General features: G+C 69.5%; 206 protein-coding genes, 4 tRNA genes, 3 rRNA genes, 2 pseudogenes and 1 riboswitch (2 of these 216 only partly in view). Of the genes and pseudogenes, 166 read left to right on the top strand and 49 right to left on the bottom strand.

Annotation, left to right across the window (positions count from 1 at the left end; genetic code table 11):
• The 3 genes and pseudogenes from MUN76_RS04225 to MUN76_RS04215 form a co-directional block, all read right to left on the bottom strand.
• Positions 1-2664: the 5' portion of a class I SAM-dependent DNA methyltransferase gene (locus MUN76_RS04225; protein ID WP_244687429.1), read on the bottom strand. It extends 126 nt beyond the left edge of the window; 2664 of the gene's 2790 nt are visible here — the first part of the coding sequence; its start codon is at positions 2662-2664; the stop codon falls past the left edge of the window.
• 204 nt (positions 2665-2868) lie between these two features.
• Positions 2869-3459, bottom strand: a pseudogene (locus MUN76_RS04220) (DDE-type integrase/transposase/recombinase); the annotation flags it as partial.
• A 359-nt stretch (positions 3460-3818) separates the two neighbouring features.
• On the bottom strand, positions 3819-4790 hold the full coding sequence (locus tag MUN76_RS04215) for a hypothetical protein (protein ID WP_244687427.1): 972 nt from the start codon (positions 4788-4790) through the stop codon (positions 3819-3821).
• Positions 4791-5145: 355 nt separating this feature from the next.
• Here MUN76_RS04215 and MUN76_RS04210 point away from each other — a divergent pair, with 355 nt between their 5' ends.
• A complete protein-coding gene (locus MUN76_RS04210; protein WP_244687425.1) occupies positions 5146-5352 on the top strand; it encodes a hypothetical protein in 207 nt (68 codons plus the stop codon).
• Here the strand turns inward: MUN76_RS04210 and MUN76_RS04205 are convergent.
• The gene (locus tag MUN76_RS04205; RefSeq protein WP_244687423.1) at positions 5336-5821 is read right to left on the bottom strand and encodes a DUF1877 family protein; all 486 of its coding nucleotides are present in this window, start codon (positions 5819-5821) and stop codon (positions 5336-5338) included. The genes MUN76_RS04210 and MUN76_RS04205 overlap by 17 nt on opposite strands.
• A gap of 245 nt (positions 5822-6066) precedes the next feature.
• Between MUN76_RS04205 and MUN76_RS04200 the strand changes: the two genes are divergently transcribed.
• The 3 genes from MUN76_RS04200 to MUN76_RS04190 are packed head-to-tail and all read left to right on the top strand — an operon-like array spanning position 6067 to position 14364.
• Entirely contained in the window at positions 6067-8970 is a 2904-nt protein-coding gene (locus MUN76_RS04200) for a hypothetical protein (RefSeq protein WP_244687422.1), read from the top strand.
• On the top strand, positions 8948-12949 hold the full coding sequence (locus MUN76_RS04195) for a Pls/PosA family non-ribosomal peptide synthetase (RefSeq protein ID WP_429953143.1): 4002 nt from the start codon (positions 8948-8950) through the stop codon (positions 12947-12949). The genes MUN76_RS04200 and MUN76_RS04195 overlap by 23 nt, the downstream gene beginning before the upstream one ends.
• 8 nt (positions 12950-12957) lie before the next feature.
• Positions 12958-14364 (top strand): M1 family metallopeptidase, encoded by a 1407-nt coding sequence (locus MUN76_RS04190; protein WP_244687420.1) that lies wholly within the window; start codon positions 12958-12960, stop codon positions 14362-14364.
• Positions 14365-14416: 52 nt separating this feature from the next.
• Here the strand turns inward: MUN76_RS04190 and MUN76_RS04185 are convergent, their stop codons facing one another.
• A complete protein-coding gene (locus MUN76_RS04185; protein ID WP_244687418.1) occupies positions 14417-15103 on the bottom strand; it encodes a 4'-phosphopantetheinyl transferase superfamily protein in 687 nt (228 codons plus the stop codon).
• A 132-nt stretch (positions 15104-15235) separates the two neighbouring features.
• Here MUN76_RS04185 and MUN76_RS04180 point away from each other — a divergent pair, with 132 nt between their 5' ends.
• On the top strand, positions 15236-16093 hold the full coding sequence (locus tag MUN76_RS04180; protein WP_244687416.1) for a glycerophosphodiester phosphodiesterase family protein: 858 nt from the start codon (positions 15236-15238) through the stop codon (positions 16091-16093).
• 263 nt (positions 16094-16356) lie between these two features.
• On the opposite strand, the gene MUN76_RS04175 is transcribed toward MUN76_RS04180, so the two are convergent.
• Positions 16357-17214 (bottom strand): alpha/beta fold hydrolase, encoded by an 858-nt coding sequence (locus MUN76_RS04175; protein WP_244687414.1) that lies wholly within the window; start codon positions 17212-17214, stop codon positions 16357-16359.
• 104 nt (positions 17215-17318) lie between these two features.
• On the opposite strand from MUN76_RS04175, the gene MUN76_RS04170 reads away from it, so the two are divergent.
• The 8 genes from MUN76_RS04170 to MUN76_RS04135 all read left to right on the top strand — a co-directional run bounded on the left by MUN76_RS04170 (position 17319) and on the right by MUN76_RS04135 (position 22523).
• Complete coding sequence (locus tag MUN76_RS04170; protein ID WP_244687413.1) at positions 17319-17783, top strand: acyl-CoA thioesterase; 465 nt, start codon at positions 17319-17321, stop codon at positions 17781-17783.
• Between the two features lie 172 nt (positions 17784-17955).
• Complete coding sequence (locus tag MUN76_RS04165; RefSeq protein WP_244687411.1) at positions 17956-18372, top strand: DUF4383 domain-containing protein; 417 nt, start codon at positions 17956-17958, stop codon at positions 18370-18372.
• The gene (locus MUN76_RS04160; RefSeq protein ID WP_244687409.1) at positions 18372-18929 is read left to right on the top strand and encodes a hypothetical protein; all 558 of its coding nucleotides are present in this window, start codon (positions 18372-18374) and stop codon (positions 18927-18929) included. The genes MUN76_RS04165 and MUN76_RS04160 overlap by 1 nt, the downstream gene beginning before the upstream one ends.
• 66 nt (positions 18930-18995) lie before the next feature.
• On the top strand, positions 18996-19382 hold the full coding sequence (locus tag MUN76_RS04155; RefSeq protein WP_244687408.1) for a hypothetical protein: 387 nt from the start codon (positions 18996-18998) through the stop codon (positions 19380-19382).
• A gap of 51 nt (positions 19383-19433) precedes the next feature.
• Positions 19434-19539, top strand: a riboswitch (TPP riboswitch).
• Positions 19533-19829 carry a thiamine-binding protein gene (locus MUN76_RS04150; RefSeq protein WP_244687406.1) on the top strand — a complete coding sequence of 99 codons (297 nt, stop codon included), beginning with the start codon at positions 19533-19535 and terminating at the stop codon, positions 19827-19829. It overlaps the preceding riboswitch by 7 nt.
• 21 nt (positions 19830-19850) lie before the next feature.
• Positions 19851-20636, top strand: a complete 786-nt coding sequence (locus MUN76_RS04145; RefSeq protein WP_244687404.1) for an ABC transporter permease — start codon at positions 19851-19853, stop codon at positions 20634-20636.
• Positions 20637-20662: 26 nt separating this feature from the next.
• Positions 20663-21739 carry an ABC transporter substrate-binding protein gene (locus tag MUN76_RS04140; protein WP_244687402.1) on the top strand — a complete coding sequence of 359 codons (1077 nt, stop codon included), beginning with the start codon at positions 20663-20665 and terminating at the stop codon, positions 21737-21739.
• 1 nt (position 21740) lies between these two features.
• Complete coding sequence (locus tag MUN76_RS04135; protein WP_244687401.1) at positions 21741-22523, top strand: ABC transporter ATP-binding protein; 783 nt, start codon at positions 21741-21743, stop codon at positions 22521-22523.
• A 27-nt stretch (positions 22524-22550) separates the two neighbouring features.
• Here the strand turns inward: MUN76_RS04135 and MUN76_RS04130 are convergent, their stop codons facing one another.
• Complete coding sequence (locus MUN76_RS04130) at positions 22551-24005, bottom strand: 2-isopropylmalate synthase (protein WP_244687399.1); 1455 nt, start codon at positions 24003-24005, stop codon at positions 22551-22553.
• A 174-nt stretch (positions 24006-24179) separates the two neighbouring features.
• On the opposite strand from MUN76_RS04130, the gene MUN76_RS04125 reads away from it, so the two are divergent.
• The gene (locus MUN76_RS04125) at positions 24180-24869 is read left to right on the top strand and encodes a FadR/GntR family transcriptional regulator (protein ID WP_244687397.1); all 690 of its coding nucleotides are present in this window, start codon (positions 24180-24182) and stop codon (positions 24867-24869) included.
• Between the two features lie 62 nt (positions 24870-24931).
• Positions 24932-25612: a DUF6891 domain-containing protein gene (locus tag MUN76_RS04120; protein ID WP_244687395.1), complete on the top strand. Its 681-nt coding sequence runs from the start codon at positions 24932-24934 to the stop codon at positions 25610-25612.
• A gap of 3 nt (positions 25613-25615) precedes the next feature.
• Here the strand turns inward: MUN76_RS04120 and MUN76_RS04115 are convergent, their stop codons facing one another.
• Entirely contained in the window at positions 25616-26284 is a 669-nt protein-coding gene (locus MUN76_RS04115) for a GyrI-like domain-containing protein (RefSeq protein ID WP_244687394.1), read from the bottom strand.
• Positions 26281-27378 carry a DNA alkylation repair protein gene (locus tag MUN76_RS04110; RefSeq protein WP_244688656.1) on the bottom strand — a complete coding sequence of 366 codons (1098 nt, stop codon included), beginning with the start codon at positions 27376-27378 and terminating at the stop codon, positions 26281-26283. The genes MUN76_RS04115 and MUN76_RS04110 overlap by 4 nt, the downstream gene beginning before the upstream one ends.
• Before the next feature lie 186 nt (positions 27379-27564).
• On the opposite strand from MUN76_RS04110, the gene MUN76_RS04105 reads away from it, so the two are divergent.
• Both MUN76_RS04105 and MUN76_RS04100 read left to right on the top strand, forming a co-directional pair.
• Positions 27565-28002, top strand: coding sequence for a VOC family protein (locus MUN76_RS04105; RefSeq protein ID WP_244687392.1), 438 nt, complete (start codon positions 27565-27567; stop codon positions 28000-28002).
• Positions 28003-28011: 9 nt separating this feature from the next.
• Complete coding sequence (locus MUN76_RS04100; protein WP_244687391.1) at positions 28012-28986, top strand: YihY/virulence factor BrkB family protein; 975 nt, start codon at positions 28012-28014, stop codon at positions 28984-28986.
• Positions 28987-29004: 18 nt separating this feature from the next.
• On the opposite strand, the gene MUN76_RS04095 is transcribed toward MUN76_RS04100, so the two are convergent.
• On the bottom strand, positions 29005-29454 hold the full coding sequence (locus MUN76_RS04095) for a YdeI/OmpD-associated family protein (protein ID WP_244687389.1): 450 nt from the start codon (positions 29452-29454) through the stop codon (positions 29005-29007).
• Positions 29455-29743: 289 nt separating this feature from the next.
• Between MUN76_RS04095 and MUN76_RS04090 the strand changes: the two genes are divergently transcribed.
• The gene (locus MUN76_RS04090) at positions 29744-31210 is read left to right on the top strand and encodes a dipeptidase (protein ID WP_429953137.1); all 1467 of its coding nucleotides are present in this window, start codon (positions 29744-29746) and stop codon (positions 31208-31210) included.
• A gap of 21 nt (positions 31211-31231) precedes the next feature.
• On the opposite strand, the gene mscL is transcribed toward MUN76_RS04090, so the two are convergent.
• Both mscL and MUN76_RS04080 read right to left on the bottom strand, forming a co-directional pair.
• Positions 31232-31669: a large conductance mechanosensitive channel protein MscL gene (gene mscL, locus MUN76_RS04085; protein ID WP_244687387.1), complete on the bottom strand. Its 438-nt coding sequence runs from the start codon at positions 31667-31669 to the stop codon at positions 31232-31234.
• An 80-nt stretch (positions 31670-31749) separates the two neighbouring features.
• Positions 31750-32631 carry a DUF4190 domain-containing protein gene (locus MUN76_RS04080; RefSeq protein ID WP_244687385.1) on the bottom strand — a complete coding sequence of 294 codons (882 nt, stop codon included), beginning with the start codon at positions 32629-32631 and terminating at the stop codon, positions 31750-31752.
• A 286-nt stretch (positions 32632-32917) separates the two neighbouring features.
• Here MUN76_RS04080 and guaB1 point away from each other — a divergent pair, with 286 nt between their 5' ends.
• The 18 genes from guaB1 (at position 32918) to rlmN (ending at position 52676) form a co-directional block, all read left to right on the top strand.
• Positions 32918-34387, top strand: a complete 1470-nt coding sequence (gene guaB1, locus MUN76_RS04075; RefSeq protein ID WP_244687383.1) for a GMP reductase — start codon at positions 32918-32920, stop codon at positions 34385-34387.
• 141 nt (positions 34388-34528) lie between these two features.
• Positions 34529-35974: a threonine synthase gene (thrC, locus tag MUN76_RS04070; protein ID WP_244687382.1), complete on the top strand. Its 1446-nt coding sequence runs from the start codon at positions 34529-34531 to the stop codon at positions 35972-35974.
• Positions 35975-36081: 107 nt separating this feature from the next.
• Positions 36082-37269, top strand: a complete 1188-nt coding sequence (locus tag MUN76_RS04065) for an AI-2E family transporter (protein WP_244687380.1) — start codon at positions 36082-36084, stop codon at positions 37267-37269.
• A 71-nt stretch (positions 37270-37340) separates the two neighbouring features.
• Complete coding sequence (locus MUN76_RS04060; protein ID WP_244687378.1) at positions 37341-37751, top strand: phage holin family protein; 411 nt, start codon at positions 37341-37343, stop codon at positions 37749-37751.
• A 65-nt stretch (positions 37752-37816) separates the two neighbouring features.
• Positions 37817-39064, top strand: coding sequence for a hypothetical protein (locus MUN76_RS04055; protein ID WP_244687376.1), 1248 nt, complete (start codon positions 37817-37819; stop codon positions 39062-39064).
• 48 nt (positions 39065-39112) lie between these two features.
• Positions 39113-39667, top strand: coding sequence for a YbaK/EbsC family protein (locus MUN76_RS04050; RefSeq protein ID WP_244687374.1), 555 nt, complete (start codon positions 39113-39115; stop codon positions 39665-39667).
• Positions 39664-40359, top strand: a complete 696-nt coding sequence (locus MUN76_RS04045; RefSeq protein ID WP_244687372.1) for an ABC transporter ATP-binding protein — start codon at positions 39664-39666, stop codon at positions 40357-40359. The genes MUN76_RS04050 and MUN76_RS04045 overlap by 4 nt, the downstream gene beginning before the upstream one ends.
• Entirely contained in the window at positions 40346-41944 is a 1599-nt protein-coding gene (locus tag MUN76_RS04040; protein ID WP_244687370.1) for a hypothetical protein, read from the top strand. The genes MUN76_RS04045 and MUN76_RS04040 overlap by 14 nt, the downstream gene beginning before the upstream one ends.
• 145 nt (positions 41945-42089) lie before the next feature.
• Positions 42090-42162, top strand: a tRNA-Glu gene (locus tag MUN76_RS04035).
• A 261-nt stretch (positions 42163-42423) separates the two neighbouring features.
• Positions 42424-43482, top strand: a complete 1059-nt coding sequence (locus tag MUN76_RS04030) for a 3-isopropylmalate dehydrogenase (RefSeq protein ID WP_244687368.1) — start codon at positions 42424-42426, stop codon at positions 43480-43482.
• Positions 43483-43537: 55 nt separating this feature from the next.
• On the top strand, positions 43538-44629 hold the full coding sequence (locus tag MUN76_RS04025; protein ID WP_244687367.1) for a branched-chain amino acid aminotransferase: 1092 nt from the start codon (positions 43538-43540) through the stop codon (positions 44627-44629).
• Between the two features lie 4 nt (positions 44630-44633).
• A complete protein-coding gene (locus MUN76_RS04020) occupies positions 44634-45428 on the top strand; it encodes a fumarylacetoacetate hydrolase family protein (RefSeq protein WP_244687365.1) in 795 nt (264 codons plus the stop codon).
• A gap of 158 nt (positions 45429-45586) precedes the next feature.
• Positions 45587-46681 carry a carboxylate-amine ligase gene (locus tag MUN76_RS04015; RefSeq protein WP_244687363.1) on the top strand — a complete coding sequence of 365 codons (1095 nt, stop codon included), beginning with the start codon at positions 45587-45589 and terminating at the stop codon, positions 46679-46681.
• 61 nt (positions 46682-46742) lie between these two features.
• Positions 46743-48116 carry a sigma-54-dependent transcriptional regulator family protein gene (locus tag MUN76_RS04010; RefSeq protein ID WP_244687361.1) on the top strand — a complete coding sequence of 458 codons (1374 nt, stop codon included), beginning with the start codon at positions 46743-46745 and terminating at the stop codon, positions 48114-48116.
• 94 nt (positions 48117-48210) lie between these two features.
• On the top strand, positions 48211-49734 hold the full coding sequence (exaC, locus tag MUN76_RS04005) for an acetaldehyde dehydrogenase ExaC (protein WP_244687359.1): 1524 nt from the start codon (positions 48211-48213) through the stop codon (positions 49732-49734).
• Positions 49735-49802: 68 nt separating this feature from the next.
• Positions 49803-50822 carry an alcohol dehydrogenase AdhP gene (gene adhP / locus MUN76_RS04000; RefSeq protein WP_244688652.1) on the top strand — a complete coding sequence of 340 codons (1020 nt, stop codon included), beginning with the start codon at positions 49803-49805 and terminating at the stop codon, positions 50820-50822.
• A gap of 98 nt (positions 50823-50920) precedes the next feature.
• Complete coding sequence (locus MUN76_RS03995) at positions 50921-51334, top strand: DUF779 domain-containing protein (protein WP_244687357.1); 414 nt, start codon at positions 50921-50923, stop codon at positions 51332-51334.
• A gap of 34 nt (positions 51335-51368) precedes the next feature.
• Positions 51369-52676 carry a dual-specificity RNA methyltransferase RlmN gene (gene rlmN / locus MUN76_RS03990; RefSeq protein ID WP_244687355.1) on the top strand — a complete coding sequence of 436 codons (1308 nt, stop codon included), beginning with the start codon at positions 51369-51371 and terminating at the stop codon, positions 52674-52676.
• Between the two features lie 4 nt (positions 52677-52680).
• Here rlmN and MUN76_RS03985 read toward each other — a convergent pair whose 3' ends face one another.
• Positions 52681-53739: an aminotransferase class V-fold PLP-dependent enzyme gene (locus MUN76_RS03985; RefSeq protein ID WP_244687353.1), complete on the bottom strand. Its 1059-nt coding sequence runs from the start codon at positions 53737-53739 to the stop codon at positions 52681-52683.
• Positions 53740-53820: 81 nt separating this feature from the next.
• On the opposite strand from MUN76_RS03985, the gene MUN76_RS03980 reads away from it, so the two are divergent.
• The 5 genes from MUN76_RS03980 to MUN76_RS03960 are packed head-to-tail and all read left to right on the top strand — an operon-like array spanning position 53821 to position 59336.
• Positions 53821-54774 (top strand): LysR family transcriptional regulator, encoded by a 954-nt coding sequence (locus MUN76_RS03980; RefSeq protein WP_244687351.1) that lies wholly within the window; start codon positions 53821-53823, stop codon positions 54772-54774.
• A gap of 13 nt (positions 54775-54787) precedes the next feature.
• Positions 54788-56059 carry an MFS transporter gene (locus MUN76_RS03975; protein ID WP_244687349.1) on the top strand — a complete coding sequence of 424 codons (1272 nt, stop codon included), beginning with the start codon at positions 54788-54790 and terminating at the stop codon, positions 56057-56059.
• Between the two features lie 10 nt (positions 56060-56069).
• Positions 56070-57599: a glutamate--tRNA ligase gene (gene gltX / locus MUN76_RS03970; protein ID WP_244687347.1), complete on the top strand. Its 1530-nt coding sequence runs from the start codon at positions 56070-56072 to the stop codon at positions 57597-57599.
• A gap of 23 nt (positions 57600-57622) precedes the next feature.
• Positions 57623-58639, top strand: a complete 1017-nt coding sequence (locus MUN76_RS03965; RefSeq protein WP_244687345.1) for an NAD(P)/FAD-dependent oxidoreductase — start codon at positions 57623-57625, stop codon at positions 58637-58639.
• The gene (locus MUN76_RS03960) at positions 58632-59336 is read left to right on the top strand and encodes a queuosine precursor transporter (protein ID WP_244687343.1); all 705 of its coding nucleotides are present in this window, start codon (positions 58632-58634) and stop codon (positions 59334-59336) included. Before MUN76_RS03965 ends, MUN76_RS03960 begins: the two co-directional genes overlap by 8 nt.
• Here the strand turns inward: MUN76_RS03960 and tgt are convergent.
• Positions 59323-60660 (bottom strand): tRNA guanosine(34) transglycosylase Tgt, encoded by a 1338-nt coding sequence (gene tgt / locus MUN76_RS03955; RefSeq protein ID WP_244687341.1) that lies wholly within the window; start codon positions 60658-60660, stop codon positions 59323-59325. The two genes, MUN76_RS03960 and tgt, sit on opposite strands and share 14 nt — an antisense overlap.
• 681 nt (positions 60661-61341) lie before the next feature.
• Between tgt and MUN76_RS03950 the strand changes: the two genes are divergently transcribed.
• From MUN76_RS03950 to mnhG, 9 genes are all read left to right on the top strand, one after another.
• A 16S ribosomal RNA gene (locus MUN76_RS03950) occupies positions 61342-62864 on the top strand.
• 476 nt (positions 62865-63340) lie between these two features.
• Positions 63341-66443: ribosomal RNA gene (locus MUN76_RS03945) — 23S ribosomal RNA — on the top strand.
• 146 nt (positions 66444-66589) lie between these two features.
• Positions 66590-66706 (top strand): 5S ribosomal RNA (gene rrf / locus MUN76_RS03940).
• The 16S, 23S and 5S rRNA genes sit together here, the layout of an rRNA operon.
• A 190-nt stretch (positions 66707-66896) precedes the next feature.
• Entirely contained in the window at positions 66897-69794 is a 2898-nt protein-coding gene (locus MUN76_RS03935) for a Na+/H+ antiporter subunit A (protein WP_244687340.1), read from the top strand.
• Positions 69791-70333, top strand: a complete 543-nt coding sequence (locus MUN76_RS03930) for a Na(+)/H(+) antiporter subunit C (protein WP_244687338.1) — start codon at positions 69791-69793, stop codon at positions 70331-70333. Before MUN76_RS03935 ends, MUN76_RS03930 begins: the two co-directional genes overlap by 4 nt.
• Positions 70330-71991 (top strand): Na+/H+ antiporter subunit D, encoded by a 1662-nt coding sequence (locus MUN76_RS03925; protein WP_244687336.1) that lies wholly within the window; start codon positions 70330-70332, stop codon positions 71989-71991. Before MUN76_RS03930 ends, MUN76_RS03925 begins: the two co-directional genes overlap by 4 nt.
• Positions 71988-72554: a Na+/H+ antiporter subunit E gene (locus MUN76_RS03920; RefSeq protein WP_244687334.1), complete on the top strand. Its 567-nt coding sequence runs from the start codon at positions 71988-71990 to the stop codon at positions 72552-72554. Before MUN76_RS03925 ends, MUN76_RS03920 begins: the two co-directional genes overlap by 4 nt.
• Positions 72551-72865 carry an MrpF/PhaF family protein gene (locus MUN76_RS03915; protein WP_244687333.1) on the top strand — a complete coding sequence of 105 codons (315 nt, stop codon included), beginning with the start codon at positions 72551-72553 and terminating at the stop codon, positions 72863-72865. The genes MUN76_RS03920 and MUN76_RS03915 overlap by 4 nt, the downstream gene beginning before the upstream one ends.
• Positions 72858-73217 (top strand): monovalent cation/H(+) antiporter subunit G, encoded by a 360-nt coding sequence (mnhG, locus tag MUN76_RS03910; RefSeq protein ID WP_244687331.1) that lies wholly within the window; start codon positions 72858-72860, stop codon positions 73215-73217. The genes MUN76_RS03915 and mnhG overlap by 8 nt, the downstream gene beginning before the upstream one ends.
• A gap of 59 nt (positions 73218-73276) precedes the next feature.
• On the opposite strand, the gene aceB is transcribed toward mnhG, so the two are convergent.
• Positions 73277-74932: a malate synthase A gene (aceB, locus tag MUN76_RS03905; RefSeq protein WP_244687329.1), complete on the bottom strand. Its 1656-nt coding sequence runs from the start codon at positions 74930-74932 to the stop codon at positions 73277-73279.
• Positions 74933-75104: 172 nt separating this feature from the next.
• Between aceB and MUN76_RS03900 the strand changes: the two genes are divergently transcribed.
• From MUN76_RS03900 to MUN76_RS03885, 4 genes are all read left to right on the top strand, one after another.
• Positions 75105-76637, top strand: coding sequence for a helix-turn-helix domain-containing protein (locus MUN76_RS03900; RefSeq protein WP_429953128.1), 1533 nt, complete (start codon positions 75105-75107; stop codon positions 76635-76637).
• A 113-nt stretch (positions 76638-76750) separates the two neighbouring features.
• Positions 76751-77215 carry an FHA domain-containing protein gene (locus tag MUN76_RS03895; protein WP_244687325.1) on the top strand — a complete coding sequence of 155 codons (465 nt, stop codon included), beginning with the start codon at positions 76751-76753 and terminating at the stop codon, positions 77213-77215.
• Between the two features lies 1 nt (position 77216).
• Positions 77217-77894, top strand: a complete 678-nt coding sequence (gene ftsR / locus MUN76_RS03890) for a transcriptional regulator FtsR (protein ID WP_244687323.1) — start codon at positions 77217-77219, stop codon at positions 77892-77894.
• Positions 77895-78043: 149 nt separating this feature from the next.
• On the top strand, positions 78044-78658 hold the full coding sequence (locus tag MUN76_RS03885; RefSeq protein WP_244687321.1) for a MerR family transcriptional regulator: 615 nt from the start codon (positions 78044-78046) through the stop codon (positions 78656-78658).
• 70 nt (positions 78659-78728) lie between these two features.
• Here the strand turns inward: MUN76_RS03885 and MUN76_RS03880 are convergent, their stop codons facing one another.
• Positions 78729-79577, bottom strand: coding sequence for a ParA family protein (locus MUN76_RS03880; protein WP_244687319.1), 849 nt, complete (start codon positions 79575-79577; stop codon positions 78729-78731).
• A 171-nt stretch (positions 79578-79748) separates the two neighbouring features.
• Here MUN76_RS03880 and MUN76_RS03875 point away from each other — a divergent pair, with 171 nt between their 5' ends.
• Together MUN76_RS03875 and def are read left to right on the top strand one after the other, a co-directional pair.
• Complete coding sequence (locus MUN76_RS03875; RefSeq protein WP_244687317.1) at positions 79749-83147, top strand: pyruvate carboxylase; 3399 nt, start codon at positions 79749-79751, stop codon at positions 83145-83147.
• A gap of 8 nt (positions 83148-83155) precedes the next feature.
• The gene (gene def, locus MUN76_RS03870) at positions 83156-83647 is read left to right on the top strand and encodes a peptide deformylase (protein ID WP_244687315.1); all 492 of its coding nucleotides are present in this window, start codon (positions 83156-83158) and stop codon (positions 83645-83647) included.
• A 7-nt stretch (positions 83648-83654) separates the two neighbouring features.
• Here the strand turns inward: def and MUN76_RS03865 are convergent, their stop codons facing one another.
• Entirely contained in the window at positions 83655-84308 is a 654-nt protein-coding gene (locus MUN76_RS03865) for a hypothetical protein (RefSeq protein WP_244687313.1), read from the bottom strand.
• A 3-nt stretch (positions 84309-84311) separates the two neighbouring features.
• Positions 84312-86141 carry an AMP-dependent synthetase/ligase gene (locus MUN76_RS03860; protein ID WP_244687311.1) on the bottom strand — a complete coding sequence of 610 codons (1830 nt, stop codon included), beginning with the start codon at positions 86139-86141 and terminating at the stop codon, positions 84312-84314.
• Positions 86142-86281: 140 nt separating this feature from the next.
• Between MUN76_RS03860 and MUN76_RS03855 the strand changes: the two genes are divergently transcribed.
• Positions 86282-86962, top strand: coding sequence for a lysophospholipid acyltransferase family protein (locus MUN76_RS03855; protein WP_244687309.1), 681 nt, complete (start codon positions 86282-86284; stop codon positions 86960-86962).
• 83 nt (positions 86963-87045) lie between these two features.
• Positions 87046-88413 (top strand): class II 3-deoxy-7-phosphoheptulonate synthase, encoded by a 1368-nt coding sequence (locus MUN76_RS03850; RefSeq protein ID WP_244687308.1) that lies wholly within the window; start codon positions 87046-87048, stop codon positions 88411-88413.
• A 71-nt stretch (positions 88414-88484) separates the two neighbouring features.
• Here MUN76_RS03850 and pknB read toward each other — a convergent pair whose 3' ends face one another.
• On the bottom strand, positions 88485-90431 hold the full coding sequence (pknB, locus tag MUN76_RS03845; protein ID WP_244687306.1) for a Stk1 family PASTA domain-containing Ser/Thr kinase: 1947 nt from the start codon (positions 90429-90431) through the stop codon (positions 88485-88487).
• Positions 90432-90524: 93 nt separating this feature from the next.
• Between pknB and MUN76_RS03840 the strand changes: the two genes are divergently transcribed.
• On the top strand, positions 90525-90872 hold the full coding sequence (locus MUN76_RS03840; protein WP_244687304.1) for an Rv2175c family DNA-binding protein: 348 nt from the start codon (positions 90525-90527) through the stop codon (positions 90870-90872).
• Positions 90873-90875: 3 nt separating this feature from the next.
• On the opposite strand, the gene MUN76_RS03835 is transcribed toward MUN76_RS03840, so the two are convergent.
• On the bottom strand, positions 90876-91976 hold the full coding sequence (locus tag MUN76_RS03835; RefSeq protein WP_244687302.1) for a polyprenyl synthetase family protein: 1101 nt from the start codon (positions 91974-91976) through the stop codon (positions 90876-90878).
• Positions 91977-92050: 74 nt separating this feature from the next.
• Between MUN76_RS03835 and MUN76_RS03830 the strand changes: the two genes are divergently transcribed.
• From MUN76_RS03830 to msrA, 23 genes are all read left to right on the top strand, one after another.
• Positions 92051-92425, top strand: coding sequence for a DUF3040 domain-containing protein (locus MUN76_RS03830; protein WP_244687300.1), 375 nt, complete (start codon positions 92051-92053; stop codon positions 92423-92425).
• A 502-nt stretch (positions 92426-92927) separates the two neighbouring features.
• A complete protein-coding gene (gene mraZ, locus MUN76_RS03825) occupies positions 92928-93359 on the top strand; it encodes a division/cell wall cluster transcriptional repressor MraZ (RefSeq protein WP_244687298.1) in 432 nt (143 codons plus the stop codon).
• A gap of 10 nt (positions 93360-93369) precedes the next feature.
• Positions 93370-94341: a 16S rRNA (cytosine(1402)-N(4))-methyltransferase RsmH gene (gene rsmH, locus MUN76_RS03820; RefSeq protein WP_244687297.1), complete on the top strand. Its 972-nt coding sequence runs from the start codon at positions 93370-93372 to the stop codon at positions 94339-94341.
• Positions 94338-94931, top strand: a complete 594-nt coding sequence (gene ftsL, locus MUN76_RS03815; RefSeq protein WP_244687295.1) for a cell division protein FtsL — start codon at positions 94338-94340, stop codon at positions 94929-94931. Before rsmH ends, ftsL begins: the two co-directional genes overlap by 4 nt.
• Before the next feature lie 27 nt (positions 94932-94958).
• Positions 94959-96752 carry a peptidoglycan D,D-transpeptidase FtsI family protein gene (locus MUN76_RS03810; protein WP_244687293.1) on the top strand — a complete coding sequence of 598 codons (1794 nt, stop codon included), beginning with the start codon at positions 94959-94961 and terminating at the stop codon, positions 96750-96752.
• 27 nt (positions 96753-96779) lie between these two features.
• Complete coding sequence (locus MUN76_RS03805) at positions 96780-98333, top strand: Mur ligase family protein (RefSeq protein ID WP_244687291.1); 1554 nt, start codon at positions 96780-96782, stop codon at positions 98331-98333.
• Positions 98330-99739: a UDP-N-acetylmuramoyl-tripeptide--D-alanyl-D-alanine ligase gene (locus tag MUN76_RS03800; RefSeq protein WP_244687289.1), complete on the top strand. Its 1410-nt coding sequence runs from the start codon at positions 98330-98332 to the stop codon at positions 99737-99739. The genes MUN76_RS03805 and MUN76_RS03800 overlap by 4 nt, the downstream gene beginning before the upstream one ends.
• Entirely contained in the window at positions 99736-100821 is a 1086-nt protein-coding gene (mraY, locus tag MUN76_RS03795; RefSeq protein ID WP_244687287.1) for a phospho-N-acetylmuramoyl-pentapeptide-transferase, read from the top strand. Before MUN76_RS03800 ends, mraY begins: the two co-directional genes overlap by 4 nt.
• Positions 100803-102341, top strand: a complete 1539-nt coding sequence (murD, locus tag MUN76_RS03790) for a UDP-N-acetylmuramoyl-L-alanine--D-glutamate ligase (RefSeq protein WP_244687285.1) — start codon at positions 100803-100805, stop codon at positions 102339-102341. Before mraY ends, murD begins: the two co-directional genes overlap by 19 nt.
• Entirely contained in the window at positions 102310-103527 is a 1218-nt protein-coding gene (locus tag MUN76_RS03785) for an FtsW/RodA/SpoVE family cell cycle protein (protein ID WP_244687283.1), read from the top strand. Before murD ends, MUN76_RS03785 begins: the two co-directional genes overlap by 32 nt.
• Positions 103524-104600 (top strand): UDP-N-acetylglucosamine--N-acetylmuramyl-(pentapeptide) pyrophosphoryl-undecaprenol N-acetylglucosamine transferase, encoded by a 1077-nt coding sequence (locus MUN76_RS03780; protein WP_244687281.1) that lies wholly within the window; start codon positions 103524-103526, stop codon positions 104598-104600. The genes MUN76_RS03785 and MUN76_RS03780 overlap by 4 nt, the downstream gene beginning before the upstream one ends.
• A 125-nt stretch (positions 104601-104725) precedes the next feature.
• Complete coding sequence (gene murC, locus MUN76_RS03775; protein WP_244687279.1) at positions 104726-106147, top strand: UDP-N-acetylmuramate--L-alanine ligase; 1422 nt, start codon at positions 104726-104728, stop codon at positions 106145-106147.
• On the top strand, positions 106144-107298 hold the full coding sequence (locus MUN76_RS03770; protein ID WP_244687277.1) for a cell division protein FtsQ/DivIB: 1155 nt from the start codon (positions 106144-106146) through the stop codon (positions 107296-107298). The genes murC and MUN76_RS03770 overlap by 4 nt, the downstream gene beginning before the upstream one ends.
• Positions 107299-107420: 122 nt before the next feature.
• Complete coding sequence (gene ftsZ / locus MUN76_RS03765) at positions 107421-108644, top strand: cell division protein FtsZ (RefSeq protein WP_244687275.1); 1224 nt, start codon at positions 107421-107423, stop codon at positions 108642-108644.
• Positions 108645-108662: 18 nt separating this feature from the next.
• Complete coding sequence (locus tag MUN76_RS03760; protein ID WP_244687273.1) at positions 108663-109358, top strand: YggS family pyridoxal phosphate-dependent enzyme; 696 nt, start codon at positions 108663-108665, stop codon at positions 109356-109358.
• A gap of 30 nt (positions 109359-109388) precedes the next feature.
• On the top strand, positions 109389-109898 hold the full coding sequence (locus MUN76_RS03755; RefSeq protein WP_244687271.1) for a cell division protein SepF: 510 nt from the start codon (positions 109389-109391) through the stop codon (positions 109896-109898).
• Between the two features lie 3 nt (positions 109899-109901).
• The gene (locus tag MUN76_RS03750) at positions 109902-110198 is read left to right on the top strand and encodes a YggT family protein (RefSeq protein ID WP_244687269.1); all 297 of its coding nucleotides are present in this window, start codon (positions 109902-109904) and stop codon (positions 110196-110198) included.
• Positions 110199-110310: 112 nt separating this feature from the next.
• Complete coding sequence (locus tag MUN76_RS03745) at positions 110311-110979, top strand: DivIVA domain-containing protein (protein ID WP_244687267.1); 669 nt, start codon at positions 110311-110313, stop codon at positions 110977-110979.
• Between the two features lie 8 nt (positions 110980-110987).
• The gene (gene lspA, locus MUN76_RS03740; RefSeq protein ID WP_244687265.1) at positions 110988-111608 is read left to right on the top strand and encodes a signal peptidase II; all 621 of its coding nucleotides are present in this window, start codon (positions 110988-110990) and stop codon (positions 111606-111608) included.
• Positions 111595-112512 (top strand): RluA family pseudouridine synthase, encoded by a 918-nt coding sequence (locus tag MUN76_RS03735; RefSeq protein ID WP_244687263.1) that lies wholly within the window; start codon positions 111595-111597, stop codon positions 112510-112512. Before lspA ends, MUN76_RS03735 begins: the two co-directional genes overlap by 14 nt.
• Before the next feature lie 41 nt (positions 112513-112553).
• Positions 112554-116126 (top strand): DNA polymerase III subunit alpha, encoded by a 3573-nt coding sequence (gene dnaE, locus MUN76_RS03730; protein WP_244687261.1) that lies wholly within the window; start codon positions 112554-112556, stop codon positions 116124-116126.
• Between the two features lie 35 nt (positions 116127-116161).
• The gene (gene nadE, locus MUN76_RS03725; protein ID WP_244687260.1) at positions 116162-116995 is read left to right on the top strand and encodes an NAD(+) synthase; all 834 of its coding nucleotides are present in this window, start codon (positions 116162-116164) and stop codon (positions 116993-116995) included.
• Complete coding sequence (gene msrA / locus MUN76_RS03720; protein ID WP_244687258.1) at positions 116992-117519, top strand: peptide-methionine (S)-S-oxide reductase MsrA; 528 nt, start codon at positions 116992-116994, stop codon at positions 117517-117519. The genes nadE and msrA overlap by 4 nt, the downstream gene beginning before the upstream one ends.
• 76 nt (positions 117520-117595) lie before the next feature.
• Here msrA and ssb read toward each other — a convergent pair whose 3' ends face one another.
• Positions 117596-118198, bottom strand: coding sequence for a single-stranded DNA-binding protein (gene ssb, locus MUN76_RS03715; RefSeq protein ID WP_244687256.1), 603 nt, complete (start codon positions 118196-118198; stop codon positions 117596-117598).
• Here ssb and MUN76_RS03710 point away from each other — a divergent pair.
• The 4 genes from MUN76_RS03710 to MUN76_RS03695 all read left to right on the top strand — a co-directional run bounded on the left by MUN76_RS03710 (position 118197) and on the right by MUN76_RS03695 (position 121380).
• Positions 118197-118472 carry a hypothetical protein gene (locus tag MUN76_RS03710; RefSeq protein ID WP_244687254.1) on the top strand — a complete coding sequence of 92 codons (276 nt, stop codon included), beginning with the start codon at positions 118197-118199 and terminating at the stop codon, positions 118470-118472. The genes ssb and MUN76_RS03710 overlap by 2 nt on opposite strands.
• 178 nt (positions 118473-118650) lie before the next feature.
• Positions 118651-119136, top strand: coding sequence for a DUF6993 domain-containing protein (locus tag MUN76_RS03705; RefSeq protein WP_244687252.1), 486 nt, complete (start codon positions 118651-118653; stop codon positions 119134-119136).
• 89 nt (positions 119137-119225) lie between these two features.
• On the top strand, positions 119226-120908 hold the full coding sequence (gene ettA, locus MUN76_RS03700) for an energy-dependent translational throttle protein EttA (RefSeq protein ID WP_244687250.1): 1683 nt from the start codon (positions 119226-119228) through the stop codon (positions 120906-120908).
• Between the two features lie 4 nt (positions 120909-120912).
• Positions 120913-121380, top strand: a complete 468-nt coding sequence (locus MUN76_RS03695) for an acyl-CoA thioesterase (protein WP_244687249.1) — start codon at positions 120913-120915, stop codon at positions 121378-121380.
• A 7-nt stretch (positions 121381-121387) separates the two neighbouring features.
• Here MUN76_RS03695 and MUN76_RS03690 read toward each other — a convergent pair whose 3' ends face one another.
• A complete protein-coding gene (locus MUN76_RS03690) occupies positions 121388-122257 on the bottom strand; it encodes an acyl-CoA thioesterase (RefSeq protein ID WP_244687247.1) in 870 nt (289 codons plus the stop codon).
• A 75-nt stretch (positions 122258-122332) separates the two neighbouring features.
• On the opposite strand from MUN76_RS03690, the gene MUN76_RS03685 reads away from it, so the two are divergent.
• The 4 genes from MUN76_RS03685 (at position 122333) to MUN76_RS03670 (ending at position 126819) form a co-directional block, all read left to right on the top strand.
• Entirely contained in the window at positions 122333-122980 is a 648-nt protein-coding gene (locus tag MUN76_RS03685) for a DUF8185 domain-containing protein (protein ID WP_244687245.1), read from the top strand.
• A gap of 97 nt (positions 122981-123077) precedes the next feature.
• Complete coding sequence (rpoZ, locus tag MUN76_RS03680; protein ID WP_244687243.1) at positions 123078-123332, top strand: DNA-directed RNA polymerase subunit omega; 255 nt, start codon at positions 123078-123080, stop codon at positions 123330-123332.
• A 133-nt stretch (positions 123333-123465) separates the two neighbouring features.
• The gene (gene metK, locus MUN76_RS03675; RefSeq protein WP_244687241.1) at positions 123466-124665 is read left to right on the top strand and encodes a methionine adenosyltransferase; all 1200 of its coding nucleotides are present in this window, start codon (positions 123466-123468) and stop codon (positions 124663-124665) included.
• Between the two features lie 6 nt (positions 124666-124671).
• Complete coding sequence (locus MUN76_RS03670; protein ID WP_244687240.1) at positions 124672-126819, top strand: primosomal protein N' family DNA-binding protein; 2148 nt, start codon at positions 124672-124674, stop codon at positions 126817-126819.
• A 33-nt stretch (positions 126820-126852) separates the two neighbouring features.
• On the opposite strand, the gene trpB (MUN76_RS03665) is transcribed toward MUN76_RS03670, so the two are convergent.
• Positions 126853-128067 (bottom strand): tryptophan synthase subunit beta, encoded by a 1215-nt coding sequence (gene trpB, locus MUN76_RS03665; protein ID WP_244687238.1) that lies wholly within the window; start codon positions 128065-128067, stop codon positions 126853-126855.
• Positions 128068-128255: 188 nt separating this feature from the next.
• Between trpB (MUN76_RS03665) and MUN76_RS03660 the strand changes: the two genes are divergently transcribed.
• The 3 genes from MUN76_RS03660 (at position 128256) to MUN76_RS03650 (ending at position 132186) form a co-directional block, all read left to right on the top strand.
• A complete protein-coding gene (locus MUN76_RS03660; RefSeq protein WP_244687236.1) occupies positions 128256-129191 on the top strand; it encodes a methionyl-tRNA formyltransferase in 936 nt (311 codons plus the stop codon).
• Positions 129188-130672, top strand: coding sequence for an RsmB/NOP family class I SAM-dependent RNA methyltransferase (locus MUN76_RS03655; protein WP_244687234.1), 1485 nt, complete (start codon positions 129188-129190; stop codon positions 130670-130672). Before MUN76_RS03660 ends, MUN76_RS03655 begins: the two co-directional genes overlap by 4 nt.
• A gap of 65 nt (positions 130673-130737) precedes the next feature.
• Complete coding sequence (locus MUN76_RS03650) at positions 130738-132186, top strand: MFS transporter (RefSeq protein WP_346730405.1); 1449 nt, start codon at positions 130738-130740, stop codon at positions 132184-132186.
• Between the two features lie 19 nt (positions 132187-132205).
• On the opposite strand, the gene MUN76_RS03645 is transcribed toward MUN76_RS03650, so the two are convergent.
• The gene (locus MUN76_RS03645) at positions 132206-133723 is read right to left on the bottom strand and encodes a hypothetical protein (protein ID WP_244687233.1); all 1518 of its coding nucleotides are present in this window, start codon (positions 133721-133723) and stop codon (positions 132206-132208) included.
• A gap of 54 nt (positions 133724-133777) precedes the next feature.
• Between MUN76_RS03645 and rpe the strand changes: the two genes are divergently transcribed.
• The 13 genes from rpe to pyk all read left to right on the top strand — a co-directional run bounded on the left by rpe (position 133778) and on the right by pyk (position 144978).
• The gene (gene rpe, locus MUN76_RS03640) at positions 133778-134440 is read left to right on the top strand and encodes a ribulose-phosphate 3-epimerase (RefSeq protein ID WP_244687231.1); all 663 of its coding nucleotides are present in this window, start codon (positions 133778-133780) and stop codon (positions 134438-134440) included.
• A 41-nt stretch (positions 134441-134481) separates the two neighbouring features.
• The gene (locus tag MUN76_RS03635; RefSeq protein WP_244687229.1) at positions 134482-134745 is read left to right on the top strand and encodes a phosphoribosyl-ATP diphosphatase; all 264 of its coding nucleotides are present in this window, start codon (positions 134482-134484) and stop codon (positions 134743-134745) included.
• Positions 134746-134841: 96 nt separating this feature from the next.
• A complete protein-coding gene (gene hisG / locus MUN76_RS03630; protein WP_244687227.1) occupies positions 134842-135684 on the top strand; it encodes an ATP phosphoribosyltransferase in 843 nt (280 codons plus the stop codon).
• A gap of 13 nt (positions 135685-135697) precedes the next feature.
• On the top strand, positions 135698-136543 hold the full coding sequence (gene hisF / locus MUN76_RS03625; RefSeq protein WP_244687225.1) for an imidazole glycerol phosphate synthase subunit HisF: 846 nt from the start codon (positions 135698-135700) through the stop codon (positions 136541-136543).
• Positions 136540-136908: a phosphoribosyl-AMP cyclohydrolase gene (hisI, locus tag MUN76_RS03620; protein WP_244687223.1), complete on the top strand. Its 369-nt coding sequence runs from the start codon at positions 136540-136542 to the stop codon at positions 136906-136908. Before hisF ends, hisI begins: the two co-directional genes overlap by 4 nt.
• A gap of 23 nt (positions 136909-136931) precedes the next feature.
• On the top strand, positions 136932-138536 hold the full coding sequence (locus MUN76_RS03615) for an anthranilate synthase component I (protein WP_244687222.1): 1605 nt from the start codon (positions 136932-136934) through the stop codon (positions 138534-138536).
• Between the two features lie 4 nt (positions 138537-138540).
• The gene (locus MUN76_RS03610) at positions 138541-139218 is read left to right on the top strand and encodes a Trp biosynthesis-associated membrane protein (protein WP_244687220.1); all 678 of its coding nucleotides are present in this window, start codon (positions 138541-138543) and stop codon (positions 139216-139218) included.
• A gap of 37 nt (positions 139219-139255) precedes the next feature.
• Positions 139256-139489 (top strand): DUF6704 family protein, encoded by a 234-nt coding sequence (locus tag MUN76_RS03605; protein ID WP_244687219.1) that lies wholly within the window; start codon positions 139256-139258, stop codon positions 139487-139489.
• A gap of 1 nt (position 139490) precedes the next feature.
• Positions 139491-140261 (top strand): indole-3-glycerol phosphate synthase TrpC, encoded by a 771-nt coding sequence (gene trpC, locus MUN76_RS03600; protein WP_244687217.1) that lies wholly within the window; start codon positions 139491-139493, stop codon positions 140259-140261.
• Positions 140262-140293: 32 nt separating this feature from the next.
• A complete protein-coding gene (gene trpB / locus MUN76_RS03595) occupies positions 140294-141535 on the top strand; it encodes a tryptophan synthase subunit beta (protein ID WP_244687215.1) in 1242 nt (413 codons plus the stop codon).
• Complete coding sequence (trpA, locus tag MUN76_RS03590) at positions 141532-142329, top strand: tryptophan synthase subunit alpha (protein WP_244687213.1); 798 nt, start codon at positions 141532-141534, stop codon at positions 142327-142329. The genes trpB (MUN76_RS03595) and trpA overlap by 4 nt, the downstream gene beginning before the upstream one ends.
• Positions 142330-142440: 111 nt before the next feature.
• Complete coding sequence (lgt, locus tag MUN76_RS03585; RefSeq protein WP_244687211.1) at positions 142441-143490, top strand: prolipoprotein diacylglyceryl transferase; 1050 nt, start codon at positions 142441-142443, stop codon at positions 143488-143490.
• A 12-nt stretch (positions 143491-143502) separates the two neighbouring features.
• Positions 143503-144978 (top strand): pyruvate kinase, encoded by a 1476-nt coding sequence (gene pyk / locus MUN76_RS03580; protein ID WP_244687210.1) that lies wholly within the window; start codon positions 143503-143505, stop codon positions 144976-144978.
• 15 nt (positions 144979-144993) lie between these two features.
• On the opposite strand, the gene MUN76_RS03575 is transcribed toward pyk, so the two are convergent.
• Both MUN76_RS03575 and MUN76_RS03570 read right to left on the bottom strand, forming a co-directional pair.
• Complete coding sequence (locus MUN76_RS03575; protein ID WP_244687208.1) at positions 144994-145392, bottom strand: VOC family protein; 399 nt, start codon at positions 145390-145392, stop codon at positions 144994-144996.
• Positions 145393-145446: 54 nt separating this feature from the next.
• Complete coding sequence (locus tag MUN76_RS03570) at positions 145447-146661, bottom strand: glutamyl-tRNA reductase (protein WP_244687206.1); 1215 nt, start codon at positions 146659-146661, stop codon at positions 145447-145449.
• 122 nt (positions 146662-146783) lie between these two features.
• On the opposite strand from MUN76_RS03570, the gene hemE reads away from it, so the two are divergent.
• From hemE to MUN76_RS03535, 6 genes and pseudogenes are all read left to right on the top strand, one after another.
• Positions 146784-147962, top strand: a complete 1179-nt coding sequence (gene hemE, locus MUN76_RS03565) for a uroporphyrinogen decarboxylase (RefSeq protein ID WP_244687204.1) — start codon at positions 146784-146786, stop codon at positions 147960-147962.
• A 10-nt stretch (positions 147963-147972) separates the two neighbouring features.
• Complete coding sequence (gene hemC, locus MUN76_RS15600; RefSeq protein WP_429953108.1) at positions 147973-150573, top strand: hydroxymethylbilane synthase; 2601 nt, start codon at positions 147973-147975, stop codon at positions 150571-150573.
• A complete protein-coding gene (locus MUN76_RS03550) occupies positions 150570-151379 on the top strand; it encodes a uroporphyrinogen-III synthase (protein ID WP_244687202.1) in 810 nt (269 codons plus the stop codon). The genes hemC and MUN76_RS03550 overlap by 4 nt, the downstream gene beginning before the upstream one ends.
• Positions 151376-152368 (top strand): porphobilinogen synthase, encoded by a 993-nt coding sequence (hemB, locus tag MUN76_RS03545; protein ID WP_256451804.1) that lies wholly within the window; start codon positions 151376-151378, stop codon positions 152366-152368. Before MUN76_RS03550 ends, hemB begins: the two co-directional genes overlap by 4 nt.
• Positions 152369-152388: 20 nt before the next feature.
• A pseudogene (locus tag MUN76_RS03540) lies at positions 152389-153782 on the top strand (glutamate-1-semialdehyde 2,1-aminomutase).
• A complete protein-coding gene (locus MUN76_RS03535) occupies positions 153757-155280 on the top strand; it encodes a SulP family inorganic anion transporter (RefSeq protein ID WP_244687201.1) in 1524 nt (507 codons plus the stop codon). Before MUN76_RS03540 ends, MUN76_RS03535 begins: the two are co-directional and overlap by 26 nt.
• Before the next feature lie 26 nt (positions 155281-155306).
• Here the strand turns inward: MUN76_RS03535 and MUN76_RS03530 are convergent, their stop codons facing one another.
• Positions 155307-155555, bottom strand: coding sequence for a hypothetical protein (locus MUN76_RS03530; RefSeq protein ID WP_244687199.1), 249 nt, complete (start codon positions 155553-155555; stop codon positions 155307-155309).
• Positions 155556-155697: 142 nt separating this feature from the next.
• Here MUN76_RS03530 and MUN76_RS03525 point away from each other — a divergent pair, with 142 nt between their 5' ends.
• From MUN76_RS03525 to MUN76_RS03510, 4 genes are all read left to right on the top strand, one after another.
• Entirely contained in the window at positions 155698-156357 is a 660-nt protein-coding gene (locus tag MUN76_RS03525) for a hypothetical protein (RefSeq protein ID WP_244687197.1), read from the top strand.
• Between the two features lie 19 nt (positions 156358-156376).
• Positions 156377-156787 (top strand): hypothetical protein, encoded by a 411-nt coding sequence (locus tag MUN76_RS03520; RefSeq protein WP_244687195.1) that lies wholly within the window; start codon positions 156377-156379, stop codon positions 156785-156787.
• Positions 156788-156926: 139 nt separating this feature from the next.
• The gene (locus MUN76_RS03515) at positions 156927-157226 is read left to right on the top strand and encodes a hypothetical protein (RefSeq protein ID WP_244687193.1); all 300 of its coding nucleotides are present in this window, start codon (positions 156927-156929) and stop codon (positions 157224-157226) included.
• A 2-nt stretch (positions 157227-157228) separates the two neighbouring features.
• Positions 157229-157678 carry a hypothetical protein gene (locus MUN76_RS03510; protein ID WP_244687191.1) on the top strand — a complete coding sequence of 150 codons (450 nt, stop codon included), beginning with the start codon at positions 157229-157231 and terminating at the stop codon, positions 157676-157678.
• A gap of 68 nt (positions 157679-157746) precedes the next feature.
• Here MUN76_RS03510 and MUN76_RS03505 read toward each other — a convergent pair.
• Positions 157747-157831: transfer RNA gene (locus MUN76_RS03505), tRNA-Leu, on the bottom strand.
• A gap of 161 nt (positions 157832-157992) precedes the next feature.
• Here MUN76_RS03505 and MUN76_RS03500 point away from each other — a divergent pair.
• Positions 157993-158601 carry an ANTAR domain-containing response regulator gene (locus MUN76_RS03500; protein ID WP_244687189.1) on the top strand — a complete coding sequence of 203 codons (609 nt, stop codon included), beginning with the start codon at positions 157993-157995 and terminating at the stop codon, positions 158599-158601.
• A 97-nt stretch (positions 158602-158698) separates the two neighbouring features.
• On the opposite strand, the gene MUN76_RS03495 is transcribed toward MUN76_RS03500, so the two are convergent.
• Entirely contained in the window at positions 158699-159139 is a 441-nt protein-coding gene (locus MUN76_RS03495) for a hotdog fold thioesterase (RefSeq protein WP_244687187.1), read from the bottom strand.
• A gap of 81 nt (positions 159140-159220) precedes the next feature.
• On the opposite strand from MUN76_RS03495, the gene polA reads away from it, so the two are divergent.
• Both polA and MUN76_RS03485 read left to right on the top strand, forming a co-directional pair.
• A complete protein-coding gene (gene polA, locus MUN76_RS03490; RefSeq protein ID WP_244688645.1) occupies positions 159221-161842 on the top strand; it encodes a DNA polymerase I in 2622 nt (873 codons plus the stop codon).
• Entirely contained in the window at positions 161842-162423 is a 582-nt protein-coding gene (locus MUN76_RS03485; protein ID WP_244687185.1) for a GNAT family N-acetyltransferase, read from the top strand. The genes polA and MUN76_RS03485 overlap by 1 nt, the downstream gene beginning before the upstream one ends.
• A 66-nt stretch (positions 162424-162489) precedes the next feature.
• Here the strand turns inward: MUN76_RS03485 and MUN76_RS03480 are convergent, their stop codons facing one another.
• Entirely contained in the window at positions 162490-163851 is a 1362-nt protein-coding gene (locus tag MUN76_RS03480) for an HNH endonuclease signature motif containing protein (RefSeq protein ID WP_244687184.1), read from the bottom strand.
• 332 nt (positions 163852-164183) lie between these two features.
• Here MUN76_RS03480 and rpsA point away from each other — a divergent pair, with 332 nt between their 5' ends.
• Positions 164184-165638 carry a 30S ribosomal protein S1 gene (gene rpsA / locus MUN76_RS03475; protein ID WP_244687182.1) on the top strand — a complete coding sequence of 485 codons (1455 nt, stop codon included), beginning with the start codon at positions 164184-164186 and terminating at the stop codon, positions 165636-165638.
• Between the two features lie 147 nt (positions 165639-165785).
• On the opposite strand, the gene MUN76_RS03470 is transcribed toward rpsA, so the two are convergent.
• Entirely contained in the window at positions 165786-166382 is a 597-nt protein-coding gene (locus tag MUN76_RS03470) for a DUF4126 domain-containing protein (RefSeq protein ID WP_244687180.1), read from the bottom strand.
• A gap of 58 nt (positions 166383-166440) precedes the next feature.
• Here MUN76_RS03470 and coaE point away from each other — a divergent pair, with 58 nt between their 5' ends.
• Complete coding sequence (coaE, locus tag MUN76_RS03465) at positions 166441-167055, top strand: dephospho-CoA kinase (RefSeq protein ID WP_244687178.1); 615 nt, start codon at positions 166441-166443, stop codon at positions 167053-167055.
• Between the two features lie 4 nt (positions 167056-167059).
• On the opposite strand, the gene MUN76_RS03460 is transcribed toward coaE, so the two are convergent.
• Positions 167060-167671: a vitamin K epoxide reductase family protein gene (locus MUN76_RS03460; protein ID WP_244687176.1), complete on the bottom strand. Its 612-nt coding sequence runs from the start codon at positions 167669-167671 to the stop codon at positions 167060-167062.
• 288 nt (positions 167672-167959) lie between these two features.
• On the opposite strand from MUN76_RS03460, the gene MUN76_RS03455 reads away from it, so the two are divergent.
• The 12 genes from MUN76_RS03455 to MUN76_RS03400 all read left to right on the top strand — a co-directional run bounded on the left by MUN76_RS03455 (position 167960) and on the right by MUN76_RS03400 (position 179361).
• Positions 167960-170533: an Rne/Rng family ribonuclease gene (locus MUN76_RS03455; protein ID WP_429953103.1), complete on the top strand. Its 2574-nt coding sequence runs from the start codon at positions 167960-167962 to the stop codon at positions 170531-170533.
• 155 nt (positions 170534-170688) lie between these two features.
• Positions 170689-170997 carry a 50S ribosomal protein L21 gene (gene rplU / locus MUN76_RS03450; RefSeq protein ID WP_244687172.1) on the top strand — a complete coding sequence of 103 codons (309 nt, stop codon included), beginning with the start codon at positions 170689-170691 and terminating at the stop codon, positions 170995-170997.
• 38 nt (positions 170998-171035) lie between these two features.
• Entirely contained in the window at positions 171036-171290 is a 255-nt protein-coding gene (rpmA, locus tag MUN76_RS03445) for a 50S ribosomal protein L27 (protein WP_166323445.1), read from the top strand.
• Positions 171291-171451: 161 nt separating this feature from the next.
• Positions 171452-172957 (top strand): GTPase ObgE, encoded by a 1506-nt coding sequence (gene obgE, locus MUN76_RS03440; RefSeq protein WP_244687170.1) that lies wholly within the window; start codon positions 171452-171454, stop codon positions 172955-172957.
• Positions 172954-173742, top strand: a complete 789-nt coding sequence (gene proB, locus MUN76_RS03435; RefSeq protein WP_244687168.1) for a glutamate 5-kinase — start codon at positions 172954-172956, stop codon at positions 173740-173742. The genes obgE and proB overlap by 4 nt, the downstream gene beginning before the upstream one ends.
• 4 nt (positions 173743-173746) lie before the next feature.
• Positions 173747-175000: a glutamate-5-semialdehyde dehydrogenase gene (locus tag MUN76_RS03430; protein WP_244687166.1), complete on the top strand. Its 1254-nt coding sequence runs from the start codon at positions 173747-173749 to the stop codon at positions 174998-175000.
• Positions 175001-175057: 57 nt separating this feature from the next.
• Positions 175058-175270: a hypothetical protein gene (locus MUN76_RS03425; protein WP_244687164.1), complete on the top strand. Its 213-nt coding sequence runs from the start codon at positions 175058-175060 to the stop codon at positions 175268-175270.
• Between the two features lie 17 nt (positions 175271-175287).
• Entirely contained in the window at positions 175288-175887 is a 600-nt protein-coding gene (gene nadD / locus MUN76_RS03420; RefSeq protein WP_256451803.1) for a nicotinate-nucleotide adenylyltransferase, read from the top strand.
• Complete coding sequence (locus tag MUN76_RS03415) at positions 175884-177536, top strand: hypothetical protein (RefSeq protein WP_244687160.1); 1653 nt, start codon at positions 175884-175886, stop codon at positions 177534-177536. The genes nadD and MUN76_RS03415 overlap by 4 nt, the downstream gene beginning before the upstream one ends.
• A gap of 53 nt (positions 177537-177589) precedes the next feature.
• Positions 177590-178027, top strand: a complete 438-nt coding sequence (rsfS, locus tag MUN76_RS03410; RefSeq protein WP_244687158.1) for a ribosome silencing factor — start codon at positions 177590-177592, stop codon at positions 178025-178027.
• 34 nt (positions 178028-178061) lie between these two features.
• Positions 178062-178134, top strand: a tRNA-Ala gene (locus MUN76_RS03405).
• A 204-nt stretch (positions 178135-178338) separates the two neighbouring features.
• Positions 178339-179361 carry a hypothetical protein gene (locus MUN76_RS03400; protein ID WP_244687156.1) on the top strand — a complete coding sequence of 341 codons (1023 nt, stop codon included), beginning with the start codon at positions 178339-178341 and terminating at the stop codon, positions 179359-179361.
• Positions 179362-179380: 19 nt separating this feature from the next.
• On the opposite strand, the gene MUN76_RS03395 is transcribed toward MUN76_RS03400, so the two are convergent.
• From MUN76_RS03395 to MUN76_RS03385, 3 genes are read right to left on the bottom strand one after another with little or no spacing between them, the layout of a single operon-like run.
• On the bottom strand, positions 179381-179860 hold the full coding sequence (locus MUN76_RS03395) for an SRPBCC family protein (RefSeq protein WP_244687155.1): 480 nt from the start codon (positions 179858-179860) through the stop codon (positions 179381-179383).
• Positions 179857-180300: an ArsR/SmtB family transcription factor gene (locus MUN76_RS03390; protein ID WP_244687153.1), complete on the bottom strand. Its 444-nt coding sequence runs from the start codon at positions 180298-180300 to the stop codon at positions 179857-179859. Before MUN76_RS03390 ends, MUN76_RS03395 begins: the two co-directional genes overlap by 4 nt.
• Before the next feature lie 40 nt (positions 180301-180340).
• On the bottom strand, positions 180341-181639 hold the full coding sequence (locus MUN76_RS03385; protein WP_244687151.1) for an MFS transporter: 1299 nt from the start codon (positions 181637-181639) through the stop codon (positions 180341-180343).
• A gap of 130 nt (positions 181640-181769) precedes the next feature.
• On the opposite strand from MUN76_RS03385, the gene MUN76_RS03380 reads away from it, so the two are divergent.
• Positions 181770-182240, top strand: a complete 471-nt coding sequence (locus MUN76_RS03380; protein ID WP_244687149.1) for an Lrp/AsnC family transcriptional regulator — start codon at positions 181770-181772, stop codon at positions 182238-182240.
• A 53-nt stretch (positions 182241-182293) separates the two neighbouring features.
• A complete protein-coding gene (locus tag MUN76_RS03375) occupies positions 182294-182875 on the top strand; it encodes a DUF6328 family protein (protein ID WP_244687147.1) in 582 nt (193 codons plus the stop codon).
• Here MUN76_RS03375 and MUN76_RS03370 read toward each other — a convergent pair.
• Positions 182872-183615, bottom strand: coding sequence for a PIG-L deacetylase family protein (locus MUN76_RS03370; protein WP_244687145.1), 744 nt, complete (start codon positions 183613-183615; stop codon positions 182872-182874). The two genes, MUN76_RS03375 and MUN76_RS03370, sit on opposite strands and share 4 nt — an antisense overlap.
• A gap of 66 nt (positions 183616-183681) precedes the next feature.
• Between MUN76_RS03370 and MUN76_RS03365 the strand changes: the two genes are divergently transcribed.
• Positions 183682-184161 (top strand): fluoride efflux transporter FluC, encoded by a 480-nt coding sequence (locus MUN76_RS03365; protein WP_244687143.1) that lies wholly within the window; start codon positions 183682-183684, stop codon positions 184159-184161.
• Positions 184154-184519 carry a fluoride efflux transporter FluC gene (locus MUN76_RS03360; RefSeq protein ID WP_244687141.1) on the top strand — a complete coding sequence of 122 codons (366 nt, stop codon included), beginning with the start codon at positions 184154-184156 and terminating at the stop codon, positions 184517-184519. Before MUN76_RS03365 ends, MUN76_RS03360 begins: the two co-directional genes overlap by 8 nt.
• On the opposite strand, the gene pdxY is transcribed toward MUN76_RS03360, so the two are convergent.
• Together pdxY and MUN76_RS03350 are read right to left on the bottom strand one after the other, a co-directional pair.
• On the bottom strand, positions 184516-185367 hold the full coding sequence (pdxY, locus tag MUN76_RS03355) for a pyridoxal kinase PdxY (RefSeq protein ID WP_244687139.1): 852 nt from the start codon (positions 185365-185367) through the stop codon (positions 184516-184518). The two genes, MUN76_RS03360 and pdxY, sit on opposite strands and share 4 nt — an antisense overlap.
• A gap of 89 nt (positions 185368-185456) precedes the next feature.
• Positions 185457-186803: an FAD-binding oxidoreductase gene (locus MUN76_RS03350; protein ID WP_244687137.1), complete on the bottom strand. Its 1347-nt coding sequence runs from the start codon at positions 186801-186803 to the stop codon at positions 185457-185459.
• Between the two features lie 119 nt (positions 186804-186922).
• Here MUN76_RS03350 and gluQRS point away from each other — a divergent pair, with 119 nt between their 5' ends.
• The gene (gene gluQRS, locus MUN76_RS03345; protein ID WP_244687135.1) at positions 186923-187861 is read left to right on the top strand and encodes a tRNA glutamyl-Q(34) synthetase GluQRS; all 939 of its coding nucleotides are present in this window, start codon (positions 186923-186925) and stop codon (positions 187859-187861) included.
• Here gluQRS and MUN76_RS03340 read toward each other — a convergent pair.
• Both MUN76_RS03340 and MUN76_RS03335 read right to left on the bottom strand, forming a co-directional pair.
• On the bottom strand, positions 187858-188199 hold the full coding sequence (locus MUN76_RS03340) for a spore germination protein GerW family protein (RefSeq protein ID WP_244687133.1): 342 nt from the start codon (positions 188197-188199) through the stop codon (positions 187858-187860). The genes gluQRS and MUN76_RS03340 overlap by 4 nt on opposite strands.
• 36 nt (positions 188200-188235) lie before the next feature.
• A complete protein-coding gene (locus MUN76_RS03335) occupies positions 188236-189051 on the bottom strand; it encodes an SGNH/GDSL hydrolase family protein (RefSeq protein WP_244687131.1) in 816 nt (271 codons plus the stop codon).
• A 74-nt stretch (positions 189052-189125) separates the two neighbouring features.
• On the opposite strand from MUN76_RS03335, the gene MUN76_RS03330 reads away from it, so the two are divergent.
• The 6 genes from MUN76_RS03330 to mshC all read left to right on the top strand — a co-directional run bounded on the left by MUN76_RS03330 (position 189126) and on the right by mshC (position 195355).
• Positions 189126-190934: a DEAD/DEAH box helicase gene (locus MUN76_RS03330; RefSeq protein WP_244687129.1), complete on the top strand. Its 1809-nt coding sequence runs from the start codon at positions 189126-189128 to the stop codon at positions 190932-190934.
• 15 nt (positions 190935-190949) lie between these two features.
• Positions 190950-191438 (top strand): Cys-tRNA(Pro) deacylase, encoded by a 489-nt coding sequence (ybaK, locus tag MUN76_RS03325; protein ID WP_244687127.1) that lies wholly within the window; start codon positions 190950-190952, stop codon positions 191436-191438.
• Positions 191439-191577: 139 nt separating this feature from the next.
• Positions 191578-191662 (top strand) — tRNA-Leu (locus tag MUN76_RS03320).
• Between the two features lie 126 nt (positions 191663-191788).
• The gene (locus MUN76_RS03315; RefSeq protein WP_244687125.1) at positions 191789-193102 is read left to right on the top strand and encodes a M20/M25/M40 family metallo-hydrolase; all 1314 of its coding nucleotides are present in this window, start codon (positions 191789-191791) and stop codon (positions 193100-193102) included.
• A gap of 88 nt (positions 193103-193190) precedes the next feature.
• Entirely contained in the window at positions 193191-194102 is a 912-nt protein-coding gene (locus tag MUN76_RS03310) for an undecaprenyl-diphosphate phosphatase (protein ID WP_244687123.1), read from the top strand.
• On the top strand, positions 194099-195355 hold the full coding sequence (mshC, locus tag MUN76_RS03305; RefSeq protein ID WP_244687121.1) for a cysteine--1-D-myo-inosityl 2-amino-2-deoxy-alpha-D-glucopyranoside ligase: 1257 nt from the start codon (positions 194099-194101) through the stop codon (positions 195353-195355). The genes MUN76_RS03310 and mshC overlap by 4 nt, the downstream gene beginning before the upstream one ends.
• 39 nt (positions 195356-195394) lie before the next feature.
• Here the strand turns inward: mshC and MUN76_RS03300 are convergent, their stop codons facing one another.
• Positions 195395-196345, bottom strand: coding sequence for a PAC2 family protein (locus MUN76_RS03300; RefSeq protein ID WP_244687119.1), 951 nt, complete (start codon positions 196343-196345; stop codon positions 195395-195397).
• Positions 196346-196433: 88 nt separating this feature from the next.
• Here MUN76_RS03300 and MUN76_RS03295 point away from each other — a divergent pair, with 88 nt between their 5' ends.
• From MUN76_RS03295 to lnt, 8 genes are all read left to right on the top strand, one after another.
• Complete coding sequence (locus tag MUN76_RS03295; RefSeq protein WP_244687117.1) at positions 196434-197174, top strand: HAD family hydrolase; 741 nt, start codon at positions 196434-196436, stop codon at positions 197172-197174.
• Complete coding sequence (locus MUN76_RS03290; RefSeq protein WP_244687115.1) at positions 197171-198262, top strand: tRNA (adenine-N1)-methyltransferase; 1092 nt, start codon at positions 197171-197173, stop codon at positions 198260-198262. Before MUN76_RS03295 ends, MUN76_RS03290 begins: the two co-directional genes overlap by 4 nt.
• 80 nt (positions 198263-198342) lie before the next feature.
• Positions 198343-199266 (top strand): peptidylprolyl isomerase, encoded by a 924-nt coding sequence (locus MUN76_RS03285; RefSeq protein WP_244687113.1) that lies wholly within the window; start codon positions 198343-198345, stop codon positions 199264-199266.
• 3 nt (positions 199267-199269) lie between these two features.
• A complete protein-coding gene (locus MUN76_RS03280; RefSeq protein WP_244687111.1) occupies positions 199270-200295 on the top strand; it encodes a helix-turn-helix transcriptional regulator in 1026 nt (341 codons plus the stop codon).
• The gene (locus MUN76_RS03275; RefSeq protein ID WP_244687108.1) at positions 200288-201238 is read left to right on the top strand and encodes a helix-turn-helix transcriptional regulator; all 951 of its coding nucleotides are present in this window, start codon (positions 200288-200290) and stop codon (positions 201236-201238) included. The genes MUN76_RS03280 and MUN76_RS03275 overlap by 8 nt, the downstream gene beginning before the upstream one ends.
• A 39-nt stretch (positions 201239-201277) precedes the next feature.
• Positions 201278-202096, top strand: a complete 819-nt coding sequence (tatC, locus tag MUN76_RS03270; RefSeq protein ID WP_244687106.1) for a twin-arginine translocase subunit TatC — start codon at positions 201278-201280, stop codon at positions 202094-202096.
• On the top strand, positions 202093-204372 hold the full coding sequence (locus tag MUN76_RS03265) for a DEAD/DEAH box helicase (RefSeq protein ID WP_244687104.1): 2280 nt from the start codon (positions 202093-202095) through the stop codon (positions 204370-204372). Before tatC ends, MUN76_RS03265 begins: the two co-directional genes overlap by 4 nt.
• A complete protein-coding gene (gene lnt, locus MUN76_RS03260; protein WP_244687102.1) occupies positions 204369-206027 on the top strand; it encodes an apolipoprotein N-acyltransferase in 1659 nt (552 codons plus the stop codon). Before MUN76_RS03265 ends, lnt begins: the two co-directional genes overlap by 4 nt.
• Here lnt and MUN76_RS03255 read toward each other — a convergent pair.
• Genes MUN76_RS03255 through MUN76_RS03240 form a run of 4 tightly spaced genes read right to left on the bottom strand, consistent with a single transcriptional unit; the run spans position 205994 to position 210099 of the window.
• Positions 205994-207109 carry an extracellular solute-binding protein gene (locus MUN76_RS03255; protein ID WP_244687100.1) on the bottom strand — a complete coding sequence of 372 codons (1116 nt, stop codon included), beginning with the start codon at positions 207107-207109 and terminating at the stop codon, positions 205994-205996. The two genes, lnt and MUN76_RS03255, sit on opposite strands and share 34 nt — an antisense overlap.
• The gene (locus MUN76_RS03250) at positions 207102-207938 is read right to left on the bottom strand and encodes an ABC transporter permease (RefSeq protein WP_244687098.1); all 837 of its coding nucleotides are present in this window, start codon (positions 207936-207938) and stop codon (positions 207102-207104) included. Before MUN76_RS03250 ends, MUN76_RS03255 begins: the two co-directional genes overlap by 8 nt.
• Complete coding sequence (locus tag MUN76_RS03245) at positions 207935-208909, bottom strand: ABC transporter permease (protein WP_244687096.1); 975 nt, start codon at positions 208907-208909, stop codon at positions 207935-207937. The genes MUN76_RS03250 and MUN76_RS03245 overlap by 4 nt, the downstream gene beginning before the upstream one ends.
• Positions 208906-210099 carry an ABC transporter ATP-binding protein gene (locus tag MUN76_RS03240; RefSeq protein ID WP_256451802.1) on the bottom strand — a complete coding sequence of 398 codons (1194 nt, stop codon included), beginning with the start codon at positions 210097-210099 and terminating at the stop codon, positions 208906-208908. The genes MUN76_RS03245 and MUN76_RS03240 overlap by 4 nt, the downstream gene beginning before the upstream one ends.
• A 159-nt stretch (positions 210100-210258) precedes the next feature.
• On the opposite strand from MUN76_RS03240, the gene MUN76_RS03235 reads away from it, so the two are divergent.
• Positions 210259-210924 (top strand): TetR family transcriptional regulator, encoded by a 666-nt coding sequence (locus MUN76_RS03235; protein ID WP_244687094.1) that lies wholly within the window; start codon positions 210259-210261, stop codon positions 210922-210924.
• A 10-nt stretch (positions 210925-210934) separates the two neighbouring features.
• Here the strand turns inward: MUN76_RS03235 and MUN76_RS03230 are convergent, their stop codons facing one another.
• Entirely contained in the window at positions 210935-211300 is a 366-nt protein-coding gene (locus MUN76_RS03230) for an RNA polymerase-binding protein RbpA (protein ID WP_244687092.1), read from the bottom strand.
• 188 nt (positions 211301-211488) lie between these two features.
• Here MUN76_RS03230 and MUN76_RS03225 point away from each other — a divergent pair, with 188 nt between their 5' ends.
• The 7 genes from MUN76_RS03225 to MUN76_RS03195 all read left to right on the top strand — a co-directional run bounded on the left by MUN76_RS03225 (position 211489) and on the right by MUN76_RS03195 (position 223273).
• The gene (locus tag MUN76_RS03225; protein WP_244687090.1) at positions 211489-212256 is read left to right on the top strand and encodes an SDR family oxidoreductase; all 768 of its coding nucleotides are present in this window, start codon (positions 211489-211491) and stop codon (positions 212254-212256) included.
• 428 nt (positions 212257-212684) lie between these two features.
• A complete protein-coding gene (gene gltB / locus MUN76_RS03220) occupies positions 212685-217304 on the top strand; it encodes a glutamate synthase large subunit (RefSeq protein ID WP_244687088.1) in 4620 nt (1539 codons plus the stop codon).
• The gene (locus MUN76_RS03215; RefSeq protein ID WP_244687086.1) at positions 217297-218769 is read left to right on the top strand and encodes a glutamate synthase subunit beta; all 1473 of its coding nucleotides are present in this window, start codon (positions 217297-217299) and stop codon (positions 218767-218769) included. The genes gltB and MUN76_RS03215 overlap by 8 nt, the downstream gene beginning before the upstream one ends.
• Positions 218770-218803: 34 nt before the next feature.
• Entirely contained in the window at positions 218804-220363 is a 1560-nt protein-coding gene (locus MUN76_RS03210) for a DUF7059 domain-containing protein (protein ID WP_244687084.1), read from the top strand.
• A 38-nt stretch (positions 220364-220401) separates the two neighbouring features.
• On the top strand, positions 220402-221745 hold the full coding sequence (gene hisD, locus MUN76_RS03205; RefSeq protein WP_244688641.1) for a histidinol dehydrogenase: 1344 nt from the start codon (positions 220402-220404) through the stop codon (positions 221743-221745).
• Complete coding sequence (gene nrdR, locus MUN76_RS03200; protein ID WP_244687082.1) at positions 221745-222227, top strand: transcriptional regulator NrdR; 483 nt, start codon at positions 221745-221747, stop codon at positions 222225-222227. The genes hisD and nrdR overlap by 1 nt, the downstream gene beginning before the upstream one ends.
• 5 nt (positions 222228-222232) lie before the next feature.
• Complete coding sequence (locus MUN76_RS03195) at positions 222233-223273, top strand: quinone-dependent dihydroorotate dehydrogenase (RefSeq protein WP_244687081.1); 1041 nt, start codon at positions 222233-222235, stop codon at positions 223271-223273.
• 63 nt (positions 223274-223336) lie between these two features.
• On the opposite strand, the gene MUN76_RS03190 is transcribed toward MUN76_RS03195, so the two are convergent.
• Positions 223337-223903 (bottom strand): DUF3043 domain-containing protein, encoded by a 567-nt coding sequence (locus MUN76_RS03190; RefSeq protein ID WP_244687079.1) that lies wholly within the window; start codon positions 223901-223903, stop codon positions 223337-223339.
• A 155-nt stretch (positions 223904-224058) separates the two neighbouring features.
• On the opposite strand from MUN76_RS03190, the gene MUN76_RS03185 reads away from it, so the two are divergent.
• From MUN76_RS03185 to MUN76_RS03160, 6 genes are all read left to right on the top strand, one after another.
• The gene (locus tag MUN76_RS03185; protein ID WP_244687077.1) at positions 224059-224451 is read left to right on the top strand and encodes a HesB/IscA family protein; all 393 of its coding nucleotides are present in this window, start codon (positions 224059-224061) and stop codon (positions 224449-224451) included.
• Positions 224452-224605: 154 nt separating this feature from the next.
• The gene (gene ctaC / locus MUN76_RS03180; RefSeq protein ID WP_244687075.1) at positions 224606-225454 is read left to right on the top strand and encodes an aa3-type cytochrome oxidase subunit II; all 849 of its coding nucleotides are present in this window, start codon (positions 224606-224608) and stop codon (positions 225452-225454) included.
• Positions 225455-225471: 17 nt separating this feature from the next.
• Complete coding sequence (ctaD, locus tag MUN76_RS03175) at positions 225472-227112, top strand: aa3-type cytochrome oxidase subunit I (RefSeq protein ID WP_244687074.1); 1641 nt, start codon at positions 225472-225474, stop codon at positions 227110-227112.
• Between the two features lie 19 nt (positions 227113-227131).
• Positions 227132-227554, top strand: a complete 423-nt coding sequence (ctaF, locus tag MUN76_RS03170) for an aa3-type cytochrome oxidase subunit IV (RefSeq protein ID WP_244687072.1) — start codon at positions 227132-227134, stop codon at positions 227552-227554.
• Between the two features lie 12 nt (positions 227555-227566).
• Entirely contained in the window at positions 227567-228010 is a 444-nt protein-coding gene (locus MUN76_RS03165) for a GNAT family N-acetyltransferase (RefSeq protein ID WP_244687070.1), read from the top strand.
• Positions 228007-228510, top strand: a complete 504-nt coding sequence (locus MUN76_RS03160; protein WP_244687068.1) for a TetR/AcrR family transcriptional regulator — start codon at positions 228007-228009, stop codon at positions 228508-228510. The genes MUN76_RS03165 and MUN76_RS03160 overlap by 4 nt, the downstream gene beginning before the upstream one ends.
• Before the next feature lie 428 nt (positions 228511-228938).
• Here the strand turns inward: MUN76_RS03160 and qcrB are convergent, their stop codons facing one another.
• Entirely contained in the window at positions 228939-230555 is a 1617-nt protein-coding gene (gene qcrB / locus MUN76_RS03155; protein ID WP_244687066.1) for a cytochrome bc1 complex cytochrome b subunit, read from the bottom strand.
• Positions 230552-230686, bottom strand: partial view of a cytochrome bc1 complex Rieske iron-sulfur subunit gene (qcrA, locus tag MUN76_RS03150; protein ID WP_244687064.1) — the end only. Its footprint extends 978 nt past the window's final position; only the last 135 of its 1113 coding nucleotides appear in the window; its start codon lies beyond the right edge, outside the window; its stop codon occupies positions 230552-230554. The genes qcrB and qcrA overlap by 4 nt, the downstream gene beginning before the upstream one ends.

Below are 230686 nucleotides of genomic sequence, written 5' to 3'. Positions count from 1 at the left end.
GGTACCTCTTAATCCCAAGCATTGGTCGACTGCGGAGTCGAGTTCGCGGTGTGCTCGCACGAGTTCCGGGGACATCGCGAGGGGGTTGTAGTGGTCTGCCAATGAGCGTTCAGGGTGTAGTGCTCGCGCATGCAATATAGCCTGTCCGCCGGCGATGATAGCAGTCCGCTCCTTGTCGGTCATTGGCGGCAGGGGAAACGTGTTCCAGGTCAGCGTGTTCGAGAACCGCAGGTCCGACTTGATTCGACCGCCCACCGTCTTTTGCCAGGCGATGAAGGCCGAAGAGGAAATGGTCGCGAACGCGATGCCATCTGGATCATCAGCTTTGAAGTTCGCATCACCGCAGATCACTTCGGGCGGGAAAACGGCAGTCGGAAGGTAGCGTCGGGTCTCACTAGCATGACGCGGCACGCACACGTACGGGGTGTCGGGTTGCGAGCGCTGACCGAACAGGTGCGGTGTCTCGGCCATCCGCCGAGTGGACTCTGCGGTGGAGTCCGCTCGGAATTGTCTTACGGCGTCCAGGCGGCGCCGTAAGACTGGCGAGCGGGCGATGTCACTAGGTTCCAAATCGACAAGCCAGAGGCACCAGCGCGGCTCGTTATGGATTAGTTGCCGTGCACCCACAAACGGTCGGATGTATTTTGCGGCTACTGGGTCTGCGACGACTTCGTTGTAGTCCTCCGCCTCGATGAGGAGGTTTCCGTCGTCGCGGGCCATGTTGCCGAACACCATGGGCGGGAGTTCCGGAGCTAACGGTGCACGACGTTGCTCGATGAGTACATTAGGCCCGTCCACCAAGTATCCGTTAATTTGTTCGATAACCGGCAGCTCGACGGGTTCACCCTTTATGTTGCCAGAATACTCAAACAGTCGAGCGCGCTTCTTCGGTGTTCGGTCGAATCCGATGACAGAGCAGTGCACCGCGGCGGCGCCGGGCGCTTCGCTCGTCCAGGCAAACGTGCGGTGCGCAAACTTGACACGCCACGCGGCAGCGAAGACAGGGCCGAACAGTGCCGGCACTGGCTCGCCCTGCGCGATTGAGTTCGTGGAAACGAAAGCGAACTCTCCCGCATACCCCGGCCGATTAAGCAGTTCGAGTGACTTGGCGTACCAGCCGGTGACGTAGTCGAGCCGACCGATGTCCTTGCGACGCCACACGTCCCGTAGTTCCTGGGCTTGCTCAAGCGAACGGGTTGCGTGGCCGAGGAAGGGTGGATTTCCCATGATGTATAGATGTTCCGTGGGTTCCACGACATCGCCCCAGTCCGTGCGCAGCGCGTTGTCGATCTGGATGCTTCGGATCTTGTTTAGTGGGAGAGAGTCTGGCGCGGTGCCGAGGGCCAGTTCCATCGCTTGGTTGGCCTGGTGCTCCACCAGGTGGAGGGCGGTGGCGGCGATCTGCGCTGGCCATTCCTCGAGCTCAATCCCGTGGAAGCTCGATAGCCGGACGGAAAGATGTTCCTCGGTGAAGAACATCGTGCGAGCTGTGTCGCCGGATAGCTGCTGGACACGTAACAGGATTTCGAGATCGAGCGCGCGCATCTGTCTGTATCCGACGACGAGAAAGTTGCCACAGCCGCACGCTGGGTCGAGGAATCGCATCTGTCCCATGTCCACGCGCAGCTTTTTGAGCTTGGCTGTGTCGTGGTAGCCGTCCATGAACCGCTGTCGCAGCTCATCAAGGAACATCGGGCCGATGACCTTCATGATGTTGGTTTCGGTGGTGTAATGCTCTCCGAGCTCGCGGCGGGCTGTCTTATCTTTGACGGCTTGGAAGAGACTGCCGAAGATGGCAGGCGAGATCGCTGACCAGTTGAACATTGCCGCTGCGATCAGCCGATCGCGCATAGCAGTGTCGAATGAGGGGATTGATACCGATTCCTCGAAGATGCCGCCGTTGACGTAGGGGAAGCGGGCGATCAGCTCGTCGAGGTTCGATTGCCGTCGGCTGGGGTCCCTGCCCATCACCTGGTACAGCAACGATAGCTGCGGGCCGAGATCGGAGCCGTCTTGGGCGGTACGCGTTTCGAGGAACTCGAGGAACAGATCGCGATCCCAAACGCCGGCGTCATCGGCGTAGAGCGCGAAGAGCGTGCGCACCAAGAATACCGACGCTTCGTGATCGTCGTACCCCGACTCCTCAAGAGCCTCGTACAGTGAGGCCATCAGCTTCGCGGCCCTGATCGATGCAGCTTCTTGGGCCTTCGATCCGAAGGTGCGTTCACCGTATCCGGCGAGAAAGGCCAGTCTGTCGGCGTGATCCCTCAGCTGGGTCAGCGTGAACTCCTGGACACCGTCGTTGTCGGCGTGTAGGTCGAGCAGTCGGAGCCGGTGGAAGTCGCTGGTAAGAACCCAGCGGGGAACCTCAGGATCGGGGAGATCGTCAATATAGTCGAGCGCTTGTTTCTCAGCCACGACAAGATCGTTACCTGCCGACTTCATCTCGATCAGCGCGAGACCAGGGATCAGGGCGTCGATGTATCCACGGGAACCGGTCGAGGAACGCTTCACACGCTTCTCATAGAAGGCAGCGCGGGTCTGAGTGATCCCGTACACTCCGAGCAAGTCTCGAACGAATGACTGTGCTTGCTGCCGCTCGTCACCGGGCTCATCTTGCCAATCGCGGATAAACTGCGCGGCGCGAGTTCGAATCTCATTCATCGACAAAGACTTAGACACGGGTACCACGATAGTCGTCGACCGTAGTTCCCTACACAGGCAGCGACTGAGTGTTCAGCGCATCCGGGGGGGGGGCTTGGGCCTCAGCTTCGGCGTTTTACGCTGCCCGCCACTGACGTCCGCACACCAGTGCTATGTCGGCTGCACGTTTAGGTGACAGATTGGTTAGGCAGCGAGTGCGATCTTCTAATTCATGATGGCCTCGTACTCGATCTGCTTCAAACCCCCAAAACGAGCCTGTCGACGACGTCGATGATAGGTTCGCTCTTTCCAGGTCACGATCGCGATACGGAGTTCGTCAGGATTGGCCCAGCTGCGACGATTCAGAACATTCTTATGCACCATACTGAAGAACGATTCCATTGCAGCGTTGTCACCCTCGGCACCGACTCTGCCCATCGACCCGGCTATGCCATGTTGGTCGAGAGTGCAGCGGAGCTTTCTGCTCCGAAATTGCGACCCTCTATCGGTATGCAACACACATCCGGCTGTGTCTCCGCGCCGCATGACCGCATTGTTCAGCGCGCTTACCGCGAGTGTCGACTTCATCCGCGAGTTGATCGAGTACCTCACCACCCGGTTCGAGACCACGTTTTTCACCGCGCGCCGATACAGCTTGCCTTCCTCGGTCCAATTCTCCGTGATGTCCGAGAGGCACAATTTGTTCGGGCTTACCGCGGTGAACTCGCACTGCACTAGATCAACATGCACCGGCGGTTTCGGCCGACGTCCTTTCCTCTTCCCGAACACGGACCACCAGCCGTGGTCTCGGCACATTTCGTTCCAGCTGACATCCTGACCTATCGTACCGAGTAGCCAAAGGTGGCCGTCCGCGTTCCCCGCTGTCCGCGAGTATCTATCGACTTGGGCGGTCGTATTGTTGGGGGCGGCATTCGTGTGGCTCGGACATGCGCTATTCAGTTCACGCTCTGCTCGGTGGTCAATCGTGTTTGAGACTTCGCCGGAATCTTTGCGACTGCGCCTCGCGAGTCGTGTCTCTTGGGGTTTCGGTTCCGCGGCCCACGTCGCTCAGAGCCCTTGAAAGCATGGGAAACCAACGATTTCAGCGCCGGACACTTGCTTGAGAATCGTTTGGAAAGCCGTATCGGTAGGTTCATTATCCAAACGTGGGGCTGTCACACAGCAATAGAGCGGATCACATGCGATCGCCAGTCATGCTCCGCATCGTAGGAAAGCGCCCGTTCTCTGAAGACCGTCCAGAGCACGTCAACCTCGTCGGGAAAGATTAGCGCGATACTCGGCACCGTGCCGACCGAGGCCATATACTCGAATTCCGGTTCACTAACCGCATCGAAAACCAACACAGCATGACGACGGGTGCCCTCCGGCGCCCGCGCCAGGCTCTCCCTCAGATTCGCTGACAAGTCGCTGTCAAGCCACGTTTGAACGCGGCTCGCGATCGTGTCGGGGCGACTGGTCCGGTGGTAGCCCCAGCTGAGACAGATGTCCACACCAGCTGGTGCTGACTCGGGAACGAACGAGGACACCATCCCGCTGCCAACGGCGCTCAAAATCGCCCGCTGCGCCAAGCTGACCTCGTCAGTCTTAACCAATGGCTGCCAGCCCCGGGACATCTCAGTAGCGCCGTGTTCTTCGAGTATTCGCAGATACGGCAGCAGCGCATCGATCAGTCCCTTTACTCGCGGCGTGGGCTTGCGCGGGCCAAGATGGGTAGCTCGGAACTCCGCCTCTCGCTCGGCCTTCGATTGCACGGAGAAGCCAGCCGCCTTGAGCTGTAGTCGCTCCGTCGGCCTCGGTTCTACGAAATTTGGCATAGGCGGGAACGAATCGCTGTTGGTCTCTGCGTCGATTAGAACTAGCCAGCGTCGGGCCAGCTCCGGTATGTCTCGGCTCGTCTCATGCTTCGCCGTCGCCTTGCTTAGCTCGCGCAACGAGTCACTAGTGATCCTCTTGACCTCGGCGACGTGCGCGCTATCCTTCGAGCGGAGATCCGCCTGCGCTGTCTGCGCCTCCGGAATGGGAACGAACGACGCATCAAGCGCACCGCTAAGCAACAGTTTGGCAACGCGCAGACTTTCGGCATCACTTCCCATGCCACTATCCAACATCATCATCACCTCCAACACGCCGATTCGTACATCGCGTGCGACTGGCTACGCGCACCAAACCCGGGTCGGATCGGCGGCTTGGGGTTAGCGCCTAGAGCGTCACTTCTTGAGCAGCTTTTTGCGCCGAAAGTCACTCTTTGCCAAGGGTCAATGCATATTCGATGCAAACTAAGGGAGCCAGAAACCCTGTAATTACGCGGATTTTCGGCCTAAAGCACGGGGGTAGACCGTGGGCTTAGATCTATTGAGTTGTTCTTGGTTCAAGTCCGGGTAGTTGGGTCAACCCCAGCGAAATGCAATTCACCCCCAAGTCCCACCCCTCCGGTACCCCAGTCTGACGCGCCGACCCCCACCCACCCGCAACCCTGGAAGCATGACCATTGCACAGGTGTTTCAGCGGCCGTCCATCTTCATCGCAGCGGCCGTCACCGCGGCGTGCGGGGTCGCGCTCGTCGCGACGTTGGCCGTGGTCGTCACGGTGCTGAGCGTCACCCAGAATCTGCAGCTGGTGCAGCCCGGCGGTCAGACGACTGCGGTCGTCGGCACGACGAGCACCGCGAACCTCACAACCACACCGTGAATACGACGTGCCGCCCCTCGGCGGCCGCGGCCGCGAAGAACGTCCGCAGCCCGTCGAGGTTGCCGAGCGCGTAGCCCTCCTCGTCCGCGCCGAACTCCGGGTTGCGGAGCTCCTCGGGCATCTCCCGGTAGCGGTGCGAGAACTCCTCGTCAGTAAGTTCCGCCAGGAACCCCGCAACCTCCGCCGTCTCATCGGGGGAGAGGTACGTCACCCACGACTCGTCGTCGACCTGCAGCTCCCGCGCCCCGCCGATCACCCCGCGATCCGGCCACGCGTCGTCCTCGCCGGCCGGAGCGATCGCGCACGCGATCGGATCCCACGCCTTATCCGTCTCGCACGCCCGGAGGAAGACCGCCTCGTCCTCCTCGAGCGCGTCGAGCACCTCGTGCAGCGCTTCGTCGTCACCGGCCGCCTCGAGCACCCGCGCGGCTTCCTCATCGTCGAGCCTGAAATGCAATCCGAGCTGCATGTGAGGTCCTTCCGCAAGGTCAAGCAAGGGCGAACTGGCATGTGGCACCGGATCCCGCACCGCACCCCTCTCAGGCTAGGGGCGCGGGATCCCGACTTCAACACCTCGCAGGTGTCGGACCCGTAACCCCGGAGCCGCCCGCGCGGCGCTGTTCACCCGCCGGTCACCTCCGCAGCGGATCCCGTTCACTCGCCACTGGTTGGGTAGGAGCGGCTCCAACGCCACACGACTTGAGGAGTTCTGACATGCGAACAGCGACATCGGTCGCGGGCGGCTTCTGCGCCGCCATCTTGACCCTCGGCGCACTGGTGGCCCCGGCCGCCGCAGCGCCGGCCGCCGCCCCGGCACCCGCCACGCCCGCGCTGGCCAACCCCGCGCTGACCACCCCCGCGCTGGCCGAGCAGGAGGTGACGCCGGACGCGCTCTCGGTGGTCGTCACCGGTGACGGCGCGCTGGAGTGGACGAAGCAGGCGGGACCCGTCGCGATCCAGAACTTCGACTCGACCGGCGCCGCGGGCACCACGACCCCGCTGCCGACGGAGGCGGCCGAGGGTCAGTTCCCGTTCACGCTCGGCATCGACCGGGATCAGGCGGGTGCGCTGCAGCAGTCCGCCGACCACCAGGTCGTCACGCTCGGGGGTTACAACGCTCCGGTCGGCGCCGACGCGAACGACGCGACCGCCCCCGAAACGCTCCGTGTCATCGCGCGGGTCGACGCCGCGGGTAATGTCGACACCTCGACCACCCTGGCCGGCGCCTACAGCAAGCGCCACATCCGCGGGGTCGTCACGGCCGACGGGCAGCGCTACTGGACCGGCGGCCACGGCCACGATTCGGCCGGCGCGGTGCGCGCGGGCGTCCTCACGATCGAGCAGGGCGGCACCACCCCGGTTGCCGTGACCACCGGCGGCTCGGTACTCAACAACACCCGCGTGCCGGTGATCCACGACGGTCAGCTCTACGTCTCGTCCGACCGCGACGGTTACCACGGCATCAACCGGGTGGGCGCGGGCCTCCCGACCGAGACCGCCGAGATGACTCTCATCGCCGCCGCCCCGAACGGCAGCACCGTGCCGCACGACTTCGTCTTCGTCGGCGACCACCTCTACGTGGCCTACACCGAGGGCGCCCCGGCGCTCGTGCGCTACGGCTTCGACGGCACCACCTGGGTGGTCGAGGATCAGTTCCCCGGCCAGTTCTGGGGGCTCACTGGCCGAGTCGCCGATGACGCCGTGGTGCTCTACGCCACACGCGGCGCCAGCCAGCAGAACGAGCTCGTCGCCATCATTGACGCGCCGGACGCCGAGCCCGGCGCCATGGCCTCGGCGCCGTCCGAGGTGCTCGCCACCGCGGCGCCGAACACCTCCTTCCGCGGCGTCGACTTCGCACCCGGCTTCGTGCCCGGCACCGGCCCGGCGGTCATCACGCTGACTCCCACGGTCACCTGGAACGCCCGGGTCGCGGGCGGCGTGGGCAACGCGCTGTCGGCCGTGCTCGGCTCGACCTCGAACCCGGTGGCGACCGGCAGGATCTCGGATCCCGGGGCGGACGACGCTGCGCCTGCAGACGGCACCGAGCCCGCAGACAGCCTCGCGGCCGATCCCGCCGATCCCGCCGATCCCGCCACCGGCCTCACCGTCACCGCGACCTCGGCCGACCCGAGCGTCGTCGCCGACGAGAACGTCAGCGTCGAGCTCAACGCCGACGGATCCTTCGCCCTCACCGCCGTGCCCTCGGGCGTCGGCACCACCACAATCACCCTGACGGTCACGGCCGCCGACGGCCGCACCGCCGACTCCCCGCTGCAGTACGCGGTCTCGGCGCCGCTCGCCGACGCCACCGCCAGCGCGCACGTGGGCGTCGCCGACGCCTCGGCCGGCTACGACGTGGGTGATGGTCACTTCTTGGTGGCCGACGACGACTCGAACCAGATCCGGCTCTACGGGCCGACCACGGGCGAGCCCGTCGCCGAGTTCGACTTCACGGGGCAGATGACCCACCCGACCGACCGCACCTTCGACCTCGAGGCCGCGGCCCGCATCGGCGACACGATCTACTGGGTGGGATCGCTCGGCAACTCCCGCAGCGGCAACTCCTGGCCGCACCGCGACATCGTGTTCGCGACCGAGGTCTCGGGGAGCGGCGCCGCGACGACGCTCACGTTCGCGGGTGAGGCCACCGGGTTCCGCGAGGCGCTCACCGCGTGGGACACCTCCAACGCGCACGGCGCGGGTGCCAGCGCCTTCCAGTTCGAGCGCGCCACGACCCCCGGCACCTCGGCCGAGGGACCGAACTCGCTGAACCTCGAGGGCGCCACCTTCGCGCCGGACGGCACCACGTTCTGGCTCGGCTTCCGCTCGCCGCTCGTGCCCGTCGCCGTGGATCCCGCGAACGATCCCGCGGGCACCCTCGCCCTCGTGATCGCCGTCGACAACATCCAGGCCGTGATCGCCGAGGGCGCCGCGATCGAGATCTCCGACTACTTCACGCTCGATCTCGGCGGTCGCGCGATCCGGGACATCACCGAGACCGACGATGGCAACTACCTCATCGCCGCGGGCAGCGCGGACGACAGCGGCAACTTCGCGATCTTCGGCTGGTCGGGAGACCCGGCGGAGGTTCCCGTGCAGTCCAAAGCTCCGCTCGCACTTGACGGCTGGTCGGGATCGTACGAGACGATCCTCAGCGCCGCGTCGCTGCAGGATGACGTCGTGGTCCGGGTGCTGCAAGATGCCGGCACGGTCGACATCTACGGCACCGGGGTCGAGGCGCAGGATCTCACCCGTGAGCTCATGAAGTTCCCGTCGCACGACTACGTGCTCGACTTCGCGGGGGCCTTCGCGCCCGTGGACGGCGGCACGGGCGGCGGCGATGAGAACGGCGGCGGCACCGGCGGCGGGACCGGCGCAGCCGGCGGCGACGGCACCGGATCGGGATCCTCGGCCGCACCCGGCGCCTCGCGGCCCGGGCAGCTGTCGCAGACCGGAGCCGACGGCGGGCAGGAGCTGCTGATCGCCGGACTGGCCGGGGCGCTGGTCCTGCTCGGTGCTGGAGCGCTCGGTGCCGCTGCACGGACCGCACGCCGCACGATCCCCGCCCCCGCCCGACGAGAGAGCACCGTCGCACTTGCACACGACCTTGGCGCCTGAGCCCGCGCCCGACCGTCAGGCTCCGCTGAGCCGTGGACCGCTGGCGCCGGATCCGCGCACCCTCATCGACATCCTGCACGCCACGGCCGCGGCCTACCCCGAGGCCTCGGCCATCGACGACGGCTCGGGCGCCCTGAGCTACGCCGAGCTGCTCGAGGCGGTCGAGGCGGAGGCCGAGCGGCTGCGGGCGGCGGGGGTGCGGCCGGGGGATCGGGTCGGGATCCGCGTGGACTCCGGCTCGAAGGCGCTCTACATCGCGATCCTCGCCATCATGCGGGCCCGTGCGGCCTACGTGCCGGTCGACGCCGACGACACCGACGAGCGGGCGCGGCTCGTGTTCGGCGAGGCGCGGGTCGCGGGCATCATCGGCAACACGGGGTACCTGCCGCGTGAGCAGGGTCGGGATCAGGACTCGGCCGGCACAGGCGACACCGCTCTCGAGACAGACTCCTCCACCCCCACCCTCGACGACGCCGCCTGGATCATCTTCACCTCCGGCTCCACGGGCGTGCCCAAGGGCGTGGCGGTCTCGCACCGCTCCGCCGCGGCCTTCGTCGACGCGGAGGCGAACTGGTACCTCCAGGACGATCCGCTCGGCCCCGGCGACCGGGTGCTCGCGGGCCTCTCGGTCGCGTTCGACGCCTCGTGCGAGGAGATGTGGCTCGCCTGGCGCTACGGCGCCTGCCTGGTGCCCGCGCCGCGCGCGCTCGTGCGGTCGGGGGAGGATCTCGCGCAGTGGCTCGTGCGCCAGAGCATCACCGTCGTCTCGACCGTGCCGACCCTCGCCGCGATGTGGCCGCGCGACACGATCGAAAACGTGCGCCTGCTGATCTTCGGCGGCGAAGCGTGCCCGCCCGAGCTCGTCGCCGGCCTCGTCGAACCGGGCCGCGAGGTCTGGAACACCTACGGTCCGACCGAGGCCACGGTGGTCTCGTGCGGCTGCCGGCTCGACGGCGTCTCACCCGTGAGCATCGGGGTGCCGCTCGACGGCTGGGATCTCGCGGTGGTCGACGCCGAGGGCCGGCGGGTCGCGCCGGGTGAAGCGGGCGAGCTCATCATCGGGGGTGTGGGCCTCGCCCGCTACCTCGACCCGGCGAAGGACGCCGAGAAGTACGCGCCCATGCCATCACTCGGCTGGGAGCGCGCCTACCGCTCGGGCGACCTCGTGCGCTACGAGGAGACGGGGCTCATGTTCCTCGGCCGCGCCGACGACCAGGTGAAGGTCGGCGGGCGCCGGATCGAGCTCGGCGAGATCGAGAACGCGCTGCAGGAGCTGCCGGGGGTCACCGCCGCCGCGGCCGCCGTGCGGGCCAGCGATGCGGGTGTGCCGGTGCTCGTGGGGTACCTCGTGGTGGAGGGCGCGGCCGACGGAGACGGCGCCGCGTCGTTCGACCGCGGCCTCGCGCGCGAGCACCTCGCCTCGCGCCTCGCGGCCGGCGTGATGCCGCTCATCGCGATCGTCGACGACCTGCCCGTGCGCACCTCCGGCAAGGTCGACCGCGCCGCGCTGCCCTGGCCGCTCCCCGGCGTCGCCGCGGGCGAGGGCGGACTCGCGGACGCCGATGGGCTGAGCGACACCGCGCGCTGGCTCGTCGAGCAGTGGCAGCGTGTGCTCGGCGTGCCCGTGCCGAGCACCACCTCCGACTTCTTCGACCTCGGCGGCGGCTCGCTCGCCGCGGCGCAGCTCGTGTCGCGGATCCGCGCCCGCGTGCCCGAGTTCACGGTCGCCGACATCTACGACGTGCCCCGCCTCGGTGCGATGGCGAAGGCGATCGCGGCGACGGAGCTGCAGGCCGATCCCGGCAGCTACCACCAGCCCGCGCCCACCCCGAAGCGCACCCAGTGGGCGCAGACGCTCGCCGGCGTGCCGCTCTTCATCGTGAGCGGCGTGCGCTGGCTCGTCTACCTGCTGACCGCCGGCACGATCCTGCGGGCCGCCGATCCCGTCGCCTTCGCGGTGCTGCCCACGGCGCCCTGGTGGCTGCTCGGGATCGGGATCCTCGCCGTCGCGACGCCCTTCGGCCGCATGGGTATCGCGGCGATCGTGGCCCGGATCCTGCTCGCGGGACTGAAACCTGGCGACTACCCGCGCGGCGGCGTCACCCACATGCGGCTCTGGCTCGCGGAGCAGTTCTCCGCGCAGATCGACGCGGTCGGGCTCGCGGGAGCGCCGTGGGTGACGGTCTACGCGCGGCTCCTCGGCGCGCGCATCGGCCGCGACGTCAGCCTGCACACCCTGCCGCCCATCACCGGCATGCTCGAGGTCGGCGACCGGAGCGCGATCGAACCCGAGGTCGACCTCGCGGGCTACTGGATCGACGGCGACCTGCTGCGCGTCGGGCCCGTGCGCATCGGCACCGACGTCACGGTCGGCGCGCGCTCGACGCTCGCGCCGGGCACCCGCATCGACGACGGCGCCGAGGTGTCGCCCGGCTCCGCGGTCTTCGGTCGTGTGAAGTCGGGGCAGCGCTGGGCCGGATCGCCCGCCGTGCGGGTCGGGAGCGCGCGCGGTGACGGTGGATCCGGCGCCGAGGCGTGGCCCAAGGGCACCCCGCATCCGGCGCCGTCGTGGCGCATCGCGTACGGCCTGTCGTCGCTGGGCCTCGCCCTTCTGCCGTTCGCCGCGTTCGCGCTCGGAGGGGTGATCGTGAGTCTCGGGATCGCGGGGGCGCCCACCCTCGGCGCCGCCCTGCTCGGCGCACTCGCCTGGCTGGTGCCGGCGGTGCTCGCGGTGGGGCTCGCGTACGCGCTCGCGGTGATCCTGCTCGTGCGCCTGCTCGCGATCGGCATGGAGGCGGGCACCTACCCGCTGCACAGTCGGGTGAGCTGGCAGGTCTGGACCACCGAACGCCTGCTCGACACCTCCCGCACCTTCCTCTTCCCGCTCTACTCGAGCCTCGTCACTCCCACGTGGCTGCGGCTCCTCGGGGCGCGCGTCGGCCCGAACGTCGAGGCCTCAACCGTGCTGCTGCTGCCGAAGATGACCCGCATCGACGAGGGTGCCTTCCTTGCCGACGACACGATGGTCGCCTCTTACGAGCTGCACCGCGGCTGGCTCCGGATCGGGCCGGTGCGCATCGGCAAGCGCGCGTTCCTCGGCAACTCCGGCATGGCCGGTCAGGGCCACCGGGTGCCGAAGTACTCGCTCGTCGCCGTGCTGTCCGCGGCCCCCGCGAAGGCGAAGGCCGGATCCTCGTGGCTCGGCTCCCCGCCCGCGCGCCTGCGCCGCACCGCGCAGGACGGCGAGGACGACCGCACCTACCGCCCCGGCGGGGCGCTCCGCCTCGCCCGCGCGCTCTGGGAGCTCGGCCGCATCGGGCCGGTGATCGTGACGTGCGCACTTGGGCTGCTCGTCGTGTTCGCGTTCGCGTGGCTGCTCGCGGTGGTGGGCCCCGTCTGGACGCTGCTGCTCTCGGGCATCGTGATGCTCGCCGCGGGCGCGCTCGCCGCCATCATCTCGACGATTGCGAAGTGGGCCATCGTCGGGCCGATCCGGGTGGGGGAGCACCCGCTGTGGTCGAGCTTCGTCTGGCGCACCGAGGTGAGCGACACGTTCACCGAGATGCTCGCCGCCCCCTGGTTCGCTCGGGCGGCGGCCGGCACCCCGGCCATCGCCGTGTGGTTGCGTTCGCTCGGCGCGACGATCGGGCGCGGGGTGTGGTGCGACTCGTACTGGCTGCCGGAACCCGACCTCGTGTCGCTCGGCGACGGCGCCACCGTGAACCGCGGGTGCGTGGTGCAGACGCACCTCTTCCACGACCGGATCATGAGCCTCGACCGGGTGGAGCTCGAGCCCGGCGCCACGCTCGGCCCGCACAGCGTGATCCTGCCCGCCGCGACGATCGGCGCGCACGCCACGGTCGGCCCGGCGTCGCTCGTGATGCGCGGTGAGAGCGTGCCCGTCGGATCACGCTGGAGCGGCAATCCGGTCGGCCCGTGGCGCGCCGTCAAGGTGCGCGCGTACCAGTCGACCGACTGATCGATCCTGTGCGAGACTGCTTCGAGGCCCGGGATCCGCTCCGGCCCGTGATCCCGAACCCGAAACCCGAGATGCCGCCGCAGTCGACTCCGCCCCGCACTCCGCCCCGCTTGCCGCGGCCCGCGCACCCCTACACGCCCGACCCGTACCTGCCGCACTCGGGCGACGCACGCTATTCGGTGACCCGCTACGCGCTCGACCTCGACTACACCCCGCGGTCGAACCGGCTCGTGGGGGTCGCGACGCTGTCGGTGCGGATCGTGGAGGCGACGTCGGCGATCCGCGTCGACCTGATCGGGCTCCAGGTGGGCAAGGTGCGGGTGAACGGCAATGTGCACAAACAGGTGGTGCAGCGGGATCGGTCCGTGCACGTGCGCTTCGCGGCGCCGCTCGACGCGGGGGACACGCTCGAGCTCGCCATCGAGTACGCGGGGCGGCCCGGGCCGACCCGGTCGCGTTGGGGGCTCATCGGGTGGGAGGAGCTCGAGAACGGCGCCCTCGTCGCGTCGCAGCCGAGCGGGGCGCCGACGTGGTTCCCGTGCAACGACCGGGTCGACGACCGCGCCACGTACCACGTCCGCGTGACCTGCGACCGCGAGTTCTTCGTCGATGTCACGGGCGTGCCGGGCGCCGTGTCGACGCGCGGGGGCAAGCGCACCTGGACCTTCACGAGCGACGTGCCGACCGCGACGTACCTGCTCGCCGCCCACGTGGGGGCGTACGCGGAGTTCCCGCTCGGCCGCGCCCGGCTCATCACGCCGCCCGCGCAGGCGGCGCGTGTGCAAGAGGCGTTCGCGCCGGTCGAGCAGATGCTGACGGTGTTCGAGCGCTGGTTCGGGGCGTACCCGCAGGACGCTCTCTCGATCGTCGTGTGCGAGGAGGCGCTGGAGATCCCGCTCGAAGCGCAGGGCATGGCGACCTTCGGGGTGAACCACTGCGCGCCGTCGGAGCAGCGGCTGATCGCTCACGAGCTCGCGCACCAGTGGTTCGGCAACAGTGTCGGGATCGCGCGGTGGCAGGACATCTGGCTCAACGAGGGCTTCGCGTGCTACGCGGAGTGGATCTGGTCGGAGGCGTCGGGCGGGCCGTCGATCGCGGAGCTCGCCGAGCTGCACCACATGCGGCTCGCGGCGCTGCCGCAGGATCTGTGCCTCGCCGATCCCGGGCCCGCCGACATGTTCGACGACCGGGTGTACAAGCGCGGGGCGCTCGTGCTGGAGGCGCTGCGGCGCAGGCTCGGGGCGGTGCTGTTCGAGATGCTGCTGCAGAGCTGGGCGGAGGCGCAGCGGCACGCGCTCGTCACGACGGCGGACTTCCGGGCGCACGCCGAGGCGCTGAGCCCGGCGTCGCTGGGCGACGTGTGGCGGGACTGGCTCGACGGGACCGCGCTGCCGGAGCTGCCGCCGCGGGTGTAGGTGGGGCGGGGCTCGGCGGTGTTTGCTGTGCCTCCCTGGCTGGCTGGCTCGCTCAGCCGAGTGCGATGCTCAGGATCGCGCTGGGGTGCGGGCCGGGGTTCGCGTGGGGTTCCGCGCCGGGATCCGGGCCATCCGCGCGCGAGCCGAACTCGAGCGTCAACTCCGTGCAGGTGAGCCCTGTTGCGTTCGGCCGCTCCCAGCCGTCGCGGAGCCCCCGGCCGCGAGCCTTCGCGATGGCCTCGAGGCGGGTCCAGGCGTGGAGTGGGTGGTCTGGGTCTGCGCCGCCCGCGGGTGCTCCCAAGGCCTCGCGCGCCGCACGCTGGCGCTCCGGCGTGTCCCACTCGACGTCGATCCCGAACCTGCGCGACCCCGGAGGTGCGATGCCGGCGACTGCGAGCGAACCCGCGTAGCTCACGCTGACGAGCGGGGGAGCCGGGGCCGCTGGAGCCTCGCGGCCTGCGTGTGATGCGGTGCGCTCGACACGGAGCAGGCCGTGCTCCGTGCTGCCGCAGCTCGTGCACTGCTGCACGAGGAGGTGCCCTCCCGGGAGGATCTCGTCGAGTTCCGCGCGGAGCAGGCGGCGGGACATGTGGCGACGGGCGGCCGGATCCTGCGGTTTCGGCGGCACCGCTGATTCCGATGGTGCGGCGATCTCCCACACCAGCGTGACGCCCTCCGGGGTGACACGTCGCCCGCGGGCCAGGGGTGCGGTCGCACGGCCCGTCCGAATCCCCGTCATGGGGGTAGCGTACCGGGCCTGGGAGGCCCGGGTCAGACCGAGGCAGAGTAGGGTCGAGAACGCGTGCGGGGTCCGCAGGAGAGACCTGTGACGCCCGCCGAGGAACCGGAGTGGATATGCGTGAGGATCGCCGTGCGACGCGCTGACCCGCACCCATACCTCGCGGATCCCGCGCGACCGCGGATCCTGGCCCACCGCGGGTTCGTGCCGCCGGGTGCGACCTCGCTCGCCGGCCCCGCACCTGCTGCTGCAGCCGCACCTACTGCCACTCCGGCGCCCTTCGCCGAGAACACGCACGCAGCCTTCCTCGCCGCCCAGCACGCCGGCGCGCGCTATCTCGAATCCGACGGGCACCTGACGCGCGATGGACGGGTCGTGCTCGCCCACGACAGCGATCTGTCGCGGGTGGCGGGGGATCCCCGGCGCATCGCCGACGTGACGCACCGCGAGCTCGCGGCGATCATGGCCGACCGCGGCGGACTGCTGACCCTCTCGGAGGCGCTCGAGGCCTTTCCGGAGGCCTGCTTCAATCTCGATGTGAAGGCCGCGGGGGCCGCCGAGCCGATGGGTCGCGCCGTGGCGCACCACGCGCACCGGGTGCTGCTCACGAGCTTCTCGGACCGCTGGCGCCGCACCGCCCTCCGAGCGGCGGCGCGAGTGCCCGGTACCGAACGCCCGGCGACCTCGCCCGGCCGTGGCGCGCTCGTGCGGATCCTCGCGGCGGTCGCCCTGGGCGGGGGCACCGGATCGCGACCGATTCTCGCGCGAGCGTTCGCCGGCCTCGATGCGCTCCAGATCCCGGAGCGACAGGGCGCGATCCGCGTGCTCACCCCGCGACTGCTCGCCGCCGCGCATCGGCACGGCGTCGAGGTGCACGTGTGGACGGTGAACGACCCGGCGCGCATGCGGGCGCTCGTCGACCTCGGCGTCGACGGCATCGTGACCGATCGCACCGACCTCGCGGTGGCGGAGTTCGGTCGGCCGCGCTGAGCTGGGAACTCGGACTGCCAGGCGGATGTGGCCCGTCACGCGGAGGGAACCGGCCGGATCCGACCGCGTGAGTGCCCAGGACCGCGTGAGGTGCTCGCGGCCCGGGTGCAACAGCGTGATGTCATGAGCACCGGCGGGCCGTCAGTCGGATTTGCGCGCTCTTTCGGACGGAACAGCGCGCCTCCATCCGATTGACGGCACATTTCCGAATGACGGCTCGGGTCTAACGGCGCGGGAGTAGCAGAGCCCACCCCGCCCGGAGCCTAGCTCCCCAGGAACTCCCGCACTCGCGCATTGAACGCCCCGGGCTCGGTGAGGAATCCGGCGTGCACCGGGATCGTCGCGAACTCCGCGTGGGGGAGGTTCGCTCCGACCCACCGCCGGGCGTCGTCCGCCCACTCGTCCTTCGCGAAGAACAACAGCGGCTTGCCCGAGCCATCGAACTCGATCGCGGTCGCCGAGAGGTCGGTCGACAGCCCTTCGACCCCCGTGATGATCGCGATGTGCTCGGGCGTCTGGGCCCCGTCGGCGATGAGCTTCACGGTGGCGGGATCCTGCGCGGCACGCTCACCGGGCACCCCGAGCGCGTCGGACGCGATGTACTCGAGGAACCCCTGGCGATTCGTCGACAGGAACTGGATGTAAGCCGGCAGCCCGTCATGGCTGAGCCCGGCCTCGCCCCACTCGGCGGGGTTCGCGGGATCGAACGGCACCCGCGGCGGCTCGTCGATCAGGATCAGCTTCGCTACCCGCGCGTGGCCGTTCTGCTGCAGGTACGACAGCACGTCGAGCACCCCGAACGACCAGCCGGCCAGCGTCAAGTTCGTGAGCCCGAGCGCCTCGATGACCTCGGCGAGATCGCGTCCGCGCTGCGGGTAGCTGTTGCCGGTGAGTGGCTTGCTCGACTGCCCGTGGCCGCGGGGATCGATGGCGATCACGTCGGCGTGCGCGGCGAGTTCGGTGAACTGGTGCACGAACACCTCGGCTGAGAAGCTCCAGCCCGGCACGAAGAGGATCGGGTCGCCGGATCCCGCGCGCAGCACGCGGATCTCCACGCCGTCACCCACCGGGACGCGCTTCGTTGTGACGGACTCGGGCAGGTCGGGGAAGTCGATGCTCATGCTGCGATGCTAACGACACCGACGCGCTCGCCGCAGCAATGTTGCGCGGATTGACCCCGAGCCCCGAATCACCCACGTAACCGGGCGGGCATAGGCTCGCAACCATGGCACCGCACACAGATTCCGCAGATTCCCACGCCCCCGAGACCCGCGTCAACGGCATCAACTTCTACACCCGCAAGTGGGTCAAACCCGAAGACCTGAACGCGAACGGCACGCTCTTCGGCGGCAGCCTGCTGCGCTGGATCGACGAGGAGGCCGCGATCTACGCGATCATCCAGCTCGGCAACCACCGCGTCGTCACGAAGTTCATCTCCGAGATCAACTTCCAGGCGTCCGCGCGGCAGGGCGATCTCATCGAGATGGGGCTCGTCGCGACCTCCTTCGGCCGCACCTCGCTCGCCATGCGCGCCGAGGTGCGCAACATGATCACCCGCAAGGTGATCCTGAGCATCGAGCGCATCGTGTTCGTGAACATCGACGAGGAGGGTAACGCGGCGCCGCACGGCTACTCGACGATCACGTACGACCGGGATCGGATGCCGACGACCCAGCCCGCCGAGGACTGAGCCCGCGGAGAACCAGACCGACCGCGATCCCCGGCAGCGTCGCGCGACCCTACGCAGGATTCCGCCCGAGCACAACCCCATCGCGTCGCGGTCTCGCACCCCCTTAGCTGGAGGGCAACACATGCGGCATCGATCAGACCCGCCCATGTGACCAATCGCAAGGGGGCACACCATGAAATCTGTCAACAGGATCGTCGGCGTCATCTTCGGTGGCGTGTACGTGGTCGTGGGGCTGTTGGGCTTCGCCGTGACGGGCGGGATCGGGTTCATCGCGCGCGATGGGCATCTCCTGCTCGGGATCTTCGAGGTGAACCCGCTCCACAACGTGGTGCACCTCGCGATCGGTGCGGCCCTGATCATCGCCGGACTCGCGAACACCCGTGCGGCGAAGGCGGTCAACGGGACGGTCGGCGCGGTCTACCTCCTTGTCGGCATCGTCGGGTTCTTCATCGCGGACACCGCGGCGAACATCCTCGCGCTGAACACCGCCGACCACATCCTCCACCTCGGCAGCGCGCTCGTGCTCCTGGGCGTGGCGTTGGGAGCCGACAAGCAGGTGGCGCGGCCGACGGGTCCGCTCGTGGCCTGATGATTGCCACCGACCCGAGCGCGCTCCCGGGGGTCCGGGGCGCGCTCGCCGACGGCTGGCGCGCATTCGCCGGGATCTGGAGCGCGTTAGCGGCGATCGGGTCGACGTTGATCCTCTGCGCGATCGCCGCCGAATCGGGCTGGCTGCTCGCGGGAACGCTGCTCGCAGCGGCGGCCGCGGAGCTGGTGTGGGGGCTCGGGGTGCTCCGCGCGGGGCGCATGCTCGCGCCGCGGCTCGCGATCGCCGTCTCCGTGGTCGTGATGGCCGCCGCGACGGCGCTGGTGTTCGCCCGCCAGATAGGTTGGGTGCCCTTCGCGGTGCTCGTCGTGCTGCACTGGTCCGTGGCCCTGCTTGCCGCCGTGCGTCTGCGACGACTCCGGGCAGCGAGCGCCTACTCGGCCGGGTCCGGCGCCCCAGCCTCACCACGCCCGGGTGCCACGGTGATCGCCGTCACCGCGGCGGCGATGGTGGTGGCGGCGCTCACGACGCCCGCCCTCGCGAATACCTCGGCCGGGGAGCACGCGGTGCCGCACGGCACGAGTCACCACGCGCACTGAGCTCGCCTGCATCGAGCGTCCGCACGCACCCCGCCGCGCGAACCACACCCCCGATACACTGCCACCATGACGATCCAGCTCGCCGCGGCGGCACTCGCCACGCTGGTGCTCGCGGCGCTCGCCGTCCTGCAGATCCTGGTCGCCTCGGGGAAGCCCTACGGCACGCTCGTCTGGGGCGGTCAGCATCGGATCCTGCCGCGCAAGCTCCGCATCGGCAGCGCGGTCTCGGTGCTGCTCTACGCCGGGTTCGCCGCGATCCTGCTGTCGCGCGGCGGCCTGCTCGGCGGCGGCGACTCCGGGTTCGTACGCGTGGCGACGTGGATCCTGGTCGGGTACTTCGTGCTCGGGATCGGGATGAACGCGATCTCGCGCAGCCGACCCGAGCGCGCCGTGATGACCCCGGTGTGCGCGCTGCTCGCGGCCGCGAGTCTTGTCGTCGCGCTGGGTGCGTGACGGGCGAACCTAGCCCCGCACCCCGTCTGCTAGGGTGAGAAATCCACAGTGAACATCCGCTGGGGGGGCCGAATGGCTGAGATCCGCCGACCGAGGTGGACCACCCCAGAAACCTGATCTCGGTAATGCGAGCGGAGGGAAGCGGTCAATATGTTGATCCATGTCCATGTAGGTCCCACACCCCACGGCGATGAGCGGGGGCCCTACGCCCACTGCGAGGCGGCGATTCGGGTCATCGAATCCAGCGGCCTCGAGTACGAGGTCGGCGCGCTCGGCACCACGGTGCAGGGACCGGCCGACCGGCTCTGGCCGCTCATGCGCGAGCTACACGAGGCCGTGCTCGCCTCGGGCGCCGAGCAGAACATGACGCACGTGCGGATCCTGGAAGCGCAGGACGATCGCTTCGAGGCCTCCATGTCGGACCTCGCGGCGCGCATCACGCACTAGCGCCCGCCCGCTGTCGCCGCCGTGAGCACCATCACGCGGCAGATCCTCCCCGTGCTCGTCGCCGTCATCGGCGTCGTGCTCGTATGGGATCTGCTCGTCCGCATCACCGGCGTTCCCGACTACCTGCTCCCTGCCCCCGCGCAGGTGTGGCAGGCGGCCTGGAACGACCGCACGCTGCTCGGGGAGCACCTGCTCGCCACCGTGCAGATCGCCGTCGCCGGCTTCGCCATCGGCGCCGTTCTCGGGCTCGGGATCGCCGTCGCGCTCACCCTCTCGGACTCCGCGAGGCGCGCGGTCGAGCCGATCCTCATCGCCAGTCAGGCGATCCCTCCGGTGATCTTCGCGCCGATCGTGATCGCGGCGATGGGGTTCGGCGCCTGGCCGAAGATCCTCGTGGTGACACTCGGCGCGTTCTTCCCGGTCGTGATCAGCGCGGCCGCGGCGATGCGATCCGTCGACCGCGATCTCGTCGACCTGCTCGTCTCGATGGGGGCCTCCCGCGGCACCGTGCTCCGCCGCGTGCGCCTGCCGGGCGCGGTGCCCGGCATCGTGGCGGGCGCGAAGGTCTCCGCGAGCTACGTCGTCTTCAGCGCGATCATCGCCGAGTGGATGGGATCATCCGTCGGACTCGGCGTGTACCTGCAGCGCTCCCAGGCCAGCTACCGCATGGATCAGCTCTTCGCCGCGGTCGGCGTGATCGCCGTGCTCGGCGTGCTGCTGTTCTGGATCACTGCTCTCCTCGGGGACCGCGCCCTCGCGCGCACCCGCGCCGCATCGGCCCGCGCCGACGGCACCTCACCCTCCTGAACACCCCACAGAAAGGTCACCCCGACGTGACTCGCACTTCTTCGTTCTCCACCCACGCTGCCCGTTCCTCCACCGCGGCGATCGCCCTCCTCTCCGCTGGTCTGCTGCTCGCGGGCTGCAGCGGCGCCGCTTCGGGTGCCGGATCGGCGGGATCCGGCACCGCCGGCACCGACAGCGACCTCCAGCAGGTCACCCTCATGCTGAACTGGACGCCCAACGCGCACCACGCCGGCATCTACTACGCCGAGCAGAACGGCTTGTATGCCGATGCCGGCATCGACCTCGAGATCATCGAACCGGGTGCCGACATCGGTGCCGACGCGGCCGTCGCGGAGGGCCAGGTCGAGTTCGGGATCTCGCAGGCCGAGTCGGTGCTGCCGGCGCGGGCGGCGGGCATGGACATCGAGGCCATCGCCACCCTGCTCCCCGTGAACGACTCCGTGCTCATGGGCCTCGAGGGCACGGGGCTGACGGAGGATCCCGCATCACTTGCCGGGCTCACCTACGGCGGGTACGGCGGGGCGCTCGAGACCGAGATCATGTCGGAGCTCGCGACCTGCGGCGGGGGCGACCCCGACTCGATCGAGTTCATCGACATCGGCAACGTCGACTACCTCGCGGGGCTCGCGCAGGATCGCTTCGACGTCACCTGGGTGTTCGGGGGCTGGGATGCGCTCCGCGCGCAGTCCGAGCGCGACGACGTGGTGATCCTGCCGCTGTCGGCGCACGAGGAGTGCATTCCGAACTGGTACACCCCGGTGATCGTGGGGAACGGCGAGGCGATGGCGGCGGATCCGGAGCTGACGCGCGCCTTCCTCGACGCCACGAGCCAGGGGTACGAGGCGGTGGCGGCGGATCCCGACGCCGGAGCCGAGGCGCTGCTCGCCGGAGCACCCGAGCTCGACGAGACGCTGGTGCGCGACGCCGTGGCGTACTACGCGCCGCTCTTCCAGACCGACGCGGCGGGAGAGGCCGACCGCTTCGGACAGATGGAGGAGCCCGTATGGACGCGCTTCACCGAGTTCCTGGTGCAGGCAGGCATGCTGGACGACACGGCGCCGCTCGAGGGCGCGTGGACGAACGACTACCTGCCCGCGGCCTGACATGACCGCCCTGGTCGTCGACGCGGTCGCGCACGCCTTCCGCGCGCCGGGAGCGGGGCGCGCCGCACGACGGGCGCCCCGCACGCCGGTGCTGAGCGAGGTGTCGTTCGCCGTGGAGCCCGGCACCCTGACCGCGCTCGTGGGGCCGAGCGGCTGCGGCAAGTCGACCCTGCTGCGCGTGCTCGCCGGGCTGCTCGTACCGGAGCTCGGGAGCGCCCGCATCGGGGGTCGAGACCTCGTCGGGCGACCCGGCGGGGTCGCGTACCATCCGCAGCGCGACGCCCTGCTGCCCTGGCTGCGGGCGATCGACAACATGACCCTCGGTGCCGAGACCGCGGGTCGGGATCGCGCCGCCGCGCGGGCCGAGGCGCTCGGGCTGCTCGAGCGCTTCGGGCTCGCCGGCCAGGAGCGCGCCTGGCCTGATGAGCTCTCGGGCGGCATGCGGCAGCGCGTCGCGCTGCTGCGCACCTTTCTCATGCCGCAGCCCGCGCTTGTGCTCGACGAGCCGCTGGGCGCGCTCGACGCGCTCACCCGGCGGCGGCTGCAGCACTGGCTGCTCGACCTCACCGCGAGCGATCGCCGGCCGATCCTGCTCGTCACGCACGACATCGAGGAGGCGCTGCTGCTCGCCGATCGGGTCCTCGTGCTGAGCGATCGACCCGGCCGCGTCGTGCACGTCGAAGAGCGCCCGGACGCCGCGGGGCGCACGCGCGAGCAGGCGGAGGGCAGCGACCGCGCCGCGCTCCGCCGGGTGCTCGCGGCACTCGACGGGCGGGCGGCGTGACGGGGCGGGCAATCCCTCTGCGAGCGCCTACCCGAGTTGCGCGGACTCGAAGAGCTCGCGCAGCTCGGCCGCGGTGATCTCCGCTCCGGTCGCGTCGGTGTGCGCTTGCACCCGGCGCGCGAACGCGATCTGCGCCTCCCGCGGCAGCGCGATCCCGAACTCGGCCTCGAGCAGGTAGGCGATCCCGCCCTTGCCCGACTGCGAGTTCACGCGGATCACCGCGTCGTAGCTGCGGCCGAGGTCCGCGGGATCGATGGGGAGGTAGGGTACGCGCCACTCGAGGTCGCGCTCGGAGACCCCCTCGGCTGCCGCCCGCGCGCGGTGCTCGGCGAACCCCTTTTTGATCGCGTCCTGGTGCGTGCCGCTGAAGGCGGTGTGCACGAGGTCGCCGGCGTACGGGTGCCGCGGGTGCACCTCGATGCGGTTGCAGTGTTCGACCGTGCGCCGGATCTCGTCGATGTCGGAGAAGTCGATCATGGGGTCGACGCCCTGCGCGTGCAGGTTGAGCGCGAGCGTGACGAGGTCGACGTTGCCGGTGCGCTCGCCGTTGCCGAAGAGACAGCCCTCGACCCGCTGCGCCCCCGCCAGCACCGCCAGCTCGGCGCACGCGACGCCGGTGCCGCGGTCGTTGTGCGGGTGCACCGACAGGATCACGCTGTCGCGCCGGGCGAGGTGCGTGTGCATGTACTCAATCTGGTCCGCGTAGACGTTCGGGGTGGCGATCTCGACCGTGGCGGGCAGGTTCAGGATCACGGGCCGCTCCGGCGTCGCCCGCCAGAGCTCCGTGATGGCGTCGCAGAGCTCCAGCACGTAGTCCGGCTCGGTGAGGGTGAAGACCTCGGGGGAGAACTGGAAGCGCACGTTCGGCAGGTGTCCCGCGAGCTCGAGCAGGTCGCGGCCGGCCGACAGGATCAGCTCCGTGAGCGCGGCGCGATCCTTGCCGAGCACCACCTCGCGCCACACGGGCGCGGTGGCGGTGTACAGGTGGATGACCACGGGATTCGTGATGCCCTGGATTGCGGCCACGGTGCGCTCGATGAGGTCGCGGCGCGCGGGGGTGAACACCACGATCGTGACGTCGCTCGGGGCGAGGTCGGTCTCGGCGAGGAGGCGTACGAAGTCGAAGTCGGTCTGCGAGGCCGAGGGGTAGCCGACCTCGATCTCGGTGTACCCCATCGCGACCATGAGCTCGAAGAACCGGCGCTTGCGCTCGGGGCCCATCGGCTCGGCGAGCGCCTGGTTGCCGTCGCGCAGGTCGACGGGCACCCAGAGCGGCGCCCCGGTGAGGCGACGCGACGGCCACTGGCGCGGGATCTCCGGCACCTCGACGCGGGTGTGCGCGTCGCGGTAGCGGTGGGAGGGCATCTGCGAGCGGCGCTGCCGGTTCCAGGCGGGTGCGCCGTGCGGGATCGGGCCGGCGGGGGTGTCGATGCCGGGGAAGGGGGTGGTGCTGCTGGTCGTGGTGGTGCTGCTGGTGGTCATGGCTGCGGAGTCCTTGCGTCGCAAACGAGTGACCGGCGCGTCGTTCGGCTCCACAGCGGGGAGCCGGTCTGGCTACACCCCGCCGTGGCGGCGAAGAAGGAGGCGACGAGCGATGAGCATGGCTAGACTGTATCACAACTCCTCAGACAAGCTGCGGAGTGAGAGGATGACGCCATGCCCCAGCTCCAGCGCAGACCGCTCGCGGACCAGGCGGCCGAGGCGCTGCTCGCGCGCGTGCGCGACGGCGAGTGGGAGCTCGGCGCGAAGCTGCCGGGGGAGACCACGCTCGCGGGGCAGCTCGGCGTCGGTCGATCGACGGTGCGCGAGGCGATCCGGCAGCTCGCCGGGCGCGGAGTGCTGAGCTCCCGGCAGGGCGCAGGGGTGTTCGTGATCGCCCTCGACGCGCCCGACGACTGGGACGCGGTGCTGCGCCGGGCCGACATCGTCGCGGTGATCGAGGCACGGGCCGCGATCGAGGGAGAGGCCGCGGCGCTCGCCGCGACCCGCCGCACCCCGGCCGACGCGCGTGCGATCCGGCGGGCGCTGCGGGAGCGCGACGAGCGGCGGTCGATCCTCGAGGACCACGTCGACGCCGACACCGCGTTCCACCGCAGCATCGTGGTCGCGGCGCACAACCCCATTCTCTTGGAGCTCTTCGACGGATTCACGCCGCGGCTCCGGCAGGCGATGGTGGAGATGCTGCGGCTGCGGGGCGCCGGCGGTGCCGGGCACACCTTCGGCACCGATCCCGACCACCGGGCGCACGAGCAGCTCGCCGACGCGGTGCTCGCTCGGGATCCCGCCGCAGCGGCCGCACTGAGCCGCGCGCATCTCGCGCAGCTCGCGGCGGCGCTCGGGCGGTGACGCGGGACCGATCCCGCAGCGCGGAGTTGTGCCCGCCCCGACCTGGCGAGGAGAATGCAGCCATGAGTGCAGCGCAGAGTGCAGACTGGTACACCCCGCCCGCAGCGTACGCGATTCCGGAGTCGTGGAATCTCTCGGAGGATGCGCGCGGGTTTCTGCGCGAGCAGGTGTGGACGATGATCCTGCAGGGGGAGAGCGACCCCGAGATCTACGTCGAGATGTTCAGCGAGGACCTCGACGAGGCCGGCATCGACGATGCGGAGGCCGAGCGCTTCTTCGCCTCCGTGATCGACCTCCGCCGCACTCAGCAGCGCGCGCTCGGCGGGCTGCCCGACACCCCGCTGCGCCGGGCGTTCGCGGAGCTCGCGTCGATCGGCGTCATCGGTCGGGAGAACTTCACCTGCTGCGGCACCTGCGGCTCCGAGGAGATCTGGGACGAGCGCGACAATTCGCGCACCTGGCGCGGGTACCTCTACTACCACGAGCAGGACGCCGAGGGGATCCCGGAGAGCCGCGATACCTACGTCGGCTACGGTGCGTTCCTCGATGCGTTCCTGCCGGAGGACGAGTGGAACGCGCTGAGCGAGTCAGCCCGTGAGCGGCGGTACGCGCGCATCGTCACCGAGCTGATGCACGGAGAGGTGTTCCCGATCCTTGAGAAGCACGGTGTGCGCGTCACCTGGGACGGGGATCTCGGCACCCGGATCCTCCTGTCGAACGTCGACGCGTTCTTCGCGGTGTAGCCGTCAGCCCGGCCTCGACTCCGCGGCAGCGACCGGCTGCCGCAGGATCGTGCGGAGCTTCTCCGGCGCGACCTTCCGCGCATCGCTCAGGTAGATCTCGTGGTGCGTGCCCGCGAGGCGGAGCCCCTGCTCGGGGATGAACCGCTCGTGCATCTCCGCGAGCACCGGCGCCTCGTCGTCGTAGGAGCCGACGTGCAGGGTCTGCACGCAGGTCCCCTCGCGCAGGCTGCCCCAGCGCACCTCGTCGAGCCGCGGCGGCGCGGACTTCGCGGCGACCCGATCGCGTGCCGCGGCGAGGTCCGCCGGGCCGAGCCAGTCGGGCTGCAGGATCATCATCGTCCAGTCCCAGCGCGACTTGTCGCGCGCGGTGGTGAAGGTCGCGAGGTCGTCGGCCCACCACAGTCCCTCGAGCGGCATCACGACGTAGTCGCGCCCGAGCTCGCGTGCGCTGGCGAACTTCAGCGCGTACGCCAGGGGGTAGAGCGCCTTGAGCGCCTCGGTGTAGGCCGGGGCCGTGTTCGGGTCGCCGTGCCCGTCGATCATGAGGTACTGCAGTTCCGGCACCTCGAGCACCTGGAACGCGCCGCGCGGCGCCCGGTACGACGGAAGCGCTTTCTTCAGGTCGACCTTGGCGGCACCGCCGGATCCGGTCCCCGGTTCAGCGGCGGTCACGAGCCAGCCTCCATCGTGAACTCGGCGCGCTCGTGCACGACGCCGTTGATTTGCAGCGCCAGTCCGTACCGCCCGGGGTAGTACTTCCGGGTCGTGATCGCGCGGAAGGAGTGGCCCGCCGCGACCTCAGTGGCCTCGCCGGGTGCGAGGCTGCGCTGCGCGATCTTGAACACCTTCGATCGCTCGTCGCCCCGGGCCCCGGGAAAGGAGAGCACGTAGTCGATGACGAGCCGCGCCGGCTGGTCGCCCGTGTTCCGCACCGAGGTGCGGAACCGCACGTCACCGCCCACGGGCACCGCGTCGACGGAGAGCGCGAGTGGGTCCACCTCAACGCTGGCCGGTGCGAAGCCGAGCACTGCGAGCGCGTCGACATCGCCGCGCTTCACGAGCGTGCGTAGCGCGCGCCGCACCGTGCGCTCGATATCGGTGCCGCCGCGTTCCTGCCAGCTGCGCGCCGCGGCGACCACCGCGGCGGCGTGGGCTCGGCTGTGGTCGTTCAGGTGGTTCGCGACGGAGCGCCGCACCGACTCCTCCGGGTCGGCGTAGAGCGCGTCGAGGATCGGCAGGGTCGGTGCCGGATCCCGCACGAGCGCGGGGAGCCGTTCGCCCCAGGGCAGCAGCGGGCGGCTGCCCTCGGACGCGAGGCGGCGGACGTTCCAGTCGGGGTCATCGGTCCACTCGCGCAGGTGGCCGAGGCCGCGGTCCAGATCGTGCAGCAGCAACGGCCGGATCGCGAACTCCGAGGTCATGCGCGGGGTGAGCTCACGCATGAGCGACATGGCGGTGTCGAACGCGCCGCTCGTGTCCGCCTCGATGGCGCTCCACGACGCGGCGAGACCGACCGGCCAGAGCGTCCAGCCGCCGAACTCCCCGTCGGCCAGCGACCAGCGGATCACGGCGGTGAGCCGATCCCGGTCGCCGTCGACATCCACGAGGATCGCCCGGGCCAGTGCCCGCGCCCGCTCGCTCAGGGTCAGCGCGCCGAGCTCGCCGCTCGCGGCGCGGGTCGCCGCGTAGCTCGCACCCGGGTCGGCGCGCTCGAGCGAGGCGATGAGCGACTGCGACGACTGCGCGCCCAGGAGATCTTCGGTCATGGACACGGTGGGCCTCGATCCTTCGCGCAACGGACGTGGGGAGACGCGCGGCGGCGCGTCCGGGTCGAGTGTACGACAGGCCTCGGACATCGGGTGCGGTGCACCGGTCCGCTGGTGCGCTACCGCAGACCCGGCGCTCGCCGCACCCCCTCCCGTCGCGCAGCCCGGATTGCTACGATCCGAGACATGGCCATCACACTCGAGAACGTCGGTATCGCGGTCCGCGATATCGAGGCGGCGATCGACTTCTTCACCGACCTGGGGCTCACGGTCGTCGGGCGCGACACGATCAGCGGCGACTGGGCCGATACGGCCGTCGGTCTCGACGGCAACCACGCGAAGATCGCGATCCTCCAGACCCCCGACGGGCGCGGGCAGCTCGAGTTCTTCGAGTACCTCCACCCGGACGCCATCGAGACGGAACCCACGCTCCCGAATGAGATCGGCATGCACCGGGTGGCCTTCGGCGTCGACGACATCGAGGCGTCCCTCGCGATCGCCGCCCGGCACGGCTGCCACCCGCTCCGGGGTGTCGCGAACTACGCGGGCGTGTACAAGCTCTGCTACCTCCGCGGCCCGAGCGGCATCATCGTGATGCTCGCGCAGAACCTGCAGGAGCGCTGATCCCGACCCATGCGCGCCCTCATCGCACGACTCCTCCGACTCCGCATCGTCCGCGCCTTCCTGCGCTACAGCGAGCGCCGCGGCCCCATGCTCGCCGACAGCATCACGTACCGCGCGCTGTTCAGCGTGTTCGCGGCCGTGCTGCTCGGCTTCTCCGCGGCTGCGCTCTGGCTCGGCAACAATCCCGACGCGCTCGCGGCGCTCGCCGACTCGCTGAACACCGTGATCCCCGGGCTCGCCGATATCGTCGACCCGACGCAGGTGCGCGCGAACCTCGGCTTCTCGCTGGTCGGCGCGGCATCGCTCGTGGGCCTCGTGGGGGCGGCGATCAGCGCGATCGGCAGTCTGCGTTCGGCGCTCCGGATCCTCGCCGACGAGCTCACCGACCAGACGTTCATCCTGTGGGTGCTGCTGCGCAATCTGCTCGTCGCCATCGCGTTCGGTGGCCTGCTGGTGCTCGCCGTCGTCGCGAGTACGGTCGGTGCGCTCTGGATTCCCGAGGTCACCGGGTGGCTGGGGCTCTCGGGGAGCCCCGTCGCGGAGTGGGTCACCCGCGGGTTCGGGATCCTCGTGGTGTTCGCTATCGACACCCTCGCGGTGGTGCTCGTCTTCCGGCTCCTCTCCGGCGTGCGGGCTTCCGGGCGCGCCCTCTGGGCCGGCGCGGCTCTCGGCGGAGTCGGCCTCACCGTGCTCCAGGAGCTCTCGGGTCTCTTCGTGCGCGGCGCGGCGTCGAACCCGCTGCTGGCGTCGTTCGCGGCGCTCATCGCGCTGCTCATCTGGTTCAATCTGTCGGCGCAGGTGATCCTGATTGCGAGCAGTTACATCATCACCGCGACGGAGGAGAGTCGGGATCGCCTGCGCGCCAAGTACGGGGCGAGCACGCTCGTGCAGCGGCGACGGCAGCGCGCCGAGGATGCGGTGCAGGCGGCGACCCGGGAGCTGCGGGACGCGCAGGAGGCCGAGCGCGCGGAGCGCGAGGCGTAGCTGGGGTCGGGCGTTCGCCTACGCCAGCGAAGCGCGGACCGTCTCGACCGTCGAGGCGATCCGGCGCGCGCGGGTCTCGGACCGCTTCGCCTCCACGACGGCCCGCACGTGCTCCTTGCGGTGCGACGGGGCGAGCGCGTCGAAGGCGGCCCGCACGCGGGGGTCGGCATCAAGCGCCGCGGCCAGGTCCTCCGGCACCTGGATCTCGCGGGGCGCGCTGTCGAGCTCGATGTCCGCGGAGACCGTGTCGCCGATCTCCACGCCGAGCTCGGCGCGCGAGGCCTTCGACAGGCCGATGAGGTTCTTGCCGCCCATGACGCCGAGCCGCAGCCGGGCGGTGCGGCCGCCGATCGTCACGATGACGGCCGCGCGTGTGCCGCCGCCGAGCGCCGCCACCTGGTCGTCGGTGAGCTCGATCGCGGTCGCCGGTCCCTGCGCGAGCAGGGTGGTCTCGAGGTGCAGTGCCATGGCGCCATCGTAGACCCGCGGATCGGCGCCCGCCACCGCGCTCGCCACCGCGCTCGCCACCGCGCTCGCCCCCCCGCCACCGCGCTCGCCCCCCGCCACCGCGCTCGATTCCCACTGCGGCACGACTGCCGCGCCACTTCTGAAGGAGATGTCACGCAGGACGGAGGGTGCGGGGCGTAACGCTCCTGCGGTCGTGAGATCTCCGACAGCGCTGACGATCCAGCCCGCCTCGCTAGGCTGGTCTGGACCCCGCACGCGACCCCGCACGCGCACCCCCGAGGAGGACCCTGTGGACCACCAAAGCACCGAACACCCGCTGGACGCGGTCGTCCGCGAGCGCGTCGCCGCCCGGTTCGACGCCACCGTCGAGGAGCTGTCGGAGCTCGTGCGGATCCCCTCGGTGTCGTGGCCGGCGTTCGATCCGGCGCACGTCGCGCACAGTGCCGAAGCCATCGCCGAACAGCTGCGCGGGCTCGGCATCTTCGACGTCGTCGATGTGCGGCGCGCGCCCGTCGAGGGCGGCGACGAGCTCGGGCAGCCCGCGGTCGTGGCCCGGCGGGAACCCCGGAACGGGCGCCCGACCGTGCTGCTCTACGCGCACCACGACGTGCAGCCCCCGGGCAAGGACGAGGACTGGGAGACGCCTCCGTTCGAGCCCACGCGGCGCGACGGCCGGCTCTACGGCCGCGGCGCCGCGGACGACAAGGCCGGAGTGATGTCGCACATCGGCGCGATCCGCGCGCTCACCGAGGCGCTGGGTGCCGCGGGATCCCACGCCGAGGCGCTGGGTGCCGCGGGATCCGGTGCCAACACCGATACCAACACCGACCTCGACCTCGGCATCGCGCTCTTCATCGAGGGCGAGGAGGAGTGGGCGTCGCAGTCGTTCGGCAACTTCCTGCGCGAGAACCGGGACCTGCTCGCCGCCGACGCGATCATCGTCGCCGACTCCTCGAACTGGGACGTCGACACCCCCGCGCTCACCGTGGCGCTGCGCGGTGCGGTGGCATTCAACGTGACGGTCGAGACGCTCGACCGGGCGTCGCACTCGGGCATGTTCGGGGGAGCGGTGCCCGACGCCATGCTCGCGACCGTGCGCCTCCTCGACAGCCTGTGGGACGCGGACGGTGCGGTGGCGGTCGCGGGACTGCACACAGCCGATCTGGACGTGCCGGTGTACAGCGAGGCGCGGCTGCGGGAGGAGACGGGGCTGCTCGACGGCGTCAGCCCGATCGGGCGCGGCGAGATCCTGTCGCGGCTCTGGGCCCAGCCCGCGATCTCCATCACCGGGATCGATGCCCCCGACGTGGCCAACGCGTCGAACACCCTGGTGCCCCGCGCGCGGGTGCGGGTGAGCGCGCGCATCGCACCGGGTCAGGATCCCGAGGCCGCGTACGCCGCGATCACGCGGCACCTCGAGGCGCACGCCCCGTTCGGCGCGAAGCTGACGTTCGAGGACGCGGGCCTCGGCCAGGCGTTCCAGGTCGACACGAGCGGCTGGGCGGTGGCGGAGGTGCGCGGCGCGATGGCGGACGCGTGGGGCGTCGCTCCCGTCGACATCGGGGTTGGCGGTTCGATCCCGTTCATCGCCGAGCTGGTCGAGGAGTTCCCGAGTGCGCAGATCCTCGTCACGGGGGTCGAGGATCCCGACGGGCGTGCGCACAGCCCGAACGAGTCGCTGCACCTCGAGACGTTCCGCAAGTCGATCCTCACCGAGGCGCTGTTCCTCGCGCGCCTGAACCGGCGCGCGGGCTAGCGCCCGGCGAGGACGTGCGCCCTAGTGGCGCGGCGTGCGATCCGACGGGCCGGCCGCTGCGCCTGGTGCCGCACCGCCATTCGTGGCCGCCTGCGCCTGCAGCAGGTCGCGGATCTCGGTGAGCAGTTCCTGCTCGCTCGGCACGGCCGGCGACTCCGGCGTCGGCTTCCGCAGCTTGTTCATCGGCAGGACGAACACGAAGTACACGACCGCCGCGACGATCACGAAGTTCAGCACGGCCCCGATGACGGCGCCGAACGCGATCTCGCCGCCGCCCGGTAACCCGACGATCATCGCGCCGTCGAGCGAGTCGGCCTTGAAGACCATGCCGATGATCGGATTGATCAGCGCGTCGACCACCTTCTGCACGACGGTGTTGAACGCCGCGCCGATGACAACGGCGACCGCGAGATCGACGACGTTGCCCCGCAGCAGGAACTCTTTGAAACCCTTGAACATCTGTCTCCCCTAAGGACTGGTGCGAACGGTGGTGCGGCCGGAGCGCGAGGCCCCAGGCCGCACCGTGCGTGGTGGAACGGTTACAGGCAGGCCATCGTGTCGTCGAAGATCGCGTCGGTGAAGCCCTCGAGCGAGTCCGAGAAGGCCGGGTCGCTCGCTGCGGCGACCGGGTCCTTCATGAACTCGTAAAACTGCTGATAGACGGCTTGGTTCGGGCTCGGGATCACCGAGATCTGGCGGTAGGCCTCGAGCAGCTCGGGCGGGATCTCCGCCGATGCGGTGCTCGACCCGGTGCTGGCGGTCACGAGCCCGTCGAGCGCGGTGCAGAACTCGGGTGACAGCTCGCCCGATCCCACTGCGCCGGAGTCGGAGCTCTCGGAGGGGGCCTCCGTGGTGTCGGGCACGGCCGGCGTCGAGCTCTCGAGCTCCTCGGACAGCTGCTCGAGCTCACGGACCGCCTGGTCGCCGCTCGCGGCGAGTGCGCCGAAGAAGATCACGGTGACGATCAGGATGATGCCGGCGGCGATCACCGCGAGCGCACCGGTGATGAGGCCGGTGATGGACATGCCCTTGGACTGCGCCTTCTTGAGCGCGATGATGCCGAGGATCACCGCGGCGATGCCGCCGAGGATGCCGATGAACGGGATCCAGCAGAACACGAGGCTGGCGATACCGACGATGAGGGCCGCGATCGCAAGGCCCTTGGGCTGCGTCACGACCGGCTGCTGCGCGCCCGGGTAGCCGCCGTATCCGGGCTGCTGCGGCGGGACCGGGGGGAGCGGCGGCTGGCCGACACCGGGGGTTCCCGGCTGCTGCGCGGTCGGCGCGACGTAGGGGGCCTGAGGTGCCTGCGGCGGCTGAACCACCTGCGGAGCCTGCGGCGACTGGACGCTCTGCGGGGGCTGGACGCCCTGCGGCGGCTGCATGCCCTGCGGCGGCTGCATCCCCTGCGGGGGCTGCATGCCCTGCGGCGCCTGCGGTGCGGGGGCGGCGTCAGCGGGGTCGTGGGCTGGGCGTCCGCGGGGTTCGCCGCCGGAGCGGGGGCGTCGGGGGTGGGTGCCGGCTGATCCGGAACCTGATCGCCCGGGTTCTGCGTGTCTGACATGGCTGCGTTCCGATCCGTTGCTGGGGGACTGTCGCCAAGGCCTCACTCGGACCCGGCCACAACCATCCTAGTGAAACGGTGTTCGGGCGCCACCGTTCCCGCGCACCCATGTGCCGCCGATCCCGTCGCGGTAGCGTGGGGGCATGGAGTTTATCGGGGCGATGCCCACCGTCGATCTGACCTATTCCGACGTCTTCCTGGTGCCGCGGCACTCCGCGATCCGGAGCCGCCTCGACGTCGCGCTCGCGCCAGGGGACGGCACCGCCGCGACGCTGCCGCTCGTCGCCTCGAATATGAACTCGGTCACCGGACCGCGGCTCGCCGCGGTGCTCGCGCGTCGCGGCGGTCTCGCCGTGCTGCCGCAGGATCTGGCGATGGCCGACATGGAACGCGCGGTGCGCTGGGTGAAGGCGCAACCCGTCGCCTTCGACGCTCCGCTCGTGCTCGCACCGTCCGCCACCGCCGCGGAGGCGCTCCGGTTGATTCCGCGTGCCGAGGGGCAGAGCGTCGTGGTCGCCGACGCGGCCGCGTCCGGCATCGCCGCGCGTGACGTCCGCGGCGTGCTCTCGGCGACCCGGCTCGCCGCAGTGCCGGCGGACGCCCGCCTCGGCGACCTGGTCCGCGGAAGCGCTCCGGTCGTCGACGCGTCGGAGCTCGGCGACCCGCGCGCGGCCTTCGACCTCGTGGCGGCCGCACTCGACGGGCAGGACGCCGAGGCGGTGTGCGTCGTTGAAGGCGGGATCCTGGTCGGCACCCTCTCCCGCCGCTCCGCCCTGCGACGCTCGATCTACGCCCCCGCGCTCGACGCCGATGGGCGCTTGGTGGTCGCAGCGGCGGTCGGCATCAACGGCGACGTCGCGGCCAAGGTCCGGGCCCTCGCCGCCGCGGGCGCCGACGTGCTCGTCGTCGACACGGCGCACGGCCACCAGGAGGGCATGCTCCGCGCCCTGCGCACCGTATCCGACCTGTCACTCGGCCTGCCGATCGTCGCCGGCAACATCGTGACCGCCGACGGGGTCACCGACCTCGTGTCCGCGGGCGCGACGATCCTGAAGGTGGGCGTCGGCCCGGGCGCCATGTGCACCACCCGCATGATGACGGCGGTCGGCCGCCCGCAGTTCTCCGCCGTGCTCGAGACCGCGCAGGCGGCCCGCGAGCTGGGCGCGCACGTGTGGGCCGACGGCGGGGTCCGCTACCCCCGCGACGTGGCGCTCGCACTCGCCGCGGGAGCCTCGTCCGTGATGATCGGCTCTTGGTTCGCCGGCACCGCCGAGTCACCGGGCGAGCTCCGTGCCGACGCCGACGGCCGGCAGTACAAGGAGTCGTGGGGCATGGCCTCCACGAAGGCCGTGCAGGGGCGCTTCGGCGCGCTCGACGCCTTCGAGCGCGCGCGGAAGGAGCTCTTCGCCGAGGGCATCTCGTCGTCGAAGATCTACCTGGATCCGCAGCGTCCGAGCGTCGAGGATCTGATCGACATGATCACCTCGGGGCTCCGTTCGTCGTTCACGTACGCCGGTGCGGGCACGCTGCAGGAATTCCATATCCGCGCGCACGTCGGCCTGCAGTCCGCCGCGGGGTACGAAGAAGGAAAAGCACTCCCCGTCAGCTGGTGACCCGCTCGCGCCCGGGAGAGATCCGACGCCGCACTGAGGTGCAGTTCCGCTTCCACACGGCGCACGGAGCTCGGGCGTCCCACGACGCCCAGCCGAACCTGCGAGAATGGACGCACGTTCACAATCGAAGGAGAGCACTCGGTGAAGTACATCTCGACCCGCGGCGGCATGGATGCCGCACCGTACAGCGCGATTCTCCTGGAGGGACTCGCGACCGACGGCGGGCTGGTGGTGCCGGAAACGGTGCCCCAGGTGACGATGGAGGAGATCGAGGGGTGGCGAGGCCTCGACTACCCGCAGCTCGCGGCGGAGATCCTGAGCCGGTACGCGACCGATATCCCGCGGGAGGACCTCGACGAGCTGTGCCGTGCCGCCTACAGTCGCGAGAAGTTCGTGAGCGAGCAGATCGTGCCGCTCACTCCGCTCGAGGGGGCCAGCCCGATCGGGCAGATCTCGCTCGTCGGGCTCTCGGAGGGCCCCACGCTCGCGTTCAAGGACATGGCCATGCAGTTCCTGGGGCAGGCGCTCGAGTACGTGCTCGCGCGCAGCGACCGCACCCTGAACATCATCGGGGCCACGTCGGGTGACACGGGATCGGCCGCCGAGTACGCGCTGCGCGGCAAGGACGGCGTCGCCGTGTTCATGCTCTCCCCGCAGGGGCGCATGAGCGACTTCCAGCGCGCGCAGATGTACTCGCTCACCGACGACAACATCCACAACATCGCCGTCGAGGGTGTGTTCGACGACTGCCAGAACCTCGTGAAGGCGCTCTCGGGCGACCTCGCCTTCAAGCGCCAGAACTTCCTCGGCACCGTGAACTCGATCAATCTCGGGCGCATCAGCGCGCAGATGGTCTACTACTTCTGGGCCTGGCTCCGGCAGACCGATGCCGTGCCCGTCGGGGAGCGCGCCGGGTTCGAGGTCTCGTTCACGGTCCCGTCGGGCAACTTCGGCAACATCCTCTCGGGTCACCTGGCGCGCGCCATGGGCCTGCCGATCCGGCACCTCGTGCTCGCGGCGAACGAGAACAACGTGCTCGACCAGTTCTTCCGCACCGGCACCTACGCGCCGCGCGGGGCCGCCGAGACGTTCGCGACCTCCAGCCCCTCGATGGACATTTCGAAGGCATCGAACCTCGAGCGCTTCATCTTCGATCTGCTCGGTCGCGATCCCGAGCGGCTCTCCGCCGCCTGGCACGAGCTCGACGAGACCGGCCGCATCAACCTCATCGCCGAGCTGCCGCGGTTCATCGAGGAGTTCGGGATCCAGAGCGGCACGAGCACCCACGCCGACCGGGTCGCGACGATCCGCTCCGTGTTCGCGACGAGCGGCGTGCTCATCGACCCCCACACCGCCGACGGCGTGAAGGTCGCCCGGGAGTTCGTGGAGCCGGGCATCCCGATGCTCGTGCTCGAAACCGCGAAGCCCGAGAAGTTCCCCGACATCGTCTTCGAGGCGACCGGCGAGCGGCTCGGCATGCCGGAGCACCTCGCGGACCTGCTCGACCTGCCGCAGCACGTCACCGAGATGGCGGACGACGAGGTCGAACTCCGGGGTTTCATCGCCTCGCGCGCCGTCAAGCCGTAGCGCACGGGTTCGGTCGGCGCGCGCGGCGCGCCCATCGAGCGTTGCTGCCCCTGGCCCAGACGTCTCAGGGCATAGGCTGTTCGAATCGACTCGGATGGGAGATCACGATGTGGTTCGGACGACGCGTACGACGTGAGGTGCTCGAGGCCGCGCAGGGGGAGGCTCGGCGAGAGGGGTCCGTCGCGCAGGCGGTCGCCGCACCCGAGGCCTCCCGCCTGCGGCGCACCTGGGGCGACGGGTTCGGCGTGCTCGCTTCCCGCTCGCTGCAGATCATCATCGTCCTGATCCTCACCGCGGGCGTCGTGTGGGGCATGCGCACGCTGAGCACGGTCGTGATCCCGATCCTGCTCGCCCTGATCCTCGCGAGCACGTTCGCGCCGGTCATGTCCTGGCTCCGGGCGCGCAACGTGCCGCCGGCGCTCGCGACGGTCGCCGTGCTGCTCGGGATCGTCGTGATCCTGACGGGGATCGGCTGGCTGATCGTGTGGGCGGTGCGCGATCAGTGGGAAGACCTCTCGTCGCAGGCGCAGGACGGCTTCGCCCAGGTCATCGACTGGGTCAAGACGCTGCCGTTCGCGCCCGACGCTGAGCAGATCGCGGAGTGGCAGGACACGGTCGTCGACTTCCTGACCAGCTCGCAGTTCGGCTCCGGTGCGCTCGCCGGGGTGGGGGCGATCACCAGCTTCGTGACCGGGCTCGTGCTGATGGTCGTGGTGCTGTTCTTCTTCCTGAAGGACGGGCCCACGATCTGGCGCTTCATGCTCCGCCCCTTCACCGGCGAGGGGCTGGCGCGTGCACGTCGCGCCGGCGACAAGACGGTCGCCACCCTCGGGTCGTACATCCGCGGCACGGCCGCCGTGGCCGCCGTCGACGCGGTCGGCATCGGGATCGGCCTGCTGATCCTCCAGGTGCCGCTGGCGCTCCCGCTCGCCGTGCTCGTGTTCGTGCTCGCGTTCATCCCGCTCGTCGGTGCGACGGTGGCGGGCATCCTCGCCGCGCTCGTCGCCCTCGTCGCGAACGGCCCGCTGAGCGCGGTGCTCGTCGTGGGTGTCGTGGTGCTCGTGAACCAGCTCGAGGGCAACCTGCTGCAGCCGGTGCTCATGGGTCGGGCGCTCAAGCTGCACGCGCTCGTCATCCTGCTCGCTCTGACCATCGGCACGGTGCTCAGCGGCATCCTCGGCGCGGTGCTCGCGGTGCCGATCGCAGCCGTGGGCTGGGGGATCATCCAGGTGTGGGACGGCCCCAATCGCCCGGCGAAGTGGGCACGTCCGCACGCGTCGGATCCTGCCGCCTAGCCCGCCCCGTGCAGTAGCCTGAGCGCAGGGGCCCCAGCGGAGGGTGCCCGCGACACCGTGAGGGGGCTGCCGTGCGGCTGCTGTTCCAAGTTCTGTCCCAGCTCGTCCTCGCGGCGATCGCGCTGATCATCGTGCACCTGAGCCTGCCCGGGGTCGAGGTGAGCGTGAGCGGATTCCTCGTCGCGATCGCGGTGTTCACGATCGCGCACGCGATCCTCGGCCCGTTCGTCCTGAATCTCGCGCAGCGCTACGCGGCGCCGCTCGCCGGGGGTGTCGGTCTGATCGCGACGCTGCTCGCGCTCTGGGTCGCGACGCTGTTCCCGGGTGGCATCTCCATTCACGGGCTGCAGGCGTGGATCCTCGCGCCGATCATCGTGTGGTTCGTGACCGCGCTCGGCGGGTGGCTGTTCATGGCCTTTGTCATCGACAAGTGGCTGAAGCGCCGCGCTGCGCGCAAGCTGCTCGGGTCGGCGCAGGCGTGACCGCGGGATCTGCCGCTGGGTCTGCCGCCGGGTCTGCTGCGGACCTGCAGGCCAGGCTCGACCGGATGGAACGGGAGAACGCCGAGCTCCGCGACCGACTCGACCCGCCGCGCGCCGCGACGACCGGGCGCCGCTGGCGGGCCGTGGTCTCCGCGTTGCTCATCGTGCTCGGCGCCGTGCTCGCACCGGTCGCCACGGTGGGGGCGTGGGCGCACGGCCTGCTGACCGACACCGACCGCTTCGTGGGGGTGTTCGCGCCGCTCGCCGACGACCCGGCCGTGCAGCGCTTCGTCACCGCGGAAGCCGTCGGGATCATCGAGCGGGAGGTGGATCTTCCCGCTCTCACCGCCGCACTGATCGACGGCATCGAGGATCTGGGGGCGCCGGGCACGGCCGTCTCCGCGGCGCGGGCGCTCGAGACGCCGATCAACCTCGGCCTCTCGGGTCTCGTGCGCTCGACGGTGGAGTCCGTCGTGGCGTCGGAAGCGTTCTCCACGGGGTGGCGGGAGGTGCTGACCCTCAGCCACTCGCAGCTCAACCAGACGCTGCGCGGCGAGCCGGGGGCCGCGCTGGCCATTGCTCCCGACGGCTCGCTCGGCCTGCAGCTCGGGCCGGTGATCGGCACGGTGCAGGAGGCGCTCGTCGCACAGGGGCTCGGGATCGCAGCGAGCATCCCGGCGGTCGACGTGGTGCTGCCGATCGCCGAGGACGTCTCGCTCACCGGGGCCCAGGCGGGGTACGGTGCGGCGACCGTGATCGGGCCGTGGCTGCCCTGGATCGCGCTCGCGCTGCTCGCCGCCGGAGTGATCGTTGCACGGCGGCGACGGCGGGCGCTGATGGGAGCCGCGATCGGTCTCGCCATCGCGATGGGCGTGCTGCTCGTGGGGTTCGCGATCGCCGCGCAGGTCGTTCCGGCCGTGACGCCGCTGCCCGCCGATGCCGCCACGGCGATCCTCTCGGCCATCCTCTCGCCGCTCTCGCAGACGTCCGCGGCGGTGTTCACGGTGGCGGTGCTGCTCGTGATTGTCGGCTGGGGCACGGGACCCGCACCGCTGCCGACGCGGCTCCGGGCGATGACGAGCGCGGGCGCGGATCGGCTGCGGACGATCGGCGACCGGTACGGGGTCGGCACAGGCGCGTTCGGGGCGTGGATCGAGCGGTTCCAGCGGGTGATCCGGATCGCCGTCGCCGCGGGCGCCGGCGCGATCGTGCTGCTCGCCCGGCCGCTCACCCCGGGGCTCGTCGTCGGCACGCTCATCGGTGCGGTCGTCGCGCTGATCCTGCTGGACCTCCTCCGACGGCCGGCTCGCTAGGCTGTCGGTGAGTGCGGGATCCGCCCGCCGCTCGGAGGAGGAGTACTGGTGCCCGTGGATGCTGTGAGCCTGGACCTGCGACCGGCCCTGGAGGCCACCGAACTGCTCGCCGCGCCCGTGCGCGACGCGATCGCGTCGATGCCGGCCGCGGATGCCGCGGCAATCCGCGTGGCTCCGATCGACGCGGACCTCGCTGACACGGCCGCGTTCTGCGAGGCCTACGGCGTCGCCCCGGACGCCTCCGCCAACTGCATCGTGGTCGCCGGCAAGCGCGGCGATGTCGTGAGCTACGCCGCGTGCGTCGTGCTCGCCACGACCCGGGCCGACGTGAACGGGGCGGTGCGCAAGCTCCTCGGCGCCCGCAAGGTGAGCTTCGCCCCGATGGACGAGGCGACGGCGCTCACCGGCATGGAGTACGGCGGGATCACCCCCGTCGGCCTGCCGGAGGACTGGCGGGTGCTCGTCGACGAGCGCGTCCCCCTGGTGCCCGACGCGATCATCGGGGCCGGGATCCGCGGCGCGAAGATCAGCCTTCCCGGCGCGGTGCTCGCCGGGCTGCCCCGGGTGGAAGTGATCGAGGGGCTCGCTCGGGAGCTCGAATGACCGGGACCCCTGCGCCCGGGAACTCGGGGCTGCTGGTCGCGGACGGCGTCGCGGTCGAGCTCGACGGTGCCGAACTGCTCGCCCCGACGACCCTCGCGCTGGCCGCCGGGACCTGCGTGGCGGTGCGCGGGCAGAACGGTGCGGGCAAGACCACGCTGCTGCGGGTGCTGAGCGGACGTCTCCGTCCGACCGCGGGATCCGTGCGGCTGGCGGGCGACGCACTTGACGAGCGCCGAGCCGATCACCGTGCCGCCGTCGCGGCGCTCATCGAACCGCCCACGCTGTACCCGGACCTCACGATCCAGGACCAGCTGGCACTGATCGAGGCCGCGTGGTCGGGGGCACGGTCGGGATCGCGGTCGGAGCCGCTGGAGCGCGCCGCGATCGCGGCGCCGGGGTTCGGTTCCGGCGCGATCGATCACTTCGGGCTCGAGGGGCTCCGCACGCGGTTCCCGCACGAGCTCTCCAGCGGGCAGCGGCAGTTGGTTTCGCTTGCCGTGACGTTCGCGCGGCCCGCCTCGGTGCTGCTGCTCGACGAACCCGAGCAGCGGCTCGATCCCGATCGCCGCGGGCTCGTCGCCAAGGCGATCGAGCGGGCGCGCGCGCAGGGGGTCGCCGTGGCGTTCGCGACGCACGACCCCGAACTCGTCGCGCGGGTCGCCGACGCGGAGGTGGTCGTTGGCGTCGCCTGAGCTGCGCGCCGTGCGGGCGGTGCTGCGAGGGCGGCGCGACCGGGCCGATGCCTCGGAGGTGTCGTACCGGATCTACCTCGCGGTGATGCTCGTCATCATCGTCGGGGCGCCGCTCGTGCGGGGGCTCGTGCTGTGGATGCTCGAGGCGCTACCCGTGCCGGGGACGACCCCGAGCGAAGCGCTCGCCGCGGTGCTCACCGGCCTCACCGCGCTGTGCGTGCTCGCCGGGGCGCAGGGCGGGCCCGCGCGGACCGGGCTGCCGCAGCTCGACCTGCTCCACACCTCCGCGATCCCGCGTCGCCGGCTTCTCGCAGCCCCGGTCGCACGTGCGCTGGCGCTCGGGGCGGGGCTCGGGATGTTCGTGGCCGGGATCGTCGTCGCGACGCGTCTGCTGCGCGCCGACCTCGACCCGGCCCTCGCTGTCGCGCTGCTGCTCGGGGGTGCGGGCCTCGGGGTGCTCGCGGCGTTCGGGATGCTGCTCGGCCAGGTGGGCCGCGGGGTGCGCTGGGGCGTCGCCGGGGCGCTCGCGGGGCTCGCCGCGCTGCAGCTCGCGGGGTGGGTCGGCGACGCCGATGGAGGCGGGCTCGCGGGGCCGGTCGATCCGTGGTCGTGGGTCGCCGGTCTGGTGTTCGCCGCGGCGGATCCGGGGCGCTCTGCCCCGGTGCTGCTGCTCGCCGGTCTGCTCGCCGTCGTCGCCATGATCCTCGCGATGCTCGCGCCGCGCATGGCCGCACGGCTGCGGTGGGAGGCGTTGCGCGAGCAGGCCGCGCGCTGGGACGCAATCGGCATCTCGGCGATGTCGGGCGACCCGAAGGCCGCCCTCGCGCGGCTCGGGGCACCCGTGCGCGTCGGGCGACGACTGCGCGTGCGACCGACGGCGCACCTGACCCTGACGCTCCTCTCTCGCGATCTGCTCGGGGTGATCCGGACGCCGGCGCGGAGTCTGCTCGCCCTCATCGGGGTGACGGCGGCGGCCGCGATCTGGGGGATCGCCGTCGGTGGCGGGGCCGGAGCCGCGGCCGGTACGGACCCCGATCTCCTGGTGGTCGGCACGCTCGGCGCCGTCGCTGTGCTCCTCGCGTACGCCGCGCTGCAGCCCTGGTGCCGAGGGCTCGCGACCGCGGCCGATGGCGCCGGATCGCCCGGGCTGCTCCCCGCGACTCCGCAGGGGCTCCTGCTGCGGCACCTGCAGCTGCCGCTCCTGCTCGGCCTGCTGGCGGCGGCTCTCGGGGGAGGCGCGCTGGTCGTCTCCGGCTGGGGTGCCGCGCCCACGGCGGTCGCACCGGTCTCCGCCGGGGCGCTGGTGGGCACCGCGCTCGCGCTCCGGGTGCTGTCCTCGCTGAAGGGCACGATCCCGATGCGGCTGCTCGCACCCGTGCCGACGCCCGTCGGCGACGCTTCCGGGATCAACGTGCTGCTCTGGACCCTCGACGGCTCCATCGCCGCCGCGCTGCTCGGGGCCCTGCTCGCCGTCGTGTGGGCGCTCGGGATCGCGGCCGGGGGCGTGCCGGTCGCCGCGCTCATCACGAGTGCCGCGGTGCTCGCGGGGGTGCTGCTCTGGGCCCGGGTGCGGCTCGCCTCGTGAGCCCGTGCGACACCGCCGAGAACCCCGCCAGCACTGGTGACGCGCCGTCGGTGCCGGCCCGGTTTTGCGCGATTGCGAGACGTGTGCCAAGATAGATGAGTTGCTACGGCGGCGGGGTGAGAATCCCAGCGCCAGAATCAACTCCGGCCCCATCGTATAGCGGCCTAGTACGCTGCCCTCTCACGGCGGTAACGCGGGTTCGAATCCCGCTGGGGTCACCGGATCGAAAGCCTCACCTTCGGGTGGGGCTTTCGTGGTTTCTGGGGCCCCGCACTGCGCGGGCTCGCACGAGTGCACCTCGTCGTCCCGGGGCCCAGCACGGCACAGACGAGCAGTGATGCAGAGATCCGCAATCCTGCTGACCGGATGGATCGAATCGCTCAGCGCGAACGCAGATCTCAGCGGCGGGGCGAGACGCTCGAACTCCGCAGAGCCACCAGTATGCTGGAGTGATTCAGGCACACACGGAGGAGCGTTCAGTGACCCGCACCATCAAGCTCGCAGTCATTCCCGGCGATGGCATCGGCCCGGAAGTGATCGCGGAAGCCAATCGGGTCCTCGACGCGGTGCTCGCCGGTGGTGACGTGGTGCTCGATCGCACCGAGTTCTCGCTCGGCGCCGAGCGCTACCTCGCGACGGGGGAGACGCTTCCCGAGGCCGAGCAGGCCGCGATCGCCGAGCACGACGCGATCCTCTTCGGGGCGATCGGAGGGGTCCCGGGCGACCCCCGGCTGCGCGACGCGAACATCGAGCGCGGGCTGCTCCTGAAGCTCCGCTTCGACTTCGAGCACTACGCGAATCTCCGCCCGTGCACCCTGTTCCCGGGTGTCACGTCGACGCTGCGGGATCCCGGTCACGTCGACTTCCTCGTCGTGCGCGAGGGCACCGAGGGCCCGTACGCGGGCAACGGCGGCACCCTGCGCGGCGGCACGCCCCACGAGGTCGCCACCGAGGTCTCGGTGAACACCGCGTTCGGGGTCGAGCGGGTCGTGCGCTACGCGTTCGAGACCGCCGCGGCCCGCCCGCGCCAGAAGCTCACCTGGGTGCACAAGACGAACGTGCTGGTGCACGCCGGGGCGATCTGGCAGCGTGTCGTGCAGGCCGTCGCCGCCGAGTACCCGCAGATCGAGGTCGACTACATGCACGTCGACGCTGCCACCATTTTTATGGTCCAGGACCCATCGCGCTTCGATGTGATCGTCACGGACAACCTCTTCGGTGACATCCTCACCGACCTGGCCGGCGCCATCGGCGGCGGCATCGGACTCGCGGCCTCGGGGAACATCAACCCCGACGGCACGTTCCCGAGCATGTTCGAGCCCGTCCACGGCTCCGCTCCCGACATCGCCGGGCAGCAGAAGGCGGACCCGACCGCGGCGATCCTGTCCGCGGCCATCATGCTCGATCACCTCGGCCTCGGCGCCGAGGCCAGCCGCATCCGCGACGCCGTCCGGGCCGACCTCGCCACCCGCGGCTCCGCGCCCCGCGCCACCGCTCAGGTCGGCGACGCGATCCTCGCGGAGCTGTCCCGCTCCTGATTCTCCCTCCTTCGCCCGCGCCCCGCGCGAGCACTCCGACACCGAAAGTGCTGTCATGACCGAACTCGCATTTACCCGCACCACCGCAGATCGCCGTTCCCCGGCCGAGCGCGAGGCGATCCTCGCCGACCCCGGGTTCGGCAACTACTTCACCGATCACATGGTCTCGATCGTCTGGACCAAGGCCGACGGGTGGCAGACGCCCGAGGTCCTGCCCTACGGCCCGATCCCGATGGACCCCGCCTCCTCAGTGCTGCACTACGGCCAGGAGATCTTCGAGGGCATGAAGGCGTATCGTCACGCCGACGGCGCCCTCGTCGCCTTCCGGCCCGAGGAGAACGCCCGCCGCCTGAACGAGTCCGCGCGCCGCCTCTCCCTGCCGGAGATCCCGGTCGAACTGTTCGTGGCCGCGGTGCGCGAGCTCGTCGAGATCGACGCCGACTGGGTGCCGAGCGGTGCCGACCAGAGCCTGTACCTGCGCCCCTTCATGATCGCCGATGAGAGCTTCCTCGGCGTGCGGGCGGCCGAGCGCGCCCGCTTCCTCGTCATCGCGAGCCCGGCCGGGCCGTACTTCACGGGCGGCGTGAAGCCCGTCTCGATCTGGCTCTCCGAGACGCACTCCCGCGCGGGTCGCGGCGGAACCGGCGCCGCGAAGTGCGGCGGCAACTACGCGGCGTCGCTGCTGCCGCAGAGCGAGGCCGCGGCGCACGGCTGCCAGCAGGTGCTGTTCACCGATTCGGCGACGGACGACACGATCGACGAGCTCGGCGGCATGAACCTGTTCCTGGTCCGCGCCGACGGCACGCTGGTGACCCCGCGGCTCAACGGCAACATCCTGAACGGGATCACCCGCAAGAGCCTCATCCAGCTCGCGAAGGACCGTGGACTCGCGGTGGAGGAGCGGGACGTGACCGTGCGCGAGTGGCGCGCCGGGGTCGAGGAAGGCACCATCACGGAGGCGTTCGCCTGCGGCACCGCGGCCGTGATCACCCCGATCCGCGAGCTCAAGACCGCCGACTTCACGATCGACTTCGGCGACGCCGCACCCGGCCCGATCACCCTGTCGCTCCGCGAGGAGCTGACGGGCATCCAGTTCGGCACCCGCGAGGATCCGCACGGCTGGATCGACGTGCTGGTGGAGGCGTAACCCCGTGAAGATCGCGCGTTTCGAGGTAGACGGCGAGATCTCCTACGGGGTGGTCGACGCCGCGCAGGAGGGCACGGGCGTGGAGCTCGTGGAGCTCACGGGGGACCCGCTCGTGGCCGGCTACGACACGACGGGCCGCCGGTTCCGGTTCGAGGACGTACGCCTGCTCGCGCCCGTGATCCCGCGCTCCAAGGTGGTGTGCGTCGGCAAGAACTACGCCGACCACGTCGCCGAGATGAGCGGGGTCACCGGGATGGGAGCGGAAGCTCCGACCGAGCCCCTGCTCTTCTTGAAGCCGAACACCTCGGTGATCGGGCCGGGCGACACCATCGTGCGCCCGTCGATCTCGGAGCGCGTGGAGTACGAGGGGGAGCTCGCGCTGGTCATCGGTGCCCTCGCGAAGGACGTCTCCGAACAGGAGGCGCTCTCGTACGTCTTCGGCTTCACCTGCGCGAACGATGTGACGGCGCGCGACATCCAGATCGCGGACGGGCAGTGGACCCGGGGCAAGGGCTTCGACACGTTCTGCCCGCTCGGGCCCGTGATCGAGACCGACCCCGACCTCAGCGATGCCCGCCTCGTGACCCGCGTGAACGGCGAGGTGCGTCAGGACGGCCGCACATCGCAGCTGATCCACAGCCTGTCGAAGATCGTGGCGCACGCCTCGCAGGCCTTCACACTGCTGCCGGGCGACGTGATCCTCACGGGCACCCCGGCGGGAGTCGGCACGCTCGACGCGGGTGACGTCGTCGAGGTCGAGATCGAGGGGATCGGGATCCTCCGCAACACCGTTCGGTGATCGAACACCGTGCGGGAGCGCCCCGCCGCGAGGGAACCAGGCGCCGCGCGATCACCAGGCCCCGCACCGTCATGATCCGTGCTTTTCAGCGCGTGACATCGCGTGCGGCCGGTCGGTCGTGCCACTATGGAGGTCCGCGCACGAAGGGCAGGTAGCACGTGGTCTCCCAGCGAACGCCCGCGCGCCGCTTCGGCGTCGAAGAGGAGTATCTGCTGCTCGACGCCGAGACGGGCCGACCCCGCGACGTCGTGGTGCCGCTCATCGCCGCGCTGCCGGGGCTGCAGGCGGAGCTCGAGTACTTCGAGAGCCAGCTCGAAACCGCGACCCCGGTGTGCACGCGCGCCGCGGAGGCCGAGGAGACCCTTCGTACGTTCCGGTCGGCGGCCTCGCGAGCGGGCGCCGATCTGGGGGTGGTGCTCGCGGGCACGGGGCTGCCGCCCGTCGGCAGCGAGGTCCCGGGGACGGTGACGTCGAAGCCGCGCTACCAGGCGATCTCCCGCGCCATGGGCGACCTCACCGCCCGCTACTACTCCACGGGGACGCATGTGCACGTCGAAGTGCCCTCCCGCGACATCGGCGTTGAGGTCATGGCGCGGATGGCCCGGTGGTCGCCGGTGCTGGTCGCGCTCACCGCGAACTCGCCGATCGCCCGGGGCGAGCGCACGGGGTTCGCGAGCTGGCGCTACCTCACGACGATGCAGTGGCCCACGGCCGGCTACCCGCCGGCGTTCGCCGACGGCGACGACTACGAGGCCGTGGTGGGCGAGTTCGTCCGGAGCGGGATCCTCGTCGACACGGGCGTCGTCAACTGGTCGGTCCGGCTGTCGGACCACTATCCGACCGTCGAGCTGCGCACGGCCGACGCGCAGCTGGACCCGGGTGACACCGTCGCGTTCGCGATGATCGTGCGCGCGCTGGTGTCGCGCTGCATCGCGGAGGCCGAGCGCGGGGACCCCCGTCGCGATCCGCACCGCGACCTCGTGACGGGCGCGCACTGGCAGGCGGCGCGCAACGGTCTGGGGTCGGATCTCGTGCATCCGTTCTCGGGAGACCCCGTCCCGGCGCACGACGCCGTCTCGGCACTCGTGGAGCACGTGCAGCACGAGCTCGCTACCGCGGGCGACCTCGGCCTGGTGGCGGAGTACGTCGCCCGGCGGCGGAGCACCGGTGATCCCGCGGCGGAGCAGCTGCGGCGCTTCGACGCCGGCGGGGTTCCGGCGCTGCTCGACCTCTACCGCGCGCACTCGGCCTAGGCTGGCCCGGCACCTCAGCGCGGGGTACCCTCGGGGTACGGCCGCGAGGGAGGGGCAGGCGATGAGCGGATGGCAGGCGCTGCGACGCGGGGAATCGGTGCGCGAGCGTCGCACCCAGATCGAGCGGGCCCACGCGCAGTTCGTCGGGGTCTCGGGATCGGCGGCCGAGCCGGAACTCCGCGAGCGCTTCGCCGCGCAGCAGACGCTTCGCCCCGTCGTCTTCGACTCGTGGCTGCGGTCGCGCCGGCGCACCCTGGACCCCGATCGCACCCCCGACCAGCCCGCGCTCTCCGCGGACGAGCTCGACGCGCTGCGGCGCGTCCACCCGCTCGGTCAAGTGCTGCCCGTGGTGCAGCGCCTGCTGCTCGAGGAGGCGAGCGATTCCGGGTTCATCGTCGCGATCGGCGACGCCGCGGGTCGGCTGCTCTGGGTGGACGGCGACGCGCGGCTCCGCACGCGGGCGGAGGACATGGGCTTCACCGCGGGCATGGACTGGTCGGAGGCCGCCGTGGGCACGAGCGCACCGGGGAGCGCCCTCGCGCTCGACCACGCGATCCAAGTGCTCGGGGCGGAGCACTACAACCGCTCCGTGCACCAGTGGAGCTGCACCGCGATCCCCGTCCACGACCCGGACGACGGTGCGATCCTCGGGGTCATCGACGTCACCGGGGGAGACGCCGCGGCCGCGCCGCACCTCCTGCCGCTCGTCGAGGCGACCCGGGCCGCGGTCGAGGCCGAGCTGCAACTCGCCGCGCTCCGGGCCCGGATCGACCGCGATCGCCCGCGCCCGAGTCGTGGTCGCCGCGGAGACGGGCCTGCCGCGCCGGTCGCGGCGGCGCGTGCGCAGTCCGCCCGGCTCGTGCTGCTCGGTCGGGATCCCGGGATCCTCGAGCACGCTGGGGCGGTGCTGCCGCTGAGCGGTCGCCATGCCGAGATCCTGCTCGCCCTCGCCGAGGCCCCGCACGGCCTGAGCGCCGCCGTGCTCGCCGAGCAGGTCTACGGCGACGCGGCGTCGGAGCAGACGCTGCGCGCCGAGGTGGTGCGGCTGCGGAAATGGCTCGGCACGCATGCGCCGGGCCTCGGCCTCGAGTCGCGGCCGTATCGACTGCGCGACACCGTGCGGGTCGACGCGCGCGAGATGCTCGCGGCACTCGGTCGGGGCGCGCACCGGCTCGCGCTCGCGGCCTACGAGGGGGCCGTGCTGCCCCACTCGGATGCGCCTGTCGTGCGGGACCTGCGCGGCGACGTCGACGCGACGCTGCGTGAGTCGATGCTGCAGTCCGCGGCCGCGGATCCGCTGTTCGAGTACGCGCAGCACTGGGCGAGCGACGACGCGGAGGTGTGGCAGACCCTGCTCGGGATCCTGCCGCCCCTCTCCCCGAAGCGCGCTCGGGTGGTCGCGAGACTCGAGGCGCTGGAGCGCCTGCAACCTTGATGCAACGGTCGGCGTCGTAGCCTGCGAGGACCGAGACGTTCCACGAGGGGCGCGCTCGGGTTCCACCTGACAACGACGTCGAAGGAGATCTCCCATGGCCGTGTACGCCGCCCCGGGCCAGCCCGATTCGCTGGTGACCTATCAGAGCCGCTACGAGCACTACATCGGAGGTGAATGGGTCGCACCGGTGAAGGGCCAGTACTTCGAGAACGTCACGCCGATCACGGGCAAGGTGTTCTGCGAGGTGGCCCGCGGCACCGCCGAGGACATCGACGCCGCCCTCGATGCCGCCCACGCCGCGGCCCCCGCCTGGGGACGCACGACCCCGGCCGAGCGCGCGGTGATCCTGAACACGATCGCGGACCGCATGGAAGCGAACCTCGAGATGCTCGCCGTGGCGGAGACGTGGGACAACGGCAAGGCCGTCCGCGAGACCCTGAACGCCGACATCCCGCTCGCCATCGACCACTTCCGCTACTTCGCCGGCGCGATCCGTGCGCAGGAGGGCGGGCTGTCGCAGATCACCGAGGACATGGTCGCGTACCACTTCCATGAGCCGCTCGGTGTGGTCGGGCAGATCATCCCCTGGAACTTCCCGATCCTCATGGCCACCTGGAAGCTGGCCCCCGCGCTCGCCGCGGGCAACGCGATCGTCTTGAAGCCCGCGGAGCAGACCCCGGCCTCGATCCTCGTGCTCTTCCAGCTCATCGGGGACCTGCTCCCCGCCGGGGTGGTGAACATCGTGAACGGCTTCGGCGCCGAGGCGGGCAAGCCCCTCGCGACGAGTCCGCGCATCCGCAAGATCGCGTTCACGGGTGAGACGACGACGGGCCGCCTGATCATGCAGTACGCGTCCGAGAACATCATCCCGGTGACCCTCGAGCTCGGCGGCAAGAGCCCGAACGTCTTCTTCGAGGACGTCATGGCCGAGAACGACGCCTACTTCGACAAGGCGCAGGAGGGCTTCACGATGTTCGCCCTGAACCAGGGGGAGGTGTGCACCTGCCCGTCGCGCGCGCTGCTGCAGGCGTCGATCGCCGACGACTTCCTCGACGCGGTCGTCGAGCGGACGGAGCGCATCACGCGCGGCAACCCGCTCGACACCGACACGATGATCGGGGCGCAGGCCTCGAACGATCAGTTCGAGAAGATCAAGTCGTACCTCGACATCGGTCGCCAGGAGGGCGCGCAGCTGCTCACCGGCGGCGAGCCCGACGACCGCGGGGGCGAGTTCTCGGACGGCTTCTACATCCGGCCCACGATCTTCCGCGGCGACAACTCGATGCGGATCTTCCAGGAGGAGATCTTCGGGCCGGTGGTGTCGGTGACCACGTTCAGCGACTTCGACGACGCGATCCGGATCGCCAACGACTCGCTCTACGGCCTCGGTGCCGGGGTGTGGAGCCGGAGCGGCAACGTCGCCTACCGGGCCGGGCGCGCGATCCAGGCGGGCCGGGTGTGGGTGAACAACTACCACGCCTATCCGGCGCACGCGGCGTTCGGCGGCTACAAGTCGAGCGGCATCGGGCGCGAGAACCACCTCATGATGCTCGACCACTACCAGCAGACGAAGAACCTCCTCGTCAGCTACAAGGAGACGGCGGACGGCTTCTTCTAGGCCGCGCGCTGCCCACACCGAACGAGGAGGAGACCTCAATGACTGCTGACCATCTGATTCCCGACACGATGCGCGCCGCGAGCGTGCGCAGCTTCGGCGCACCGCTCGACGTCGACGCTGTTCCGACCCCCGCTCCTGGTCCGGGCCAGGCACTCGTCCGAGTGCTGACGACCGGCGTCTGCCACACCGACCTGCACGCCGTCGAGGGCGACTGGCCGGTACAGCCGAGCCCGCCGTTCATCCCCGGGCACGAGGGGGTCGGAGTGGTGGTGGCGCTCGGCCCCGGGGTCGATGACCTCGCCGTGGGTGACCTGGTGGGCAACGCCTGGCTCTGGTCCGCCTGCGGACACTGCGAGTACTGCCGGACGGGGTGGGAGACGCTGTGCGAGCAGCAGCAGAACGGCGGCTACTCGGTCGACGGATCGTTCGGCGAGTACATGCTCGTCGACGCCGTGTACGCCGCGCGACTGCCCGAGGGCACGGATCCCGCAGAGGTCGCCCCCGTGCTGTGCGCCGGGGTGACCGTCTACAAGGGGCTGAAGGTGACGGGGGTGCGACCGGGGCAGTGGGTCGTGATCTCCGGGATCGGCGGGCTCGGACACATCGCCGTGCAGTACGCCGTCGCGATGGGCATGCGCGTCGTGGCCGTCGACGTCGCCGACGACAAGCTCGCATTGGCTCAGCAGCACGGAGCCGAGGTGACGGTGAACGCCCGCGCGCAGGATCCGGTCGAGGCCATTCAAGCCGCTACCGGAGGTGCGCACGGCGTGCTCGTCACGGCGGTGCACCCCTCCGCGTTCGGCCAGGCCATCGGCATGACGCGTCGCGGCGGCACGATCGTGTTCAACGGACTGCCGCCCGGGGACTTCCCGGCGCCGATCTTCGACATCGTTCTGAAGGGGCTCACGATCCGCGGATCGATCGTCGGCACACGGCAGGACATGATCGAGGCGCTGGACTTCTACGCGAGGGGCCTCATCCATCCGACCATCGCCGAGCGCCCGCTTGATGATGTCAACGCGGTCTTCGACGACATGCGCGCCGGGGCGATCGACGGACGCATCGTTCTTCGGTTCGCCGACGCGTGAACCATCGCGACGGCCGGGAGGTTTCTGCGAGGCCTCCCGGCCGCGCGACGTACCATGACACCCCAGCGGCACGGGCGCCGTGCCGGAAGGAGGACGCCATGACCGACCTCACTCATGCCCGGCCCGACGTCGAGGGCGAGACCGAGAGCCGGCTCGCCTTCACCCGCACCGCGATCGAGCTCGTCGACCGGCTCTGGGCGATGCACGGCCCGCTGATGTTCCACCAGTCCGGCGGCTGCTGCGACGGCAGTTCGCCGATGTGCTACCAGGAGGGAGAGTTCAAGACGGGTGGCCAGGACGTGCGGCTCGGCACCCTCGAGCTGCCGCCGCTGCCGGGCGGGTCCCCGGCGCCGCGCGAGATCGGCTTCTGGATGTCGAGGGAGCAGTTCGGGGTCTGGGCGCACACGCACCTCACGATCGACGCGGTCCCGGGGCGGGGGAGCGGCTTTTCGCTCGAGGCGCCGGAGGGGCAGCGCTTCCTCATCCGCTCGACGCTGCTCGGGGCGCGGTGAGCGCATCCAGGTCGCGGATGCGACAATAGAGGCAATGGATCCGAACAAGCTCACTCACACCGACGGCACCGAGTACACGAGGACTCGTCCGCGGCGCGACGGCGCCGACGCTCCCGCGCGCCCGCAGGTCAGGCCGAAGGCAGAGGGCTGGAAGCAGCTGGCGGGCCCCGACGGCCGGCCGACGCTGCAGTTCGCGTCGCCGCGCGTGAAGCAGCCGACGACCCACCTCGCGGACATGACACTCGCCGAGCGCGAGGCGAAGGTGACGGAGCTCGGGCTGCCCGGGTTCCGGGCGAAGCAGCTCTCCAAGCACTACTTCGAGAACTACACGAGCGACCCCGAGCGCATGACCGACCTGCCGAAGGACGGCCGTGAGGATCTGGTCGCGGCGTTCTTCCCGCCCCTCCTGACCGAGGTGAAGCGGATCGCCACGGACGACAACACCACGATCAAGTTCCTGTGGCGGCTGTTCGACGGGGCGCTCGTCGAGTCCGTGCTCATGCGCTACCCGGGTCGGATCACCCTCTGCGTCTCGAGCCAGTGCGGCTGCGGCATGAACTGCCCCTTCTGCGCGACCGGTCAGGCGGGGCTCACCCGCAACATGTCGACGGCCGAGATCCTCGACCAGATCGTGCAGGCCAACCGGGTCATCGCCGAGGGCGGTCTCGGGCGGGTTCGCGCCGTGGGCAACGGCGCCGAACCGGAGCGCGTCAACAACATCGTCTTCATGGGAATGGGCGAGCCGCTCGCCAACTACAAGCGCGTGATGAACGCGGTGCACCGCATGATCGCCCCCGCACCCGAGGGGCTCGGCATGTCCGCCCGCGGCATCACCGTCTCGACCGTGGGGCTCGCCCCCGCGATCCGGAAGCTGGCGGACGAGAACATCCCCATCACCTTCGCCCTCTCGCTCCACGCGCCCGACGACGAGCTGCGCGACGACCTCATCCCGGTGAACAGCCGCTGGAAGGTCTCGGAGGTGCTGGACGCGGCCTACCACTACTACGAGAAGACCGGACGCCGCGTGTCGATCGAGTACGCGCTGATCAAGGACATGAACGACCACGCGTGGCGCGCCGAGCTGCTCGCCGACAAGCTCAACGCGTACGGTCGCGGCTGGGTGCACGTCAACCCGATCCCGCTGAACCCGACTCCCGGCTCCATCTGGACCTCGTCGACCCGCGAAGTGACGCGAGAGTTCGTCGACCGGCTCAACGCCGCTGGTGTGCCGACGACGCTGCGCGACACCCGCGGCAAGGAGATCGACGGCGCCTGCGGGCAGCTCGTGGCGACGGAGCAGGATCGCGCCGACGCCGACGCGGCGATCGCCGCCGCGGTCTAGCCGACTACCGACCGAGGGCCGTGCGCAGCAGCGCCACGTCGTCGTCGGTGTTCCAGAGGTGGAACGAGACACGCGCGTTCCCAGCGCGGCCCGATGCGACGATGCCGGCGCGCTGCATCGCGGCGAGGTCGGCGCCGTCGGGATCCGCCCACGTGACGATCGCGGAGTCGCCGGGTGCGAGCCCGAGCAGTGCGCGCGCGGCACCGGCCAACCGCAGGTTGTGCGCGTGCACCGCATGCGGGTCGAGCTCCGCGAACAGCTGGAGTGCCGCCTCGGTGCCGCCGAGCACCGGCCAGGCGGGGGAGACGCTGAAGCGCCCGGCACCGGCGGCGAGCGGAGTGTGCCCGGCGTAGCACGACGACCAGATGTCGTCCGCGGAGCACCAGCCGGCGGCGAGCGGGGTGAGTGTGTCGTCGAGCCCGTCGCGCACCGTGAGGAACGCGGTGCCGCGGGGTGCGCAGAGCCACTTGTAGGCGTGGCAGACCGTGTAGTCGAAGCTCTCCGCCCCGATCGGCAACCAGCCGAGGGACTGGGTGAGGTCGACGCACGTGCGCGCGCCCACGGCTGCGGCTGCGGCCGTGATGGCCGCTGCGTCGGCGACCTCGCCGGTCGCGGATTGCACGAGTGAGAACACGACGAAAGCGGTCTCCGGCCGGATCGCGGCGGCGAGCTCCGACACCGGGGCGTAGCGGACGCGGACACCGCGGTGCGCGAGTTGCTCGAACGGGTGCGTCAGCGACGCGAAGTCACCGGCGGCGCACAGCACCTCGGCGCCGTCGGGCACCGCGGTGGCGACGACCGAGGTCAGCTGCGAGACCTGCGACCCCATGGCGACGCGGTCGGTGGTCACCCCCGCGATGCGCGCGAAGAGCGCGACGCAGCGCTCCGCCTGCTCACCGAGCGCGTGCGTGTTGAGGCGCCCACCGGCCCAGATGTCCAGGAACTCCCGCATCGCGCGGGTGGTGGTGCGGCTCGGCAGCCCGCCCGTGCACGCCGAGAGATACCCCGGTGCCGGGTCGAAGTGCTGCTGGAAACCGTGAACGGAGGGGGCGGTGTCGATCATCCCGCCAGGCTAGGCGAGCGCGGAACATAATGAAAGTGAAAGCTTCTTATCATTTCCTTCATCCTGGGTTATGATGAGCGCATGAACACGATTCGCAGCGCAGACCCGCTCGGCTCCATCGATTCGACCGAGCTGCGCATCCTCCACGCCCTCGCCATCACCGGCTCGCTCACGGCGACGGCGGCGCAGCTCGGCCTCAGCCAGCCCGCGGTCAGCCAGCGCATCAAGCGCGTCGAGACCCGCCTCGCCGTGCCGCTCATCGAGCGCAGCGGACGGGGCATCCGCCTCACCACCGCGGGCCAGATCCTCGCGGATCACGGCCGCACCGTCGTCTCCGAGATCGACGCGGCCCTCGCCGCCATCGACGACCTGCGGGGTGAGCGCGCCGGCACGATCCGCCTCGTGGGCTTCCCCTCGGCGTCGGCCACGGTCGTGCCCGACGTGATGCGAGCGCTGAATGTTGAGGCGCCCGAGGTGGCGCTCCAGTACCGGGAGGCCGAGCCGCCCGCGGCCACGGCGATGCTCCGCGACGGCGAGGTGGACTGCGCACTCGTGTTCGACTACGAGGGGGCGGCCGAGCTCCCCGCGGGCAGCGCGTTCCTCCCGCTGTGGCGTGAGGAGGTCAGCCTGGTCGTCTCCGACGAGCGCGCCGGCGCGGCCGAATCGGCCAACCTCGCCGATTTCTCCCACGAGCACTGGATCGCCGGTTGCGAGAAGTGCCGGGGGCACCTGCTCACGGCCGCGGGCGAGGCGGGCTTCGAGCCCGACATCATCCAGGAGACCGACAACGTGCCCGCCATGTTGGCGATGGCCGCCGCCGGTGGTGCCGTCGCGCTCGTGCCGGGGCTCGCACTCGCAGCGGCACGCACGCTGCCCGAGGACGCGCGGGCGCTGCGGCTCGACCCGCCGCGCACCCGCACGATCGGCCTCGTCTCGATGGTGACCGCCAACGAGAGCCCGCAGGTCCGCCTCGCGAAGCGCCTGCTCGCGGGCGTCGACGGCAGCCGCTGGGGACTCACCTCCGTTGCCGCGTAGTCAGGCGAATCCCGTGTCTGCTCCGCCCACTGCGCCGTCGACCGCGCTCGACCGTCGTCTCCGTGACCAGCGTCGGATCGTCCGGGTGCTCGCGCTCGCGACCGTGCTCGGCGGCCTCGGCGTCGGCGCGTCGCTCTCGGCCGGGGCGCTGCTGATCGCCGACGTCACCGGCAACGACGCGCTCTCCGGCTTCGGCCCCACGATGAACGGGCTCGGCGCGGCGCTCGCCGGGATCCCGCTCGCCCGCCTCGCGGCGCGCACGGGTCGCCGCATCGCGCTCGCATCAGGCAACATCGTCGCCGTGCTCGGCGCGGCGCTCGTGATCTTCGCGGCGAGCCAGCGGATTTCAGTGCTGCTCTTCATCGGGCTCGCCGTGCTCGGCGTTGCAGTCGCCGTGCAGCTGCAGTCGCGCTTCGCGGCCGCGGATCTCGCGCTGCCGGAGCGTCGTGGACGCGACCTGTCGCTCGTCGTCTGGTCGATCACCATCGGCGCCGTCACCGGACCGAACCTCATCGGCCCGGGCGCCGACCTCGGCGAAGCGCTCGGATTGCCCGGCCTCTCCGGCATCTTCCTCTTCACGATCGTCGCGCAGCTCGCCGCCGCCGGGGTCGTATGGTTCGGGCTCCGCCCGGATCCGCTGCTCGAGGCGCGCCGGATCGCGGCCGCCGGGGTCGCGCCGCCCGTGGCGCCCGAACCGCAGGCCTCCCCGCCCGTGCCCCCGCCGACGGTCTCCGCGATGCCGCAGTTCTTGGCGATCGCGCTGATCGCCCTCGCGCACGCGGTGATGGTGGGGCTCATGGCGATGACCCCGCTGCACCTCACCCACCACGGCGGCAGCATCACCCTCGTCGGATTCACCATCAGCATCCACATCGCCGGCATGTACGCGATCTCGCCCGTGTTCGGCATGCTCACCGGTCGCTTCGGCGCGATCCCGGTGGTCCTCGGCGGGTTCGCGGTGCTGACGCTCGCCGCCGTCGGCACCGGGTTCGGCGGCAGCGACGTCGTGATCATCCAGGTCGCGCTCGTGCTGCTCGGCGTCGGCTGGAGCGCCGTGACCGTCGCGGGGGCGACCCTGCTGACGGATCTCACCCCGGCGCCGCTGCGCCCGGCGCGTCAGGGGCAGTCCGACACCACGATGAACGCGGCGGGAGCGCTCTTCGGCGCGGTCTCCGGGGTCATCTTCGCGGCGGGCGGCTTTCCGGTCCTCTCGGCCGTCGCCGGTGCGCTGATCGTGCTCGGAATTGCGGCGACCCTGCGGCTCGCGGTGCTCGCGCGACGATAGGATGGTCGTGATGTCACACACCGAGACCCCCCAGTTTTCCCGCGCGACCGGCTCCGATGTTCGCGTCCGCTTCTGCCCGTCCCCGACGGGCACCCCGCACGTCGGCATGATCCGCACGGCGCTCTTCAACTGGGCCTATGCGCGGCACACCGGGGGCACCTTCGTGTTCCGGATCGAGGACACCGACGCGGCGCGCGACAGCGAGGAGAGCTACGCGCAGATCCTCGACTCGCTGCGCTGGCTCGGGCTCGACTGGGACGAGGGGATCGACGCGGGCGGCGAGCACGGGCCGTACCGGCAGTCGCAGCGCGGTGAGATCTACCAGGGTGTCATCGCGCAGCTGGTCGAGGCCGGGTACCTCTACGAGAGCTTCTCGAACGCCGAGGAGATCGACGCGCGCAACATCGCCGCGGGCCGCCCGAAGCAGCTCGGCTACGACAACTACGATCGCGACCTGACCGACGAGCAGCGCGCGGCCTTCCGCGCCGAGGGGCGCGAGCCCGCTCTCCGATTCCGGGTGCCCGACGAGGATCTCTCCTTCACCGACCTCGTGCGCGGCGACATCACGTTCCCCGCCGGGTCGACGATCGACTTCGTCGTCGTGCGCCCGAACGGCGCCCCGCTCTACACCCTCGTGAACCCGGTCGACGACGCGCTGATGGGGATCACGCACGTGCTGCGCGGCGAGGATCTGCTCTCGTCGACCCCGCGTCAGATCGCGCTCTACCACGCGCTCGTTCGCATCGGGGTGGCCCAGGCGATCCCGCAGTTCGGGCACCTGCCCTACGTCATGGGCGAGGGCAACAAGAAGCTGTCGAAGCGCGACCCCGAGTCGAACCTGCTGCACCACCGCGCCCGCGGCTTCATCCCCGAGGGGCTGCTCAATTACCTCTCACTGCTCGGTTGGTCGCTCGCGCCCGACCGCGACGTCTTCTCGAGCGAGGAGATGGTCGCGGCCTTCGACGTCGCCGACGTCAACCCGAACCCTGCCCGCTTCGATCAGAAGAAGGCCGACTCGATCAACGCCGACCACATCCGGCTCCTGTCGGAGGAGGATTTCGGCGAGCGGATCCGTCCGTACCTCGTCGCGGAGGGGGTGCTGCCGATCGAACCGTCGGAGCACCAGCGGGAGGTCATTCGGAAGGCGGTGCCGCTCGTGCAGAGCCGCGTCACCGTGCTCTCCGAAGTCGCCGGCATGCTCGGCTTCCTGTTCACGTCCACCGACGCGCTCGAGTACGACGAGGATGCGCTGCAGTCCCTGAAGGCCGATGCACCGGAGGTCCTCGCCGCCGGCACCGCCGCGCTGACCGCGATCCCCGAGGATGCGTGGGCGACCGAGCGCATTCAGACGGCGCTCCAGGAGGCCCTCATCGACGGGCTCGGCCTGAAGCCCCGGGTCGCGTTCGGCGCTCTGCGGGTCGCGGCATCGGGCCGCCGCGTCTCGCCGCCCCTCTTCGAGTCCTTCGAGCTGCTCGGCCGCGACGCCTCGCTCGCGCGGCTGCGCAAGCTCGCCGATCGCCTCGCCGCCGACCGGGTGTAACCGTCGTGGTGTCGGTGAGCGGGGTGCCCGCACAGGAGGCGGCCGCAGCGCAGGGCGCCGCTGAGGAGCTGCCGTTCGGCGTCGCCATCATCGGCGGCGGACCCGCGGGGCTGTCGGCAGGCTTGCAGCTCGTGCGCGCGAACCGGCGCATCGCGATCCTCGACAGCAACCGCCCGCGCCACTCCGCGACCCTGCAGTCGCACGGCTTCCTCACCCGGGATGGGGCACCGCCGCTCGAGCTCAGGCGGCTCGGCCGCGAGGAGTTCGAGAGCTACCCGACCGCACGCTACGCCCAGGCGATGACCCGGCAGGTGACACCCCTGACGCCCGACGAGGCGATCGCTGCCGGCTTCCCGGATGGCATCGGGTTCCGCGTTCGCGGCACGGGAGTGCGCGGCTCGGCCGACGTCGAGTTCGTGGCGCGCCGAGTGCTCATCGCCGCGGGACTGACCGAGGAGCTGCCCGCCTTCCCGATGATCCGCGCGTACTACGGCACCGCGCTCCACAGCTGCGTCGAGTGCGACGGCTTCGAAAAGACCGATAAGCCGCTGGCACTCATCGGCGAGACGACGGACGTCTTCTCGCGTGCCCTGCTGATCAGCCGCTTCAGCTCCGACCTCATCGTGTTCACGAACGGTGCGGACACGGTGACCTCGGTACAGGAGCAGCAGCTCGCCGCGATCGGGATCCGCGTCGAGCGCCGTCCGATCGACGACATCGTGGGGGAGAAGGCCGACATGACCGGCGTCCGCCTCGCCGACGGCGAGGTCGTTCCGCGGGTCGGCGGGTTCGTCCGCCCCCGCTGGCACGCGCCGGTGGAGTTCCTGGGCGATCATCCGATCGATCGCGACGACTGGGGCCTCGTGGTCGTGGACGATCGCGGCGAGACCTCGGTGCGCGGCATCTACGCGGTCGGCGACATCGTGCCGCCCGGGCCGCAGCAGCTCATCATCGCCGCGGGCAACGGCGCGCGCGTCGCGGCGAAACTGAACATGGACATGATTCGCGGGGCGCTCGGAGTGGGGTTGGTTGATGAGTGAGACGGGGACGATCATGACGGGCGCGAAGAGCGAGCAGACATACGCGACTCCGGGCGCCCGCTCGGCGGCGTCGGGATCCCGCTACGCGGTCATCGTGGCCACGTTCGTCGGCCTGCTGCTCATCTCGAACATCGTCGCGGTGAAGCTCATCGCGTTCGGCCCGTTCATCGTGGACGGCGGCGTGTTCTTGTTCCCGCTCGTCTACATCGTCGGCGACGTGCTCGCCGAGGTGTACGGGCTGAAGGCGGCGCGGCGCGCGATCCTGACCGCCTTCGCGCTCTCGCTCCTCACGTCGCTGACGATCTGGGTGACCCAGCTCTCACCCGCGGCCGCCGGCTGGGAGAACCAGGAGGCCTTCGAATCGGTGCTCGGCTTTGTCCCGCGGATCGTCGCGGCGAGCCTCGGCGCGTTCCTCGCCGGGCAGTTCATCAATGCCTGGGTGCTCGTGAAGCTGCGCGAGCGCACCTCAGGTCGCTTCCTCCGCACGCGCCTCATCGGCTCGACGCTCGTCGGTCAACTCGTCGACACGATCGTGTTCTGCACGATCGCGTTCTGGGGCGTTATCGAGGGCTGGGACTTCATCGGCTACACCGCGCTCGGTTACGGGATCAAGGTGCTCGCGGAGATCGTGCTGCTGCCGATCACGACGCGGGTCATCTCCCGCGTCCGCCGCGCTGAAGAGCTCACCGCGCGCTAGTCGCCGCCGTCTTCCGCGCGGCCTCGCGTGCGAACTCGGGCCCGTACTGCCGGCCGAGCACCTCGTCTCGAAGCTCGGCGAAGGTGCCGTCGACGATGCTCGCCCGGATCCGATCGACGAGGCGCACGATGAATCGCTCGTTGTGGATGGTGGCGAGCGTCGAGCCCAGCATCTCCTTCGCCTTGAACAGGTGGTGGAGGTACGCCGCGGTGGTGTTCGTGCAGGTGTAGCAGTCGCACTCGGGGTCGAGGGGTTCGAAGCGGCGGCGCTGGCCGGCGGACTTCGCGTTGATGCGGCCGGTCGAGGAGTACATGGTGCCGCCCCGGGCCTGGCGCGACGGTGCCACGCAGTCGAAGGTGTCGGCGCCGGCGGCGATGGCGGCGAACAGGTCATCGGGCTCCGAGATCCCGAGCAGGTGCCGGGGCTTCTTCTCCGGGAGCTCGTCGGAGACCCACGACACGATGGTGCCGAGCCGGCTCTTCTCGAGGGCGCCGCCGATCCCGAACCCGTCGAACTGCTGGTCCGTCGCCTCGGCCCCGGTCATCCGGCCGAGTCCGGATGCCGCCTCGCGTCGGAGGTCCTCGTACTGCGCACCCTGCACCACACCGAAGAGCGCCTGATAGGGCCGATGACTCCGCTCCGCGGTCTGGCGGGCGTGCTCGTCGAGGCAGCGCACCGCCCACCGAGCCGTGCGGGCGACGGAGTCCTCCTGGTAGACGCGCGTGTTGAGCAGAGTGGTGCACTCATCGAACGCGAAGATGATGTCGGCGCCGAGCTGGTGCTGGATCTGCATGGACACTTCGGGGGTGAAGCGGTGCCGGTCGCCGTTGAGGAACGACTTGAACGTGACGCCGTCCTCATCGACGTGCGCGAGGCGCTCCTTCGTCGACGCGATCACCTCGGTGCTCGCGTACTCGTCCTCCGCCATCGAGATGACCTTCTTGAAGCCGACCCCAAGGGACATTACCTGGAACCCGCCGGAGTCGGTGAAGGTCGGGCCGCTCCAGTTCATGAAGGCGCCGAGCCCGCCGGCCTCGTCGACGAGGTCGCTGCCCGGCTGGAGGAACAGGTGGTACGCGTTGGCGAGCACTGCTTGCCCACCGAGCTGCTCGACGGTCTCGGGGAGCATCGCCTTCACAGTGGCCTTCGTGCCCACCGGGATGAAGGCCGGTGTCTGGATCTCACCGTGCGGGGTGCTGATGGTCCCGGTACGCCCGAGCGCCTGACCCTGCGAGCCGCGCGCTCCTCCCGTCTCGAGCCGATGCTCGACGGAGAAGGAGAAGTCGGCGGGGGAGGGCTGGTGCTCAGCGGAGGTGTCGTTCACTCGACCATTCAAGCAGGTGGGGTGCGATCATCGATCGGAGGAGGCTCGACGCGCCCGAGAAACGTGGGCCTCCTGCCGATTCCGGGGATATTTGGCGGATGTGATCCGCGACTCGGATGGTGGCCTGGCGCGGGCGCTGACGCAAGAATGGCGGAATCATGCGGAGACACGCCCGGGCGAGGGCTGCGCTTTGCGGGGGTGCCCCGATCCGCGTAATGTTTTCCCTTGTCAGCGAGACGGTGCGGGAAGCGAAAGCGGCCCGGATCGCAAGCCTGAATCGGATTCTCTACGGATCACCCGGAACTTGATTCATCATGTTCCAGTGTGTAGAGTAGAGAACCTCATCTCACCGAAACGGTGGCCGCGCGAATGAGCGTGAGCAGCACCGTGCTGAGATCGTAAGATTCGGCCGATTTGGTTTCACCAAGTCGTTCTGGTAAGTTGGAAAAGTTGCTTTTCGGAAGCCCGGTTGGGTGTGTACGGGGGGTGTCTGGTCCTTGAGAACTCAATAGTGTGCACTTGATTGTCAAATGCCAATTTTATAATCCCGTCCATCCACGTTTGTGGGTGAATGGCGATTCCTTTTGGACAAATTATATGAACGTCAGGTTTGATGTTTGTTTTTGTCAGGTTGAACTCGTTCGGGGGTGGCTTATTCCGCTGCTTTTGGACATGTAATTTTTTACGGAGAGTTTGATCCTGGCTCAGGACGAACGCTGGCGGCGTGCTTAACACATGCAAGTCGAACGATGAAGCCCAGCTTGCTGGGTGGAAGAGTGGCGAACGGGTGAGTAACACGTGAGTAACCTGCCTATCACTCTGGGATAAGCGCTGGAAACGGCGTCTAATACTGGATATGTCCCATCACCGCATGGTGTGTGGGTGGAAAGATTTATCGGTGGTAGATGGACTCGCGGCCTATCAGCTTGTTGGTGAGGTAATGGCTCACCAAGGCGACGACGGGTAGCCGGCCTGAGAGGGTGACCGGCCACACTGGGACTGAGACACGGCCCAGACTCCTACGGGAGGCAGCAGTGGGGAATATTGCACAATGGGCGCAAGCCTGATGCAGCAACGCCGCGTGAGGGATGACGGCCTTCGGGTTGTAAACCTCTTTTAGTAGGGAAGAAGCGAAAGTGACGGTACCTGCAGAAAAAGCACCGGCTAACTACGTGCCAGCAGCCGCGGTAATACGTAGGGTGCAAGCGTTGTCCGGAATTATTGGGCGTAAAGAGCTCGTAGGCGGCTTGTCGCGTCTGCTGTGAAAACTGGAGGCTCAACCTCCAGCCTGCAGTGGGTACGGGCAAGCTAGAGTGCGGTAGGGGAGATTGGAATTCCTGGTGTAGCGGTGGAATGCGCAGATATCAGGAGGAACACCGATGGCGAAGGCAGATCTCTGGGCCGTTACTGACGCTGAGGAGCGAAAGCATGGGGAGCGAACAGGATTAGATACCCTGGTAGTCCATGCCGTAAACGTTGGGAACTAGATGTAGGGCCTGTTCCACGGGTTCTGTGTCGTAGCTAACGCATTAAGTTCCCCGCCTGGGGAGTACGGCCGCAAGGCTAAAACTCAAAGGAATTGACGGGGGCCCGCACAAGCGGCGGAGCATGCGGATTAATTCGATGCAACGCGAAGAACCTTACCAAGGCTTGACATATAGAAGAACGGGCGAGAGATCGTCAACTCTTTGGACACTTCTATACAGGTGGTGCATGGTTGTCGTCAGCTCGTGTCGTGAGATGTTCGGTTAAGTCCGGCAACGAGCGCAACCCTCGTCCTATGTTGCCAGCACGTTATGGTGGGAACTCATGGGATACTGCCGTGGTCAACACGGAGGAAGGTGGGGATGACGTCAAATCATCATGCCCCTTATGTCTTGGGCTTCACGCATGCTACAATGGCCGATACAAAGGGCTGCGATACCGCGAGGTGGAGCGAATCCCAAAAAGTCGGTCTCAGTTCGGATTGGGGTCTGCAACTCGACCCCATGAAGTCGGAGTCGCTAGTAATCGCAGATCAGCAACGCTGCGGTGAATACGTTCCCGGGCCTTGTACACACCGCCCGTCAAGTCATGAAAGTCGGTAACACCCGAAGCCGGTGGCCTAACCCTTGTGGAGGGAGCCGTCGAAGGTGGGACTGGTAATTAGGACTAAGTCGTAACAAGGTAGCCGTACCGGAAGGTGCGGCTGGATCACCTCCTTTCTAAGGAGCACTCGCCCCCTTGTGGGGTGCAGATTGTTCAGATCATCACCGAATGTGTGGTGCTGGACGCTCATGGGTGGAACATTTGGCAAGCAAACTACAGTTTGATCGTGTGGGTTTCAGTACGCTGCTTCTTTCGGGGAGTGGTTGGAACGAGCCGGCGTGATTGGGGTGTGGTGAACCTAGTGCATACTATTGGGTCCTGAAGGCCCAGCCACCATGGTGGTGACGGTGTCCCGGTTTTCTGGGGTGTTGTTGCTGTTGTGGGGACTGTTTCTTCTGACCCTCGGCCAGGAAACGTGTTGTTTCTGGTGGGGGGATCGACCGTACGTTGAGAACTACACAGTGGACGCGAGCATCTTTCAAGACAAGATGATCTGCTTTCTTTCGGGAGGGCAGTGTTTGTCTTGTCTTGAGATACTTAATAATTTCATTGGTCACACACTTTCGGGTGTGTGTTTCTGATACTTATGTGATTTCAAGTTTATAAGAGCAAACGGTGGATGCCTTGGCATCTGGAGCCGAAGAAGGACGTAGTAATCTGCGATAAGCCTCGGGGAGCCGATAAACGGGCTGTGATTCGAGGATTTCCGAATGGGGAAACCCCGCCAGGGCGCGTGCGTACCTGGTGACTCCCGCCTGAATATATAGGGCGGGTAGAGGGAACGGGGGGAAGTGAAACATCTCAGTACCCCCAGGAAGAGAAAACAACATGTGATTCCGGTAGTAGTGGCGAGCGAACCCGGATGAGGCTAAACCAGTCATGTGTGATACCCGGCAGGGGTTGCATGGTTGGGGTTGTGGGACATGCCTGGAAGATCTGCCGGTCTTTCGACGTGAATGTGTAGCTATAGGAGAACCGCTTGGAACGGCGGACCGGAGTGGGTGAGAGTCCCGTATCCGAAATGGTGGCACTGCGTGGTGTGGATCCCAAGTAGCACGGGGCCCGAGAAATCCCGTGTGAATCTGTCAGGACCACCTGATAAGCCTAAATACTCCCAGATGACCGATAGCGGACTAGTACCGTGAGGGAAAGGTGAAAAGTACCCCGGGAGGGGAGTGAAATAGTACCTGAAACCGTTTGCTTACAATCCGTCGGAGCCAGCTTGTACTGGTGACGGCGTGCCTTTTGAAGAATGAGCCTGCGAGTTAGCGATATGTGGCGAGGTTAACCCGTGTGGGGTAGCCGTAGCGAAAGCGAGTCTGAATAGGGCGATTCAGTCGCATGTCCTAGACCCGAAGCGAAGTGATCTATCCATGGCCAGGTTGAAGCGCGTGTAAGAGCGCGTGGAGGACCGAACCCACTTAGGTTGAAAACTGAGGGGATGAGCTGTGGATAGGGGTGAAAGGCCAATCAAACTTCGTGATAGCTGGTTCTCTCCGAAATGCATTTAGGTGCAGCGTTGCGTGTTTCTTGCCGGAGGTAGAGCTACTGGATGGCCGATGGGCCCTACAAGGTTACTGACGTCAGCTAAACTCCGAATGCCGGTAAGTGAGAGCGCAGCAGTGAGACAGTGGGGGATAAGCTTCATTGTCGAGAGGGAAACAACCCAGATCACCAACTAAGGTCCCAAAGCGCGTGCTAAGTGGAAAAGGATGTGGAGTTGCTGTGACAACCAGGAGGTTGGCTTAGAAGCAGCCACCCTTGAAAGAGTGCGTAATAGCTCACTGGTCAAGTGATTCCGCGCCGACAATGTAACGGGGCTCAAGCACGCCACCGAAGTTGTGGCATTCATATAACAGGTAGGCCTTCGTGGTCCAGCCGTATGGATGGGTAGGAGAGCGTCGTGTGGCGAGTGAAGCGGCGGTGTGAACCAGTCGTGGATGCCACACGAGTGAGAATGCAGGCATGAGTAGCGAAAGACGGGTGAGAAACCCGTCCTCCGGAAGACCAAGGGTTCCAGGGTCAAGCTAATCTTCCCTGGGTAAGTCGGGACCTAAGGCGAGGCCGACAGGCGTAGTCGATGGACAACGGGTTGATATTCCCGTACCGGCGGTAAACCGTCAAAGACCTAACCAGTAGTGCTAAGCAATCCAATACTCCGCGGATCCTTCGGGTGATGTGGGGTGGCGGCTGCGAACCCGAACTGGGGTGGTGAGCGTGAGGTGTGACGCAGGAAGGTAGCCTGTGCCGGGCGATGGTTGTCCCGGTGTAAGTGCGTAGCCCGTCTCTTAATAATAGTTTGAGGCTTTGGGTGAGACACGATGCGGACCCGTATGGGGAAGCAGGTGATCCTATGCTGCCAAGAAAAGCATCGACGTGAGGTTTGCTGTTGCCCGTACCCCAAACCGACTCAGGTGGTCAGGTAGAGAATACTCAGGAGATCGAGATAATCATGGTGAAGGAACTCGGCAAAATGCCCCCGTAACTTCGGGAGAAGGGGGCCATCCACTTATACGGATTTACTCCGGAAAGGGTGTGGTGGCCGCAGAGACCAGTGGGAAGCGACTGTTTACTAAAAACACAGGTCCGTGCTAACACGCAAGTGGACGTATACGGACTGACGCCTGCCCGGTGCTGGAAGGTTAAGAGGAGAGGTTAGACCTTTGGGTCGAAGCTTTGAATTTAAGCCCCAGTAAACGGCGGTGGTAACTATAACCATCCTAAGGTAGCGAAATTCCTTGTCGGGTAAGTTCCGACCTGCACGAATGGCGTAACGACTTCCCAGCTGTCTCCACCGTGAACTCGGCGAAATTGCAGTACGAGTAAAGATGCTCGTTACGCGCAGAAGGACGGAAAGACCCCGTGACCTTTACTACAGCTTGGTATTGGTGTTCGGTGTGGCTTGTGTAGGATAGGTGGGAGACTGTGAAGCTTGGACGCTAGTTCAGGTGGAGTCATTGTTGAAATACCACTCTGGTCATATTGGATATCTAACTACGGACCCTGATCGGGTTCTGGGACAGTGCCTGGTGGGTAGTTTAACTGGGGCGGTTGCCTCCCAAAAAGTAACGGAGGCGCCCAAAGGTTCCCTCAACCTGGTTGGCAATCAGGTGGCGAGTGTAAGTGCACAAGGGAGCTTGACTGTGAGACTGACAGGTCGAGCAGGGACGAAAGTCGGGACTAGTGATCCGGCAGTGGCTTGTGGAAGCGCTGTCGCTCAACGGATAAAAGGTACCTCGGGGATAACAGGCTGATCTTGCCCAAGAGTCCATATCGACGGCATGGTTTGGCACCTCGATGTCGGCTCGTCGCATCCTGGGGCTGGAGTTGGTCCCAAGGGTTGGGCTGTTCGCCCATTAAAGCGGTACGCGAGCTGGGTTTAGAACGTCGTGAGACAGTTCGGTCCCTATCCTCTGCGCGCGTTGGAAATTTGAGAGGATCTGACCCTAGTACGAGAGGACCGGGTTGGACGAACCTCTGGTGTGCCAGTTGTTCTGCCAAGGGCATGGCTGGTTGGCTACGTTCGGGATGGATAACCGCTGAAAGCATCTAAGCGGGAAGCCGGCCTCGAGATGAGATTTCCTTACGACTTGATCGTGTGAGGCTCCCAGTAGATTACTGGGTTGATAGGCCAGATGTGGAAGCACAGCAATGTGTGGAGCTGACTGGTACTAATAAGCCAAAGACTTGACTTCACCACACCCCCTCGGGTGGTGTGGAACATAAGACAAATTGTTGTGTAACGATGAAACGCGTCCACTTTGTGGTTCTTGACGTACGGCTGACCGCCGCACGGACGGAACAAACTGGTTCCCCGTGTGCGGGCACATGTCAATAGAGTTACGGTGGTTATAGCGTCAGGGAAACGCCCGGTCACATTCCGAACCCGGAAGCTAAGACTGACAGCGCCGATGGTACTGCAAGGGGGACCTTGTGGGAGAGTAGGACACCGCCGGACAACTTTTCAGAGAGGGCTCCAACCGGAGCGATCGCCAGTGATGGCGAACGATTCGGTTGGGGCCCTTTCGCTGTATACGGGGCATGTTTCGTCCCGATGTCGGCAGCCGCGGCGGCAGATTCGAGCCCCGAGGTTCCGATAAACTGATTCGAGAACAACCACACGACGTCCCGACGAAAGAAGGCCGCCTATGGGTGCGATGACGAGTATTCTGCTCGCCCTCGCACTGACGTCATTGGTCACGCACACCCTGGTTCGCTGGAAGGGTCGTCGCGGGTTCCTGATCCTCGCGGCCGTCATGCTGGCGGCATTCGGGGTGATCCTGGCAGTTGCACTCCCGGTGTTCTCCGGCGGCAGTATCACCGAGTCGATGCCCTGGATTCCGCAACTCGGGATCACGCTGTCCTTCCGCCTCGACGCGGTCTCCGCGCTCTTCGCGCTTCTCGTCACCGGCGCGGGTGCGCTGATCCTCGTCTACTGCACGAGTTACTTCGACGAGGGGGAGGCTGGCCTCAGCCGCTTCGCCGCGGTGTTCATGGGCTTCGCGGTGTCGATGCTCGGCCTGGTGCTCGCCGACGACGTCTACCTCCTCTTCATCTTCTGGGAGGGGACGACGATCTTCTCCTTCCTGCTCATCGGGCACGTCACGCGGCTCCGTACGGCCAACGCCGCGGCGCTGCAGGCGTTGATGGTGACGACGCTCGGTGGACTCGCGATGCTCGTGGGGTTCGTGATCCTGTCTCAGGCGGCCGGCACCACCCTGCTCTCCGAGATCGTGGCGAACCCGCCGGGTGGCGCGCTCGGGACGACCGCGGTGTTCCTCGTGCTCGCGGGCGCGCTCTCGAAATCTGCCATCTTCCCGTTCCACTTCTGGCTTCCCGGTGCGATGGCCGCGCCGACCCCGGTGAGTGCCTATCTGCACGCCGCAGCGATGGTGAAGGCGGGCATCTACTTGATCGCTCGGATCAGCCCGGGATTCGGCGACGTCGTCGGGTACCGCGAGACGCTCGTGATCCTCGGCGCGATCACGATGCTCAACGGCGGGATCCGTGCCCTCAAGCAGTTCGACATCAAGCTCATCGTCGCGCACGGCACCGTGAGCCAGCTCGGTCTGCTCGTGATGGTCTTCGGCCTGGCGGATCCGCGCGCCTCGTTCGCGGGATTCGCGCTGCTCTTCGCGCACGCGTTCGCCAAGGCGCCGCTCTTCCTCTCCGTCGGCATCATCGATCACTCGACGGGCACGCGTGACCTTCGCAAACTCTCCGGTCTCGGGCGTCGGATGCCCGTGCTCGCCGTGATCACGACCCTCGCGGCGCTCTCCATGGCCGGCGTTCCGCCCTTCCTCGGGTTCGTGGCCAAGGAGTCGGCGTTCACGGAGATGCTCGAGATCGCCGAGACGCACCCGATCGCTTGGGTGGCGTTTGTGGTCGCGGTCGTCGGCAGCATACTGACCGTCGCCTACATGGGACGTTTCCTCTGGGGGGCCTTCTCGCAGAAGCCTCAGGTCGCCACCTGCACCGTCGTGCATGCGCCCGGGCGGGCGATTCTCACCGCACCCGCGGTCTTCGTCGCGATCACCCTGGTCGTCGGCCTCGCCTCAGCTGCGGTCGATCCGCTGCTCCAGGTCACCGTCGAGGCAGCAGACGGGTTCGAACCCGAGCACCTCGCGCTGTGGCACGGGTTCACCCCGGCGCTGCTCGCCTCGGTGCTCGTGCTCGCGCTCGGCGCTGCCCTCGCGGTGATCCTGTCGCGCATGCAGACCGTCCTGCCCGTCGCGCCCGAGCGGTTCTCCGCGTCGCACGCGTACTGGGTCATCACGCAGTGGCTCGACATCGCCGCGGTGCGTCTCACCTCGCTCACGCAGCGCGGCTCGCTGCCCTTCTACCTGGCCGTCATCCTCATCGTGCTCGTCACCGTGCTCGGCGGCACGATCGTGGCGACGGGCGCATGGCCTGCGGAGTTCGAGCTCATCAGCTCGCCGGTGCAGATCCCGATCGCGATCATCATGATCCTCGCGGCGATCTTCTCGCTCCGGGCGCGCACCCGCTTCCAGTCCGTCGTGCTCGTGGGCGTGACGGGGTACGGCATGGCCGCGATCTTCGCCATGCACGGCGCTCCCGATCTGGCGCTGACACAGGCGCTCGTCGAGACGGTCACGCTCATCGCCTTTGTGCTCGTGATCCGGCGCCTGCCGCAGCGGCTCGGGAGCCAGTCGACCCGCAAGGTCCGCTGGGGGCGCGCGGTGATCGGCGCCTCGGTCGGCCTCGTCATCGGCGCGTTCGCGCTCATCGCCCTCGGGTCCCGGGTCGCCGATCCTATTTCGCTGCTGCTGCCCGAGCTCGCGTACGCGGGAGGCCACGGCAGCAACGTCGTGAACGTCATGCTCGTCGATATCCGTGGGTGGGACACGATGGGGGAGCTGTCGGTGATCCTCGCCGCGGCGACGGGTGTCGCGTCGCTCGTGTTCCTGAACACCCGCGTCGACACCCGACCGAAGCTCAGCCGCCGCGCCGCGCAGGTGCAGGCGCGCGAGCAGCTCCTGCGTGTGGTCGACCCCAACGATCCGGCGCGCCGCACCGGCTGGCTGCTCGCCGGTCGCACGCTCGATCCTGCGCGCCGCTCGATCCTGCTCGAGGTGGTCGTGCGGCTGCTGTTCCACGCGCTCATCATCCTCTCGATCTACCTGCTGCTCACGGGGCACAACACCCCGGGAGGCGGCTTCGCGGGCGGGCTCGTCGCGGGCCTCGCGCTCGTCGCCCGGTATCTCGCGGGCGGACGGCACGAGCTCGGCGCGACGGTGCCACTCGACGCCGGTCGGATCCTCGGCACCGGGCTGGCCCTCGCGGTCTCGATGGCGTTCATCCCGATGCTCTTCGGCCAATCGGCCCTCGCCTCCGCGTGGGTGGACGTCGACCTCGGGATCTTCGGCACGCTCCCGCTCGTGACCTCGACGCTGTTCGACATCGGTGTGTATCTTGTGGTGTTCGGGCTGATCCTCGATGTGCTTCGGAGCCTGGGCGCGGAGATCGATGAGCATGAGGAGAGCGAAGTCGCGGCATTCGAAGAGGAGGAGGTGAGGTCGCAATGACGATGCCCCTCGTCCTGGTCGCGGTCATGGTCGTCATGTACTCCTGCGGGGTGTACCTGATGCTCGACCGCACGCTGACCCGACTCCTGCTCGGCTTCCTGCTCGTCGGCAATGCCACGAACCTCCTCATCTTCCTGATGTCTGGATCCTTCGGCGACGCCCCCCTGTCGGGTGACACTGCAGCCGAGGACATGAGCGATCCGCTGCCGCAGGCGTTCATCCTGACCGCGATCGTGATCACCTTCGGTGTCAGCGCGTTCTTCCTCGCCCTGATCTACCGTTCCTGGCGCCTGGCGCAGGATCTCGACGACACCGTGCAGGACGACGAATCGGATCTCGAGCTCGCGACCACCGAGGCGCTCGCCACGGTCGAGGTCACCGACGAGGATCTGGCCGAGACCCAGGAGTTCGACGACGAGGAGAACGGCGACGCCGCGAACGACGTCCCGACCGACAACGTCCGCGACACCGACACCGGCACTGACACCGAAACTGACGAGCACTCCGCTCCGGACAGCCCCGGGGGTGATCGCCGATGACCGTGCTCGTTCCCCTCGTCGTGCTCGTGCCGCTCGCGGCCGCCGCCTTCGCCCTCGCGGTCCCCGGCCGACGTCGCCTGCAGCAGGGCATCACGCTCGTCGCGCTCAGTGGCGTCGTGGTGCTGAGCGCCGCGCTCATGGTGATCGTGGACGCGCAGGGCACCCTCGTCATGGAGGTCGGCGGCTGGGCCGCGCCGTTCGGGATCGCACTCGTCGTCGATCGGGTCTCCGCACTTATGCTGACGGTCTCCGCCGTCGTGCTGCTCGCGGTCTTCCTCTTCTCCATCGGCCAGCGTCTCGCTGACGGTGACGAGGACACGCCGGTCTCGATCTACTACCCGACCTACCTGGTGCTGGGCGCGGGCGTGTTCAACGCGTTCATCGCCGGCGACCTCTTCAATCTCTACGTCGGCTTCGAGATCCTGCTCGTGTCGAGCTACGTGCTCATCACCCTCGGCGGCACCAGCCAGCGCATCCGCGCGGGCGTCACCTACGTCGTCGTCTCGCTCGTGTCGTCCGTGCTCTTCCTCGCCGCGATCGCCATGATCTACGGGGCGACGGGTACCGTGAATATGGCACAGCTCACGGTGCGGATCGCCGAACTCCCATCGGAGGTGCAGCTCCTTCTGAACCTCATGCTGCTCATCGCGTTCGGGATCAAGGCGGCGGTCTTCCCGCTCTCCTTCTGGCTGCCGGACTCGTATCCGACCGCCCCGGCGCCGGTGACGGCGGTGTTCGCCGGATTGCTGACCAAGGTCGGTGTGTACGCGATCATCCGGAGTCAGACGTTGCTCTTCCCGGACTCGAGCGTGGACACGCTGCTCATGGTGATCGCGGGCCTGACGCTGCTCGTCGGGATCCTGGGTGCGATCTCGCAATCCGACATCAAACGATTGCTCTCGTTCACGCTGATCAGCCACATCGGCTACATGATCTTCGGCATCGCGATGGCCAACGCCGCGGGATTCGCCGCGACGATCTTCTACATCACGCACCACATCATCGTCCAGACCACGCTCTTCCTCGCGGTCGGATTGCTCGAACGACAGGGCGGCACGACCTCGCTCTCCGGGCTCGGCGGCATGCTCCGCACCGGCCCGGTCATCGCCGTCCTCTTTTTCATCCCGATGCTCAACCTCGGCGGGATCCCGCCGTTCTCCGGCTTCATCGGCAAAATCGGGCTCTTCACCGTGGCGGCCGAGCTCGCGACCCCGGGTGCCTACTGGCTGATCGGGATCGGCGCGCTCGTGTCGCTGCTCACGCTCTACGCGCTCGCCCGCGCCTGGGTGCTCGCCTTCTGGCGGCCGCGGGTCCGCGCCGAGGGCGGCGACAAGAAGGCGCAGAAGGCCCCGAGCACCGAGGCGCTGCTCCTGCGCGAGCGCGAGGAGGCGCTGCTCGAGCGGCTGCACGACGCCCCCGATGCACCGCCGCTGCAGGAGCAGAAGGAGATCCCGCGCCTGATGGTCGGCGCGACCGCGGGCATGGTCGTCGTGAGCGTGGCGCTCACGGTGTTCGCCGGTCCGCTGTACGCCTACTCCTGGCGCGCCGGCCAGGATCTCGCCGAACCGGCCGCGCTCGTCGAGCTCGTGCTGGGCGACTCGACGACGGGCCTCGGCGGCGGCAGCGGCACGACGGAACCCGAGGAGGGAGCACCGTGAGCGAGACCGATGCTGGACCCCCGCGCGCGACGCGTCGCGCCGAGTGGGGCGTGCGCCTGCACGAGCTGCCGTTGCTCATCGGGCTGGTGGTGCTGTGGATGATGCTCTGGCAGTCGGTGTCGCTGCTCTCCGCCGTGAGCGGCATCGTGGTCGCAGTCTTCGTGATGCGCCTGTTCTACCTGCCGCCGGTCGAGCTCGCGGGCCGGTTCAACCTGTGGTGGGCGCTGCGGTACCTGGGGTACTTCTTCTGGCACCTCGCCCGTGCCTCCTGGCAGGTCGCCTGGCTGGCGGTGCGGCCGGGCCCGCCGCCGCCGACCTCGATCATCGCGGTGAAGCTGCGGACCCGGTCCGACTTCATCCTGACGATGGTCGCGCTCACGAACTCGCTGATTCCGGGATCGCTGATCGCCGACGTCGACCGCTTCGAGTCGACGCTCTACCTGCACGTGCTGAACACGCCGACCCAGAAGGAGATCACGAAGATGCGCCGTGATGCACTCCACATCGAGCGGCTGCTCGTCATGGCCGTCGGATCGCGCGACGAGATGCGGGTCGTCCGATGAGTGCCGTGATGATCGCGCTGCTGATCGCGGCGGGCGCCGGGCTCACCGCGACCGCACTCGCGTGCATCGTGCGCATCGTGCGGGGACCGACGATCCTCGACCGCATGATCGCCTCCGATGTGCTGCTCACCACCCTCATGCTGGCGGTCGGGACGGATATGGTGGTGCGTGGCCACACCGCGAGCATCCCGCTCATGACGGTCATCGCTGCGACGGCCACCTTCGCGACGATCGTCGTCGCGCGCTTCGTGAAGCGGCGCTCCGACCAGGCCTCCTTGCCCACTCGAACGTCGGAGGCCGGCCATGTTTGATCAGATCCTGGATCTCGCCGCCGTCGTCTGCGTCTTCCTCGCAGCCGTGCTCTCGGTCGCGGCCGGCGTCGGCCTGCTGCGGTTCCCGGACGCGCTGAGCCGCCTGCACGCCGCCACCAAACCCCAGATCTTCGGGCTCCTGCTCGTGATCGCGGCGATCGCGCTCGACCAGCGTTCCGTACCGACGCTGCTCGCGCTCGTGCCGGTATTCGTCTTCCAGTCGCTCACCGCGCCCATCGCGGCGCACATGGTCGGTCGTGCGGCGTATCGCACCGGGCAGCTCGACACCGAGACGCTCGTCGTCGACGAACTCGGGCCCGCGATCGAGCGGAGCGATTCGCTCTACCGGTGATCGACAGACGCGTGAGGGCCCGGGATCAGTGATCCCGGGCCCTCACGCGTCCGCGCGACCTACGCGTCGACGAGGTAGCGGCTGTAGGCGGGCACCGTGAGGAAGGTCGGGAAGTCGTCCCCGAGCGCCACGTCGGTGAAGAGCTCCGCCGCGTCGTCGTAGCGATCGCCGTCGAAGCGCTCGAAGGAGTCGAGCGTCTCCCGCAGCACCTCGGCCACCCAGTCGCGGGTGATCCGGGTGCCCTCGGCCGTCGACTGATCCTGGTGGATCCACTGCCAGATCTGCGAGCGGCTGATCTCGGCCGTCGCGGCGTCCTCCATGAGGTTGTCGATGGCGACGGCGCCGAGGCCGCGCAGCCACGCCTCGATGTAGCGCAGGCCGATCGACACGTTGTCGCGGACGCCCGCGTCGGTGATCTCACGCCCGATGTGCACGTTGAGGAGCTGGGCGGCGGTGACGTGGACGTCGTCCCGCTGGCGCGACACCTGGTTCGGGTTCGCACCCAGCACGGCGTCGAACTCCGCCTGGGCGACCGGGATCAGATCCGGGTGGGCGACCCAGGTGCCGTCGAAACCGTCGGTGGCCTCACGCTGCTTGTCGGCCCGCACTTTCTCCTCGGCGCGCGCGGTGACCTCGGGGTCGCGGCGGTTCGGGATGAACGCGCTCATGCCGCCGATGGCGTGCGCCCCGCGCTTGTGGCAGGTCTGCACGAGCAGCTCCGTGTACGCCCGCATGAACGGAACGGTCATCGTGACCTCGCTGCGATCCGGCAGCACGAACCGAGCGCCGCGGCCGCGGTAGTTCTTGATGATCGAGAAGATGTAGTCCCAGCGACCGGCGTTCAGGCCCGCGATGTGGTCGCGCATGACGTAGAGGATCTCCTCCATCTCGAACGCGGCGGGGAGGGTCTCGATGAGCACGGTCGCGCGGATCGTGCCGTGGTCGAGGCCCAGCGTGCGCTCGGTGAAGGTGAAGATGTCGTCCCAGAGCTTCGCCTCTTCGCTCGACTCGAGCTTCGCGATGTAGAAGTAGGGGCCGCGTCCGCGGGCGACGAGCTCGCGCGCGTTGTGGAACGCGTAGAGGCCGAAGTCGACGAGGCTGCCGGAGGCCGCACCGGCCTGGCCGTGGGTGTCGGTGAAGCGGATGTGCTTCTCCACCAGGTGCCAGCCGCGAGGGCGCATCACGATGGTGGGGGTGCGCTCCGCGGTGACGCGGTACTCCTTGCCCTCGGGGCTGGTGTAGCTGAGCTGATCGCGGATCGCGTCGAAGAGCGAGAGCTGGCCGCCGATGACGTTGCGCCACGTCGGGCTCGTCGCGTCCTCCTGGTCGGCGAGCCACACGCGGGCCCCGGAGTTCATCGCGTTGATCGTCATCTTCGGATCGGTCGGTCCGGTGATCTCCACGCGTCGGTCCTCGAGACCGGGCCCCGCGCCGGCGACCTGCCAGGTCGTGTCCTCGCGCAGGTGACGGGTGTCGTCGCGGAACTTCGGATCGCGGCCGTTGCCGATCTCGTAGCGGCGACGCTGCCGGTCGGCGAGACGCTCGTGGCGGGTGCTCGCGAAGCGGTCGTGCAGGTCGGTGAGGAACTGCAGCGCTTCGGGGGTGAGGATCTCGGCGCTGCGATCGAGCGCGGGGCCGAGCACCTCCATGCGCGAGCGGTGCGATGCGGGGGTGGCGGTCTGCGTCGGGTGCGGAGCCGCCTGCGTGATGGTCATGTGCGTGTCCTTTGCCTGGAGGGGTGGAGCCTGAGTCGTTCGGCTGATCCCGAACCAGCCGCGAATTGCGGCGTAGTTCCATCTTGCGGGGGCCCGCAGGGGGAGTGGGCGCCATATCGGGGGTGAAGTTTCGCGATTCTTCTCCTTGTCGGAAGTTTCCCGATCTGGCACCATGGAGGGCATGACCACTCTGGAGACTGGAATCGCTTCCGCGCACTCGCGCACCGCGGACCCCGCGGGGGATGCGGAGGGCGGGGACGCGCTCACCCTGGGCCGGCGCGTGCGCGAGCAGCGGATCCAGCTGGGCTTGACGCTCGAGCAGCTCGCGGCCGCGGTCGACCGCGCGCCCTCGCAGCTCTCGGCCATCGAGAACGGCAAGCGCGAGCCCCGACTGCCGCTGCTCCGCGCCCTCGCTGGGGCGCTCGGTGTCACCGTCGACGAACTGCTCGTCGACGAGGCGCCGAACGAACGCGCGGCGCTCGAGATCGCAGTGGAGCGGGCGCAGCGCGGCACGGTGTTCCGGTCGCTCGGGATCCAGCCCGTGCGGGTGTCGAAGGCGACGAGCGACGAGACGCTCCGCGCGATCCTCGGACTGCACCAGGAGGTCGAGCGTCTGCACGGCGAGCGGGCCGCGACGCCGGAGGAGGCGCGGCGCGCGAACACCGAGCTGCGCAGCGAGATGCGGACCGCGGGCAACTACTTCGCCGACCTCGAGTCGGCCGCCACGAACCTGCTCGACAGCGCCGGGTACGCGGGCGGCCCCGTGTCGCAGCAGCTCATCTCCACGGTGGCGGAGAAGCTCGGGTTCCAGCTCCACTACGTCGCGAGTGTGCCGCACTCGACCCGCTCGGTCATCGACCGCCGCAACGGCCGCATCTACCTGAGCAGCAACCTGCCGTCCCGTGACGCGCGGGCTCCGATCCTGCGTGCGCTCGCGAGTGTGGTCTGCGGGCACGAGGAGCCCCGCAACTACGGCGACTTCCTGCGGCAACGGGTCGAGGCGAACTACCTCGCGGGAGCCGTGCTGCTCCCGGAGGCGGCGACCGTCGGGCTGCTGGAGGAGGCGAAGAAGCAGCGCCGGATCTCGATGGAGGATCTCCGCGACGCGTTCGGGGTCTCCTACGAGATGGCCGCGCACCGCTTCACGAACTTGGCGACGGAGCGGCTCGGGCTGCAGGTCCACTTCATGAAGGCGCACGAGTCGGGCACCCTCATCAAGGCGTACGAGAACGACGGGGTCCGCTTCCCGTCCGACGCGCTCGGCAACCTCGAGGGGGCGCAGGTGTGCCGCAACTGGACCGCGCGCACGATCTTCGCCCAGCCCGACCGCTTCAATCCGTGGTACCAGTACACCGATATGGCCGCGGGCGGCACCTACTGGTGCACCTCCCGGGTCGAGAAGGCGAAGGAGGGGATGTACTCGGTGAGCGTCGGGGTCCGCTTCGAAGACGTGAAGTGGTTCCGCGGCCGGGAGACCCCGCACCGTTCGCAGTCCTTCTGCCCCGACGATCGCTGCTGCCGACGCGCCTCCAGCGAGCTGACGAAGAAGTGGCAGGCCGCCGCGTGGCCGGAGGCGGCGACGCCGACGAGTCTCCTCGCCGCGCTCCCGACCGGCACGTTCCCGGGGGTCGATTCGCACGAGGTGTACGAGTTTCTGGAGACCCAGGAGCGCCGGTCGGTCGAGAGCATGCGCGCCACGCCGTAAGGTGTCGGAATTTCTCCGATCGAGGTGCGCGCTCAGGGTCGCCTGCGATAGCGTAGAGGGACCGGACCAGCGGGTCCGACCAGACGCCTCGAGAGTAGAAATTGGGTGAGGACGTGAACGCCGAGCACCAGGCACGTCGCGCAGACAACACTGAGGTACGTGCTACCCAGCAGTTCCGCGATGACCTGGGATCGATGATCCGCGCGCGGGCCACGGACCTCACGATCGATGAGCGCGAGGCGGTCGAGGCGCTGCCCTCCGGCGCGGCCCTGCTCGTCGTCCGCCGCGGCCCGAATCTCGGCGCCCGGTTCCTGCTCGATCAGGACGTCACGGTCGCCGGGCGTCACCCCGCGGTCGACATCTTCCTCGACGACGTCACCGTCTCCCGCCGGCACGCGGAGTTCCGCCGCAACGGCACGGAGTTCTCGGTGGCGGACCTGGGCTCGTTGAACGGCACGTTCTGCGACGGATCCCGCATCGACGGCGAGCTGCGGCTCTCGGACGGCGACGAGGTGCAGGTCGGCAAATTCCGCTTCACCTTCTTCGCGTCCCGATTCGACCTGGCGGAAGAGCTCTAGCGTGGGTGCCGCGGGGGCTCGCAGGCTCGCTCCCGGACTCCTCAGCATCGGTCAGGTGCTGGCTCGACTGCAGGACGACTTCGCAGACCTCACCCCGTCGAAGCTCCGCTTCCTCGAGGAGCAGGGCCTCGTGACGCCCGAGCGCACCAAATCGGGCTACCGCAAGTTCTCGCAGGAGCACATCGAGCGCCTGCGCCTCATCTTGACCCTGCAGCGGGATCACTACCTGCCGCTCAAGGTCATCGCCGAGGTGCTCGACGACCTCGATCAGGGGCTCGATCCGATCATTCCGGGCGCCACCCCTCGGAGCGCGTCGAGTGTGCTGGCCCCCAAGCGGGTGCTCAGCAGCGACGAGCTGCGCCGCTCGACGGGTGCCACCTCCCGTTTTCTCGGCGAAGCGATCGCGGCGGGGCTCCTGCCGGCCGCTGAGGTCTTCCCGCACGATGCCGTGGCGCAGCTGACGGCGCTGCTGCGGCTGTCGGAGCGGGGTATCACCCCGCGCCACCTCCGGTCGCTCCGCGTCGCTGCCGAGCGGGAGGCGGAGCTCATTTCGCACGCCGTTTCCACCCGCGGAGTGAAGAGCGGGTCGCCGCTCAGCGCAGAGGACTCGCTGGAGCTCGCGGGGTACCTCGACACGGTGCGCTCCGGCGTGTTGCGTCGGCAGTTCTCGGGCCAGTAATCGCGCTGAGATCGGCATGTTTTCAACCTTCAAGTAAAACTTGAAGTCGACCCGCCGAAATTGCGGTCCCGGGGTCGTTGCACACGACTCGGCGGATGGGTAGCGTTGGGGGAGTTCGGCGCACGTGCGTCGTTGGGGAAAGGAACACCATGGAGCACACTCAGCGGCCGTCGGGTGACGCGGAGGCTCCACTGGCAGATCCCGAATCGGGGCTGACCGAGATCCCGCTCGCGGACTCGATCGACCCCGAGTTGCTCTTCGACGACGGCCTGCCGAGGCCCAACCAGAACGGCGGCTTCAAGGGCGCCACGGCGGCCCGGGCCGCCGGCATCAGCTACCGCCAGCTCGACTACTGGGCGCGGACGGGGCTCGTGGAGCCGACGGTGCAGTCGGCCAAGGGATCGGGCTCGCAGCGGCTGTACGGTTTCCGCGACATCCTCGTGCTGAAGCTCGTGAAGCGCCTGCTCGACACGGGCATCTCACTGCAGCAGATCCGCACCGCCGTCGGACAGCTTCATGAGGCGGGGGTCCACGATCTCTCGCAGACGACGCTGATGAGCGACGGTGCGAGTGTCTACCTCTGCACCTCGAACGACGAGGTCATCGACCTGGTGAGCCGCGGCCAGGGCGTCTTCGGCATCGCCGTCGGCAAGGTGCTGCGCGAGGTCGAGACCTCGCTCGTCGACATGGACGAGCACCGCGAAACGCCCGAGTCGTCGCTCGACGAGCTGGCCGCGCGCCGCTCGTCGCGGAAGATCTCCTAGGGGTCTCCGCCCTCGGGCAGGCTCCCAGCCTTCGGGCACCCCGCTACCGCGTGCGACGGCGGTGGGCTCGTTACGCCCCGTCGCTCGAGACGGTGGTCGCGCGGGCCGTGGGTTTCGCCGCGGGCGCGTCGGCCATGCCGGCGGAGCGGAGAATCCGGTCGAGGACCAGATCGAAGTTACCGGCCATCTCCTGCGAGGCCTCACCCGGCCACATGTGCACGGGCTTCGCCGCGCCCTGGGCCTGCTGCAGCGAGGGGCGCTCGGGGAGCTGCGGGTTCAGCACGAGCGGGCCGAACATCTCGCGGAGCTCGCGGATGCGGAACTGGTGCTCGATCGACTGCGGCTGGGTGCGGTTGATGAGGATCCCGAGCGGCTGCAGGCGGGGGCTGACCCCGCGGCGGATCTCCTCGATCGCGCGCAGGGCGCGGTCCGTGGCGGCGACGGCGAAGAGGCTCGGCTCCGCGACGACGAGCACACGATCGCTCGCGGCCCAGGCGGTGCGCGTCAGCGCGTTCAGGGACGGCGCGCAGTCGACGAGCACGAGGTCGTACTCGGACTCCACGGTCGCGAGCGCCTCCTCGAGCTTCCAGATGTCGCGCGCGGACGGGTGGGGGCCGTCGAAGTTGATGGCGGACGGGCTGCCCACGAGCAGGTCGATCGTGCCGCCCTCGTGGTACTGGTTCCAGCCGCTGTGCGCGATCGCGCTGCGGACGGTCTTCTCCTTCGGGCTGTCGAGCACGTCCGCGATGTTCGCGTACCCCTCGGGGTTCACGTCGAGGCCCGTGGACACGTCCGACTGCGGATCGAAGTCCACCACGAGGGTCCGCAGACCCCGCGAGAACGCGGCCGAAGCCAGGCCGAGCGTCACGGTCGTCTTGCCGACGCCGCCCTTCAGGGAGCTCACACTCAATACATGCACCCGATCAGTTTAGTGGATTCGTCGCCGAGAGCACCCTGGAGTTGCCGAGCCGTGCGCGAACGGCGCTCGGAATCTGGCGAGACGCTGCCTCCGCTCGCTACCATGTAGTCTGAAATCGAATGACTCGACGGTCTGGGCAACCGGTGACAACAGATACAGAGGGGTTCCTGGATGTTCAGCAAGATTTTGGTTGCCAATCGTGGTGAGATCGCGATCCGCGCGTTTCGTGCGGCGCATGAGCTCGGTGCTGAGACGGTGGCGGTGTTCCCGTACGAGGATCGGAATTCGCTGCATCGCCTGAAGGCGGATGAGGCGTATCTGATCGGGTCGGTGGGGCATCCGGTGCGGGCGTACCTGGATGTCTCGGAGATCGTGCGGGTGGCGCGGGAGTCGGGCGCCGACGCGATCTACCCGGGGTACGGGTTCTTATCGGAGAACCCGGAGCTCGCGGCTGCGGCGGAGGCGGCGGGGATCCGGTTCATCGGGCCGGGGAAGCTTGCGCTGGAGATGGCGGGCAACAAGGTCGCGGCGAAGGAGCACGCGATCGCGGCCGGGGTGCCGGTGCTGCGGTCGACGCCGCCGTCCAAGGATCTGGACGCGTTGGTCGCGGGTGCGGCTGAGATCGGGTTCCCGGTGTTCGCGAAGGCGGTCGCGGGTGGTGGCGGCCGGGGGATGCGTCGGGTCGAGCGTGCGGAGGATCTGCGGGACGCGCTGGAGTCGGCGATGCGTGAGGCTGAGTCGGCGTTCGGTGACGCGACGATGTTCATCGAGCAGGCGGTGCTTCGGCCTCGGCACATCGAGGTGCAGATCCTGGCGGATAAGACGGGTGCGACGGTGCACCTCTTCGAGCGTGATTGCTCGGTGCAGCGTCGGCACCAGAAGGTCGTGGAGATCGCGCCGGCCCCGAATCTGTCGCAGACGCAGCGCGACGCGTTGACGCGTGACGCGGTCGCGTTCGCGCGGTCGATCGGGTACGAGAACGCGGGCACGGTCGAGTTTTTGATGGACACCGAGGGGGCGCGTGCTGGGGAGCACGTCTTCATCGAGATGAACCCGAGGATCCAGGTCGAGCACACGGTGACCGAGGAGGTCACGGATGTGGATCTGGTGCAGTCGCAGATGCGGATCGCGGCGGGGCAGACCCTCGAGGAGCTGGAGCTGACGCAGGACCGGATCGTGCTGCGCGGTGCGGCGCTGCAGTGCCGGATCACGACGGAGGATCCCGCGAACGGGTTCCGTCCGGATCTCGGTCGGATCACGGCGTACCGGTCGCCGGGCGGCGGCGGGGTGCGTCTGGATGGCGGCACGATCAACGCGGGCGCGCAGATCAGCCCGCACTTCGACTCGATGCTCGCGAAGCTGACGTGCCGCGGCCGGGATTTCGAGGCCGCGGTGACGCGTGCCAGGCGCGCGCTGGCGGAGTTCCGAATCCGCGGTGTCGCGACGAACATCCCGTTCCTGCAGGCGGTGCTCGCGGATTCCGATTTCCAGGCGGGTGACGTGTCGACGTCGTTCATCGAGGAGCGGCCGGAGCTGCTGCAGATGAACAAGCCGAAGGATCGTGCGACGCGGCTGCTGCAGCACGTCGCGAACGTGACGGTGAACCAGCCGCACGGGCAGCGGCCGGGGGACATCGATCCTGCGCTGAAGCTGCCCGAGGTCGATCTGTCGGCGGCCGCTCCGGCGGGGTATCGGCAGCGGTTGCTGGAGCTCGGACCGGAGCGGTACGCGGCGGCGTTGCGTGCGCAGACGCCGCTCGCGGTCACGGAGACGACGTTCCGCGACGCTCACCAGTCGCTGCTCGCGACCCGGGTGCGGTCGAAGGATCTGATCCGGGTGGCGCCCTACGTGGCGCGCCTGACGCCCGAGCTGTGGTCGGTGGAGGCGTGGGGCGGGGCGACCTACGATGTCGCGCTCCGGTTCCTCGGCGAGGACCCGTGGGAGCGGCTCGCGGGGCTGCGCGAGGCACTCCCGAACGTGCCGATCCAGATGCTACTGCGGGGCCAGAACACGGTCGGGTACACGCCGTACCCGCAGCAGGTCGCGCAGGCGTTCGTGCGGGAGGCCGCGGCGACGGGTGTGGACGTGTTCCGCATCTTCGACGCACTGAATGACGTGAACCAGATGCGGGTCGCGATCGACGCCGTCCGGGAGACGGGGACCGCGGTCGCCGAGGTGGCGATGTCGTACACCGGCAACCTGCTCTCCCCGGACGAGGACAAGTACACGCTCGACTACTACCTGCAGCTCGCGGAGCGCATCGTGGAGGCCGGCGCGCACGTGCTCGCGATCAAGGACATGGCGGGGCTCCTCCGCCCGGCCGCGGCCGCGAAGCTCGTGACCGCCCTGCGGGAGCGCTTCGATCTGCCGGTGCACCTCCACACCCACGACACCCCGGGTGGGCAGCTCGCGACGCTCCTTGCAGCGTCAGCGGCCGGGGTCGACGCGGTGGATGTCGCGTCGGCACCGATGTCGGGCACCACGAGCCAGCCGTCGCTGTCGTCGCTCGTCGCCGCGCTCGCGAACACGGAGCGGGACACGGGACTGAACGCGGACGCCGTGTACGCGCTCGAACCCTACTGGGACGCGGTCCGGTCGCTGTACAGGCCGTTCGAGTCCGGACTTCCCAGCCCGACGGGGCGCGTGTACACGCATGAGATCCCGGGCGGGCAGCTCTCGAACCTCCGCCAACAGGCCATCGCGCTCGGCCTCGCGAACGACTTCGAGAAGATCGAGGACATGTACGCGGCTGCGGACCGCATCCTCGGCCGCATCCCGAAGGTCACCCCGTCGTCGAAGGTGGTCGGCGATCTCGCCCTGCACCTCGCCGCGGTCGACGCCGACCCGAAGGACTTCGAGGAGAACCCGGGCTCGTACGACATCCCGGACTCCGTCGTCGGGTTCCTCGCGGGCGAACTGGGGGAGATCCCGGGTGGCTGGCCCGAACCGTTCCGCACGAAGGTCCTCGCGGGTCGCAACGTGCAGATCGACGTCGCGCCAGTCTCGGACGCCGATCAGGCGCTCCTCGACGGCTCGAGCGGGGAGCGGCGACAGACGCTGAACCGGCTCCTGTTCCCGCAGCCGACCGCAGCCTACGAGGCCGCGAGGGAGCAGTACGGCGACCTCTCCGTGCTCGACACCGCCGACTACCTCTACGGGCTCGACGCGGGCAGCGAGCACGCCATCGACCTCGCGAAGGGCGTGCGCCTTTACGTCGGACTCGAAGCGATCGGCGAGGCCGACGACAAGGGTGTTCGCACCGTCATGGTGCGCGTCAATGGGCAGCTCCGGCAGGTCTTCGTGAAGGACGAGAGCGTCACCGTCTCCGCGGAGCTCGCGGAGAAGGCGGACCGCACGAACCCCGGCCACGTCGCCGCCCCCTTCTCCGGCACCGTCACCGTGAAGGTCGCAGCCGGTGACTCCGTCGAGGCCGGACAACCCATCGCCACGATCGAGGCCATGAAGATGGAGGCCGCGATCACCGCGCCCACCACCGGCACCATCGAACGCATCGCGTTCACCAGCACCCGCCCCGTCGAAGCCGGCGACCTCATCACCATCATCGCCTAGGAGCCCGCATGGCCGTCCGAGACATCCGCCTCTTCGGAGACCCGGTGCTGCGCACCGTCTGCGACCCCATCACGGAGGTCGACGACGGGGTGCGCGCACTCGTCGACGATCTGTGCGAGACGGTCGACATGGACGGCCGTGCCGGCCTCGCGGCGACGCAGATCGGCCACACCCAGCGCGCCTTCAGCCTCAACATCGACGGGCGGATCAGCTACGTCCTGAACCCCGAGATCGTCGCGCTCGAGGGGGAGCCGCAGCCCACGGGCGAGGGCTGTCTGTCGGTGCCGGACCTCTGGTTCGAGGTGCTGCGCTACCCGCGCGCCACCGTCACGGGCACCGATCTCGACGGCAACGAGGTCGTGATCTCCGGTGAGGGGCTGCTGGCGCAGGCGCTGCAGCACGAGTGCGACCACCTCGACGGCAAGCTCTACATCTCCCGGCTCGACCGCGAGCAGCGGGGCGAGGCCATGCGCCAGATCCGCACGTCCCGCTGGTTCTGACGCTGCCTCAGTCCTTCAGGCGGTACGTCCCGTCGGACTCGTAGACGCTGCCGTCGGAGCGCGTGATCTTCACGGACGAGCCGAGATCCTCACCCGCGAGGAAGCGGCGCTCGAGTTCGTCGACCTCCGCGCCGATCTCGGCGATCGCCGCCGCGTCTCCGCTGCCCATGAACGCGGTCGCCCCCTTGAGGTCGGCGAGCAGATACAGGAAGTCCGCGAAGTAGTTCGGGTCGACCGCGTCGCCGCCGGGCACCAGGTCGCTGATCGTGCCGTTGCGGGAGGCCGCGAGGTACTGGTCGTAGAGCGCGGAAGTGCGGGTCGCGAGGGCGGAGGCGGACTCGTCGGCCCGGTCGCCATCGGTAGCTTCACCGTCGCGCCCCATCTCGGGGGCCTCGTCGTAGTCCATCTCCCCACGGGGCTCGCTCGGCGCGCTCGGTGACGGCGGCACCGGGGACACTGTCGGGCTCGAGGGGCCCGGGACGTTCGAGGCGATCCAGATCAGCACCCCGAACCCGAACGCCAGGACCGTCAGGGCGCCGCCCCCGATCACGGCGATCAGCGCAATGGCCCACCCCGGCAGACCGCGCCTCGGGGGCGGCTGCGGGGGGAGCCATTGCTGCTGCGGGACCTGCGGGACCTGCGGGACCTGCGGATTGGACATGCGCTAGCGCGGAGTCCGAACCGATTCGGTCTGCGGGTTGTCGCCGTAGAGCGCACTGATCTCGCGCGAGAAGTCACGGAGGATGTTGTCGCGCTTGATGCTCATCTTCGGCGTCAGGTGCCCGTTCGCCTCGATGAACTCGGTGGGCAGGATCACGAACTTGCGGATCGATTCGGCGCGCGACACCTGGGCGTTGCCCGCGTCGATCGCACTCTGGACCTCCGCGAGCACCTTCGGGTGCGTCGCGGCCTCCTCGAGCGTCATGTTCGCGTCCTCGCCGTGGTTGTTGAGCCACGCGGGGAGCATCTCCGAGTCGAGCGTGACGAGCGCCGCGATGAACGGCTTCTGATCACCGACCACCACGACCTGCCCGATGATCGTGTTCGCGCGGATGGGATCCTCGAGCGCGGCGGGGGAGACGTTCTTGCCACCGGCCGTGACGATGATCTCCTTCTTGCGCCCCGTGATCGTGAGGTAGCCCTCGCTGTCGAGGGATCCGAGGTCGCCCGTGCGGAAGAAGCCGTCCTCCGTGAAGACCGCCTGCGTCGCCTCGGGGTTGTTCCAGTACTCCTTGAACACATCGATGCCCTTGACCTCGACCTCGCCGTCCTCGGAGATGCGCACGGTGTGGCCGGGAAGCGGCGGGCCGACCGTGCCGATCTTGAAGTGGTCGGGGAGGTTCACGGAGACCGGGGCCGTGGTCTCGGTCAGTCCGTAGCCCTCGAGGATCTTCACCCCGAGGCTGCGGTAGAAGTGGCCGAGGTAGTGGCTGAGCGGCGCCGAGCCGGAGACGGCGAACTGCACTCGACCCCCGAGGCGCTCGCGCAGCTTCGCGTACACCAGCTTGTCGAACAGCTTGAACTTGAGCCCGAGCATGAACGGAACCTTGCCGGCGTCGAGCGCTTCTGAGTGCTCGACGGCGACCTTGGCGGCGGCGCGGAAGATATTGCCCTTGCCCTCGGCCTCGGTCTTCTGCTCCGCGGAGTTGTAGACCTTCTCGAAGACGCGGGGCACCGCGAGCAGGAACGTCGGCTTGAAGGAGCCGAGCGCCGGCAGCAGCTGGCTCGTGTCGGCCTGGTGTCCGACCCGGACGCCGCCGTGCACGGACAGCACCGAGATGAACCGGGCGAAGACGTGCGCGAGGGTCACGAAGAGCAGCGTGGAGGAGCCCGGCTGATGCACGACCTGGGTGAGCGCCGCGCCGGCATTGCGGGAGAGGTCGACGAAGTTCGCGTGCGTGAGCACGCAGCCCTTCGGGCGGCCCGTCGATCCCGAGGTGTAGATGAGCGTCGCCGTGTCGCTGCCGACCGCGAGGTTGCGGCGGCGCTCGACCTCGTCGTCGCCGGTCTCGGTTCCGCTGGCGCTGAGCTGCTCGAGCGCCCCCTCGTCCAGTCGCCAGGTGAGCTCGACGGCCGGCACCTCGCTCCGGATCTCCTCGAAGCGCTCCGCGTGCTCGGCCGTTTCCGTCAGGATGCCCCGCGCGCCCGAGTCCTCGAGGATCCAGTGCAGCTGGATCGACGACGAGGTCTCGTACACCGGCACCATGATCGCGCCGGCGTAGTGCAGCGCGAAGTCGACGAGGGTCCACTCGTAGCTGGTCTTGCACATGAACGCGATCCGGTCGCCCGGCTGCACGCCCGCCGCCACGAACCCCTTGGCCAGCGCCACGACCTGCGTGCGGAAGTCCGCGGCGGTGATGTCCCGCCATCCCTCACCCTGCGGCACGGCGAACAGCGCGCGCTCAGGGGTGGCCTCGACGCGCTGCTCGAGCAGGTCGGTGATGTTGTCCTCGGGGACGGGCGGGATCATGATCGGCATTTCTGACAGATTCATGGCAGCTCCTTTGATACCTCGTATCGGTCACCGGGGGCGGCAGTGTCGACACCCCGCTGGCAGTCCTTTCAGCCTATACGTATTGCCATGCGTTCTCCCGGCTCGGCTATCCTGGTCGAAGTCGAGAGGAAATCGCCACTGTGTTGTACTGGTTTTTTAAGCACCTGATCATCGGGCCATTCCTCAAAACCGTCTTCCGACCCTGGGTGGAGGGTGCCGAGAACATTCCGACCTCCGGGCCGGTGATTGTTGTGGGAAATCACCTGTCGGTCATCGACTCGTTTTTCATGCCGACGATGCTCGACCGCCGTGTCTACTTCCTCGCGAAGAGCGACTACTTCACCGGCAAAGGCCTGAAGGGGCGCCTCGTCGCGAGCTTCATGCTCGCCGTCGGGCAGCTCCCGATCGACCGCTCTGGCGGCAAGGCCTCGGAGGCATCGCTCAACACCGGTCTGAGCGTGCTGGACCGGGGCGAGGTGCTCGGGATCTACCCCGAGGGCACGCGGAGCCCCGACGCGCGGCTCTACCGCGGTCGCACGGGTGTGGCCCGGTTGGTGCTCGAATCCGGCGCGACGGTGGTCCCGATCGTCATGATCGACACCGAAAAGGCGATGCCGATCGGTGCGAAGATCCCCAAGATCCGGCGCATCGGCACGGTCGTCGGCCAGCCGCTCGACTTCAGCCGTTTCGCGGGCATGAGCGCGGATCGCTTCGTGCTCCGGAGCGTGACGGACGAGATCATGCTGGAGATCCAGAAGCTCAGCGGCCAGGAGTACGTCGACGTGTACGCTTCCAGCGTTCGGAATCGGGCGACGGCGTAGCTTCCCTTCGCTAGGCTGGAGGGGTTGCCGCTGCGATCGCAGTGCAACCCCATCCGAGTGAACAAAGGACCCAGGTGGCCAAGGTGAGCCAGACCCACGGAATCGATGCCCGTCGCGCGCTCGAGGGGCTCGACGCCTATCGTGCGCTCGAAGCGAAGCAGCAGCCGACCTGGCCGGATCCCGCAGCGGTCGCGCGCGCCTCAGCCGAGCTCTCCACCCAGCCCCCGCTCGTCTTCGCGGGCGAGGCGGATCAGCTTCGAACCCGCCTGGCCGCCGCGGCCCGCGGCGAGGCATTCCTGCTGCAGGGCGGCGACTGCGCCGAGACGTTCGCCGCGGCGACCGCCGACAAGATCCGCGACCGGGTGAAGACCCTGCTGCAGATGGCCGTCGTGCTGACCTACGGCGCCTCGATGCCCGTGATCAAGGTCGGGCGCATGGCAGGGCAGTTCGCCAAGCCGCGCTCGAGCGACACGGAGACCCGCGACGGCGTCACGTTGCCGGCCTACCGCGGCGACCTCGTGAACGGCTACGACTTCACCCCCGAATCCCGCGCGGTCAACCCGGAGCGGCTGATCCAGGGCTACCACGTCGCGGCCTCGACCCTGAACCTGATCCGCGCCTTCACCCAGGGCGGCTTTGCAGACCTGCGCCAGGTGCATGAGTGGAACAAGGGCTTCGTCGCGAACCCGGCGAATCAGCGCTACGAATCGCTGGCGGCGGAGATCGACCGCGCGCTGCGGTTCATGGAGGCGTGCGGTGTCGACCACACTGCACTCACGCAGACCGAGTTCTACGTCAGCCACGAGGCGCTCCTGCTCGACTACGAGCGGCCGCTCACGCGCGTCGACTCGCGCACCGGGCTGCCGTACGACACGTCGGGCCACATGCTCTGGATCGGCGAGCGCACGCGCGATCTCGACGGCGCGCACGTCGACTTCCTCTCCCGGGTGCGCAACCCGATCGGCGTGAAGCTCGGGCCCACCGCAACGGTGGACGACGCCCTGCGTCTCATCGACACACTGGACCCCGAGCGGGAGCCGGGACGCCTGACCTTCATCACCCGGATGGGCGCGGGCAAGATCCGCGATGTGCTGCCGGGCCTGCTCGCGGGAGTCCGCGACGCCGGTGCCCAGCCGCTGTGGGTCACCGACCCGATGCACGGCAACGGCATCACGACCGAGAACGGCTACAAGACCCGCCGCTTCGACGACGTGATGGACGAGCTGCGCGGCTTCTTCGAGGCGCACCGCGAGGTCGGCACTTTCCCCGGCGGCATCCACGTGGAGCTCACGGGCGACGACGTGACCGAGTGCCTCGGCGGGTCCGAGAACATCGACGAGGAGACCCTCGCCACGCGCTACGAGTCGCTCTGCGACCCGCGGCTCAACCACATGCAGTCGTTGGAACTCGCGTTCCAGGTCGCGGAGGAGCTGAAGCAGCTCCGCCACTGACGCCGGGCGTCGAGCGGCGAGGCCCCGCCTCGAGCGGTCGGGATCCCCAGGGGTTCCGGCCGCTCGACGCGTTACAGGGAGATCGTGCTCTTCACCCGGATCTCGGTGCCCGCGGGCACCCGATCACCGGCCGCCGGGTCCGTACCGGTCGCGACGGCAAAGCCGCGGAGCGGATCCGGCACGAGCGTCGAGGGGGCGAAGCCGGCCGCGGTGAGGGCATCCATGGCCTCCTGGAGGCCGAGGCCGCTGACACTCGGGACCTCGAACAGCTCGGGGCCGAGCGACACGTCGAGTCCGACGGCGTCTCCCGGTCGCACCGGATCCGTCTGCGGGAGGAGCGCGATCACACTCCCGGCGGGGATGTCGGCGTGGTGGCTCTCGGTGCCGAGCGCGGGGTCGACCACGAGCCCTCGCGCCTCGAGCGCGGCGGTCGCCTCGGCGACGGGCAATCCGGTGACGTCCGGCAGCGCGCCGGCCGAGACGATCAGGTCAATCGTGCCCTGCTCGGGGTAGACGTCGCCGAGCGCCTCGCCGTCGGCGCCCAGCGCGGCGAGCACGGCTTCGGCCTCGACGTCGGAGAAGCGCTCCTCGAGCACCGAGCCGAACGTGAAGCCCTCAGCCGCGATGACCCGCTTCGCCTCGTCGAGCGTGAGCCCCACGATGGTGGGCACCGCGATCATCTCCGGGCCGGTGGACTGGCAGAGCTCCACGGTGCTGCCCCGGTCGAGGCGCTCGCCGGCGGCTGGGTCCGTGCTGACGGCGAGGCCCGCGGCGACGTCGAGGCTCGAGCACTCGACCACGGTCGCGTCGAGGTCGTGCGAGGCGAGGGTCGCGCGCGCGGCGTCCATCTCGAGACCGGCGACCTGCGGGACCCCGACCTGGGATCCCGGGCCCTGCCCGAACCACCACCCGAGGCCACCCGCGAGCAGCACGGCCAGCACGACGACCGCGGCCACGATCCGGCCGCGGGTCGCGCGGCGCCGTCCCGTCGACGCCGCGTCCGCGATGGCGGACGCCGCCACGACGGGGGAGGCGCCAAGATCGTCGGTCGCCTGTGGGCCCTCGGATCCCGCGGCGAGCAGATCACGCTGCGCGCCGTCGAGCACGGTCGTCGACGGCGTGAGCGAGGGGCCGTCGGGGAGCGGCGCGGGCAGCACCCGGGTCGCACCCGGGGGCAGTGCACCATGCCGGATCGACGACAGGTACTCGAGCGCCTCGCCGGCGTCGCGCGGGCGCTGATCGGGTTCCCGCTGGGTGGTCCAGCGCACGAGCTCGTCGAGCTCGGGGGTCGCCTCGCTGCTCACCAGCGAGGGCACCGGCACCTCTGAGTGGGCGTGCTGGTAGGCGATCTGCATGGGCTGCTCACCCGTGAACGGCTGCGCGCCGGTGAGCATCTCGTACATCATGATGCCGAAGGCGTAGAGGTCGCTCCGGGCATCCGCCACGCCGCGGGTGACGAGCTCGGGGGAGAGGTACGCGATCGTGCCGAGCAGCGCCTGGCCGGTCGTCGTGTTGGCGCTCACCGCGCGGGCGAGGCCGAAGTCCCCGAGTTTGATCCGGCCGTCGTCGGCGAGCATGACGTTCTCGGGCTTCAGGTCGCGGTGCACGATGCCCGCGTGGTGCGCCGCGGAGAGCCCTGACAGCACGGCCTCGCCGATCTCCAGGGACTGATCGAGCGTGAGGCGCTGCTGCTGCTTCAGGAGGTCGCGCAGGGTGATGCTCGGCAGGTACTCCATGACCAGGTACGTGCGCCCCGCGTCGTGGCCCTGATCGAACACGTTGACGAGGTTCGGGTGCGCGAGCCGCGCGGCGCTCCGCGCCTCCTGCTCGAAGCGCCGGGTGAAGTTCTCGTCCTCGGCGAGATGCTCGTGCATCACCTTGACCGCGACACGTCGCTCGAGCCGCAGGTCGTTCGCGAGATAGACCATCGCCATGCCGCCGCGCGCGATGCGCGACCGGATCAGGTACCGTCCATCGAGCGTTTGCCCGATCAGAGGGTCCGTTGGCGCAGAAGTCACGACGAGAGTCTACGGAACAAACCTCGCCGGTGAGGGATGCGCGCCGCTGCGGCGCACATTGCGAATGGGCTCCGGCGCTGGCAAGGTGGTGGTGTGTCCGAGAGAATTGCACCCGATACCGCGACCTACACGATCCCCGAGCTAGTCGAGATCCTCGACGCGGCTCCGGGCCGCATCCACCGCCTCATCGAGGAGCACGCGCTGGCCGCGGTGCGCATCGACGGGGTCCTCCGGGTCCCTCGCGAGTTCATCCAGGGCAATCAGCCGTTGCCTCCGCTGCGGGGCACTCTGCTGGCGCTGATGGACGCGGGCTACTCGAGCGACGAGTCGGTCGCCTGGTTGCTCGCGCACAACGACGAGATCGGCGAGCGCCCGATCGACTCGCTGAATGCCGGTCGCAAGAGCGCCGTTCGACGCGCGACCCAGTCGCTCGCGTTTTAACGCTCAGGCGTCGCGCCGGGCGGCGCGCTCCGCCAGTCGAGTGAGGGCGTCGACTGCCTCCGGGCGGAGCTGCGCGCCGCCGAGCGCGCGCTCGGACCGCTGCACGTTTCGGGTGATCATGGCCTCGACCTGCTCCACGGCACCGCTCTCGCGGATCGTGCCCTGCAGGATCGTCACCTGCTCCGGGTCGAGGTCGCTGCCGAGCAGATCGTCGAAGATGCGGCGCTGCGTCGTCGGGAGGTTCTCGCGGGTGAGTGCGACGAGCACCGTTCGCTTGCCCTCGATGAGGTCGTCTCCGGTCGGCTTGCCGGTGAGGTCCTCGATTCCGAAGACCCCGAGCAGGTCGTCCCGGAGCTGGAAGGCCACGCCGACCGGCAGACCGAAGTCGGCGAGCGCCCGCTCCTGCGAGGCACTCGCGCCCGCGAGCGCCGCCCCGATGAGGAGGGGCGCCTCCACGCTGTACTTCGCGGACTTGAAGACGAGGATGCGCGTGGAGCGCTCGAGCTGCTCGGCGTGCTCGGCGAAGACGGGCTGCTGCTCCTCGAGCACGTCGAGGTATTGGCCGAGTGCCACCTCGCTGCGCATGCGGTTGAAGTGGGCGCGGGCGTTCCGGGCCGCCGCTCGGTCCGCCGTGGCGTCGCACGCGGACTGCATGAGCTCATCGGCCCACGACTGGAGCAGGTCGCCGAGCAGGATCGCGCCGGCCAGGCCGAAGTGATCGGCGGATCCCCGCCAGCCGCGCTGATGGTGCATCGAAGCGAAGAGGCGGTGCGCCGACGGACGGCCGCGGCGCGTGTCCGAGCGGTCGATCACGTCGTCGTGGATGAGCGCTGCCGCGTGGAAGAGTTCCAGTGCGCACGCGACGTCGAGCATCGCACCGAACTCCTCGGAGATGTCGCCGGAGAGGTCGAGTGGGCGCACGGACCGGTAGCCCAGCGACGCGAACTGGGCGCGGAATCGCTTGCCCCCGGAGAGGAACCCGAAGGCCTCGTCGAGGAACGGCTCCGCGTCGCGGCCGAGGGCCTCGAGATCGCGGCGGTGGTCCGCGAGGGTGTCGGAGATCCGCTCCTGAATAAGCCCTGCGAGTCGTGTCGTTTCGTGCACGCGACTAGCCTAGCCGCGGCCGTGGCGCGTAGACTGATCGAAAACAGTTTCCAACATCGCCAGGAGGGTGTGCCATGGCTCTGTCAGAGCACGAACAACGGCTGCTGGACGAGATGGAACGCGGGTTCTACCGCAGCGAAGCCGACGTCCTGCAGACCGCATCGACGACGTCGCGTCGGGTGAACTACCGCTCGCTGGTGCTCGGCATCATCGTCGCGATCGTCGGCATCGGCGTGCTGATCGGCGGCGTTGCCGCGCAGCTGCTGTGGCTGGGGCTGATCGGCTTCGCGATCATGCTGGGCGGCGTCATGCTGATGCTCGCCCGCGGTTCGGAGTCCGAGGCGATCCCCGAGCAGGAGCCGTCATCATCGACCCCCCAGGGGTCGCGCGAGTCGTTCAGCGAGCGTATGGAGCGCCGTTGGGACGAGCGCATGGAGGGTGAGCGCTAGGGCGCAGCACCCGCAACCGATCTGAGGGATCGTGGCCACTCGGCCGCGGTCCCTTTTTTGCGTCTCGGTTGCCTCGGTCTGCAGCCACCCCCTTCGTGTGCGTTCATGCAGAGTTCTGCACTTCTGCTGAGCTGATCCGTTCCTGAGGTCAGCAGGAAGGCGGATCTCTGTGTCGGGGGCGTCGAGGGGCGAGTCCGGGCGTAGCTGAGCGGAGCGGGGCGTGTCGGGGGCGGCTCGGAGCGTATCGAGTCGACGTGGGCCCCAGAACCTCCACTTTGCTCCACGATTGACGATAATCGCCCGGATCCGGGGCTGATCTTCGATCGTGACGCGCCCAAGGGTGGCGAAACGTCGAGGTGCGGATCGGTGCCGAGGCCCTTAACTTCCGCGTGTTTTCAACCGACTGGGTGAACTCGGCGAGAAAGTGGAGTGGAAAACCAGTGGAGTGGAGGAAAGTGGAGTACTCTGGGGACTCAGTTCGAGTGCGGAGAGGAGCGGTGCCATGTTCTTGGGGACCTTCACTCCGCGCCTCGACGACAAGGGCCGGCTCATCCTCCCCGCGAAGTTCCGAGACGAGCTCGCCGACGGATTGGTGATCACTCGGGGCCAGGAGCGCTGCCTCTACGTCTTCAGCGAGCAGGAGTTCGCATCCATGCACGAGCGCATCCGCCAGGCCCCCGTCACCTCGAAGCAGGCACGCGACTACCTCCGCGTCTTCCTCTCCGGCGCCCACCCGGAGCACCCCGACAAGCAGCACCGCGTCACGATCCCGACCGGACTCCGCGAATACGCGGGTCTCGACCGTGAGCTGGCGGTCATCGGGGCCGGGTCCCGCGCCGAGATCTGGGACGCGGAGGCCTGGCAGACCTACCTGACCGCGCAGGAGTCGGCGTTCTCCGACATCGAGGAGGAGGTGATCCCGGGCATGTTCTAGCCCGGATCCCATGACTCAGTACGAATCCCGCGACCCGAGCGCGCTCCACACCCCCGTCCTCCTCGACCGCTGCATCGAACTCCTCGCGCCCGCCGCGTCCCGCCCGGGAGCGGTCGTCGTCGACGCGACCCTCGGCATGGGCGGGCACAGCGAGGCCCTGCTCGACGCCTTCCCCGAGCTGACCCTGATCGGGCTCGACCGGGACACGGAGGCGCTCGCGCTCGCCGGTGCCCGCCTCGCACGATTCGGCGACCGCGCGATCCTCGTCCACGCGGTCTACGACGAGATCGGCGACGCCGTCCGCGGCGCCGGCTTCGCGCGGATCGACGGGGTGCTCTTCGACCTGGGCGTCTCGTCGCTCCAGCTCGATGAGGCCGAGCGCGGGTTCGCCTACGCCCAGGACGCGCCCCTCGACATGCGCATGGATCAGCACCGTGGCGAGACCGCCGCGGAGGTCTTGGCCACCGCGCCGGAGGGGCGGCTCCGCGCCATCTTCGAGCGCTACGGCGAGGAGCCTCTGGCCGCGCGCTACGCCCGGGCCATCATCGCGGCCCGTGCCGAGGCGGCGATCCTGCGCAGCGGACAGCTCGTCGACATTCTGCAGGCGGCGACGCCCGCGGCGGTGCGCGACCAGCGCCACCCGGCGAAGCGGGTCTTCCAGGCCCTCCGGATCGAGGTCAACCAGGAGCTGGCCGTGCTCGAGCGCGCCATCCCCGCGGCACTCGATCTCATTGGACTCGGCGGCCGCGCCGTGATCATGGCCTACCAGTCGCTCGAGGACCGGCTGGTCAAGCGCGAGCTCGTCGCGCGCTCGCGATCCACCGCCCCGGCCGGGCTGCCGGTCGAACTCCCCCAGCATCGCCCCGAGTTCACGCTGCTGACCCGGGGTGCCGAACTCGCGGACGAGGCCGAACGCGCTCGCAATCCGCGTGCCATTCCCGTGCGGCTCCGCGCCGCCGAACGAGTCAGGGAAGTGCAATGAGCAACACGGTTCCACTCGAGTTCGACCGCGCCCAGATCCTGCGTCCGGTGGAGCCGGCCCCCGTTGCACCCACGCGGGAGCGGCACCTCCGCCCCGCCGCGGCACCGCAGCGACGCCCGGGCTTCAGTCCGCTCGTCGGCGCGCTCGTCTCGGTCGGGATCGTGCTCACGATCCTCGCGGCCCAGCTCGGGCTGAGCATCGCGATCTCGCAGGGCGCCTACGAGGTGCGCGCCCTCGAGATCGAGCAGCGCGACCTCGGCCGCGTCGAGCGACTGCTCTCGCAGAACGTCGACAAGCTGGCGTCGCCCCAGAACCTGGCCGAGAATGCGGCTCAGCTCGGCATGGTGCAGAACGTGCGCCCCGCGACCCTGCGCCTCAGCGACGGCGCCGTGCTCGGCACCCTCGAATCCGTGACGACCGAGGTGCAGGGCAATCTCGTGCCGAACTCGACCCTTGAGTCCATGCCCGTCGTGGACGAGGCCGGACTGCTCGTGTCCCGGAATGCGGGACTGGCCGGAGTCGCTGCGGCAGAGACCGCCGCCGCGCCGGTACGGTGGGAGGGCAAACTGCCGGCTCCGGTCACGCACTAGGAACGGCCAGAAGGGGAGAGTGGGAAGTTGACACAGCGCACCTCACGGCTCCGCCGGGTCCTGGCGTTCGGTCTCGTCGTGATCGCCGCGGTCGTCTTTTTCGTGCGTCTCGTCGACGTGCAGCTGGTCTCGGCCGCCGCGCTGAACGAGGACGCGACCGATAAGCGCGCGGTGCCCGTGGTGATCCCGAGCATGCGGGGCGACGTGGTGGATCGCAACGGCGAGATCCTGGCGACGACCGACGCGCGGTACGACGTGCAGCTCTCGCCGAAGAACACGAAGCTCAACGGCGGGAAGTTCTGGCGCCCCGATCCCGACGGCGGCGTCGGCACGGTCGAGGTGACGGCGCAGGAGGCGTTCGCCGAGATCGCGGAGATCACGGGGCAGAGCGCGGCGGAGATCCAGGGGATCGTCGACGACGCGCTCGCGGAGAACGCCAAGTCCGACTTCGCGTACGTGATCCGCTCGGTCGACCTCACCGTGATGAACCGGCTGAAGTCGCTCTCCATTCCGTGGCTGACCTTCGAGAGCCACCACAGCCGGAGCTACCCGAACGGCGCCGTCGCCGGCAACATCATCGGGTTCTCGGGCTTCGAGGACGTGCCGCAGTCGGGGGTGGAGGTGTCGCAGGACGCGTGCCTCACCGGGGTCGACGGCTCCGAGAGCTACGAGCGCAGCGCCGACGGCGTCGCGCTCCCCGGCAGTGTCGTCGTCACGCAGAAGGCGGTCGACGGCGGCACGGTCGAGCTCACGATCGACCGCGACCTGCAGTGGCAGGCGCAGCAGGCGATCAACGAGCAGGTGCAGAAAGTCTCCGCCGAGTGGGGGCTGCTCGTCGTGATGGACGTGCAAACCGGCGAGCTCGTGGCGGTGGCCGAGGACGGCTCCGTCGATCCGAACGACGTCGACGCATCGGACCCGGCAAAGCGCGAGGCGCGCTCGTTCGTCGCCCCCTACGAACCGGGCTCCACGTTCAAAGCGATCACGGCGGCCGCGCTCGTCGACCAGGGTCTCGCCACCCCCGAGACTCCGAACGCGACGCCCGACTACCTGGAGCCGGAACCCGGCGTCCGCTTCGGGGACTCGTTCTCGCACCCGGTGATGCAGTGGACGCTCGCGGGCATCCTGACCCAGTCCTCGAACGTCGGCACCGCCATGCTCGGCAATCAGCTGCCGGCCGAGGTGCGCTACGACTACCTGCGCAAGTTCGGGATCGGCGAGGCCACCCAGGCAGGCCTCCCCGTCGAGGATTCCGGCATGCTCATCCCGGTCGAGAACTGGGACCGGCAGACGGCCTACAACACCATGTTCGGCCAGGGGCTCTCCTCGACCATCGTGCAGACGGCGGGGGTCTACCAAGCGATCGCGAACGGCGGCACCCGGGTGCCGCCGAGTGTCGTTCGGGCGTGCATCGGCATCGACGGCACCGAGCAGGTGCTCGAGCACGGCGATCCCGTGCAGGCCGTCACCGCGGAGTCGGCGGCGACAGTGATGCAGATGCTCGAGACGGTCGTAGACCAAGGCTGGTACAACGAGTTCGCGTCGATCCCCGGCTACCGCATCGCGGGCAAGACCGGTACGGCCGAGCAGGTCGATCCGAACACGGGGCTGTACCGCAGCGACTACGTCAACAGCTTCGCGGGGATCTTCCCGGCCGATGACCCGCAGTATGTCGCGGTAGCATCGATTGCGTTCGCGTCGGCGGGCGACGGCAGCATGGCCGCGATCACGGCATTCCGTGACGCCGCCGAGGCCACGATCCGGACGTTCCACATCCCACCGTCCACGGGGGAGTTCGCGCCGTCCCCGACGGAATACTGATTCGACAGCCGCAGGAGGCAGACACACGTGAGTACCGGAGATGCGCTGAGCATTCGTCCCCAGGATCCGAGCCCAGTCGCACTGGACTCGCTCGTCGGGCGATTCCCGCTGGGCGTGTTCGGCGACCTGTCCGAGGTCCGAGCGACCGGCGTGTCGCTCGACTCCCGTGATGTGCGCCCAGGCGACCTCTACATCGGCATGCCGGGCGCGAAGCGGCACGGTGCCGACTTCGCGCGGCAGGCCGCCGATCGCGGCGCCGTCGCCATGCTCACGGACGCCGACGGGGCGGAGCGGGCCGCGCAGGTCGGGTCGGAGCTGCCGGTGCTCGTCTCCGAGGCGCACCCGCGCACGATCCTCGGCGAGGTCGCCGCGGCCGTGTACGGCACCGATGCGGTGTCGGCGAAGCTCTTCGGCGTCACCGGCACGAACGGCAAGACGAGCGTCGTCTACCTGCTCGCGGAGCTGCTGCGGGCCGCCGGGATCACCGCCGGGCTCAGCTCGACCGCCGAGCGGCGCCTCGGCGACGAGGTCGTTCCGAGCAACCTGACGAGCCCCGAGGCCTCCGAGCTCCACGGCCTGCTCGCACGCATGGCCGAGGCCGGGGTCGGCGGGGTGGCGATCGAGGTGTCGGCGCAGGCCGTGGTCCGCCACCGCCTCGACGGCGTGCACTTCGACGTGGTCGCCTTCAACAACTTCTCCCAGGATCACCTCGACGAGTTCGGCGACCTCGAGACGTACTTCGCCGCGAAGCTGCAGCTCTTCACCCCGGAGCACGCGGAGCGGGGGGTCGTGGTGGTCGACTCGCCCTACGGCCAGCGGATCGCGCGCGAGTCGCGGATCCCGGTCACCCGGCTCGCGACCGAGTACGGGCAGGAGGCCGACTGGTACCTCGCGATCACCCACCAGACCCTCGACGGGGTGTCGTTTGTGCTGCAGGGCCCCGAGGGCGCCAGCTTCCGCGGCCGGGTGCCCGTGTTCGGGCGCTTCATGGCTGAGAACGCCGCGCTCGCCCTCATCATGCTGCACGAGGCGGGCATCCCGCTCGCGCAGGTGTCGTCGGGACTCGAGCAGGGACTGATCCCGGTGTACATCCCCGGGCGGCTCGAGGAGATCTCGGCGGGCGGCGAGGGGCCCCGCTTCTACGTGGACTACGGGCACACCCCGGGCAGTTTCGAGGCCATGCTCGACGCACTCGGCGAGGTCGCTCCCGGCCGGATCATCTTCATGTTCGGCGCGGACGGCGACCGGGACACCACCAAACGCGAGGAGATGGGCCGCATCGCGGCGGCCGGCGCCGACACCGTGATCATCTGCGACTACCACCCCCGCTCCGAGCCCCCGGAGGCGATCCGGGCACAGCTGCTGGCCGGCGCGCGCTCGGAAGGGCGAGCCGAGGTGCTGGAGGAGGCGGATCCGCGCCGGGCGATTCGCCTCGCCATTTCGCGCGCCGAACCCGGGGACGTTATCCTGTATGCCGGTCCCGGTCACGAGGACCATCAGGAAGTCGCCGGGGAGTTTCTCCCGTACTCGGCGCGTGACGAAGTGCGCGGGGCCCTCCGCGAGGCAGGATTGCTCCCGTGATTGAACTGACGCTCGCCGAGATCGCGGAGGCCGTCGACGGCCGCCTCGTCGTCGGCAGCAGCGGTGCCACCTCCGCGACGGTGGTCCGCGGCATCTCGCAGACCGATTCTCGCGAGGTCGCCCCCGGCCAGATCTTCTTCGCCCGGCGCGGCGAGGAGACCGATGGGCACCGCTTCGCCGGATCCGCCGTCGACGCGGGCGCCGCGCTCCTGGTCGTCGAGCAGGAGGCCGACGACCGGGTGCCGCAGATCGTGGTCGCCGAGTCGACGATCGCACTCGGGCGCCTCGCGACCGAGGTCGTGCGTCGCGTGCGCGCGGGCGGCGAGCTCACGATCGTCGGCATCACGGGATCGAACGGCAAGACCACCACCAAGAATCTCGTCGCCGCGATGGCGGAGCGCCGGGGGGCGAGCGTCGCCTCCGAGAAGTCCTTCAACAACGAGGTCGGCGGCCCGCTCACCATGCTCCGCGTCGACGCGGGCACCCGGACGCTCGTCGCCGAGATGGGCGCGAGCGCGGAGGGGGAGATCGCCCGGCTGACCGCGATGGCGCCGCCCGCGATCGGGGTCGTGCTGACCGTGGGGCTCGCGCACGCCGGTGAGTTCGGCGGGATCGAGACGACGTTCCGCACCAAGAGCGAAATGGTGCGGGATCTGCCGAACGACGCCGTGGCCGTGCTGAACCGCGACGATCCCTACGTCACCCGCATGGCCGAGCTCACGGCCGCCCGGGTGCGGTGGTTCGGGCAGCATCCGGAGGCCGAGGTGCGCGCGAGCGGCATCGACTCGGATGCGTCGGGCACACGATTCACGCTGCACATCGGCGACGCGTCGCGCCCCGTCGTCTTCCGGGTGCTCGGCGAGCACCACGTGACCAACGCCCTCGCCGCCGCCGCGGTCGGGAGCGAGCTCGGGCTGACGCTGGAGCAGATCGTGGAGGCGCTCGAGGGCGCCACTCGCGCGGCGCGCTGGCGCATGGAGGTGATGGGCGGCCGCGACGGCATCACCGTTGTGAACGACGCCTACAACGCGAGCCCTGATTCCATGGCGGCGGGGCTGCGAACCCTGGCGCAGATCGCTCGACCGGGCGCGCGCACCGTTGCCGTGCTCGGCGCGATGAGCGAGCTGGGCGAGTACTCGATCGAGGAGCACCGCCGGATCGGGCTGCAGGCGGTCCGTCTCGGCATCTCCGAACTCGTCGTCGTCGGGCAGGAGGCCCGCAACCTCCACATCAGCGCGATCAATGAGGGCTCCTGGGACGGGGAGAGCGTCTTCTTCGAGGAGCAGGACGCCGCGTTCGACCACCTCGTGCGCACGCTGCAGCCGAACGACACCGTACTCGTGAAATCGTCGAACGCCGCGGGCCTGCGCCTGCTCGGCGATCGACTGGGAGAGGCCTTCGCATGATCTCACTGCTCATCGCGGGTGGTTTTTCGCTGCTCTACTCGCTGCTGCTCACACCGCTGTTCGTGCGGGGCTTCCGCAAGCTCCACTGGGGCCAGTTCATCCGTGAGGACGGCCCCGAGTCGCACTTCGCGAAGCGCGGCACGCCCACCATGGGCGGACTGATCTTCATCTCGGGCGCCGTGATCGCCTACTTCCTCGGCAAGACGATCATGGGCGAGACCCCCACGCCGTCCGCGCTGCTGGTGATCCTCATGGCCGTCGGCGCCGGTGCCGTCGGGTTCATCGACGACTTCCTGAAGACCCGCAAGCAGCAGTCGCTCGGGCTGGGCGGCTGGGCGAAGATCACCGGCCAGGTGCTCATCGCGATCGTCTTCGCGGTGCTCGCCCTGCGGTTCCCGAACGAGCAGGGGGTCACCCCCGCATCGACGCACGTCTCGCTGTTCCGCGATCTCCCGTTCGATTTCATGTCGCTCGGCGCGATCCTCGGGTTCAGCCTCTTCGTGCTCTGGATCATCTTCATCGTCGTCGCGACCACGAACTCGGTGAACGTGACCGACGGCCTCGACGGGCTCGCGGGGGGCGCGTCGATCCTCGTCTTCGGCGCCTACCTGATCATCGGGTTCTGGCAGGCCTCGCAGAGCTGCTTCCACACGGCCTACGAGGCCGGCTGCTACCTGGTGCGCGATCCGATGGACCTCGCGGTCGTCGCGGCGGCGTTCCTCGGCGGTCTCGGCGGCTTCCTGTGGTGGAACACGAGCCCCGCCCAGGTGTACATGGGCGACACGGGCTCGCTCGGCCTCGGCGGTGCGATCGCGGCGTTCGCGATTCTGACGCAGACGGAGCTCCTGCTCATCCTGCTCGGCGGCCTGTTCATCATCGAGTCGGGATCGGTCATCCTGCAGCGCGCGTACTTCAAGGTGACTCGCGGCAAACGCATCTTCCTCATGAGCCCGATCCACCACCACTTCGAGCTCAAGGGGTGGGCCGAGGTGACCGTGGTCGTACGGTTCTGGATCATCGCGGCGCTGTTCGTGATCGCCGGGGTCGGCGCCTTCTACGGCGAATGGCTGCTGCAGAACTGATGGGAGACGACGTGGGTACGACGCGGGACCGGGTACTGGCGCTGACGAGTTGGCACCACGACTGGACGGACCTCCGGGTCGCGGTGCTCGGGCTCGGGGTGACGGGGTTCTCCGTCGCCGACACCCTGGTCGAGCTCGGCGCCCGGGTCCGGGTGATCGCGGGCGCGCCCGATCCCGATCGCGAGCACCTGCTCGATGTCATCGGCTCGGAGCGCTACTGCGACGAGGACACCGCCGGACAGCTCACCGACCTGCGGGTGTTCGATCCGGAGCTCGTCGTCGTGTCGCCCGGCTACCGCCCGGATCACCCGCTCACCGCGTGGGCGATCGCGGAGGGCATCGTCGTCTGGGGGGATATCGAGCTCGGCTGGCGGCTGCGGGACAAGACCCCGCGCATCGCGGACTGGATCTGCATCACGGGCACCAACGGGAAGACGACGACCACGCAGCTGACGGCGCACATGCTCGTCGCGGGCGGGCTCCGTGCGACCCCGGCCGGCAACATCGGGATCCCGATCCTCGATGCGCTGCGCGATCCGCAGGGCTACGACACGATCGTGGTCGAGCTGTCGAGCTTCCAGCTCGAGCGCCTCGGCGAGATCTCGCCCTACGCGAGCGTCTGCCTCAACATCGCCGACGACCACCTCGACTGGCACGGCAGCGCCGACGCCTACCGCCGGGCCAAGGCGAAGGTCTACGAGCACACCCAGGTGGCGTGCGTCTACAACCGGGCCGACGCGGCGACCGAGCGCATGGTGGAGGAGGCGGACGTCGTCGAGGGCGCCCGGGCCATCAGCTTCGGGCTCGACACCCCGCCCCCGAGCGGCTTCGGGGTCGTCGAGGGCATCCTCGTCGACCGCGGTTTCCACGAGGGGCGTCGCAGCGAGGCCTACGAGCTCGTGACGGTCGACGAGCTGCGCGACCGTGACCTCGCGGCGCCGCATATGGTGCAGAACGTGCTCGCCGCGAGCGCTCTCGCGCGCGCTCGTGGTGTCGCGCCCGACGCGGTCGCGCGGGCGATCCTGACCTTCACCCCGGATCCGCACCGCGCCCAGCGCGTGGGCGAGGTCGGCGGCGTCCACTACATCGACGACTCGAAGGCGACGAACGCGCACGCCGCCGACGCGTCCCTGCGTGCGATGCGCGACGTCGTCTGGATCGTGGGCGGGCTCCTGAAGGGTGTCGACATCGACGAGCTCGTGCGCACCCACGCGGATCGACTCCGCGGGGCGATCGTGATCGGCGTCGATCGCGCCGAGGTCGTCGCCGCGCTGGCGCGCCACCTGGGGGAGCGTCCCGTGATCGAGATCGAGGCGGCGCCCGCGGACGTGATGGACGAGGCCGTGGCAGCGGCCGCGCGCATCGCCCGCCCGGGCGACACCGTGCTCCTCTCGCCGGCCGCCGCATCGATGGACCAGTTCACCGACTACGCGGATCGCGGCCGCCGCTTCCAATCGGCCGTGCAGCAACTCCCCGGAGGTGGCGCGGGTGGCAACCCCTCCGCGGCAGCCGGAGCCTGAGCGCGGCGCGCTCGGGCAATCGCGCATCCAGCTCGGGGCGGCGCTCCGGGCAGGGTCCGACCACACGGTCGCGGCGCTGTACGCCATCACCCTCCTGCTCGTCGGGTTCGGGCTCATCATGGTGCTGTCGTCGTCGTCGATCACCTCGTACGTCGCCGACCAGGGGTTCTTCGGCGGCTTCTGGCGCCAGGCGACCTTCGCGATCATCGGCCTGCCGCTCATGCTGCTGGCGGCCGCCATGCCCGTGTCGTTCTGGAAGCGCTGGTCGTGGGCGCTGCTGGGCCTCGGCATCGTGCTGCAGCTGCTCGTGTTCACGCCCCTCGGAGTCGAGGTGTACGGCAACCGGAACTGGATCCAGATCGGCGGGTTCGGCGCGCAGCCGTCTGAGGCGCTGAAGCTCGCGCTGGTCGTCTGGATCGGCGCGGTGCTGCTGAAGAAGGAGCCACTCCTCGGGCAGATGCGGCACGAGATCGTGCCAGTCGTCGTGCCCGGTGCGGTGCTCGTGCTCGGTCTCGTGCTCCTCGGCCGCGACCTCGGCACCGTGCTCATCATGGCCGCGCTGGTGCTCGGGGCCATGTACTTCGGCGGTGTGAGCTGGAAGACCCTCGGGGTCGTCGCCCTGGGCGGCCTGCTCGCCGTCATCTTCTTCGTGGTCACGAGCCCGAACCGCATGGCTCGGCTCTTCGGCCACGCGGCCGGCAACGACGACTACAGCGGTCTCGGCTGGCAGCCCCTCCACGGGCTCTGGGCGCTCGCCGGAGGCGGGCTCTTCGGGGTGGGGCTCGGCGGATCCAAGGCCAAGTGGTCCTGGCTGCCCGCGGCCGACAACGACTACATCTTCGCGATCATCGGCGAGGAGCTCGGCCTGATCGGCGCGCTGCTCGTGATCGTCCTGTTCATCGCCCTCGCGGCGGTGCTGCTCCGGGTGATCTCCCGCGCGCGCGACCGCTTCGGCAAGGCCGTGGTGGGCGGCATCCTCGTCTGGATCGTCGGGCAGGCCTTCGTGAACATCGGGGTCGTGATCGGCGTGCTGCCGGTGCTCGGCGTGCCGCTGCCGCTCATCAGCGCGGGCGGCACGGCGCTGATCGCCTGTCTGCTCGCGCTCGGGGTGGTCATCTCGATCGCCCGCGACGGCTCCGACTACCAGGCCGAACTCGCGGCCGCCGACGGAAGGACTGCACGGTGACGAACTATCTCCTGGCGGGCGGAGGCACGGCGGGCCACGTCAACCCGCTGCTCGCCCTCGCCGACCTGATCCGCGCCGAGGAGCCGGACGCTGAGATCCTGGTGCTCGGCACCCGGGAGGGGCTCGAGGCCCGGCTCGTGCCCGAGCGGGGCTTCGAACTCGCGTTCATCGAGCGGCTGCCGTTCCCGCGTCGCCCGAACCTCGCGGCCCTGCGCTTCCCGGCTCGCTTCGCCCGGGCGGTGCGGGAGGTCCGCGCGCGCATCCGCGAGCGGCGCATCGACGTCGTCGTCGGCTTCGGCGGGTACGCAGCGGCCCCGGCCTACCGCGCGGCCCGGGCGGAGGGCGTGCCGGTCGTGATCCACGAGGCCAACGCGAAACCCGGCCTCGCGAACCGACTCGGCGCGCGGAGCACCGAGTACGTCGCCGTCACGTTCCCCGGAACCCCGATCCGCGGAGCACGGGTCACCGGGATGCCGCTCCGGCCCGAGATCACGGGCCTCGACCGCGCTGCGCTTCGCACGTCGGCGCGGGAGCACTTCGGGCTCGATCCCGAGCGCACGACCCTGCTCGTGACCGGGGGGTCGCTCGGCGCTCGTGCGATCAATCAGGGCATTTCCGGCGCCGCAGCCGAGCTCGTCGGTGCCGGGGTGCAGGTGCTGCACGTCTGGGGCGGACTCACGGAGGTGGAGGATCCGGGTGTCGCCGGGTACCACGTGATCCCGTATTGCGACCGCATGGATCTGGCCTTTGCGGCCTGCGACCTGGCCGTCTCGCGCGCCGGATCGACGACGGTGAGCGAACTCGCGGGACTCGGCGTTCCGGCGATCCTGGTGCCGTACGGGCACGGCAACGGCGAACAGCGCTTCAACGCCGCGAGTGTCGTCGACGCCGGGGGCGCGATCCTCGTGGAGGACGCGGCGCTGACCCCGGAGTGGGTGCGCGGCACGCTGATCCCGCTGCTCAGCGACGAGGCGCGACTCGCGGAGATGTCCCGACGCGCGCGGAGCGCGGGATCGCTCGACGGCACCGAGCGGCTGCTCGACCTGGTGCACGAGGCGCGCGCCGCGCGCTGATCCGCGGCGCGGGGCCCACCGACCCGCGGCGCTGCGACCCCCATCCCGCGGCGCGGCCGCCCGCGTCCGTGATTCCGAGGTGCCGCGCGCTATCCTTGACGAGCAATGACCGAGAAGGAGCCCCGATGATCTACCCCGACCTCGAACTGGACGTTCCGGAGCACCTCGGACGGGTCCACTTCGTCGGCATCGGCGGCTCCGGCATGAGCGGGATCGCCCGCATGATGCACCAGGCCGGCGTGCCGGTCACGGGCTCCGACCGCAGTGCGAACTACTCGACCCGCGCGCTCGAGGAGATCGGCATCCCGGTCGCGATCGGGCACGACGCCGCCCACGTCGGCGACGCCACCGCGCTCGTGGTGACGGGCGCGCTCTGGACCGACAATCCGGAGTACCAGCTCGCGCTCGCGACGGGCCTGCCCGTGCTGCACCGCTCGCAGGCGCTGGCGTGGCTCGCGCGCGGCAAGCGCACGGTCTCGGTCGCGGGCGCGCACGGCAAGACCACCTCCACCGGCATGGTCGTCACCGGCCTCCTCGGTCTCGGTGCCGACCCCTCGTTCGTGAACGGCGGGATCATCGAGTCCCTGGGGGTGAGCTCGGCACCCGGCGCCGACGACCTGTTTGTGATCGAGGCCGACGAATCCGACAAGTCCTTCCTCATCTACGACACGGCCGTGGCGCTCATCACCAATGTGGATCCCGAGCACCTCGACTTCTACGGCTCGCGCGAGGCGTTCATGCAGGCGTTCGTGGACTTCGCGCGCGCGGCGCGCGAGCAGGTCGTGATCTCGGCCGACGATCCCGGGGCGCTCGAGGTGCTCGCGGCGCTCCGTGAGACCGGCAGCACGGTCGCGATCCGCACGTTCGGAGAAGCCGAGGACGCCGACGTGCGGCTCGTCGACATCGACGACTCCGGCCCCGTGCGCTTCGCAGCGGAGATCGCGGGGGAGCGGTACGAGGCTCAGCTCGGCGTCTACGGCCGCCACAACGCGGTGAACGCAGTCGGCGCCCTGGCGGTGCTGACGGCGCTCGGCTTCGATGCCGCGGCTTCGCTCGCCGCGATCGCGCAGTTCGGCGGCACCAAGCGCCGCTTCGAGTTCCACGCCGACGTCGCAGGGGTCCGGGTCTACGACGACTACGCGCATCACCCGACCGAGGTCGCGGCGCTGCTCGACTCGGCGCGCGCCGTGGTCGGCGAGGGGCGCCTCATCGCGATCCATCAGCCGCACCTCTTCAGCCGCACGCGTCTGTTCCACCGCGAGTTCGCGGAGGTGCTCGAGCGGGGTGCCGACCACACGGTGGTCCTCGCGGTCGACGGTGCGCGGGAGGATCCGGTCGCCGGCGTCACGGGTGAGCTCGTGTCGAACGACTTCGAGGACGCCTCGCGCGTCGCGTACGTGGACGACTGGCAGCGGGCAGCCGACTACCTCGCGGACTTCGCGCGCCCCGGTGACGTCATGGTGACCATGAGCTGCGGCACGGTGTATCAGATCATCCCGCAGGTCGTCTCCGCGCTGCGCGACCGCTTCGAGCCCGCGGGTCAGTGAAACGCCCCAACGGGTTCGACCGGGCTCAGGAGCCGCCTGAGCCCGAGCACCCCGGTGCCCGGGAACGGAAGGTCCGGGATCGGAGATTCTGGGAGCGGACGCCGCGGGAGCCGCGCGCCGCGGACTCGGGACCACCCGAGTGGCACGACGCGGAGCCTGGAGCCTTTGCGCCGAGCGCCGCCGCATCCGGTGCCAGCGATCCGGAACCACCGGCGAGCCCGCTTCCGGGCGAGGCCGAGACCATCGACCTCAGCGAGGTGCGCGCCGCGCGGGAGTCGGAGTCGGATTCCTACGACACCGTGCAGCTGGCCGAGGACGGGCGATCCGGCGGGCGGTCGGGCGGGGTCCTCGCGCGGCTCCGCTCCGAGCGCGAGCCTGATCCCGTGCGACTGGCGGAGCGCCGGGTCCGCGCCGCGCGCCGGGAGCGCCGCGCGCAGGAGCGGCGCGAGCGCCGACGGTTCTCCGTCGAGGCCCGGCGGCGCCGACGCAACTGGTTCATCGTGCTCGGCACGGTCGGTGCGCTCGTCGTGTTCGTCGCCGCGGGGGTCTTCACCCCGCTGATGGCAGTGCGGAACGTCCAGGTCGTCGGTGCCACGAGCGTCAACGTCGCCGACATCGAACAGGCGCTGGCGCGCTTCGACGGGGTGCCCCTCGCGCTCGTCAACGAGGGCGACGTGCACCGGGCACTCGAGCCCTTCCCCCTGATCCAGCGTTACGCGATCGAGCTGATTCCGCCGGACACGCTCACGGTGCGGATCGAGGAGCGCCTCCCCGTGCTCTCGATCGAGCAGGATGGCGTCTTCGTGCTCTACGACGCGGCGGGAGTGCTGCTCGGGACCGCGGACGCGCCGGTGGGAGGGGTACCCGTCGCATCCGGCGGGATCACCGACCTGACCTCGGACGCGTTCGCCGCTGCGGCCCGGGTGCTGCGCGACATGCCGGCCGAGCTCCGGGCTCAGGTCGGCTCCGTCGTGGCGTCGAGCGGGCAGGACGTGACACTGGGACTCACGAGTGGGGTCCAGGTGCTCTGGGGCGACGCTGAAGAGACGCGACGGAAAGCCGTCGTGCTCACCTCGATGATGGCGGCCCTCGGCGATCGCGCGATCGAGCAGATCGACGTATCTTCCTCCGGTGCGCCCGTCTTCCGGTAGTTTTCGGCGTGTCTGCGCGAGTGAGGTGGGCGAGGGACATAGCTTTGTCGGCAGGTAATGTATACGGCGATACTAACTTTTAACTTCAGGTAGAGGTTGAAGGTTGGGGGCGGAGGATCCACGTGTCAACAAACCAGAACTACCTCGCGGTGATCAAGGTCGTCGGTGTGGGTGGCGGTGGTGTCAACGCCGTGAATCGCATGATCGAGCTCGGGTTGCGCGGGGTCGAGTTCATCGCGGTGAACACCGACGCGCAGGCCCTCCTGCTGAGCGACGCCGACGTCAAGCTCGACGTCGGACGCGAGCTCACGCGCGGCCTCGGCGCGGGCGCCGACCCCGAGGTGGGGCGGCGCGCCGCGGAGGATCACGCGGAGGAGATCGAGGAGGCGCTCGCCGGCGCCGACATGGTGTTCGTGACCGCGGGTGAGGGCGGTGGCACGGGCACGGGTGCGGCCCCGGTCGTCGCGCGGATCTCCAAGTCCATCGGTGCACTGACCATCGGCGTCGTGACCCGTCCCTTCAGCTTCGAGGGCAAGCGTCGCGCGGCGCAGGCCGATGCCGGCGTCAGCACACTCCGCGACGCCGTGGACACCCTCATCGTCGTGCCGAACGACCGACTGCTCGACATCAGCGAGCCCGGCATCAGCATGATCGAGGCCTTCGCCGCCGCCGATCAGGTGCTGCTCGCCGGCGTCTCCGGCATCACCGATCTCATCACCACCCCCGGCCTCATCAACCTCGACTTCGCCGACGTGAAATCGGTCATGCAGGGCGCGGGAGCGGCCCTCATGGGCATCGGATCCGCCCGAGGGGCGGATCGCGCCATCAAGGCCGCGGAACTCGCCGTCGCGTCGCCGCTGCTCGAAGCCTCCGTCGAGGGGGCGCACGGCGTGCTGCTGTCGATCCAGGGCTCCTCGAACCTGGCGCTCAGCGAGATCTACGAGGCCTCGACACTCGTGCAGGACGTGGTGCACCCCGAGGCCAACATCATCTTCGGCACGGTGATCGACGACACCCTCGGCGACGAGGTGCGGGTGACGGTCATCGCCGCCGGATTCGACGAGGAGCCGTCGACGCAGACCGTCACGACCGAGCGCGGCCGCCGCGGCAGCCACATCGAGAGCATCGACGAGGTCGCTGCTCCGACCCGCGCCGGTGCCGGGATCGGTGCCGCCGGGCTCGGTGCCGCGGCGTTCGGCTCCGACAGCGCCGGGAGTACGCAGAACCCCCCGACCGGGCAGTTCGGCGAGGTGCTCTCGAACCCGCCCGTGGAGGCGCAGCTGCCCGATCCCGCATTCGACGGTGATGACGACGACGATCTCGACATCCCCGAGTTCCTGCGGTAGCGCGTGTCGACCGAGTCCGTGACCGACCCCGCGCTGGCCGCGCGGCTCCACGACGTCCAGGCGGGCATCGCGGATGCGGCGCGCGCCGCGGGGCGGTCGGCGGATGAGCTCACGCTCATCGTGGTGACGAAGTTCCACCCCGCGAGTCTCGTGTCCGCGCTCGCGGAGCTCGGCGTGCGCGACGTCGGGGAGAACCGGCACCAAGAGGCGCAGGCGAAAGCCGAGGAGCTCGCCGCACTCGACCTGCACTGGCACTTCATCGGTCAGCTGCAGACGAAGAAGGCACGCCAGGCCGCCCGCTACGCGCGGTCGATCCACTCGATCGACCGGGAACGCCTCGTCGACGCGCTCGCCGACTCGGAGTTCGATCCGGCCACGACCGAGCCGATCGACGCTTTCCTCCAGGTCAACCTCACCGAAGATCCCGGTCGCGGTGGGGTCGCTCCGGCGGGCCTCGAGGCGCTGGCCGAGCGGGTGCTCGCGACGTCGACGCTGCGTCTGCGCGGGGTCATGGCCGTCGCGCCGCTCGAGGAGCCCGCGGCCGAGGCGTTCGCGCGCCTCGCGGGGTACTCGGAGCGTCTGCGCGCCCTCGACCCCGCCGCGACGGCGATCTCCGCTGGGATGACGCACGACTACGTCGAAGCGATCGCGGCGGGTGCGACACACCTCCGCATTGGGAGTGCAATCACGGGGAATCGCCCGGAGCCCCGGTAGTCTCGAAGCACCGCACCGTTGGGAGAGAAGATGAGCAATCCGCTGAAGAAGACCATGGTGTTCCTGGGTCTCGCCGAAGAAGACCTCGAGGACCACAATGCGACGGCGCAGCAGTCCGCGGCTCCCTCGGCAGCCGCGTCGCAGAGCACCGCTGCGCCGGCCGCCAAGGCCACACCCGCTCGACCGGCGCCCCAGCGCGCCGCCGTCACGCCGCTGCGCCGTGTGACCCCGACGAAGCCCCCGGTGGCGCAGGCGATGAACGAGATCCTCACCGTCCACCCCTCCGAGTACCGCGACGCCAAGGTCATCGCCGAGAGCTTCCGCGACGGCGTGCCCGTGATCATCAACCTCTCGCGTATGAACGAGGCCGACGCCAAGCGCCTCATCGATTTCGCCAGCGGCCTCACGATGGGTCTGCACGGTCGCATCGAGCGGGTCACGAGCAAGGTCTTCCTGCTCTCGCCGGAGCACATCGAGACCGGCAGCGACGAGTCGACGACGAACGACAGCGGGTCTTTCTTCGTCACCCCCTCCGCGTAACCCGTGGAGATCGTACTCACGCTCGGAACGATTCTTCGAGTCGCCCTCCGGATCTACATCTTCGTCCTCTGGGTGCGGTTCGTGCTCGATTGGGTGCTGGTGCTCAACCCCCGGTTCCGGCCGCGTGGGCCCCTGGCGGTGCTGGTCGAGCTCGTCTACAGCATCACCGATCCTCCGATCCGGATGTTCCGTCGAGTCCTGCCGCCGATCCGCCTCGGGCAGATCTCCCTCGACCTCGGCTGGCTCCTCACCATGCTGTCCTGCTGGATCCTGCTCGCAATCATTCCCGGCTGGTGGTAGCCGCGCGGGGCGAAATCCCGCCCTGACGGCCTCCGCCCTGCGAGAATGAAGCATTCTTTGCTAGCGTTGACTGCGACCACGGCAGTGGTCCCGAATCGAAAGAGACGTAACGATGGCCCTGACTCCTGAAGACGTCGTGAATCAGAAGTTCACGATCACCAAGTTCCGCGACGGCTACGATCTCGACCAGGTCGATGATTTCCTCGACTCCATCGTCGAGGTGCTGCGCCTGCACGAGCAGGAGAAGGCCGAGCTGAACACGCAGATCGAGGATCTGACGGCGAAGCTCGCCGCCTGCGAGGCGCGAGGCGGTGCTGAGGAGACCGCGGTGTCGGAGCAGACCATCGTCGTCGAGGCGCCCGCGCCCTCCGCTCCGGTCGTTCAGGCAGCGGCGCCTGCGGCCGCCGAGGTCCACTCGCCGCAGCCGGACGCCGTCAAGTCGAGCGCCATGCTGCAGCTCGCACTCGAGCTGCACGACAAGCACGTGCACGAGGGCGAAGCGACGCGCGACAAGCTCATCAGCGAGGCCGAGGCCAAGCGCGACCAGATGGTCGAGGACGCGGAGCTCACCGCGAAGCAGCTCGTCGAGGAGGCGCAGAAGCAGCGCGCCGAGGAGCTCAAGGTGCTGGGCGAGGAGCGCAGCGACCTGCAGTTCAAGATCAAGGATCTCCGCCAGTTCGAGAGCGAGTACCGGGGCACGCTGCGCTCCTACATCCAGTCGCAGCTGCGCGGCCTCGACGGATCCCCGGAGCCGTCCGGCGCCCCTGACGGCCTGCAGTAGTCGGGAGCGTGAACGACACTCCCGACTCGTCGGGCCACATGGACCAGCCGGCGCCCTCGCGGCGCCGGCTGGTTCCATTGGTGCTGCTCGCCGTCGCCGCCCTGATCTACGCCGCGGATCAGCTCGTCAAGAACTGGGTCGTCACCCACCTCCCCGAGGGCGAGACGGTCCCGGTGCTCGGCGAATTCCTGCAGTGGCACTTCGTCCGCAATCCGGGGGCCGCGTTCTCGATGGCGAGCGGGGCGACCTGGATCTTCACGATCCTCGCCGCGGTGGTCGTGGTGGTGATCCTGTGGCAGATCCGGCGCTTGCGTTCGGTCTCCTGGTCGATCTTCCTGGGGCTCCTGCTCGGCGGGGTGCTCGGCAACCTGACCGATCGACTGACGCGCGAACCGGGATTCCCGGTGGGCCACGTCATCGACTTCATCTCCACCCCCTGGCTGTGGCTCGGCTTCCCCCAGGGCATCTACAACATCGCGGACATGGCGATCGTCGGCGGCATGATCCTGTTCGTCGCGATCACCCTCCTCGGGCTGCCGGTCGACGGATCGCCGCGCGAGACCCGGGCGTCCCGCGCCGCGGCCGCCTCGGAGGAGCCTGCCGCATCGGAGGAGCATGGAGCACCGTAGCCTGCCCGTGCCCGACGGGCTGATCGGGGAGCGCGCCGACGCGGCGCTCGCGAAGCTCCTCGGGTTCTCCCGGAGCTTCGCCGCCGAAGTGGCACAGGCCGGGGGCGTGAGCCTCGACGGGCGGGTGCTCGGCAAATCTGATCGGTTGACCGAGGGCGCCTGGCTCGAGGTGAGCTGGGTCGAGAAGACGGGGCCCGAGATCGTGCCGATCGAGCTCCCGGAGCTCGGGATCGTGCACGACGATGACGACATCGTCGTCGTCGACAAACCCGCCGGAGTGGCCGCGCACCCGTCGCTGGGCTGGGACGGCCCGACCGTGCTCGGGGCGCTCGCGGGCGCCGGGTACCGGATCGCGACCTCCGGCCCGCCCGAGCGGCAGGGCATCGTGCACCGGCTCGACGCTGGGACGAGCGGTCTGATGGCCGTGGCGAAGAGCGAGCGGGCCTACAGCGAACTCAAGCGCGCGTTCAAGGCGCGCGAGGTCGACAAGATCTACCACGCCGTGGTCCAGGGGCACCCGGATCCGTTCTCCGGCACGATCGAGGGGCCCATCGGTCGGCACCCCGGACACGAGTGGAAGTTCGCGGTCACCCGCGACGGCAAACCCTCGGTGACCCACTACGAAACGCTCGAGGCGTTCCCGTACGCGACGCTGCTGGAGATCGAGCTCGAGACCGGGCGCACGCACCAGATCCGCGTGCACATGGCCGCGCAGCGCCACCCGTGCGTCGGCGACACGATGTACGGCGCCGATCCGACGCTGTCGGCCCGCCTCGGCCTCGGGCGGCAGTGGCTGCACGCCATGCGGCTCGGCTTCCGGCACCCGGGCACGGGCGAACCGGTGCAGTTCGAGAGCCGCTACCCGGACGATCTGGCGCACGCCATCGAGGTCCTGTCGAGCTGAAGCAGGGTACCCTGGAGACGTCCGTGAAAGGGGCGTGATCCTTGGCGCAGAACGACGGCTTTGTCCATCTCCACGTGCACAGCGAGTACTCGATGCTCGATGGCGCCGCGCGTGTGAAACCACTCATCCAGGCGGCCGCCGAGCAGCAGATGCCCGCGATCGCGGTGACCGATCACGGCAACACGTTCGGGGCGTTCGACTTCTGGAAGACGGCCCGAGACGAGGGCGTGAAGCCGATCATCGGCATCGAGGCATATGTCACCCCCGGCACCCACCGCAGCGACCGCACCCGCGTCCGCTGGGGCGACGGGGCCGGCGACGACGTCTCGGGCGCCGGCGCCTACACGCACATGACCCTGCTCTCGGAGAGCACCGAGGGCATGCACAACCTCTTCCGGCTGTCGAGCAAGGCCTCGATCGAGGGGTACTACTTCAAGCCCCGCATGGACCGCGAGCTGCTGCAGACGTACAGCAAGGGACTCATCGCGACGACCGGGTGCCCGTCGGGCGAGATCCAGACCCGTATTCGCCTGGGGCAGCTGAAGGAGGCCCGGGAGGCCGCGGCCGAGTTCCAGGATCTCTTCGGCAAGGACAACTTCTTCTGCGAGCTGATGGATCACGGTCTCGACATCGAGCGCCGCGTGAAGAAGGATCTCATCGATATCGCGCGCGACCTGAAGATCCCGCTCGTCGCGACGAACGACCTGCACTACGTGCACGAGTCGGATGCCGACGCGCACTCCGCGCTGCTGTGCGTCCAGTCGGGATCCCGGCTCGACGATCCGAATCGGTTCCAGTTCAGCGGCAGCGGCTACTACTTGAAGTCGGCCGCCGAGATGCGACACATCTTCCGGGAACTGCCCGAGGCCTGCGATAACACGCTGCTCATCGCCGAGCGCTGCGAGTCCGAATTCAACACCGCCGCCAACTACATGCCGCGCTTCCCGGTGCCCGCCGGTGAGACGGAGGAGAGCTGGTTCGTCAAGGAGGTCGAGCGCGGCCTCGAGTACCGCTACCCGCAGGGCATCCCGGATGCCGTGCGCAAGCAGGCCGAGTACGAGACCGGCGTCATCACCCAGATGGGCTTCCCCGGCTACTTCCTCGTCGTCGCCGACTTCATCAACTGGTCCAAGGACAACGGGATCCGCGTGGGGCCCGGCCGTGGATCCGGTGCGGGATCCATGGCGGCTTACGCGATGCGCATCACCGACCTCGACCCGCTGCAGCACGGGCTGATCTTCGAGCGCTTCCTGAACCCGGATCGCGTCTCCATGCCCGACTTCGACGTCGACTTCGATGATCGTCGTCGCGGCGAGGTCATCAAGTACGTGACGGAGAAGTACGGCGACGAGCGCGTCGCCCAGATCGTCACCTACGGCACGATCAAGTCGAAGCAGGCGCTGAAGGACGCGTCGCGCGTCCTCGGCTTCCCGTTCGGCATGGGCGAGAAGCTCACGAAGGCGATGCCCCCGGCCGTGATGGCGAAGGACATCCCGCTCTCGGGCATCACCGACCCGTCCCACGGGCGCTACAAGGAGGCGGCGGAGTTCCGCGCCGTGCTCGCGGAGGATGCCGAGGCGAAGACCGTCTACGACACGGCGCTCGGCCTCGAGGGCCTGAAGCGGCAGTGGGGTGTGCACGCCGCGGGTGTGATCATGTCGAGCGATCCGCTCATCGACATCATCCCGATCATGAAGCGCGAGCAGGACGGCCAGATCGTCACGCAGTTCGACTACCCGACCTGCGAGAACCTCGGCCTCATCAAGATGGACTTCCTGGGGCTGCGCAACCTCACCATCATCTCCGACGCGCTCGAGAACATCCGGCTGAACCGCAACGAGGAGCTCGACCTCGAGCGCCTGGAGCTCGACGACACGGCGTCGTACGAGCTGCTCGCCCGCGGCGACACCCTCGGCGTATTCCAGCTCGACGGCGGACCGATGCGCGGGCTCCTGCGCCTCATGAAGCCGGACAACTTCGAGGACATCTCCGCCGTGCTCGCGCTGTACCGCCCGGGCCCGATGGGCGCCGACTCCCACACGAACTACGCGCTCCGCAAGAACGGGCTGCAGCCGATCACGCCGATCCACCCGCAGCTCGAGGAGCCCCTGCGGGACATCCTCGACACGACCTACGGCCTCATCATCTACCAGGAGCAGGTGATGTCGATCGCGCAGCGCGTGGCCGGCTTCTCGCTCGGCCAGGCGGACATCCTCCGCCGGGCGATGGGCAAGAAGAAGAAGGAAGAGCTCGACAAGCAGTACGCGGGGTTCTCCGACGGCATGACCGGCAACGGCTTCGGCGAGGCCGCGATCAAGGCGCTCTGGGACATCCTCCTGCCCTTCTCCGACTACGCCTTCAACAAGGCCCACTCAGCCGCGTACGGCGTGATCAGCTACTGGACGGCCTATCTCAAGGCCCACTACCCGGCCGAGTACATGGCCGCCCTGCTCACGAGCGTCGGCGACTCGAAGGACAAGCTCGCGATCTACCTGAACGAGTGCCGACGCATGGGCATCAATGTGCTACCGCCGGCCGTGAACGAGTCCTTCGCGAACTTCTCCGCCGTGGGGGACGACATCCGCTTCGGCCTCGGCGCGATCCGCAACGTCGGCGCGAACGTCGTCGAGGCGGTGCGCGGAGCGCGCGAGGAGAAGGGCAGCTTCGAGAGCTTCCACGACTTCCTGAAGAAGGTGCCGCTCGTGGCGCTCAACAAGCGCACGATCGAGTCGCTCGTGAAGGCCGGAGCGTTCGACGGGCTGGGCGGCACGCGTCGGGCGCTCGTCGAGATCCATGAGCCCGCGATCGAGAGCGCGGTCAAGGACAAGCGCGACGCCGAGAACGGCAACGTCGGGTTCGACTTCGACTCGCTCTTCGCCGAGGCCGCGGGCGACGGGGGAGCGGCGGACCCGGTGTCGCAGATTCCGGATCGCCCCGAGTGGACCAAAAAGGACAAGCTCGCGTTCGAGCGCGAGATGCTCGGGCTGTACGTATCGGACCACCCGCTCCGCGGTCTCGAGTCGGCTCTGGCGAAGGAGGCGTCCGCGACGGTCCAGCAGGTCACGAACCCCGATGCGAGCCCGAGCTTCGACGGCGAGATCGTGACGTTCGCCGGGCTGCTCACGAGTGTGCAGCATCGCACGGCGAAATCCGGCAACCTCTACGGCATGGTCACCCTCGAGGATTTCACCGGCGAGGTGCAGGCGCTGTTCATGGGCAAGTCGTACCTGGAGTTCGGTCAGCTGCTGCAGCCCGACTCGATCGTCGCACTGCGCGGCAAGATGAACGCCCGCGACGACGGCATGTCGATGCATGCCTACGGCGTCCGCCCGATCGACGCGGCCGTGCAGGAGGACGCGACCGTGCTGACGCTCTCCCTGTCGGACACCCGGGCGACCGAGGATCTGATGGAAGAGCTCAAGTCGACACTGCAGCGGCACCGGGGCGACAGCGAGGTGCGGCTGCACCTGCTCACCTCGACGGCGGTGCGGATCTTCGAGCTCCGGGAGCAGGTGCGCATCACGGCGGATCTCTTCGGCGAGCTCAAGGGGTTGCTCGGGCCGCGCTGCCTGATGTCGTCTGAGGAACTCGTGGGAGAGTCGCTCAGAGCGTAACTCCCGGGAAACCCTGCCGGAGTAGGGTGGAAGACATGAGTGAGCTGCAGCAGAAGGTCATCCAGGCACTCGGATCCGTCGCCGAGGTCGACGCCGCGGCCGAGGTCGAGCGACGTGTGTCGTTCCTCGTGGACTACGCACGCGCGGTTCCGGGTGTGCGCGGGTTCGTGCTCGGGATCTCGGGCGGACAGGACTCGTCGCTGGCCGGTCGGCTCGCGCAGCTGGCCGTCGAACGCCTGCGCGCGGAGGGCCGCGAGGCCGAGTTCGTGGCGGTGCGGCTGCCCTACGCCGTGCAGCGCGACGAGGACGATGCGCAGCTCGCACTCTCATTCATCCGGCCGGATCGCACGGTGACGGTCGACATCGCCTCCGGCGTCGATGCGCTCGTCGCGGAGGTGGGCGCCGCCCTCGGCAACCCGGTGACCGACTTCACCAAGGGCAACGTGAAAGCGCGCATGCGCATGATCGCGCAGTACACGATCGCGGGGGACCACGGTCTCCTCGTCATCGGCACGGATCACGCCGCAGAGGCGATTACCGGCTTTTTCACGAAGTTCGGCGACGGCGCCGCGGACGTGCTGCCGCTCGCCGGTCTGACGAAGGGGCAGGGCGCCTCGCTCTTGCGGGAACTCGACGCGCCGGATCGGTTGTGGCAGAAGGCCCCGACCGCGGATCTGCTCGACGGAGACCCCGGTCAGACGGACGAGTCGAGCCTCGGACTGAGCTACGCGGAGATCGACGCGTATCTCCGCGGAGAGGAACTGCCGGACGCCGCGGCGCAGCGACTCGAGCACCGCTATCTCACGAGCGAGCACAAACGACAGCACCCGGTCACCCCGGCCGATACCTGGTGGAGGAGCGCACGATGACGGAGACCTATGTTCTGGCCGGAGGGTGCTTCTGGTGCCTGGACGCCGCCTATCGCCCGCTGCGCGGTGTCGTGGAGGTCATCTCCTGCTACACCGGCGGTGAGACCGTCGAGCCCACCTACGAGCAGGTCTGCACCGGGCGCACCGGACACGCCGAGGCCGTCGCGGTGACCTTCGACCCCACGGTGATCCCCTCCCAGGTGATCCTCGACGCCTTCTTCACGATGCACGACCCGACCCAGCTCAATCGCCAGGGCAACGACGTGGGTACCCAGTACCGTTCCGCGATGTTCCCGACCGACGCCGCGCAGCGCGAGGTCTTCGAAGCGGCGATCGCCCGCGCGAGCGAGTGGTGGCCGGCCCCGATCGTCACGACCATCGAACCGCTGGGCGACGTGTACCCGGCTGAGGACTACCACCAGGACTTCTTCGCGAAGAACCCCACGCAGGGCTACTGCCTCGCGGTCGCGGCCCCGAAGGTGAGCAAGATCCGCGCGACGTTCGGCGAGTACCTGCGCGACTGACGCTGAGCCTGCCGCTCGCACCGCTCGCACCGCTCACGACACGGCGAGCCCCGGCGTTGCGGTGCCTGCCGATCGCTCATGCTGCGGCGAGCGTGGGGGTGAATCCGTCGCCCTGATTGGGTGCCGCAGCGTCACCGGCGGACGACGACTGATCGGCGCTGGACGATGGGTCCGCGCTCCGTGCCGCGCCCGCGCCTGCCTCCGGATCCGGTGCCGCGGGAGCGAGCCAGTGCGCCTGTGAACCGGCTTCGACGGGAGGTCGGTTCGATCCCTCGGTGGTCGACTCCGCCGAAGGGGCCGGAGCGGTCTCGGACCCCGCCGCGCCGGCGCGTTTCGTAAACTGCGACACGCCCCAGCGCAAGTCGTGACCGAGCGCGTCGGCGTCGACTTCAACGGCGACCCCAGACTTCTCCCCGGACTCCCACTGCTTGACGCGCAGACGGCCGTGCACGATCACCCGGTCGCCCTTCGCGAAGGACTCGGCGGCGTGCAGCGCCAGGCTGCGGAAGGCGTTGATGGTGAGCCAGTTCGTGTCGCCGTCGATCCACTTGCCCTGCTCCCGGTCGTAGCGCCGGTCGTTGCAGGCGATTCGGAACGTGCAGAACGCCGCGCGGTGCTCCGACGTCGAGAGTTTCGGCGCTGTTGCGATCGTGCCGACGGCGGAAAAATGAATGGACATGGTGGCTCCTCGGTCGATGGGACGTGGGTGGCGGTGCGACGCGCACATCTGCGACGTGCGCGGTGGCGAGGAGATGGCCCGTGCCGTGCCGGTTCCGGACCATCCCCTCGAGACCATCGTGGCGGCGCACGGCACGGTGCAGCGGGGGATGCCCGGTTCTGTGGAGAACTGGCACCGCCAGCTGCGAGACGTGCCGACGGGAGCGAAGAATCTCGCGCGAGGCCGTGCGCCCAACGCACCTGTCCTGGCCGCCGACGCGCGCGAGGAGGCGTGAAAGGCAGTGGACGGCACCGCACGCGGACCCTGCACCTCATGCGGTCGGAAATGCCTGGATCGGTCCGCGTGAGGTGCAGGAACCGCCTGGCGAGCGCACCACGCCCGCACCACGCCCGCACAACGAGCGCACCGCGCCCGCTCAGCGATCACGCCGGATCGATGCGTAGACTTGCCGCGTGACTGCACTCGCTCCGGGCCGACGACTCATCCGCGCCGCACTGGCGCTCGCACTGACCGCTCCGCTGCTCGCGGGCTGCGCGATCCTGGAGGGACCCACCCCCGAAACGCCGAAGCGCACGTCGCAGCCGGTCCCCGAGGTCGCTCCCGAGTTCGTCCCGGGCGGTTCGGCGGAGGAGAACCTCCCGTACTTCACCGAGCTCATCCGCGGCTACGCCGCGAGCGAGTCGCCGATCACCGGCCAGCCCGTCGCGCAGGCCGTGATCGACGGCGGCTTCGACCCGACCATGATCCAGTTCAGCTTCGACGAGACGAAGACCGGGCTCGTGGCCGACAACATCTTCGTCTCCGTGCGGGTCGGTGCGGAGTGCCTCATCGGACAGCTCGTGACGGCCGATCGCGGTTTCGTCACCGCCGTCGAACCCGCCGTCGGCCCGGCGGGCGACATCTGCCTCATCGGCACCACCCGGGCCGTCGACTGGTAGCCACCGGGTGCGCCCGGCCCGCCTAGAATGGTGGGGATCCGTTTCAATCCACGTTCACGCAGGGAGTTCGGGGCAACCCCGGAATTTATATGGCTGAGTACATTTATCAGATGGTTCGCGCGCGCAAGGCGCACGGCGACAAGGTGATCCTCGACAACGTGACCATGGCGTTCCTGCCGGGCGCGAAGATCGGTGTGGTCGGCCCGAACGGTGCCGGAAAGTCGACGATCCTGAAGATCATGGCGGGGCTCGACACCCCGTCGAACGGCGACGCGATCCTGACCCCGGGCTACAGCGTGGGCATCCTCATGCAGGAGCCCGAGCTCGACGAGGACGCAACCGTGCTCGAGAACGTCCAGCAGGGCGTCGCCGGCATCAAGGGCAAGCTCGACCGGTTCAACGAGATCTCCGCAGAGATGGCGAACCCCGACGCGGACTACGACACACTGCTGCCCGAGATGGGCGAGCTCCAAGAGGCGATCGACCACGTCGACGGCTGGGACCTCGACAACCAGCTGGAGCAGGCGATGGACGCGCTCCGCTGCCCGCCCTCCGACGCGATCGTCAAGCACCTCTCGGGCGGCGAGAAGCGCCGCGTGGCGCTCTGCAAGCTCCTGCTCGAGAAGCCCGATCTGCTGCTCCTCGACGAGCCCACCAACCACCTCGACGCCGAGAGCGTGCTCTGGCTCGAGCAGCACCTCTCCAAGTACCCGGGCGCCGTCATGGCCGTCACCCACGACCGGTACTTCCTGGATCACGTGGCCACCTGGATCTGCGAGGTCGACCGCGGTCGCCTCTACCCCTACGAGGGCAACTACTCCACCTACCTGGAGCAGAAGGCCGCACGTCTCGAGGTGCAGGGCAAGAAGGATCAGAAGCTCGAGCGCCGTCTGAAGGACGAGCTGGAGTGGGTGCGCTCGAACACGAAGGGCCGTCAGGCGAAGTCGAAGGCGCGTCTGGCCCGCTACGAGGAGATGGCGGCCGAGGCGGAGCGCACGCGGAAGCTGGACTTCGAGGAGATCCAGATCCCGGCCGGTCCGCGTCTCGGCAACCTGGTGCTCGAGGCGAAGGATCTGCACAAGGGCTTCGACGGACGCACTCTCATCGACGGGCTCTCGTTCACGCTGCCGCGCAACGGCATCGTCGGCATCATCGGCCCGAACGGCGTGGGGAAGACGACCCTCTTCAAGACCATCGTCGGCGTCGAGCCGCTCGATGGCGGCGAGCTCAAGATCGGCGAGACGGTCAAGCTCAGCTACGTCGACCAGACCCGTGGCGGCATCGACCCGAAGAAGACCGTGTGGGAGGTCGTCTCGGAGGGCCTCGACTACATGAAGGTCGGCAACGTCGAGATTCCGTCGCGCGCCTACGTGTCGACGTTCGGGTTCAAGGGGCCGGATCAGCAGAAGCCTGCGGGTGTGCTCTCCGGTGGTGAGCGCAACCGACTGAACCTCGCGCTCACGCTGAAGCAGGGCGGCAATCTGCTGCTGCTCGACGAGCCGACGAACGACCTCGACGTCGAGACGCTGTCGAGCCTGGAGAACGCGCTGCTCGAGTTCCCGGGCTGCGCCGTGGTCATCACCCACGACCGGTGGTTCCTGGATCGCATCGCGACCCACATCCTCGCGTACGAGGGCACCGAGGAGCAGCCCGCCAACTGGCACTGGTTCGAGGGCAACTTCGAGGCGTACGAGGCCAACAAGATCGAGCGCCTCGGGGCCGACGCGGCGAAGCCGTCGCGGGTCACGTACCGCAAGCTCACCAGAGACTGACCCTGTGGCACGTGTGCACGTCGATCTCCAGCTCCGCTGGGGTGACCAGGACGCCTACGGGCACGTGAACAACGTCGCGTACGCGCGCTACCTCGAGGAGGCGCGCGTACGCGTGTTCTGGCGCGGCACGGCCCGGCAGCGCACGGGCATGGAGGGGCACTTCCGAGGCGACACCCCCGACGGGCTCAAGATGCTGGTCGCGAGCCAGCAGATCGAATTCCTCGGCGTGCTCGAGTACGGCGACACCCCGATCGAGGTGGAGCTGTGGATCGGTCGGCTCGGCGGATCGAGCCTCGAGCTCCACACCGAGATCGTGGATCTCGCGGCGTCGGAACGGCGCGTCGTCGCCCGCGCGATCACCACCGTGGTGATCGTCGACGGGGTGGCGCTCGCGCCGATGCGACTCACCCCCGAGGCGCGCGCCGCCGTCGAGCCATGGACGGACGCGCCGCTCCGGTTGCGGCGCGGGTAGCGAACGCTCAGTCGGCGGCCGGGAAGCGCAGCATGCTCTCCTGCGTCACACTCGCGACGAGCGCCCCGTCGCGCGTGTAGAACCGGCCGTGCGCGAGTCCGCGGCCCCCCTGCGAAGTGGGCGAGTCGAGCTCGTACAGCAACCAGTCATCGGCGCGGAACGGACGGTGGAACCACATGGCGTGATCGAGGCTCGCGCTGCTCAGGCCGGGTGTGGCCCACGGCACCCCGTGCCGGCGCAGCACCGGTTCCATGAGCACGTAGTCGCTCGCGAAGGCCAGCGCCGCGGCGTGCAGCATCGCCGTGTCGGGCAGCGTGTCACGTGCGCGCAGCCACAGGCGCTGCCGGCTCGTCCGCTCCGCCACGGCGAGCACGATGTCCGACTCGACGTAGCGCATGTCGAACGGCCGGTTCAAGACCCACGAGGCGCGGCCCACGTCCGCGAGGTGACCGTACTTCTCCCACACCGTCGGCAGATCCTCCGGTACCGGCACCCCGGTCAGATCGATGCGCTCCTGGTGCTCCGCTCCGTCCTCGGAGCCCTGGAATGAGGCGATCATGGACATCAGCACGGTGCCGTTCTGGTACGCCTGCGCCCGTCGCGTCGAGAACGATCGGCCGTCGTGCAGCCGGGCGACCTCGAACGTCATGCGCTCGGAGCTCGACCCGGGACGCAGGAAGTAACCGTGCATCGAGTGGATCAGGCGATCCTCCGGCACCGTGGTGCCGGCGGCGACGATCGCCTGTCCGACGACCTGACCGCCGAAGGAGCGGCCGTGCGGGGTGGGGTGCGAGTGCCCGGTGAGGATGTCATCGCTGGTGCGCGCCCCCGAGTCGATCACCGAGAGCATCGCGACGAGGTCTGAAGCGGCAGTCATGGGTCCTCCGAGGATCGGCGGGTAGGGTCGCTCCCAGCCTATCGGCCACCCCATCCGCGACTAGGCTTGTGGGTGATGGCTGCCACTCTTCCCCTCGCCGATGCCGCATCGCGAGACGACCTCCGGATCTTCCTCGAACGCCTGCTGCGCGTCGGGCAGGACGAGGTGCGCGTCGTGAGCCGCGGATCCTCCTTCGCTGTCTACGGCTGCACCCAGGCGCCGCGCGGGATCACCGATCCCGTCCCCGTGGTGCTCGTGATGCGGGCGTTCGCGCTCTCCGAGGAGCCGCTCGAACCGGTCGATACGACCGTGCAGGCGCGAGCGCTGCTGGATCGCATCGCGCGGCTCGGGATCATCGGCCGGTCGCTGGAACTGCCCGACGTCACGGCCCTCGCCGCGTGGTCCGGGGTGCTGCCGCCCGTGTCGGGATGGGAGCCCGCGGGCTCGATCGACGGCGCCTCGCTGGCCCGGGTCGCCGCCGAGGGCATCGGCCGCGTCGCCGACGCGCTCCCCGAGAATCCCGGAGAATTGGTGGTCCACCAGGTCCGCGCCGCCGTCTGGGGGAGCGAGATCGCTCCCGGCCTCCCCGCCGCGGCCGCCTTCGCGGGGGAGGCGCTGGGGTTCCTGCGCGACGACGAACCGGTGCGCCTGTCGAGGTCGCTGACCTGGACGCGCCTGAGCTCGACCCGCGGCCACGTCGTGGTGCGCTCGTTGCTCGGCTGATCCCGCGGCGTCCGCGCCCGAGTGGGCCCGGCGGCCCCCGGCTGCGCCGCCCAGAAACCTCGGGTAAGATAGTGAGGTCTACCAGAGGAGTGTTTTCATGGCCAATGTCAACGGGATCATCGACCCGCCCATCGACGAGCTGCTCGCGAAGGTGGATTCGAAGTACGCGCTGGTCGTCTTCGCATCCCAGCGTGCGCGTCAGATCAACGACTACTACACGGATCTGCACGACGGGAACCTGTTCGACAACGTGGGCCCGCTCGTGGACTCGTCGGTCGACGACAAGCCGCTGTCGATTGCGCTGCACGAGGTCGTCGAGGGCAAGCTCACGATGACGAAGCGCGCCGAGTAGCGCGCACGTAACCTTTCGCTGCACGCGCAGCACTGTCGGTGGCGTCGGATACCCTGGAGGGAATCCGGCGCCATCGGCGTTGGTCCGGTCGACGCCCGTCGATCCCACTCGTCTTCAACGCGCTAGGAGCAATGTGTCGCTGCGCCAGTTCACCTCAGAGTCCGTCACCGAGGGGCACCCCGACAAGATCTGCGACCGCATCTCGGACTCCATCCTCGATGCGATGCTCGAGCAGGATCCGGGCGCGCGCGTCGCCGTGGAGACTCTCGTGACGACGGGTCTCGTCCACGTTGCCGGTGAGGTCTCCACCAGCGGGTACGTCGAGATCCCGCAGATCGTCCGCGACGCCGTGCGGGAGATCGGATACGTCCACTCCGACATGGGCTTCGACGGGTCGTCGTGCGGCGTCTCCGTGTCGATCGGCCAGCAGTCCCCGGACATCGCGAGCGGCGTCGACACGTCGCTCGAGCAGCGCACCGGCGCGCAGGGCGACGCCGATGACGATCTCAGCCGGCAGGGCGCGGGTGACCAGGGCATCATGTTCGGCTTCGCGACCGACGAGACCCCCGAGCTGCACCCGCTGCCGAGCTGGATCGCGCACCGGCTCGCCGAGCGGCTCACCGAGGTGCGCAAGAGCGGCGTGCTGCCGGAGCTTCGCCCCGATGGCAAGACCCAGGTCACCATCGGGTACGACGGCGACCGCGCCGCGTCCGTCGAGGCGGTGGTCGTCTCGACGCAGCATCAGCCGAGCATCTCGCAGGCCGCGCTCCAGGAGGCGGTGGCGCGCGAGGTCATCCGGCCCGTGCTCGAGCGGGTCGAGCTGGCCAGCGACGCCGCCGAGTTCTTCATCAACCCCGCGGGGCCGTTTGTGATCGGTGGCCCCATGGGCGACGCCGGGCTCACGGGCCGCAAGATCATCATCGACACGTACGGCGGCGCGAGCCGTCATGGCGGCGGTGCCTTCAGCGGCAAGGATCCGTCGAAGGTCGACCGCTCCGCCGCGTACGCGATGCGCTGGGTCGCGAAGCACGTCGTCCGCGCCGGGCTCGCGCGCCGCGCGGAGCTGCAGGTCGCTTACGCGATCGGCCGTGCGCACCCGGTGGGCCTGTACGTCGAGACGTTCGGCACCGAAACCGTGCCGCGCGAGCGGATCGAGGCGGCGGTGCGCGAGGTCTTCGACCTGCGGCCGCTCGCGATCATCCGTGATCTCGGGCTCCTGCGGCCGATCTACGCCAAGACGAGCGCCTACGGCCACTTCGGGCGCGAGCTGCCGGAGTTCACCTGGGAGGCGACCCCCCGCGTCGAGCAGCTGCGCGCCGCCGCCGGCCTCTAGGCCGCCGTGAGCTCCTCGAACGCGATCGAGCGGGCGGAACCCGCGGCCGGGCGGACGGTGGCCCAGATCCTGCTCGACTCCGCCCTGCCGCAGCTCGATCACCTCTTCGACTACGCGGTGCCGCCGGAGCTCGCGGACGTCGTGCGCGTCGGTCAGCGGGTTCGCGTGCCGTTCCGCTCGAAGGACCGCAAGACGTTCGGGTACATCATCGGCTTCGTCGAGCGCAGCGAGTTCGGGGGCAACCTGTCCGCGATCGCGGACGTGGTCTCCGAGGTGCCGCAGCTCACCCCCGAGGTGTGGGCGCTGGCCCGCGCGGTCGCCGACCGCGCGGGCGGATCCGCGGGAGACATCCTCCGCCTCGCGATCCCCACCCGCCAGGTCCGCGTCGAGAAGAAGCACCTCGCCGCGCTGGCTGAGCAGGCCGAGGGAGCAGAGCAGGCCGAGGGAGCAGAGCAGGCCGAGGGAGCAGAACAGGCCGAGGGAGCGGAGCAGGCTGCAGACGGTGGATCGGCCGAGCCGGAGGCGCCCACGGACCGCCCCGCCGATCCCGAACCGACCGCGGAGTCCGGGATCGCGGCGCAGCTCACGGACGGCGCCCGGCTCTCGCACCTCGCGTCGCACGGACCCGAGCGGCTGCACACCGGGGAGTGGGTCGGCGGTTGGGCCGCGCAGGTCGCGCGGGTCGCCCTGGAGGTCTTCCGCCGGGGCCGGAGCGCGATCCTCATCACCCCCGATTACCGCGATCTCGACCAGCTGCGCGACGCCCTCGCCGCGCTCGGCCACGCGGAGATCGTGCGCGTCGATTCCCGGCAGTCGAACGCGGAACGCTACGCCGCCTTCCTCCGGGCGCTCGACCCGGCGCCGCGGATCATCCTGGGCAACCGGTCCGCGGTCTACGCTCCCGCGCACGACCTCGGCGCGATCCTGATCTGGGACGACGGCGATCCCGTGCTGTCGGAGCCGCTGACCCCCTATGCGCACGCGCGCGACGCCGCGCTGATCCGCGCGGAGCAGTCGGGTGCAGGCCTCTTCTTCGCCGGACACGTGCGCAGCGCGGAGGTGCAGCGGCTCGTCGACCTCGGCTACGTGCTCGCGCAGACCCACCTGCCGCGCCGCACCCGGGTCTTCCACGCCGACGCCGCCCGCGCCCCCGACGCGTTTGCTGGGCGGGTACCGGAGTTCGCGGCGCAGACGATCCGAGAGGGGCTGAAGACCGGCCCCGTGCTCGTGCAGGTGGCCACCCCGGGCTACGCGCCCGTCGCGGTCTGCGGCGACTGCGGTGATCTCGCCCGGTGCGGCACGTGCCGGGGCCCCATCGGGTTCAAGGTCGTCGGCCGCGCGTCCTGTCGGTGGTGCGGCGCGGTCGCCCACGACTGGCGCTGCTCCGAGTGCGGGAGCGCCCGTCTGCAGGAGCGCGGCATGGGGTCGGCGCGCACCGTGGAGCAGTTCGAGCGGCAGTTCTCGGGGGTCCGCGTGATCCTGAGCGACGGGGAGCACCCCCGGGAGCAGGTCGATGCCCGCCCGGCGCTCGTGGTCGCCACGCGCGGGGCGGAACCGCTCGCCGCCGGCGGCTACCGCGCCGTTGTGCTGCTCGACGCGGAGCGACTGCTCGGGATCGAGACGCTGCGCGCAGGAGAGGACTGCCTGCGGTGGTGGGAGAACGCCGCCGCACTCGCCGCACCCGACGGCCTCTGTCTCATGGCATCCGGCGGCGGCCCGGTCGTGACGGCATTCGTGACGGGACGCGTCGATGAATGGCTGCGCGGTGAGCTCCGGGATCGGCACGCCCTCCGGTACCCGCCGGCGGTGCGGGTGGCGAGTGTGAGCGGGGGGCCCGAGGAGGTCGATCGGGCGCTGCAGACGATCGCCGATCTGCCCGGCGTGGACCACCTCGGCCCGACCGCCGTGCCGCAGCCGTCCGGTGCGGGTTCCGGGGGACCGGGATCGGCCCGAGGGGTCGCTGCGGTGGGCATCGTCCGGGCGATCGTGCGTTTCGACTACGGGCACGGGGCCGAGGTCGCGAAGCGGCTGCGCGGTGCGCTGGTCGCCGACGCCGCGGGCTCCAGCGCGCGCACCCGAGGCAGGGCCCCCGGCCGGGCGCGGCCGGAGGCCCTGCGGCTCCGCTTCGACGATCGCGGCGTGTTCGACGGCTGAGCCGAGACGGCGATCCGCCTCGGCCCGCGATCGTCACTCGGCGGCGCGCAGCCGATCGGCGACGAAGTCGACGTCCTTATCCCCGCGGCCCGACAGATTCGCGATGATGATCGCGTCGCCCGGCAGCGTCGGAGCGAGCTCCACGACGTGCGCGACCGCGTGCGCCGACTCGAGCGCCGGGATGATGCCCTCCTGCCGGGTGAGGAGTTGGAAGGCATCGAGCGTCTCCGCGTCGGTCGCGGTGACGTACTCGACGCGACCGATCTGCTCGAGGTGCGCGTGCTGCGGTCCCACGCCGGGGTAGTCGATCCCGGACGCGATGGAGTGCACGGCCGAGGGCTCGCCGTCGGCGTCCTGCAGCACCTTGGTGCGCATGCCGTGCAGGGTGCCGGGCGTGCCGAGGGTCATCGTCGCCGCGTGCCGATCCCCGTCGAGCCCCTCACCGGCGGGCTCGACGCCGATGATCCGGACGTCGTCGTCCTCCAGGAACGCGTCGAAGAGCCCGAGCGCGTTCGAGCCGCCACCGACCGCGGCGACGAGCGCGTCGGGCAGCCGTCCCTCCTCGGCGAGGATCTGGGCGCGAGCCTCCCGACCGACGACCGACTGGAAGTCGCGCACCATGGAGGGGTAGGGGTGGGGACCGACGACGGATCCGATGGCGAAGAAATACTCGTCGGGCGCCGCGGCGTACACGCCGAACGCCGAGTCCACCGCCTCCTTCAGCGAGCGGCCGCCCGCCTCGACGGGCACGACCGTCGCGCCGAGCAGTTCCATCCGCACGACATTGGGGTGCTGCTTGGCGACATCGATCGCACCCATGTGGATCTCGCACTCCAGACCGACGAGCGCCGCGGCCGTGGCGAGCGCCACGCCGTGCTGGCCGGCACCCGTCTCGGCGATGAGCTTCGTCTTGCCCATGCGCTTGGCGAGCAGCGCCTCACCCAGGCAGTGGTTGATCTTGTGCGCCCCGGTGTGATTGAGATCCTCCCGCTTCAGGTAGATCTTCGCGCCTCCGAGGTGACGGGTGAGGTTCTCGGCGAAGTAGAGCAGGGAGGGCCGGCCGACGTAGCGCGCCAGCAGCGATTGGAGCTGATCCTGGAACGCTGGATCCTGGGACGCCTCGGCGTACGCGGCCGCGACCTCGGCGATGGGTGCGACGAGCGGAGGTGGCAGTTCGGCGCCGCCGAACTCGCCGAAGCGGCCGGATGCGTCTGCGCGGTACAGCGAGTGGGGGAGTGTTGCGGTCATGGGCGGGATCCTCTGCGAGTGTCAGCTCCCCCGAAGACACAAACACCGCCCTCGGGGAAGGCGGTGTGGGGAGTATGCAGATGCGTACGGGGAACCGCCCTCAGGCGGTCCACCACTGATGCGTCATCTGCATGTTCGGGAGTGTAGCAGGTGCCGCGCGCCCCGGGGAAAGCTGCGAGAATGGAGGGATGCGGATCGTCTTTGCCGGAACCCCCGAGTTCGCCGTGCCCAGTCTGCGGGCCCTGCACGCCGCCGGACACGAGATCGTGGGGGTCATCACCCGCGAGGACGCCCCACTCGGACGAAAGCGGATCCTCACGCCCTCACCCGTCGCGGTCGCGGCGGAGGAGCTGGGACTGCCCGTGCTGCGCGCCAACCGGCTCGCCGAGGAGGCCACCGCGTGGACCGCGGCGCGGAACCCCGATCTCGGCGTGATCGTCGCGTACGGCGGACTGGTGCGCGAGCCCCTCCTATCGCTGCCCGAGCACGGCTGGATCAATCTGCACTTCTCCGAGCTGCCGCGCTGGCGGGGGGCCGCGCCCGTGCAGCGGGCCCTGCAGGCGGGGGAGCAGCGGCTCGGTGTGACCGTGTTCCGACTCGTGGAGGCGCTCGACGCGGGCGATGTGATCACCCGCGACGCCTCCGACGTGGCACCGGGCACACCGGCCGGGGCGGCGCTCACGGCGCTCGCCGCATCGGGCACGGACGCACTGCTGCGCGCCGTGGCCGGGCTCGCGGACGGCTCGCTCGTTGGGGTGCCGCAGCAGGGTGAGGCCACCTACGCGCACAAGCTGGGTCGAGAGGACGGGCGACTCGATCTCTCGGCATCGGCCGCTGCGGTGCTCGCCCACTGGGCGGGGGTGACGCCGGAACCGGGCGCGTTTGTGCTCGTGGACGAGCAGCCCGTGAAGCTCCTCGAGGTGCGGGCTGCGCACGGCTCGGACCTCGTTTCGGACGACCGCGCAGACGCGGCCGTCGGGTCGATCGGCCTGCGCGCCGGCACCGCGGTAGTGGAGCTCGCCGACGGCGCGCTCGAACTGGTGCGCGTGCAGCCGGCCGGAAAACCCGCGATGGACGGTGCCGCGTGGTTGCGCGGCCGCGGCGGAGCGGCGGTGGCGCGATGAGCCGCGATGCGGGGAACTCCCGGCGATCCGGATCCCATCGCGGGGCCGGTCGCGGCGCGCGCGATCGGGCGCCGCGGATCGAGATCTCCCCGGCGCGCCTCGTCGCCTACGACCTGCTCCGGGACGTCGACGACCGCGATGCCTACGCGAATCTGGCGCTGCCCGCCCGGATCCGCGAGGCGCACCTCGATGGCCGTGACGCGGGGCTCGCGACCGAACTCGCGGCCGGCGCGCTCCGCGGGCGCGGGCGCTACGACCGCATCATCGAACTCGCCGCGGGGCGGCCGATCGGCGAGATCGACGGCCGGACACGGAATGTGCTCCGGCTCGGCGCCCATCAGCTGCTGTCAATGCGAACCGCCGCGCACGCCGCTGTCAATGAGAGTGTGGAGCTGCAGCGTCGGGTCGCCAACGCGAACGCCGCCGGCTTCGTGAACGGGGTACTCCGCACGATCGGTCGGTCGACGGCGGCGGAGTGGGACGATCGGATCACCGCGGAGGCCGCGTCGCCGGACGATGCGCTCGCGGCGCGCACCTCGCACCCCGCCTGGGTACTCCGGGCGCTGCGGGATGCGCTGCGGAGCGAGGGACGCGAGACTGAGCTCGAGGCGCTGCTCGAGGCGGACAATGTGCCGCCCCGGGTGAGCGCGGTGGTGCTGCCGGGGTGGCACGCTGACGTGCGGGAGAGCGAGAGCACCTCCGACGGCGAGGTCGCGCTCACGGCGACCGGGCCCTCGCCGACCGGCTGGGAGCTCGCGGGTGGGGATCCGCTCCGCGCGCTCGCGGCACTCGGTCTTCCGGACGGTGTCGCCCGGGTGCAGGATCAAGGATCCCAACTCGCCGCACTGGCGCTCACCCGCGTGCGCCCCGTGGCCGCGGGCGAGCGCTGGCTCGATCTGTGCGCGGGGCCGGGCGGGAAGACGGCGCTGCTCGGAGCCGAGGCGCGTCTCGGGGGTGCGCACGTGCGGGCGAACGAGGTGTCGTCGCACCGCGCCGAACTCGTGCGACGTGCGACCGAGGCGGTCGCCGACACGGTCGAGGTGGTTTCGCACGACGGCCGCGACGATGAGGCGTACGGCCCGCGGGGCGTCCCCTACGATCGGATCCTCGTGGATGCCCCGTGCTCCGGCCTCGGTGCGCTCCGACGGCGCCCCGAGGCGCGCTGGCGGAAGCAACCGACGGACCTGCCGAGCCTGACCGCACTCCAGGGAGAGCTCCTCGACGCCGCGGTCGCCCACCTGGCTCCAGGCGGGGTACTCGCCTACGTCACCTGCTCGCCGCACCTGGCGGAGACCCGGGTGACGGTGGACCGGCTGCTCAAGCGGCATCCCGAGCTCCGTGAATTGGACGCGCGGGCCGTCGTCTCCGGCGTCGCTCGCGGAGAGCTGGACCTCGCGGGATCGGCGCGCAGCGTGCAGCTGTGGCCGCACCGGCACGGCACCGACGCCATGTTCATCGCGCTGCTGGAGCGCGGGGACTGAGCGGAACCGGTCCTCGGGTCGAGTGACCCCTGGCGCGTGTCGGTGGTCGGATCTACCCTGAGTGCATGAGCACCGAACCCCCGACCGTCGAACCGGACGGCGCGACGCCGTCCGCCCGCACGGGTCCGACGCCGCCTCCGGGCGGGATGCGGACGTTCGTGCAGGTGCTCGTCAACACCGCCGTGGCGAACCTGACGACCAACTTCCTCTGGTTCGCGGTCGTGTTCTGGGTGTACCTCGAGACCCGCAGCATCCTCGCGACGGGGGTGCTCGGCGGCATCTACATGATCCTGCTCGCCGCGTGCTCCATGTGGTTCGGCTCGATCGTCGATCGGATGCGCAAGCGCCGCGTCATGCTGCTCTCCGCGTGGTCCTCGCTCATCGCCTTCATCATCGGCTGCGCACTCTTCTTCACGTTTCCCGAGGCGACGCTGCTCGATATCCGCGGCCCCCTGTTCTGGATCTTCACACTGATCCTGCTCGCCGGCTGCGTGGTCGAGATGCTCCGCAACCTGGCGCTGTCGACCACCGTGACGCTGCTCGTGCCGCCCGAGCGGCACGCGAACGCCAACGGCCTGGTCGGCACCGTCCAGGGCATCGCGTTCATCGCGACGAGTGTGTTCAGCGGCCTCTCCGTCGGGCTGCTCGGCATGGGGGCGACCATGGTGATCGCCACCGTGTTCGTCGCCGCACCGATCGTGCACCTGCATCTCCTGCGCATTCCCGAGCCCGAGATCGTGCACGATCCCGATCGTCGTGCGGTGGACTTCCGAGGCGGCATGACGGCGATGCTCGCGGTGCCGGGCCTCTTCGCACTGGTGCTCTTCACCATGCTCAACAACCTGTCGGGCGGGGTGTTCATGGCGCTGCTCGACCCCTACGGTCTGAACATGTTCCCCGTGGAGATCTGGGGCCTCGTCTTCGGGCTCGCGTCGACCGGGTTCATCGTCGGCGGCATCGTCGTCGCGAAATGGGGGCTCGGGAAGAACCCGATCCGCACGATGCTCCTGCTCGTCGGGCTCCTGGGGTTGCTCGGCATGGTGTTCACGATCCGCGAGTGGCCGTGGCTCTTCATCGCCGGCATCTGGGTGTTCATGGCGCTGATGCCCGCGGTCGAGGCGGCGGAGCAGACCGTGATCCAGCGGGTCGTGCCCTTCGAGAAGCAGGGGCGCGTCTTCGGTCTCGCCATGACGTTCGAGGCGGCCGCGGCCCCCATCACCTCGCTCCTGATCGCACCGATCGCGGAGTTCTGGGTGGTGCCGTACATGGCGGGCGCGGAGGGGGAGGCGCAGTGGGGCTGGCTGCTCGGCGAGGGGGAGAGCCGCGGCATCGCCCTAATCTTCCTCGTGTCCGGGTTCCTCATGATCCTGCTCGCCGTCGGCGCCTCGCTCACCCGGTCCTATCGTGTGCTGTCACGCACCTGGCTGGCGGCCGCATCGAGTGCCCAGCAGACCAGCCCCGAGCGCGAGGAGCCCGAGCATGAGGAGGAGGAGCACCAGCCCCGGCGCGGCTGAGCTCCCCCTCCGATCCGAGCTACTCCCAGGTCACCTTCGGCGACTCCTGAGCGAAGTCGACGTAGGGCTGCAGCAGGTTGCCGCCGAAGAGGAGGTCGCCGCTCATGCGCTGCCCGTCCTTCTCCGCTTCGAGGGTGGTGTTGATCTGGATGTAGTCGTAGCTCGACACCACGGTCGGGTGGTCGTAGCTCGGCTCCGGCACGAGCGCCGAGAGCGCCGCCTCGCCCTCGGCCGTGAGCGTGCGCTGGATCGTGCCGTCGATCGGCATCGCGCCGTCGCTGAGCGGCCCGGTGACGTCGAGGCCGCAGGGGGTCGCGAGCGAGGTGAGCGCTACGCACTCGGTGAGTGATGCACGGACGAGATCGCGGAACGTCTGCGTCGCCTCCTCGGTGAGCACCGGCTGCACCTCGTACAGGACCGACGAGTCGTCGTCGGTGACGATGGTGAAGGTGGCGGTGTCGCCGCTGAGGGCGAACTCCTCGACCCCGAGCTCGATCTGGTAGGTGCCGATGAAGGCCTGCGCGTAGTCCTCACTGGGCTCCACGCCGTTCACGGTGGCGTCGAGGCCGGCGAACGAGCTCAGCGACACGTTCACGAGACCGTCGAAGATCTCGTACTCGTCGGAGTAGTTCCACACCCGGAAGTCGCGCGTCACGGTCTCATCGCCGATGTCGAAGGTGGCGCTGACGACGGACTCGGTATCGTCGCCGGTCGTCTCCTCATCGACCTCGATGTTGGTGATCGGAGCGAGTTCGATGGACTTCTCGAGCACCTCATCGGAGAGCAGCGCATCAGAGGACATGCCGCCCACGAGTTCGCGCGCGCGCTCCGCGTCACCGTCCGCGAGCGCCGTGAGGTACTCCTCGACGGCGGCGGGAGCCGACTGCGCGCCGGTTGTCGAGCCGCCCGCGGGGGACACCGGCGACGGGCCGCGGGACAGCGCCGACCCGATGGCGATCACGCCGGCGATAATCAGGAGGAGCAGCACGACTCCGCCCGCGACGATCCCGATGATCGCGCCCGTCGGCAGGCCCTTCTTCGGGCCCTGCGGCTGCGACGGGTCGTACCCGACGGGTTGACCGGGCTGACCGGGCTGTCCCGGCTGGCCGGGCTGGCCGGGCTGCTGCGGCTCGAACGGGGCACCGGGGGTCCACTGCTGCTGCTGCTGCTGCTGCTGCTGCGTCTGAGCGTCCGGCGCGGGCTGGGCGGCCCCGGTCTGAGCCGACGCGGGATCCTGCGGCTGGCCGGCCTGCGGCTGACCGGCCTGGTACTGCGGTGGTCCGAACTGCGGGGGCTGGTACTGCGGGGGCTGGTACTGCGGCGGTGCGTACTGTGCGGCGGCCGGAGCCTGGAACTCCGGGGGCCGGATCCCAGCCGGTGGCGCAATTCCGGGAGAGGGCGCGAGGCCCTCGGGTGCCTCCGACGTCGGCTCCGGGGTGTGCAGCTCGGGCTGCGCGGCGGCGTCGGGCGAGGAGGCGGGGGCCGCAGCCGATTCGTCCGGCTGGGAGGGGTTCTGGGGCTCCGGTGTGTCGCTCATGCTCATAGCCTAAGCGCTGCGGGGCGCCGTGGTGCGGGTGTGTAGTCTGGTGACGTGACCGCGCAACGCATCAACCCCAGTATTCTCTCCGCCGATTTCGTCAATCTGCAGTCCGAGCTCGAGGCCATCTCCTCCGCGGATCTGGTGCACGTCGATGTGATGGACAACCACTTCGTGCCGAATCTCACCATGGGGCCGCCGATCGTCGAGCGCATCCAGGCGGTGTCGCCGATCCCGCTCGACGTGCACCTCATGATCTCGGACGCGGATCGCTGGGCTCCGGGCTACGCCGAACTCGGCGCCTATTCCGTCACCTTCCACGCGGAGGCCGCCGCCGATCCCGTCGCGCTCGCCCGTCGACTCCGCGACATCGGTGCCCGCGCGGGCATCGCCCTCAAGCCGGGCACCGATCCCGAGCCGTACCTCGACCTGCTGCCCGAGTTCGATCAGGTGCTCGTCATGACGGTCGAGCCCGGCTTCGGCGGGCAGTCGTTCATGGCGGACATGATGCCGAAGCTGCGCCGGTTCGCCGAGGCGAAGTCGCGGCTCGGTCTTGATCTGTGGCTGCAGGTGGACGGCGGGATCTCGGCGGACACGATCGGGATCGCGGCCGAAGCCGGAGCCGACACGTTCGTCGCCGGGTCCGCCGTGTACGGCGGAGTCCCCGAGCACCGGATCGCGGAGCTGCGCGCGGCGGCCGCGACCCACTCCCACTGATCCCGACGATCCGCGGCTCCGGAACACGGTACGCTGGACGAGTGAAATCGTTCGATGAGCTGTTCGCTGAACTCAGCGAGAAGGCCGCCACCCGCCCCGAGGGCAGCGACACCGTCGCGCGTCTCGACGCGGGCGTCCACACGATCGGCAAGAAGATCGTGGAGGAGGCCGCCGAGGTCTGGATGGCCGCGGAGTACGAGTCCGACGCCGAGTGCGCCGAAGAGATCAGCCAGCTGCTGTACCACCTCCAGGTCCTGATGCTCGCCAAGGGCATCTCGCTCGACGACGTGTACTCGCATCTCTAGCGTCGGCCCCGACGGAGCTCTCCGCTGCGCCGACGCTCGCCGCTGAAGTTTTCACCCCGGCCGCGCCTCGGCCACCACGGAAGGATTCCCCCGATCATGCTGCGCATCGCCGTTCCCAACAAGGGTTCGCTCTCCGAAATCGCCGCCGAGATGCTCACCGAGGCCGGGTACTCCGGCCGACGCGACAGTCGGAAGCTCGTCCACACCGACGCGAAGAACGGCGTCGAGTTCTTCTACCTCCGCCCCCGTGACATCGCGACCTATGTCGGCTCGGGTGCACTCGACGTCGGCATCACGGGCCGGGACCTGCTGCTCGACTCGGGATCCGAGGCCACGGAGATCGCGGAGCTCGACTTCGCCGATTCCACGTTCCGCTTCGCGGCACCCGCCGGCGGCGAGATCCGCGAGATCGCCGACCTGGCCGGGCGCCGTGTCGCGACCAGCTACTCCAAGCTCGTCGACGACTTCCTCCGCGCGCGCGGGGTGGAGGCGACGCTCGTGCAGCTCGATGGCGCCGTCGAGTCGGCCGTGCAGCTCGGGGTCGCCGACGCCGTTGCGGATGTCGTCTCCACGGGCGCGACGCTGCGCGCAGCGGGCCTCGAGATCTTCGGCCCGGTCATCCTGGAGTCCACCGCGATCCTGATCGGCGGCGCGAACCAGCACGAGGGGATCGCGCGGCTCCTCCGCCGCCTCCGCGGCGTCCTCGTCGCCCGCAAGTACGTGATCATGGACTACGACCTCCCGGTCGACCAGCTCGAGGCCGCGTCCGCCGTCGCCGGCGGGATCGAGTCGCCCACCGTCTCCCCGCTGCGCGACGAGCGCTGGGTGGCGGTGCGGGTGATGGTGCGCGCTGACGAGGCGAACGACGTCATGGACCGGCTCTACGATCTCGGTGCCAAGGCGATCCTCGTCACGGCCATCCACGCGGCGCGGTTGTAGCGGGGGAGTCGGCATGTCACTGGCCACCCGGGTCATCCCGTGCCTCGACGTCGCCGCGGGGCGCGTCGTCAAGGGCGTCAACTTCCTGAACCTCCGCGACGCGGGGGATCCCGTCGAACTCGCCGCGCGCTACGCCGAGCAGGGTGCCGACGAACTCACGTTCCTCGACGTCACGGCGACCGTGGACGACCGATCGACCACCTATGACGTGGTGCAGCGCACCGCGGAGCAGGTCTTCATCCCCCTCACCGTGGGCGGCGGGGTGCGCGAGGTCGACGACGTCGCACGGCTCCTGGCCGTCGGTGCCGACAAGGTCGGGATCAACAGCGGCGCCATCGCCCGGCCCGCGGTGATCGGGGAGATCGCCGACCGCTTCGGCGCCCAGGTGCTCGTGCTGTCGCTGGACGTGAAGCGGAGCACCCGCACACCGTCGGGGTTCGTGGTCACCACGCACGGCGGGAAGCGCGAGACCGATCTCGACGCCCTCGCCTGGTGCCGGGAGGCCGTGGATCGCGGTGCCGGAGAACTGCTCGTGAACTCGATGGACGCCGACGGCACGCTCGCGGGGTTCGACCTGGAACTCACCTCGGCGGTGCGCGCGCTGTCCGAGGTCCCCGTCATCGCGTCCGGGGGCGCCGGCACGCTCGAGCACTTCGCTCCGGCGGTCGAGGCCGGCGCGGACGCCGTGCTCGCCGCGTCCGTCTTCCACGACGGCACGTTCACCGTGGGCCAGGTCAAGCGAGCACTCGCCGATGCCGGGCACACCGTGCGCCTCACGACCACCGCCGATGTCACCAACACCGATGCGGCCACCGCCGGACCGACCACCAGCACCGCTACCCGGGAGACGAACGCATGACCGCCATCGATCCGGTTCCCGCCGATCTCGTCTTCGACGCGAGCGGGCTCCTTCCCGCGATCATCCAGGACGACGAGACGGGCGACGTGCTCATGCTCGCCTGGATGGACCGCGAGGCGATCCGGCGCACGATCACGACGGGCCGCGTGACCTTCTGGTCGCGCTCGCGCCGGGAGTACTGGCGGAAGGGTGACACCTCCGGCCATCGGCAGTACGTGCGGAGCGTCGCCGCCGACTGCGACGGCGACACGCTGCTGGTCCGGGTGATCCAGATCGGCGCCGCCTGCCACACCGGCACGCGCACCTGCTTCACCGACCGGGAGATCCCGGCGCTCGTGGGGGATCCCGAGGCGACGGCGGACTGATCCCCGCGCGATAGGCTGGGACGGTGACACTGACGACCACCCGAGCGTCCTTCGACGACGCCCGCTCCTCCCACGCCGTGCTTCCCGTCTGCCGGGAGGTGTTCGCCGATGCGGACACCCCGGTGGGCATCTACCGGAAGGTCGCGGGCGGTCGCCCGGGCACCTTCCTGCTCGAGTCCGCGGAGCAGGGCGGGGTGTGGACGCGGTTCAGCTTCGTCGGCGCCGGCAGCTTCGGCGTGCTGGGCGAGCGCAACGGTCGAGCGTCCTGGGTCCCGAGCGCGAGCGGTCCGACGCTGTCGGAGCACCGCCTGCTCGACGGTGGGGTGAGCGACCTCGCACCCGTCGAGGCGCTGCGCGCCGTCTACGAGCGCTGGCGGTCGCCGCAGGTCCCCGGGCTGCCGCCGCTCGCGAGCGGGTTCGTCGGCTATCTGGGGTGGGACACGGTGCGGCAGCTCGAGCGACTCGAACATGGACCCACGGAGGGCCCCGGTCTCCCGAGCCAGGGCCTCGGGTTCGTCTCGGAGCTCGTGGTGATCGATCACCGCGAGGGATCGATCGTGCTCATCGCGAACGTGCTGAACGACGGTGCGAGCGGCGATGCTGCCCGTGACGACGCTGCCAGTGACGGCGGACCCGTCGACGCGGACGCGCAGTGGGCCGACGCCCAGGCGCGCCTCGACGCGCTGCAGGCCGCGCTCTCCGCGCCGGAGGCCTCACCGCTCGGGCAGCTCGATCGTGACGCGTTCGCGGATCCCACCCGGCTCACGAGCACCCCCGAGTTTCTGCAGTCGGTCGGCGTGGCGAAGCAGTACATCGTCGACGGCGACATCTTCCAGGTGGTCCCGTCGCAGCGCTTCGACCAGGAGTGCACGGCCGATCCGCTCGATGTCTACCGGGTGCTGCGGCACCTGAACCCGAGCCCCTACCTCTACCTGCTCCACCTGCAGGACGGCGACGGCGAGCCCTTCGCCGTGGTCGGCTCGAGCCCCGAGGCGCTCGTCACGGTGCAGGAGGACGGGCACGTGATGACGCACCCGATCGCCGGCTCCCGTCCGCGCGGCGCGACGGTCGAGGAGGATCAGCAGCACGAGCAGGATCTGCTCGCCGATGCGAAGGAGCGCGCGGAGCACCTGATGCTCGTCGATCTGGCCCGCAACGATCTGCTGCGCGCCTGCGAACCCGACTCCGTCGAGGTCACGGAGTTCATGCGGATCGAGCGCTTCAGCCACATCATGCACATCGTCTCGACGGTGGAGGGACGTGCGCGTGCGGACCAGAACGCGGTCGACGTGTTCCGGGCGACGTTCCCGGCGGGCACCCTCTCGGGCGCGCCGAAGCCTCGGGCGCTCGAGATCATCGACGAGCTGGAGCCCGTGCAGCGCGGGGTCTACGGCGGTGTCGTCGGGTACTTCGGCCTGGGCGGCGCGGCGGACCTGGCCATTGCGATCCGCACGGCCACGATCAAGGACGGCATTGCGATGGTGCAGGCGGGCGCGGGGATCGTGGCCGACTCGGTGCCGGAAGCTGAGGACGCCGAGTGCCGGAGCAAGGCGGCGGCACCGCTTCGAGCCATCGCGATCGCGAACACGCTCCAGCCCCTTGCCGCATCGACGACGGACGGGCGGTGATCCGGTGCGCCCGAAGCTCCTGACTCTCGCCGGCATCGCCCTCACGGGTGCCGTCTCGCTGATGGCGGGCGCCCAGACCTGGGTCTCCTTCATGTTGGAGGGCACGCACTCGCTCGAGACCGCGATCGGCCACGACATCAACCCGGCGCTCTCGCCCGTGTCGATCGCCCTCATCGCCGCGGCGCTCGCGCTCACGATCGCGGGTCCGGTGTTCCGCCGGGTGCTCGGCGTGCTGGTCGCGCTACTCGGCGCGGGCCTCGTGGCGCTCACCTGGGCGGTGCTCGGCTCGCCCCTCGGCTCGATCTCCGGGGCGATCACCGAACTCACGGGGCTCGCGGGCGGCGCCGCGGGATCGGCCGTGACCTGGATCCAGGTGTCGCCGTGGGTGACCACCAACCTGATCGTGGGCTGCCTCGCCATGCTGCTCGGCGCGGTCGTGCTGTGCTTCGGGGGACGGTGGCGCACGGGCGGTCGGAAGTACGACACCGAGCAGGACCGCCGCGGCGAGCCGCAGGAGGGGCCGGATCGCATTTCCGACTGGGATTCGCTCAGCGACGGCGACGATCCGAGTGACGACGACGATCCGGGCGACGACGCACCGGGCGACGAGGCTCGCGGCGACCAGAGTCCCACCGACCAGACACCCGGCGCGGTCGACGACCCGCCCGCCAATATCCGCTAGGCTGGAACTGTCCAGTCTGGTCAGTTAGAGGAGATTCATGAGTACCCAGCACGAAGAGCCCGGGCACGGCGATTCGCCCGCCGCATGGACGGCCGTCGTCGTGATGCTGATCGGCATCGCTGCAGGCACCGTCTTCTTCTTCCTGCACATGGCAACGCTCGTCTGGGTCTGCGTCGGCGTCGTCGCACTCGGCGCGGTGCTCGGCTTCATCCTCTCGAAGGCCGGCTTCGGTGTGAACGGCCCGAAGTACAGCCCCAAGACGCACGACTAAGGTGCTCCAGCAACTCCTCGCCGGTTCGCTCGAAGACGCGAACGCCCGCAGGCGAGAGCGCCCGTACGCGGCCGTCGAGGCCGAGGCGCTCGATCGCCCGGCCGCGCTCGATGCGCTGCACGCGCTCGCTCCCGCCGAGCACATCAAGGTCATTGCGGAGGTGAAGCGCGCGAGCCCGTCTCGTGGCGACCTCGCCGAGATCGCGGAACCCCAGGCGCTCGCGGCGCAGTACGAGGCCGGGGGAGCGAGTGCGGTGAGCGTGCTCACCGAGGAGCGGAAGTTCAAGGGCTCGCTCGCCGACCTCGAGGCCGTGCGGAAGGCCGTGAGCATCCCGGTCCTCCGCAAAGATTTCATCGGCGACGAGTACCAGGTGCTCGAGGCCCGTGCCGCGGGTGCCGACCTCGTGCTGCTCATCGTTGCGGCTCTGCCGCAGTCGACCCTCGAGCGGTTGCACTCCCTGATCCGTGAGCTGGGGATGACCCCGCTCGTGGAGACCCACTCCGAGGAGGAGGTCGCCCGAGCGGTGGACCTCGGTGCACAGCTCGTCGGGGTGAACGCCCGCGATCTCACCACGTTCGAGCTGGACCGAGATCTCTTCGGTCGTGTCGCCGATCAGATCCCCGCCGGGGTGATCCGGGTCGCGGAGTCCGCGGTGCTCGGCGTCGACGATGTGCAGCACTACCGCGAGGCCGGTGCGGATGCAGTGCTCGTGGGCGAGGCGCTCGTCACCAACGACCCCATCGCCACGCTCGCGTCCTACCTGAGTGTGTAGCCCACAGAACCCTTCGACCCGTGAGGTGGAGTATGACTGATCAGCTGAGCGACGGGGCTGCGTCACTGCGCTCCCAGTCGGGCCCCTTCTTCGGCGACTTCGGCGGGCGGTACATGCCCGAGTCCCTCATCGCCGCGATCGACGAGCTCACCGAGGCGTACGAGGCCGCGAAGCAGGATCCGGTCTTCCAGGCCGAACTGGTCGAGCTGCTGCACTCGTACGCCGGTCGGCCGTCGCCCATCACCGAGGTGCCGCGCTTCGCCGCGCACGCGGGCGGGGCGAGGATCTTCTTGAAGCGCGAGGACCTGAACCACACGGGCTCGCACAAGATCAACAACGTGCTCGGCCAGGCGCTCCTCACGCGCAAGCTCGGCAAGCAGCGTGTGATCGCCGAGACGGGCGCGGGTCAGCACGGTGTCGCCACAGCCACCGCCGCCGCCCTGTTCGGGCTGGACTGCACGATCTACATGGGCGAGGTCGACACCGAGCGCCAGGCGCTCAACGTCGCGCGTATGCGGCTGCTGGGCGCCGAGGTGATCCCGGTGACCACCGGATCCCGCACCCTCAAGGACGCGATCAACGAGGCGTACCGTGACTGGGTCGCGAGCGTGGATCGCACGAACTACATCTTCGGCACGGCGGCCGGACCGCACCCGTTCCCCGACATGGTGCGCGACTTCCAGAAGATCATCTCGGAGGAGGCCCGGGAGCAGCTCATCGCGAAGACCGGGCGCCTCCCCGATGCGGTGATCGCGTGCGTGGGCGGCGGGTCGAACGCGATCGGCATGTTCGACGCGTTCCTCGATGACGCCGAGGTCCGCCTCTACGGGGTCGAGGCCGCGGGCGACGGGATCGACACCGCACAGCACGCCGCCTCGATCGAGCGCGGCCGCCCCGGGATCCTGCACGGCGCCAAAACCTACGTGCTGCAGGATGAGGACGGCCAGACCATCGAGTCGCACTCGATCTCTGCGGGCCTCGACTACCCGGGTGTGGGGCCGGCGCACGCCTGGCTCTCCGACATCGGTCGCGCCCAGTACATCCCGGCGAGCGACGCGGAGGCGATGGAGGCGCTGCGCCTGCTGAGCCGCACCGAGGGTATCATCCCGGCGATCGAGTCGGCCCACGCGCTCGCTGGTGCGCTCCGCCTCGGCCGAGAGCTCGGCCCCGATGCGATCCTCGCCGTGAACCTCTCGGGGCGCGGGGACAAAGACATGGCAACGGCGGGCCGGTACTTCGGACTGCTCGACGGCACCGAAGGAATCGACGGATGAGCACGCACACTTCGACCGTCGCCGAGGCGATCCGCTCGGCGAAGCGGGAGCGGGCGGGTGCGCTCGTCGGCTACCTCCCGGTCGGCTTCCCGACCCTCGACGCCAGCGTGGACGCCGCGATCGCGATGGCGCGCAACGGCGCCGACGTGATCGAGCTCGGCGTGCCCTACTCCGACCCGGTGATGGACGGGCTCGTGATCCAGGAGGCGACGCACACCGCGCTCGAGGCCGGGTTCCGGCTGGCGCACGTGTTCGAGGCCGTGCGCCGGGTGCGCGAGGCCGTCGAGGTGCCGATCCTCGTCATGACGTACTGGAACCCGGTGCTGCAGTACGGGGTGGAGCGCTTCGCGCAGGAGCTCGCCGCCGCCGGTGGCGCCGGACTCATCACCCCCGACATCACGCCCGACGCGGCCGCCGAGTGGATCGAGGTCAGCGAGCGGGTCGGACTCGACCGGGTCTTCCTCGCCGCGCCGAGCTCGAGCGACGATCGCCTGCGGCTCGTGGCCGAGGCGACGACCGGCTTCGTCTACACCGTCTCGACCATGGGCATCACGGGGGAGCGGGCGCAGCTCGACGCCGCGGCCCGGGGGCTCACCGCCCGGCTGCGGGCGCAGGGCGCCGACCTCGCGTGCGTCGGGATCGGCATCTCCACGGCCGAGCAGGTGGCTGCAGCGCTCGAGTACGCGGACGGGGCGATCGTCGGCACCGTGTTCGTCCGTGCGCTCCGCGACGGCGGGGTGGAGCAGCTCGCCGCGACGGTGCGCGAGATCGCGGCCGGGACCGCTCGTCCGTGAGGGTTCCGCGCGGGAGCGCACGCTAGGATTGACCCGATACCCGCCGAGGAGAGCCCCGGTGGCCCAGCAAGCAGGTTCCAGCGACACGCGTCGCCGGCGAAAGAGACGTGAATGATTCTCCCGTTCAGTATTCCGAGCCCTGAGGTGCAGTTCCTCCAGATCGGCCCGTTGCGCATCTATTTCTACGCGCTGTGCATCATCGTCGGCATCATTCTGGCGGCGATCTGGACGGGGCGTCGTCTCGGACAGCGCGGCGGTGAGCGCGGCGCGGTCTTCGACTTCGTGGTCTGGTCGCTCGTGCTCGGGATCCTGGGCGCGCGGCTCTACCACGTCGTGACCCACTGGGGCGACTACTTCGGCGTCGGCAAGAACCCGCTCGAGATCTTCGCGTTCTGGAACGGCGGTATCGCCATCTTCGGTGCCCTGATCGGCGGCGGCATCGGCGTGCTGATCGCCTCGCGCCTCACCGGGATCCGCTTCTGGTCGTTTGCCGATGCCCTGGTGCCCGGCCTCCTGCTCGCGCAGGCCGTTGGCCGCCTCGGGAACTGGTTCAATCACGAGCTCTTCGGCGGACCGACGACGCTGCCGTGGGGGCTCGAGATCGAGATGGGCAATGCCGCGTTCCCGATCGGGCTGCCCGAGGGCACGCTGTTCCACCCCACGTTCCTCTACGAGGCGCTCTGGAACCTGCTGGGCATCGTCGTGCTGCTCGCGATCGAGCGCAAGTGGCGTCCTCGCTGGGGCCAGTTCTTCGCAATGTACCTCGTCTGGTACGGGCTCGGACGCGCGTTCACCGAGTCGCTCCGCGTCGACCCCAGCCTGCTCTTCCTGGGGCTCCGCACCAACGTGCTCGCCGCGCTGCTCGCTGCACTCCTGGGTGTGATCATCTTCTTCGTGCAGCGCCGTCGCCACGTCGGCATCGAGACGTCGCCATACCTCCCGGGTCGGCACAACCCCTCGGACGCGGTGCTGATCACGACCGCCGACCCCGACGAGTACTACCACGTCATCGACCGCGGTGATGCGGCCGACGGCGCCGCGTCGGATCTCGACTCGGCCGCGGATGCCGCGACCGACGGAGATGCGACCGACGGAGGCGCGGCCGACGGAGACGCCGCCGATCCCGTGACGACGACCGACGCGCCAGCCACCACCAAGTAAAGGACTGCATCTATGCGCCACGCCAAGATTGTTGCGACCTGGGGCCCTGCCGTATCCAGCTACGACCACACCCTCGACTTGATTCGGGCGGGCGTGAACGTGGCGCGACTGAACATGTCGCACGGCACGTACAACGTGCACGAGGGCATCTACCGCAACATCCGGCGTGCCGAGGCCGAGGTGGGTCGTCCCATCGCCGTCCTCGCCGACCTGCAGGGGCCGAAGATCCGGCTCGGCAAGTTCTCCGACGGACCGTACCAGTTGGCCGAGGGTGACGAGTTCGCGATCACCACCCGCGACATCATCGGGGATCGCTCCATCTGCGGCACCACCCACCAGGGTCTGCCCGGTGATGTGAAGCCCGGCGATCCGCTCCTCGTCGACGATGGCAAGGTCGGCCTCCGCGCCGTCCGCGTCACGGAGGACACGGTGTACACCGTCGTCGAGATCCCGGGTGCCGTGTCCAACAACAAGGGCATCAATCTTCCCGGAGTCGCCGTGAATGTCCCCGCCCTCTCCGACAAGGACGAGGAGGATCTCCGCTGGGCGATCGCGCTCGGGGCCGACTACATCGCGCTGTCGTTCGTCCGGGACGCCGCCGATATCACGCGAGTCCACGAGATCATGGACGAGGAGGGCGTGCGCCTCCCGGTGATCGCCAAGATCGAGAAGCCGCAGGCGGTCGAGCACCTCGAGGAGATCGTGCAGGCCTTCGACGGCATCATGGTCGCCCGCGGTGATCTCGGCGTGGAGCTGCCGCTCGAGCGCGTGCCGCTCGTGCAGGCCGAGGCCGTGACCCTGGCCCGCCGGAACGCCAAGCCCGTCATCGTGGCCACGCAGGTGCTCGAGTCGATGATCGAGAACCCCCGCCCGACGCGGGCCGAGGCTTCGGACTGCGCGAACGCGATCCTCGACGGCGCGGACGCCGTCATGCTCTCCGGCGAGACCAGCGTCGGCGCCTACCCGGTGGCGGCCGTTGCGACGATGGCCCGCATCATCGAGGCCACCGAGGAGCACGCCCTGGATCGGATCGAGCCCCTGGGTGCGGCGCCTCGCACGCAGGGCGGAGCGCTCACACTCGCGGCCTCGGAGGTCGCCGACTTCATCGGGGCGAAGTACATCTGCGTCTTCACTGAGTCGGGTGACACCGTGCGCCGCATGTCGCGACTGCGCCGCCCGATGCCCATCATCGGCTTCACCCCCGACCCCGAGACCCGCCGCCGTATGGAGCTCACCTGGGGCGCCCGCAGCTACCTGGTGGATCGCGTCGGCAGCACCGACGAGATGTTCGTGCAGGTGGACGAGGTGCTGCTCGACCACGATCGGGTCGAGATCGGCGACAAGGTCGTCATCATCGCCGGGTCCCCTCCCGGGGTCGTCGGCACGACGAACACGCTCCGCATCCACCGCATCGGCGAGTCGACGGGCCAGCTGCCCGAGGCCGGGCCGCGCAAGCACGTCATCGGCCGCGGCAAGGTCTTCGTCTAGTCGCGGTGCAGATCGTCAGTCGGCGGTCTGCTCCTGCTGGATCAGCTGGATCAGATTGCCGCAGGAGTCGTCGATCACGGCCGTCGTCACCGGTCCCATCGGGGTCGGCGGCTGCACGACGCGCACGCCCAACCGCTCCAGTCGGGCCACCTCCGCGATGATGTCGTCGACCGTGAACTGCGTGAACGGGATCCCGTCGTCGTAGAGCGCCCGAGTGAATACCGTGGACGCGGGGTGGCCCTGCGGTTCGAGGAGCAGCTCCGGGCCGTCCGGATCCTGGGGTGACACGACTGTGAGCCATCGCGCATCGCCGACCGGAATGTCGTGCCTGACCTGAAAACCGAGTTTCTCCGTGTAGAACCGGAAGGCCTGCTCTTGGTCCGGGACGTAGACGCTGGTGATCGTGATTCTCATGGGTGGCCCCCTCTGCTGCAGTGCCGGATCCGGGACGGACCCGTGATCAGCATGCTACGGGGTGACGCCGAAGAGTGCAGCCGCGGCCGCGGCTGCCTCGTCGCTCCGACCCTCGCGGCCCAGGGCGCGCACGCGCACGGAGGGCTCGTGGAGGAGGCGTCCGGCGAAGCGCCGGAGCGCGACCTCCGCCTCCACGGCATCGGGGGAGTCCGGGCCACCGCGCCGGGCGCGGCAGAGCTCCTCCTCGAGGATGCGGAAGACATGGTCGCGCAGTGCGACGACCGTGGGCACGGCGCCGAGCTCGGCGCGCGCCGACGTGAACTCGGCCGCGGACTCGCGCACGATCGTGAGCGCCTCCTGCTCCGCGCCGAGCTCGGTGATCGAGGCGTGCTTCGCGATCGTGGCCACGTCGAGCAGTTCGATGCCCGGCAGTTCGGCGGCGGAAGGGTCGACATTGCGCGGGACCCCGAGGTCGATGATGAGTCGCGGTGGCTCTGGGAGATCGAAGTCCCCGCGCGTCAGCACGGGATCGTTGGTGCTGGTGCAGGTGATCACGAGATCGGCGTCGCGGAGCGCGCGCGGCAGATCGCCGTCGGCGACGGCGGCGAGGTGGTGCGATGTGGCGAAGCCCTCGGCGCGACCCGAGGGAGAGAATACTTCGATGCGCTGCGCGCCCCGGGCGCGGAGCGCGGCCGTGGTGGCGCCCGCGTAGGCCCCGGTGCCGATCAGCAGCACGCGGGCCTCGCTCCACGCCGGAACGCGGTGCTCGGCGAGCACCAGGGCGAGGCGGACGAGCGAGCGGCCTTTCGACTGCAGCCCCGTGCGGTGCTTCACCTCTCGGGAGGCCCGAGCGGCGGTCTGGAACAGGCGCTCGAGCACGTCGGTGACGGTGCCCGCAGCCCGGGCGCGCGTGTGCGCACGCCGCACTTGGCCGGCGATCTCGCCCTCGCCGATGACCGCGGACTTGAGTCCCGAGGTGACGGCGAAGAGGTGTTCCGCGGCCTGGCCGTCGGTGTACCGGTCGGCGACGGCGGAGAGCTCGCGCCAGGGAATCCCGGTGGCGATCGAGAGACACGCGCACGCGTCGTCGAGCATGTCTTCCGGGGCGTCGAAGTACACCTCGAACCGATTGCAGGTGGCCACAATCACCTGACCATCCGCGATCGGCGTGTCGCGAAAGGTCGCGGAGATCGCGTCGCCGCAGCGCTCGATCTGCTCGAGCATGGGGAGGCCGGCGACCCGGTGGTCGATGGAGAGGCAAAGCAGCATAAGGATCTTCGAGAGTTCACAGCCGTGGTCGTGGCGAAAAGACGTTGCGGGAGGTACTCTACTACATCAGATGTGGCAGATCTGATGAATTAGATCAGATGTGTCGACTACCATCCCAGGTGATGCATACTCTCACCGTTTCCCCCGCGCCCACCGCCGCTTCCTCGCCGCGCGAAGGGCAATCGCTCGGCGCCGGTCACCCACTCAGCGCCGGGCTGACGAGCGACTCCGCTCTCGTCCGTGCGCTTCAAGGATACCGCCCCGAGCACACGCCTGTGTGGTTCATGCGCCAGGCCGGGCGCTCGCTTCCCGAGTACCGCGAGCTGCGGTCGGGCACTCGGATGCTCGAGGCCTGCGCGACCCCCGAGCTGGCCAGCGAGATCACCCTGCAGCCCTTGCGGCGGCACGGCGTCGACGCCGCGGTGTTCTTCAGCGACATCGTCGTGCCGCTCTCGCTCGTAGGCGTCGACGTCGACATCGTCCCGGGCCGGGGACCGGTGTTCGCCCAGCCGATCCGGTCGCGCGAGGACGTCGTGCGCTGCCGCGCCGAGTTCACTCCCGAGCGGCTGCGTGCGGCACTCGATCCCATCCGCGACGCGGTTGCGCTCACCACCGCCGAGCTGGGATCCACCCCGCTCATCGGTTTCGCGGGCGCGCCGTTCACCCTGGCCGCATACCTCGTCGAGGGCGGGCCTTCGCGCGACCATCTGCGCGCCCGCTCGCTCATGCACTCGGATCCCGAGACCTGGCGCGAGCTGCTCGAGTGGACCGCCGACCTCAGCGGTGTGTTCCTGCAGGCGCAGGTGGAGGCGGGCGCGAGCGCGGTGCAGCTCTTCGATTCCTGGGCGGGATCGCTCGGCGCGGAGGACTACCGCACGCACGTCGCTCCGGCCTCTCGGCGCACGCTCGACGCCGTGCGTCCCTACCGCTACCGTGACACCGAGCTCGAGGGATACACCTCGCTCGATCGTCGGGTCCCGATCATCCACTTCGCGGTGGGCTCAGGCCACCTGCTCGAGGAGCTCGCCGCCGTCGGTGTCAGCGCGCTCGGGGTCGACTGGCGCACTCCGCTCGATGAGGCGAGCCGGCTGCTCGGCGACGTGCTGCCGCTGCAGGGCAACATCAACCCGGCATATCTCGACGCGCCCCAGGCCGTGCTGGAGACGCATCTCCGTGACGTGCTGGCGCGCGGACGTCGGGCCCCCGGGCACGTGCTCAACCTCGGGCACGGCGTGCCGCCGGAGGCCGATCCCACGGTGCTGACCCGCATCGTCGAGTTCGCGCACGCGCACCGCGCCTGATCCCACAGCAATGACCGACGTTCGAGCCGCCATGTCGCACCGCGCTGCCGGCGCACGGCCGCACGTGGCGGTCGTCGGAGGCGGGGTGTCCGGACTCGTCGCCGCGCTCACGCTCGCCGAGCGCGGCATCCGGGTCTCGCTCTTCGACCGCAGTGCCGAGCTCGGCGGCCGAGTCTCCCGAGTCCGCCTCGCCGGCATCACCCTCGACACGGGCGCGGAGGCGTTCGCGACGCGGAACGGCACCGTCGTCGACTTCCTGGAGCGCATCGGGCTCGGCTCGGAGGTCGTGTACCCGGCCACGATCGGCTCCTGGGTCATCGCCGTCGGCCGCGCCGTGCCGCTGCCCGGTGGGGGAACGCTCGGGATCCCGAGCCACCCGCTCTCGCGCGGGGCGGTGCGTCTCCTCGGGGTGCGCGGTGCGGTGCGTGCCGCGTGCGAGCCGCTCCTGCCGCGGCGGGTCGGACGGAACGCGACCTCGCTCGGATCGCTCGTGCGCTCCCGGCTCGGCACCGCGGTGCTCGATCGGGTCGTGCGCCCGGTGACCCTCGGGGTCTATTCCACCGCGCCCGAGGACATGCCGCACTCGGCCATGCCGGCCCTTGCCGCCGCCTACGAGGAGCGCGGCTCGCTGCTGCACGCGGCACGCGCAGTGCGCGCGAGCACCGTCTCCGCGGGCGGCGCCGTCGCGGGCCTCCGCGGTGGCATGGGGGTGCTTATCGACCAGCTGCTCGACCGGGCGCGTGCACTCGGAGTCACGTGCCACACGGGCGTCGCCGTCGACCGGGTGCTGCCGGAGACGCCGGCCGCATCCGCGACCGCCGCACCCACGACGGCCGCCTACGTCCTCGTCGATGCGGCCGGAACGGAGCTCGCCTCCGCCGACGCGGTCGTGCTGGCGGTGCCCCGCACCACCGCAGTGCGGCTGTGGTCCACGGAGCTCGCCTCGCCCGGGCCCGGAGACACCGAGGCAGAAACCGAGGTCGAGACCGGGGTCGGCGACGTCGAGGTGGTCGTGCTCGTGCTCGACGAGCCGCGGCTCGACGCCGCACCGCGCGGCACCGGGGTGCTCGTCGCCCCCGACGCCGACAGCCGGATCGTCGCGAAGGCGCTGACGCACGTCACCGCGAAGTGGCCCGAGCGCGCACGCGAGGCCGGACCGGGGCGTCACGTGCTGCGCCTCTCCTACGGCCGGGTGGGCGACGTACCGGCCACCACGGGGCTCGATGATGCCGCCGTGCAGGAGCTCGCCCGCGCCGATGCCGAGCGGATCCTCGGCGTTCCACTCGTCCCATCCGGCGTGATCGCGATGCGCCGGGCGCGGTGGGCGATGAGCGCGCCGGATGCTCCCTCGGGCCTCGCGGCACCGTCCACGATCGTGCCGATCGGGGACTGGGTGTCGGGCACCGGGCTCGCGTCCGTGATCACCGACGCCGAGCGGGCCGCTCGAGAACTCGCGGCGGCCCTGCAGCTCACTCAGCCCGAACACCACAGCCCGACCGATCCCGACAGCCCGAATGAACTCCCGAAGGACGAACCAGCTATGCTAGCCTCCGTGCCCCCCACCGATCAGCCGGGCCGCGTTTTCCGCGCCGACGGCCCGATGGATGCCCGACCGGGCCTGATCCGGATCGGCACCCGCGGCAGCGCGCTGGCCCTGACGCAGACGACGACGGTCGCGCACGCGATCGCGGCGGCCACCGGGGCCGACGTCGCGCTCATCACGGTGACCACGCACGGCGACGTCTCCCGCGCCCCGCTTGCGCAGCTCGGCGGGACCGGGGTGTTCGTGAGCGCGCTGCGCGATGCCCTGCTCGAGGGGCGGTGCGACGTCGCGGTGCACTCGCTCAAGGATCTGCCGACCGGGCCGTGCCCGGGCATCGTGATCGGCGCGATCCCCGAGCGGGCGGACGCGCGCGACGCGCTGTGCGCCCGTGACGACTGGGGGCTCGACACGCTGCCCCCGGGCGCGCGGGTCGGCACCGGATCGCCGCGTCGCGCTGCGCAGCTGCGGTCCCGCCGGCCGGATCTCGACGTGCGCGACCTGCGCGGCAACGTCGATACCCGTCTCGGTCGCGTCGGCGTCGACCTCGACGCCGTGGTGCTCGCGGCCGCGGGCCTGGACCGGATCGGGCGCTCTTCGGCCATCAGCGAGCGCTTTCCCCTGGATGCGGTGCCGACGGCACCCGGGCAGGGAGCGCTGGCGGTGGAGGTGCGGACCGCGGCGCTCGACGAGCCGATCATGGCGTCGGCGCTCGGGGCGCTCGACGATCCGGAGACCCGTGCCTGCGCCGTCGCGGAACGGACGCTGCTCGGCACCCTCGAGGCCGGGTGCGCGGCACCGATCGGGGCTTGGGCGAGGATCGAAGGTGGGGCGCTGCACCTCACGGCCGCCGTGTACCGCCTCGATGGCAGCGACCAGCTCGTGGTCACGGAGTCCGCGCCGGTGCCGTCCGCGCCGCTGACGCCCGGCCCCACGCCGCGCCCCCTGAGCCCCGAAGCGCAGGCACTGCAGGCCGTCGGTGAATCACTCGGTGCGCGAGTCGCCGGAACACTGTTGGCGCAGGGCGCGGCCGAGCTCGCACCACTCGGACCTCCCCGGAGCGGCGCGTGACCGCGGCCCTCGGGGACCAGTCGCTCGCGGGCACGCGCGTGCATGTGCTGCGCGGGGGGCCATGGGGCGCCTCGGTCGCCGCCCGGATTCGCGAGCGCGGCGGTGTCGCCCGGATGACCGAGCTGCTCCGGATCGCGCCCGCGGATCCCGAGCCGCTCGGAGCGGCGGCCGAGGCCTGGAACCGGGGCGAGCACGACCTCCTCGTGGTGACGAGCGCGAACGGTGCCGAAGCGTTCGCCGATGCCGGGGGACAGCCGAGATCGGGCGGCCGCGTCGCGGCCGTGGGCCCGGCGACGGCGGCGGCACTGCGGCGGCGCGGCTTCGCGATCGACGTGCTGCCTGAGTCGGTCTTCTCCGCGAGTGGACTCGCCGAGGCGCTGCGAGGAGAGGCTCCGCTCGACGTGCTGCTCCCGATCTCGGAGCTCGCGGACGACACCCTGGAGCGCGCCCTCGAACGAGCAGGGCACCGCGTGCATCGGGTCACCGCCTATCGAACCGCGATCGTGGCTCCCGGGGCGGACCCGTTCGGCGGCTCCGACGCCACCCCGGGCGGCGCTGCGGCAGCACGCGAGGTGATCCTGATCACGAGCGCCTCAGCCGCGCGCGCCGTCGCGGAGCACTTGCAGCCGCTGCCGAGCGGCGTCATGCTCGCGGCGATCGGCGATCCCTCGGCCCGAGAGCTCGACCGGCTCGGCCTGCACGCCGATGTCGTCGCGCCGACCCACACCATCCCCGGACTCCTGGACGCACTGGGTGCGTCCCTCCCAGACCTCCGAACGACCCCCACCGAAGGACCGCAGACATGATCCCCACGCCGCTCCCCAGCACTCCGCACGCTCGCCCACGGCGGCTGCGCGCGACCCCGGCGATGCGCCGCCTCGTTGCGGAGACGCACGTGCACGCGCGCCAGCTCATCCTGCCGATGTTCGTGCGCGAGGGGCTCGCGGAGCCCCGCCCGATCGCCTCCATGCCGGGCGTGCAGCAGCACACGGTGGATTCGCTGCGCCGAGCTGCGGTGGAGGCCGCCGAAGCGGGCATCGGGGGTGTGATGCTCTTCGGAGTGCCCCAGGTGCGCGACGCGGTCGGCAGCGCCGCGGACGACCCGGAGGGGATCCTCAACGTCGCTACTCGTGCGGTCGCGGAAGAGGTGGGCGACGCGCTCGTCGTGCAGACCGATCTCTGCCTCGACGAGTTCACGGATCACGGCCACTGCGGGGTGCTGGATCAGCGCGGTGCCGTCGACAACGACGCGACGCTCGAGCGCTACCGCGCGATGGCGATCGCGCAGGCGGAAGCGGGATCGGCGCTGCTGGGGCTCTCCGGCATGATGGACGGTCAGGTCGCCGCGGTGCGTGAGACCCTGGACGCCGCGGGGCACACCGACACCGCGATTCTCGCCTACGCCGCCAAGTACGCGTCGGCGTTCTACGGTCCGTTCCGCGAGGCCGTCGACTCGCAGCTCACGGGGGATCGACGGAGCTACCAGCAGGATCCGGCGAACCGTCGCGAGGGCCGCTACGAGGCCCGGCTCGACCTCGCCGAGGGCGCCGACGTGCTCATGGTGAAGCCGGCGATGTCGTACCTGGACGTGCTCGCGGACGTCGCCGCCGAGAGCCCCGTGCCGGTCTGGGCCTACCAGGTCTCCGGTGAGGCTGCGATGATCGAGGCCGCCGCCGCGAACGGGTGGATCGACCGGCAGCGGGCGATCGAGGAGAGCGTCATCAGTATCCGCCGCGCGGGGGCCGATGCCGTCCTCAGCTATTTCGCCGTCGAGATTGCGGGGTGGCTCCGTTGAGCGCCGAAATCGCAGGCCGCATCACCACCGCGCGTAGCGCCGGATTCGCTGAGCGGGCCGGCCGGGTGATCCCCGGCGGGGTGAACTCACCGGTGCGCGCGTTCGGCTCCGTCGGGGGGACTCCGCGGTTCCTCGTGTCCGGTCGAGGTGCGATGGTCACCGACGTCGACGGTGCCGAGTACGTCGATCTCGTCGCGTCGTGGGGCCCCGCGCTCCTCGGCCATGCGCACCCGGCGGTCGTCGAGGCCGTGCAGGCTGCCGCCGCCCGGGGCCTCGGGTTCGGCGCCTCCGTGCCGCAGGAGGCGGAGCTCGCCGAGGAGATCATCGCCCGGGTGCCCGCAGTTGAACGCGTTCGGCTCGTGTCGACGGGCACGGAAGCGACCATGACCGCGATCCGCATCGCCCGTGGCGCCACCGGGCGTCCGCTCCTCATCAAGTTCGCCGGGCACTACCACGGCCACTCCGACGGGCTGCTCGCCGAGGCGGGATCCGGACTCGCCACCCTCGCGATGCCGGGCTCGGCCGGCGTCACCGCCGAGACGGCCGCGCAGACCCTCGTGCTGCCCTACAACGACGTCCCGGCGCTGGAGGCGGCGTTCGCGGCCCACGGCGATCGCATCGCGGCGGTGATCGCCGAGGCGGCCGCGGCGAACATGGGCGTACTGCCCCGGCCCCCGGGTTCACGGCAGCCATGATCGACGTCGCGCACCGGCATGGTGCCCTGGTGATCCTCGACGAGGTGCTCACCGGGTTCCGCGCGGGGCCGTCCGGGTACTGGGGACTGGAGCAGTCGCAGGTGCCCGACGGTGCTGCACCGGATCTCCTGACCTTCGGCAAGGTCGTCGGCGGCGGCCTGCCGCTCGCCGCCGTCGGCGGTCGCCGGGAGCTCATGGAGCTCCTCGCGCCGCTCGGCCCGGTGTACCAGGCCGGCACGCTCTCGGGCAATCCGGTGGCCGTGGCGGCCGGGCTCACCACCCTGCGCCACGCGGATGCTGCCGCGTACGCCCGGCTCGACACCGCGGCGAGTGCGCTGCGCGGCGCCGTCGCCGAGGCGCTCACCCGGGCGGGCGTGCCGCACCGCGTGCAGTCGGCGGGCACCCTGTTCAGCGTGCTCTTCGGCGAGTACCCGGATGCCCCCACCGGGTACACTGAGGTGCAGCGGCAGGAGACGTGGCGCCACCGGGCGTTCTTCCACACGATGCTCGACGGCGGAGTGAACCTTCCGCCCAGCGCCTTCGAGGCGTGGTTCGTCACCGCGGCGCACGACGACGAGGCGCTCCAGCGCATCGCCGACGTGCTGCCCGCCGCTGCACGGGCCGCTGCCGCGGCGACGCCACCGTCCGCGGAACCCGGGATCGGGTCAGGATCGAGTACATCGGAGACAGCGCATGACCCAAGGAGCCACACCGACTGACGCGCCCGCGCGGTACCGGCCCCAGCCCACCGTGGGGCAGGTGCTGCGCTCGCCGCGGCTGCTCACCCGGGAGGCGCTCGCCGGGCTGGTCGTGGGGCTCGCGCTGATCCCCGAGGCCATCTCGTTCTCCATCATCGCGGGGGTCGACCCGAAGATCGGACTGTTCTCCTCCTTCATCATGGCGGTGGCCATCGCGTTCCTGGGCGGCAGGCCCGCGATGATCACCGCGGCGACCGGGGCGGTCGCGCTCGTGGTCGCCCCGATCGCCCCCGCCTACGGCCTCGACTATCTGATCGCGACGATCATCCTCGCCGGCGTCATCCAGATCGCGCTCGCCCTGCTCGGGGTCGCCAAGCTCATGCGCTTCATTCCGCGCAGCGTGATGGTCGGGTTCGTCAACTCCCTCGCGATCCTCGTGTTCATCGCGCAGGTGCCGCACCTCATCGGCGTGCCCTGGCTCGTCTACCCGCTCGTCGCGGCGGGGATCCTCGTCATCATCCTGATGCCGCGGATCACCCGGGCGATCCCGGCGCCGCTGATCTCCGTCATCGTGATCACGACGGCGGCCGTGATGTTCGCGATCCACGTGCCGACGGTGGGCGACCAGGGAGAGCTGCCGCGCAGCCTGCCGGAGCTCTTCGTCCCCGGCGTTCCGCTCACCTGGGAGACGCTGACCATCATCGGCCCCTACGCACTCGCGGTCGCGGTCGTGGGTCTCATGGAATCGCTGCTCACGGCGAAGCTCGTTGACGAGATCACGGACACGCACTCGAACAAGACTCGCGAGTCTTGGGCGCAGGGCGTCGCCAATATGCTGTCCGGATTCTTCGGCGGCATGGGCGGATGCGCCGTCATCGGGCAGACCATGATGAACGTCAAGGTGTCCGGCGCGCGAACCCGGGTCTCGACCTTTCTCGCGGGGGTGTTCCTGCTCGTGCTCGTCGTGGCGCTCGGCGACGTCGTGAGCATCATTCCCATGGCCGCGCTCGTGGCGGTGATGATCATGGTGTCGGTCGCCGCGTTCGACTGGCACAGCATCGCGCCGAGCACGCTCCGTCGCATGCCGAAGAGCGAGACGGGCGTGATGATCACCACGGTGCTCGTGGTGGTGCTCACCCACAACCTCGCGATCGGCGTGATCGCGGGCGTACTGGTCGCCTCGGTGCTGTTCGTGCGCCGCGTGGCGCACGTCGTGGTGGTCGACCGGACGGAGTTCACAGACGACGGGATGCCCGGGGTGCGCTACGCCGTGCGCGGCGAGCTGTTCTTCGCGTCGAGCAACGATCTCACGACCCTGTTCGAGTACGGTCGGGATCCCGAGCGGATTGTCATCGATATGTCCGCGTCGCACATCTGGGACGCGTCGTCCGTCGCGGCGCTCGACGCGATCGAGACGAAGTATGCGCAACGGGGCGCGACCGTGGAGATCGTCGGCATGAACGATCGCACGTCCGCGCTCCACTCGCGTCTGTCAGGCGGGTTCGGCGCGAGGGAGTAGCCCGGGGGAAGTGCCGAAGAAGGGCGCTACGCCTCTTCGTTCGGCGTCGGGGTCTTCTCGCCCGTCTCCGGGTGGCGGATCAGACCCGGATCCTCCATGCCGCGACGGGGATTCTGCTCCTCCGCCTCCGCGGCGTAGGACTCGGTGGATCCGTCGAGGACGGGGTGATCGAGCGTTTCGCCGTGCCGCGAGTGGGAGATCGTTCCCTCGCCGTTGGCGGCCTCGTGAGCGGACTCGCCGTGCGGCACGTGCGCGTCGGGGTTCGATGCGTTCATGGTGCTCCTCCTCGGTTCGGGATCTGCAAATCGGTGACTTCAGCGTACGGCCAGACGGACCGTGATTCCAAGAGTCTGACGGGTCTGCCAGGCAACGTGCGAGGGCCTCGCGCTCGGACGAGCGGAACGCTACGATGTGGCCATGATGCACCGCAGCCGTCCTCGTGCCACCCGGGTGGGGTGGGGGCTCGTCACCGTCGTCGCGGTTGTGGTGCTCACGGCGTGCGCCCCCGCGGCACCGTCCTCGACGGAGGCCGCGACGCCTCGACCTTCAGTGACCCCGTCACCGTCGTCGTCATCGCCGACTCCGGCACCGGGCACTGACGGCGTCTCCTCGTTCGTCCTTCCCGACTGCGCGGAGTTGATCTCAGATGCCGAGGTGCAGGCACTCACCTCGGATCCGGGCTATGTCTCATTGCCCGACATCTCCGAGGGTCTGCCGTTTCTGCTGGAGTACGGTTTCGGACCGGTCGCCGGTGATGCGTTCACCCAGGCCGCGCAATCGGAGATCTGCGGCTGGGGGATCAAGGACAGCGGCATCGTCGACCAGGTCTTGGTGGCCGAACTCTCCGACGCGGAGAGGGCGTCGCTCGAGACCGCACTCGCCGATTCTGCGTTCACCCGGACGGTGGTCGGTGAGTCGACCATATACGCGCATCATTCGACGGAGGGGATCGCCCCGCTGTACCGGTGGTACATCTTCCAGGGCACCATTTGGATCGCAAATTTCTCGTCGACGGGATATGAGGGGTTCGGCGATGCCGCGCTCGCCGCGGTGCTCGAGGCGAATGCCACCGCATAGAGCGTGGCGAACTCTCCTCATGCACCGCCCGACCCCGCTGGACCTGGTCGATGTGCTGGTGTACCTCGTGGTGCTCGGCACGTTCACCCAGCTGTTCCCCGCGGTGATCAGCGAGTCGTTCCTCGCGTCCCTCGTGACCGCGGTGCTCTTCAAGGTCGTGCTCGAGGTTGCCGTCGCCGGGAAGACTCAGCTGATCGCGCGCATCAGGGATGCGGAGCGACCGACGGTGCGTATCGGAGCGGCGATCGGCCTGATCATCGTGGCAGCCGGAAGCAAAGCGCTGATCCTGTGGCTCACCGACCTCGTGCTCGGTGACGCGGTGGTGCTCGGCGGATTCTTCTCGGTCACCCTGCTGGTCGTCACGCTGATGCTCGCTCGCACCGGTGTCCGTGCCCTGCTGCAGCGCGAGGGAAGCGCCTCGAAACCCTGATACGGTGGCCCGGTGGTCACCGCAGCAATCATCTCCTGGTCCATCTTCGCCGCCGCGGGTGTCGTCGTGGGCATCGCCCTCTGGGTCAACGCGCGCAACAAGCGCAAGTAAAATCCGACGCAGCCGATACACTTCGGGCATGAGCGCCCCGCAGTCCGGCCCCGGTTCTGAACCCTCGACCCACCGCGCCCTGCACGGAACGGCGCTCGTCGCCGGGCTGCTCGCCCTCGGGGTGCTGTTCACCGGACCGTCGGGCGTACCCGGATACCTCATCAGTATCGGGATCGGCGCGGTTGCCCTCTACATCGGTCATCGAGCCGTGGCGCGGTCCGGGCCGCTTCGGTGGGCGGCGATCGTGGGTCTGGTGCTGTCGTACCTGCAGGTGCTGGTATCGGTGGGGCTCCTCGCGGCCCGACTCGGCCGCCTCTTCGCGGGGTAGGCGTGGGATTCTCGATCCTCGGCCTCGCGGTGAGCGTCGCCGTGCTCGCGCCGAATCTTCTGCTGCTCATCTGGCCACCCCACCCGTCGCTTCCACGGGTCTTCGCACCGCGCCCGCTCGCCTGGACGGAGCGCGCCGGGCAAGCGCTCTGTATGGTGGTGCCGGCAACGACCACGGCAGGTCCGATTCTGCTCGGCTGGAGCGCCCCGCTTGTGGTCTCGGTGTTCGGGTACTGGCTGCTGTGGGGACGGTACGCGCGGCTTCGGACGCCCGCCGCGCTGTTCGGGCCGGTGCGGGGAATCCCGGTGCCGATGGCGATCCTGCCGGTCGCCGCATTCCTGTCGTGCGCGATGCTGCTCAGCAACCCGTGGATCACGGTCGCTGCGGTGGTGCTCGCGAGTGGGCACATTCCCGTCTCGCTCCTTCGAGCGAGGGCGCTGCACGTCGACTGACGCTGCGAGTTCTACGAGCTCCACGGTGCCCGCGAGTCCGTCCCGAGGGACGACAGGGACCCAGGTGATGGTGCCGGATAAGGGACTTGAACCCTTACGTCTTTCGACAACGCATTTTGAGTGCGCCGCGTCTGCCAATTCCGCCAATCCGGCCGATCTTCACTTGTGCGGACCGCGCGGTGCACCCGTGAACGGGGCTCGAGCGAGGTCCGGAGACCACCATATCGCAGCTTCGGCGCTGCAGAATCTTCAGCGCGTCGCCGATCCCGGCTTGTCCGGGCATCTCACCAGGCAAAGCCGCTAAGCTGGATCTCGTGAATGACCAGAGCACTGCCCCGAGCGCCCCGCGTCGCGTTGTCGTCGCGGAAGACGAGTCCCTGATCCGCCTCGACATCGTGGAGACCCTCCGCGACAACGGCTTTGATGTGGTCGGCGAGGCCGGCGACGGTGAGACCGCCGTGCGTCTCGTCGAGGAGCTGCTGCCCGACGTGGTGGTCATGGACGTCAAGATGCCCCAGCTCGACGGCATCTCCGCCGCGGAGCGCATCAACAAGAACCACCTGGCACCCGTGGTGCTGCTCACGGCGTTCAGCCAGCGCGAGCTCGTGGAGCGCGCCAGCGAGGCCGGTGCGCTGGCCTACGTGGTGAAGCCCTTCACCCCGGCCGACCTGCTGCCCGCCATCGAGATCGCACTCTCCCGCTTCCAGCAGATCGTCGCTCTCGAGAGTGAGGTCTCCGACCTCGCCGAGCGCTTCGAGACCCGTAAGCTCGTAGACCGCGCCAAGGGCATCCTGAACGACAAGATGGGTCTCAGCGAGCCCGAGGCGTTCCGCTGGATCCAGAAGGCGTCGATGGACCGCCGCCTCACCATGCAGGACGTGGCGAAGACCATCATCGACCAGCTCGGCGCCAAGAAGGACTAGTCCCCGCGACGCCGCAGAGGCCCCGGATCCCGCGCGTGCCGGATCCGGGGCCTCTGTCATTCCCTCGTGCGTCGCGCCGCTGCGCGCCCTGACGGAGCTACGTGCTCAGTCGCTTGAAGTAGTTGGTGATGCGCACGGTGGAGCACCGCCGACCCCGCTCGTCGGTCACGACGATCTCGTGCACGGCGAGGGTGCGACCGAGGCTGATCGGCACGCACACGCCGGTGACGAGACCGGTCGTCGCCGATCCCGTGTGCGTCGCGTTGATGTCGACGCCGACGGCCACGAACCCCTCCGGCGCGTGGAAGTTCGCGTGCATGGATCCGAGCGACTCGCCGAGCACCACGTAGGCGCCGCCGTGCAGCAGATTGATCGGCTGAGTGTTGCCCTCGACCGGCATCGTGGCGACGCCGCGCTCCGCCGTGAACTCGGTGACGACGATCCCCATGCGATCGGCCAGCGCCCCCAATCCGCGCTCCGCGATGAAGTCCATGCCGGATGTGTCTGCGGGGGCGGTCGAGCGGGCCTGATCGGTCATCGTGGTTCAGATCTTTCTGGGTCGGTCGGGGCCCGCGGCTTGTAGGCTGGGCGTGTGTCGAATACGCCTCAGCCTACCCTCATGATCATCGACGGCCACTCGCTGGCCTTCCGGGCCTTCTACGCGCTGCCCGTGGACAGTTTCCAGACGCAGACGGGTCAGCACACCAACGCCATCCACGGCTTCATCGCCATGCTCATCAACCTCTTGAGCAACGAGTCCCCCGACGCGCTCGCGGTCGCCTTCGACATCTCCCGGCACTCGTTCCGCACCGAGGAGTACCCGGAGTACAAGGGCACGCGCGGCGAGACCCCGCCCGAGTTCAAGGGGCAGATCCCGCTGCTGCAGGAGGCGCTGCACGCGATGGGGATCCGCACCATCGAGAAGGAGAACTTCGAGGCCGACGACATCCTGGCGACGCTCGCGACCGAGGGCGGCGCGGCAGGATACCGCGTGCTGGTCGTCAGCGGCGACCGCGACACGATCCAGCTCGTCGACGACAACATCACCCTGCTCTACCCGTCGAAGCAGGGTGTGAGCGAACTCACCCGCTACGACGCCGACAAGGTCATGGAGCGCTATGGGATCCGCCCCGAGCAGTACCCCGAGATCGCGGCACTGGTGGGGGAGACGAGCGACAATCTGCCCGGCATCCCGAAGGTCGGCGAGAAGACCGCGGTGAAGTGGATCACTCAGTTCGGGTCGCTCGAGGAGATCCTGCGGCGTCAGGACGAGATCGGCGGCAAGGTGGGCGAGAGCCTGCGCGAGAACGCGCACCTCGCGGTCCGCAACCGCAAGCTCAACCGCCTGGTGCGGGACGTGGAGCTCGACCTCGAGCTGGACCAGCTGAAGCGCGGCGAGATCGACCTCGCGGCCGTGCAGCAGGTGTTCGCGAAGCTCGAGTTCCGCACGCTGCTGCAGCGGGTCGCGAAGCTCGCGGGAGCAGAGGTGCCCCAGGGCGGCGCCACGACCGCCGTGCCGCTCGCGCCGGAGAAGCCCGAGGCGAAGAACCTCATCGACGAGGAACTCGGGGACTGGCTGGGCAAGATCGATGAGCCCGCGGTGCTGATCCGCGAGGTCGGTACCGGGTACGAGGTCGGGATCGCCACGGCATCCTCCTCCGTGCTGTTCCAGTGGATCGTCGGCGGTCGGGACTACGCCCAGTTCGAGGAGTGGCTCGCGTCAGACGCACCGAAGATCTTCTTCGATGCCAAGCAGCAGATCCGGCTCGCGACCGCGGCCGGCGTGCGGATCGGCGGCATCACCGGCGACGTGCTCGTCGCCTGCTGGCTGATCCGGCCCTCGACCGCCGAGAAGAGCATCGCGGAGGCGGCGTTCCGCTATCTCGGCGAGGAGGTGCCCGAGGGGGATCCGAATCAGCTCGTCCCTGACGAGGGCAGCGTCGCCGATATCGCGACACTCGCCTGGTACACCGTTCGGACGCACACGGCGGCGGTCGAGCGGTTCGCATCGCGCACGGGGGACATCTACCGCGACATCGAGATCCCGCTCGTCCCGGTGCTGGCAGCGCTCGAGCACCGGGGGGTCCAGATCGACCTCCCGCTGCTGCAGGCCCACGACGCCGAGCTCAAGGCCCGGGTGCTGGATCTCGAGCAGCAGGCGTTCGCGGCGATCGATCGCGAGGTGAACCTCTCCTCGCCGAAGCAGCTGCAGGAGGTGCTCTTCGAGCAGCTCGACATGCCGAAGACGCGCAAGACGAAGAGCGGCTACACGACCGACGCCGCGGCGCTCGCGGAGCTCCAGGTGAAGAAGCCGCACCCGTTCCTCGACGCGCTCCTCGCGCACCGCGACGCGAACAAGCTCCGCCAGATGGTCGAAACGCTCATCAAGGCGGTGCAGGACGACGGTCGGGTGCACACCACCTTCGTGCAGACCGGTTCGAGCACCGGGCGCCTCGCGTCGACGGATCCGAACCTGCAGAACATCCCGGTCCGCTCCGAGGAGGGGCGTCGGATCCGCGAGGCGTTCAACCACGCGCCCGAGTTCGAGACGCTGATGACCGCGGACTACTCGCAGATCGAGATGCGGATCATGGCGCACCTCTCCGGTGACACCGGACTCATCGAGGCCTTCAACCAGGGTGAGGACCTGCACCGCTTCGTCGGTGCGCGGATCTTCGGGGTCACCCCCGACGAGGTCACGAACGAGATGCGCTCGAAGGTCAAGGCCATGTCGTACGGGCTCGCCTACGGCCTGTCCGCGTTCGGGCTCTCCAAGCAGCTCGGGATCACCGGCGCCGAGGCGAAGCAGCTCATGACGGACTACTTCGAGCGGTTCGGCGGGGTGCGGGACTACCTGCGATCCGTGGTGGATCAGGCGAAGCGCGACACGTTCACCGAGACGATCTTCGGTCGACGTCGTCCGTTCCCGGATCTCGCCAGCCCGAACCGGATCCTGCGCGAGAACGCCGAGCGGGCAGCGCTGAACGCCCCGATCCAGGGCTCCGCGGCCGACATCATCAAGTTCGCGATGATCGGCGTGGAGCGGCGGATGCGCGAAGCGGACATGGCGTCTCGGATGCTGCTGCAGATTCATGATGAGCTCATGTTCGAGGTCGCGACCGGCGAGTGGGACGCGCTCGAGGCGATCGTGCGCGAGGAGATGGCGGGCGCCGCAGATCTCACGGTGCCGCTCGAGGTGCAGGTCGGACGCGGCGCGAACTGGAACGCCGCGGCGCACTAGTGGGGCGACGCGCGGATCGCGACGCCATCGCGGTCGTCCCCTGGGACCGTCGGAGTGCGTCGCAGCGCTCTGAACTCGCCGCGCTGCTGGCGGCGTATCACCTGCAGACGGAGTCCGAGAAGGGGACTTCTGTCGTTTCGATCGAGCACCTGCCCGTTCGGTACGCCGCGGAGGTGACCGGCCCCCAGCACGTGTTCGTCGATGACGTGGTGCTGATCGCGCGGGTTCGGGATCCTGACGTGAATCAGGATCGTGAGCTGGCTCGGGATCTTGATCGGTCTCAGGATCTTGAACGCGCCCAGGATCTCGCGGTGGGTTGTCTCGTCATCACCTCGCGGGGCGCCGGAGTGCTCGAGCTCAGGCGGCTCTGGACGGACCCGGCGCACCGCGGACTCGGCGTCGCATCCGCACTTCTCGAGGCGGCGCACGCGCACGCGGCGCGGGTGGGAGCGTCATCACTGCGGCTCTCGGTGTGGGACTGGCGCACCGACGCGATCGGCCTGTACGAAAGGCTCGGCTACACCGGCGTCGATCCGTGGGACGATCGAGATCGGCTGTGCTGCTTGGAGCGAGCGCTCTAAAAGGCGGGCGCCGTGGAGAGCGGGCGCAAGTGCCAGTGCTCATGGCCAGGATTCGCTCGGGGCGCGTCACCCTGGCGGCCCTGCTCCTCCCGATGTGGCGCGGCCCGTCGTGCTCCGGAACCTGACCGTGCTGGGTGCTCGCTCGGGGTATGCGGTGCCAGCGGGGCTGGTCCAGGTGAGGGTGCCGTGTCGGGTTTGGGTGACGGTCCACCGGCTGTGGTGCTTCAGGGTGTGGTGTCTGCGGCAGAGGTGTGCGAGGTTGGTGCTGGTGGTGGGTCCGCCGTGTGCGGCGTCGACCGTGTGGTCGATGTCGCAGTGTGCGGTGGGGGTGTGGCAGCCGGGGAAGCGGCAGTGGAGGTCTCGTGCTCGGAGGAACTGTCTGAGTTTCGTGTTGGGTCGGTAGGTGTCGACGGAGAGCACGGTGCCGGTGTCGGGATCCACCTTCACTTCTTCCCAGTGGGTGGCGTTGCCGGCGAGGTGTCTCGCGGTGTCGGTGTCGATGGGCCCGTATCCGGCGAGGGTGGCCGGCGGGGTGCCTGTTGCTCGGTGACCGCCGGACTTGGTGCCCGGGGGTGAGGGTTCATCTTCGCCCGTGACCCTTTCCTTCGGCACGATGACCTGGATCCGTGCCTGGATGCCCGTGATGCCGGTGAGGCCGCTGGTGGCGGCGTGGTTGGGGTCGCTGGCGAGGAGCATATCCGTGAATAAATCAGCGCGGATCTGGTCCATGGAGCGGACCGCGGGCACCACATCCTCACCACTCGAGCCAGAAGCGCCTTGTTCGTCGGCCCGTGCCTGTTCGTGCTGTTTCACGGCACGGGCCATCTGGGTGAGTCGGTCCTTGATGCCGGAGGCGTACACCGCGGGAAGGGTGGCGGTGAGGTCGGCCATGCCGTCGCCGAGTTCGATCACGCGCACCATGCGGCAGGCGCGGGCTTCGGTGTGTCGGTCGTCGAGGGTGCGGTCTGCGAATCGTTCCGCGAACTCACGAGCGACCGGCCGCAACCGGCCCACCGTCGTGGTCTCCGCGACCTCGAGCACCGCGGCCGCGTATCCGGCACGGGACTGAGGATCGGTGAGGATGCTTCCGGCGTCAGCGATCACCGTGGCGTGGGCCTGGGAGATGCGTCCGGCTGTGAGTGCAGCCATGACCGTGGGGTAGTGCTCGACGAGGGTGCGTGCCCGGCTGATCCGGCCCGCCATGGTCCGGTCCGATTCGTGCACGGCGGCCGCGAACTCCGCCGCGACCGCACGATGCTCGAACTCCCCATGATCCGTGTGCCCATCCCGCGCCGCAACCAGGGCAGCGAGCTCGTCACCCAAAACGAGCAGCGCGGCCTCGGCGGCGTGGAGGGTGTTGATCTGGGCGCGGATCTTCACGAGCGACTCGGCCATGATCGCGTACGCCGGCGCGGCAAGATCCGCCATCAAGCCCGCCGCAGCAGACTCGCTAGCACCTTCACGCGCCGATCGCGCACCGGAGACCTCCGGGGGATCCGGTGCGAGAGTGCCAGTGCTGGCGGGCATGAATCGAGTCAATCACCCACCACCGACATTCACGCCCAGCACGGCTCGGCCGGCCCGGAACCCCGCGCGACCCGCATTTTCGGCTTGATTTCGGGCGTGTCGCCTGGATAGACTGGAGCGTCACATCTGTGGCGACTCAACTATGTCCACGTGTGGGCGACTCGCGGGCCCCGGCCCGGCCGAACATCGGCGCGCACGCACCTGATTTTTTGTCCATTCTGGAGACCAATTACATGACGAACGCAACGACCGAACGCAAGCAGGTTGCGGTTAACGACATCGGCTCGGCCGATGACTTCCTTGCAGCGGTCGAAAAGACCATTAAGTCCTTCAACGACGGAGACCTCATCGAGGGCACCGTCGTGAAGATTGACCGCGACGAGGTCCTCCTCGACGTCGGGTTCAAGACTGAGGGTGTCATCCCCTCGCGCGAGCTGTCCATCAAGCACGACGTCGACCCCGATGAGGTCGTCAAGGTCGGCGACTCGGTCGAGGCACTCGTGCTCCAGAAAGAGGACAAAGAGGGTCGCCTGATCCTGTCCAAGAAGCGCGCACAGTACGAGCGCGCCTGGGGCGATGTGGAGAAGATCAAGGAGAACGAGGGCGTCGTCACCGGCACCGTCATCGAGGTCGTCAAGGGTGGCCTCATCGTTGACATCGGACTCCGCGGCTTCCTCCCCGCTTCGCTCATCGAGCTGCGCCGCGTGCGCGATCTCACCCCGTACCTGGGTCAGGAGATCGAGGCCAAGATCCTCGAGCTCGACAAGAACCGCAACAACGTGGTGCTCTCGCGCCGCGCGCTGCTCGAGGAGACGCAGTCCGCGACGCGTTCCTCCTTCCTCGCCGAGCTCAAGCCCGGCCAGGTGCGCAAGGGTGTCATCTCCTCGATCGTCAACTTCGGTGCGTTCGTGGACCTGGGCGGCGTGGACGGCCTCGTGCACGTCTCCGAGCTCAGCTGGAAGCACATCGAGCACGCCTCCGACGTCGTCGAGGTCGGCCAGGAAGTCACCGTCGAGGTGCTCTCGGTCGAGCTGGATCGCGAGCGCGTCTCGCTCTCGCTGAAGGCGACCCAGGAGGATCCGTGGCAGGTCTTCGCACGCACCCACGCGATCGGCCAGATCGCCCCGGGTGTTGTCACGAAGCTCGTCCCCTTCGGTGCGTTCGTGCGCGTCGCGGACGGCATCGAGGGCCTCGTGCACATCTCCGAGCTGTCGGGTCAGCACGTCGAGCTCGCTGAGCAGGTCGTGTCGGCCGGCCAGGAGGTCTTCGTCAAGATCATCGACATCGATCTCGAGCGTCGCCGCATCTCGCTGAGCCTCAAGCAGGCCAACGAGGGTGTCGATCCCGAGGGCACCGAGTTCGATCCGGCGCTCTACGGTATGACCACCGAGTACGACGAGAACGGTGAGTACAAGTACCCCGAGGGCTTCGACCCCGAGACGCAGGAGTGGAAGGAAGGCTTCGAGTCTCAGCGCGAGAAGTGGGAGCTGGAGTACGCAGCTGCCCAGGAGCGCTGGGAGGCGCACAAGAAGCAGGTCGCTGCTTCTGCCGCCGAGATCGCTGCCGCTCCGGCTTCGGACGCTCCGGCGTCGGGCTCGTCCAGCTTCTCGAGCGACTCCGCGTCCACCGGCGCACTCGCCGACGACGAGGCGCTTGCAGCGCTGAAGGCGCAGCTCGAGGGTAACTAACCCGTTCGGACCGAAGGCCCGGCTCACGCGATCACTCGCGTGGAGCCGGGCCTTCGGCGTTGTCACGGATGCACTGATCGATAGGGTCGCGCTCGGGATCGTGCAGCGGCGTACACGGTTGCACTGTCCGCTCCGCGGCTCGGGATCTTAGGAGAGTTGCTGGGCCCGGCGCTCGGCCAGCGCACGCCGGAGCCGCCGGACGAGCAGCACCACCACGAGGATCAGGAGCAGCAGCGCGATCACCGGTACGATCACGGCGAGCACCGTGAGGAGCGCGGCCCCCAGATCTTCGAACGCACTGACCACCACCGCGCCGGCGCCGGCCGTGAGGACATTGAGGATCGGGCGGGCCACCGCCTTCAAGACGTGCGGAATGAGAGCGATGACGATCCCGAGCATGAACGGCCAGAACTGCGCCGACGAGATGAGTGCCGAGGGATCCTCGACGGCCACCGTGCTGCTCGCCGACCCGGCCGCGAAGACCATCCCGCCCGACGCCGGTCGCACGACCGTCTGCACCACATCGTTCACGCTGTCGAGCGCCGGCACCTTGTCGACGAGAATTTCCAGTGCGAGCAGCGCCCCGACGGTCCAGAGCGCCCAGTCGTGCTCGAGCCACAGCCAACCCGTCGGAAGCTCCATGATGTCGGTGAAGCGCGACAGCAGGCCGAGCCCGAGGAGCGGGATATAGGCGTTCAGGCCCGCGGCTGCGGCGAGTGTGACGCCGGTGATGAGTTCGAGCATGCCGCAACCTCCCATGCCCTAGCATAGAGCGCGCGGTGACTGCGAAGGAGTGACACGGATGACCCTGATCGGACTGACGGGCGGGATCGCCTCGGGTAAATCGACGATCGGCGCGCGACTCGGCGCGCTCGGTGCGGTGCGCATCGACGCGGATCAATTGGCCCGGGACGCGGTCGCCCCGGGGTCTCCGGGGCTCGGTCGCGTTGCAGAACGCTTCGGCGACACGGTTCTCCTGCCGGACGGGGGTCTCGATCGCGCCGCGCTCGGTGCGACGGTGTTCGCCGATGCCGCCGCGCTCGCTAATCTCAACGCGATCGTGCACCCCGAGGTGCGCAGGCTCTCGGAACTCCGGATCGCCGAAGCGCGCGCTGCAGATCCCGACGCGGTGATCGTCTACGAGATCCCGCTGCTGGTCGAGACCGACCGGCAGGGGGAGTGGGATCTCGTCGTGGTCGCCGACGCGCCCGCCGAGCAACGGATCGAGCGTATGGTGCGACTGCGCGGGATGTCCGAGGAGGATGCTCGTCGTCGGGTCGCCAATCAGGCGAGCGACGCCGAGCGCCGCGCCGTGGCCGACGTCATCATCGACACGTCGGGGACGCAGGCGGAGACCGAGGCGCAGGTCGACGCGCTCTGGGATCGAGTGTCCCGGAGGGCCTCGGCTCGCGGCTGAGGAATTACGCCCGCGAGAACTCCGCGAGCCAGTTCAGCTGCAGCTGGGCCGTGAACGCGATGATGACGTAGCAGACGAGCACGATCACCCACGCCCACGACAGCAGGCGCTGGAAGAGTCGCTGCGTCGACGCCGACACGGGGATGTCACCCGACGCGTACGGGCGGAAGAGGGTGCCCCACCACAGCGGGATCATCACGAGCCAGACGACCATGCACCACGGGCAGAGCGTGCCGAGCGAGAAGATGCTCTGGTAGGCGAGCCAGCAGATGAGCGCGAAGCCGCCGAGCATGCCGAGCTGGTAGACCCGCCAGAACCAGGGGGCGAAAGTGGCCCCGGCGAGCAGCGCGACCCCGACCAGGATCGGGGCCATGAACGCCGCGACGCCGATGATCGTGTTGCTGAAGCCGAAGAGCGATCCCTGCCACGATCCCATGTTCGGTCCGCAGGTCACGAGCACACTGACCGCGCAGTTCGGAATGTAGTCCGGGTTGTTCAGTGTTTTGATGTACTCGGTGATGAGCTCGAACGACGCGAACCAGCCGATGGCACCGGCGATGATCGAAAAGACGGCAAAGGCAACGGGCCGCGATTGGGCGCGGGGTGCGAGGGTCATATCGTGATCATAACGATGCCTGCTGCGTGTTCGGTCTGTGCCATGACATAATGACTACGGTGCAGTGTGCCGAGAAGGCCCGTTGCACGCACAGTCTTTTGACCGCCGAAAGGCGATCACCGGTCGAAGAACGACCGAGTGCGGATGCCCGGCATCCGCGGAGAACAGGATTTGCGGGAGGCCCCGCACGAATAGGTTCCCGAGGCGACCACGAGTCGCACGGGTCAGAGGAGAACACCAGAAATGGTGAATGACGAGCACAATGAATCATCCGTAGCAGGTGAGGTCGTGCCCACCGCGACCGGAACCGAATCGCACCGGACCGAGGATCCTTCGCTCGACGCGGCTGCGCCGGTCGACGCGTCCGAGGCGCCCAGCACCGCGGCGGATCCCGAGCCCGAGGCGCCCAGCACCGCGGCGGATCCCGAGCCCGCGGTGGTTCAGGAGTCCGCGGCCGATCCCGAGCCCGCGGTGGGTCCCGAGTCCTCGGCGGAGCCCGAGCCCGCACCTGAAGAGGCCGCGCCCGAGCAGCCCGCACCCGAGCCGGTCAAGCTGGTGCTGCCGCTCGCCGAGATGACGCCGGAGGAGCGCTTCCGCGCGACCACGCGTCTCATCTTCCTCGCCCCCGACGTGCCGCCGATCCAGCCCCGCCCGCGCCGCGGAGACCTCAGCCGGCTCGACGACCTCCTCGACCAGCGATTCACCCGCGAGGACGAGCGCGACGAGCGCGATTCCCGGGACGATCGCGAGTCCGACCGCGGCCAGCGCCGTCAGCGCCGCCGCTCGGGCGGTGACTCGGGCCAGTCCGACGACGAGCCGCCGCGCCGCGCCCAGCGCAGCGCTCCGGTGATCACCGAGCCGCAGAAGGTCAAGGGATCGACGCGGCTCGAGGCGAAGAAGCAGCGCCGTCGCGACGGGCGTGATGCCGGCCGCCGGCGGATGGTCATCACCGAGTCCGAGTTCCTGGCTCGCCGCGAGTCCGTCGACCGCGAGATGATCGTGCGCACGACCGCCGACCGGGTGCAGATCGGGGTGCTCGAAGACAAGGTGCTCGTGGAGCACTATGTCGCGCGGTCCAGTGAGAACTCGCTGATCGGCAACGTCTACCTCGGCCGCGTGCAGAACGTGCTGCCCAGCATGGAGGCGGCGTTCGTCGACATCGGCCGCGGTCGCAACGCGGTGCTCTACTCCGGCGAGGTCGACTGGTCGGAGTTCGAGGGCGGCAACGCCGCACGCAAGATCGAGAACGCGCTGAAGCCCGGTGACCAGGTGCTCGTGCAGGTCACCAAGGACCCGGTCGGCCACAAGGGCGCCCGCCTCACCAGCCAGATCTCGCTGCCCGGCCGCTACCTCGTCTACGTTCCCGGCGGCGCCATGAACGGGATCTCGCGGAAGCTGCCCGATACGGAGCGCGCGCGACTGAAGAAGATCCTCAAGGAGGTGCTCCCGAGCGGCGCCGGCGTGATCGTCCGCACCGCCGCCGAGGGAGCGAGCGAGGAGCAGCTCACCCACGACGTGCAGCGGCTCACCCGCCAGTGGGAATCGATCCAGAAGCGCGTCGCGAAGGGCGGGGGACCGGTGCTGCTGCACTCGGAGCCCGACATGCTCATCAAGATCATCCGCGACGTCTTCAACGAGGACTTCCATCGCCTGCTCATCTCGGGCAGCGAGACCTACACGGTGATCGAGGACTACCTGTCTCAGGTGGCCCCGGATCTCCTGCAGCGGGTCGAGCGCTTCGACGGCGAGCGGGACATCTTCGACGAGCACCGCATCACGGAGCAGATCGCGAAGGCGCTGGATCGTAAGGTCTGGCTGCCCTCCGGCGGCTCGCTCGTGATCGACCGCACCGAGGCGATGACCGTGGTCGACGTGAACACGGGCAAGTTCGTGGGCTCCGGGGGCAACCTCGAGGAGACCGTCACGATGAACAACCTCGAGGCCGCGGAAGAGATCGTTCGGCAGCTGCGGCTCCGCGACATCGGCGGCATCATCGTGGTCGACTTCATCGACATGGTGCTCGAGTCGAACCGGGATCTGGTGCTCCGTCGTATGGTCGAGTGCCTGAGCCGAGACCGCACGAAGCACCAGGTCGCCGAGGTGACCTCGCTCGGCCTCGTGCAGATGACCCGGAAGAAGCTCGGCCTCGGACTGCTCGAGTCCTTCAGCGAGCCCTGCGACGTGTGCGCGGGCCGCGGAGTGATCGTGCACCACGAGCCCGTGACGAAGCACCGCAGCGAGAGCGCCCCGCGGAGCAATGCGAAGCGCGGCAAGGGCGGGCAGCAGCCCTCCCACTCCCACGAGCCGAAGTCGCAGACGCACGCCATCACGGACGGCGCGAAGAACATGCTCGCGCAGGTCGCCGCGTCGACCATCCAGTCGGGCAAGGCGCACGATGCCGCTGAGGCTCCTACGGCGGGATCCGGCGACGACGTCGCGGCGTCCCAGCGTGCGGAGCACGAGCGCGCCGAGCCGAGCGAGCGTGCGCCGCGCGCGGAGCGCGGCCAGCGGAGCGATCGCGGTGACCGATCCGGTGCCGAGCGCCCGGATCGCGCGGACCGCTCCGGAGCCGAGCGCCCGAACCGCGACTCCGCGGCTCAGGCGACGGGACGCGTGCAGCAGCGGCGCGGCCGCGACACCGAGACATCGACCGCGGCCTCGCCGGCGGCCGACCTGCTCGGGTCCGTGCTGGACGCGCTGCCGGACGCCCCGCCCGCGGGCAGCGGGCGATCCCGCAACCGGCGGGTGTCCACGGCGACGCTCAAGGGTGGGGTCGATCAGCACTCCGAGGCGGCGCAAGCGGCCCAGCAGTCGCTGCTCGACGCACTGAACGCGACCACCGAGCAGCGCTCGGCGGAGTGAGCGCGACACGCGCTCGGCAGCATTTGACCATCATCGGTGCTGTGCGATATTATTGAGTGTTGGCGCCTCCTTTCGGGGTGGCACAAGACTCAGACTTCGAACGCGACCCGGTCGCGGTTCGACACGTACGACAATCCTCAAGAAAAGGGTGACAAGTGGTTTACGCAGTAGTGCGCACAAGCGGCCGGCAGGAGAAGGTCGAGGTTGGCTCGATCATCACCGTCAACCGTGTAGCGGGTGACTCCAAGGGCAAGCTCCAGCTTCCCGCCGTCCTGCTCGTCGACGGTGACAAGGTGACCACCGACGCTGCTGCGCTCGCCAAGGTGAAGGTCACCGCCGAGGTCCTCGAGGATCTCCGCGGCCCGAAGATCGTCATCCAGCGATACAAGAACAAGACCGGTTACAAGAGCCGCCAGGGGCACCGTCAGGATCTGACGCGCCTCAAGGTCACCGGCATCAAGTAGCCTCCGGCTTTCAGATTCGACTAAGGAGTTAGAGACTCATGGCACATAAGAAGGGCGCGAGCTCGACCCGCAACGGTCGCGACTCGAACGCACAGCGTCTGGGCGTCAAGCGTTTCGGCGGTCAGCAGGTCAACGCCGGCGAGATCATCGTTCGCCAGCGCGGCACTCACTTCCACCCCGGCGTCAACGTCGGCCGTGGCGGCGACGACACCCTGTTCGCTCTCGCAGCGGGCGCGGTCGAGTTCGGCGCGAAGGGTGGCCGCAAGGTCGTCAACATCGTAGCTGCCGCGTAACACCGGCAGTCACAGGCGAGGCGGGCTTCGGCTCGCCTTTTGCCGTATGTAGGGGTGGTTCACCGACCGAAGCGGAGCCCGTCTCCGCGCGGTGCGACCACCGGGGGTCGGTCAGACCCCAGGTTCGTGCCAGGGGCGCGAGCGCGAGAGGGGTACGCAACATGGTCACATTCGTCGATCAGGTGCAGGTGCATCTGCAGGCCGGCCGCGGCGGCAACGGCTGCGTGTCGATCCGCCGCGAGAAGTTCAAGCCGCTCGCGGGTCCCGACGGCGGCGCCGGCGGGAACGGCGGCGATGTGGTGCTGATCGCGGATCCGCAGGTCACCACCCTGCTCGAGTACCACCGTCGCCCCCATCTCACCGCGGAGAACGGCGGCTACGGCGCGGGTGACTACCGTGCGGGCACCACGGCTCCCGAGTTGCTCGTCCCGGTGCCGATCGGCACCGTGGTGAAGGACGAGGCGGGCGACACTCTCATCGACCTCATGGAGCCCGGCACGCGCTTCGTCGCGGCGCACGGCGGCATGGGCGGCCTCGGCAACCTCGCGCTCGCGAGTGCCAAGCGCAAGGCTCCCGGCTTCGCCCTGCTCGGCACCGAGGGCACAAACGTCACGCTCACCCTCGAGCTCAAGACCATCGCGGACGTGGCATTCGTCGGCTACCCGTCGGCGGGCAAGTCGAGTCTCATCGCCGCCATGAGCGCGGCGAAGCCGAAGATCGCCGACTACCCGTTCACGACGCTGCACCCGAACCTCGGCGTAGTCCAGGTCGCGGAGCACCGCTTCACCGTCGCCGACGTTCCCGGCCTCATCGAGGGCGCGAGCGAGGGCAAGGGCCTCGGTCTCGACTTCCTGCGCCACGTCGAGCGCTGCAGCGCGCTGCTCCACGTGCTCGACTGCGCAACCCTCGAGCCCGGGCGCGACCCGCTGTCGGATCTCGAGGTGATCCTCGCCGAACTGCGCGCCTACCCGGTGCCGGAGGGGCAGACGCCGCTGCTCGATCGCCCGCAGGTGATCGCGCTGAACAAGATCGACGTGCCCGAGGCTCGGGAGCTCGCCGAGTTCGTGCGTCCCGATCTCGAGGCGCGCGGCTACCGCGTGTTCGAGATCTCCACGGTGTCGCACGAGGGGCTGCGCGCACTCGGCTTCGCCCTCGCCGAGCTCGTCGAGGAGGCGCGCGCCACGCAGCTCGTCGAGGCCGAGGTGCAGCCGCGGATCGTGCTGAAGCCGAAGGCCGTGAACGACGGCGGATACCGCGTGGTCACCGAGGGCGGCAGCTACGGCACCCTGTACCGGATCCTCGGTGCGAAGCCCGAGCGCTGGGTCGAGCAGACGGACTTCACGAACGATGAGGCTGTCGGGTATCTCGCCGACCGGCTCCAGAAGATCGGGATCGAGGACGCGCTCGTGAAGGCGGGCGCCGTTGCGGGCTCCACCGTGGTCATCGGCCCGGGATCCGGCGTGGTCTTCGACTGGGAGCCGACCGTCACGAGCGCCGCGGAGGTCCAGATGGGCTCGCGCGGCAGCGACCTGCGCGTCGATCAGAACGAGCGTCGCACGAACAAGGAGCGGCGCGTCACCTACACCGAGCGGATGGACGCCAAAGCCGAGGCCCGCGCCGAGCTGGAGCGCGAGCGCAAGGCAGGGATGTGGAAAGAGGAGTCGTGAGCATCGGCGAAGCACTGCTGACCGCCCGCCGGGTGGTCGTGAAGGTCGGATCCTCCTCGGTGAGCGGCGACAACGCCGCGCAGATCCCGACCCTGGTGTCCTCGCTCGCCCGGCTCCACGCCGCGGGCGCCGAGGTGATCCTCGTCTCGAGCGGCGCGATTGCCACCGGGGTGCCCTTCCTGCAGCTCGACACCCGCCCCGACGACCTCGCGACCCAGCAGGCGGCAGCGGCGGTCGGCCAGAACATTCTGGTGAACCGCTACCAGCGCGCGCTCGGCAGCCACGACATCATCGCGGGCCAGGTGCTGCTCACCGCGCACGACATGGAGAACCCGACGCACCGCGGCAACGCGAGACGCGCCATCGAACGGCTGCTCCAGCTCGGGATCCTGCCGATCATCAATGAGAACGACACCGTCGCGACCCATGAGATCCGGTTCGGCGACAACGACCGCCTCGCAGCCCTCGTCGCGCGGCTCATCGACGCCGATCGCCTGGTGCTGCTGTCGGATGTCGATGCTCTGTACACGGCGCCCCCGACCACGGTCGGGGCGACGCGGATCGCGCACGTGCCGTACGGCGACGCACTGAGCGGCATCGAGATCGGGGAGACCCAGTCGGGCTGGGGAACCGGCGGGGCTGCGACCAAGGTGCAGGCCGCGCGGCTCGCGACCGACGCCGGGGTCGCCGTACTGCTCACGGAGACGCGGCTGCTCGCGCCCGTGCTCGACGGCGCCGATCACGGTACGCGCTTCGATCCGCGCCCGGGAGACTCGCTAGACTGAGGCCATGATGAGCCCTGATCCCTTCCTCGCCAAGCTCGAGCTCGCGCGGACGGCCGCTAAGAGCTTCGCCACGATCACGACGGGGCAGAAGAACGCCGCCCTGGAGGCGATCGCCTCCGCGATCGAAGCGGGCATCGACCAGGTCGTCGCGGCGAACGCCATCGACCTCGAGCGCGGCCGCGCCAACGACATCGGCGCAGGACTGCTCGACCGACTGACCCTCGACGCCCCACGGCTGCGCGCCCTGGCGGCCGCGGTTCGCGAGGTCATCGCACTGCCGGATCCGATCGGCCAGGTGGTGCGCGGCAGCACCCTCGCCAACGGCATCACCATCAACCAGGTGCGGGTGCCGTTCGGGGTCGTGGGTGCGATCTACGAGGCGCGGCCCAACGTGACCGTGGATATCGTCGCCCTGGCGTTGAAGAGCGGCAACGGCGCCGTGCTGCGCGGGGGGAGCGCGGCGGAGCACTCCAACGCCGTGCTCGTGTCGCTCATCCAGGAGGCGATTTCGAGCGTCGGTCTCGCGGGCGACGCAGTGCAGACCATCGACGAATTCGGTCGTGAGGGCGCATCCCGCCTCATGCGTGCCCGAGGGTACGTCGACGTGCTGATCCCGCGCGGCAGTGCCGGCCTGATCTCGACGGTGGTGCAGGAGTCGACCGTGCCGGTGATCGAGACGGGCTCCGGGATCGTGCACGTGTTCGTCGACGCCACCGCCGACGAGGACATGGCCGTGGAGATCGTGACGAACGCGAAGACGCACCGGCCCAGCGTGTGCAACGCGGCCGAGACCCTGCTCGTGCACCGCGCCGCCGCGGACCGGATGCTGCCGCGACTCGCGGGCGGGCTGCTGCAGGCCGGCGTGGAGCTGCGCGGCGACGCCGCGACCCGCGCCGAGGTCGAGGGCGTGGCGGAGGCCGACGAGACGACGTGGGCGACCGAGCACCTCGCGCTCGCGATGGGGGTGCGGGTTGTGGACTCGATCGACGAGGCGATCGCGCACATCGAGCGCTATTCGACCCGGCACACGGAAGCGATCGTCACGCAGGACTACACGAACGCCGAGCGCTTCCTCGCGGAGGTCGACTCGGCGGTGGTGATGGTGAACGCCTCCACCCGGTTCACCGACGGCGGAGAGTTCGGCTTCGGCGCCGAGGTCGGCATCTCCACCCAGAAGCTGCACGCCCGTGGTCCGATGGGGCTCTCGGAGCTCACGAGCACCAAGTGGCTCGTGCGCGGCTCCGGTCAGATCCGCTAGCCGAACCCGATACACTGAATGTTGATTGTCCAATCCGTACTGAATGCAGGGGTTTCTATGTCACTTCTCGCCACGATCGCCGTCGCCGCTGAAGAGGGACACCACGTCGTCAACGAACTGCCGTTCCCGGCACCCGTGTTCGGAGTCATCGTGTTCGCCGCATTCACGGCATTCGCCATCGTCACGTTCTCGTTCCGCGATGTCGCGAACCGGCACGCCGCCAAGGCCGAGGCCTACGCTCGCGAGCACGGTGCGGATCAGCACCACTAGACGGACGCGCACCGACGGTGTCTCCTACACGTCGCGTCGGGGTGATGGGCGGTACGTTCGACCCCATCCATCACGGCCACCTGGTTGCGGCGAGTGAAGTCGCGCAGAGCTTCGACCTCGATGAGGTCCTGTTCGTTCCCACGGGGCGCCCCTGGCAGAAGACGAATGTCTCGCCGAGCGAGCACCGGTACTTGATGACCGTGATCGCCACGGCGTCGAACCCGCGGTTCAAGGTGAGCCGGGTGGACGTCGACCGCGACGGTCCGACGTACACGGTCGACACGCTGAAGGATCTGCGGGAGCAGATGCCCGACGCGGAGCTGTTCTTCATCTCCGGAGCCGACGCAGTCGAGCAGATCCTCAGTTGGAAGGACGTCGACCGACTGTGGGAGCTCGCCCACTTCATCGCCGTCTCACGGCCGGGGCATGAGCTCTCGCTTTCTGGATTATCGGGTGAACACGTAAGCTTGTTGGAAGTTCCCGCCCTGGCAATCTCGTCTACGGACTGTCGCGAGCGGGTAGCCCGGGGATTTCCAGTATGGTACCTGGTACCTGACGGCGTTGTGCAGTACATCGCAAAGCACGGGCTGTACAGCGAGGAAGCGACGAAGAGATGAGTGAGCACAACGAAGAACTGCCGCTGACGCGACGAGAACGTCGCTTGCGGGAGATGGGTGAAACCGGCGCCATGGACCTGTCCGAGGTCGCCGGAGCCCCGACCGAGGCGACCCCTGAAGCTCAGTCGTCCGCGTCGCCGTCGTCGGCGAACGCCGAGGACATCGAGATCTCGCCCGTCAACGAGGACGGAACGCCACGGAGCCGGCGAGAGATGCGGCAGCTGCGCGAAGCCGCGCTGGCGGAGCTGGCAGCCAGTCAGCCCGAGGCTGCGCCTGCAGCTGAGACGGAAGCCGCGCCAGAGGTGGAGGCTGCACCTGCGGCGGAAGCTGCACCTGCGGCGGAAGCCGAGGTCGCTGCGGAGGCAGTACCCGCGCCAAAGCCTGCTGTGGCTGCCGAGCCCGTCGTCGCCGAGCCCGAGTCGGCGCCGGATCCCGAGCCCACGATTCCTGAGCCGGTCCCGGCCCCGGTCGCTGCCGATACGGCAACGGGTGCGATGCCCGACTTCGATACGCTCATCGCACCGCCGACCGAGCCCTTCACCGTCGACGAGCTCCGCGAGGCGTCCCGTGCGGCCGAGCAGGCGAACGATCCCGCCGAGCCGGTCGCGGAGGACGCGCCGGTCGCCGAGCCCGAGGCTCCGGCTGCGCCGCCAGCTGCGGACGCTCCCGCACCGGCGAAGGCGAAGCGCCGCTTCCCGTGGGGTCGCAACAAGGATGCCGACGAGCCGGCGGCCGCGGTGCCCGAGGCTGCCGCGGAGACCGCGGAGGTCGTTGAGCCCGCGAGCGCCGACGAACCCGTGAGCACGGACGTGCCGGCGAACACTGACGCGCCCGCGAGCGCGGAAGCACCGGTGAGTACTCCCGATCCCGTTGCGCCGGAGACGATCGTGATCGGCGAGGTCGAGGCCGTTGAGGTCGCGACGGAGGCCGGTGAGGTCGACACAGAGACCGAGGCCATCGTGGTCGACGACCTCGCTGTCGATCTCGAGGTTGCGGAGGCCACGTCGGCCGATGCGCAGGTCACCGCGGACGCCGCCGAGGAGCCGAAAGCGACTCCGCCAACGGCAGCGTCGAAGGCATCCGAGGGGTACTCGTTCCCGGACATCGTGCCGCCCGAGGAGTGGCGCTCGGTGTTCGACGATCCCGCCTCCCGCGTCGCACCGGCCGACGGATCCGGATCCCGCGCCAGCGGCGACTTCGACGACCTGATCTCGCGCGCCGTCGCGCAGGAGGGCTCGTCCGGCGGATCCAACACCTCGGCTCTGATCCTGCCCTCGATGCCCGACGATACCGGTGGGCTCAGCGGGCCGCTGGGCGGCACCGGCGAGCTCTACCTCACGGGTTCCCTCGAGCTCCCGAAGTCGCTCGGCGAGACCGGCGGTCACTCGGCGCTGCACGACTCCATCGAGATGGACCCCATCGCCGGGTACGATCCGACGGAGGCGCAGGTCACCGCGGATCACGGACCGGCCCCGGTGTCGGCGCGTCACGCGGTGAGCGCGCGAGTGCCCTCGAGCATCCCGGTGGTCGCGAAGCCGACGAAGGAGCGGAGCAAGCTTCCGCTCGTGCTGTCGCTCACGGGCGGCGGGCTGCTGGTCGCTGTCGTCGCACTCGGGGTCTGGGGCGCGAGCAATGGGATGTTCGGCTAGGCTGAAACGATGCCGGCCCGCATGGGCCCGTGCGAGCCGTGGGCTCGCACCCGATGATCGAAGGACACACTCTGAACGCCACAACTGACCCACGCACCGACGTGCTCGACGAACTCCGCATCGCGGTACGCGCCGCCGACGATAAGGGCGCCACCGCACCCGTCGCCCTGGAGGTCGGGGAGAAGTTCGGGCTCGCCGATGTGTTCCTCGTGCTCAGCGGAACCGTCGAGCGCAATGTGCAGTCGATTTCCGACGGGATCGAAGACGCCCTGAACGCGGCCGGTGTGCGCACCGTGCGGCGCGAGGGCCGCGAGAGCGGGCGGTGGGTGCTGCTCGATTTCGGCGATCTCATCGTGCACGTGTTCCACCATGAGGAGCGCGACTTCTACCAGCTCGAGAAGCTCTGGCAGGACTGCCCGGTGATCGACGTTTCAGGGTTCATCGAGCGGCCTGCCGATTTGCAAACGACCCCCCTCGATGGTGTAAAGTAGAAGAGTTGTCGAGCGAGCATTCGTTCGACTTCCCGGGTCTGTGGCGCAGTTGGTAGCGCACCTGCATGGCATGCAGGGGGTCAGGGGTTCGAATCCCCTCAGATCCACTCGGTCAGGGCTCCGCATCACGCGGGGCCCTGTTTTCGTTCCGGGGATTCGCGCGGATCTCACGCACTCGGCAGTCCACCTCGTCGATTTGGATCGTGTCCACAAACCTTGCGGAGCGCGCGCGTGTCGTGTTAGCTGGAGGGGACCGTGCGCCCGGGGAGGCGCAGATCGATCGGCGGGTCGCCCGCCGCTGGGGAGAAATCGTGAAGTCTGCTGAAGTGTGCGTGCTCGCTGCGACCGGAGGCGTCGATGCGGTGCCGCTCGCGCTGACCGCAGCCGTGGTGCTCGTTGTACTTGGGATCATCGCGGTCGCTGCCGCTCGGAGCTCGCGCGGTCGGCGGGGCTTGGCAGCCGGGTTCGGTGCGCTGGCGCTCGTCGGTGCGCTGGTCGTGGTCCCGCTCGCGTCGGCAACGCCCGTGCAGGCTGCGACCGGAGCGAACACGAGCGAGTGCGATCCCGCGCAGCAGCCGCCCGCAGAGAAGCCCCCGGTGGATCCTCCGGTGGAAACGCCGGACAGCGTGATCGTCTCACCTGCCGCACCGGCGCTCTCGGATGTGGCCTGCGGTGTCGAGCCCGCGGTGCTGATCCCGGAGATGGACGGCGTCGCGTACGGGCAGACCCGTGCCGGCAACATCGTCACCGTGACTGCGACCGCGGAACCGGGCTTTGTGCTCGCGGAGGGCGCGGTGGCGACCTGGCCGCTGGATGTGACCCCGCAGCCGTGCGCCTGCGTGCCCGATGAGATCAACTGGGGCGCCGACCCGATCTTCGCCTCCGTGGACGACTACGCCGGGTACGTGTACGTCCAGCCCCAGGAGTGGACCGAGGCCCTCGTCGCGCAGGGGTCATCCTTCTCCGTCGTGACCCAGGAGGTAACCCAGTTCTCCGGCCAGTGGGTGGCGCAGAACGGCGAGCTGCCCGAGGGGATCGATCCGGGCACCGTGACCTTCGACGGCGTCATCGACAAGTCCGGGACCAACGGGGCGCTCACCGAGTGGGGTGCGCTGCAGTTCGACCTGGCGACGAGCGGGCAGAGCGCCTACTCGACGTATCTCGCAGAGGAAGCGGCGCTGCGGGAGCTCTACCCCGAGTCCGAGATCACCTTCCAGATCGATGGGGAGACCTGGCTGTACCAGTTCACGTCGTCACTGACGGTCACCCTGCTCGACTCGTGCGGCACCGCGGTGTCGAGGTCCTACGACCTCGTGCGGGTCGTCCCGACCTGATCCTCGGGGCCGGTCGCGGTCACCCCCGCTCCGTCTCGACCAGCTTCGCGAGCTGCTCGATGACGGAACCCCACCCGTCGTGGAACCCGAGCTCCTCGTGGCGATCGCGATCGGCGCCGCTGCGGTGCCGCGCCGTCGCCGAGTACGCGGTGCCCTCGGGGTGATCGGCGAACGTCATCACGGCGGTGACGAAGCCGTGCTCCGCCGGTCGCCAGTCGGCGGTCAGCGCATCCGTGAAGACGATGCGCTCGAGCGGTTCCGCGGCCAGAAAGCAGCCCGTGATGTGCGGTACGAAGCTCGTGCCGTCCTCGCTCATCTCGGTGCGAAATGCCCCGCCCGGTCGCAGATCCATCTCCCGCACCCGGCAGACGGTGGGGGCGGGAATCCACCACTGCTCGAATCGACGCGGATCGGCCCAGGCGTTCCAGACCTCAGCGCGCGGTGCGCGAATGATCCGTGAGATCGTCAGGTCGAGGGCGGGGTCCAAGGTAGTGCTCATGCGGGGAACTCCTCTGCGTCGGTGGCCTGGGTGACTGGGGTGGAACGGGTGGCTGGGGTAGCGCGGGTGGCTGGGGTGGCGCGGGTCGTAGGGATGATGACCGGGTCAGGATCCGCGCTGCCGGTGAGCACGAACTGTTCGAGTCGGTCCGTGCGGCCCTGCCACACGCGTCGCTGCGCCTCGAGCCACCCGTCGACGACTGCGAGCGCGCCGGGCTCGAGCCGGCAGGTGCGCACCCGGCCCGACTTGCGCGTCCGGATCCAACCCGCCGATTCGAGGGTGCGGATGTGCTTCAGAAACGACGGCAACGCCATATCGAAGTGGTTGGCAAGCTCGCCGACCGAGGCGGGTCCGCTGCCGAGCCGGTCCACGACCTCGCGGCGCGTGGGATCCGCGAGGGCGTGGAATATCCCGTCGAGTGTCGGCGAATACTGAGCCATGTGGCTAAGTTAATCGATGCGGCCATCGATGGCAAGGCTCTCAGCGGGTGGTCGAGCGGGCCGCCCCGGCCAGCACCAGGGCGCCCAGTGCGGCGCAGACGGCGAACCCGGACACCGCGGCGCTGAGGCCGACGGTCTCCGCGAGCACCCCGAGGCCCACCACGGGCACGGTGCTGCCGAGGTAGGTGACCGTGTAGATGGCGGTCACCCGGGAGGCGTGCTGCTCGGGAGGGACGGCGAGGGCGGCGCGGGTGAACGCGGCCTGGAAGGCGATGCCCTGTCCCGCCCCCGCGAGGACTCCGGAGGTGACGAGCCACAGCAGGCCGCCGACCCGATCGGCTGCGGCGAAGCCGAGGAGCCCGAGCGCGAGCGCGAGCAAGCCCACGGGCACGCGCCAGGAGCCGCGCCAGGGGACGAGCTGGACCGCGGCCGAGGAAGCCAGGGTGACCGCCGCGAGCGCGCCGATGATCGGACGTGCGTCCGTCCCGGCGATCGCCGCGAAATGGGACGGGGCGAGTGACAGGCAGAATCCGAACACCGCGAAGCTGAGGAAGCCCGTCATCGCCGCGATCCAGAAGCTGCGTCGGCTGTGAGCGGGGGAGCCTCCCGTCGCCGAGGTCGCCGAGGTCGCCGAGGTCGCCGAGGTCGCCGAGGTCGCCGAGGTCGCCGAGGCGACGATCGGACGGCAGACCGCGTGCGGTGTGGTGAGCAGGATGATCGGGATGAGCGCGGCGAGCGCGACTGCAACCGCAAGAAAGGGGATCGCGACCGGATCCGGCCCGAGTGACAGCAGCGCCCCGATCACGGGCCCGAGCGCGACCCCGCCCGACGTTGCGAGCAGCGTGAGCCGCGCCGCCAGCGGTGCGTTGCGGGGGAGGAGGATCCGGAGTGCGCCGGAAGCGGTGCCCGTCGCGCACGCGATCGCGATCCCCTGCACCGCCCGGGCAGCACCGAACCACCCGAGTGACGGGGCGACGGCACTGGCGGCGGTCGCGACCGCCGTGAGTGCGAGTGCGGTGAGGAGCACCGTGCGGCGGTTGAGGAGGTCCGCGACCCGACGGAACAGCAGCAGCCCGATGATGAGGGCCACGACGTAGCTGGAGAAGGCGAGGGTGACCCCGACCGGCCCGGTGTCGAATCGGCTGGCCAGGAGCGGGAAGAGCGGCGTGCAGAGGTTCGCGCTCGCGAGTAGCGTGAACAGCGTGAGGACCGTGAGGGTGATCCGGATCCGCGGACGGACGGCGAGCGATTCGGCGAGGGCGCGTGCGGATCCGGCGGCCGGCCCGAGCGCGGGGGAGCGGGCGGGGAGCGGCCGAGCCGGAGCGGTGTGCGTGCTCATCATGCCTCCTCGTGTGCTGCCTTCCGTGCACTGATTCAAACGTTGAGGGTACGATGTGCGCAAACGAGTTAAGATTCATTGATCAGATTGCGCAATCTGCGCACTGGTGGGTGACCGGGGAGTGTGCAGTATGCGAGAACTCGATGCGACGGACCGGCGGATCCTGCGGGAGCTCGATACCGATGCGCGCATGCCGACGGCGATGGTCGCACTGCGACTCGGGCTCGCCCGGGGCACCGTGCAGGCCCGGATCGAGAAGCTCACGGCCTCGGGCGCGCTGCGTGCGAACAGCGCCCGGGTGATCCCTGCGGCGCTCGGACGTCCGGTCGGAGCGAGCCTGCAGCTCGAGCTCGACCAGTTCCTGATCTCCGACGCCATCGAGGCGCTGACGCACATCCCAGAGGTGCTCGAGTGCTTCGCGCACGCGGGGCACACGGATCTGCTGGTGCGGGTCGTGGCGAAGGACCCGGAGGATCTCTACCGGGTCAGCGAGGAGATCCGGAAGTGCCCGGGGATCCGCCACACCTCGACGAGCCTGTTCCTCCGGGAGGTGATCCCGTACCGGATCACCGGTCTGCTGGAGGAAGGAGTGAGCGAGTGACCCGGCGCGCAAGGGGCCTGCGCGTCGATCCCGTGCCGGGATAGCATGGCGAGATGCAGCGCGACCAACACGGCGAAGACGCCGGTATGACTGGTGACCGGGCCGGCAGCACGACCAGTGCGGCGTTCGACCCGGCGGACCCCACGGGCACCGGTCGGTCCGAGTCACCGGTCGAGCGCGCGGATCGCAACTGGAACGAGATCCTGCAGGAGCTGCGGGTCACCCAGACCGGCACCCAGATCATCACCGGGTTCCTCCTCGCGGTCGCTTTCCAACCGCGTTTCCGCGAGCTCGACGCCTACCAGCTCACGCTCTATCTCGTGCTGGTGGCGCTCGCCGGGATCGCGACGATCCTGGGACTCGCGCCCGTCAGCCTGCACCGGGCCTACTTCGGCCGTCGCCAGAAGGCCCGCATCGTGCGGGTCGGCAGCCGACTCCTCGTCGCCGATCTGGTGGTCGTCGCGGCGCTGGCCTCCGGGGTGACGAGCCTGATCTTCGATTTCACGGTCAGCCGGGTCGCCGGGTTCGTCTCGCTCGGGATCGGCGTCGTCGTGGTGCTCGTGCTGTGGGGGCTGGTGCCGCGGCTGGGCGCGCCGTCGCCCGACGAGGACCCCGACGAGACGGATCGCGACTAGCCCGCGTCGCGGAGCCGGTGCGCCGCGAACGTGACGGCGAGCGGCACCCCGGACACCCGTCCCTGCGCGCTCAGCATCTCCGGGATCGCGTCCGCCGGGGCGGGGTGCCAGGGCAGGTCCGCGAGGTAGGCCTCGTGCGCCGTCAGCGACGCGACGGCTCGTTCCGCGCCCGTCTCGCCGATCTCCACGAAGTGCGTGGGATCCGAGCCGGTCAGGAGCAGCCAGGTCGTGCCCCACGGCGCCAGGTCCTCGTCGCGGAGGAGCTCCGGGAAGATCCATCGATTGTCCGCGTCGCGCACCGCATCGATGGTCGCGATCCCGGCGGCTCGGTGGTCGGCGTGGTCGATGCCCCAGGGCACCATGAGCGCCCCGGATCCGCAGACCACGGCATCGGGGAGGAAGGCGCGGATCTCGCGTGCGATGGCGCGCCGCAGGTCGAGGCTCACCTCGAGCGTGCCGTCCGGGAAGTCGAGGATGGTGAGGCGCTCCACGCCCACGATGTCGCACGCGCGGCGCTGCTCCTCGGCGCGGAGCGGGCCGGCCTCCTCGGGCGCGCGCTGCATGCCTGCCTCCCCGGCGGTGAGCAGGAGGTAGGCGACGTCGATCCCCTGCGCGACCCACTCCGCCACCGCGGCCGAGGTGCCGTATTCTGCGTCGTCGGGGTGCGCCACCACGACGAGCACACGCTCGATGCCGGTGGAGTCGAAGCGGTCGAGTTCGGGGCCGGTGGTGTCGCTCATGCCGCCCACCCTACGCTGATTCGATGGGATTCGCGGGGGCGGATCCTGGCGTAGGCTCGGGGTGACATGCCCGACCAGCACGCGATCGCGACCACCGACCCGGCGCACCCCGACCCGGCAGACCCCGGGGTGCTCGCGCGTCTGGCGCAATTCGGCTGGGTGGCGCTCGGCGGCGCGGTCGGCACGCTCGGCCGTGCCGGGCTCAGCGCCCTGATCGGCGATGTGGCGGGTCTGCCCCTGGGTATTCTCGTCATCAACGTGACCGGGGCCCTCGCGCTCGGGGTGCTGCTCCAGGCGCTCGCGCTGCGCGGACCGGACCGCGGGAGCCGACGCACCGTCCGACTGCTGCTCGGTACCGGGGTGCTCGGCGGATTCACCACGTACAGCCTGCTCGCCACCGATGTGGCGCAGCTCCTGCTCTCGGGCGACGTGTGGGGCGGTCTGGGATATGGTGCCGCGACGCTGGTGCTCGGCGGGCTGGCCACCTGGGCCGGGATGGGGCTCGCCCGGGCCGTCCTCCGGTCGCGGGGGGCCACTGATGGGTGAGATCTGGACGGCGCTCGCGATCGCCGTGGCGGGCGGCGTCGGCGCCGCCGTGCGTCACCTGGTCGACTCGAGCGTTCCGCCGCGCGTGCGATCGCGCTTCCCGTGGGGGATCATGCTCGTCAATCTCTCCGGATCGCTCGCGCTGGGTCTCGTAACCGGGGCGGTGCTCGACGAACCCCTGATGAGCGTCTGCGCGGTCGGCTTCCTCGGCGGCTACACGACCTTCAGTACCGCGAGCTTCGACACGGTGCGCCTGTTGCGGGAGCGGCGGATCGGAGCGGCGCTCGTCAACGGGCCCGGGATGCTCGTCGCGTGCGTGGCGCTCGCGGTGCTCGGGATCCTGCTGGCGCGCGGCTAGCGGAGCTGCGTGACGTCGAAGCGCAGATCCGGGTGGGCGTAGTCCTCCTGCGCCTCGACCAGCTGCAATTCGCGCTGCCCGGAGGCCAGGGTGCGTTCGAGCAGGGCGAAGACACTGGCGGTGGTGCGTGCGAGGGCATCGGCCGCGTCGCCGCTGCGACGGATGTGCGCGGTGAAGAGCGCCGCCGTCACGTCGCCCGAGCCGTTCGCCTTGAGCGGCAGCCGCGGGGTCTGGATCGACCAGGCCCCGGCATCGGTCACGGCGAGCATCTCCAGCGTGTCCTCGGGTCGATCCGGCCGCTGCACGCTTGTGACGAGCACGGTGCGAGGTCCGCGATCCCGCACCGCGTCGACCGCGTCGAGCGTCGACTCGAGGGTGTCGGGAGCCGTGCCGGTGAGGAACCCCAGCTCGAACTGGTTCGGTGTGATGAGATCCGCCCGCGGCACCACGCGGTCCCGGATCAGGTTCTGGACCTCGGGGGAGACGTGGCAGCCCGAGACCGCGTTGCCGAGGACCGGATCGCAGGCGTAGATCGCATCGGGGCTGTGGTGCTTCACCCGATCGACCGCGTCGAGGATCGCGTCACCGATGTCATCGCCGCCCTGATACCCGGAGAGAACAGCGTCGACGCCCCCCAGTCCGCCGCGCTCCTCGATGCCCGTGACGATCTCTCGGACGTCGTCGCCCGACATGAGCGGGCCGCGCCACGAGCCGTACCCGGTGTGGTTGGAGAAGCACACGGTCGCGATCGGCATGACCTCCACACCGATGCGCTGCAGGGGGAAGACTGCGGCGGAGTTGCCGACGTGACCGTAGGAGACCGAGGACTGAATGGAGAGCACACGCATGCTTCGATCCTGTCACTGGTCCATGCAGTGGACCAGATCTGCGGTGATCCGGGGAACCACTTGTGTCGAGGGGGGCGGCTCCTGCGGGATCAGATCCCGCGCTCGGGCGTGAGGGTGCCCCGGGGATCGAGTGCGTCTTTGATCGCGCGCTGCACGTCGAGCGTCACGGCGTCGAGCTGCCACGGGAGCTCGTGGCGCTTGATCGAGCCGATGCCGTGCTCGCCCGAGATCGTGCCCCCGAGCGAGATCGCGAGCCGGGTGATGTCGTCGATCACGGCGTCGGCCGCGCGGATGCCGTCGGGCGATTCGGGCGACTCCACCGTGCTGTGGAGGTTGCCGTCGCCCGCGTGCGCGACGGTGGAGACCCGGAGCCCGTGCCGCGCCGAGATCGCCTCGATGCCGTGGAACACGTCGGCGAGCGCGGCGACCGGCACACCGACGTCGCAGGAGATCTTCAGTCCGCGGGCGTTCAACGCGGGGTTCGAGAGGCGGCGCGCCTCGAGCAGCGAGTCCGACTCCGAGATCTCGACCTCGTCGGCGCCCGTGCCGAGGCAGGTGCGGGTGATCGCGTCCGCCTTCGCGGCTGCGTCCAGCCCCACGGTCTGGCCGACGAGCATGGCCCCGGCCGGCACGGTGAGCCCGCTCGGGTGGAACGACTCGATGATCTCGACGCTCAGGGCGTCCATGAGTTCGAGTACTTCGGGTTGCGCGGATCCGTTCACGATCGCGGTGACGGCTCGGCCGGCGTCCTCCAGGCTCGCGAAACTGGCCCGGAAGGTGCGCGGGGTGCCCGGCGGCACCGCCTTCAGTCGCACGGTCGCGGCAGTGATCACCCCGAGGGTGCCCTCGGAGCCGACCAGGAGGCTCGTGAGGTCGAACCCGACCACGTTCTTGCGGGTGCGGGCGCCGGTGCGCATGACCCGGCCGTCCGCGAGCACCACCTCGAGACCGGCGACCGCATCGGTCGTCACGCCGTGGGCGACGCAGCGGAGGCCGCCGGCGTTCGTCGCGATGTTGCCGCCCACCGTGGAGGTGCGCGCGGAGGCCGGGTCCGGGGGGAAGAACAGGCCGTGCTCCCGCGCCGCCCGATCCAGCTCCGCGGTGATCACCCCGGGCTCGACCACCGCGAGGCGGTTCTCCACGTCGAGGTGCAGGATCCGGTTCATACGCTCGAGCGAGATGATGAGCCCGCCGTCGTAGGCGTTGGCACCGCCCGCGAGACCCGTCCCCGCACCGCGCACGCTGACGCGGATCCCGTGCTCATCGGCCCAGGCGAGCGCGGCGGACACGTCGTCCGTCGACTCCGCGAGCACCACCGCCAGCGCCGACCCCACCGGGAGCGCGCGGGAGGTGTCGTGCGCGTACGCGGCGACCGTTCCGGGATCCACCACCAGCCGATCTCCGAGCGTGTGCTGCAGTGCGCCGAGCGATTCCATCGTGCCTCCGTGCCGTCTCATGCACCGTGTCATCTCATCCACCGTGCCGTCTCATCACCGTGCTGTCGGGACCTTCAGGCTATCGCGGGAAGGCGTGCCGTTCGTGGCAGGATGGAGGGATGCCGGAGGTGAGCGCGACGATCGGGGCGGGGCGGTACGCACCGAGCCCATCGGGTGACCTGCACCTCGGGAACCTGCGGACCGCGCTGCTCGCCTGGCTGTTCGCGCGCGCGAGTGGGCGCCGGTTCCTGATCCGGATCGAGGATCTGGACCGCGCCCGCGACGCCGGGAGCGCGGAGCGGCAGCTCGACGATCTCGAGCGCCTCGGGCTCGACTGGGACGAGGATCCCGTGCGGCAGACCGCACGCATCGATGCGTACGAGCGGGCGATCGCGCGCCTCGAGGAGCAGGGCCTCGTGTATGCGTGCACCTGCACGCGGCGCGACATCCTCGCGGCGCCGACGGCACCGCACGCCCCGCCGGGCGCCTACCCCGGGATCTGCAGGGACCGCACACCGACCGAGCGAGCGGCGGCGGCGCAGGCGATCGCACCTCGCATGCCCGCGCTCCGCCTCCGCGTGCCCGAGGGTACGGAGGCCCCGGTGTTCACGGACCGCGTCCTCGGCGAGGTGCACGGTGACGTGGACGACCTCGTGCTGCGTCGAGGCGACGGCACCATCGCCTACAACCTGGCGGTGGTGGTCGACGATGCCGAGCAGGGCGTGACGCAGGTGGTGCGCGGCGACGATCTCGCGCCGTCGACGCCGCGGCAGATCCTGCTGCAGCGTCTGCTCGACCTGCCGACCCCCGAGTACGCGCACGTGCCGCTCGTGCTCGGCCCCACGGGTGCGCGGCTCGCGAAGCGGGACGGCGCCGTGACCTTCGCGGAACTTCGCGCACAGCGGTTCACGGACGCGGGGGTGCGTGCGCTGCTCGGCCGCTCACTCGGGCTCGCCGCAGCGGGGGAGGCCGTGACGACCACCCAGCTGCTCGGCCGCTTCGATCCCGACACGCTGCCGCGTGAGCCCTGGACCTGGCGGCCCAACCGCTCCGTTTAGCGCTTCAGTGCCTTGATGACGCGCGCGAGCGCCCGGCCGGCGACCCACACGAAGGGGGCACCGACGACGAGCAGCGCGATGATGTTCGGCTCGAAGCGCGTGACGCCGTCGCGCGTGACGTACGCGCCGACGGGCACGGCCATGCCGCCGCCGCCACCGCCCGATCCCTCGCCCTGGGCCGTCGAGTCGTCACCGGCGCCCTCGGCCGCGCCGAAGCCGTACGACGTGCACGCGACGGGCATGATCGTCGTGCCGTCGACCTCCACCGGAGCACCGTACGCGGAGTGGACGCCGACCTGGGTCAGGGTGTCTGCAAGTTGCTTCGTGAGTTGAGCCATGTCTGTCACCCTAGTCGCTGCATCGCGGCGAGGGAATCACCCGTGGCGAGCGACGCGCGCGGATCCGGGCTGCGGACGCTTCGCCTCGACGTCGTCACCCGACGACACGTGCTTGATGCGTCGGATCACCCAGGGCACGAAGTGCTCGCGCGCCCACACCACGTCCTCCTTGCGGGCCTGGCGCCAGTCGATCGCGGGCAGCGGCGGCGGATCCATGGGGGCGAGGTCGTTCGGGATGTTGAGGGCCCGGAGTGCGGCACGCGCGATCGTGTGGTGCCCGAGCGCGTTCAAGTGCAGGCGATCCTGCGCCCAGTACCGGCTGTCCTGCAACTCGGAGAGCGCCCACTGGTCGACGACGACGCAGTCGTAGGTGCTCGCGACCTTCCGGACATTCTCGTTGTAGATCGCCACCTTGCCGCGGATCGACCGGAACACGGGTTGGAATGCGACGTCGACACCGGTGAACAGCATGACCGTGGCGCCTCCGCTGCTCAGACGTTCGACGAGCCGATCCAGCTTCACGGCGACCTCGTCGGGATCCGAGCCCGGGCGGATGACATCGTTGCCGCCGGCGCTCACGCTGATGAGGTCCGGACGCAGGTCGAGTGCGGCGTCCACCTGCTCCTCGGCGACCTGCTGGATCAGTTTGCCGCGCACCGCGAGGTTGGCGTAGGCGAACTCGTCGTTGAGCTCGTTCAGCACCTCGGCGAAGCGGTCGGCCCAGCCGCGCAACCCGCCCGGGCTGTCGGCGTCGGGATCTCCGACTCCCTCGGTGAACGAATCGCCGATCGCGACGAAACGGGACCAGGGGAGCTCGAGATCCCCGGGGGTCTGCGGGTGTTCCTCAGTCACGTGCACACTCTCTCTCGCGAGTCCTGGGGGTTCCGCGAGAACGCTCGCGGCCATCACCGGTAGTCTAGAACGTTGTGACAGATTCGGTAGACGGCCTCCACCTCCCGGGGACGAGTGCCGCCGAACATCTGCCTCCCGCCTATCCCGAGCGGGCCGCCCGCGGCACCGCCGGGAGCCTTCGAGCGTGGCAGGAGGAGGCGATCCGGCGGTACCTCGACGCGAACCCGCAGGACTTCCTGGCGTCGGCGACCCCCGGCGCCGGAAAGACGACGTTCGCGCTCCGGCTCGCATCGATCCTGCGCGCCAACCACACCGTGCAGCAGATCGTCGTCGTCGCCCCCACCGAGCACCTCAAGACGCAGTGGGCCGACGCCGCCGCGCGCGCGGGCATCCGTCTGAATCCGCACTACTCGAACAGCGACGGGCTCGGGTACGGCCGCCACTTCCACGGCGTCGCCGTCACCTACGCGCAGGTCGCCATGAAGCCCGTGCAGCACCGTCTGCTCACGGAGCACACCGACACGCTCGTGATCCTCGACGAGGTCCACCACGGCGGCGACGCCCTGAGCTGGGGCGACGCGATTCGCGAGGCGTACGGCTCGGCCAAACGCCGTCTCTCGCTCACCGGCACGCCGTTCCGCTCGGACGACGCGCAGATCCCGTTCGTGCAGTACGCGCCACAAGGCGACGGTACGACGATCTCACTCACGGACTACGACTACGGCTACGGCCGCGCCCTCGCCGACGGGATCGTGCGGCCCGTCATCTTCATGGTCTACGCCGGCAAGATGCGCTGGCAGACCTCCGCGGGCGAGGAGATGGAGGCCCGGCTCGGCGAGGGCAACACGAAGGACATCACGTCCCAGGCCTGGCGCACGGCGCTCGACCCCTCGGGGGACTGGATCGCGAAGGTGCTGCAGGCCGCCAACCGCCGCCTCACGGAGGTGCGGCAGCACGTGCCCGACGCGGGAGGGCTCGTGATCGCGACCGACCACGCCTCGGCGAAGGCGTACGCGCAGATGCTGCAGCAGATGACCGGGGAAGAAGTCGCGCTGATCCTCTCCGACGATGCGGGGGCGAGCGAGCGGATCGACTCCTACTCCCACGGCGAGAGCCGCTGGATGGTGGCGGTGCGCATGGTGTCCGAGGGCGTCGACGTGCCCCGGCTCGCGGTGGGCGTGTACGCGACCAGCTCGTCGACGCCGCTGTTCTTCGCGCAGGCGATCGGCCGCTTCGTGCGCTCCCGGCGCCGCGGCGAGGTCGCCTCGGTGTTCATCCCGAACGTGCCGGCGCTCATGCAGCTCGCGGCCGAGCTCGAGAAGGAGCGCAACCACGTGCTCGAGGGGCCGGGGAGCGCCGAGGAGATGTGGGATGCCGAGGCGGCGCTGATGTCGGAGGCGGAGCGCGAGGATCGTGCCTCCTCCGAACTGCTCGACGAGGAGTTCTCCTACCAGGCGCTCGGCTCCGACGCGCACTTCGACCGGGCGGTCTTCGATGGCGCCGAGTTCGGCGGGTACGCGGAGGTCGAGTCGGAGGAGGAGCTCGACTTCCTCGGGCTCCCCGGGCTCCTCGAACCCCAGGAGGTGCAGGCGCTGCTGCAGCAGCGGCAGGCGCGGCAGGCGCGGCGCAGCGCCACGAAGCAGGGACTGCTCGAGCACGCGCCCGACCGCGCCGAGGCGCCGGAGGCGCTGCACCGCACGCTCGGTGAGCAGCGCAAGCTCCTGTCGAGCCTGGTCGGCATGTACGCGAAGGTGTCGGGGGAGCCGCACAAGGACATCCACACCGAGCTGCGCCGGGTGTGCGGCGGCCCGGCGGTGGCGCAGGCCTCGGTGACGCAGTTGCAGAAGCGGATCGAGCTGCTCCGCCGTCGTTTGCGGCCGTAGGGATACGCTGGCGGCATGGCAACACCGTCCAGCGGCTCCACCCCCGCCACCGTTGCGCTCACGCGGCTCGGGATCCCCTTCGAGGTACGCGCCTATCGCCATGACCCGGGAGAGACCGACTTCGGCCGCGAGGCCGCCGAGTCGCTCGGCGTCGCACCGGAGCGCATCTTCAAGACGCTGCTCGCCGAGGTGGACGGTGCACTCGCGGTCGGGATCGTGCCGGTCGCCGGTCGCCTCGACCTGAAGGCGCTCGCCGCAGCGCTGTCGGGCAAGCGGGCGGTGATGGCGGATCCCGCCGTCGCCGAGCGCAAGACCGGCTACGTGGTCGGCGGCATCAGTCCGCTCGGCCAGCGCGCCCGGTTGCGCACGGTGCTCGACGAGTCCGCGCGCCGACACGACTCGGTGCTCGTGTCGGGCGGGCGCAGAGGACTCGACCTCGAACTCGGACCCGAGGATCTCGCCCGCGCGACGGGCGCGATCTGGGCGCCCATCGGCGTCTCCTGACGACGTGTTCGGCCGGACGGTGGGCGCCCGGTGCGCTGTTTCGGAGGCGCGACGCGCGCGAACTCCGGCGTTGATTCGATCCGCATCGCTATCCGTGCTAAGTTATTCTCTGTTCGGCCGATGATGGACCGAAACGTTCGCGCGGGTGGCGGAATGGCAGACGCGCTAGCTTGAGGTGCTAGTGCCCGTATTAGGGCGTGGGGGTTCAAGTCCCCCTCCGCGCACGTGAACGAAAAGGCAGGATCCTTCGGGATCCTGCCTTTTTTGATGTGCCGGCGCGGCGGACGAGGAGCGCGCCGCGGCCCGTCATGTTTCGGCGCGGCGTCGGCGGTCCGGGATACGCTGGGGGCATGAGCATCGAGACGAGCGAGCAGGAGCTCTCGGAGACCGTCCGCATCGCACGCGACCTGATCCGCTTCGACACGACGAACCGCGGCGGCGGCGACGCCGAGCCGGAGCGCCCCGCAGCCGACTACGTCGCCGCCTACCTCAGCGAGCTCGGGCTCGAACCCGAGATCTTCGAGTCCGCTCCGGGCCGGGCGAGCGTGATCGCACGAGTGCCGGGCACCGATCCCGAGCTGCCCGCGCTCGTGCTGCACGGCCACCTCGACGTGGTGCCGGCCGATCCCGAGAACTGGAGCGTCGACCCGTTCGCCGGAACGATCCGCGACGGCATGCTCTGGGGCCGCGGCGCCGTCGACATGAAGGACATGGACGCCATGATCCTCACCGCCGTCGCCGAGCTCCTGCGCGCGGGGGAGCGGCCGCGGCGCGAGGTCATCCTCGCCTTCTTCGCCGACGAGGAGAACGGCGGCGTCTACGGCGCCCAGTACCTCGTGCAGCAGCACCCCGAACTCTTCGCCGGGGCGGCCACCGCCGTCAGCGAGGTCGGCGGCTACTCCATCGACGTGGAGGGCACGCGGGCCTATCTGATCCAGACGGGGGAGAAGTCGCTCGACTGGATCCGGCTGCGCGCCCGCGGGACCGCGGCCCACGGCTCCCGCGTCTGGAGCGACAACGCCGTGACGCGGCTCGCCGAGGCGATCGCCGCGCTCGGTCGCCACGAGTGGCCCCTGCTGCTCTGCGACACGACACGCGAGCTCGTCGACGCGATCGCCGCGATCCTCGGCGAGGACCCCACCGAGGTCGCCCCCGAGGAGCTCGTGCTGCGGCTCGGCAAGACCGGCGGCTTCATCCAAGCGAGCCTGCGCAACACGAGCAACCCGACGGTGCTGAGCGCCGGGTACAAGCACAACGTGATCCCGGACACGGCGGAGGCGCTCGTCGACGTGCGCGCGATTCCGGCCGAGCAGGAGGGGATCCTCGCGGAGGTGCAGCGGATCGTCGGCGACGACATCGAGATCGAGATCGTGCACTCCGACATCGGGCTCGAGGTGCCCTTCTCCGGCGAACTCATCGAGGCGATGACCGCGAGTCTGCTGCGCGAGGACCCGGAGGCGCGCGTGCTGCCCTACCTCCTCTCGGGCGGCACGGACAACAAGTCGCTCGCGCGGCTCGGGATCACGGGATACGGTTTCGCACCGCTGCGGCTTCCCGCCGACCTCGACTTCCCCGGCATGTTCCACGGCGTCGACGAGCGCGTGCCGCTCGACGCACTCGACTTCGGGCACCGCGTGCTCGTCGACCTGCTGCGCACCTACTGACGCACAGCCCGACCGGAGGCGTCGGTCGGGTATTCTGGACGGCGGCCCGGTGGGGGCCCGGCGAGACGAGCTCGCCCAGAAAGGAACCATGGGCATCTTCGAGGCCATCCTGCTCGGCATTCTGCAGGGACTGACGGAGTTCCTCCCGATCTCCTCGAGTGCGCACCTCCGAGTGGCGAGCGAGCTCATGGGGATCGGCGACGCCGGCGCAGCGTTCACGGCGATCACCCAGATCGGCACGGAGGCCGCGGTCATCGTGTTCTTCTGGCGCGACATCGTGCGCATCATCGGCCGCTGGTTCCGCTCGCTCACCGGCTCGGTACCGCGGAAGGATCCCGACGCCCTGATGGGGTGGTGGATCATCGTCGGCACGGTGCCGATCGTGGTGCTCGGGTTGGCGTTCCAGGATCAGATCGAGACGACCCTCCGGTCGCTCTGGTTCGTCGCGATCAGCCTCATCGTGTTCGGTCTGCTCCTCGGCGTCGCCGACTGGGCGGGCCGCAAGGTACGCCCACTCGAGTCGCTGACCTGGAAGCACGGCCTGATCTACGGCTTCGCGCAGGCGCTCGCGCTGATCCCCGGAGTCTCGCGCTCGGGCGGCACCATCACCGCGGGCCTCTTCATGGGGTACACGCGCGAGGCAGCGGCACGCTACTCGTTCCTGCTCGCGATCCCCGCGGTCCTCGGATCGGGGTTCTACCAGGTCTTCAAGGCGGTGCGCGCACCCGAGAGCGAGACGCCGATGAGCATGACGCTCATTGCGACCGTCGTCGCGTTTGTCATCGCCCTGCTCGTGATCGGCCTCTTCATGAAGTACATCTCCAAGCGCAGCTTCCTGCCGTTCGTGATCTACCGCGTGCTCCTCGGCGTGCTGATCATCGCGCTGCTGAGCGCCGGGGTGCTCACCCCGGACGGCGGCACGGCGGTCGCCGAGGGCGCCGCGTCCGGGGTGGCGAGCAGCGCCGTCGCGGCGCAGGCCGCGATCGGAGGTGCGCTGTGAGGACCTGGACCCCGCCGGTGATCCCGGATCTGCCGGGCGACGGCATCGTGCCGAAGCTCTACAACACCGCGACCGAGCGGCTCGAGTACCCCGCGATCCCCGACGACCGCGCACTGCTCTACGTCTGCGGCATCACGCCCTACGATGCGACGCATCTCGGCCACGCCTTCACCTACCTGACCTTCGACCTCATGCAGCGCGCCTGGCGCGATGCGGGGATCGACACGGTCTACGCGCAGAACATCACGGACATCGACGATCCGCTCCTCGAGCGCGCCGCCGACACCGGGGTCGACTGGCGCACGCTCGCGGACGAGCAGATCGGACTCTTCCGCTCGGACATGCACCGCATGGGGATGATCCCGCCGGAGCACTACGTGGCCGTGACGGAGCAGATCGACGATATTGCTTCCGCCGTCGCCCAGTTGCGCGAGCTCGGCTTCGCGTACCCGGTGCCCACGGACGACGCGGCCGGCCACGACCTCTACTTCGACATCGACGCCGCGCAGGCCACCTCGCAGTGGCGCCTCGGCGACGTGGCACCCTACGACCGCGACGTCATGCTCCGGCTCAGCGCCGAGCGCGGCGGAGACCCGGGCCGCCCGGGCAAGCGCAACCCGCTCGATCCGCTGCTGTGGCGCGCCGCACGCGAGGGGGAGCCGAGCTGGGAGAGCGTCGTGGGCGCCGGCCGCCCGGGCTGGCACATCGAGTGCTCGGTCATCGCGACGGGCGCGCTCGGAGGCGCTTTCACCGTGCAGGGCGGCGGATCCGACCTGGTCTTCCCGCACCACGAGTTCACCGCCGCGCACGCGACCGCGATCTCCGGTACGCCGCTCGCGCACGCCTACTGCCACGCGGGGCTCGTGTCGTACCAGGGCCACAAGATGTCGAAGTCGCGCGGCAACCTCGTGTTCGTGTCCCGCCTGCTGAACTCCGGGGCCGATCCGTCGGCGATCCGCCTCGGGCTGCTCGCGCACCACTACCGCTCGGAGTGGGAGTGGCTCGATAGCGACCTCGAGGTCGCTGAGCGACGGCTCGCCGGGTGGCGCGACGGACTGGCGCGCCACGGCGATGATCCCGCCTCTGCCGCGCAGGTGCTGCAGCAGCTGCGGTCGGCGCTCGCGAACGACCTGGACACGCCCGTGATGCTCGCGACGCTCGATGCCGCGCTCGATCGTGGCGTCGACGACCCCGGTCTCGTGGCGGCCGCTGTGGCCGCGCTGCTCGGGGTCGTGCTCGTCGAGGAAGACTGAGCCGGCCTCGTCCAGGCGCAGCCGGTCGGGCGCTGCGGCTCAGCCCGCTGCGGGCGGCGGCGTATCGTCGTCGTCGGCGGGTGGCTGCTGCGGCTGCTCCCGGCGCGACGTCTCGTCGTCCTCGAGGAACTTCTCGAACTCGAGCGCGATCGCGTCCCCCGTCGCCTCGGCGGCCAGGGCGTCGTCCCGGGACTCCTCGAGCTTGCGGATGTAGCGGGTCATCTCCTCGTCGGAGGAGGCGATCCGGTCGATGTTCGACTCCCACTCGGTGGCCTGCGTGAGCAGCTCGCCGCGCGGGATCACGATGTCGAGCAGCTCCTCCAGCTTGTCGAGCAGCGCGAGCGTGGCCTTGGGCGACGGAGTGCTGTGCACGTAGTGCGGCACCTGCGCCCAGAGCGAGATGGGTGCGATCCCGGCCTCGGCGAGCGCGAGATCGATCACGGTCGAGATGCCGGCCGGGCCCTCGTAGCTGCTGCGCACGGCGCCGGTCTCCGCGCGTCGCTTGGCGCTCTCGGTCGAGATCGTGGTCGCGATCGGGCGCGAGTGCGGGGCGTCGGAGAACATCGAGCCGAGGATCACGACGGTGTCGATCGCCCAGACGTCCACGAGTTCCACGATCTCGTCGGCGAAGTTCTGCCAGTCCCGCGCGGGCTCGACGCCGGCGAGCAGGAACAGGTCCGTGACGAGGCTGCCGTCGAGTCGGCGCACCATCTCGGCCGAGGGATCCTCCTCGGCGCCCGGACGCTCGACGGGGCCGTACAGCCGGGTGTCGGGCCAATCGAGGACGCGGTTTCCGGACTCGTCGAACGTGATCTTGGGCCGGTGCACCTGGAAGTCGACGTACCCCTCCGCGCTGATGACGTGCACCACATCGGCCTCGATCATGCCTCCAAGGTGCTGCAGCACCTCGGTCGTGGCGTCGCCGGCATCGCTCCATCCCTGGAACGCCATGATGAGCACCCGGGGGTACGAGTGTGCGGGTGCAGTCACGGCGGAGGACTCCTCAGGGCTCGGATCGCACCGGGGTGGCGGGATCATCCCTCCAGGATAACGACCGCGGCTGGGTAGACTGGACGGAATGACCACTCACCTCGCCGACGCAGTTCCCTCGGCCGTCCTCTGGGACATGGACGGCACCGTGATCGACTCCGAGCCCCTCTGGTTGGCCGCGGAGCTCACCATGCTCTCCCGCTACGGGATCGAACTCACCGACGACACGCGCGACCGGATCGTCGGCTCGGGGCTCCGAGCGGCCGCTGCGCTCTTCCAGGAGCTCGGCGTCCCAATGAGTTCCGACGACATCATCGCCGAGTGGACGGCCGCCGTCATCGCGGGCCTGCACGCCGGGGAACCGGCCTGGCGGCCCGGCGCGCTGGAGCTGCTCGCGTCGCTGCGCGCCGCCGGGATCCCGAGCGCCCTCGTGACGATGGCGTTCCGTGAGATCGCGGACGCCGTGGTCGAGCTGCTGCCGCCCGGCACCTTCGTGACCATCGTGGCGGGGGACGAGGTGGCGCACGAGAAGCCGCACCCCGACCCGTACCTCCGCGGCGCCGCCGCCGTCGGCGTTCCCGTCGAGCGCTGCGTGGCGATCGAGGACTCGCCCACCGGCCTGCGCTCCGCCCACGCAGCGGGAGCCGTCGCGATCGGCGTGCCGAACCTCGTGGATCTCACGACCGCACCGAGTCACGAACTGTGGCCGACGCTCGCCGGCGTGGACGCCACCAGACTCGCGGAGCGCTTCCGGTCGCTGCGCGAGCTCAGTCCGACGGCACCCGACTCAGAACGTGACACCGCAGACGCGACAGGAGACCCGCAGTGAGCGAGCCGATCATCGACCAGGGCGCACCCTCCCCGAGCGGCCCGCTCGGCTACGGAGACCGGGTGAAGCTCACCGGCCCCAAGGGGCGCCTGAACACCATCACACTGGTGCCCGGCGGTGAGTTCCACAGCCACCGGGGTGTGATCCCGCACGCCGATCTCGTCGGCATTCCCGACGCGTCGGTCGTCGTGAACAGCAGCGGCGAGGAGTATCTGGCGCTGCGCCCGCTGCTCTCGGACTTCGTCATGTCGATGCCGCGCGGGGCGGCGATCGTCTATCCGAAGGACGCCGCCCAGATCCTCTCGCTCGCGGACGTGTTCCCCGGTGCTCGAGTCGTCGAGGCCGGGGTCGGGTCGGGCGCGCTCTCGCTCCACCTGCTCCGAGCGATCGGACCGGACGGGGAGCTGTTCTCGTTCGAGCGCCGCGAGGAGTTCGCCGACATCGCTCGCGGCAATGCGGCCGCGTTCAGCGGCCGGGTGCCCGAGAACTGGACGGTCACGGTGGGTGACCTGCAGGAGGTGCTGCCCGCGACCTGCGAGGCCGGCTCCGTCGACCGCGTCGTGCTCGACATGCTGGCGCCGTGGGAGTGCGTGGACGTCGCCGCGGAGGCGCTCCGACCCGGCGGGGTGCTCATCTGCTACGTCGCGACGGTGACGCAGCTCTCCCGCACCGCCGAGCAACTGCAGCGCAGCGGACTCTTCACGCATCCGCAGTCCTCCGAGACCATGGTGCGGGGGTGGCACGTCGAGGGGCTCGCCGTACGCCCGGATCACCGGATGGTGGCGCACACCGGGTTCCTCATCACGGCGCGCCGGCTCGCCCCCGGCACCGTGCTGCCGAGCCTGAAGCGGCGGGCCTCGAAGAGCGAGTTCAGCGACGAGGATCTCGCGAGCTGGCTGCCGGACCTCGGCCCCGATGGCGGTGCCGCGACCGGCGGGGCCGGCTGGGCCCCGGAAGACGTGGGCGAGCGCTCGAAGAGCGACAAGATCCTCAGGAAGAAGGTGCGCGAGGCGCAGCGGTTCGCCGAGGAGCGCGGTGCGGACACGGCTGCGCCGGACGACGTTGCGGAGCCCGGCTCGGGCGACTGACACGCACGACGCGTGGCCGGATCCCCAGACGGGATTCGATAGGATAGCCGGGTTCACACAGTCTTGCGCGAGAGGTGCATATGCTTCGTCGACTCATTCCCGCAACCGCGGTGGCCACACTGCTCCTCGCGGGCCTCACGGGCTGCGGTGCGCAGCAGAGCCAGGCGAGCGACTGCACCGCGCAGCTGTCGCCCGGCGCGCTGTCGAACAACGTCACCGTGCTCGGCGAGTTCGGCACCGTGCCCGAGGTGTCGGTGCCGGATCAGATGGAGATCTCGGAGACCCAGCGCACGATCGTCGCCGAAGCCGAGGATCGCTCGCGCGTCGCAGACGAGAACTCGCTCGTCTCGGTGAACATGGCGTTCTTCGACGCCGAGACCGGCGATGAGCTGTACGCGAGCCCCGTGTTCTCGGGGCAGGGCACGTCGCCCGAGTTCCTGATGGTCTCCGAGGAGATGTCGAACCCGCTCAGCGAGGGCGTGCGCTGCGCGGCAGCCGGCGACCGCGTGGTGCTGGCGCTCTCTCCCGACGACGGTGCGGAGATCTCGTCGCAGCTCGGCGGGACCGCGGGAGCGGCCGTCGTCGCCGTCGTCGACGTCGTCGCGACGAGCCCGCTGGCCGCGAGCGGCCCCGTGCAGGGCCTCCCGTCGGGGTACCCGGCAGTCGTGACGAACGAGGAGGGGCGGCCCGGCGTGGTCCTGCCGCCGCGCGCCGCACCCGAGGGCATCAGCTCCGCGACGCGCATCCTCGGCGACGGCGCCGAGGTGACCGCGGAGAACAACGTCGTGGGTCAGGTCCTCTCCGTGGGCTGGGGCGGCGAGCAGCGCACGAACACCTGGGAGTCGGGGCTCGTCGCTCTGGGCACCGAGGACCAGATGGCGCAGTCCGGCTACACGTTCCGCGGCGAGCTCACCGGCAAGACCGTCGGCTCGCAGGTGGTGGTCATCGACAACTCGACCGGGGATCCGCAGGTCGTGGTCGTCGACATTCTCGGAGCCAGCTGACGCGTGGCCACGGCCCCCGGGCGCTCCGCCGTACCGAGCGAGCAGCGCGTGTTCAGCCTGGTGCTCGCGCTGGTCGCGAGCCCCGAGGGCTCGACCAAGAGCGCGCTGCTCTCGTCGGTGCACGGCTACGCGGACCGCTACCGGGTCGGTGAGGCGAACGTCGCGCTGGATCGGCAGTTCGAGCGCGACAAGGAGCTGCTGCGGGCGCTCGGGATCCAGATCGAGACCCTCGATTCTCCTCTCGAGCCGGGCAACAACCAACTCACCCGCTATCGGGTCTCGAAGGAGCGCCTCCAGTTTCCGGAGGACCTGCGCTTCAGCGAGCGCGAACTCATGCTGCTCCGGCTGGCCGCACTCGCGTGGAGCGAGGGCAGTCTCAGCGCGGAGTCGCGTCGCGCGGCGATGAAACTCGAATCGCTGGGTGCGGGCCTCGACGTGCGCTATCTCGGGGTGGCGCCCCGGCTCGGAACGGCCGAGCCCGCGGCCGCACCGCTCCAGCGCGCCATCGACGCCCAGCAGGTCGTGATCTTCGACTACACCATGCCGGAGCGGGAGCGCGCACTCGCCCGCCGGGTCGCCCCTCTCCGCTTGCACCGGGTCGACGGCCGGTGGCACCTCATCGCCTGGGATCTCGAGCGCAACGCCGGACGGGTCTTCCTGCTCTCCCGGATATCGGGCGAGGTGCGGCTCGAGACCCAGACCGTCGAGCCATCGCTGCACGCGCACACGGACCGGCTGATCGGCGAACTGCTCGAGCGCCGCAACACGCTCCGGGCGACGGTGCAGGTGCGTCGCGGCTCCGTCGCCGAGGCACGACTCGCCCCGCGCGCCGTCGCCGAGGCGCCCCGCAGCGAGACCGACGGCACCGTAGAGTTGACCCTCAGCATGCTCGACCGCCACGTACTGGCGGCCGAGCTCGTCGGGTACGGGGCCGACGTGACGGTGTGCGAGCCGCCGGAGCTGCGGCGGCTCGTGATCGCCCGGCTGCGCGCGGTCGCGGCTGCGCACACGGAGGTCGCTGATGCATAAGGCCGTGCTCGGACCGGATCGGGTCCTGCTGCTGCTCTCGCTCGTGCCGTATCTGCGGGAGCACGGACCGACGTCGGTGTCCGAGCTGGCCGAGGCCTTCGAGGTCTCGCCGAACCTCCTCCGCACCCTCGTGCGCTTTCTCGGCACCGCGGGGGTGCCCGGCGAGACCCTCACCTACCAGGACGAGGACCTGTTCGACATCGACTGGGACGCACTGGAGCGCGACGATGTCGTGAGTCTCACCCGCACCGTCGCGGTCGAGGACGCCCCGCGCTTCGCGCCGGCCGAGACCGCGGCGCTCATCGCCGGGCTCCACGCGCTCACCGCCGTGCTCCCGGAGGCCGACGCGCAGCTGGCGCGGGCCACGGCCGAGAAGCTCGGCGCGGCGCTCGGGGTGCCGGATCGCGGCGCCGCGCTCTCGGTCACCGCCGATCACGCCGATCCGCGGCTCCCGGTGCTCGTCTCCGCGATCGAGGAGGGGCGCGTGGTGGCGTTCGAGTACCGCGATGCCTCCGGCACGCGCACGTCGCGGACCGCGGACCCGATCTCGCTCGACCAGGAGGGCGGTACCTGGTACCTCCGCGCCCACTGCCACGACCGCGACGCGGCGCGCACCTTCCGGCTCGACCACCTCAGCGATCTGCGCGTGCTCGCGGCCCGGGCGTCGGAGCACACCCCCGAGGAACCGGGTGACGTGCGCACCTTCCAACTGATCGCGTCGCTCCCGTTGCGGAGCCTCGGGCGCATCGACGGCTTCGGCCCCGAGGTCCTCGACGAGGACGGGGCGGGGCGGGTGCGCGTGCAGATCGAGGCGTGGCACGAGCAGACGGCGATCCAGCTGGTCCAGCTCGCCCCCGGCGAGATCGTCATCGAGTCCCCGGAGCGCGCCCGCCGCGCGGTGACCGAGTGGGCGGCCCGCGGACTCGCCGGATATGACGCGTAGCTCCCGGGATCCGCAGAGAGCCTGAGATAAACTGTGGCAATGGCAACTCAGGCGCGGAAGCGGCGCAATTCCGACGGGCGCATGAGCCTCGGGGCGCACCTCGTCGAACTGCGGAAGCGCCTGTTCATCGCCGCCGCCGCCATCGTCGTCGCGCTCGTCGCGGGCTGGTTCCTCTCGGGATTCGTCTGGGACGTGCTGCGCCAGCCGATCCTCGACCTGGAGGCCACCGGTCGCGAGACCACGATCGCCTACGGCGACGTCACGAGCGGCTTCGACACCAAGGTGCAGATCTCGCTCTTCATCGCGGTGCTGCTTGCGTCTCCGGTGTGGCTGTACCAGATCTGGGCGTTCCTGGCGCCGGGGCTGACCCGACGCGAGAAGCTCTACGGGGTCGCCTTCCTCGGCGCCGCGGTGCCGCTCTTCCTCGGCGGGGCGTACGCGGGCTGGAGCGTGCTGCCGAACATCGTCCGCCTGATGGCGAGCTTCCAACCGGCGGAGGACGCGTTTTTCCTCACCGCGCGCAGCTATCTGGACTTCTCGATCAAGATGCTGCTCGCCGTGGGCGTCGGGTTCGTGATGCCGGTGCTGCTCGTCATGCTGAACTTCATCGGGGTGCTCCGGGGCACGTCGATCTTGAAGAGCTGGCGCATGGCGATCCTCATCATCATCCTGTTCGCCGGCATCGCGACTCCGGCCGCGGATCTCATGAGCATGTTCCTGCTGGCCGCCCCCATCGTGGTCCTGTACTTCGGCGCGGCGGGGATCGCGATCTGGCACGATCGCCGAGTCGATAAACGTCGTGCAGCGGAGGTCGCCGAATACGACCTCGCCGCCTCTGACAGCGAGGATCCCGCGTGACCACTGCTCCGTATCCCGCCCTCGACCACTTCTCGAGTCGGCTCGGGTACCGGCTCGACGGGTTCCAGATCACCGCGTGCGAAAAGCTGGAGGAGGGCCGGAGCGTGCTCGTGGCCGCGCCCACCGGCTCCGGCAAGACCACCGTGGCGGAGTTCGCCGTCTACCTGGCGCGACGCGAGCGCGACGCGCGCATCTTTTACACCGCCCCCATCAAGGCGCTCTCGAACCAGAAGTTCCACGAGCTGTGCGCGGAGTACGGCGAGGACGAGGTCGGCCTCCTCACCGGGGACGTGAACATCCGCGGGGACGCCCCGATCGTCGTCATGACGACGGAGGTGCTCCGCAACATGATCTACGCCGAGTCCGCGGCGCTCCACGACCTCGCGTTTGTGGTGCTCGACGAGGTGCACTACCTCGGCGATCGCTTCCGGGGGGCCGTCTGGGAGGAGATCATCCTCCACCTGCCGCGGCAGGTGCGGCTCGTGGCGCTCTCGGCGACCGTGTCGAACGCTGAGGAGTTCGGCGACTGGATGCACGCCGTCCGCGGAGACACCGACGTGATCCTGTCCGAGCACCGGCCGGTTCCGCTCTACCAGCACGTGCTGACCTCGAAGGATCTGCTGCCGCTCTACGTCGGTCGCGATGGCGAACTGGTGGATCGCGGGCGTCTGAATCCGGAGCTCCGCATGCTCGAGGGCGGGGGCGGCTCGGGTGGCCGCTCGGGCGGGCACGGTCGCGGCGGTCGCGGAGGCCGGGGCGATCGCAGTCGCGGGCGGGCACCGGTGCGGCGCAGCCGTCGGGTCTCGCGGGCCGACATCGCCCGCGCGCTCGACGAGACCGAGCTGCTGCCGGCCATCGTCTTCGTCTTCAGCCGCAACGGGTGCGACCAGGCGGTCCGCCAGTGCCTGTACGACGGCATCCGGCTGACCACCCGCGAGGAGCGCGACGAGATCCGGCGCGTCGCGCACGCGGAGATCGACGGCATGACCGACGAGGAGCGCCGGGTACTCGGAGTGAGCGAGTGGCTCGCGGGGCTCGAGCGCGGGATCGCGGCGCACCACGCCGGTCTGCTGCCGGCGTTCAAGTCGGTCGTCGAGCGGCTCTTCCAACGGCGGCTCGTGAAGCTCGTCTACGCGACGGAGACCCTGGCGCTCGGCATCAACATGCCGGCGCGTGCGGTCGCCATCGAGCGCCTGGACAAGTTCAACGGCGAGCAGCGCGTTCCGCTCACCTCGGGGGAGTACACGCAGCTGACCGGTCGCGCCGGTCGGCGCGGGATCGACACCGAGGGCCACGCCGTGGTGGTGTGGAGCGACGGGGTCGATCTCGAGTCGCTCGCGCACCTCGCCGGGGCGCGTTCGTTCCCCGTCCGCTCGAGCTTCCGTCCGACCGCCAACATGGCGGTGAACCTCCTGCAGCGCATGGACGTGGATCGCGCGCGCGACACGCTCGAGCTCTCGTTCGCGCAGTTCCAGGCGGATCGCGAGGTCGTCGACCACGCGCGCGCGCTGCGTGCCGAGCAGGAGTCGCTCGCGGGCTACGACGCCGCTGCGGCGCGGGCGCAGGGGTCGGATCGCAAGCGCTGGGAGGATCGAGCGCGCAAGCTCCGCCGAAAGGTCGAGCGGGGGCGGCGGCAGATCGCCTCGCGCACCGGAACGATCGCGCGGACCTTCGATCGGGTGGTGGAGCAGCTGCGATCGCTCGGGTATCTCGAGATGCAGTCCGGGCAGCTCGTCGTGACCGCCTGGGGCGAGCTGCTGCGGCGGATCTACGGCGAGCGGGATCTGCTCGTGGCGGAGTGCCTCCGCCACGACACGCTGCGCGGACTCGACGCGGCCGGTCTCGCGGCGATGTGCTGCGCGCTCAGCTATGAGCCGCGCCGCGACGACGACGGGGACCCGCGGCTGCCCGGGGGACCCGGGTTTGCCCGGGCGTACGACCGGATGCTCGACATCTGGGTGCAGCTGGACGATCTCGCCGAGCAGCATCGCCTGCCGCGGAGCGAGATGCCCCACGCGGGTCTCGCGCGCACGATGCACGACTGGGCGAGCGGCCAGTCCATCGAGCGGGTGCTGGAGCGGGCCGGGATCGGCGCCGGTGACTTCGTGCGGTGGTCGAAGCAGACCATCGATCTCCTGGATCAGATCAGCCAGGCCTGCGAGGCGGCCGTGCGCGCCGAGATCGACGAGGATCGCCTGGGCGACCTCGCGCAGCTCGCCCGCCAGGCGAAGCGCAGTGTGCGTCGCGGCATCGTCGAAGCGTCGAGCTCGAGTTGATCCGCACCGAACCCGCGCGTCTCCGGCTGTGGATCGCTCTGCTGCTGGCGCTGGCCGGCGGTCTGCTGCTCGACGCCGCCGCACCCAGCCTCGGCTGGTGGTGGGCGGCCTTCCCGGGCACCGCGGCGATCGTCGCCGCGCTGTGGCACCAGCGCGCCGGGGTCGGCGCACTCGTCGGCCTGGTAGCCGGCGCGGCCTTCTGGATGCCGCACATCTCGTGGCTCACGCTGTACCTCGGTCCGGTGCCCTGGCTCGCGCTGTGCGTCGTGATGACGGCGTGGTTCGTGCTCTTCGGCCTGCTCGGGGCGGTCGCGACGCGTGGACTCGCGCGGTGGACACGGGGGAGTCGCCGGTGGCTGCCGGGGGTCGTCGCACAGGCGCTCACAGTCGCGGGGCTCTGGGTGCTCCGCGAGCAGGTGCAGGGCTCCTGGCCGTACGGCGGCTTCGCTTGGGGTCGTCTGGCGCACACCCAGGCCGATGGTCCGCTGCTGCAGTCCGTCTCCTGGCTCGGCTTCGCCGGGCTGTCCGGGGTGCTCGCGTTCGCGTGCGCCCTCCCGATCGCGATCTGGTTCGCACTGCGGTCCGCGGGCCGAGCATCGGAGCGGCGTGACGGCCGAGTGCGGCGCCCGCTGCTGGGCGGGATCGGGGTCGCGCTGGTGGTGCTCCTGGCGCTCGGGGTGATCCCGGCGGCGCCGCTCGACAGCCACGGTACGCTGCGGGTGGCCGGGGTGCAGGGCAATTCGAAGTCCGCGATCTTCGACGACCGCGAGTCGGGGGCGGTGCTCCAGGATCACCTCGACGCGACGGCCGCGCTGCTGGACGAGCTCGAGGCCTCGGACGAGCGGGTCGACGTCATCGTGTGGCCCGAGAACAGCGCCGAGTTCGACCTGCCCGGCAACAGCTTCGGAACGTATCAGGTGCGGCAGCTCGCCGAGCGCGCGGGGGCGCCGATCCTCGTGGGCTCCATTCTGGCGAACGACGACGGCACCTACTCGAACAGCTCGCTCGTCTTCGGAGCGGACGGCCCGCAGAACGTGCGGTACGACAAGGCCTTCCCGGTGCCCTTCGCCGAGTACATGCCGAATCGGGACTTCTTCCACGCCCTCGCGCCGGATCTCGTCGACCTCGTGCAGCTCGAGTACGCGGCGGGTACCCGCTCTCCCGTGGTGCCGATCGACACCGACGCGGGCGTGATCCGCGCCGGACTTGCGATCTGCTTCGACATCATCTTCGACCACCAGGCGGCGGCGATGGTCGCCGACGACGCCGAGGTGATCTTCGCCCAGACGAACAACGCGGACTTCGGGCGGACCGACGAGAGCGCCCAGCAGCTCGCGATCGCCCGTCTGCGCGCCGTCGAAACGGGGCGCGCCCTCGTCAACATCTCCACGGTCGGTACGAGCGCCATCGTGGCCCCCGACGGCCGTGACCTCGACCGGCTGGTTCCGTTCACCGCGGATGCCCTGGTCGCTGAGGTGCCGCTCGTCGGGGGCGCCACTCCCGCGCTCCGCTTCGGCGCCGTGATCGCCACGCTCTGGGGCATCGTCGGAGCCCTCGGAACGGCGATGGGCGCCGCAGCCTCGCTGCGACGCCCATCGTCCAGGCCAACGGATCCGGAGGCTCAGCCCTTGAAGGTCTCGAAGATCTTCGTGTAGTTGGTCAGCTCCTCATTGTTGCAGGGGGCGACCGGCTTCGCGAGGTCGTAGCCGTCGGGGATCACGATCGCCTCACTCTCCGCGAGCTCCGGGCTCATCAGCTCGTCCGTGCCCGCGACGCCGGAGGCGTAGGCCTGGAAGTTCACCGCGACCGCCATGTTCTCGGGATCGAGCATCCAGTTCAGGAAGGTCTTGGCCTGGTCCACATTCTCCGCGCCCGCGGGGATCGTGAAGTTGTCCTGCCAGAGCGCGATGCCCTCCTCGGGGTACACGTAGGTGAGCGAGGGGCGATCCTGCATGGCACGGTGCGCGGCGCCGTTCCAGATCATGGCCATCGTCTGCTCGCCGTTGGCGAGGCGCTCCAGGATACCGTCGCTATTGATGGTGCCGACGCGACCCTTGAAGCCGGTGAGCAGGTCCTGCGCGCCCTGCAGCTCCGCACCGTCGGTCGTGCAGAACTCGCCGCCCGTCGCGCGGAGCGCCGAGTTCACCACCTCGACCTGGTCGTTCATGATGCCGACGCCACCCGCGGACTCCGGCGGATTGAAGTAGTCCTTCCAGGATGTGAGCTCCTCGGTGATCACGTCGGTGTCGTAGGCGAAGGACGTGGTGCCGTAGAGGTACGGGGTGGAGTATTTCCGCCCCTCGTCGAAGTAGACGTCGAGGAACTCCGGCTTGATATTCCCGCCGTTCGGCAGGCTCGTCGCGTCGAACTCGAGGAGGAGTCCGTCGTTCGCGAGGATCTGGACCATGTAGTCGCTCGGCACCACGACGTCGTAGCCGGCACCATCGGAGGCGCGGAGCTTCGCCTCGAGGCTCTCGTTGCTGTCGTAGAAGTCGACGTTCAGGGTGATGCCCGTGTCCTCCTTGAACTTCTTGACGAGCTCGTCCGGGTAGTAGTCGCTCCAGGTGTAGAGGTTGACCTCGCCGCTCGTGGCCTCGACGTACTCGGTCGAGGCGGCCGCGTCGCCGCCTCCGCCGCCGTCGCTCACGCCGCCTCCGCACGAGGTCAGGGCCAGGGCGCCGACGGCGCCGATGGCGAGCGCCGCCGCGAGGCGGGGCCGCCGCAGTGAATTACGCATGTTTGGTACTCCTTCGTTGGGATTGCAGGAACGTGATGGTGGTGACGACGATCGCGAGCACGAGGAGCAGCGTCGCGACGACGTTGACGGCTGGGCTCGCGCCGCGCCGGATCAGGCTGAACAGGAACACCGGGAGCGGGGTCGCCCCCGACGCCGACAGGAAGTTCGAGATGATGAAGTCGTCGAGTGAGATGACGAACGCCAGGATCGCGCCGGAGATGATGCCCGGCACGAGGAGCGGCAGGGTGACCCGTCGGAACATCTGCCAGTTGCTGGCCCCGAGGTCGGTCGCCGCCTCGAAGTAGGAGCTGCCGAGGCCTTTCAGCCGGGCCCGGATCGGCATCAGCGCGAACGGGATGCAGAAGGACGCGTGCGCGAGCATCAGCGCCGTCATGCCCGGCGGGAGTCCGATGAGGCGGATGAACCCGAGTGTCGCGACGGCGAGCACGATCTCCGGGATCACGAGCGGTGCCGTCAGGATCGCCGTTGCGATCGCGCTGCCCTTCGCCCGCAGCCGTTCGACGGAGAGCGCGAAGAGGATCGAGAACACCGTCGCCACCACCGTCGCGACGATGGCGATCTGGAGCGACACCCACACCGACTTCATGAGGTTCGCGTTCTGCGCGACCTCGCCGAACCAGCGGAGGCTGAACCCCTTCCACACCAGCGCCGAGTCGCCGGCGTTGAAGGCGTAGATCGTGGTGATGATGATGGGGACGTAGAGGAAGATGAGGGCGACCACGGAGATCGCCCCGACCCCGGGGAAGTCGCGGAGTCGCAGCGCGCGCGGCGCGGTGCGGCGCGTCGTGGACGAGGTGCGGTCGGTCATAGCGAGATCTCCACCTTTCGACCCGACTTCCGGGAGTAGAACGCGATCGCCATCAGTGCGATGAGCAGCATGACCAGGATGATCACGGAGAGCGCGGCGCCGAACGGCCAGTTGCGTGCGTCACCGAACTGCGAGGCGATGAGGTTGCCGATGAGCAGCACCTTGCCGCCGCCGAGCAGCACCGGCTGCACGTAGGAGCCGAACGCCGGCATGAAGACGAGCAGCACGCCGGAGATGATGCCCGGGGTGGCGATCGGCAGGATGATGCGCCGGATCACCGTGCGCTTGCGGGCGCCCAGATCATAGGCCGCCTCAGCGAGACGGAAGTCGAAGCCGGCGAGCGACGCGTAGATCGGCAGCACCATGAACGGCAGGAAGGTGTAGATGAGTCCGAGCTGCGAGGCGAAGGGGGTGTAGAGCAGCTCCGCCTTGCCGAACCCGAGCGCCTCGGACGCGTTGTTCACGATCCCGTTGTCGTTCAGGATCAGCATCCACGCGTAGGTGCGCACGAGGAGGTTCGTCCAGAACGGGATCGTCACGATGAGTACGAGGAAGTTCTGCAGCTTCGCCGACCGTGTCGCCATCCAGAGCGCGAGCGGGAACGACAGGAGCAGGCACACCGCGGTGGTCACGAAGGCCTGCCAGAGCGAGTCCCCGAAGACCGAGAGGTAGCGGGGGTCGAACGTCGTGTTGCCGACGAAGTCGCTCTGGAAGAGGAACCCGATATAGGGCTCGAGGGTGAACTCGTACACGACCCCGCCACCCTGGGGTGGACGGGAGAGGAACGAGAAGATGATGATGATGATCAGCGGGCCGACCGTGAACAGGAGGCCGATGATGATCGCGGGGGTGCTCGCGAGCCAGCCGAGCTGCCCGGGACGCCGGGGTGTGCGCGTGCGCCGGGCCCGCGCGGGTGCCGGATCCTGGTTCGGTGCCGGATCAGCGGGGCGCTCCGTCGTCTGCAGCGTCATGGCGCGACCCGATCGGGTGCGGGCGCGGAGGCGGACGTGGACTCCGGCACGAGCGGACGCAGCGCCGCGGTCTCGGCGAAGAGCGAGACTTCTGCTTCCGGGTGCAACCCGTCGTGGAACGGCGGCGGCACCCGGACGCTGACCTCGGTGCCGTCCTCGAGCACCACGGTGCAGCGGAGATCCGTGCCCATGTAGACGAGCTTCGAGATCGTACCGCTCGCGAACCGCTCGGGCCCCGCGGTCAGACTGATCCGTTCGGGCCGGACCGCGACCGTCACGGTGCCGTCGGGTGTCGGAACCGTCTTCGGCAGCACGACGGGGTCGCCTCCCGGCAGCTCGACGCGCAGCCGCTCCTCGCCCTCCGCCTCCGCGGGCAGGCGCGTCGCGGGGGTGCGCAAGAAGTTGGTCTCGCCGATGAAGTCGGCGACGAAGCGGCTCACCGGCTTCTCGTAGATCTCCTCGGGGGTGCCGATCTGCTCCGGGCGCCCCTGGTTGAAGACCGCGATCCGGTCGCCCATGCTGAGCGCCTCCTCCTGATCGTGCGTCACGAACACGAAGGTGATCCCGGTGGTGCGCTGCAGGCGCTTCAGCTCACTCTGCATGCCGCGGCGGAGCTTCAGGTCGAGGGCCGCGAGCGGTTCGTCGAGCAGCAGGACCTCGGGCTGCTTTGCGAGCGCCCGCGCGAGCGCCACGCGCTGCTGCTGTCCGCCCGAGAGCTGCTCGGGTTTGCGGTTCGCCATCTCCGAGAGCTGCACGAGATCGAGCATCTCCTGCACACGGGTCTGGATCTCGGTCTTCGGCCGGCGCTCCATCTGGAGTCCGAACGCGATGTTCTCCGCGACGGTGAGGTGCGGGAAAAGCGCGTACGACTGGAAGACCGTGTTGACCGGACGATCGTGCGGCGCCAGGGTGTCGATGCGTCGGCTGCCGAGCAGGATCTCGCCGTCGTCCAGGGTCTCGAGCCCCGCGATGCTGCGCAGGAGCGTCGTCTTGCCGCAGCCCGACGGTCCCAGCATGACGAAGAACTCGCCCTGCTGGATCGTGAACGAGACATCGTCGATCGCGTTGAGGGCGACCTTCTCGGGTGTGACGAAGGTCTTGCGTGCGTGGGAGATCGTGAGCTCCCGCGAGGGCGAGTCCTCGGGTGCGATGCGGTCGAACCCGCTGATCGTCGGAATGGGCGTGGTCATCAAGACCCCCTCTTCTCTCGAGTGCTGCTTGCCACGGTGCAAGCTCTCGTGTTTGATCAAGCTAATGGCATTAGATTTACCGCGCAAGGGCAGACTGCAGCTTTTACCAAGCTGAAACAATCCGCACACAGACTGGGTGCGAGCACGAGGAGGTGCGAGGTGGGGACAGCGGGTGCTGAGGGCTCCGGGCGTCGACGTCCGGGCCGACCGACGCGCCCACCGCTCACCGAGGACGCCATCGCGCGGGCTGCGCTGCAGCTCATCGACGAGTCGGGCTGGGCCGCCTGCACCATGTCCCGGCTCGCCCACCGGCTCGGCGTGCGGGCGCCGTCGCTCTACCACCACGTCAGCGGGCAGCAGGAGATCGTCGACCTGGTCCGCAGCCTCGTGGTGAGCGAGATCCACGATCCGACCCTCGTCGGCCGGCCCTGGCCGGAGGCGATGTACGACTTCGGCGTCGCGTACTACCGCGCGTTCACGAACCACCCCAACGTGATTCAGGTGCTCAGCACGACCCCGGTTCGCGACGCACCCACGCTGCAGATGTATGAGACCTTCCTGCAGACGCTCCACGCCGGCGGCTGGGAGGGTGCGCGGGCCTTCGAGGCGCTGCTCGGGATCGAGCACCTGGCGCTCGGGTTCGCCTTCGAGTGGAACGCCGAGGACCTCATGCTCGAGTCCGCCCACGCGGCCGGACTCGGCGCACCGCTCCTGGCGGAGGTCACCCGCGGGCGCACGAACCAGTCGGACATCGCCGAGGCAAGCTACCTGAGTCTGCTGCGGCGCTACATCGAGATGTTCCGCGTGGAGCTCAGCGCGGAGTGAGGGGCGGGAACTACGCGCCGTCCTGACCGCCCCGGCGCGCGCGGAGCAGTTGCAGGCGCTCCTCGAGCAGCTCCTCGAGCTCCTCGCGACTGCGCCGTTCGATCAGCATGTCCCACGGCGTGCGCTGCGAGGCCTCTTTCTCCTCGAACTCGGTCCGGGCCGTGCGGCCGGCCTCGTCATCCAGGAACCCCACTTCACCGCTCTTCTGATCGACCCACTCGACGGGCGGCTCCGCGTCCGCGTCGAACATGATCGTGAAGCGGTTGCCACGATCCGTGAGGTACTCGATCGGGCGTCGGGGGGAGAGCTCGACGCCCTTCTCGCCCTGCAGACTGGTCGCGCCGATGCGCGTTCCTCGAAGCGTTCGATCGGCCATGTGGACCTCCTCGCCTGTGTTACCCACAGTCCTGTGTTTCCCACAGCTGGATGTTGCCGTTTCCGGAGCATCCTCGCTCGTAGTCTGAAGCGTACTCTCTCGGCCTGGCATCCCGAAACCCCATGCCAGGGAACACTCGGGTGGTCTACTACTCTGGAAGCAGTGCACGTCAACGATTAGGAGCATTTGTGGGTCAGACACTTGAAGCGGGCAGCCTCACGGGCCGACGCGCCCTCGTCACCGGCTCGTCCCGGGGCATCGGCGCCGATACGGTCCGGCTGTTCGCGGAGGCCGGAGCGGACGTCGTCGTGAACTTCCGGAACAAGGCTCCGCGCGCGGAGAAGCTCGCGTCTCAGTTGCGCGAGCTCGGCGTGCAGGCTCTCGTGCAGGGCGCGGATCTCACGGACCCTGCCTCTCTCGAAGCCATGATGGCCGAGGTGCAGCGCGAATTCGGGGGCCTCGACATCCTCGTGCTCAACGCATCGGGCGGCATGGAGAGCGGCATGGGGGAGGACTACGCGCTGACACTGAACCGCGATGCCCAGCTCGCGGTGCTCGACGCCGCGCTGCCGCTGCTCGCCGAGGGCGCACGCGTCGTCTTCGTGACGAGCCACCAGGCCCACTTCATCCGGACGACCCCCACCATGCCGGAGTACGAGCCGGTCGCGCTGTCGAAGCGCGCCGGTGAGGACGCGCTCCGCGCCCGGATCCCGGAGCTCGCCGAGCGCGGGATCGAGTTCGTCGTCGTCTCCGGAGACATGATCGAGGGCACCGTGACCGCGACGCTTCTCGAGCGCGCCAACCCGGGTGCCATCGCCGAGCGGCGCGAGTCGGCGGGACGCCTCTACAACGTCTCCGAGTTCGCAGCCGAGGTGGCGCTCGCGGCTGTCGAGCCGGTGCCCGCCGACCACACCCGTCTGATCGGAGACACGTCGAGCTTCGGCGCCGAAGTCTGACCACACCTTCGAGCACTCGACCCGGGCCCCGCGACGCACGTCGTGAGACCCGGGTCGAGTGCTGTGCGGGCAGGGGTGCGTGTTCGATATCTGAACAGCGTTTTGGGGTCGTTTCTAACTATCGGACGGGTCGATTTCGGGCCACGCCGAGGGTGCGATTTCTCGTCTGCGACGCGGATGTTTCGAGTGTGTTTCGCACCATTCAGGCCTGCGGTGAATGTCAAGTGATTCCGCACGATCTGCGGAGAATCTGCGAAATCGTCGAAGTTGCATGCAGAAACTACGTGTCAGAATTATTTCGACCGAAGAAACGAGTGGTAAACTGGGCTTTCGAGCCACCGAGTTTCACTGCGACAGCGTAGTCCTGAACGACCCCGAGGGTGGCACCGCCCCGGGCCACCGACGTCCCGCCGAGAGAGAGGACGTCGATGACTGACCGTCACGTGACCCCCACCCCCCGCGCCGGAGGATTCCCCGAGGCCGTCGGTCTGTACCGACCCGAGGACGAGCGCGACGCCTGCGGGCTCGCCTCCGTCGTGTCGCTCACCGGGGAGCCGTCGCACGAGATCGTCGCGCTGGCCCTTGAGGCGCTCGAGAACCTGGAGCATCGCGGTGCCGTCGGCTCGGACGCCGGCACCGGCGACGGCGCGGGGATCCTGAGCGACCTGCCCGACGACTTCATCCGAGCGGAGCTGGCCGAGGCGTTCCCCGAGGTGCGGCTGCCGGCGCCGGGTGGCTACGCGGCAGGCCTCGTGTTCCTGCCGCAGGCCTCCACCGAGCGCAAGGCCGCTCGGTACCGCATCGGCGCGATCGCCGTCGAGGAGGGGCTGCGGGTGCTGGCGTGGCGCACGGTCGCCGTCCGTCCCGAGGTGCTGGGGGAGAGCGCGCGCCTCGCGAGCCCCGTGATCGAGCAGGCCATCCTGGCGCCCCGCGACGGCGAGTCCGTCGACACCGACCAGCTGGAGCGCCGCGCGTACCGCGCCCGCAAGCGGATCCAGCACGAGACGGGCTGCTACCTCCCGTCGCTGTCCGCCCGCACCATCGTCTACAAGGGCATGGTCACGACGCTGCAGCTTCCCGGGTTCTACGAGGAGCTCTCCGACGAGCGCTTCATCTCCCGCTTCGCGATCGTCCACTCGCGCTACTCGACGAACACCTTCCCGTCCTGGCACCTCGCGCAGCCGCTGCGCATGGTCGCGCACAACGGCGAGATCAACACGGTGCGGGGCAACCGCAACTGGATGCGCGCCCGCGAGTCCCAGCTGGTGTCGGAGGTGCTCGGCGACGTCCGCCCGCTCCTGCCGATCTGCTCCGAGGGCGGCAGCGACTCCGCCAGCTTCGACGAGGTGCTCGAGCTGCTCGTGATGGCGGGTCGCTCCCTGCCCCACGCGCTCGCCATGATGGTGCCGGAGGCCTGGGAGTCCGAGACGGGGCTGCACCCCGAGCTCGTCGACTTCTTGGAGTACCACTCGCTCATCATGGAGCCGTGGGACGGCCCCGCTGCCATGATCGCCACGGACGGCTCCGAGCTCGTCGCGCTCCTCGACCGCAACGGCCTCCGGCCGGGCCGCTTCCTCGTCACCTCCGACGGGATCTTGGTGATCGCGAGCGAGACCGGCGTGCTCGACGTCGAGCCGGAGCGGGTGATCCGGCGCGGCCGACTGCAGCCCGGACGCATGCTGGCGGTCGACCTCACGACCGGGGAGATGCGCGACGACGAGGCCGTGAAGACCGAGCTCTCGCAGCTCGCTCCCTGGGGCGACTGGCTGCGCGAGGGCCGGATCCGGCTCAGCGACCTTCCGGAGCGGGAGCACCTCGTGCACCCGCCGGCCTCGACCAGCCGCCGACAGCGCACCTTCGGGTACACGGAGGAGGAGCTCCGGCTGCTCATCACCCCGATGGCGCGCGACGGCATCGAGCCGCTCGCCGCCATGGGGACCGACACCCCGATCGCGGTGCTCTCGGATCGGCCCCGGCTCGTCTTCGACTACTTCGTGCAGCAGTTCGCCCAGGTGACGAACCCGCCGCTCGACGCCCTCCGCGAGGAGCTCGTCACGAGCCTCCTCACCGGCATCGGGCCGCAGGCGAACCTGCTCACGGCCTCCGCCGACCACGCGCGTCAGGTCATCCTCGACTTCCCCGTGATCAACAATGACGCGCTCGCCCGCATCCAGCACTTCGGTGAGGATCCCGAGCGCGAGCGCGCCGTGACGATCCGCGGCCTGTACCCGGTCGACTTCGCGGCCAAGGGGCTCGCGGACCGCCTCGAGGCGATGTGCTGGGAGGCGAGCGCGGCGATCGACGCCGGCGCCGAGTTCGTGATCCTGTCGGATCGCGACTCGAACAAGGATCTCGCGCCCGTGCCGTCGATGCTCGCGATCTCCGCGGTGCACCACCACCTCATCCGCGAGGGGCAGCGCATGCGCGTCGCGCTCATCGCCGAGGCCGGCGATGTCCGCGAGGTGCATCACGTCGCGGCGCTGATCGGCTACGGAGCGGCCGCGGTGAACCCCTACCTCGCGATGGAAACCGCGGAACTGCTCGTGCGCGACGGTTCGATCACGGGCGTGACGGCCGAGGAGGCGGTGGGCAAGCTCATCAAGGCGCTCGGCAAGGGCATGCTCAAGGTCATGAGCAAGATGGGCATCTCGACCGTCGCCTCCTACTGCGGAGCGCAGACGTTCGAGACCATCGGGCTCGCGCAGGACGTCGTGGATCGGTACTTCACCGGCACGACCTCGCGTCTCGGCGGAGTGGGGCTCGACGTGATCGCGGCCGAGGTCGCCGCCCGGCACCGTGCCGCATACCCCGACGATCCGGCGACCCTCGCGCACAAGCGGCTGGAGACCGGTGGCGAGTACCGCTGGCGCCGCGGCGAGGAGCCCCACCTCTTCGACCCGGAGACGATCTACAAGCTGCAGCACGCGACCCGCAACTCGCGCCGCGACATCTTCTCGGAGTACACCGCGCGGGTGAACGATCAGCAGGAGCGCCTCATGACGCTGCGCGGGCTCATGAAGTTCGCGCCTCAGCGCGCCGCCGTGCCGCTCGACGAGGTCGAACCCGTCGAGTCGATCGTGCGGCGATTCGCCACCGGCGCGATGAGCTACGGCTCGATCTCGCTCGAGGCGCACCAGACGCTCGCCATCGCGATGAACATCCTGGGCGGCAAGTCCAACACGGGCGAGGGTGGCGAGGAGGAGTCCCGGCTGCTCGATCCCGAGCGGCGCAGCGCGATCAAGCAGGTCGCGTCCGGTCGGTTCGGCGTGACCAGCATGTATCTCACCCACGCCGACGAGATCCAGATCAAACTCGCCCAGGGCGCGAAGCCCGGTGAGGGCGGCCAGCTGCCCCCGGCGAAGATGTATCCGTGGATCGCCCGCACGCGGCACGCGACGCCCGGGGTCGGGCTCATCTCCCCGCCCCCGCACCACGACATCTACTCGATCGAGGATCTGAAGCAGCTCATCTTCGACTTGAAACGGGCGAACCCGTCGGCCAGGATCAGCACAAAGCTCGTGGCGCAGAGCGGCATCGGCCCGGTCGCGGCCGGCGTCGCGAAGGCGCTCTCCGACGTGATCCTCGTCTCGGGGCACGACGGTGGCACGGGCGCGAGCCCCATGAACTCGCTGAAGCACGCGGGATCGCCGTGGGAGCTCGGTCTCGCCGAGGCGCAGCAGACGCTCATGCTCAACGGCCTGCGCGAGCGGGTCGTGCTGCAGGTCGACGGCCAGCTGAAGACGGGGCGCGACGTCGTCATCGCCATGCTGCTCGGGGCGGAGGAGTTCGGCTTCGCGACGGCCCCGCTCGTCGTGTCCGGCTGCATCATGATGCGCGTCTGCCACCTCGACACCTGCCCGGTGGGGGTCGCCACGCAGAACCCGGAGCTGCGCGAGCGCTACACGGGGCAGGCGGAGCACGTCGTCAACTTCTTCCGCTACATCGCGGAGGAGGTGCGCGAACTGCTCGCCGAACTCGGCTACCGCTCGATCGAGGAGGCCGTCGGTGACTCCGCCGCGCTCGACATCGATGACGCGATCCGGCACTGGAAGGCGGAGGGGCTCGATCTGACGCCCATCCTCCGCGGGCCCGTGTTCCCGGAGGCCGAGCCGCGGCGGCACGGTCGCGAGCAGGATCACGAGCTGAGCGAGCACTTCGACCAGCAGCTGATCCCCATGGCCGCGGACGCCCTCGAGCGCCGCGAGCCCGTGGTGATCGACCTGCCGATCCGGAACATCGACCGGGCGGTCGGCACGACCCTCGGCCACGAGATCACGAAGCGCTTCGGCTCCGCGGGCCTCGCCCCGGGGACGATCGACGTCACCCTCACGGGATCGGCCGGCCAGTCGCTCGGCGCGTTCATCCCCTCCGGGCTCACCCTCCGACTCGTCGGCGATGCCAACGACTACGTCGGCAAGGGGCTCTCCGGGGGCGAGATCGCCGTGCGACCAGATCCGAACGCCGGGCACGACGCGGCGAACAACGTCATCGCGGGCAACGTGATCGGCTACGGCGCGACCAGCGGGTCGCTCTGGATCGCCGGTGTCGTCGGCGAGCGGTTCCTCGTGCGCGGCTCGGGTGCGACCGCCGTCGTTGAGGGCACGGGCGACCACGCCCTGGAGTACTTCACGGGCGGATTCGCGCTGATCCTCGGCCCGACCGGACGCAACATCGGCGCGGGCATGTCGGGCGGCGAGGCCGTGCTCCTCGATCTTGACACCGCCAACGTGAACGCCGCGGAGCTCGGCTCCGGCGCGCTCATGGTGCAGCCGCTCGCCGGTGCCCTGCCGCAGGCCGAGGAGCAGCGCTTGCGCGACCGGATCGTCGGGCTGCTGCGCACCCAGTACGAGCAGACCGGCTCGGCCCTCGCCGCGTCGCTGCTGCAGGACATCGAGGCCGATCCCGAAGCGACCTTCGCGCGCTTCACCCGACTGATCCCGCGAGACTACTCGCGTGTGCTCGACATCCGGGTGCGCGCCAACGAACAGGGCGTCGATCCGGACGGGGATCGCGTGTGGAGCGAGATTTTGGAGGCGACCCATGGCTGATCCCCGCGGATTTCTGAAGACCCGCGAGCGCGAGCTCGCGCCGAAGCGACCGGTGGCCCTGCGCCTGAAGGACTGGCGGGAGGTCGTCGACCCGGCGAATCCGACGGTCGTCGCCCGGCAGGCGTCGCGCTGCATGGACTGCGGGGTCGCGTTCTGCCACCAGGGCTGCCCGCTCGGCAACCTGATCCCGGAGTGGAACGACCTCATGCACCGGGGCCGCGAGCGCGACGCGATCGAGCGACTGCACGAAACCAACAACTTCCCGGAGTTCACGGGTCGGGCCTGCCCCGCACCGTGCGAGTCGGCGTGTGTGCTCGGCATCAACCAGCCCGCCGTCACGATCAAGCAGATCGAGAACAGCATCATCGACCAGGCGTTCGCGAACGGCTGGGTCCAGCCGCAGCCGCCGTCCCGCCTCACCGGCAAGACGGTCGCCGTGGTGGGATCCGGTCCCGCGGGACTCGCCGCGGCCCAGCAGCTCACCCGCGCCGGCCACACCGTGGCCGTCTACGAGCGGGACGAGGAGCCCGGCGGTCTGCTCCGCTTCGGGATCCCGGACTTCAAGCTCGAGAAGGAGCTCGTCTCGCGGCGGATCGAGCAGCTGCGCGCCGAGGGCACCCGCTTCCGCTGCGGGGTCGAGATCGGTCGGGACATGAGCTGGACCGAACTCCGCCGCCGCTTCGACGCCGTGGTGATCGCCACGGGCGCGACGATCCCGCGCGAGCTGTCACTGCCCGGGCGCGAGCTCGACGGCATCATGCCGGCGATGGACTACCTCGTCGCCTCGAACCGGGTGCAGGCGGGTGCGCTCGACGCGACGCCATTCGATGCGGCCGGCAAGCACGTCGTCGTCATCGGTGGCGGCGACACCGGGGCCGACTGCGTCGGCACGGCGCACCGTCAGGGCGCCAAGTCCGTGACCAACCTCGCGATCGGCAAGCAGCCGGGTGAGACCCGCAGCGCTGCGCAGCCGTGGCCGGTGCACCCGACGCTGTTCGAGGTCACGAGCTCCCACGAGGAGGGCGGCGAGCGGCACTACCTGGCGTCGACCGTCGAGTTCGTCGCGGGTGCTGCCGGCATCGTGTCGGGGGAGTCGGGCGCGGTCGCCGCGCTGAAGGTCGCCGAGACCGGCTTCACCGACCAGGGCCGCGTGCCGACGCCGGGCACGGAGCGCCTCATCGACGCGGACCTGGTGCTCATCGCCATGGGCTTTACCGGCCCGGAGCGGATCGAGGATCCGAGTTTCGCCCTGCCCGTCGGCCCGCGCGGGGCGTTCGAGCGCAAGGGCGACTACTCCACGGCGCTGCCGGGGGTGTTCGTCGCCGGCGACGCCGGGCGCGGACAGTCGCTCATCGTCTGGGCGATCGCCGAGGGCCGGGCCGCTGCGGCCTCGGTCGACGCGTTCCTCACCGGCGATACGGTGCTGCCGTCGCCGGTCACCGCGGACACGCGGGCGTTCGCCTAGGCGCAGTCGGGCGTCGGCACCCTACGCTGGTGGGGTGGATCTTGCACTCATCACTCGGCTCCGTGCCGACCTCAACGCCGCCGACTACCGGGTGGGCGCGGTCGCCGCGCTGCTCGGTGACGCGGCGGATGCCGCCCGCCAGCGCGGAGTCTGGGCGCCGGCGCAGCGAGTGATTGCCGCGCGCGGGCCGTCGCCGCTCGCGACGCTCGTGCGGCTGTGGCTCCTGGGGGAGACGGTGGCGGCCGACGCACTGGACGCGGCGCTGCCCACGGTGACGGCAGCGGGGGCGGAGGCCCTGGGGCTCGTCGCGACAGAGGCTGCGGACGGGGCGGACGGGGCGGACGGCCTTCGCGCGGTACTCTCGCTCAACCCGGTGACGATCGCCTCCTCCGCGGGGTCGACGGAGTGGTGGATCCTGTCCGACCTCGACGACCAGCTGCGTCGCGGGCCCGCGCGTCCCGACCACGTGATGGGGGTCGGCGGGGCGACCCGCTCGCTCATCGCGCAGGCCCCGCTCGGCGCACGCGGCGCGGGAGCGGCGCGAGCGCTCGATCTCGGCACGGGGTGCGGGATCGTGGCCCTGCAGCTCGCGCACGACACGGACGCCGCGATCATCGCCACCGATATCTCGGAGCGGGCGCTCGAGCTCGCGCGGGCGAATGCGGCGCTGAACGACGTGTCCGACCGCATCGACTTCCGCCGAGGCAGTCTGTTCGATCCGGTGCCGGGGGAGCGCTTCGAGCTGATCCTGTCGAACCCGCCGTTCGTGATCACCCCCCGTGGACCCGGGGGCGAGATCTACGCCTATCGCGACGGCGGACTCACGGGCGACGACCTCGTGGCGGGGGTGGTCGCGGCCGCGCCGGCCCACCTCGCGCCCGGCGGCACGATGCTCTGCCTCGGCAACTGGGAGTGCCCGTGGGGCGTCGACGGCCTCGATCGCGTCCGCGGCTGGATCGCGCCGAGCGCGGAGCGGACCGAGCGCGTCGCGGGCTGGGTGATCGAGCGCGACCGCGTGGATCCCGTGCAGTACGCCGAGACCTGGGCCCGCGACGGCGGGTCGCGCCCGGGCACGCCCGAGTTCGAGGAGCGGCTGGGGCACTGGCTCGACGACTTCGACGCCCGCAGGATCGTCGCGGTGGGGCTCGGGGCGATCCGGCTGCATCGGCTTCCCGACGGGGCGCCCCGCGACGTGTGGCACGCGGAGCGCGCGGGCGGAGCGATGTCTGCCGGCGCGGGCGACGAGCTCCAGGCCGCGTTCCTCGCGGCCGTGCGGGTCGACGGCTGCACCGACCGGGAGATGCTCGAAACGCACTGGGTGCTCGGGCGCGGGGTGACGGAGGAGCGAGCGCACGATCCGGGATCCGAGGCGCCGCGCGCGCTCACGCTCGTGACCGAGCGCGGAATCGCCCGCCGGATCACGGCGGACCCGCTGCTCGCGGCCGCCGTGGGTGCGAGCGACGGCGACCTCACGCTCGGGCAGATCGCCGACGCGCTGGCGACGATCCTGGACGTCGATGCGGACGCCGCCGCTGAGGCGCTGGTCTCGGGTGTGCGAGAGCTCGTCTGGCTCGGGGTGCTGGAGCCCGCGTGAGCCGGGGGCATGCCGCGGGTCGGTAGACTGGTGCGGTGATGCGAACGATCGATCTTCGAGGCCATGACCTCTCCCGCGCGGAGCTGCTGACCCTCGTGCCGCGGGCCGCCGTGAGCGCCGATATCGCGGTCGAGCGGGTGCGCCCGCTCGTCGCGGATGTCGCGGCGCGGGGCGAGACCGCGCTGCGCGAGCAGGCGCGCGACTTCGACGGGGTGCAGGATCACGCACTGCGAGTGCCCGCCGACGCCATCGCGGCGTCGCTGAACGACTGCCCTCCCGAGATCGAGGCCGCACTGCTCGAACTCATCGCGCGGCTGCGCCGGGGCTCAGCGGCGCAGGTGCCGGCCGAGCAGGTCACCCGGATCGGCGACGGCGCGGAGATCCGCCAGCGCTGGCAGCCCGTGTCCCGTGTCGGACTCTACGCCCCGGGGGGCAAGGCCGCGTACCCGTCGTCGGTCATCATGAACGCCGTCGCCGCGCAGACCGCGGGGGTGCCGAGCCTGGCGCTCGCCTCCCCGGCGCAGGCGGACCACGCAGGGCTGCCGCACCCGGCTGTGCTCTGGGCCGCCGCGCTCAGCGGCGTGGACGAGGTCTACGCGATCGGCGGTGCCGGCGCCATCGCAGCCTTCGCGCACGGGGTGCCGTCGATCGGTCTCGAGCCGGTCGACGTGGTCACCGGGCCGGGCAACGTATTCGTGGCAGCGGCGAAGCGCGTCGTGAACGGCATCGTGGGCATCGACTCCGAGGCCGGCACCACTGAGATCCTCATCATCGCCGACGCGTCAGCAGACGCGGGGATCGTCGCCGCCGATCTCATCAGCCAGGCCGAGCACGACGAGGCGGCCGCGGCAGTCCTTGTGACGGACTCCGAGACCCTCGCCGCCGACGTGCGCGACGAGCTCGAGGCGCGGTCCGCTCGCACGCGGCACCACGAGCGGGTGCGCACGGCGCTCGGCGGCCCGCAGTCCGCCGTAATCCTTGTGGATGATCTGGAGACCGCCACCCGCGTGAGCAACGCCTACGCGCCCGAGCACCTCGAGATCCAGACCCGCGACGACGAGGGGGTGCTCGCGCGCATCTCCGACGCGGGTGCCGTGTTCCTCGGCGCCTTCACCCCGGTGAGTCTCGGGGACTACCTCGCGGGCTCGAACCACGTGCTGCCGACGGGGGGCACGGCCCGGTTCGCGTCGGGACTCGGGGCGCACACGTACCTGCGCCCGCAGCAGATCGTCCACTACGACCGCGCGTCCCTCGAGGAGGCCCAGGCGCCGCTGCTGGCGCTCGCGGAGTCCGAGGGACTGCCGGCGCACGGCGAGGCGGTCAGCGCGCGGTTCGCCGCCGACGGCGCGGCCGCGACCACCACCGAATCGGAGGCGCGCTGATGCACTGCCCGTTCTGCCGCCACCCCGACAGCCGGGTCATCGATTCCCGCACCGCGGACGACGGCCTCTCGATTCGGCGGCGTCGTCAGTGCCCGGAGTGCGGGCGCCGATTCACGACCACGGAGACCGCGAGCCTCACGGTGATCAAGCGCTCCGGTGTCGTCGAGCCGTTCAGCCGCGAGAAGGTGATGAGCGGGGTGCGCAAGGCCTGCCAGGGGCGGCCGGTCACCGAGGCGAATCTCGCCGTGCTCGCGCAGCAGGTCGAGGAATCGGTGCGATCGAGCGGCGTCGCGCAGTTCGACGCGAACGAGATCGGGCTCGCGATCCTGCCGCACCTGCGACAGCTCGACGAGGTCGCGTACCTGCGATTCGCCAGCGTCTACCAGGCGTTCGACTCGCTCGAAGACTTCGATCTCGCGATCACCGAGCTCCGCGAGCACCCGCGCGCCCTGCCCGACCCGACACCCGGATCCCAGGAGTAGCCCGCATGCGCCTCTACCCGACCATCTTCCGCCTGGTGTTCACACGTATGGACCCCGAGCGTGCGCACCACCTGGCGTTTTCGGTCATCCAGGCCGCGCCCCTGCTCGGTCCGGTCGTGCGGCGCTTCTGCGCCCCCGACCCCTCGCTGCGGGTGCGCGCGCTCGGCATCGACTTCCCGAGCCCCTTCGGCCTCGCCGCCGGGTTCGACAAGAATGCGACCGGGATCCTCGGGCTCGGCGCGATCGGCTTCGGGCACGTCGAGGTCGGCACGCTGACCCGCCACGCGCAGCCGGGCAACCCGCGACCCCGGATGTTCCGGCTGATCGAGGATCGCGCGCTCGTGAACCGCATGGGGTTCAACAACGGCGGATCCGCGGCCGCCGTACCGCGCGTCGAGCGCGCCCGTCTCGCACGGCACCGACCCGTGATCGGGATCAACATCGGGAAGAGTCGCGTCACCGAGGTGGACGACGCGACGCAGGACTATGTCTGGAGCGCCGAACGGCTCGCACCGATCGCGGACTACCTCGCGGTCAACGTGAGTTCGCCCAACACGCCCGGGCTTCGCGGTCTGCAGGAATTGGAGACGCTCGAGCCGCTGCTCGCGGCGGTGCGGGATGCCGCGTGCGGCACGCCGCTCCTCGTGAAGATCGCGCCGGATATGGAAGACGCCCAGATCGACGGCATCGTCGCGCTCGCGATGCGGCTCGGTCTCGACGGGATCATCGCCACGAACACCACCGTGGCGCGCGACGGCCTGCGGGCCTCGGCCTCGGAGATCGAGCGCATCGGCGCCGGCGGGCTCTCGGGGGCGCCGCTCGCGCATCGGTCACTCGAGGTGCTCCGCCGCATCCGGGAGACGGCGCCGGCCGAGTTCTGCGTCATCGCGGTCGGGGGAGTGCAGACCGCCGAGGACGTGATCGAACGGCTCGATGCCGGGGCCACGCTCGTTCAGGGCTATTCGGCTTTCATCTACGAGGGGCCGCTCTGGATCCGGCGGATCAACCGGGGGCTGCGCCGGGCGGGGTGGCGGTCCGCGGGATAGCCCGCGCCGGGCTCAGCCCCGCGCAGGGCATCGCCCCGTGCTGGGATCAGCCCCGATCCGAGGTCAGCTGGGGCGGTTGCCGCGCTTGACCTGCGGCTTGGGCATGCGCAGGGGACGGAACTGGAACATGCGCATCGCGGCGTACCAGCGGAATCCGGGCTGAACGCGATCCTCACCGAACTTGTCGGCCAGGATCCGCTTGAGCCGAAGTCCCACGAACACGGCGTCGAGCACGGCCAGGCCCACGAACGCCCAGATCACGATGAGGCTGATGACCTGGATGATGCCCGGGATGAACGTCATGACGAGCACGACGAGCATCATCGGGATGAGCATCTCGCCGACGTTCCAGCGCGCATCGACGTAGTCGCGCACGAAGCGGCGCTGCGGTCCCTTGTCCCGGGCCGTCAGGTAGCGCTCGTCGCCCTCCATCATGCCGAGGCGGGCGCGCTCGCGGGAGGTCGCCTGCTGCCGGCGCTGCTCCTTGATCACACTCTTGTCCTTGGACCCGACGATGGGGCGCGCGTTCGCGGCTTCGGCCTGCTTGCGTGACGGCGTGGGGCGTCCCTTGCCGACCAGCGTGCTGTCGTCGCTCGTGTCTGCCGGTGCTGCAGCGTCTTTCTTGCCCACGCCTGGTCCCTCTCGGTCTGTGCGGATCGCACGGTGTACTCTCGCCGAATCGATCACGGCCGACCTCCAGACTACCGTGCCGAGGTGCGCATCAGCCGCGAATCCGCGGGGGCGGTAGACTGAGGGGGCAAAGTCGACGCGAGCGAGGAGTACGCATGAGCACTGCAACCACAGGTGCCGAGACGATCGGTGCCGAGACCCCCGAGGCAACGGCGGCGAACGCGCACGGCGTGCTGCTGAGCGACGCGGCCCGTGACAAGGTCCGCAGTCTCCTGGCGCAGGAGGGGCGAGACGACCTCCGCCTCCGCATCGCCGTGCAGCCGGGGGGCTGCTCGGGCCTCATCTACCAGCTCTTCTTCGACGAGCGCGAGCTCGACAACGACGCGATCGTCGACTTCGACGGCGTCCAGGTCGCGGTCGATGCGATGAGCGTGCCGTACCTCAGCGGAGCCACGATCGATTTCGAGGACACGATCCAGAAGCAGGGCTTCACGATCGACAATCCGAACGCTCAGGGCAGCTGCGCGTGCGGGGACAGCTTCAGCTGATCCGAGCACTGCAGGACTGAGTGTCGGCGACACCCGGCGTGTGTTCGGGGAACGCTCAGGTTCGCGCTAAGCTAACAGGGAGTCATCAGTTTCGCGCGCTTTTCGCGCGGACGAGAAACAATTCGAAAGGTATGCGGTGCGTTCCAATCGTCGAATGAAATGGGTCGCGGCCCCAGTGGTGCTGGCGGCGGCGCTGGCGCTGGCGGGTTGCAGCCCGGAGCAGCAGCGGGGCTTCCTCCCCGCCGGTTCTGAGGGGGCCACGAACCACACGGACGGCATCACCGGCCTGTGGGTGACCTCCTGGATCGTGCTGCTGGTGGTGGGCATCGTCACCTGGGGCCTCATCATCTGGGCCACCATCGCATACCGTCGCCGCAAGGGGCAGACCGGTCTCCCGGTCCAGCTGCGCTACAACATGCCGATCGAGACCTTCTTCACGATCGTGCCCGTGATCCTCGTGCTCGGCTTCTTCGCCTTCACCGCCCAGGAGCAGAGCAAGATCGAGGCCCGCTACGAGGCGCCCGAGAACACCGTCGAGGTGTTCGGCAAGCGCTGGGCGTGGGACTTCAACTACGTGAACGAGGACGTCTACTTCCAGGGCGTCCAGGTGCAGACGAACGACGACGGCTCCGCGCAGGAGGACACCATGCCGGTGCTCTACCTGCCCGTCGACAAGACCACCGAGATCAAGCTCGAGACGCGCGACGTCATCCACTCCTTCTGGGTGGTCGAGTTCCTCTACAAGAAGGACATGATCCCGGGCCAGACCAATTACATGAGCTTCACGCCGACCAAGACCGGCACGTTCATGGGCAAGTGCGCCGAGCTCTGCGGTGAGTACCACTCGATGATGCTCTTCGAGGTCCGGGTCGTGGAGCAGGACGAGTACGACGCGTACATCGCCTCGCTCCGTGAGGCCGGCAACGTGGGCCAGGTCACGAACGAACTGAACCCGAATCAAGAGCACTTCTTCGGTGACGAAGCCAAGGCTCAGAACGAGTAATGAGGGATAGCAGAAACATGAAGAAGGGCAACGTCATTGTCTCGTGGCTGACGTCCACGGACCACAAGGTGATCGGGTACATGTATCTGATCAGCTCCTTCGTGTGGTTCCTGATCGGCGGCCTCATGGCTCTCCTGATCCGCGCGCAGCTGTTCGCTCCCGGGCTCGAGATCGTCGGGACCAAGGAGCAGTACAACCAGCTGTTCACCATGCACGGCACGATCATGCTGCTGATGTTCGCGACCCCGCTGTTCGCGGGCTTCGCGAACGTGCTGATGCCGCTGCAGATCGGCGCCCCCGATGTCGCGTTCCCGCGACTGAACGCGTTCGCCTTCTGGCTCTACACGTTCGGCTCGCTGATCGCGGTCGGCGGCTTCCTCACCCCGCAGGGCGCGGCGTCGTTCGGCTGGTTCGCCTACGCTCCGCTGTCGGATCAGACGTTCTCTCCGGGCGTCGGCGGCAACCTCTGGGTGCTCGGACTCGGCGTGAGCGGCTTCGGCACGATCATGGGCGGCGTGAACTTCGTGACGACCATCATCACGATGCGCGCCCCGGGCATGACGATGTGGCGCATGTCGGTCTTCACCTGGAACACGCTGATCACCTCGATCCTCGTGCTGCTGGTCTTCCCGGTGCTCGCCGCCGCCATGTTCGGCCTCGCAGCCGACCGCATCTTCGGTGCTCAGATCTACAACGGCGAGGGCGGAGCCATCCTCTGGCAACACCTCTTCTGGTTCTTCGGGCACCCGGAGGTGTACATCATCGCGCTGCCGTTCTTCGGCATCGTCTCCGAGATCTTCCCGGTGTTCAGCCGCAAGCCGATCTTCGGGTACAAGACGCTGATCTACGCGACGATCGCCATCGCGGCACTGTCGATGACAGTGTGGGCGCACCACATGTACGTCACCGGTTCGGTCCTGCTTCCGTTCTTCGCACTGATGACGATGCTCATCGCCGTTCCGACGGGCGTGAAGATCTTCAACTGGCTCGGCACGCTGTGGCGCGGATCGATCACCTTCGAGACGCCCATGCTCTGGTCGCTCGGCTTCCTGGTCACCTTCGTCTTCGGCGGTCTGACCGGTGTCATCCTGGCCTCGCCGGCGCTCGACTTCCACCTCTCCGACACCTACTTCGTGGTGGCGCACTTCCACTACGTCGTGTTCGGCACCGTGGTGTTCGCAATGTTCGCGGGCTTCTACTTCTGGTGGCCGAAGTGGACCGGCAAGATGCTCGACGAGCGGCTCGGCAAGATCCACTTCTGGGTGCTGTTCATCGGCTTCCACATGACCTTCCTCGTGCAGCACTGGCTCGGCGTCATGGCCATGCCGCGCCGGTACTACACGTATCTGCCGGCCGATGGCGTGACCTGGGGCAACCAGCTCTCGACCGTGGGTGCGATGATCCTCGGCGCCTCGATGATCCCGTTCCTCCTGAACGTGTACATCACGGCACGTCGGGCGCCGAAGGTCACCGTCGACGATCCGTGGGGCTTCGGGCGCTCGCTCGAGTGGGCGACCTCCTGCCCGCCGCCGCGGCACAACTTCACCTCGATCCCGCGCATCCGCTCGGAGTCGCCGGCCTTCGATCTCAACCATCCCGAGATCAGCGGGGTGACGCAGCCCGAACCGGCCGCGCCCGCGCTCGCTGACAAGCACTGACCGGGAGGGGAACGGAACCATGAAATCGAATATCGTCATCTTCTGGATCCTGACGAGCTACTTCGTTCTGATCGCTGGTGTCTACACCGGGTGGAACCTCATCACACACGGGTACATCGAGTGGGTCGGCTCCACCGCCATCCTGCTCTCGGGTGCGCTCACCGCCTTCATCGCGGTCTATCTCATGATGGTCCAGAAGAAGCAGGGCGGCGTGCTCGTCGAGGATCGCGACGACTCGGACATCGACGACGGCGATCCCGAGCTCGGCGAATTCAGCCCGTGGAGCTGGTGGCCGATGTTCCTGGCCTTCGGCGCCTCCGCCGTGGTGCTGGGTCTGTGCATCGGATTCAACTTCTGGCTGTCATTCCTCACCGCGCCGCTCGTGCTGGTCGGTGTGGTCGGCTGGGTGTACGAGTACTACCGCGGCAACTTCGCCCGCTAGAAGGGTCGTTCGGTGAGCATCACGATTCGACGCGGCCAGAGCGAGGACGCCTCGGCGCTCTACGCGCTCGCGCGGCAGTTCCAGACCGGTCGCGAACCCATCGGGCGTGATGAGTTCCTCATCGCTCTCGACAATGTGCTCCGCCGCCGCGACCAGGAGACCAACGTGCTCTTCGTCGCCGAGCGGGACGGGGCAGTCGCCGGGTACTCGCTGATGACCGTGTCGCGGTTGCTGCACGCTCCGGGCCTCACTGCCCACCTGCAGGAGATCGTCGTCGACGAGGAGAGCCGGGGCCACGGTGTCGGCGATCGGCTCATGCAGGCCAACGAGCACTACTGCATGGGCCGCGGGGTGCGTCAGCTGTCGGCGTCCACGTCGCGCATCGGATCCTTCTACAACCATCGCGGGTTCGAGCCCATGGGTGAGCACTACCGCAAGGTCCTCGACCTCAGTTGACGACCACTTCGCGTCGCCCGCGACGCAAGCCCGGGGAGAACCGGGAGCGGCTCCTGGAGGCCGGACTCATCGAGTTCGGCCTCTTGGGCTATCACGGCGCATCGACGGCGGCGATCGCCTCGCGCGCCGATGTGCCGCAGCCGCATGTGTACTCGAGCTTCGCGACGAAGCGTGAGCTCTTTCTGGCGTGCGTGGTGCGTGTGGTAAAGGGGCTCTCACTGTGGGGTGATGCGCGCACTCCGGGGTCTGTGGCGGACGCGGATGCGCGGCTCCTCTTCCAGGCGGTTGCTGCGGCCCGTTCTCACGAGCTGGCGCCCGACCTCGGCCGTGTGCTCGACGATCTCGAGGAGCACCTGGGGGAGGAGCGTCTGCTCGCGGTGGTGGCTCGCGGTGCAGCAGTGCTGCTCGATCCGGAGTCATCGGCGTCGCCCGCTTCGCCCGCGTCGCCCGAGTCGCCCGAGTCGCCCGCTTCGCTCGAGTCGCCGACTTCGCTCGGGTAGTCGCTGCGCGTCCGGCTCTGCGGCCCGTGGCCGCGGGTGCCCGTGTGCAGGGTGCCGCGCACAGCGCGAGTGTGAGCGATTACCGGTATCTTGGCCGAGATTCGCCCCAGTTCGCGCTCACACGTGCCTGGCCGCTCTCGTTTGTCGACACGCACACTGCGCCCGCGGATCCCAGTCTGCGAGTGGCCCGACTCTCCAGTGATCCCGGTCACCGAGAACACCTGGCCACCGAGTGAACCCGAACGCACCGTTCACGCACCTCGCAGGGTTGCATTGCGTTCACTCGTGGCTGGTGGCCTCGGACCGGGAGGCTGAGCCCGGGCCGAGAGGCGAGGGTTCCAGGACCTGCCGATGAGCGAAGGTGCACGCACATAAGTGAAGGGCCCCGCAGAACGTGTCTGCGGGGCCCTTCACTGTATGGCGGGGGACTAGTGTCCGCCGTGGTGACCGTCCTCGATCTCACCCTTGGTCGGGGGAACGATCCGATCCTCGAAGAACCAGCGGCTGAAGCCGGCACGGAGGCGCTTGGAGAACGGAATGCGGCCGTCGTCGTTCGGGCGGAGCATCAGCGGCGCGTAGTCCGTGTAGCTCACGAGCTGCCACGACTCGTAGCTGTCGAGTGGCTTGTGCACCTCGATGTACTCGCCGCCTGGCAGTCGCACGATGCGCCCGGACTCGTAGCCGTGCAGTGCGATGGAGCGATCCTTCTTCTGCAGGGCGAGACAGATCCGCTTGGTCACGATGTAGGCGAAGATCGGCCCGAGGATCAGCAGCGCCTGCAGCGCGTGGATGACCCCCTCCATCGAGAGCTGGAAGTGCGTGGCCATGAGGTCCGAGCTCGCGCCCGCCCACATCACCGCGTAGAACGTCACACCGGCGGCGCCGATCGCGGTACGGGTCGGAGCGTTGCGGGGGCGATCCAGGATGTGGTGCTCGCGCTTGTCTCCGGTGACCCAGGCTTCGATGAACGGGTACGCCGCCACCAGCACCAGGAAGATCCCGATGATGCCCAGAGGGATCAGCATGTTCCACGACCAGGTGTAGCCGAACCACTCCGTTTCGAGCCCCGGTGGAATCAATCGGAGCATGCCGTCCGCGAAGCCGATATACCAGTCGGGCTGGGTACCGGCGGACACGGGGGAGGGATCGTACGGGCCGTAGTTCCAGATCGGGTTGATGCCCACGAACGACGCGATCAGCGCGATCACACCGAAGACGATGAAGAAGAAGCCGCCGGCCTTCGCCGCGTACACGGGAAGGACGGGGAAGCCGACCACGTTCTGCTGGGTCTTGCCCGGGCCGGGGTACTGCGTGTGCTTGTGGATGACCACAAACGCGAGGTGCAGCGCCACGAAGAGGATCACCAGGGCAGGCAGCAGCATGATGTGCAGCATGTACAGGCGTCCGACGATATCGGTGCCCGGGAACTCGCCTCCGAAGAAGAAGAACGAGAGGTAGGTGCCGATCACGGGGATCGCCTTGATGATGCCGTCGATGATGCGGAGGCCGTTGCCCGAGAGCACGTCATCGGGGAGCGAGTAGCCCGTGAAGCCCTCGGCCATCGCCAGGACGAACAGCACGAAGCCGATGACCCAGTTGAGCTCGCGGGGCTTGCGGAACGCACCGGTGAAGAAGATGCGGAGCATGTGGAGCCCGATGGAGGCCACGAACAGCAGGGCCGCCCAGTGGTGCACCTGGCGCATCAGCAGGCCGCCGCGGACCGAGAATGAGATGTCGAGAGTCGAGGCCATCGCCACCGACATCTCGACGCCCTTCATCGGGACGTACGGGCCGGTGTAGTGGACCTCGGCCATGGAGGCCTGGAAGAACAGCGTGAGGAACGTGCCCGAGAGCAGGATCACCACGAAGCTGTACAGCGCGACCTCGCCGAGGAGGAAGGACCAGTGATCCGGGAAGACCTTACGACCGAACTCCTTGACGGCGACACCGATCTTGGTGCGCTCGTCGATGTAGTTCGACGCCGCGGCAGTGAAGCGGCTTGAGCCGCTCTGCTGCGCCGGGGTTTCGGTTACGGTGCTGCTCACTTGAGACGCTCCCAGAAGCTCGGGCCAACGGGTTCATGGAAATCACTCTGCGCGACGAGGTAGCCCTCGTCGTCGACGGTGATGGGAAGCTGCGGAAGCGGCCGCTTGGCCGGCCCGAAGATCACCTTCGC

This window comes from Leucobacter rhizosphaerae (assembly GCF_022919175.1).
In the GTDB taxonomy this organism is placed as follows: domain Bacteria; phylum Actinomycetota; class Actinomycetes; order Actinomycetales; family Microbacteriaceae; genus Leucobacter; species Leucobacter rhizosphaerae.
This window is presented reverse-complemented; position numbering and strand designations above follow the sequence as displayed.

Coding starts and splice junctions, on each gene's coding strand:
- MUN76_RS04065 (WP_244687380.1), top strand. CDS start 36,082: ATGTGGTTCGGACGACGCGTACGACGTGAGGTGCTCGAGGCCGCGCAG.
- MUN76_RS03690 (WP_244687247.1), bottom strand. CDS start 122,257: ATGACTGCCGCTTCAGACCTCGTCGCGATGCTCTCGGTGATCGACTCG.
- mraY (WP_244687287.1), top strand. CDS start 99,736: ATGATCTCACTGCTCATCGCGGGTGGTTTTTCGCTGCTCTACTCGCTG.
- MUN76_RS04155 (WP_244687408.1), top strand. CDS start 18,996: ATGACGATCCAGCTCGCCGCGGCGGCACTCGCCACGCTGGTGCTCGCG.
- MUN76_RS04105 (WP_244687392.1), top strand. CDS start 27,565: ATGGCCATCACACTCGAGAACGTCGGTATCGCGGTCCGCGATATCGAG.
- MUN76_RS04130 (WP_244687399.1), bottom strand. CDS start 24,005: ATGACCACCAGCAGCACCACCACGACCAGCAGCACCACCCCCTTCCCC.
- rsfS (WP_244687158.1), top strand. CDS start 177,590: ATGATCGAAGGACACACTCTGAACGCCACAACTGACCCACGCACCGAC.
- hemC (WP_429953108.1), top strand. CDS start 147,973: ATGACCGACGTTCGAGCCGCCATGTCGCACCGCGCTGCCGGCGCACGG.
- exaC (WP_244687359.1), top strand. CDS start 48,211: ATGGCCGTGTACGCCGCCCCGGGCCAGCCCGATTCGCTGGTGACCTAT.
- rpoZ (WP_244687243.1), top strand. CDS start 123,078: ATGGCCAATGTCAACGGGATCATCGACCCGCCCATCGACGAGCTGCTC.
- MUN76_RS03295 (WP_244687117.1), top strand. CDS start 196,434: ATGACCACTCACCTCGCCGACGCAGTTCCCTCGGCCGTCCTCTGGGAC.
- mnhG (WP_244687331.1), top strand. CDS start 72,858: ATGTTTGATCAGATCCTGGATCTCGCCGCCGTCGTCTGCGTCTTCCTC.
- MUN76_RS03875 (WP_244687317.1), top strand. CDS start 79,749: ATGTTCAGCAAGATTTTGGTTGCCAATCGTGGTGAGATCGCGATCCGC.
- MUN76_RS03570 (WP_244687206.1), bottom strand. CDS start 146,661: ATGCTGCTTTGCCTCTCCATCGACCACCGGGTCGCCGGCCTCCCCATG.
- MUN76_RS03390 (WP_244687153.1), bottom strand. CDS start 180,300: ATGGCTCAGTATTCGCCGACACTCGACGGGATATTCCACGCCCTCGCG.
- MUN76_RS03830 (WP_244687300.1), top strand. CDS start 92,051: ATGGCTCTGTCAGAGCACGAACAACGGCTGCTGGACGAGATGGAACGC.
- mscL (WP_244687387.1), bottom strand. CDS start 31,669: ATGTTCAAGGGTTTCAAAGAGTTCCTGCTGCGGGGCAACGTCGTCGAT.
- trpB (WP_244687238.1), bottom strand. CDS start 128,067: ATGACCGCAACACTCCCCCACTCGCTGTACCGCGCAGACGCATCCGGC.
- pdxY (WP_244687139.1), bottom strand. CDS start 185,367: ATGCGTGTGCTCTCCATTCAGTCCTCGGTCTCCTACGGTCACGTCGGC.
- MUN76_RS04135 (WP_244687401.1), top strand. CDS start 21,741: ATGACCGCCCTGGTCGTCGACGCGGTCGCGCACGCCTTCCGCGCGCCG.
- MUN76_RS04175 (WP_244687414.1), bottom strand. CDS start 17,214: ATGAGCATCGACTTCCCCGACCTGCCCGAGTCCGTCACAACGAAGCGC.
- trpB (WP_244687215.1), top strand. CDS start 140,294: ATGACTGATCAGCTGAGCGACGGGGCTGCGTCACTGCGCTCCCAGTCG.
- MUN76_RS03495 (WP_244687187.1), bottom strand. CDS start 159,139: ATGACCGATCAGGCCCGCTCGACCGCCCCCGCAGACACATCCGGCATG.
- MUN76_RS03575 (WP_244687208.1), bottom strand. CDS start 145,392: ATGAGAATCACGATCACCAGCGTCTACGTCCCGGACCAAGAGCAGGCC.
- MUN76_RS03525 (WP_244687197.1), top strand. CDS start 155,698: ATGATGCACCGCAGCCGTCCTCGTGCCACCCGGGTGGGGTGGGGGCTC.
- MUN76_RS03655 (WP_244687234.1), top strand. CDS start 129,188: ATGAGCCGCGATGCGGGGAACTCCCGGCGATCCGGATCCCATCGCGGG.
- gluQRS (WP_244687135.1), top strand. CDS start 186,923: ATGCCGGAGGTGAGCGCGACGATCGGGGCGGGGCGGTACGCACCGAGC.
- nrdR (WP_244687082.1), top strand. CDS start 221,745: ATGCACTGCCCGTTCTGCCGCCACCCCGACAGCCGGGTCATCGATTCC.
- hisG (WP_244687227.1), top strand. CDS start 134,842: ATGCTGCGCATCGCCGTTCCCAACAAGGGTTCGCTCTCCGAAATCGCC.
- MUN76_RS04045 (WP_244687372.1), top strand. CDS start 39,664: ATGACCGGGACCCCTGCGCCCGGGAACTCGGGGCTGCTGGTCGCGGAC.
- trpA (WP_244687213.1), top strand. CDS start 141,532: ATGAGCACGCACACTTCGACCGTCGCCGAGGCGATCCGCTCGGCGAAG.
- guaB1 (WP_244687383.1), top strand. CDS start 32,918: ATGGAGTTTATCGGGGCGATGCCCACCGTCGATCTGACCTATTCCGAC.
- def (WP_244687315.1), top strand. CDS start 83,156: ATGGCCGTCCGAGACATCCGCCTCTTCGGAGACCCGGTGCTGCGCACC.
- MUN76_RS03285 (WP_244687113.1), top strand. CDS start 198,343: ATGCTTCGTCGACTCATTCCCGCAACCGCGGTGGCCACACTGCTCCTC.
- MUN76_RS03735 (WP_244687263.1), top strand. CDS start 111,595: ATGGAGCACCGTAGCCTGCCCGTGCCCGACGGGCTGATCGGGGAGCGC.
- MUN76_RS03470 (WP_244687180.1), bottom strand. CDS start 166,382: ATGCTCGAACTCATCACCGGCGTCACACTCGCCGCAGCCGCGGGCCTG.
- MUN76_RS03645 (WP_244687233.1), bottom strand. CDS start 133,723: ATGAGCGACACACCGGAGCCCCAGAACCCCTCCCAGCCGGACGAATCG.
- MUN76_RS04055 (WP_244687376.1), top strand. CDS start 37,817: ATGGAACGGGAGAACGCCGAGCTCCGCGACCGACTCGACCCGCCGCGC.
- MUN76_RS04025 (WP_244687367.1), top strand. CDS start 43,538: ATGACCGAACTCGCATTTACCCGCACCACCGCAGATCGCCGTTCCCCG.
- hemB (WP_256451804.1), top strand. CDS start 151,376: ATGATCCCCACGCCGCTCCCCAGCACTCCGCACGCTCGCCCACGGCGG.
- MUN76_RS03215 (WP_244687086.1), top strand. CDS start 217,297: ATGGCTGATCCCCGCGGATTTCTGAAGACCCGCGAGCGCGAGCTCGCG.
- MUN76_RS04160 (WP_244687409.1), top strand. CDS start 18,372: ATGATTGCCACCGACCCGAGCGCGCTCCCGGGGGTCCGGGGCGCGCTC.
- MUN76_RS03660 (WP_244687236.1), top strand. CDS start 128,256: ATGCGGATCGTCTTTGCCGGAACCCCCGAGTTCGCCGTGCCCAGTCTG.
- MUN76_RS03925 (WP_244687336.1), top strand. CDS start 70,330: ATGACCGTGCTCGTTCCCCTCGTCGTGCTCGTGCCGCTCGCGGCCGCC.
- MUN76_RS04080 (WP_244687385.1), bottom strand. CDS start 32,631: ATGCAGCCCCCGCAGGGGATGCAGCCGCCGCAGGGCATGCAGCCGCCG.
- MUN76_RS03885 (WP_244687321.1), top strand. CDS start 78,044: ATGGAGCACACTCAGCGGCCGTCGGGTGACGCGGAGGCTCCACTGGCA.
- MUN76_RS04150 (WP_244687406.1), top strand. CDS start 19,533: ATGTTGATCCATGTCCATGTAGGTCCCACACCCCACGGCGATGAGCGG.
- pyk (WP_244687210.1), top strand. CDS start 143,503: ATGCGCCACGCCAAGATTGTTGCGACCTGGGGCCCTGCCGTATCCAGC.
- MUN76_RS04110 (WP_244688656.1), bottom strand. CDS start 27,378: ATGACCGAAGATCTCCTGGGCGCGCAGTCGTCGCAGTCGCTCATCGCC.
- gltB (WP_244687088.1), top strand. CDS start 212,685: ATGACTGACCGTCACGTGACCCCCACCCCCCGCGCCGGAGGATTCCCC.
- MUN76_RS03385 (WP_244687151.1), bottom strand. CDS start 181,639: ATGAGCACGCACACCGCTCCGGCTCGGCCGCTCCCCGCCCGCTCCCCC.
- MUN76_RS04010 (WP_244687361.1), top strand. CDS start 46,743: ATGAGCGGATGGCAGGCGCTGCGACGCGGGGAATCGGTGCGCGAGCGT.
- MUN76_RS03375 (WP_244687147.1), top strand. CDS start 182,294: ATGCAGCGCGACCAACACGGCGAAGACGCCGGTATGACTGGTGACCGG.
- hisI (WP_244687223.1), top strand. CDS start 136,540: ATGACCGCCATCGATCCGGTTCCCGCCGATCTCGTCTTCGACGCGAGC.
- MUN76_RS03745 (WP_244687267.1), top strand. CDS start 110,311: ATGGCCCTGACTCCTGAAGACGTCGTGAATCAGAAGTTCACGATCACC.
- MUN76_RS03275 (WP_244687108.1), top strand. CDS start 200,288: ATGCATAAGGCCGTGCTCGGACCGGATCGGGTCCTGCTGCTGCTCTCG.
- lgt (WP_244687211.1), top strand. CDS start 142,441: ATGATTCTCCCGTTCAGTATTCCGAGCCCTGAGGTGCAGTTCCTCCAG.
- aceB (WP_244687329.1), bottom strand. CDS start 74,932: ATGACCATCACGCAGGCGGCTCCGCACCCGACGCAGACCGCCACCCCC.
- hisD (WP_244688641.1), top strand. CDS start 220,402: ATGCGAACGATCGATCTTCGAGGCCATGACCTCTCCCGCGCGGAGCTG.
- ctaC (WP_244687075.1), top strand. CDS start 224,606: ATGAAATGGGTCGCGGCCCCAGTGGTGCTGGCGGCGGCGCTGGCGCTG.
- nadE (WP_244687260.1), top strand. CDS start 116,162: ATGAGTGAGCTGCAGCAGAAGGTCATCCAGGCACTCGGATCCGTCGCC.
- murD (WP_244687285.1), top strand. CDS start 100,803: ATGGCTGCTGCAGAACTGATGGGAGACGACGTGGGTACGACGCGGGAC.
- MUN76_RS03480 (WP_244687184.1), bottom strand. CDS start 163,851: ATGGCGGATCTTGCCGCGCCGGCGTACGCGATCATGGCCGAGTCGCTC.
- MUN76_RS03250 (WP_244687098.1), bottom strand. CDS start 207,938: ATGACCGACCGCACCTCGTCCACGACGCGCCGCACCGCGCCGCGCGCG.
- rsmH (WP_244687297.1), top strand. CDS start 93,370: ATGACTCAGTACGAATCCCGCGACCCGAGCGCGCTCCACACCCCCGTC.
- MUN76_RS03960 (WP_244687343.1), top strand. CDS start 58,632: ATGAGTGAGACGGGGACGATCATGACGGGCGCGAAGAGCGAGCAGACA.
- MUN76_RS03230 (WP_244687092.1), bottom strand. CDS start 211,300: ATGGCCGATCGAACGCTTCGAGGAACGCGCATCGGCGCGACCAGTCTG.
- coaE (WP_244687178.1), top strand. CDS start 166,441: ATGACCCTGATCGGACTGACGGGCGGGATCGCCTCGGGTAAATCGACG.
- ctaF (WP_244687072.1), top strand. CDS start 227,132: ATGAAATCGAATATCGTCATCTTCTGGATCCTGACGAGCTACTTCGTT.
- MUN76_RS03370 (WP_244687145.1), bottom strand. CDS start 183,615: ATGAGCGACACCACCGGCCCCGAACTCGACCGCTTCGACTCCACCGGC.
- gltX (WP_244687347.1), top strand. CDS start 56,070: ATGTCACACACCGAGACCCCCCAGTTTTCCCGCGCGACCGGCTCCGAT.
- MUN76_RS03365 (WP_244687143.1), top strand. CDS start 183,682: ATGCCCGACCAGCACGCGATCGCGACCACCGACCCGGCGCACCCCGAC.
- MUN76_RS03195 (WP_244687081.1), top strand. CDS start 222,233: ATGCGCCTCTACCCGACCATCTTCCGCCTGGTGTTCACACGTATGGAC.
- MUN76_RS03980 (WP_244687351.1), top strand. CDS start 53,821: ATGAACACGATTCGCAGCGCAGACCCGCTCGGCTCCATCGATTCGACC.
- msrA (WP_244687258.1), top strand. CDS start 116,992: ATGACGGAGACCTATGTTCTGGCCGGAGGGTGCTTCTGGTGCCTGGAC.
- murC (WP_244687279.1), top strand. CDS start 104,726: ATGATCTACCCCGACCTCGAACTGGACGTTCCGGAGCACCTCGGACGG.
- MUN76_RS03415 (WP_244687160.1), top strand. CDS start 175,884: ATGAGTGAGCACAACGAAGAACTGCCGCTGACGCGACGAGAACGTCGC.
- obgE (WP_244687170.1), top strand. CDS start 171,452: ATGGTCACATTCGTCGATCAGGTGCAGGTGCATCTGCAGGCCGGCCGC.
- MUN76_RS03860 (WP_244687311.1), bottom strand. CDS start 86,141: ATGAATCTGTCAGAAATGCCGATCATGATCCCGCCCGTCCCCGAGGAC.
- MUN76_RS03685 (WP_244687245.1), top strand. CDS start 122,333: ATGGCTGCCACTCTTCCCCTCGCCGATGCCGCATCGCGAGACGACCTC.
- MUN76_RS03460 (WP_244687176.1), bottom strand. CDS start 167,671: ATGACCCTCGCACCCCGCGCCCAATCGCGGCCCGTTGCCTTTGCCGTC.
- MUN76_RS03900 (WP_429953128.1), top strand. CDS start 75,105: ATGGAGGGCATGACCACTCTGGAGACTGGAATCGCTTCCGCGCACTCG.
- mraZ (WP_244687298.1), top strand. CDS start 92,928: ATGTTCTTGGGGACCTTCACTCCGCGCCTCGACGACAAGGGCCGGCTC.
- MUN76_RS03930 (WP_244687338.1), top strand. CDS start 69,791: ATGACGATGCCCCTCGTCCTGGTCGCGGTCATGGTCGTCATGTACTCC.
- MUN76_RS04210 (WP_244687425.1), top strand. CDS start 5,146: ATGACCATTGCACAGGTGTTTCAGCGGCCGTCCATCTTCATCGCAGCG.
- MUN76_RS03650 (WP_346730405.1), top strand. CDS start 130,738: ATGAGCACCGAACCCCCGACCGTCGAACCGGACGGCGCGACGCCGTCC.
- ctaD (WP_244687074.1), top strand. CDS start 225,472: ATGAAGAAGGGCAACGTCATTGTCTCGTGGCTGACGTCCACGGACCAC.
- MUN76_RS03310 (WP_244687123.1), top strand. CDS start 193,191: ATGGGCATCTTCGAGGCCATCCTGCTCGGCATTCTGCAGGGACTGACG.
- ftsL (WP_244687295.1), top strand. CDS start 94,338: ATGAGCAACACGGTTCCACTCGAGTTCGACCGCGCCCAGATCCTGCGT.
- MUN76_RS04095 (WP_244687389.1), bottom strand. CDS start 29,454: ATGGCACTGCACCTCGAGACCACCCTGCTCGCGCAGGGACCGGCGACC.
- MUN76_RS03240 (WP_256451802.1), bottom strand. CDS start 210,099: ATGACCACGCCCATTCCGACGATCAGCGGGTTCGACCGCATCGCACCC.
- MUN76_RS03430 (WP_244687166.1), top strand. CDS start 173,747: ATGATGAGCCCTGATCCCTTCCTCGCCAAGCTCGAGCTCGCGCGGACG.
- MUN76_RS04120 (WP_244687395.1), top strand. CDS start 24,932: ATGAGTGCAGCGCAGAGTGCAGACTGGTACACCCCGCCCGCAGCGTAC.
- rlmN (WP_244687355.1), top strand. CDS start 51,369: ATGGATCCGAACAAGCTCACTCACACCGACGGCACCGAGTACACGAGG.
- MUN76_RS03185 (WP_244687077.1), top strand. CDS start 224,059: ATGAGCACTGCAACCACAGGTGCCGAGACGATCGGTGCCGAGACCCCC.
- MUN76_RS04200 (WP_244687422.1), top strand. CDS start 6,067: ATGCGAACAGCGACATCGGTCGCGGGCGGCTTCTGCGCCGCCATCTTG.
- MUN76_RS03360 (WP_244687141.1), top strand. CDS start 184,154: ATGGGTGAGATCTGGACGGCGCTCGCGATCGCCGTGGCGGGCGGCGTC.
- tatC (WP_244687106.1), top strand. CDS start 201,278: ATGGCAACTCAGGCGCGGAAGCGGCGCAATTCCGACGGGCGCATGAGC.
- MUN76_RS03755 (WP_244687271.1), top strand. CDS start 109,389: ATGAGCAATCCGCTGAAGAAGACCATGGTGTTCCTGGGTCTCGCCGAA.
- MUN76_RS03520 (WP_244687195.1), top strand. CDS start 156,377: ATGCACCGCCCGACCCCGCTGGACCTGGTCGATGTGCTGGTGTACCTC.
- MUN76_RS03605 (WP_244687219.1), top strand. CDS start 139,256: ATGAGTACCCAGCACGAAGAGCCCGGGCACGGCGATTCGCCCGCCGCA.
- MUN76_RS03425 (WP_244687164.1), top strand. CDS start 175,058: ATGTCACTTCTCGCCACGATCGCCGTCGCCGCTGAAGAGGGACACCAC.
- ssb (WP_244687256.1), bottom strand. CDS start 118,198: ATGTCCATTCATTTTTCCGCCGTCGGCACGATCGCAACAGCGCCGAAA.
- polA (WP_244688645.1), top strand. CDS start 159,221: ATGATCATCGACGGCCACTCGCTGGCCTTCCGGGCCTTCTACGCGCTG.
- MUN76_RS03935 (WP_244687340.1), top strand. CDS start 66,897: ATGGGTGCGATGACGAGTATTCTGCTCGCCCTCGCACTGACGTCATTG.
- adhP (WP_244688652.1), top strand. CDS start 49,803: ATGCGCGCCGCGAGCGTGCGCAGCTTCGGCGCACCGCTCGACGTCGAC.
- MUN76_RS03985 (WP_244687353.1), bottom strand. CDS start 53,739: ATGATCGACACCGCCCCCTCCGTTCACGGTTTCCAGCAGCACTTCGAC.
- rpsA (WP_244687182.1), top strand. CDS start 164,184: ATGACGAACGCAACGACCGAACGCAAGCAGGTTGCGGTTAACGACATC.
- MUN76_RS04170 (WP_244687413.1), top strand. CDS start 17,319: ATGGCACCGCACACAGATTCCGCAGATTCCCACGCCCCCGAGACCCGC.
- MUN76_RS04100 (WP_244687391.1), top strand. CDS start 28,012: ATGCGCGCCCTCATCGCACGACTCCTCCGACTCCGCATCGTCCGCGCC.
- MUN76_RS03515 (WP_244687193.1), top strand. CDS start 156,927: ATGAGCGCCCCGCAGTCCGGCCCCGGTTCTGAACCCTCGACCCACCGC.
- MUN76_RS03315 (WP_244687125.1), top strand. CDS start 191,789: ATGAGCATCGAGACGAGCGAGCAGGAGCTCTCGGAGACCGTCCGCATC.
- MUN76_RS04185 (WP_244687418.1), bottom strand. CDS start 15,103: ATGACGGGGATTCGGACGGGCCGTGCGACCGCACCCCTGGCCCGCGGG.
- MUN76_RS03915 (WP_244687333.1), top strand. CDS start 72,551: ATGAGTGCCGTGATGATCGCGCTGCTGATCGCGGCGGGCGCCGGGCTC.
- MUN76_RS03395 (WP_244687155.1), bottom strand. CDS start 179,860: ATGAGCACTACCTTGGACCCCGCCCTCGACCTGACGATCTCACGGATC.
- MUN76_RS03530 (WP_244687199.1), bottom strand. CDS start 155,555: ATGAACGCATCGAACCCCGACGCGCACGTGCCGCACGGCGAGTCCGCT.
- MUN76_RS03995 (WP_244687357.1), top strand. CDS start 50,921: ATGACCGACCTCACTCATGCCCGGCCCGACGTCGAGGGCGAGACCGAG.
- hemE (WP_244687204.1), top strand. CDS start 146,784: ATGCATACTCTCACCGTTTCCCCCGCGCCCACCGCCGCTTCCTCGCCG.
- MUN76_RS04125 (WP_244687397.1), top strand. CDS start 24,180: ATGCCCCAGCTCCAGCGCAGACCGCTCGCGGACCAGGCGGCCGAGGCG.
- MUN76_RS03255 (WP_244687100.1), bottom strand. CDS start 207,109: ATGCGTAATTCACTGCGGCGGCCCCGCCTCGCGGCGGCGCTCGCCATC.
- ettA (WP_244687250.1), top strand. CDS start 119,226: ATGGCTGAGTACATTTATCAGATGGTTCGCGCGCGCAAGGCGCACGGC.
- MUN76_RS03710 (WP_244687254.1), top strand. CDS start 118,197: ATGGTGGCTCCTCGGTCGATGGGACGTGGGTGGCGGTGCGACGCGCAC.
- MUN76_RS03350 (WP_244687137.1), bottom strand. CDS start 186,803: ATGGAATCGCTCGGCGCACTGCAGCACACGCTCGGAGATCGGCTGGTG.
- ybaK (WP_244687127.1), top strand. CDS start 190,950: ATGGCAACACCGTCCAGCGGCTCCACCCCCGCCACCGTTGCGCTCACG.
- MUN76_RS04165 (WP_244687411.1), top strand. CDS start 17,956: ATGAAATCTGTCAACAGGATCGTCGGCGTCATCTTCGGTGGCGTGTAC.
- MUN76_RS03245 (WP_244687096.1), bottom strand. CDS start 208,909: ATGACGCTGCAGACGACGGAGCGCCCCGCTGATCCGGCACCGAACCAG.
- rpmA (WP_166323445.1), top strand. CDS start 171,036: ATGGCACATAAGAAGGGCGCGAGCTCGACCCGCAACGGTCGCGACTCG.
- MUN76_RS03535 (WP_244687201.1), top strand. CDS start 153,757: ATGACCCAAGGAGCCACACCGACTGACGCGCCCGCGCGGTACCGGCCC.
- MUN76_RS04205 (WP_244687423.1), bottom strand. CDS start 5,821: ATGCAGCTCGGATTGCATTTCAGGCTCGACGATGAGGAAGCCGCGCGG.
- hisF (WP_244687225.1), top strand. CDS start 135,698: ATGTCACTGGCCACCCGGGTCATCCCGTGCCTCGACGTCGCCGCGGGG.
- MUN76_RS03865 (WP_244687313.1), bottom strand. CDS start 84,308: ATGTCCAATCCGCAGGTCCCGCAGGTCCCGCAGGTCCCGCAGCAGCAA.
- MUN76_RS03380 (WP_244687149.1), top strand. CDS start 181,770: ATGCGAGAACTCGATGCGACGGACCGGCGGATCCTGCGGGAGCTCGAT.
- MUN76_RS03340 (WP_244687133.1), bottom strand. CDS start 188,199: ATGGCTCAACTCACGAAGCAACTTGCAGACACCCTGACCCAGGTCGGC.